Annotated in this window: 166 protein-coding genes, 1 tRNA gene and 8 pseudogenes (1 of these 175 only partly in view); 83 read left to right on the forward strand and 92 right to left on the reverse strand. The window is 67.9% G+C overall.

Annotated features, from left to right (window positions below):
• On the forward strand, positions 1 to 252 hold the 3' portion of the coding sequence (locus RYH79_RS14625) for a DUF7541 family protein (protein ID WP_370900379.1). The gene continues 114 nt to the left of window position 1, outside the view; 252 of the gene's 366 nt are visible here — the last part of the coding sequence; the start codon falls outside the window, past its left edge; its stop codon occupies positions 250 to 252.
• Positions 253 to 315: 63 nt separating this feature from the next.
• The gene (locus RYH79_RS14630) at positions 316 to 723 is read left to right on the forward strand and encodes a DUF6684 family protein (RefSeq protein WP_370900381.1); all 408 of its coding nucleotides are present in this window, start codon (positions 316 to 318) and stop codon (positions 721 to 723) included.
• A 22-nt stretch (positions 724 to 745) separates the two neighbouring features.
• Here the strand turns inward: RYH79_RS14630 and RYH79_RS14635 are convergent, their stop codons facing one another.
• From RYH79_RS14635 to RYH79_RS14650, 4 genes are all read right to left on the reverse strand, one after another.
• On the reverse strand, positions 746 to 1063 hold the full coding sequence (locus tag RYH79_RS14635; protein ID WP_370900914.1) for a winged helix-turn-helix transcriptional regulator: 318 nt from the start codon (positions 1061 to 1063) through the stop codon (positions 746 to 748).
• A 145-nt stretch (positions 1064 to 1208) separates the two neighbouring features.
• Entirely contained in the window at positions 1209 to 1943 is a 735-nt protein-coding gene (locus tag RYH79_RS14640; RefSeq protein ID WP_370900383.1) for a DUF8528 domain-containing protein, read from the reverse strand.
• Positions 1944 to 1985: 42 nt separating this feature from the next.
• Positions 1986 to 2435 carry a DUF8050 family protein gene (locus tag RYH79_RS14645; protein WP_370900385.1) on the reverse strand — a complete coding sequence of 150 codons (450 nt, stop codon included), beginning with the start codon at positions 2433 to 2435 and terminating at the stop codon, positions 1986 to 1988.
• 5 nt (positions 2436 to 2440) lie between these two features.
• Complete coding sequence (locus tag RYH79_RS14650; protein ID WP_370900387.1) at positions 2441 to 3550, reverse strand: OBG GTPase family GTP-binding protein; 1110 nt, start codon at positions 3548 to 3550, stop codon at positions 2441 to 2443.
• 116 nt (positions 3551 to 3666) lie between these two features.
• Here RYH79_RS14650 and RYH79_RS14655 point away from each other — a divergent pair, with 116 nt between their 5' ends.
• Entirely contained in the window at positions 3667 to 3870 is a 204-nt protein-coding gene (locus tag RYH79_RS14655) for a VNG_1110C family protein (protein WP_370900389.1), read from the forward strand.
• Positions 3871 to 4056: 186 nt separating this feature from the next.
• Positions 4057 to 4296: an HTH domain-containing protein gene (locus RYH79_RS14660; protein ID WP_370900391.1), complete on the forward strand. Its 240-nt coding sequence runs from the start codon at positions 4057 to 4059 to the stop codon at positions 4294 to 4296.
• Position 4297: 1 nt separating this feature from the next.
• Here the strand turns inward: RYH79_RS14660 and RYH79_RS14665 are convergent, their stop codons facing one another.
• A complete protein-coding gene (locus RYH79_RS14665; protein ID WP_370900393.1) occupies positions 4298 to 4528 on the reverse strand; it encodes a hypothetical protein in 231 nt (76 codons plus the stop codon).
• A gap of 81 nt (positions 4529 to 4609) precedes the next feature.
• Positions 4610 to 5044: a DUF2391 domain-containing protein gene (locus RYH79_RS14670; RefSeq protein WP_370900395.1), complete on the reverse strand. Its 435-nt coding sequence runs from the start codon at positions 5042 to 5044 to the stop codon at positions 4610 to 4612.
• Positions 5045 to 5215: 171 nt separating this feature from the next.
• On the opposite strand from RYH79_RS14670, the gene RYH79_RS14675 reads away from it, so the two are divergent.
• Positions 5216 to 6421, forward strand: a complete 1206-nt coding sequence (locus RYH79_RS14675; RefSeq protein ID WP_370900397.1) for an aspartate kinase — start codon at positions 5216 to 5218, stop codon at positions 6419 to 6421.
• 12 nt (positions 6422 to 6433) lie between these two features.
• On the opposite strand, the gene RYH79_RS14680 is transcribed toward RYH79_RS14675, so the two are convergent.
• Positions 6434 to 7102, reverse strand: a complete 669-nt coding sequence (locus tag RYH79_RS14680) for a metallophosphoesterase family protein (RefSeq protein WP_370900399.1) — start codon at positions 7100 to 7102, stop codon at positions 6434 to 6436.
• Between the two features lie 26 nt (positions 7103 to 7128).
• A complete protein-coding gene (locus RYH79_RS14685) occupies positions 7129 to 8817 on the reverse strand; it encodes a histidine kinase N-terminal 7TM domain-containing protein (RefSeq protein WP_370900401.1) in 1689 nt (562 codons plus the stop codon).
• 124 nt (positions 8818 to 8941) lie between these two features.
• Between RYH79_RS14685 and RYH79_RS14690 the strand changes: the two genes are divergently transcribed.
• Together RYH79_RS14690 and RYH79_RS14695 are read left to right on the forward strand one after the other, a co-directional pair.
• Entirely contained in the window at positions 8942 to 10423 is a 1482-nt protein-coding gene (locus RYH79_RS14690) for a helix-turn-helix transcriptional regulator (protein WP_370900403.1), read from the forward strand.
• Positions 10424 to 10455: 32 nt separating this feature from the next.
• Positions 10456 to 11817 carry a bifunctional metallophosphatase/5'-nucleotidase gene (locus RYH79_RS14695; RefSeq protein WP_370900404.1) on the forward strand — a complete coding sequence of 454 codons (1362 nt, stop codon included), beginning with the start codon at positions 10456 to 10458 and terminating at the stop codon, positions 11815 to 11817.
• Between the two features lie 9 nt (positions 11818 to 11826).
• Here the strand turns inward: RYH79_RS14695 and RYH79_RS14700 are convergent, their stop codons facing one another.
• Complete coding sequence (locus tag RYH79_RS14700; RefSeq protein WP_370900406.1) at positions 11827 to 12261, reverse strand: winged helix-turn-helix domain-containing protein; 435 nt, start codon at positions 12259 to 12261, stop codon at positions 11827 to 11829.
• 70 nt (positions 12262 to 12331) lie between these two features.
• Here RYH79_RS14700 and RYH79_RS14705 point away from each other — a divergent pair, with 70 nt between their 5' ends.
• A complete protein-coding gene (locus RYH79_RS14705) occupies positions 12332 to 13021 on the forward strand; it encodes a DUF8170 family protein (RefSeq protein WP_370900408.1) in 690 nt (229 codons plus the stop codon).
• A 106-nt stretch (positions 13022 to 13127) separates the two neighbouring features.
• Here RYH79_RS14705 and RYH79_RS14710 read toward each other — a convergent pair whose 3' ends face one another.
• The 9 genes from RYH79_RS14710 to RYH79_RS14750 all read right to left on the reverse strand — a co-directional run bounded on the left by RYH79_RS14710 (position 13128) and on the right by RYH79_RS14750 (position 21767).
• Positions 13128 to 14531 (reverse strand): V-type ATP synthase subunit B, encoded by a 1404-nt coding sequence (locus tag RYH79_RS14710; RefSeq protein ID WP_370900410.1) that lies wholly within the window; start codon positions 14529 to 14531, stop codon positions 13128 to 13130.
• A 2-nt stretch (positions 14532 to 14533) separates the two neighbouring features.
• A complete protein-coding gene (locus tag RYH79_RS14715) occupies positions 14534 to 16306 on the reverse strand; it encodes an ATP synthase subunit A (protein ID WP_370900412.1) in 1773 nt (590 codons plus the stop codon).
• 25 nt (positions 16307 to 16331) lie between these two features.
• Positions 16332 to 16682, reverse strand: coding sequence for a V-type ATP synthase subunit F (locus RYH79_RS14720; protein WP_370900414.1), 351 nt, complete (start codon positions 16680 to 16682; stop codon positions 16332 to 16334).
• Positions 16679 to 17728: an ATP synthase A1 subunit C gene (ahaC, locus tag RYH79_RS14725; RefSeq protein WP_370900416.1), complete on the reverse strand. Its 1050-nt coding sequence runs from the start codon at positions 17726 to 17728 to the stop codon at positions 16679 to 16681. Before ahaC ends, RYH79_RS14720 begins: the two co-directional genes overlap by 4 nt.
• The gene (locus RYH79_RS14730; protein WP_370900418.1) at positions 17721 to 18302 is read right to left on the reverse strand and encodes a V-type ATP synthase subunit E; all 582 of its coding nucleotides are present in this window, start codon (positions 18300 to 18302) and stop codon (positions 17721 to 17723) included. Before RYH79_RS14730 ends, ahaC begins: the two co-directional genes overlap by 8 nt.
• A gap of 23 nt (positions 18303 to 18325) precedes the next feature.
• Complete coding sequence (locus RYH79_RS14735; RefSeq protein WP_370900916.1) at positions 18326 to 18583, reverse strand: F0F1 ATP synthase subunit C; 258 nt, start codon at positions 18581 to 18583, stop codon at positions 18326 to 18328.
• Between the two features lie 213 nt (positions 18584 to 18796).
• Positions 18797 to 21052, reverse strand: coding sequence for a V-type ATP synthase subunit I (locus RYH79_RS14740; RefSeq protein ID WP_370900420.1), 2256 nt, complete (start codon positions 21050 to 21052; stop codon positions 18797 to 18799).
• The gene (ahaH, locus tag RYH79_RS14745; protein ID WP_370900422.1) at positions 21039 to 21371 is read right to left on the reverse strand and encodes an ATP synthase archaeal subunit H; all 333 of its coding nucleotides are present in this window, start codon (positions 21369 to 21371) and stop codon (positions 21039 to 21041) included. Before ahaH ends, RYH79_RS14740 begins: the two co-directional genes overlap by 14 nt.
• Positions 21372 to 21527: 156 nt before the next feature.
• Entirely contained in the window at positions 21528 to 21767 is a 240-nt protein-coding gene (locus RYH79_RS14750; RefSeq protein WP_370900918.1) for a ribbon-helix-helix domain-containing protein, read from the reverse strand.
• A gap of 287 nt (positions 21768 to 22054) precedes the next feature.
• Between RYH79_RS14750 and RYH79_RS14755 the strand changes: the two genes are divergently transcribed.
• The 5 genes from RYH79_RS14755 to RYH79_RS14775 all read left to right on the forward strand — a co-directional run bounded on the left by RYH79_RS14755 (position 22055) and on the right by RYH79_RS14775 (position 29167).
• Positions 22055 to 26404, forward strand: a complete 4350-nt coding sequence (locus RYH79_RS14755; RefSeq protein WP_370900424.1) for a tetratricopeptide repeat protein — start codon at positions 22055 to 22057, stop codon at positions 26402 to 26404.
• 152 nt (positions 26405 to 26556) lie between these two features.
• Positions 26557 to 27456: a hypothetical protein gene (locus RYH79_RS14760; RefSeq protein ID WP_370900426.1), complete on the forward strand. Its 900-nt coding sequence runs from the start codon at positions 26557 to 26559 to the stop codon at positions 27454 to 27456.
• 336 nt (positions 27457 to 27792) lie between these two features.
• On the forward strand, positions 27793 to 28200 hold the full coding sequence (locus tag RYH79_RS14765; RefSeq protein WP_370900428.1) for a hypothetical protein: 408 nt from the start codon (positions 27793 to 27795) through the stop codon (positions 28198 to 28200).
• A gap of 271 nt (positions 28201 to 28471) precedes the next feature.
• Complete coding sequence (locus RYH79_RS14770) at positions 28472 to 28723, forward strand: AbrB/MazE/SpoVT family DNA-binding domain-containing protein (RefSeq protein ID WP_370900430.1); 252 nt, start codon at positions 28472 to 28474, stop codon at positions 28721 to 28723.
• Positions 28724 to 29167, forward strand: a complete 444-nt coding sequence (locus RYH79_RS14775; RefSeq protein WP_370900432.1) for a PIN domain-containing protein — start codon at positions 28724 to 28726, stop codon at positions 29165 to 29167.
• A gap of 22 nt (positions 29168 to 29189) precedes the next feature.
• Here the strand turns inward: RYH79_RS14775 and RYH79_RS14780 are convergent, their stop codons facing one another.
• The 5 genes from RYH79_RS14780 to RYH79_RS14800 form a co-directional block, all read right to left on the reverse strand.
• Complete coding sequence (locus RYH79_RS14780) at positions 29190 to 30593, reverse strand: arylsulfotransferase family protein (protein WP_370900434.1); 1404 nt, start codon at positions 30591 to 30593, stop codon at positions 29190 to 29192.
• Between the two features lie 77 nt (positions 30594 to 30670).
• Positions 30671 to 31420, reverse strand: coding sequence for an ABC transporter ATP-binding protein (locus RYH79_RS14785; RefSeq protein WP_370900920.1), 750 nt, complete (start codon positions 31418 to 31420; stop codon positions 30671 to 30673).
• 44 nt (positions 31421 to 31464) lie between these two features.
• Positions 31465 to 32388, reverse strand: coding sequence for an ABC transporter ATP-binding protein (locus RYH79_RS14790; protein ID WP_370900436.1), 924 nt, complete (start codon positions 32386 to 32388; stop codon positions 31465 to 31467).
• Entirely contained in the window at positions 32381 to 33697 is a 1317-nt protein-coding gene (locus tag RYH79_RS14795; protein ID WP_370900438.1) for a branched-chain amino acid ABC transporter permease, read from the reverse strand. The genes RYH79_RS14790 and RYH79_RS14795 overlap by 8 nt, the downstream gene beginning before the upstream one ends.
• Complete coding sequence (locus RYH79_RS14800) at positions 33694 to 34812, reverse strand: branched-chain amino acid ABC transporter permease (protein WP_370900440.1); 1119 nt, start codon at positions 34810 to 34812, stop codon at positions 33694 to 33696. Before RYH79_RS14800 ends, RYH79_RS14795 begins: the two co-directional genes overlap by 4 nt.
• 178 nt (positions 34813 to 34990) lie before the next feature.
• On the opposite strand from RYH79_RS14800, the gene udk reads away from it, so the two are divergent.
• Positions 34991 to 35692, forward strand: a complete 702-nt coding sequence (gene udk / locus RYH79_RS14805) for a uridine kinase (RefSeq protein WP_370900442.1) — start codon at positions 34991 to 34993, stop codon at positions 35690 to 35692.
• A gap of 60 nt (positions 35693 to 35752) precedes the next feature.
• On the opposite strand, the gene RYH79_RS14810 is transcribed toward udk, so the two are convergent.
• Entirely contained in the window at positions 35753 to 36313 is a 561-nt protein-coding gene (locus tag RYH79_RS14810) for a DUF2062 domain-containing protein (protein ID WP_370900444.1), read from the reverse strand.
• 343 nt (positions 36314 to 36656) lie between these two features.
• On the opposite strand from RYH79_RS14810, the gene gcvPA reads away from it, so the two are divergent.
• The 5 genes from gcvPA to RYH79_RS14835 all read left to right on the forward strand — a co-directional run bounded on the left by gcvPA (position 36657) and on the right by RYH79_RS14835 (position 42425).
• Positions 36657 to 37940 carry an aminomethyl-transferring glycine dehydrogenase subunit GcvPA gene (gene gcvPA, locus RYH79_RS14815; protein ID WP_370900921.1) on the forward strand — a complete coding sequence of 428 codons (1284 nt, stop codon included), beginning with the start codon at positions 36657 to 36659 and terminating at the stop codon, positions 37938 to 37940.
• Positions 37937 to 39433 carry an aminomethyl-transferring glycine dehydrogenase subunit GcvPB gene (gene gcvPB / locus RYH79_RS14820; RefSeq protein WP_370900446.1) on the forward strand — a complete coding sequence of 499 codons (1497 nt, stop codon included), beginning with the start codon at positions 37937 to 37939 and terminating at the stop codon, positions 39431 to 39433. Before gcvPA ends, gcvPB begins: the two co-directional genes overlap by 4 nt.
• A gap of 61 nt (positions 39434 to 39494) precedes the next feature.
• On the forward strand, positions 39495 to 40463 hold the full coding sequence (locus tag RYH79_RS14825; protein ID WP_370900448.1) for an ROK family protein: 969 nt from the start codon (positions 39495 to 39497) through the stop codon (positions 40461 to 40463).
• 46 nt (positions 40464 to 40509) lie between these two features.
• On the forward strand, positions 40510 to 42021 hold the full coding sequence (locus RYH79_RS14830; RefSeq protein ID WP_370900450.1) for an LVIVD repeat-containing protein: 1512 nt from the start codon (positions 40510 to 40512) through the stop codon (positions 42019 to 42021).
• A 74-nt stretch (positions 42022 to 42095) separates the two neighbouring features.
• Positions 42096 to 42425 (forward strand): NifU family protein, encoded by a 330-nt coding sequence (locus RYH79_RS14835; RefSeq protein ID WP_370900452.1) that lies wholly within the window; start codon positions 42096 to 42098, stop codon positions 42423 to 42425.
• Between the two features lie 5 nt (positions 42426 to 42430).
• Here RYH79_RS14835 and RYH79_RS14840 read toward each other — a convergent pair whose 3' ends face one another.
• Together RYH79_RS14840 and RYH79_RS14845 are read right to left on the reverse strand one after the other, a co-directional pair.
• Complete coding sequence (locus RYH79_RS14840; RefSeq protein ID WP_370900454.1) at positions 42431 to 42760, reverse strand: hypothetical protein; 330 nt, start codon at positions 42758 to 42760, stop codon at positions 42431 to 42433.
• 21 nt (positions 42761 to 42781) lie between these two features.
• Positions 42782 to 43633 (reverse strand): hypothetical protein, encoded by an 852-nt coding sequence (locus RYH79_RS14845; protein WP_370900456.1) that lies wholly within the window; start codon positions 43631 to 43633, stop codon positions 42782 to 42784.
• A 217-nt stretch (positions 43634 to 43850) separates the two neighbouring features.
• On the opposite strand from RYH79_RS14845, the gene RYH79_RS14850 reads away from it, so the two are divergent.
• Together RYH79_RS14850 and RYH79_RS14855 are read left to right on the forward strand one after the other, a co-directional pair.
• Positions 43851 to 44627 (forward strand): helix-turn-helix transcriptional regulator, encoded by a 777-nt coding sequence (locus RYH79_RS14850; protein ID WP_370900458.1) that lies wholly within the window; start codon positions 43851 to 43853, stop codon positions 44625 to 44627.
• A gap of 212 nt (positions 44628 to 44839) precedes the next feature.
• Positions 44840 to 46930: a thermonuclease family protein gene (locus tag RYH79_RS14855; protein WP_370900460.1), complete on the forward strand. Its 2091-nt coding sequence runs from the start codon at positions 44840 to 44842 to the stop codon at positions 46928 to 46930.
• Here the strand turns inward: RYH79_RS14855 and RYH79_RS14860 are convergent, their stop codons facing one another.
• From RYH79_RS14860 to RYH79_RS14875, 4 genes are all read right to left on the reverse strand, one after another.
• Complete coding sequence (locus RYH79_RS14860) at positions 46931 to 47686, reverse strand: 4-phosphopantoate--beta-alanine ligase (RefSeq protein ID WP_370900461.1); 756 nt, start codon at positions 47684 to 47686, stop codon at positions 46931 to 46933.
• A 90-nt stretch (positions 47687 to 47776) separates the two neighbouring features.
• Complete coding sequence (locus RYH79_RS14865; RefSeq protein ID WP_370900463.1) at positions 47777 to 48625, reverse strand: pantoate kinase; 849 nt, start codon at positions 48623 to 48625, stop codon at positions 47777 to 47779.
• Between the two features lie 45 nt (positions 48626 to 48670).
• Positions 48671 to 49297 carry a DUF7504 family protein gene (locus RYH79_RS14870; protein WP_370900465.1) on the reverse strand — a complete coding sequence of 209 codons (627 nt, stop codon included), beginning with the start codon at positions 49295 to 49297 and terminating at the stop codon, positions 48671 to 48673.
• A gap of 364 nt (positions 49298 to 49661) precedes the next feature.
• The gene (locus RYH79_RS14875) at positions 49662 to 50108 is read right to left on the reverse strand and encodes a chemotaxis protein CheW (RefSeq protein ID WP_370900467.1); all 447 of its coding nucleotides are present in this window, start codon (positions 50106 to 50108) and stop codon (positions 49662 to 49664) included.
• Positions 50109 to 50251: 143 nt separating this feature from the next.
• On the opposite strand from RYH79_RS14875, the gene RYH79_RS14880 reads away from it, so the two are divergent.
• The 5 genes from RYH79_RS14880 (at position 50252) to RYH79_RS14900 (ending at position 56542) form a co-directional block, all read left to right on the forward strand.
• Positions 50252 to 51316, forward strand: a complete 1065-nt coding sequence (locus RYH79_RS14880) for a protein-glutamate methylesterase/protein-glutamine glutaminase (protein ID WP_370900469.1) — start codon at positions 50252 to 50254, stop codon at positions 51314 to 51316.
• Positions 51309 to 53492, forward strand: a complete 2184-nt coding sequence (locus RYH79_RS14885; RefSeq protein WP_370900471.1) for an ATP-binding protein — start codon at positions 51309 to 51311, stop codon at positions 53490 to 53492. Before RYH79_RS14880 ends, RYH79_RS14885 begins: the two co-directional genes overlap by 8 nt.
• A 124-nt stretch (positions 53493 to 53616) precedes the next feature.
• Complete coding sequence (locus RYH79_RS14890) at positions 53617 to 54441, forward strand: CheR family methyltransferase (protein WP_370900473.1); 825 nt, start codon at positions 53617 to 53619, stop codon at positions 54439 to 54441.
• The gene (locus RYH79_RS14895; protein ID WP_370900475.1) at positions 54441 to 55664 is read left to right on the forward strand and encodes a HEAT repeat domain-containing protein; all 1224 of its coding nucleotides are present in this window, start codon (positions 54441 to 54443) and stop codon (positions 55662 to 55664) included. Before RYH79_RS14890 ends, RYH79_RS14895 begins: the two co-directional genes overlap by 1 nt.
• Positions 55664 to 56542 (forward strand): CheF family chemotaxis protein, encoded by an 879-nt coding sequence (locus tag RYH79_RS14900; RefSeq protein WP_370900477.1) that lies wholly within the window; start codon positions 55664 to 55666, stop codon positions 56540 to 56542. Before RYH79_RS14895 ends, RYH79_RS14900 begins: the two co-directional genes overlap by 1 nt.
• A gap of 22 nt (positions 56543 to 56564) precedes the next feature.
• Here RYH79_RS14900 and RYH79_RS14905 read toward each other — a convergent pair whose 3' ends face one another.
• On the reverse strand, positions 56565 to 56840 hold the full coding sequence (locus tag RYH79_RS14905; protein ID WP_370900479.1) for a hypothetical protein: 276 nt from the start codon (positions 56838 to 56840) through the stop codon (positions 56565 to 56567).
• Between the two features lie 207 nt (positions 56841 to 57047).
• Between RYH79_RS14905 and RYH79_RS14910 the strand changes: the two genes are divergently transcribed.
• A complete protein-coding gene (locus tag RYH79_RS14910) occupies positions 57048 to 57404 on the forward strand; it encodes a winged helix-turn-helix domain-containing protein (protein WP_370900481.1) in 357 nt (118 codons plus the stop codon).
• Between the two features lie 5 nt (positions 57405 to 57409).
• Here the strand turns inward: RYH79_RS14910 and RYH79_RS14915 are convergent, their stop codons facing one another.
• Complete coding sequence (locus RYH79_RS14915; protein WP_370900483.1) at positions 57410 to 58033, reverse strand: hypothetical protein; 624 nt, start codon at positions 58031 to 58033, stop codon at positions 57410 to 57412.
• A gap of 106 nt (positions 58034 to 58139) precedes the next feature.
• Here RYH79_RS14915 and RYH79_RS14920 point away from each other — a divergent pair, with 106 nt between their 5' ends.
• The 5 genes from RYH79_RS14920 to RYH79_RS14940 all read left to right on the forward strand — a co-directional run bounded on the left by RYH79_RS14920 (position 58140) and on the right by RYH79_RS14940 (position 63922).
• The gene (locus RYH79_RS14920) at positions 58140 to 59303 is read left to right on the forward strand and encodes an acyl-CoA dehydrogenase family protein (protein WP_370900485.1); all 1164 of its coding nucleotides are present in this window, start codon (positions 58140 to 58142) and stop codon (positions 59301 to 59303) included.
• 109 nt (positions 59304 to 59412) lie between these two features.
• Positions 59413 to 61128, forward strand: coding sequence for an ATP-binding protein (locus tag RYH79_RS14925; protein WP_370900487.1), 1716 nt, complete (start codon positions 59413 to 59415; stop codon positions 61126 to 61128).
• Between the two features lie 83 nt (positions 61129 to 61211).
• On the forward strand, positions 61212 to 62636 hold the full coding sequence (locus RYH79_RS14930; RefSeq protein ID WP_370900489.1) for an FAD-dependent oxidoreductase: 1425 nt from the start codon (positions 61212 to 61214) through the stop codon (positions 62634 to 62636).
• Positions 62637 to 62720: 84 nt separating this feature from the next.
• A complete protein-coding gene (locus RYH79_RS14935) occupies positions 62721 to 62996 on the forward strand; it encodes a UPF0058 family protein (RefSeq protein ID WP_370900491.1) in 276 nt (91 codons plus the stop codon).
• 83 nt (positions 62997 to 63079) lie between these two features.
• Entirely contained in the window at positions 63080 to 63922 is an 843-nt protein-coding gene (locus RYH79_RS14940) for a DUF6338 family protein (RefSeq protein WP_370900493.1), read from the forward strand.
• On the opposite strand, the gene RYH79_RS14945 is transcribed toward RYH79_RS14940, so the two are convergent.
• Positions 63848 to 64285, reverse strand: coding sequence for a Panacea domain-containing protein (locus RYH79_RS14945; RefSeq protein WP_370900495.1), 438 nt, complete (start codon positions 64283 to 64285; stop codon positions 63848 to 63850). The two genes, RYH79_RS14940 and RYH79_RS14945, sit on opposite strands and share 75 nt — an antisense overlap.
• 117 nt (positions 64286 to 64402) lie before the next feature.
• Here RYH79_RS14945 and RYH79_RS14950 point away from each other — a divergent pair, with 117 nt between their 5' ends.
• Positions 64403 to 66142: a MutS-related protein gene (locus RYH79_RS14950; RefSeq protein ID WP_370900497.1), complete on the forward strand. Its 1740-nt coding sequence runs from the start codon at positions 64403 to 64405 to the stop codon at positions 66140 to 66142.
• 6 nt (positions 66143 to 66148) lie between these two features.
• Here the strand turns inward: RYH79_RS14950 and RYH79_RS14955 are convergent, their stop codons facing one another.
• From RYH79_RS14955 to RYH79_RS14965, 3 genes are all read right to left on the reverse strand, one after another.
• Entirely contained in the window at positions 66149 to 66865 is a 717-nt protein-coding gene (locus tag RYH79_RS14955; RefSeq protein WP_370900499.1) for a type 1 glutamine amidotransferase, read from the reverse strand.
• Between the two features lie 52 nt (positions 66866 to 66917).
• Positions 66918 to 67760: a hypothetical protein gene (locus tag RYH79_RS14960; RefSeq protein WP_370900501.1), complete on the reverse strand. Its 843-nt coding sequence runs from the start codon at positions 67758 to 67760 to the stop codon at positions 66918 to 66920.
• Positions 67761 to 67843: 83 nt separating this feature from the next.
• On the reverse strand, positions 67844 to 68620 hold the full coding sequence (locus RYH79_RS14965; protein WP_370900503.1) for an alpha/beta fold hydrolase: 777 nt from the start codon (positions 68618 to 68620) through the stop codon (positions 67844 to 67846).
• Positions 68621 to 68699: 79 nt separating this feature from the next.
• Here RYH79_RS14965 and RYH79_RS14970 point away from each other — a divergent pair, with 79 nt between their 5' ends.
• Positions 68700 to 69083: a hypothetical protein gene (locus RYH79_RS14970; protein ID WP_370900505.1), complete on the forward strand. Its 384-nt coding sequence runs from the start codon at positions 68700 to 68702 to the stop codon at positions 69081 to 69083.
• 91 nt (positions 69084 to 69174) lie between these two features.
• Positions 69175 to 69801, forward strand: coding sequence for an HAD family hydrolase (locus tag RYH79_RS14975; protein ID WP_370900507.1), 627 nt, complete (start codon positions 69175 to 69177; stop codon positions 69799 to 69801).
• Between the two features lie 39 nt (positions 69802 to 69840).
• Here the strand turns inward: RYH79_RS14975 and RYH79_RS14980 are convergent, their stop codons facing one another.
• The 4 genes from RYH79_RS14980 to RYH79_RS14995 all read right to left on the reverse strand — a co-directional run bounded on the left by RYH79_RS14980 (position 69841) and on the right by RYH79_RS14995 (position 74201).
• The gene (locus RYH79_RS14980; protein ID WP_370900509.1) at positions 69841 to 71544 is read right to left on the reverse strand and encodes an acyl-CoA mutase large subunit family protein; all 1704 of its coding nucleotides are present in this window, start codon (positions 71542 to 71544) and stop codon (positions 69841 to 69843) included.
• 72 nt (positions 71545 to 71616) lie between these two features.
• Positions 71617 to 72300 (reverse strand): hypothetical protein, encoded by a 684-nt coding sequence (locus tag RYH79_RS14985; RefSeq protein WP_370900511.1) that lies wholly within the window; start codon positions 72298 to 72300, stop codon positions 71617 to 71619.
• A 31-nt stretch (positions 72301 to 72331) separates the two neighbouring features.
• On the reverse strand, positions 72332 to 72772 hold the full coding sequence (locus tag RYH79_RS14990) for a hypothetical protein (RefSeq protein WP_370900513.1): 441 nt from the start codon (positions 72770 to 72772) through the stop codon (positions 72332 to 72334).
• A gap of 592 nt (positions 72773 to 73364) precedes the next feature.
• Positions 73365 to 74201, reverse strand: a complete 837-nt coding sequence (locus RYH79_RS14995) for a hypothetical protein (protein WP_370900515.1) — start codon at positions 74199 to 74201, stop codon at positions 73365 to 73367.
• Between the two features lie 328 nt (positions 74202 to 74529).
• Between RYH79_RS14995 and RYH79_RS15000 the strand changes: the two genes are divergently transcribed.
• From RYH79_RS15000 to RYH79_RS15020, 5 genes are all read left to right on the forward strand, one after another.
• Positions 74530 to 75510, forward strand: coding sequence for an ABC transporter ATP-binding protein (locus RYH79_RS15000; protein WP_370900517.1), 981 nt, complete (start codon positions 74530 to 74532; stop codon positions 75508 to 75510).
• Positions 75507 to 76289, forward strand: a complete 783-nt coding sequence (locus RYH79_RS15005) for an ABC transporter permease (protein ID WP_370900519.1) — start codon at positions 75507 to 75509, stop codon at positions 76287 to 76289. The genes RYH79_RS15000 and RYH79_RS15005 overlap by 4 nt, the downstream gene beginning before the upstream one ends.
• 63 nt (positions 76290 to 76352) lie before the next feature.
• Positions 76353 to 77294, forward strand: a complete 942-nt coding sequence (locus RYH79_RS15010; RefSeq protein ID WP_370900521.1) for an ATP-grasp domain-containing protein — start codon at positions 76353 to 76355, stop codon at positions 77292 to 77294.
• Positions 77284 to 78303 (forward strand): zinc metalloprotease, encoded by a 1020-nt coding sequence (locus RYH79_RS15015; RefSeq protein ID WP_370900523.1) that lies wholly within the window; start codon positions 77284 to 77286, stop codon positions 78301 to 78303. The genes RYH79_RS15010 and RYH79_RS15015 overlap by 11 nt, the downstream gene beginning before the upstream one ends.
• Before the next feature lie 306 nt (positions 78304 to 78609).
• The gene (locus tag RYH79_RS15020) at positions 78610 to 82701 is read left to right on the forward strand and encodes a DNA-directed DNA polymerase II large subunit (protein WP_370900525.1); all 4092 of its coding nucleotides are present in this window, start codon (positions 78610 to 78612) and stop codon (positions 82699 to 82701) included.
• Between the two features lie 175 nt (positions 82702 to 82876).
• Here the strand turns inward: RYH79_RS15020 and RYH79_RS15025 are convergent, their stop codons facing one another.
• Positions 82877 to 83386 carry a hypothetical protein gene (locus tag RYH79_RS15025; protein WP_370900527.1) on the reverse strand — a complete coding sequence of 170 codons (510 nt, stop codon included), beginning with the start codon at positions 83384 to 83386 and terminating at the stop codon, positions 82877 to 82879.
• A gap of 91 nt (positions 83387 to 83477) precedes the next feature.
• Here RYH79_RS15025 and RYH79_RS15030 point away from each other — a divergent pair, with 91 nt between their 5' ends.
• Entirely contained in the window at positions 83478 to 84209 is a 732-nt protein-coding gene (locus RYH79_RS15030; RefSeq protein ID WP_370900529.1) for a VOC family protein, read from the forward strand.
• Positions 84210 to 84364: 155 nt separating this feature from the next.
• Here RYH79_RS15030 and RYH79_RS15035 read toward each other — a convergent pair whose 3' ends face one another.
• The gene (locus RYH79_RS15035) at positions 84365 to 84757 is read right to left on the reverse strand and encodes a hypothetical protein (protein WP_370900531.1); all 393 of its coding nucleotides are present in this window, start codon (positions 84755 to 84757) and stop codon (positions 84365 to 84367) included.
• A gap of 196 nt (positions 84758 to 84953) precedes the next feature.
• Between RYH79_RS15035 and RYH79_RS15040 the strand changes: the two genes are divergently transcribed.
• The gene (locus tag RYH79_RS15040) at positions 84954 to 86093 is read left to right on the forward strand and encodes a DUF373 family protein (protein WP_370900533.1); all 1140 of its coding nucleotides are present in this window, start codon (positions 84954 to 84956) and stop codon (positions 86091 to 86093) included.
• Here the strand turns inward: RYH79_RS15040 and RYH79_RS15045 are convergent, their stop codons facing one another.
• The 4 genes and pseudogenes from RYH79_RS15045 to RYH79_RS15060 all read right to left on the reverse strand — a co-directional run.
• Positions 86094 to 87206, reverse strand: coding sequence for a DUF373 family protein (locus RYH79_RS15045; protein ID WP_370900535.1), 1113 nt, complete (start codon positions 87204 to 87206; stop codon positions 86094 to 86096). It lies immediately after the preceding gene.
• Positions 87207 to 87266: 60 nt separating this feature from the next.
• Positions 87267 to 87878, reverse strand: a pseudogene (locus RYH79_RS15050) (replication factor C small subunit); the annotation flags it as partial.
• 3 nt (positions 87879 to 87881) lie between these two features.
• A pseudogene (locus tag RYH79_RS15055) lies at positions 87882 to 89132 on the reverse strand (replication factor C small subunit); the annotation flags it as partial.
• Positions 89133 to 89183: 51 nt separating this feature from the next.
• Positions 89184 to 89558, reverse strand: a pseudogene (locus RYH79_RS15060) (AAA family ATPase); the annotation flags it as partial.
• An 89-nt stretch (positions 89559 to 89647) separates the two neighbouring features.
• Here RYH79_RS15060 and samp2 point away from each other — a divergent pair.
• The 3 genes from samp2 to RYH79_RS15075 all read left to right on the forward strand — a co-directional run bounded on the left by samp2 (position 89648) and on the right by RYH79_RS15075 (position 91479).
• On the forward strand, positions 89648 to 89848 hold the full coding sequence (gene samp2, locus RYH79_RS15065) for a ubiquitin-like small modifier protein SAMP2 (protein WP_370900537.1): 201 nt from the start codon (positions 89648 to 89650) through the stop codon (positions 89846 to 89848).
• The gene (locus RYH79_RS15070; protein WP_370900539.1) at positions 89849 to 90343 is read left to right on the forward strand and encodes a GNAT family N-acetyltransferase; all 495 of its coding nucleotides are present in this window, start codon (positions 89849 to 89851) and stop codon (positions 90341 to 90343) included.
• A gap of 254 nt (positions 90344 to 90597) precedes the next feature.
• Complete coding sequence (locus tag RYH79_RS15075; RefSeq protein WP_370900541.1) at positions 90598 to 91479, forward strand: DUF726 domain-containing protein; 882 nt, start codon at positions 90598 to 90600, stop codon at positions 91477 to 91479.
• Between the two features lie 39 nt (positions 91480 to 91518).
• Here RYH79_RS15075 and RYH79_RS15080 read toward each other — a convergent pair whose 3' ends face one another.
• Entirely contained in the window at positions 91519 to 92961 is a 1443-nt protein-coding gene (locus RYH79_RS15080) for a phosphohexomutase domain-containing protein (RefSeq protein WP_370900543.1), read from the reverse strand.
• A gap of 212 nt (positions 92962 to 93173) precedes the next feature.
• Here RYH79_RS15080 and RYH79_RS15085 point away from each other — a divergent pair, with 212 nt between their 5' ends.
• Positions 93174 to 93770: an NADPH-dependent FMN reductase gene (locus RYH79_RS15085; RefSeq protein WP_370900545.1), complete on the forward strand. Its 597-nt coding sequence runs from the start codon at positions 93174 to 93176 to the stop codon at positions 93768 to 93770.
• Between the two features lie 6 nt (positions 93771 to 93776).
• Here the strand turns inward: RYH79_RS15085 and RYH79_RS15090 are convergent, their stop codons facing one another.
• A complete protein-coding gene (locus tag RYH79_RS15090) occupies positions 93777 to 94391 on the reverse strand; it encodes an HAD family hydrolase (protein WP_370900547.1) in 615 nt (204 codons plus the stop codon).
• A 10-nt stretch (positions 94392 to 94401) separates the two neighbouring features.
• The gene (locus tag RYH79_RS15095; protein WP_370900549.1) at positions 94402 to 95145 is read right to left on the reverse strand and encodes a DNA polymerase sliding clamp; all 744 of its coding nucleotides are present in this window, start codon (positions 95143 to 95145) and stop codon (positions 94402 to 94404) included.
• A 176-nt stretch (positions 95146 to 95321) separates the two neighbouring features.
• On the opposite strand from RYH79_RS15095, the gene RYH79_RS15100 reads away from it, so the two are divergent.
• The gene (locus tag RYH79_RS15100) at positions 95322 to 95654 is read left to right on the forward strand and encodes a DUF433 domain-containing protein (RefSeq protein WP_370900551.1); all 333 of its coding nucleotides are present in this window, start codon (positions 95322 to 95324) and stop codon (positions 95652 to 95654) included.
• Between the two features lie 7 nt (positions 95655 to 95661).
• Here the strand turns inward: RYH79_RS15100 and RYH79_RS15105 are convergent, their stop codons facing one another.
• A complete protein-coding gene (locus tag RYH79_RS15105; protein WP_370900553.1) occupies positions 95662 to 96267 on the reverse strand; it encodes an LURP-one-related family protein in 606 nt (201 codons plus the stop codon).
• A gap of 117 nt (positions 96268 to 96384) precedes the next feature.
• On the opposite strand from RYH79_RS15105, the gene RYH79_RS15110 reads away from it, so the two are divergent.
• The 7 genes and pseudogenes from RYH79_RS15110 (at position 96385) to RYH79_RS15140 (ending at position 104838) form a co-directional block, all read left to right on the forward strand.
• On the forward strand, positions 96385 to 97335 hold the full coding sequence (locus RYH79_RS15110; RefSeq protein ID WP_370900555.1) for an SAM-dependent methyltransferase: 951 nt from the start codon (positions 96385 to 96387) through the stop codon (positions 97333 to 97335).
• A gap of 57 nt (positions 97336 to 97392) precedes the next feature.
• Positions 97393 to 98127, forward strand: a pseudogene (locus RYH79_RS15115) (tetratricopeptide repeat protein); the annotation flags it as partial.
• Positions 98128 to 98142: 15 nt separating this feature from the next.
• Positions 98143 to 98448: a DUF424 domain-containing protein gene (locus tag RYH79_RS15120; protein ID WP_370900557.1), complete on the forward strand. Its 306-nt coding sequence runs from the start codon at positions 98143 to 98145 to the stop codon at positions 98446 to 98448.
• Between the two features lie 317 nt (positions 98449 to 98765).
• Positions 98766 to 101753: pseudogene (locus tag RYH79_RS15125) on the forward strand (LAGLIDADG family homing endonuclease); the annotation flags it as partial.
• Positions 101754 to 101771: 18 nt separating this feature from the next.
• Positions 101772 to 102590 (forward strand): annotated as a pseudogene (locus RYH79_RS15130) (LAGLIDADG family homing endonuclease); the annotation flags it as partial.
• A gap of 234 nt (positions 102591 to 102824) precedes the next feature.
• Positions 102825 to 104324, forward strand: a pseudogene (locus RYH79_RS15135) (TSCPD domain-containing protein); the annotation flags it as partial.
• Positions 104325 to 104496: 172 nt separating this feature from the next.
• Positions 104497 to 104838, forward strand: coding sequence for a ferredoxin (locus RYH79_RS15140; protein ID WP_370900559.1), 342 nt, complete (start codon positions 104497 to 104499; stop codon positions 104836 to 104838).
• A 55-nt stretch (positions 104839 to 104893) separates the two neighbouring features.
• Here RYH79_RS15140 and RYH79_RS15145 read toward each other — a convergent pair whose 3' ends face one another.
• The 3 genes from RYH79_RS15145 to RYH79_RS15155 all read right to left on the reverse strand — a co-directional run bounded on the left by RYH79_RS15145 (position 104894) and on the right by RYH79_RS15155 (position 105867).
• Positions 104894 to 105142 carry a type II toxin-antitoxin system RelE family toxin gene (locus tag RYH79_RS15145; RefSeq protein WP_370900561.1) on the reverse strand — a complete coding sequence of 83 codons (249 nt, stop codon included), beginning with the start codon at positions 105140 to 105142 and terminating at the stop codon, positions 104894 to 104896.
• Positions 105143 to 105148: 6 nt separating this feature from the next.
• Positions 105149 to 105469, reverse strand: coding sequence for a winged-helix domain-containing protein (locus RYH79_RS15150; protein WP_370900563.1), 321 nt, complete (start codon positions 105467 to 105469; stop codon positions 105149 to 105151).
• 313 nt (positions 105470 to 105782) lie between these two features.
• Positions 105783 to 105867 (reverse strand) — tRNA-Leu (locus tag RYH79_RS15155).
• Between the two features lie 78 nt (positions 105868 to 105945).
• Here RYH79_RS15155 and rpiA point away from each other — a divergent pair.
• Entirely contained in the window at positions 105946 to 106668 is a 723-nt protein-coding gene (gene rpiA / locus RYH79_RS15160) for a ribose-5-phosphate isomerase RpiA (protein WP_370900565.1), read from the forward strand.
• Between the two features lie 29 nt (positions 106669 to 106697).
• Here rpiA and RYH79_RS15165 read toward each other — a convergent pair whose 3' ends face one another.
• Positions 106698 to 106865, reverse strand: coding sequence for a DUF1931 family protein (locus tag RYH79_RS15165; RefSeq protein ID WP_370900567.1), 168 nt, complete (start codon positions 106863 to 106865; stop codon positions 106698 to 106700).
• Positions 106866 to 107017: 152 nt separating this feature from the next.
• Here RYH79_RS15165 and larB point away from each other — a divergent pair, with 152 nt between their 5' ends.
• The 4 genes from larB to RYH79_RS15180 all read left to right on the forward strand — a co-directional run bounded on the left by larB (position 107018) and on the right by RYH79_RS15180 (position 108662).
• Positions 107018 to 107776 carry a nickel pincer cofactor biosynthesis protein LarB gene (gene larB, locus RYH79_RS15170; protein ID WP_370900569.1) on the forward strand — a complete coding sequence of 253 codons (759 nt, stop codon included), beginning with the start codon at positions 107018 to 107020 and terminating at the stop codon, positions 107774 to 107776.
• Between the two features lie 108 nt (positions 107777 to 107884).
• Positions 107885 to 108034: a DUF7563 family protein gene (locus RYH79_RS18080; protein ID WP_489753356.1), complete on the forward strand. Its 150-nt coding sequence runs from the start codon at positions 107885 to 107887 to the stop codon at positions 108032 to 108034.
• 74 nt (positions 108035 to 108108) lie between these two features.
• Positions 108109 to 108387, forward strand: a complete 279-nt coding sequence (locus RYH79_RS15175; RefSeq protein WP_370900572.1) for a GIY-YIG nuclease family protein — start codon at positions 108109 to 108111, stop codon at positions 108385 to 108387.
• Between the two features lie 38 nt (positions 108388 to 108425).
• Positions 108426 to 108662, forward strand: coding sequence for a DUF7533 family protein (locus RYH79_RS15180; RefSeq protein ID WP_370900574.1), 237 nt, complete (start codon positions 108426 to 108428; stop codon positions 108660 to 108662).
• Position 108663: 1 nt separating this feature from the next.
• Here RYH79_RS15180 and RYH79_RS15185 read toward each other — a convergent pair whose 3' ends face one another.
• From RYH79_RS15185 to RYH79_RS15205, 5 genes are all read right to left on the reverse strand, one after another.
• Positions 108664 to 109116, reverse strand: a complete 453-nt coding sequence (locus RYH79_RS15185; RefSeq protein WP_370900576.1) for a PaaI family thioesterase — start codon at positions 109114 to 109116, stop codon at positions 108664 to 108666.
• A gap of 53 nt (positions 109117 to 109169) precedes the next feature.
• Positions 109170 to 109871, reverse strand: a complete 702-nt coding sequence (locus RYH79_RS15190; protein WP_370900578.1) for a DUF502 domain-containing protein — start codon at positions 109869 to 109871, stop codon at positions 109170 to 109172.
• Positions 109872 to 109962: 91 nt separating this feature from the next.
• Complete coding sequence (locus RYH79_RS15195) at positions 109963 to 110802, reverse strand: proline dehydrogenase family protein (RefSeq protein ID WP_370900580.1); 840 nt, start codon at positions 110800 to 110802, stop codon at positions 109963 to 109965.
• 90 nt (positions 110803 to 110892) lie between these two features.
• The gene (locus RYH79_RS15200) at positions 110893 to 111399 is read right to left on the reverse strand and encodes a cupin domain-containing protein (protein ID WP_370900582.1); all 507 of its coding nucleotides are present in this window, start codon (positions 111397 to 111399) and stop codon (positions 110893 to 110895) included.
• 54 nt (positions 111400 to 111453) lie between these two features.
• Positions 111454 to 112716: a M20/M25/M40 family metallo-hydrolase gene (locus RYH79_RS15205; protein ID WP_370900584.1), complete on the reverse strand. Its 1263-nt coding sequence runs from the start codon at positions 112714 to 112716 to the stop codon at positions 111454 to 111456.
• Between the two features lie 119 nt (positions 112717 to 112835).
• Here RYH79_RS15205 and RYH79_RS15210 point away from each other — a divergent pair, with 119 nt between their 5' ends.
• Together RYH79_RS15210 and RYH79_RS15215 are read left to right on the forward strand one after the other, a co-directional pair.
• Positions 112836 to 113852 (forward strand): DUF8098 family protein, encoded by a 1017-nt coding sequence (locus RYH79_RS15210; RefSeq protein ID WP_370900586.1) that lies wholly within the window; start codon positions 112836 to 112838, stop codon positions 113850 to 113852.
• A 13-nt stretch (positions 113853 to 113865) separates the two neighbouring features.
• Positions 113866 to 114531, forward strand: a complete 666-nt coding sequence (locus tag RYH79_RS15215; RefSeq protein WP_370900588.1) for a hypothetical protein — start codon at positions 113866 to 113868, stop codon at positions 114529 to 114531.
• 1 nt (position 114532) lies between these two features.
• On the opposite strand, the gene RYH79_RS15220 is transcribed toward RYH79_RS15215, so the two are convergent.
• From RYH79_RS15220 to RYH79_RS15230, 3 genes are all read right to left on the reverse strand, one after another.
• The gene (locus RYH79_RS15220) at positions 114533 to 115573 is read right to left on the reverse strand and encodes a phosphoribosylaminoimidazolesuccinocarboxamide synthase (RefSeq protein ID WP_370900590.1); all 1041 of its coding nucleotides are present in this window, start codon (positions 115571 to 115573) and stop codon (positions 114533 to 114535) included.
• A 96-nt stretch (positions 115574 to 115669) separates the two neighbouring features.
• Positions 115670 to 116587: a DUF7260 family protein gene (locus tag RYH79_RS15225; protein WP_370900592.1), complete on the reverse strand. Its 918-nt coding sequence runs from the start codon at positions 116585 to 116587 to the stop codon at positions 115670 to 115672.
• 133 nt (positions 116588 to 116720) lie between these two features.
• Positions 116721 to 117923, reverse strand: coding sequence for a geranylgeranylglyceryl/heptaprenylglyceryl phosphate synthase (locus RYH79_RS15230; RefSeq protein ID WP_370900595.1), 1203 nt, complete (start codon positions 117921 to 117923; stop codon positions 116721 to 116723).
• 126 nt (positions 117924 to 118049) lie between these two features.
• Between RYH79_RS15230 and RYH79_RS15235 the strand changes: the two genes are divergently transcribed.
• Complete coding sequence (locus RYH79_RS15235) at positions 118050 to 119273, forward strand: hypothetical protein (protein WP_370900597.1); 1224 nt, start codon at positions 118050 to 118052, stop codon at positions 119271 to 119273.
• Here the strand turns inward: RYH79_RS15235 and hemA are convergent.
• From hemA to RYH79_RS15260, 5 genes are all read right to left on the reverse strand, one after another.
• The gene (gene hemA, locus RYH79_RS15240) at positions 119261 to 120577 is read right to left on the reverse strand and encodes a glutamyl-tRNA reductase (RefSeq protein ID WP_370900599.1); all 1317 of its coding nucleotides are present in this window, start codon (positions 120575 to 120577) and stop codon (positions 119261 to 119263) included. The two genes, RYH79_RS15235 and hemA, sit on opposite strands and share 13 nt — an antisense overlap.
• On the reverse strand, positions 120574 to 121212 hold the full coding sequence (locus tag RYH79_RS15245; protein WP_370900601.1) for a precorrin-2 dehydrogenase/sirohydrochlorin ferrochelatase family protein: 639 nt from the start codon (positions 121210 to 121212) through the stop codon (positions 120574 to 120576). The genes hemA and RYH79_RS15245 overlap by 4 nt, the downstream gene beginning before the upstream one ends.
• A 2-nt stretch (positions 121213 to 121214) precedes the next feature.
• Positions 121215 to 122312, reverse strand: coding sequence for a siroheme decarboxylase subunit beta (ahbB, locus tag RYH79_RS15250; RefSeq protein ID WP_370900603.1), 1098 nt, complete (start codon positions 122310 to 122312; stop codon positions 121215 to 121217).
• 39 nt (positions 122313 to 122351) lie between these two features.
• Positions 122352 to 122810, reverse strand: coding sequence for a DUF5778 family protein (locus RYH79_RS15255; RefSeq protein WP_370900605.1), 459 nt, complete (start codon positions 122808 to 122810; stop codon positions 122352 to 122354).
• Positions 122811 to 122903: 93 nt separating this feature from the next.
• Positions 122904 to 123830 carry a DMT family transporter gene (locus RYH79_RS15260; protein WP_370900607.1) on the reverse strand — a complete coding sequence of 309 codons (927 nt, stop codon included), beginning with the start codon at positions 123828 to 123830 and terminating at the stop codon, positions 122904 to 122906.
• Between the two features lie 183 nt (positions 123831 to 124013).
• Between RYH79_RS15260 and RYH79_RS15265 the strand changes: the two genes are divergently transcribed.
• Positions 124014 to 124499, forward strand: a complete 486-nt coding sequence (locus RYH79_RS15265; RefSeq protein WP_370900609.1) for an Lrp/AsnC family transcriptional regulator — start codon at positions 124014 to 124016, stop codon at positions 124497 to 124499.
• Between the two features lie 5 nt (positions 124500 to 124504).
• Here the strand turns inward: RYH79_RS15265 and RYH79_RS15270 are convergent, their stop codons facing one another.
• Positions 124505 to 124699, reverse strand: coding sequence for a hypothetical protein (locus tag RYH79_RS15270; protein ID WP_370900611.1), 195 nt, complete (start codon positions 124697 to 124699; stop codon positions 124505 to 124507).
• 172 nt (positions 124700 to 124871) lie between these two features.
• On the opposite strand from RYH79_RS15270, the gene RYH79_RS15275 reads away from it, so the two are divergent.
• A complete protein-coding gene (locus RYH79_RS15275) occupies positions 124872 to 126731 on the forward strand; it encodes a helicase C-terminal domain-containing protein (RefSeq protein ID WP_370900613.1) in 1860 nt (619 codons plus the stop codon).
• On the opposite strand, the gene RYH79_RS15280 is transcribed toward RYH79_RS15275, so the two are convergent.
• From RYH79_RS15280 to tatC (RYH79_RS15295), 4 genes are all read right to left on the reverse strand, one after another.
• Positions 126732 to 126941, reverse strand: coding sequence for a hypothetical protein (locus RYH79_RS15280; protein WP_370900615.1), 210 nt, complete (start codon positions 126939 to 126941; stop codon positions 126732 to 126734).
• Complete coding sequence (locus RYH79_RS15285; protein WP_370900617.1) at positions 126941 to 127714, reverse strand: hypothetical protein; 774 nt, start codon at positions 127712 to 127714, stop codon at positions 126941 to 126943. Before RYH79_RS15285 ends, RYH79_RS15280 begins: the two co-directional genes overlap by 1 nt.
• Before the next feature lie 138 nt (positions 127715 to 127852).
• A complete protein-coding gene (locus RYH79_RS15290; RefSeq protein ID WP_370900619.1) occupies positions 127853 to 129007 on the reverse strand; it encodes a 60S ribosomal export protein NMD3 in 1155 nt (384 codons plus the stop codon).
• Between the two features lie 108 nt (positions 129008 to 129115).
• Entirely contained in the window at positions 129116 to 130546 is a 1431-nt protein-coding gene (gene tatC / locus RYH79_RS15295; protein ID WP_370900621.1) for a twin-arginine translocase subunit TatC, read from the reverse strand.
• A gap of 116 nt (positions 130547 to 130662) precedes the next feature.
• Here tatC (RYH79_RS15295) and tatC (RYH79_RS15300) point away from each other — a divergent pair, with 116 nt between their 5' ends.
• A complete protein-coding gene (gene tatC, locus RYH79_RS15300) occupies positions 130663 to 133428 on the forward strand; it encodes a twin-arginine translocase subunit TatC (RefSeq protein ID WP_370900623.1) in 2766 nt (921 codons plus the stop codon).
• A 9-nt stretch (positions 133429 to 133437) separates the two neighbouring features.
• Here the strand turns inward: tatC (RYH79_RS15300) and RYH79_RS15305 are convergent, their stop codons facing one another.
• Positions 133438 to 133797: a DUF8150 family protein gene (locus RYH79_RS15305; RefSeq protein ID WP_370900625.1), complete on the reverse strand. Its 360-nt coding sequence runs from the start codon at positions 133795 to 133797 to the stop codon at positions 133438 to 133440.
• Between the two features lie 81 nt (positions 133798 to 133878).
• On the opposite strand from RYH79_RS15305, the gene RYH79_RS15310 reads away from it, so the two are divergent.
• Both RYH79_RS15310 and RYH79_RS15315 read left to right on the forward strand, forming a co-directional pair.
• Positions 133879 to 134100 (forward strand): ribbon-helix-helix domain-containing protein, encoded by a 222-nt coding sequence (locus RYH79_RS15310; RefSeq protein ID WP_370900627.1) that lies wholly within the window; start codon positions 133879 to 133881, stop codon positions 134098 to 134100.
• Complete coding sequence (locus RYH79_RS15315) at positions 134090 to 134800, forward strand: queuosine precursor transporter (protein WP_370900629.1); 711 nt, start codon at positions 134090 to 134092, stop codon at positions 134798 to 134800. The genes RYH79_RS15310 and RYH79_RS15315 overlap by 11 nt, the downstream gene beginning before the upstream one ends.
• A gap of 19 nt (positions 134801 to 134819) precedes the next feature.
• On the opposite strand, the gene RYH79_RS15320 is transcribed toward RYH79_RS15315, so the two are convergent.
• The 3 genes from RYH79_RS15320 to RYH79_RS15330 all read right to left on the reverse strand — a co-directional run bounded on the left by RYH79_RS15320 (position 134820) and on the right by RYH79_RS15330 (position 137192).
• A complete protein-coding gene (locus RYH79_RS15320) occupies positions 134820 to 136055 on the reverse strand; it encodes an MFS transporter (RefSeq protein WP_370900630.1) in 1236 nt (411 codons plus the stop codon).
• Positions 136056 to 136232: 177 nt separating this feature from the next.
• On the reverse strand, positions 136233 to 136412 hold the full coding sequence (locus tag RYH79_RS15325) for a multidrug transporter (RefSeq protein ID WP_370900632.1): 180 nt from the start codon (positions 136410 to 136412) through the stop codon (positions 136233 to 136235).
• 225 nt (positions 136413 to 136637) lie between these two features.
• Positions 136638 to 137192 (reverse strand): DUF367 family protein, encoded by a 555-nt coding sequence (locus RYH79_RS15330; RefSeq protein ID WP_370900634.1) that lies wholly within the window; start codon positions 137190 to 137192, stop codon positions 136638 to 136640.
• 97 nt (positions 137193 to 137289) lie between these two features.
• Between RYH79_RS15330 and RYH79_RS15335 the strand changes: the two genes are divergently transcribed.
• Positions 137290 to 137478 (forward strand): hypothetical protein, encoded by a 189-nt coding sequence (locus RYH79_RS15335; protein ID WP_370900636.1) that lies wholly within the window; start codon positions 137290 to 137292, stop codon positions 137476 to 137478.
• A gap of 5 nt (positions 137479 to 137483) precedes the next feature.
• Here RYH79_RS15335 and serS read toward each other — a convergent pair whose 3' ends face one another.
• Entirely contained in the window at positions 137484 to 138863 is a 1380-nt protein-coding gene (gene serS / locus RYH79_RS15340) for a serine--tRNA ligase (protein WP_370900638.1), read from the reverse strand.
• Positions 138864 to 139131: 268 nt separating this feature from the next.
• On the opposite strand from serS, the gene RYH79_RS15345 reads away from it, so the two are divergent.
• The 3 genes from RYH79_RS15345 to RYH79_RS15355 all read left to right on the forward strand — a co-directional run bounded on the left by RYH79_RS15345 (position 139132) and on the right by RYH79_RS15355 (position 141872).
• Entirely contained in the window at positions 139132 to 139884 is a 753-nt protein-coding gene (locus tag RYH79_RS15345; RefSeq protein WP_370900640.1) for a GNAT family N-acetyltransferase, read from the forward strand.
• Positions 139885 to 139962: 78 nt separating this feature from the next.
• Complete coding sequence (locus RYH79_RS15350) at positions 139963 to 140763, forward strand: P-loop NTPase (RefSeq protein WP_370900642.1); 801 nt, start codon at positions 139963 to 139965, stop codon at positions 140761 to 140763.
• A 47-nt stretch (positions 140764 to 140810) separates the two neighbouring features.
• A complete protein-coding gene (locus RYH79_RS15355; protein WP_370900644.1) occupies positions 140811 to 141872 on the forward strand; it encodes a DNA primase in 1062 nt (353 codons plus the stop codon).
• Between the two features lie 15 nt (positions 141873 to 141887).
• Here RYH79_RS15355 and RYH79_RS15360 read toward each other — a convergent pair whose 3' ends face one another.
• On the reverse strand, positions 141888 to 143159 hold the full coding sequence (locus RYH79_RS15360; protein WP_370900646.1) for a prepilin peptidase: 1272 nt from the start codon (positions 143157 to 143159) through the stop codon (positions 141888 to 141890).
• A 146-nt stretch (positions 143160 to 143305) separates the two neighbouring features.
• Here RYH79_RS15360 and RYH79_RS15365 point away from each other — a divergent pair, with 146 nt between their 5' ends.
• Positions 143306 to 144736, forward strand: coding sequence for a sulfatase (locus RYH79_RS15365; protein WP_370900648.1), 1431 nt, complete (start codon positions 143306 to 143308; stop codon positions 144734 to 144736).
• 1 nt (position 144737) lies between these two features.
• Here RYH79_RS15365 and RYH79_RS15370 read toward each other — a convergent pair whose 3' ends face one another.
• The 4 genes from RYH79_RS15370 to RYH79_RS15385 all read right to left on the reverse strand — a co-directional run bounded on the left by RYH79_RS15370 (position 144738) and on the right by RYH79_RS15385 (position 147792).
• Positions 144738 to 145256, reverse strand: coding sequence for a hypothetical protein (locus tag RYH79_RS15370; RefSeq protein ID WP_370900650.1), 519 nt, complete (start codon positions 145254 to 145256; stop codon positions 144738 to 144740).
• A 46-nt stretch (positions 145257 to 145302) separates the two neighbouring features.
• A complete protein-coding gene (locus RYH79_RS15375) occupies positions 145303 to 145992 on the reverse strand; it encodes a hypothetical protein (RefSeq protein WP_370900652.1) in 690 nt (229 codons plus the stop codon).
• Positions 145993 to 146128: 136 nt separating this feature from the next.
• Entirely contained in the window at positions 146129 to 146518 is a 390-nt protein-coding gene (gene fer, locus RYH79_RS15380; RefSeq protein ID WP_370900654.1) for a ferredoxin Fer, read from the reverse strand.
• Between the two features lie 89 nt (positions 146519 to 146607).
• On the reverse strand, positions 146608 to 147792 hold the full coding sequence (locus RYH79_RS15385) for an inorganic phosphate transporter (protein ID WP_370900656.1): 1185 nt from the start codon (positions 147790 to 147792) through the stop codon (positions 146608 to 146610).
• A gap of 107 nt (positions 147793 to 147899) precedes the next feature.
• Here RYH79_RS15385 and htpX point away from each other — a divergent pair, with 107 nt between their 5' ends.
• On the forward strand, positions 147900 to 148775 hold the full coding sequence (htpX, locus tag RYH79_RS15390; protein WP_370900658.1) for a zinc metalloprotease HtpX: 876 nt from the start codon (positions 147900 to 147902) through the stop codon (positions 148773 to 148775).
• Positions 148776 to 149158: 383 nt separating this feature from the next.
• Positions 149159 to 149506: a creatininase family protein gene (locus RYH79_RS15395; RefSeq protein ID WP_370900660.1), complete on the forward strand. Its 348-nt coding sequence runs from the start codon at positions 149159 to 149161 to the stop codon at positions 149504 to 149506.
• 7 nt (positions 149507 to 149513) lie between these two features.
• On the opposite strand, the pseudogene RYH79_RS15400 reads toward RYH79_RS15395, so the two are convergent.
• A pseudogene (locus RYH79_RS15400) lies at positions 149514 to 150755 on the reverse strand (RNA-guided endonuclease InsQ/TnpB family protein).
• A gap of 126 nt (positions 150756 to 150881) precedes the next feature.
• Here RYH79_RS15400 and RYH79_RS15405 point away from each other — a divergent pair.
• The 4 genes from RYH79_RS15405 to RYH79_RS15420 all read left to right on the forward strand — a co-directional run bounded on the left by RYH79_RS15405 (position 150882) and on the right by RYH79_RS15420 (position 156185).
• Entirely contained in the window at positions 150882 to 151382 is a 501-nt protein-coding gene (locus RYH79_RS15405) for a creatininase family protein (protein ID WP_370900662.1), read from the forward strand.
• A 78-nt stretch (positions 151383 to 151460) separates the two neighbouring features.
• The gene (glpA, locus tag RYH79_RS15410; protein WP_370900664.1) at positions 151461 to 153278 is read left to right on the forward strand and encodes an anaerobic glycerol-3-phosphate dehydrogenase subunit GlpA; all 1818 of its coding nucleotides are present in this window, start codon (positions 151461 to 151463) and stop codon (positions 153276 to 153278) included.
• Positions 153265 to 154614, forward strand: coding sequence for a glycerol-3-phosphate dehydrogenase subunit GlpB (glpB, locus tag RYH79_RS15415; protein WP_370900667.1), 1350 nt, complete (start codon positions 153265 to 153267; stop codon positions 154612 to 154614). The genes glpA and glpB overlap by 14 nt, the downstream gene beginning before the upstream one ends.
• A complete protein-coding gene (locus RYH79_RS15420; protein WP_370900669.1) occupies positions 154611 to 156185 on the forward strand; it encodes an anaerobic glycerol-3-phosphate dehydrogenase subunit C in 1575 nt (524 codons plus the stop codon). The genes glpB and RYH79_RS15420 overlap by 4 nt, the downstream gene beginning before the upstream one ends.
• Positions 156186 to 156247: 62 nt before the next feature.
• On the opposite strand, the gene RYH79_RS15425 is transcribed toward RYH79_RS15420, so the two are convergent.
• Both RYH79_RS15425 and RYH79_RS15430 read right to left on the reverse strand, forming a co-directional pair.
• Entirely contained in the window at positions 156248 to 156904 is a 657-nt protein-coding gene (locus tag RYH79_RS15425; RefSeq protein WP_370900671.1) for a hypothetical protein, read from the reverse strand.
• Between the two features lie 4 nt (positions 156905 to 156908).
• The gene (locus RYH79_RS15430) at positions 156909 to 157418 is read right to left on the reverse strand and encodes a hypothetical protein (RefSeq protein WP_370900673.1); all 510 of its coding nucleotides are present in this window, start codon (positions 157416 to 157418) and stop codon (positions 156909 to 156911) included.
• Positions 157419 to 157597: 179 nt separating this feature from the next.
• Here RYH79_RS15430 and RYH79_RS15435 point away from each other — a divergent pair, with 179 nt between their 5' ends.
• The gene (locus RYH79_RS15435) at positions 157598 to 159580 is read left to right on the forward strand and encodes a hypothetical protein (protein ID WP_370900675.1); all 1983 of its coding nucleotides are present in this window, start codon (positions 157598 to 157600) and stop codon (positions 159578 to 159580) included.
• A 4-nt stretch (positions 159581 to 159584) separates the two neighbouring features.
• On the opposite strand, the gene RYH79_RS15440 is transcribed toward RYH79_RS15435, so the two are convergent.
• Together RYH79_RS15440 and RYH79_RS15445 are read right to left on the reverse strand one after the other, a co-directional pair.
• On the reverse strand, positions 159585 to 159788 hold the full coding sequence (locus RYH79_RS15440) for a hypothetical protein (RefSeq protein WP_370900677.1): 204 nt from the start codon (positions 159786 to 159788) through the stop codon (positions 159585 to 159587).
• A gap of 86 nt (positions 159789 to 159874) precedes the next feature.
• Entirely contained in the window at positions 159875 to 160525 is a 651-nt protein-coding gene (locus RYH79_RS15445; protein WP_370900679.1) for a potassium channel family protein, read from the reverse strand.
• Between the two features lie 90 nt (positions 160526 to 160615).
• Here RYH79_RS15445 and pspAB point away from each other — a divergent pair, with 90 nt between their 5' ends.
• The 4 genes from pspAB (at position 160616) to RYH79_RS15465 (ending at position 164882) form a co-directional block, all read left to right on the forward strand.
• The gene (gene pspAB, locus RYH79_RS15450) at positions 160616 to 161218 is read left to right on the forward strand and encodes a PspA-associated protein PspAB (RefSeq protein WP_370900681.1); all 603 of its coding nucleotides are present in this window, start codon (positions 160616 to 160618) and stop codon (positions 161216 to 161218) included.
• A gap of 67 nt (positions 161219 to 161285) precedes the next feature.
• Positions 161286 to 162764 (forward strand): alpha/beta hydrolase, encoded by a 1479-nt coding sequence (locus tag RYH79_RS15455; RefSeq protein WP_370900683.1) that lies wholly within the window; start codon positions 161286 to 161288, stop codon positions 162762 to 162764.
• Positions 162765 to 162813: 49 nt separating this feature from the next.
• Positions 162814 to 164379 carry a sulfatase gene (locus tag RYH79_RS15460; RefSeq protein ID WP_370900685.1) on the forward strand — a complete coding sequence of 522 codons (1566 nt, stop codon included), beginning with the start codon at positions 162814 to 162816 and terminating at the stop codon, positions 164377 to 164379.
• 77 nt (positions 164380 to 164456) lie between these two features.
• The gene (locus RYH79_RS15465; RefSeq protein WP_370900687.1) at positions 164457 to 164882 is read left to right on the forward strand and encodes a hypothetical protein; all 426 of its coding nucleotides are present in this window, start codon (positions 164457 to 164459) and stop codon (positions 164880 to 164882) included.
• Here the strand turns inward: RYH79_RS15465 and RYH79_RS15470 are convergent, their stop codons facing one another.
• From RYH79_RS15470 to RYH79_RS15490, 5 genes are all read right to left on the reverse strand, one after another.
• Positions 164883 to 165491 carry a VOC family protein gene (locus RYH79_RS15470; protein ID WP_370900689.1) on the reverse strand — a complete coding sequence of 203 codons (609 nt, stop codon included), beginning with the start codon at positions 165489 to 165491 and terminating at the stop codon, positions 164883 to 164885. It abuts the gene before it with no gap.
• A 120-nt stretch (positions 165492 to 165611) separates the two neighbouring features.
• Positions 165612 to 167231, reverse strand: coding sequence for a hypothetical protein (locus tag RYH79_RS15475; protein ID WP_370900692.1), 1620 nt, complete (start codon positions 167229 to 167231; stop codon positions 165612 to 165614).
• Entirely contained in the window at positions 167224 to 167976 is a 753-nt protein-coding gene (locus tag RYH79_RS15480) for an ABC transporter ATP-binding protein (RefSeq protein WP_370900694.1), read from the reverse strand. Before RYH79_RS15480 ends, RYH79_RS15475 begins: the two co-directional genes overlap by 8 nt.
• 284 nt (positions 167977 to 168260) lie before the next feature.
• Positions 168261 to 168479 (reverse strand): DUF8028 family protein, encoded by a 219-nt coding sequence (locus tag RYH79_RS15485; protein ID WP_370900697.1) that lies wholly within the window; start codon positions 168477 to 168479, stop codon positions 168261 to 168263.
• Positions 168480 to 168819: 340 nt separating this feature from the next.
• Complete coding sequence (locus tag RYH79_RS15490; protein ID WP_370900699.1) at positions 168820 to 169071, reverse strand: hypothetical protein; 252 nt, start codon at positions 169069 to 169071, stop codon at positions 168820 to 168822.
• Positions 169072 to 169181 lie beyond the last annotated feature (110 nt).

Genomic DNA, 169181 nt, shown 5'->3' on the forward strand with positions numbered 1-169181 from the left:
GCTGTCGCCGGACTACTCCTCTTCTGTGGCAGCGTCGCGGGGATGTTCGCGGAGTCCGGCTACGCCGACACTCCGTGGCCGGCCGTCGCAGTGCTGGGCGTCGTCTGTGTCGCCGTCGGCGCCTGGTTCACGTTCGGCGGCGTCGGCCTCCCCGTCCGGGGGCAGGCCGTCGGCGCGGCCGGGATCCTCCTGCTCGTCGGCGCGCTCGTCGGCAAGGCAGTCGCCTTCTCCACCCGCGAGCCGGCGGTCTGAGCCGGGCGACCCCGCCGACGACGAATGGACAAGGTATTAACCCACCACCGACAACCGCCGCGCATGGCTGCCACGTTCGACAGGGACACGCTGTTGGACCTCCTGGTCAACGTGATCCCGCTCGTGATCATCGGCTTCTTCGTCCTGGCGTTCGCCGTGTTCGACCCGTTCGGCGGCGATCAACTGGGGCGTGCGATCCAGGTGCTCCTGTTGGTCGCCCCGTTCGTCGCGCTGGCGGTCCTCACGTACATCTCCGGCAAGGCGATCGCCGGCGACGAGGAGCGCGCCGAGGTGTACCACCAGGGCCAGGCGACGCTCGACGACGCCGAGCCCCGACACGCCGACGAGGAGCCGGCGCTGGAAGACGACACGACCGGCGGTGACGCGGCGTCTGCAGACGGGTCCGTCGCAGACGACCCCGCAGACGACGTGTCCGAGGAAGAACAGTCGACGGACGAACGGTCCGCCTGATCCCGGCTCCGACGCCTCGGGTTCAGTCGTCTGCCGACGGCGCCTCGGCGGTCTCCGGCAGCCACTCGTCGGCCCACGCCTCCAGCTCCTGGAACACCGGACAGAGGTGACGCCCCGCCTCGGTCAGGCTGTAGTAGGTGGCGATGGGCCGGTCTTCCACCCGACGGTCGACGAGTCCGCCGTCCTCCAAGTCGTCCAACACCCGCGACAGCGTCCGCGAGTTGGCGCCCGTCGACCGTTTCAGTTCGTTGAACCGTTTCTCACCGCCCAACAGGTCGTTGAGGACGATCAGCCGCCACTCGGACCCGATCTCCTCGACGGCCTCGACGACCGAACACAGCTCCGCCCGGTCTGCTGTCTCCCTGTGTGTGTCGCTCGCCGTCGCTTCGCGTTGTGTATTCCCCGACACACCTACGTTCGGGGCCTGCGAGCAAAGTAGCTTCCGAACGCCAGTAGGTTTCACCGTGCAACCGCTCGCCGGCGGCTCAGCCTCGGACGAGCCGGCCGTCCTCGGTCCCGAGCACGCCGCGTTCGACGGCGTACACCAGGCTCTCTTCGACGGCCTCCGGCTCCAGGTCGTAGGCGCCAGCCGCCAGGTCGACGAACTCCGAGCGGTCGACCGGGAACGACCGGTTGTTGAGCAGCCGCATCACCTTCCGGAACTGCGGGGGCTCCTCGCTCCCCTCCGTCCGGTCACTCGTGTCGGTCCTGCCCGTGTTGTCGTCTCCACCCGTCTCGTCGGTGTCGTCGTCGGACGCCCCGGGTCCGCCGGTCTCGTCGTCTGCGCCCGTCGCGCCGTCGCGCTCTCCCCTCTCGCCGCCGACTGCGTCGGCGCTCCCGTTCGCCGCCCGCGGGTCGACTCCGTCCCGGCGGCTGTCCCCCGTGTCACGGTCACCCTCGTCGTCCGTGGGGTCGTCCGGCGTCGGCTCGGACGTCGACCCCGCGGGTTCGAGTCCGCTCTGCTCCGTCGACTCGTCGGCGTCGGACCCGGCGACGCCCGTCGTGCCCGACTCGCCCGTGTCTGTCACGCCCGTCGTGCCGGACTCGGCGGTCCGCAGTCGTTCCAGCAACGGCTCGACGGCGGTCGACAGCGTCGCGCGGCAGTCGTCACACAGTACGAGCCGCCGGCGGTCCGTCGGCGACCGATCCGGCGGCGCCGGGCCGATCTCGTAGGCGCCGGCGGCCGCCGCCCCACAGAAGTCACAGTCGAGTTCTCGCACACCCCCGGGGAGGAGTGCCCGGGGTAAGACCGTTTCTGTCGCTCACACGAGTCGCCGCCGCGCCGGGTCGGCCCGGGCGTACCGCCAGCCGGCCGCGAGCCACACCGCTGCCGTCCCGGTCGGGTACCCTGTCCGAGTCGGCTGGACGCCGAACTCCAGCGCGACGAGGAGGTTGAGGAAGCCCGCCAGCGCCAAGAGCCCGGTCGTCACCCGTGGGTCTTCCAGACCGACCTGGTTCGTGGCCGCGCTCACGACGGCACCGAGCCAGCAGGCGGTCGCCCCGGCCCACCGCAGCAGGATCGGCGGGCCGGAGACGAGAGGGTACGACACGAGCGGCTGGACGGTGACGGCCGGCTCGAAGCTCACTCCGCCCCAGACGAACCGGAGGAACACTTCGCCGCCGACGAACGTCTGGACCGACCACGGGACGGCACCGACGGCGACCAACACCGCGGCGACGAGCGTCGGGCTGGGGGGCGTCCGGTCCGACACGGCTGTCACTTCCGGGCGACGATCCGGAGCACGTCCTCGTCGGCGAGCTCGTGGCCCCGGCCGACCTGTTGCTCGTCGTGTTTCGCGCTGTCGCCGCTGACCCGGGCGAACTTGAACCGCTCGTCGAACTCCCCGCCGATCTTCTGGCAGGCGTCACCGACGGTCGCCCCTTCGAACAGGACCAGTGGTTCCTCGTAGTCCACGCCGCGACCGGGCTTGTCCATGTAGATCCGGATCAGCCCCAGCTCCTCCCAGAGTCGTTGTTTGAGCCCGTCCATCCCGCGTTCCTCCACGGCGGAGATGAACACCACGTCCTCGGGGTTCAGCCCCCGGTCGCGCAGTTTCTCGCGCACCGTCGGGAGGTAGTCGCGGTCGATCAGGTCCGCCTTGTTCACCGTCACCATCGACGGGAGGTACTCCCGGTTGTCCAACACGGCGTCGACGAGTTCGTCGATGGTGAGGTCCTTCGGGATGGTCACGACGGCGTTGACGTAGCCGTACTCCCGGAGCACGTCCTTCACCGTCTGCTCGTCCAACGACACGCCGTCACCCATCGTCACCTGGATGCCGTCCTTGTGGGTCTTCCGGATGTTGACGTTGGCCGGCTCCGTGTCCAGCCGGATGTTCGTGTCGTACAGCTCCTCGGAGAGTCGGTCGTACTGTTGAATCTCGAACACCGAGAGGACGAACACGACCAGGTCCGCCGTCCGGACGACGGACAACACCTCCTTGCCGCCGCCGCGGCCCCCGGCAGCCCCCTCGATCAGCCCCGGTACGTCCAGGATCTGGATGTTCGCACCGCGGTACTGGAGCATCCCCGGGTTCACGTCGAGCGTGGTGAACTCGTAAGAGCCCACCTCGCTGTCGGCGTTGGTCAGGGCGTTGATCAGCGTCGACTTCCCGACGGACGGGAAGCCGACGAGCGCGACCGTCGCGTCGCCGTGTTTCTCGACGGCGTAGCCGCCGCCGCCACCGGCCGAGGACTGGTTCTCGAGTTCCTCCTTCTTCTCGGCGAGCTTCGCCTTCAGCCGACCGATGTGCGCCTCCGTCGACTTGTTGTACGGCGTCTCGGCGATCTCCTCCCGGAGGTCCTCGATCTCTTCTTCCAGTCCCATCTGTCGGTCGTCACTCCGTCGGCCGCCGGTGAAAACGCTTCCCTTCGGCACAGTCGTGTACACGCCTTTTCTTCGGTACGTTCTTACGTCGTGCCAAGAATCGGTGTGTGTGTAGTATGCCGGACCCCGCGCGCCTCCGCGACAGCACGCAGATCGTCCTCCCGTGTGCGGCGCTGGACGACGTGCGGGAGCAGCTCGAAGCGGAGTTCACCGTCACCATCTACTCCGACGACGGGGACGTCTGTCGCATCATCGCCAGTCCGGTGGAGATCAAGGCGGTCGCGGAGTTTCTCACCCGACACGGCGTCTCCGTGCGGTGAACTGCTGTCTCACTCGACGAAACGTTATCTGTACTTCCGTTCACGGGTGTGAACGCACCGGCTCGGGAAAACGAGTCGAACACTCGACGAGACTGCCACAGCAACACGATGTCGGAGACAGATCACAACGAAGGCGAGAACGCACCGACCGAGACCGGCTGGGCAACAGTGACGTGAAAACCCGGCGTGAGCAAACTGATCGACAGGCTGCTCGACCTCCTCGCAACGCGCGAGTTCGACGAGAGCGAACTCGCGGAGATGGCGGGCGTCAGCCGCAACACCGTCGGCAACCACATCGACACGCTGGAGGCGGCGGGATTCGTCGAGTCGGTCCCACACGCGCCGCGGTATCGGGTCGACACCGAGTCGGCGGCGTTCCGACGAGCCGTGGAGCTGGATGTCGCCGTTCGGGACGCCCTGGAGTGAGCTACTGCCGAGCGCTGTAGTACCAGACGTAGCCAGCGTAGAGTACCCACAGCCCGACGAATCCGGAGACGGCGAACAACCACGGACCGGTCGCTCCTCTCGCCAACCCACCGACCCCAGCGAGCGCGACGAGCGTCACACCGGCGTGTGCCGACAGCCACAGTGTCGCCACCACGAGCCCCGCAGTGACGACAGTGCGGGCGATCTCGACGACGCCGGTCTGAACACGCATCAGTCTGCCTGTTACTGACTTCTGACTACTTGTGATCGTTGGGTGAGACGTGTCCGAAAGTGTGTCACAACGAGTCGACAGTCAGAACAACGAGTCGGCTGTCGCGGCGCCGATCACGGAGAAGACGGAGCCGACGGAGACGGCTTTCAGCGTCACCCACGCCAACTCCCGGTGGTCCGTGCCGAACTGCGCGCCGAGGAACGTGTTCGGGGCGTCGAACGCCAGCGCCAGCACGAACACGGACAGGTACGAGACGGCCATCAGCGAGACGAATCGGACGGGAACGCCCGCCACCTCCGCCTCGCGGTCGGGGTCGCGGTCGGCGTCCGCTCGGTACAGGGCGGCGTACCCGATGGCGAAGACGAGTAGCGTCGTCACGCCCAACTGGTACCAGGCCATGCTGGCCGCCAGGTCCCACACCTCCTGGGTGACGACGAACGGCCCGGCCAGGAGGAACCCCCCGACGGCCTGTTGAAACGTGTCGGCCAGCGCGAACCGGGAGTGACGCCCTACCATAGCCGCCGGGAGTCGGGCCACGGACAAAAATCCCGACGAGTCGGCGGCAGGAATCCGCAGAGTGGACAGCGTTAAACGAGAACCAGTGTTACCTGGCGGCATGGACACGGACAGGCGGGGCGGCACCGAGACCGGGCGACGACCACCCACGGGCACCGGGGAGGAACACGCGTGCGTCTCGTAGCCAAGTTCGGCGGCACGTCGTTGGGAACCGGCCAACGCGTCGAGCGCGCCGCCGACTCGATCGCGGACGTGGTCGCGGACGGCCACGAGATCGCCGTCGTCGCCAGCGCGATGGGGTCGACGACGGACGAACTCCTGGAGGACATCACCTTCGACGCCGACAACGCCGACCGCGCGGAGATCGTCTCGATGGGTGAACGCACCTCCGTCCGGATGCTGAAGGCGGCGCTGGCGGCCCGCGACGTGGACGCCACGTTCGTCGAGCCCGGGAGTGACCTCTGGCCCGTCATCACGGACAGTCACGGCGAGGTGGACCCTTCCGTCACCCAGGAACGGGCCGAGGCGCTGGCGGAGGCGTTGGACGGCACCGTCCCGGTCGTCACCGGGTTCCTGGCGGAGACGCCCGACGGCGACGTGACGACGCTCGGCCGCGGCGGCTCCGACACCACCGCGGTGATGCTGGGCAACTACATGGACGCAGACGAGGTCGTGATCGTCACCGACGTGGAGGGGGTCATGACCGGCGACCCCGGCGTCGTGGAGGGTGCCCGCAACGTCGCCCGCATCACCGTCGACGAACTGCGGAACCTCTCGTTCCGCGGGGCGGAGGTGATCGCCCCCTCGGCGCTGTCGTACAAACACGAGGACCTGAACGTCCGGGTCCTCCACTACCAACACGGCGACCTCACCGCCGGCGGCACGAAGGTGGAGGGCACCTTCGAGAACATCGTCGACATGGAGGAGGACCCGTTGGCGTGTATCACCGTCGCCGGCCGGGCGATCCGGAACCGGCCGGGTATCCTCTCCGACCTCTCGGAGGCGTTGTTCGAACACGAGATCAACATCGACGCCGTCGCCTCCGGCATGGACTCCGTCACCTTCTACGTCGGCAGCGACGTGGCCGAGGTGGCGGAGACGACGCTCCACGACGAGGTGGTGGAAGACGAGTCGCTGTCCTCGGTCACCAACGAGTCGGAGTTCGCCGTCATTCGGATCATGGGCGGGGAACTTCCAAATCGTCCGGGGGTCATCTCCGGAATCGTCGCTCCCCTCGCCGACGCCGGCGTGACGATCCACGACATCGTCACGTCGGCCACCTCCGTCGCCGTGTTCGTGGCGTGGTCGGAACGCGAGGAGGTGCTGTCCATCGTCCAGGAACAGGTGTCGATCTCACACGAGAACGTCTCGCGGTAGCCCGTCGTTCGTTCACTTCCCGTGGTACAGCCGTTCGCCGATCTTCTCCGGCAGTCCGGCGTCCGCCACCGCCTCCGCGACTCCGTCCACGTCGTACGTCACTCGGTGTTCCGCCACCGACCGGTCGTCCAGGTCGACGACGGCGTACGCCGCCCGCGGGTCACCGTCCCGTGGCTGGCCGACGCTCCCGGGATTGACGACGACTCCCTCGTCGAACGTCTCGTGGTGTTGGAGGTGGGTGTGGCCCAACACGAGCACCTCGGGGTCGCCCGCGGCCGCCAGCAGCGACGGGTCGAACTCCTCCGGGTAGGTGTAGTGGTCCTGGCGCTCCGGGTGGTCGTGGACGACGGCCACCTGCCCGTCGGCGAGCCGTCGGCGTCGCGGGAGGTCCCCCAGCCACGACAGCGCGCCCTCGTCCAACTGCTCGCGGGCGTGGTCGACGCCGGCCGACGCCATCGCGTTGAACCGGAACCCCGTGTCCTCGGCGACCGCCCGGTCGTGGTTACCGACGACGGTCGGCACCCCACGGTCGCGGAGCGTCTCGACGCAGTCGGCCGGCCACGGGTTGTACCCCACCACGTCGCCGGCACACACCAGCCGGTCGACCGGCGGGAGATCCGCCAGCACCGCCTCCAGCGCCACTCTGTTGCCGTGAACGTCCGAGAGCAGTCCGATTCGCACGCTTCGCCGTTTGTGGCTACTGTGTGTTAACTTCCGGTGTCAGGGCGCTCACGAGCCGGCGCCGCCGCCTCCCTGCCGGCGACGACTCCGGGGACGCGGACGGTCGCGGTCGTCCCGTCCGACGTGTCGACGGCGAGGCCGCCGCCGACGGCGTCTACCCCCCACCGGACGAGCCAGAGTCCGAGCCCGCTGCCGTGTTCCAGCGCCGTCTCCGCGTCCGCCCGCAGCGGAGCGAGTTCGTACTCCGGCACGCCCGGTCCCTCGTCGTGGATCTCGATCACGGCCTCGTCGTCGTCGGCACGGGCCGACACCGTCACCGGCGGCGCGCCGTGTTCGACCGCGTTGTCGACGAGGTTCGCCACGGCCAGCGTCACCGGCGCCGGCGCCACCGCCAGCCGTAGCTCCGCCGGGACTCGAACGTCGACATCGTCGTGATCGTCGACCGCCTCGGACACGAGCGCCGCCACCGCCACCTCTCGACGGTCGTCGCCGGCGTCCAACGCCTCCTCACCCCGGCGAGCGGCGTCGCCGAGCGCGAGCAGCTCGTCTGCCTGGCGTTCGATCTCCGCCGCCAGTTCGGGCGTCTCTCCGTCTCCGGTGTCGGCGATCTGCCCGGCGTACAGCTGGACGACGCTCAGACCGTTCCGGAGGTTGTGCCGGAGCACACGATTCAACACGTCCAGCCGTTGGCGTCGCCGGCGCTCGGCCGTGATGTCCTGGAGGACGACCGTGTAGCCGACGAGCGTGTCCGTCCTGTCCCGGAGTCCGGAGGCGGTCACCCGGTACGTCCGTCGTCGACCGCCGACCCGCAGTTCCACCGACTCCGGAGGGTCGCTCGGGTCGAACGACAGCCCGACTGTCGCCGCCGGCTCGCCGAGCGTCGCCGCCCGCGTCGTGTCCAGCGTGTCGGCGGCGGCCTCGTTCAGTCGGATCACTCGCGACTCGCGGTCCAAGACGACCACCGGCGTCGCCAGCTCGTCGACGGCCGCCCGTTCGCTGGCACGTCGCGTCGCAGGGTCGAACTCGAACAGGTCGGACGCGAGGTAGGCGTAGCCGTCCAACAGGACGTGTGGCAGCGCCAACACCGGCATCAGGTTCGGACCGCCGACGGGCAGCCCGAGACCCCACAGCGTCGCGCCGACGGCCGGCGGGAGCGTGCTCACTCCGACTGCCGCCGCCTCACGACGGTACAACGGCCCGTAGCTGACGACGGTGTCGAACAACAGGACCGTACCCCCAGCCGTCAACGCGGCGTTCGCCACGAAGCTGAGGAAGATCGCGGGACCGCGGGTGTACGTCGCGCCGGCGACGCCAGCGGTCTCTGCCACCTCGAACCCGGTCCAGACGAGACCGCCGGCGGGCGCGAACGGGAGCGTCACCGTCACCCCGAGGAGAACGACTACCACCACGCCGAACGGCCGGGTCCGGAGCACCGCCGGCCGGCCGGTGTACGTCAGCGCGAACGCGGCGAACGCCGGTCCGAGCCAGGTGAAGACGACCCAGAACCCGACCTCGACGGCGGCCCGCAGCCCCGGGTCGGTGACGAGGAAACCGACACCGTACAACGCCGTGTACGCGGCCTGGAGCCCCAACACGATCAAGAACCAGTCGGCGCCCGGCGCCCCACGGTGACGCCACAGCGCCGCGATCAGATAACAGGTGCCGACCGCGGCCGCCAACGACGCGACCACGGGCCACGAGAGCGCCGACAACACGCCGTCTCGTCCGTGGCCCGTCGTGAGGTAGCTTACGGTCGACTGTCGCGTGGAGTGTCGAGCGGGCCTCACACGGCTGCCCCTTGGGGGCCACTTATCAACCCCCCGAGGCTACGACGGACGAATGCGAGAGACGAGCCTCGCGGCCGTGATCGTGGTTCTGGTCGCCGCCGTCGCGGGCGTCGCGGTCGTCGGCGCGACCGCACCCGGCGACGGCGGGCTGCCGGCGCTCGCCGACACGCCGGAGACGGACGACACCGTCACCCGAATCGGCCTCTCGGCGAACGGCTCCGCCGTCTGGACGGTGCGGTACCGCACTCGGCTCCGGACGGACGCCGACCTCGCCGCCTACCGCGAGTTCCAGGCGACGTTCCGGAACGACACTGCCGCCTACGAGTCGTCGTTCCGCGACCGGATCGCGCCGGTCGTCGCCGACGCCGCCGAGGGGACCGGTCGCGAGATGCGGCTCGCAGACGTGACGGCGACCACGTCGATCCAACGGGTGCCCCGGCGCTGGGGTGTCGTCGCCTACCGGTTCCGCTGGGCGAACTTCTCGGCGACCGCGCCCGACGGCAGCCTCCGCGCCGGCGACGTGTTCGGCGGCGGCTACTACCTCGGGGCCAACGACACGCTCGTCGTCACTGCGCCGTCGGACTACCGTCTCACTCGGGTGGAGCCGTCGCCGGACGGACGCGAGGACGGCCGGGCGCGCTGGACCGGTCGACGCAGCTTCGCAGACGGTCGCCCCTCCGTCGTCGCGGCACCCCCGACACCGACGGCCTCGCCGACCGCCACGCCCTCGCCGACCCCCTCACCCACACCGCCACCGACGGCCTCGCCGGCGACGACGACCACGCCCGCGACCGACCAGGGCGGCGACGACCTCGTGATTCCGGCGGCGATTGCGGGCGTGATCGCCGTTCTGTTCACTGCGCTCGTCGTAGCCGGGCGCGCTCCCTCCTGGCTCCCGGGCGGCAGGGGGAGCGACCCGACCGACCCGGGTGACCCGGACGCGCCCGACGGCGGGGCGAGCACGGCTCCGACGGACACCGCCTCGACCACCACGGCTGCCGTCGACGCGACCGACGCGGACGGAGCGACCGCCGACGGCGACACGGCGCGCGACGAGACGACCGACCGGGCCACGCCCGACACGGGGACGACGGCCGACGGATCGGAGACGGGAACGACCGACGAGACGACGGCCGACGAGACGACGACCGATGTGACGACGACCGACGACACGGAGACAGAGTCGTCGGACTCGACGGACGCAACAGACACGGACGCGACCGGCGACGCGTCGGACCCCACGGACGCGACGACGGCTGCGGGCGTGGCCGGCGACGCGGACGGCGAGCCCCCGGAGCCGTACGCGAGCGTGCTCGCCGACCTCCGGCCGCCGCTGACGGACGAAGAACGGGTGACGCAGGCGCTGGCCCGCGAACACGGCCGGATGCGCCAGTCGGCGCTGGCGGACACGTTGGAGTGGTCGGCGTCGAAGACATCCCGAGTGCTCTCGCGGATGGCCGACGACGACCGAGTGGAGAAGCTCCGGGTCGGCCGCGAGAACGTCGTGGAGTTAGTCGTCGACGAGGACCCGTAGCTTCTCCTCACCGGCGACCGTCCCCTCACAGCGTGTCCCTCCGTCTGTACTGTTTCGACGACCTCGAAGGCGTGTACGATCGCCCGACGCGTGTCGCCCGGCTCGTCGGACTGTGTCGCGGGCTGCCCGAGGAGGCCGTCGTCGTCGGCGGCGGCGACGACACCGCACTCGGCAGCCTCGCGGCACTCGCTGCCACGGACGCCGTCGGCGACGACCCGCCGTCCGGCTTCGACCACGGTCGCGCGCTGGCCCGCCCGGCGTTCGAGGCGATCGCCCACGACGCCGAGGTGCCCGGCAACCACGATCTCGACCCCGGGCTGGACTGGACCCGGGCGTGGGCAGCCTCCGTCCCGCCGACGTACTGCTGTGGTAACGCGGCCGACGGCTTCCAGGACACGGTCGTCGTGGAACGCGGCGACGCCCGCGTCGGTGTCGTCGGCGTCACCCACCCGGCGACCGAGGAACTGCTCCCGCTGGGGCTGGCGACGACCGTCTCCGACCCGGTGCCGGCCGTCCGAGAGGGGCTCGCCGCGCTCCGCGACCGCGGCGTCGACCACACGGTCGTCCTCTCGCACTGTGGCGAACACGACGAGCGGGTCGCCCGCGAGACGGACGCCGACGCCGTCGTCGGCGGTCACGTCCACGAGCGTCTGACGGGGACGTTCGACGGCACCGTCCTCCTCCGGGGCGGAGGTCCCGACGCGGTGCTCTCCGCGCGTCTCGCGGACGGCGACCCGGCGATCCGCACGCACCCAGTCGCCGACGCACCGGTCCACGAGCCCACCCGGGAGCGCTACCGCGATCTCCGGGCCACGCTCGGCGGTGACGAGCCGTTGGCGACCGTCGACCGCGTCCCCCGAGAGCGACGGCACCGCACCGGCGGGGAGTCGCGTGTCGGCAACTTCCTCGCGGACGCGCTCCGGGCGGCCGTCGACGCCGACGCCGCGTTGTTCCCCGCCGGCTCGCTGCGTCCGGGGCCGGCGCTGTCCGGCACCGTCACACTCGCGGACGCCGTCTCGTTGGCCCCGTTCGACGACACCGTCCACGAACTCCGTCTGTCCGGCGCGCAACTCCGTACGGTGCTCGCGGACTGCGGCTGCGACCACCCCGGCGAGCGTGGGTGGGTCCACGCCCACGTCGCCGGGCTCCGGGTGCGCTGGGACGCCGACGGCGACCTCCAGTCCGTCTGTCGCTCGGACGGGGGTCCGCTCGTCGACGACGAGCCGTACACCGTGGCGACGACCGGGTGGTTCGTGCTGACGGACGGCTACGACCCCGCGAACGAGACACACCTCGTCCGCGACCGGGTGTCGGTGCTCGCGGCGATCGCCGAGCACGCGCGAGAGGGTGGGTTGGGGGTCGGGACGGAGGGGCGGATTGCGAGAGAGAACTAGACTCCGGGTCTACTGCGACACGTCGACCTGCGGACGAGCGTCGAACGCTTCGATTCGCTCGATCCGCTCCGTGCGCTCCAGCGCCTCGTCTGCGACTGCCAGCACCTCGACTTCGTCGTAGAAGCCGAGTTCGTCGAGTCGCGCGACGCCGCGGCCGGTGACCGCCCAGTACGTGTTCGGAAGGTCGTTGGCGGGGTCGTCTGTGGACAGTCGCTCGGTGAGCTCTGCCGACTCCAACTTCCGGAGGTGGTAGTCGATTGTCCCCGACTCGATGTCCGGGTTCCGGTAGGACAGTTCCTCGACGGAGAGCACGCCGCTGTCGTGAGCGAGGATCTGTTGGACGAAGCGGAGACGCTTCTTGTCCAGCAACGTGTCTAACTGATCGAACCGAGTTCCATCGATCTCTGCCTGTTCGCCCGCTTCTAGTCTCGCTGCTCTGTCCACTGTCGAATCGTCTAGTCCTCTCTCACTCATCTCGTCTAGTCTCTAGTCGGGCTAGCCTACATCTGTTTTGGTGAGTCCTGAACGAGGATTCGCAAAGAGAGCTAGCGGGCACGAGGAGCCACCGAACAAAGAGCTAACAACAGTATGTGGCTCTAGCGCTATTCACACAGTGTCCGAGTTCGTCAAGAGAATAATCGAAGAGTGGACAAATCTCCGAGAGGGCAGCCTCACACCGAGAGAATACAGTGCGCTGTACGATGTCGTCCACAAGGACTGTGAACAGTTCGCTGACGTAGAACAACTGTACTTCGTCCTCGGAAGCTACGACGATGCCTCTGGCCAACGGAACCGGCTGGAGGCTGTTCGAGACTGTATCTCGGAGTACCCTCCGATGGAAGCGTCTCTGATGGAAGAGATCGATTCAGAGGATAGAGTAGTGGACCAGTGGTATCTGAAGTTCTGTGCTTTCTACGACCGGACAGACTACGCTGTCTTCGTGTTCGAGGACGACGATGGCGGTCACGAACTCGAATTTGGTGAGGTTTCTCTCGACGAGAAAGTCAGAGTTCTCAAACGAGACTACTACTCGGACGGGGAAGTCGCCACACAGGCAGAACACGACCACTACGACGGAATGCTCGCCAAGAAGTTCGAAACTGTCGACAATCGTGGCCGACTGTACCGTCGGACTCACGCCGAGACCGTGGACTGTGACAATCTTGACCGGGCGACCCGACGAGTGGCCGAAGACTGTCGGTAGTGGTGCTGTATCCTAACTGATCTGGTCTGATACACGACACAGGTCCGGCTGTTCGGCCCGGTAGCTTGTCGAAACAAAGACCGAAATAGAAAACGAGAAACCGCCCTCAGTCCGCAGCGACTTCCTCGACGTCGTCTTGGTAGTACTCCTCGATCAGGTCCTCGCCGACGCGGTTGAGTTCCGACCTCGGGAGCAACGACAGGAGGTCCCAGCCGATGTCCAGCGTGTCGTCGATGTCGCGGTCCGTGTCGTACCCCTGCTCGACGAACTCCGTCTCGAACTGGTCGGCGAAGTCGAGGAGGCGGTTCTGGCGGTCGTCCAGCGCTTCGCGGCCGACGATGTTCTCCAGGTCGCGGAGCTCGACGCCTTCGGCGTACGCCGCGAACAGCTGGTCTTTCACGTCGGCGTGGTCGCCGCGGGTGTACCCCTCGCCGATCCCGTCGTCCATCAGCCGCGACAGCGACGGCAGGACGTTGATCGGCGGCTCGACACCCTGACTGTTGAGGTCCCGGTCCATCATGATCTGGCCTTCCGTGATGTAGCCGGTCAGGTCCGGAATCGGGTGGGTGTCGTCGTCACCGGGCATCGTGAGGATCGGGATCTGCGTGACGGAGCCCTCGCGTCCGTCGATCCGGCCGGCACGCTCGTACAGGGACGCCAGGTCCGTGTACATGTACCCCGGGTAGCCACGGCGGCCCGGCACCTCCTCGCGGGCGGCGCCGATCTCCCGGAGCGCCTCACAGTAGTTCGTCATGTCCGTCAGGATCGTCAGGACGTGGTACCCCTTGTCGAACGCGAGGTACTCGGCGGTAGTGAGCGCCAGCCGCGGCGTCACCGTCCGCTCTACGGCCGGGTCGTCCGCGAGGTTCATGAACACGACGGACCGCTCCAGCGCGCCGGTGCGCTCGAAGTCGGCCATGAACTCGTTGGCCTCCTCCTGGGTGATCCCCATCGCGCCGAAGATCACGGCGAACTCGGAGTCCTCGCCGGCCGCCTCGGCCTCCGGCACGGACGCCTGCCGCGCGATCTGGAGCGCCAGTTCGTTGTGCGGCAGCCCGGACGCCGAGAAGATCGGCAGCTTCTGGCCCCGCACCAGGGTGTTCATGCCGTCGATGGCGGACACGCCGGTCTGGATGAACTCCTCCGGGTACTCCCGGGAGACGGGGTTGATCGCCGCCCCGACGATGTCGCGCTTCTCGTCTGCGACGACGTCCGGCCCGCCGTCGATCGGCTGGCCGGAGCCGTCCAGCACGCGTCCCAGCAGATCCTCGGTGAGATCCATCTTCAGCGTCTTCCCGAGGAACCGCACGGACGCGTTCCGGTCGATACCGGACGTGCCCTCGAACACCTGGATGGCGACGAGCCCCTCTTCCGACTCCAGGATCTGCCCCCGCTTGGTCTCCCCTTGGGGCGTCTGGATCTCCACCATCTCGTCGTACCCGACCGGCTCGTCCACCTCGGCGAACACCAGCGGGCCGCTGACCTCCGTGATTGTCTCGTACTCTTTCATTGTTAGTAGAGCGAACGCAGCTGTTCGGTGATGTCTTCGGCGAGTTCGTCGACGAACTCGTCGTACTCGTCTTCCGGCGTGGTTCCGATCCGGTTGATCCGCGGGGCCGCCTCGATCCCGATGATCTCGTCGATCGGAACACCGGCGTCCAGTGCGTCGAACGCCTCGTCGTTGAACTCCTTGATGACCTCGAGGATGCGGTACGTCTTCTCCGGCGGGCAGTACCGGTCCACGTCGTGGAGCGCGTTCTGCTGGAGGTACCCCTCACGCAGGAACCGCGCCACCTCCAGAGTGAGCTGTTGGTCCTCCGGCAGGGCGTCCTTCCCGACGAGCTGGACGATCTCTTGGAGTTCGTCTTCCTCGTCCAGGGTGTCGACGGCCCACTGGCGCTTCTCCGGCCAGTCGTCCGCGACGTTCTCCCGGAACCACTCGTCGAGCTGTTCGCGGTACAGCGAGTAGGAGTCGTTCCAGTTGATCGCCGGGAAGTGCCGGCGCTCCGCCAGGTCGGAGTCCAACGCCCAGAACGTCTTCACGATCCGCAGCGTGTTCTGGGTCACCGGCTCGGAGAAGTCACCCCCCGGCGGGGAGACGGCGCCGATCACGGAGATCGACCCCTCCGTGCCGTTGACGTTCTGGAAGTAGCCGGCCCGCTCGTAGAACTGACTCAGGCGGGCGGCGAGGTACGCCGGGTACCCCTCCTCGCCGGGCATCTCCTCCAGCCGGGAGGAGATCTCCCGCATCGCCTCCGCCCACCGCGAGGTGGAGTCGGCCATCAGGGCCACGTCGTACCCCATGTCGCGGTAGTGCTCGGCGATGGTGATCCCCGTGTACACGCACGACTCTCGTGCGGCGACGGGCATGTTCGACGTGTTGGCGATGAGACAGGTCCGGGCCATCAACGGGTTGCCGGACTGTGGGTCCGGCAGCTCCGGGAAGTCCTCGATGACCTCCGTCATCTCGTTGCCGCGCTCCCCGCAGCCGATGTAGACGACGATGTCCGCGTCCGCGAACTTCGCCAACGACTGCTGGGTGACGGTCTTCCCGGAGCCGAACGGCCCCGGAATCGCCGCCGTCCCGCCCTTCGCCAACGGGAACAACCCGTCGAGGATCCGTTGGCCGGACACCAACGGCGTCTTCGGCGTCTCCTTCTCGACGGTCGGCCGTTGCTCGCGCACCGGCCACTCCTGGTGCATCGAGATCTCCGTGCCGTCTTCCAACTCGACGACCGTCTCCTCGACGGTGAAGGTGCCCTCCTTCGTCTCGCTGACGACACCGCCCTCGATGTCCGGCGGCACCATCACCTTGTGGTCGATGGTGACCGTCTCCGGGACGACTCCGAGCACGTCACCGGACTCGACTTTGTCTCCCGCCTCGACCTCGGGGGTGAACTCCCACTCCGCCTCCATGTCGATCCCCGGGGCGTCGACGCCGCGGTCGAGGAACGCACTGTCCATCTTCTCTTCGAGCACGTCGAGTGGCCGTTGGACACCGTCGTAGATGGTGTCGAGCATCCCCGGGCCGAGGTCGACCGTCAGCGGCTCGCCCGTGTTCTCGACGGGCTCGCCGGGGGCGACCCCCGAGGTCTCCTCGTACACCTGGATCGTGGTCACGTCACCCTCGATCTCGATCACTTCGCCCATCAGGCCCTCGTCGCCGACGTACACCACGTCGTTCATCCGGGCGTCGAGGTCGGTCGCGGTGACGACCGGCCCACTCACGCTCCGGATCACGCCGGCGTCTGCGGGCGTCGTCTCCGGATCAGTTGCTTGACTCATGTGTTGTTGTAGGTTCCGCGGTGGTTCAGGGTGTCCCCCGTTCCTGGTCTTCCTCGTCTTCCGCCATCAGGTCGATCCCGATGGCGCGTTTGATCTGTTCGCGCAGCCCGCTGCCGCCGGCACCGGCACCGAGCGTGACGAGCACCGGGTCGACGCTCCCCTGGACGGACTCCCGGACCCCCCGAGAGAGGTGCTCCAGGTCGCTGTCGCGCATCACGACGATGCCGACGTCGTCGTCGGCGAGCGTCCGTTCGACGGCGTCGTCCAGCTGCTCGTCCTTCTCGTCTTCCGGCACGTCCTCGAACTTCCGTACACCGGCCAGCCGGAACCCAGTAGTGAACTCCGGACTGCCGATCACTGCGATCTCCTGGCTCATAGGATCACCAGTTCGCGCTCGATCTCGTCTGCGTCGAGCCCCGCCTCCTTGCCGCGGGCAATCGCCCGGATGTTGTCCACCTCGCGCTCCTTCGAGAGCACGAACGCGATCACGGGCGTCACCGACAACGGGAAGACGGTGCCCAGCGCGTCCGCGTACTCCACCTGTGCGGCCTCCAGCCCGCGCTCGAAGCCGGCCAGGCTGTCTGCCGACTCCAGTTCGTCCAGCGCCGCAGACAGGTCGTCGCCGTACGTGCTGTCGCGGATGTACGCGATCAGCTCGTTCACGTCGCCGGCGAGGCGCTGTACGTCGCGGATCGAGAACAGGCCGCCGCCGTCGATGAAGTACTCCGCCGGGTCCAGCTCCGTCCCGGAGCGCGCCAGCCGCAGGGCGTTGATCGCGTTCCGGAAGTCGATCTCCGCCCGCAGGTACCGGCGGTACTCCGCGAGCTCCGGCGACGACCCCACGTTCGTGGTCAGCAGTTCGTAGTACGCCCGGTCGACGGCGTTCTCCAGGGGCACGAGCAGCCCCGTCTCCTCGTAGTCCTCGACGGCGTCGGCCAGCGCGTCGCCGAACAACGTGTCGGACAGTCCCTCGACGATCTCCTCGACGGTACCGGCGTCGGCCAGCCGCTCCAACCGAGTCGAGTCTAGCTCTCCCGCCTGGATCAGGTCGACGCGCACGTCCTCGGCGCCCGCCTCCGCGTACACCCCACGCAGGAGCGTCTTGACGTTCCAGGCGTCGAACTTCCGGAGGTACCGGACGAGCAGGTCGTACAGGCCCCCCTCTGCCCAGCCCAACAGGTCGTCGAACTGTCGAGCCAGGTTGCGGTTGAGCGCGTACTCGATCAGGTCGACCCCGCCGAAACGAGACCCGAGCTCGTTGACCTCCCGCTCGTAGGTGGTCTCTTCCATCTCGCGGGCGATCTCGGCCGGCGACATTCGCAGCAGTCTACGGTACGACTCCTCGTCGTACAGCCCGGCCCGCCGCGACCGGACACGGGCGTTGACGTACTCCGCGTTGGCGCTCCCGGAGCGACTACTCATCGTCGAACAGTCGTGCGCTCAGTTCCTTGAGGCTGTCCTCCCACACGTCCGTCAGCACGGAGTCGAACGTGTTGTCGACCCGGACGCGGGACACCTCGCTCTCGACGACGACACCGCCGAGACAGTCGTGCTCGCCCCCGTACTGGTAGCCCTCGTAGTCGGACAACAGTTCACGGATGAGCGACTCGTCGTCTGCGCGGCCGGAGACGACGACGTCGTCCGTGTCGAACTCCGCGGCCGCGTCCTCCAACAGCAGACGGGTCAGCTCCGCCCGCCTGTCGCCCGACAGCTCCGCGATCGCGGCTTCCGTCTCCTCGCGTACGTCTTCGAGCACGTCGCGGCGCGCCTCCAGCCGGGCCTGCTTGGCCTCCAGCTTCGCAGAGGACAGCGCCTGTTCCCGCTCCTGTTCGATCTGCCGCTCGACGGCCGCCTCGCGGTCCTCCAGGAGCTCCTCGGCCTCGGCTTCCGCCTCGGCGACGATCTCCTCGGCACGCTCCTCGGCGTCCTCGCGGATCTCCTCGGCGCGCGTGCGGGCGTCGTCCCGGATGTCTTCGACAACTGTATCGAGACTCATGTGTTGAGAAAGGGGTCCCCGGCTTACGCCAGGATGACTGTTACGAATGCGAAGAGGATCAGCGTCTCCGGCAGCGCCGTGAAGACGAGTCCAGGAACGAACAGGTCGTCGTCCTCGGCGATCGCGCCGATTGCCGCCGCACCGATCCCTCGCTGGGCGTAGCCCACACCGATAGCTGCGAGACCGACAGCGATAGCAGCTGCACCGCTGTTGTTGAGCGCCGGGCTGCTACTACCTTCCTGCAGTACAACGTTCGCCAGTTCTGGGGCAGTTTCGAGCATGAGGTTCACCGTGTGTTCGCTCGTCTACGGACAGGTCGTCTTTGCCCTCGTGGCGGTAATAAGCGTTCCCAAATAGAACGGCCAAACGAGGCGATTCCGGACTGCTCGGCGTTCGAGCCCCGTACGCCAGCCCGACTCACGGGCGGGGGACGAGACCGAGCGTGACGACGAGAGTGAGAGGGAAGACGAGAACGGCACCGAGGGTGACGCCGACTACTCCTCGCTCGTGAACGTCCGCTCCGTGCCGAACGGGTCGTAGGTGATCCCGTCGCCGTCGTAGAACTTCGAGAAGAACTCGAAGTACTCCAGCCGGATCGCCTGGATCCCGGAGGAGGTGACACCCAGCGCCAGCACCAACAGGTGCCCGGCGATCAGGACGAGCACGCCAGCGACGAGCAACACCGGCCCGCCGTGGGCCATCCCACCGAACAGGATGCCGGTCACCTCGTGTCCGTGGTACGTCGCCCCGACCTCCGGCATCTTCGTGAGCGCGAAGTGCCAGGCCGTCTCTCCGCCCTCTCCCGTCTCGTACACGCCGAAGAACAGGAGGTTGACGGCGAACGCCATCCCGGCTTTCGCCACCAACACCGCCCCGATCCGGAGGTACGAGAGGGTGTGTGAGAGCACGGTGAAGATCTCGACGATCTCCGCCGTCGGCCCGACGATGATCAACAACACGCCGAGCCCCATCATCACCGCCCCGATCTGCCCGACGATCACCGGGAACCCGGTGAACCCGAGCTCGAAGGCGGCCGCCTTCCCGCTGGAGAACACTTCGAACAGGATCGGCGGGGTCCGGCCGAACCAGGTGCTGAACAGGAACAGCCACAGCCCGTTCAGCGCCAACAGCCAGGAGCCGGACTCCTCTAACGCCTCGACGAACCCGTGGAACTCCAGGTTCTCCAGGAAGTCGAAGATCCACGCGACGTTGAGGTGGAGCACTCCGAACACCACGGAGACGACGAGCCACGTCCGGGCCCAGTAGGAGCCGGCCGGCTCCAGCCCCTTCTCTATCGGGGCGTGTTTCAGCCCGACGATCCCCTCCCAGAACTCGGAGGCGATCAGGTGCAGTCCGAAGATCTCCCCGTAGAGGATCCCGAAGATCGCCGTCGAGACGCCGGCGATCATCGCCACCGCGCCGGCGGCCTGGAACGAGTCCGAGTCGAACCCACTGTACAGGTACGCGCCGATGGCCGTGTAGATCAGCCCGTACGCGAAGTCACCGATCATGAAGCCGAACATCACCGGGAACGTCAGGAACAACACGATCGTCGGGTCGAACTCCCGGTAGTTCGGCTCGCCGACGAGCCCGGTCAGCAGTTCGAACGGCTTCGCGATCCCGGGGTTGTCCTGGATCGTCGGCGGGTCGTCGTCCCGCATCACGACGGGCGCGCCGCCGTCCGCGACCGCCCGTTGTGGTTCCTCCTCTTCCGCTTCGGCCCGGTCGCCGTCCGTCTCGTCCGTGCCGGCGTCCTGGACGGACTGGGGCACGTCCTCGCGCACCTGGACGGCGCCGTCACTCCCGAAGCTGGCGCGTTCCAACTCCTCCACCTCGGCGCTGTTGCCGACGGCGTCGGAGATGGCGCCCGCGAACTCCGTGTACTCTTCCGTCGGGATCCAGCCTTCGGCGACGAAGGCGTTCTCGGTGGTGGCGAACGACAACGGCGCCTCCGCCTTCCCGACTCGGATCGAGAGCTCCTCTTCTGCCGCCAGCAGGAATCCGGCCCACTCCTCGCGGAGCGTCTCGATCTCGCGGTCGACCGTCTCGATCTCCGTCCGGAGCTCCTCGCGGTCCGCCTCCAGGCTCTGGTGGTACGCCTCGGGCGCCGTCTTCTCCGTCTCGTCCAGTTCGGGCACCTCGACGGCCGCGAACTCCGCGCCGACGAGGGTGTCCGCCAGCGCGTCCTCGTCGGCCGACGGCGTCGGCCGGGCGAACACGGCGAGGTACTCCTCGCCCGCGAAGATGTCGAACTCGTCGAGATCCGTCGCGTGGGTGACGGCCTCCCGAACGGCCGACTCCTGACCCTCGCCGACGGTGACTTGGAGGCTGTCGTAGCCGCTCAACAGGTCGATGTCGACTCCGACGTCGACGAACGGCTCGACGGTGTCGATCCGTTCGTTCACCCGGCGGAGGTCGTCGCGCAGGTCCTCACGCCGGTCGTCGAGTTCGTTCGCCTCGACCCGAACCTCCTCCAGCTCCGCCTCCAGGGCCTCGTCCGTGACGATCCGCGACGGGCCGGCGTCCGACGGCTCGACGCCCAACTGTGAGATCAGCGACCGGACGGTGACGAGCTTGTCCGCCGCCGCCTCCGCCGTCGCCGTCGACTCACCGGGGTCGAACCCCTCCCACCCGCCGTCGTACTCCGTCATGTGGACCAACGACTGGTCGTGGATCGCCTCGACCACGTCTCCCATCACGCGACGGGAGCCCGTGACCGAGATCTTGCTCATCTGCTCAGGTCTGAGCATGCACCGCCTCCTCGAACTTCTCGACCGCGTGCTCGACCGCCTCGTCAGTGCGGTCGCGGGCGCGGTCGACGAGGTCCCTCCGTTCGCTCTGTCCCTCCTCGAGGATCCGCTCGCGTTCGGCGTCGATCTCCTCGCGCGCCTCGGCGAGCCGTTCTTCCTCGAGTTCGTCGGCTTCGGCCTCGGCGTCTTCGAGGATCTCGTCGGCCTCCGCCCGGGCGGCCTGGATCTGCTCGTCCCGGTCGGACTCCGCCTCGGCGACGATCTCCTCGGCGTCTGCCTCGGCCTCCTTCACTCGTTCGAGAACTTCGGGTCTCGGCATTGGTAGTCGTCGTTCGATGCTTGGTCTACGTGCGTATAAGGTGTTTGCGAAACGTTGCAAGGCCGACTCGGTCGTGTGACGGGGGGTGTGGGGGGCTGGCGCTCCGAGCTGGGGATGGGTTTCGGGTCGTCGTGGGCGGCGTGTCTCCCGGCAGTGTTACTGCTCGTCGATTCCGACCCGACTCTGGGCCTCTTCTGTCGACATCGTCCACCCCGCCGCGAGATCCTCGTATCCCTCCGAGACGCCCTCCTGCGCGCCGGACGTCAACACTGGGTCCGTCGTGTCGCGCAGCACCTCGCGGACGAACTCCGACCGATTGGTGTACTCCAACTCCTCGGCGAGTTCGTCGACTGTCTCCAGGAGTTTCCTCGGCACTTTCACGTTGAGCTTCACCATCTCCCCGTCGTTGTCGTCCACATCCACATGCCTTGGTGCCCGTGTGGTACAAATAGAGTTGTCGGCGGGGACCTCGGTGGCGGTGAGTCGTCCGCGTGGCGCGCGGAGAAGAGTCCGTCGGTCCGCTGTACCGATGTGCGGGGACTCTTGTGGTCCGCCTCTCTCCTGACGAACATGAGTAGTGACGAGATCGGCCCCTGACTCGGCCGCAGATTTTTTGATCATGTGACACGATACACCGTCAACCTCCGCAAAACTGAAAATACACGGAGACGAGACGGCTAGCGATGGGCCTCTCTCCCCGAACACTGAAGTTCGCTGTCGACATCGGGCGGAAGGCGTACGACCGCCTCACCGACACGGACCTCGACGCGCAGATCGAAACCGCGGCGATGGCGGCCGGGGAACGCGCCGCGGAGGACGACGAGGACCTCGACCCGACGGGTGTCCGCGATCTGATCGCCGTCACGCTCCAAGACAGCACGGAGTTGGCCGAGGGTGTCGACGAACTGATCGAGCGCGGGGAGCCGGTCGCCGCAGAGACAGAGTTGCTCGCGGAGGAACTGGCTCGGCTGGGCAACGAGTACGACCCCCTGGCGGCGGTCGCGGTCGGAAGTATCGACTGGCCCGCGGTGGCGGAGACGTTTCTGGAGACGTTCGAGCGGGAGGTGGCCGCGACGGACGGCGACCAACGCTGGCTGTTGTTCCAGGCGTACAATCAGCGCGTGCTCGACGCGGTGACGCCCGACGAGTTCGCCGAGGCGCGCCAGCGGCTCACCGACGAGGGCTTCGACGTGGTGAGTGACACCGACTTCGAGACCGAGATCGAGAGTCCCCGACTGGCGTGGCGTGAGCCGTTCGACTGGCACCACCTCACCAACGACTACGCGGTCGACAGATACCACGGCGACAGCGACCGGACGTTCACCGAGGAGGTTCTGGCGACACTCGACGGCGGCGGCCACCAACTGCTGTTCGGGCCGCCGGGGTCGGGGAAGACGGTCGCCTGCCGACAGGCGGCGGCTGCGTGGCACCACGACGACGAGACGGGGCCGGTGATCCACTGGCGTGGCGGGCTGAGCGGTAAACGGATCGACCCCAAGACACTGGAGCAAGCCGTCGAGACGCTCCGGAAACTCGGCGACACGCTCGTCGTCGTCGAGGACGCTGCCCGAAACCCGACGCTTCCGATCTTCGAGTTCCTGAACGAGGATCTGGCAGACGAGCCGGACGTGAGCGTCCTGCTCGACGCCCGCGAGTACGAACTCGACAGGCTCGGGCAACGGATCGGGCGCGCCTCTGACAACGACAGCGTGGGGCAGTCGGTGTCCAACAGACTCGGCACACTGACGGAACGCGACAGGGTCCCGTATCTCTCGGTCAGGGAGATTGACGAGATCTTCGACCGATTCGCCGCGACGACCGACTCCAACAGAGAGGTGCTCCCGTCGGCAGAGGCGGTGTTCCGACACCTCACCACCATCGAGAGTCGTGAACGAGAGACGGCCACTCCGGACGACGACCACGGCGAGACGACCGCGGCGGCCACCGAAACGAGCGACGCGACCGGCGAGGAGAGTAGTGCCGAACCGAACGAAGCCGACGCAGACGCGGTTCGTGAGACGCCGCGGATCACACCCGAACAGATCCGCCAGACCGTCGGTGGCAATTCGTCGGTGTCCGTCGCCAGCCCGATGTTGATGCTCTCTTACTACCTCCCGGTGGCGGCCGACGACGAAGATGCCGACACAGCAGACGGGGAGGTCGACACGGATATCTCGAAGTCACCGTTGGAACAACGCGTGCGGTCCGTGTTCGACGAACTGAACGGCTCCGACAAGACGGATGACGAGTCCACGCCGGCGGTCCTCCGCCGCAGAGCGGTGTTGACGATAGCGACGCTCGCGGCGGCGGACCTTCCGATTCACGAGTCGTATCTCTACGCACTCGCCGACGGAGATTCTGACTACGACGTGATCGAGAGTGTGATCGACGACTACCGCGGGCGTGTCCACTTCGGACGAGCTGGAGAGGTGACCGGCGAGGGGAAACACGTCTTCCGGTCGCCACACGAACTCTGGGGGCTCACCTACCTCTACGTTCACGAGATGGAGTCGAAAAGATCCACTGTTCACTTCGAGAAGTCGATGAACACCGTGTTCTCGGTGATCGGCGACGAGTCCGTGCGGCGGGAACTGGGAGACGCGAAGATGGCGTTCAGAGATCAGACATACTTGTTCGGGTTCTTGAAGGACGATCCGACACAGGTCGCAGACACCGTCGTCAGTCAACTGTTCCAGATCGGAAAAGACAGGCCTACGCTCGTCAACCTGTTCGGGAGAACTCGGCGGTCGCGTCTCGAACTCCCGGAATATTGTTCCGACGAGACGTTCGTCAAGCAGTCGCTCTGGCGCAGCGAGATGTACCGCACCGTCAGACCGACCGACGAGTGGAACTCAGATGCAGACGACACCGACCGGACACGGGAATCGGACGACGGACGCCACCAGTCGGTGGTGGAGCTACGCAAGGCTCGTGAGACCGCGAGTGAGCGAGATGTCGAGACCGACTGGATTGAAGAACGGTTCTACCGTCGATTGGGTCGTTATGCCCGTGGACAGGGTGACCTACGGGCGGCAGAGTGGTTGTTCGGCGCGAGTCTCGCTCGGGCACGCCGACGGGAGAACGACCACGGGGTGGCCAGCAGTCTCCAAGCGCTCGGAGGGGTTGCGCGGATGCGCGGTGCACTCGACGATGCAGAGGAGTATCTCGAGGAGTGCAGTGAGAAGTTGGAAGAAACGGCCGACGCGTCCGATTTGGCCGCTGTAGTTCACAGCCTCGGGAACATCGCTCTCCAGCGGGGAGAGTTCGAGACGGCCGAAGAGTGCCACGAGCGGAGCCTCTCGATCAAACAAGAGATTGGCGACCGCTCCGGGGAGGCGAAGAGTCTCGGAAGCCTCGGGAACATCGCTCGAAACCGGGGAGAGTTCGAGACGGCCGAAGAGTACCACGAACAGAGCCTCTCGATTTTCGAAGAGATCGGCGACCGCTCCGGGGAGGCGAGCAGTCTCCACAGCCTCGGTTTGATAGCTCTCCAGCGGGGAGAGTTAGAGACGGCCGAAGAGTACCACGAGCGGAGCCTCTCGATCAAACAAGAGATCGGCGACCGCTCCGGGGAGGCGAAAAGTCTCGGAAGCCTCGGGACCATCGCTCGAAACCGGGGAGAGTTCGAGACGGCCGAAGAGTACCACGAGCGGAGCCTCTCGATCAAACAAGAGATCGGCGACCGCTCCGGGGAGGCGAAAAGTCTCGGAAGCCTCGGGACCATCGCTCGAAACCGGGGAGAGTTCGAGACGGCCGAAGAGTACCACGAGCGGAGCCTCTCGATCGAGCAAGAGATCGGCGACCGCTCCGGGGAGGCCGACAGTCTCGGAAGCCTCGGGAACATCGCTCTCCAGCGGGGAGAGTTTGAGACGGCCGAAGAGTACCACGAGCGGAGCCTCTCGATCAAACAAGAGATCGGCGACCGCTCCGGGGAGGCGAAAAGTCTCCACAGCCTCGGGACCATCGCTCGAAACCGGGGAGAGTTCGAGACGGCGACGGAACGCTATCAGTCGGCACTGGCAATCTTCGAGGAACTCGGACAGGTGCGTGAGGCGATCCAGACGATCCAGAATCTCGTCAGGACAGCCGAGGGACTCGACGACGAGGAGGCCGCGATAGAGTGGGTCGAACGCGGCATCGAGCAACTCGACGATCTCGATCTCGCCGGGCTGGGCCAGGAACGACGTTGGTTCGTGAAACGGTTCGTACGACTCGACGGCGACCGAGACGACCTGGAAGGCCTCTACACGACTGCGTTGCAGCGACTGTTGGAAGACGACTTCGCCGCCGCCAGCGACCTCCTCGAAGGCGTCTGGGACTGCCGCGAGTCGTTCGCGCCCGAAACGGACGCCTCCAGGATCTGTCTCCGTGCCGGCGTCGGGTACGCTGCACCAGCGACACAGAGAGATACCGACGGCGCTGCGAAAGTGGTCGAAACCGTCTGCGAGGCGGTCGAACCGCACCGCGACAGGCTCTCGGAGCCCGCCACGGCACTCCACGACCTCCTCGTCGACGGCGCGACAGAGCACGACCCGGACGCGCTCCGAGAGCCAGCCGACCGCGAGGACCCAGGACTCGACGACCTGGAGCGGTTCGCGTACGCAGAACTGCTGGAACGGCTCGTCGGTGATCCGAAGCCGTTGGACATCTACCCAGAGGTAATCCGGGCAATGGTCACCGACGACGCCGAGTTCGCGGAAGTCGTCCGGTCGTGTCTCGCGGCGTGGGACCGACACACCGACACGGAGGGTGACCAGTACCGCGCCGCGCTCGCGGCGGGCGTCGTGCTCGAATTCCACCGCGAATTCGCCGACGAACTTCCAGCGGACCGCGAGAGCGTGTTCGGCGTGGTCCGCGAGAACCGCGAGCACCTCTCCGAGCCGATCGAAGCGCTGTTCGAGTACCTCGACACCGGCGCGACCGAGCACGGCCCCGAGGCGCTTCGGGAGGCGGCCGACCGCGAGGACCCGACGCTCGTCGATCTGGAACGGATTGCGGTCGCTGCCCTACTGACCACGCTCCAGTCACAGTAGTCGGGACCGCGTCGCGCTCTCCGTCGGCATCGGTGCCCGATGTCTGGCAGTTTCACCGGCTATCGTAGACTGCACAGTGACAGTTCAGTGTTCGACCCGAACCGTGCGTACTAATCTAGTGACACTACTTAGACTAGATAGTCGACGAGACGATGTCTGACGACACGTATCCAGTCTCTCTCGAGAACCCCCGTTCCGACGACAGCGTTCGAGCCCGGAGTGTGGTCGGCGTCGACGAGTCCGGAAACGTGGGAGACGGTGTCTTCGTGACGGTTGCAGTTCGGGCTGCTCGTTCCAACGGTGTCGAGCTGGTTCGGCGGCTCGTCGAGAACGGGCTTCGACCGTTTCGGCACAAGTCTTCCTCGCTCGTTCGGTACAGCGACGTCGACAAGGCGGATCGACGGCGGCGAGTGCGTGCGTTACTCGCGGATCTGTCTCACTCGACAGCGACGTGGGCTGCTGTACTCTCCGCCTCGCCGCTTGACGAGACGGCAGCAGCAGCGATGTACGCAGTCGCAGCAAAGAAAGCAATCACGAACGGACTGGGACAGACTCGTCTAATGACAGACACCGTCGTACTTCGTGACGGCCAACTGGTGCGTGGTGAGCACGCACAGGCGCTTCCACGGCAGCTTCGTGGACACTGTGACGTGAGTTTCGAGCGAAACATCTGCCCGGTGTATCTCGCGCCGTTGGAGCAGGCCGAACGAACGTACCCTCAGGTAACTGCCGCAGACTACATCGCTGGCTCCCTCCGAGAAATAGCCGAGCAACACGGAACTATCGAGGCGGCAGTCGAGCAGTTCGACTACGAACAACCGGTGAGATTCGACAGCTCTTGGGACGAGCCTGCCCGCACTCCGAGTTCAGTGTATCGACTCGAACCAATCGCTCCCATCCGCGAGAAACGTCTCAAGTCCCGAGCTATCGCGTGGCTTGCAGGAGGGGCGATCACACCCACCCGTGACCCGCTGGATCGTAACCGATACCGAGGGTTGACTGATACGATCGACGACCCAGTCGTGTCGAACTACGTTACGGAACTCGACTGAGGCTGTCGATCGGATGTAGAACTCGGACGTCATCGAATTGTGAGCTACTACCTCACAATCCTCGTCGGATACGGTGGCGCGTTACGCTAACCACCACATCCGCGCCCTTAGTAAGCCGTAGAAGAGCGCGATTTATATCCTTTTTGCCGCGAGATACTGCCGACCCTCTCGTCTTGCCGCAGCACAATCTATCTATTTGGCAAATATAGAACAAGTGGCCGAGTGAACAATCGGTACCGTCGTCGGCAGGACGGCTCTGCCTACACCGCGCATCGACGAGATGGCTCCAGATTCGCCAGCAGCGTTTTGACGTTTACCGACAGCAAATGACACTGAATGACAGAAGCCGGAATCCCGGTCGAGGAACTGCAACGACGGGAGCGTGCGGAGCTCTCGATCACGCCCGGGACGAACAAAGACGAGGCGCTGCGGTTTCTCGCCGCCAACCGCGACAGCGCGTTCCGTCCGCGGGAGGTCGCGGCCGAGACGGACGTGCCGGCGAACAGCGTCGGGAAGGTGCTCGAACGGCTGGAATCGGACGGCCTCGTCACGAACATCGGCGAGCACTACTCCGTCGATCGGCAGCGCACGGACGAGCTGACGACGGTGTTCGAGGATCTCCGGAATCTCGACCGGGTGCACGAGGCGGTCGAGTCACCGGCGCCCAGCGCAGACACCGAGCAGATTGCCACCGACGAAGCCGTCGACGAACTGGTCGAACAGGTCGCCGAGGAGACGGAGTAGGTGATCGCGCGTGCCGTCGCAGTACGAACGGGGCGGTGTGGTCCAGTGAATCACTCGCCCAACTGCTTCCTCACCCCGCGACCCCACGCACGAACCCGACGATCCGCCCCCGCGCCAGGACCAACTCCGTCAGCCCCCACAGCACGGCGACGAGTGCCGCGCCCGCGAGCGACGCGAACACCCACGAGTCCGACGGACTAGAACGAACCCTCCTCCTAGACCAGTGTGCTAGCACACTAGAGTTTTACCCGCCGAGGCTCTACCGACAGCTGTGAGCAGCGACAGCACTGACGCCGAGAGCAAGGTTTCCGGGAACCAGGCGAATATCCCGGCCCACATTCGACGCGAACTCGCCATCGACGACGGGGACCGGCTCCGCTGGCAACTCGAAGACGACGGGACGGTAACGGTTCGTGTCGTTCGACGACAGGATAGAACGTTCGCTGATTTCGACGGCTACGACGGCGAGGAGACGACAGACGTTACGACCGATCACGACGCCTGGGGCGTCGACAGCGAGTGAATGCCCCGTGCAGTAGTCGACACGACGGTCTTGTTTGCGGCTGCGTACCGCCGCGACGAGTCTCACGACCGCGCACTCTCAGTTATGCGCGGGTTCGACGACGGGACACTTCCGGAGGTAATTGTCTTGGACTACGTGCTCGCAGAGACGATCAACGGAATCACGACCCATGCGGGCCACGACGCGGCCATCGACTTTCTCGACCGCGTCGAGTCGAGCACACGATTCCACCTCGACTCACCCACTGCGAACTGTCGTGCGAAGGGCAAGGCTCTGTTTCGTCAGCACGAACCGCTCTCGTTCGTCGACGCCTGTATCGTAGCGTACATGGAGACGACGGGACTCGACTACCTGTACGCACTCGACGACGATTTCGATGCGGTCGAGGGTGTCCGTCGACTCGCTACGCCGGCGAATCCATACGATCCGAACGAGCACGAGTGACTGTGTTTTCGTACCTGAGGCGTCACCCCGCGACCCCACGCACGAACCCGACGATCCGCCCCCGCGCCAGGACCAACTCTGCGAGCCCCCACAGCACCACAACGAGCACAGCGCCCACGAGCGACGCGAACGCCCACGAGTCCATCCAGACGGGCTGGATCCACGGGGTGACGTGCGACCACGTCACGGCGAACTCCGTCGTGAGCCCGGCGACGGGTGTGCCGGCGAAGGTGTTCTGGACGGTCGCGGCGAAGGTGTTGGTGTCGCCGGTGCCCTCGATCAGCCCGGCGGAGCCGGTGAGGCTGTAGTTACCCGACACGCCCTGGTCGGTCATCGTCGGGCCGTTGGACTCGTCGCCGGTCCCGAGGCGTTCGGCCTCGTAGGCGCCCCAGGTGGCGTAGTACTCCCAGACGATCTTCCCCTGCGGTGTCACCTCGATCACGCGATGGTTCAGCGAGTCCGTGATGAGGGTGTTGCCGTTGGGTAGTCGGTCGGCGTCGCGCGGCCACGACAGCTGGCCGTCGCCGACGCTCCAGATCTGCTCCCACTCGCCGTCGCGCTTCGTGTACTCCACGACCCGGTCGTTCTCGGAGTCGGCCACGAGGATTGTCGGGTTGCCCGCCTCGCTCACGAGCCAGTCCGGATTGTGTTGTTCGAACATCGTCTCGTGATCGCCGTCCTCGCCGAGCCGCTCGACGATCTCTTTGCTCTCGCGGTCGACGACAATCGCCTGGTCGAAGTTCCGCGGCGACAGGAGGAACCGCCCGTCGCCGATCCGGTCGACGTCGTTGACGTGGGTCCAGTCCTCCGAGAAGCCACCGTCCGTCGAGTTGGGGTAGTGGTTCCGGAACGTCCACTCCCAGACGAACTCCTCGGCCTCCCGGTCGTAGATCACGATCCGGTCGTTGCTCACCTCCGTCTCGTTGTTCCAGTTTCGCATGTTGGCGATCACGAGGTTCCCGTTCGGGAGCATGTCCACGTCGTGGGTGTCGGTCATGTCGAACCGTTCCTTCCAGACGGCGTTTCGGGTCGTCCGGTTCAGCTCCATCACGAGCGTCCCGTCCGGGTTCGTGGAGACGACGAGTAAGTTCCCGTTCGCCAACGGGTCGACGTCGTAGAACCAGGTCGCGTCGTACGGCCCGCCGTCGAACACCCAGTTCGTCTGCCCGTTCGGCCCGGCCGAGACGACCCGCGCGGGCTTCTTCTCTGCGCCCTGTCCCTGGAAGTGGAACCCCTGGATCGAGACGATGGTGTCGTTGTCGGCCGGCTCGCTGACGGTGCCCGGCTCCAGCCCGACCTGCCCGGGCGTGCCACTCGACTGCGGCGCGACGGCCGCGACGCCCGCCGGCGCCACCAAGGCGACGACGAGTCCGAACACGGCCAGTCGGGCGAGCCGGCGGCGCCCGCCGAGACGGTCGTCTGTCATTGTCTCTCGGGAGTCGCGGTGTCGTTGAAACGTTTGTGTTCCCGGCCGCCTGTGGGGCGGCCGTGTGAGTCTGCGAACTACCCGCCCAGGAAGTCCTGTCGGACGGTCTCGTCGGCCAGCAACGTCTCCCCGGCGTCCTCGTAACGGTTCTCACCGCCGACGAGGACGTACCCTCGATCACACCGGCGCAGCGCCTCCTTGGCGTTCTGCTCGACCATCAGAATCGCCGTCCCGGTGTCGTTGATCTCGCTCACCTTCTCGAACATCTCGTCGACGAGGTCGGGCGCGAGCCCGGCGGACGGTTCGTCCAACAGGAGCATCTCCGGCGAGAGCATGAGCGCGCGCCCCATCGCCAGCATCTGTTGTTGACCGCCGCTCATCGTCCCGGCCTTCTGGTCCTGGCGTTCCTCCAGGATGGGGAATCGCTGGAACACCTCCCGCAACGCGTCTTCGGGGGTCTCGTCCAGGATGTACGCCCCCATCTCGAGGTTCTCCCGGACGGTCAACGACGCGAACACGTTGTCGTTCTGCGGGACGTAGCCCAGCCCCTCGTAGATGATCTCCTCGGGGTCCATCGCGGTGATCTCCGTCCCGGCGAACGTCACCGTCCCGCCCATGTGGCTCGTGAGTCCGAACACGGACTTCATCACCGTCGACTTGCCGGCCCCGTTCGGGCCGACGATGGTGACGTACTCGCCGTCCCGAACGTCCAAGTCCACGTCAGAGAGGATCTGGAGATCGCCGTAGCCGGCGTCCAGCCCGCGGACCCGTAAGAGTGCGTCCGACCACGTCTCGATCTCCGTCTCGGCGCCGCCCGTGGCACCGATGTCGTCGCCGGTCGGCTCGTCTGCGGCCGGCGCGTCCGTCTCGCTCACACGTCACCTCCGAGGTACGCCTCGATCACGTCCTCGTTCGACTTCACTGCCGCCGGCGGCCCCTCCATGAGCACCGACCCCTGGTGCATCACGATGACGTGTTCACAGTTCTCCATGATCAGGTCCATGTCGTGTTCGACGATGAGGAAGGTGTACCCCTCCTCGCGCAGTTCGTGAACGTGCTCCAGCAGACGTTCCTCCAGCGACGGGTTGACCCCCGCGAACGGCTCGTCGAGTAAGAGCACGTCCGGCTCCGTCAGGAGTGCTCGGGCCAACTCCAACAGCTTCCGTTGGCCCCCCGAGAGGTTGCCGGCGTACTCGTGTGCGAGGTGGTCGATCTCGAAGAACTCCAGGGTGTCCCAGCAACGCTCCAACACCTCGGACTCCTGTTCGACCACGCCGCTGCGGACGAACGGCAGCACGCTCCGCCACAGCGACTCGCCGCGTTGCTCACCCGGGGCGAGCATCAGGTTCTCCAGGACGGTCATCTCTCCGAACTCGCGGGCGATCTGGAACGTCCGGACGAGCCCTCGCTGCGCGACGGTGTGGGAGGGGAGCCCGGTGATGTCCTCCCCGCGGAAGGTGACTGTGCCGGCAGTCGGTTCGTGGACGCCCGTGATACAGTTGAACGTCGTCGACTTGCCGGCACCGTTCGGGCCGATCAGCCCCGTGACCGTCCCGGACTCCACCTGGAAGGTGGCGTCGTCGACGGCGGTGATCCCGCCGAACTCCTTGCGGAGCCCCTCGACGCGCAGCGGCACCTCCTGGGAGTCGGACGGCCCGCCGGTCTCTAGATCCGCTTCGGCGGTCGTCGTCCGCTCCGTCTCGACGCTGGCCTCGTCCGCCGTCGTCGTCTCGTCGGCGCTCGCGGCCGTCGTCGGCTCGCTGGCGGCCGTCTCTGCGGCGGGGTCGTCACTCATCCGACTCACCCCCGTCCGTGTAGGCACCGTCGTTAGACCGGGTTCTCAGCGGGACGCTCGCGGCCGCCTCCTTCCGGTGGCCCAACAGCCCCTGTGGCCGGCGGTGCATCAGGAAGACCAACACGACCCCCATGACGATCAACTGGAGCTGGCGGACGCTGTCGAGCATGTAGAACGCCAACGGCGCGAGGTCGGCGCTCCCGGCGATGGGCGCCAGCGCCTGCCCGAAGCTGGAGGGAGCCTCCACCGCGACGAAGTTGGTGACGACACTCTGGAGGAACCGCGGTCCCTGGAACAACAACGCGGCGAACAACGCCCCGCCCATCACGCTGCCGGTGTTGGACCCCGCGCCACCGATGATGAGCGCGATCCAGATGAAGAACGTCAGCCGCGGGCGGTAGGTGTTGGGGGTGATCGCCCCGCTGGTCATGTACCAGAGGATGCCACCCAGGCCCATCAGGGCGCAGCCGACGACGAACGCCTTCGTCTTGAACCCGTTCGTGTCCTTCCCGAGCGCGTTCGCGGCGTCCTCGTCCTCGCGGATCGCCTTGAGGACCCGCCCGAACGGGGAGTTGCCGAGCCGGTTCAGGAGGACGTAGTAGCCGGCGACGGCACCCAGCAGGATGACCCCGTACAACAGTCCGTCCGCGACCGGTTCGGGGTTGTTGTCGATCACGGTGCCGACCAGGCTCACCACCCCCTCGTAGACGCCACCGAGGAACAACGCCTCGAACAGCTGCCGGACGGGGCTGCCGAAGTCGAGCAACAGCCCGGAGCCGCCGCCGAAGCCGACGACGAGCCCGCCCACCTCGACCCGTTCGAAGGTGCTCGACAGGAAGGTGAACCGGACCATCTCGCTCGTCGCAACGGTGACGATCGCGAGGTAGTCCGCCCGGAGCCGCAGGGCGGGAATCGCGATCAGCAAGCCGAGGAAGCCGGCCGCGGCCATGCCGGCGAGCACGCCGACCCACAGCGGTAAGCCGAGGCCGCCGACGCTGCCGGCGGCCGTCTCCGTCGTCGGCGCCTTCGACACGACCGCCATCACGTAGATTCCGACGGCCATGAAGCCGACGACACCGATGTTGAACAACCCCGTGTACCCCCAGTGGAGGTTGAGCGCGAGCGACAGCAACGCGAACAAGGCGACGTAGAAGGTGAGGCTGGCGATGGAGTTCAGCTGCCCGCGGACGCCGTAGTCCAGCAACACCCCGACCAGGAAGTACGCGAGGTAGATCCCGCCGAGCAGCACGCCGATCTTCACCGCGTCTCGCTCCCAGGCGGCAGCGAGGGAGGAACGTGACTCGCTCACGACGTGGCCCTCCCCGAGAACAGCCCGGTCGGTTTCACGATCAGGATGAGGATCATCGCAAGGAACGCGGCCGCCCGCGAGAAGCTGGACGGGATCCAGATCACGGACATGGAGGCGGTGAGCCCGATGACGAGCCCGCCGACGATCGCACCGTAGATAGAGCCGATCCCGCCGAGGATCACCGCCGCGAAGATGAGCAGGAGGAGAATCCAGCCGTCGAACCAGCCGAGAGTCCCCTTCCAGAGCACGAACACGTAGCCGGCGATCCCGGTGAGACCGCCGCCGATCACCCAGGTGAACTGGACGACCCGTTCCGTCGGGATCCCGGTGACCCGAGCGAGGTCCTCGTTGTCGGCCATCGCCCGCATCGCCTTCCCCAGACGGGTGCGCTGGAGCAGGAGGTGGACGCCGAGCATCAGGCCGCCGGCGACGACCACGAGCGTGGCGTCGTGAGCGCTGATCGAGACGGTCCCGTCCACGGCCGGGACGGAGACGCTCGGAACGGCGCCGGCGGCGGTCGTCCCCCGCTTCGCCGGCCCGAACACGAACTGGATCCCGTACCGCAGCGCGAACGCCACGCCGATGCTCGTGATGAGCAGCGTGATCCCCGAGCGGTCGCGCACCGGCTCGAACACGAGTCGGTCGATGATCAACGCCAACGCGACCGTCCCGACGCCGGCGACGAGCATCCCACCGATCACCGCGAACGGCGTCGTCGTGACGGAGATCCCCAGCGCGCCGCCGAACACGGAGCCACCGGCACCGACGAGCAGCAACGACCCGACGTTCGCGCTCGAGCCGAAGCCGCCGGCGACGAGGTACGTCGTGGCCCACCCAGAGAAGGCCCCGGCGGTGATGTAGTCGCCGTGCGCGAAGTTGGCGAAGTTGAGGATACTGTACGTCATCGACAGCCCGATCCCGGCCAGCCCGATCACGAGCCCTCGTGCGAGACCGTCCTTGATCAGGACGGCCACCGACGAGATCTGGATCGACCCCGAAGCGAGCTTCCCGACGAGGTCGAACACCAGGAGTACGACTAACAGCCCGAACACGAGCGCCAGCGGATTCCCCGCCGCCAGCTCCCGGCCCCGACTGTAGGATTCTGTCACGCCCATGTGTATCTCACCCGTACGTAAGATACTCACACGGTATAAGTACCGCGACACCCGCGACCCTCGCCAACTCCGGTGTCGTTCGGCGGTCGCCCTCCCGGCTCCACGACGTGCGGGTGTCTGTCACCGACCCGAGAAAGCGGTGTGCTCAAGCCCCTCGGTGTCTCAGGCCACACCGGACATGAGTTCTTACCCGTCGTTCGTCGTGGGAATCGCCGGCGGGACCGGCGCGGGGAAGACGACGGTGTCGCGGCTGATCGCCGAGAGCGTCGGCGAGTCGGTCACCCGCATCCCGATGGACAACTACTACGAGGACCTCTCGCACATGGACTTAGAGGAGCGCTCGAAGGTGAACTACGACCACCCGGACGCCTTCGAGTGGGACCTGATGCGAGACCAGTTGCAGCAACTGTTGTCCGGCCAGTCCGTGGAGATGCCACAGTACGACTTCGAGATCCACAACCGGAAGGCGGAACCAGAGACGGTAGAGCCGACGGAGGTGATCATTCTGGAGGGGATCCTCTCGCTGTACGACGACGAGATCAACGAGATGCTGGACCTGCGGCTGTACGTCGAGACGGACGCAGACGTGCGGATCCTCCGTCGGATCGAACGCGACGTGATCGACCGCGGCCGCGACCTGGAGGGCGTCATCGAGCAGTACCTCTCGACGGTGAAGCCGATGCACGAACAGTTCATCGAGCCGACGAAGAAGGCCGCCGACCTGGTGATCCCGGAGGGCGCGAACAGCGTCGCGATCAACCTCTTGGAGGAGAAGCTCCAAGCCGAGGTGAACGGGGACGCGACCCGCACCTGGGAACGCGGCGCGTTCGAGCGCGAGATCGACGGCGTCGACGACACCACGTCGTTCAGCGACGACTGATCCCCGCGGCGACGCGCACCCCACACCCGCCGACCCACGACACGGCTCCCACGACGCGGTTCACTCCTCGTGTGCGCCGGCGTCCCCACCCGCGCGACCGGCCCCGGGGGCGTCCCCGTCCGTCACGGCGACGGTCGTCGTGTCCCGGCGCCGTCTGTAGCCGACGACGGCGAGTCTGACGACGGCGTAGCCGACGACCGCCAGCCCGACGGCCACCGAGGCGTTACCGAGCAGGTGCCGGACGAGCACCGCCCGTCCGACGGACGGGGACAGACTCGCCAGCGCGTCCGGCGACGGCGACACGCCGGGCGCTGGCCCGAGCAGCGTCGTCCCGAGCCAGTAGCTGACGCCGTACAGCGCGAACTTCACCGGGGGGCTGTAGACGACGAGCACCGCCGCGAGCGCGAGCTTGCTGGCCCGGTCGACGAACACCGCGACCGCGCCGAACAGGACGAGCGCGGCGCCGGCCGTCGGCAACACGGCGACGACTGTCCCGAGCGCGAACGTCGCCGCGATCTGGTGTGGCGTGTGGTCGGCTGCGACCGCCTGTGCCAGGCCGGCGCTCGCCCGTCCACGGACGGCGGCGAGACGAGCACGGACGGCGGCCCAGCGCGACAGCATCGTACGGGGGTACGGACGGCGCGGACATAAGCGAGGTGGGTGGGTCTCGGCGCGACGATCGGACCACCACGTCGTCTCGACCCGCAGTAAACCGCCCGAGTGGGCACGAACGCGCACACATAAGCGAACTAACCAGAAACTCGAATTCGAGTGAATCTCGCACACGCGCCCGCCGCCTCACCCGGTAACGAACCACTCATACTTCTGGACGCACTTGGACGGATATGCACACAGGACGACGCGCAGCGTTACTGGAGACAGTTACGTTCGGAGGTGCCGGACGGTGAGCGGACGCCGATCGGGGACACCGTTCGCCCCCCACACGCCGGCCGACACGCGGGCGATGTTGGACGAGATCGGCGTCGACTCGGAGACGGCCCTGTTCGACATCCCCGACGAGGTCGCCTTCGACGGTGACCTCGGGATCGAACAACGCTCCGAGCGCGAGATCGTCACCGAACTCCAGGAGACGTTCGCCGACAACGACGACCTCGTCGAGTTCCTCGGACGGGGCCACTACAGCCACTACGTCCCGTCGCTCGTCGACAACCTCTCGCTCCGGTCGGAGTTCCTGACGAGCTACACGCAGTACCAGCCGGAGATCACTCAGGGGTTCCTGCAGGCGTTGTTCGAGTACCAGTCGATCCTGACGGAGCTGACGGGGCTGTCCGTCGCCAACGCCTCGATGTACGACGCCGCGACGGCGCTCGGCGAGGCGGCGCTCCTGGCCGAGCGGGTGCGCGCGGCCAGCGGGACGACCGTGCTCGTGCCCGAGCAGCTGCGCGACGGGAAGCGCGGGACGCTCGACAACTACGTCGACGGCTCGGACCTCACCGTCGAGACGTACCCGTACGCGGACGGGACGGTCGACACGGACGCCCTCGCGGACGCAGTCGACGACGACACGCTCCTGGTGTACGCGGAGACGCCGACGGCGACGGGAGCAATCGAGCCGGCGCTGGAGACCGTCGGCGACCTCGCGGACGACGCCGACGCTCTGTTCACCTACGGCAGCGACATCGTCGCGCTGGGGCTGTTGGAGGAGCCGGCCGCGGTCGGCGCCGACGTGGTCGTCGGCGAGGGGGCCTCGCTCGGGCTCCCGGCCGCAGACGGGATGGGGACCGGACTGTTCGCCTGCCGCGAGGACTTCCTCCGGCAGGTGCCCGGGCGGCTCGTCGGCGCGGGCGAAGACGAGTCCGGGCGGCGGGCGTTCACGCTGACGCTCCAGACCCGCGAGCAACACATCCGGAAGGAACGGGCCACCTCGAACATCTGTACGAACCAGGCGTGGGTGGCGCTCCGGACGGCGATGCACGCCGCGACGCTGGGCGCCGACGGGCTGGCCGGGCTCGCCGAAGAGTCCGTCCGGCGCGCGAGTGACTTCGCGGCCCGGATCGACGACGTGGACGGCGTGACCGCGCCGGTCCACGACCGCCACCACTTCCGGGAGTTCCAGGTGAGTGTCGCGGACGCGCCGAGTGACGCCGAGACGACGGCCGCCGGGCTGCGGGAGCACGGCTACGCCGTCCACGTCGTCGGCGACCACCGGCTCCAGGTGTGTGTGACGGAGACGAACGAACACGCGACGGACGGGCTGGTCGCGGCCCTCCGGGAGGTGACGGCATGAGGTACGATCAGGCACGCTACGGCGACGACGAACGGTACCAACCCCTGCTGTCGGAGAAGGACTCGACGACGGTCGACCCGGGCGAGGAGTCGGCGCTCCCGGACGACCTGACGCGAGACTCGTTGGAGCTCCCGTCGCTGTCGGAGCCGGAGCTCGCGCGCCACTACACCCGACTGTCCCAGATGAACTGGGGGGTGGAGTCCGGCTCGTACCCGCTGGGGTCGTGTACGATGAAGTACAACCCCAAGTTCACCGAGGAGGTGGCCGCAGACGAGAACGCGGCCGTCCACCCGGACCGACCGGACGAGACGGTCCAGGGCAACCTGAAGCTGCGGTACGACCTCCAACGGTACCTCGCGGACATCGGCGGGATGGACGAGGTGACGCTCCAGCCGCCAGCGGGCGCGGCCGGTGAGTTCACCGGGATCACCGTGGCGAAGGCGTACCACGACTCCCACGACAACGACCGCAGCGAAGTGATCGTTCCGGCGTCGGCCCACGGGACGAACTTCGCCACCGCCGCGATGGCGGGCTACGAGGTCGTCGAACTCCCCTCGGGCGACGACGGGCGCGTCGACTTCGAGGCGTTGGAGGCGGCCGTCTCCGAGGAGACGGCGGCGCTGATGCTCACCAACCCGAACACGGTGGGGCTGTTCGAGCGGGAGATCGCCGACATCGCGGACCTGGTCCACGACGCCGGCGGTCTGCTGTACTACGACGGCGCGAACCTCAACGCCCTGCTCGGCCGCGGTCGCCCGGGCGACATGGGGTTCGACATCATGCACTACAACGTCCACAAGACGTTCGCCACGCCGCACGGCGGCGGCGGTCCGGGGGCGGGCCCGGTCGGTGTCGTGTCGGATCTCGCCGAGTTCCTCCCACGGCCGCACATCAGGGCGGTCGACGGCGACGGCGAGGTCGTGACCGTCGACGAGGACGGCGTCCCGGCGGAGGCGGACGACGGCGAACCCGTCGACGTCCAGTACGAGCGGTACGACCCGCCGGAGTCCATCGGCAAGGTCCACGGCTTCGACGGCAACTGGCTCGTGTTGGCGAAGGCGTACGCCTACATCGCGCGGCTGGGCGACGAGGGGCTGCGCGACGCCAGCGCGAAGGCGGTGTTGAACGCCAACTACCTCGCCGAGCAGTTGGACCTGGAGGTGCCGTACGGTCCGTTCCACCACGAGTTCGCGGCGACGGCCGGCGACACCGACGCCGCAGACGTGGCGAAGCGGATGCTGGACTTCGGCGTCCACCCGCCGACGACGAAGTGGCCCGAGTTCATCCCGGAGGCGATGCTGACGGAGCCGACGGAAGTGGAAGGCCCCTCCGACCTTGACGACCTGGCGGCCGCGTTCAACGCCGCCGTCGGCAGCGACGAGGCGGAGCTGGAGGCGGCGCCTTCGCGGACGGCGGCCAGCCGGATCGACCAAGTGTCCGCGGCCCGGGAGCCGCAGCTGTCCTGGCACGCGCTCGACACGGACGAGGAGTGACCTGCGGCCGCGGCGGCGCGAATCCACTCGATTAAGTGTCCCCACGCTGGAGAGTTCGGTGATGGCCTCGTACGTGGGGGTCGATCTCGGCGGGACGAACGTCCGGGCGGTCGTGGGCGACGGGACGGGGGCGGTCCACGGCGTCGCTCGGGCGTCCACCCCGGACGGCCCGACCGGGATCGCCGTGACGGAGGCAGTTCTGGACGTGGTTCGACAGGCGTGTGACGACGCCGGCGTGGTGCCGGAGTCCGTTCGCGCGGCCGGCGTCGGCTCGATCGGCCCGTTGGACCTGGCGGCCGGCGCGGTGGCGAACCCGGCGAACTTCCCGGCGTCCGTCGAACAGATCCCGCTGACCGGTCCGTTGTCGGAGCTGTTGGCGACGGACAGGGTGACGCTCCACAACGACACCAACGCGGGTGTGATCGGCGAACGGTTCTACAGCGACCGCAACCCGGACGACATGGCGTACCTGACGATCTCGACCGGGATCGGCGTCGGCGTCTGTGTCGACGGCAACGTGCTCAGAGGGTGGGACGGCAACGCCGGCGAGATCGGCCACATCGTGGTCGACCCGGAGGGGGCCCTGACGTGTGGCTGTGGCCGCGACGGCCACTGGGAGGCGTACTGCTCCGGCAAGAACGTCCCGACGTACGCACGCCACATTCACGAGACGGAGGGCGTCCCGACGGACCTCCCGTTGTCCGACTCCGGGCTCGACGCCGCGGACGTGTTCGCGGCCGTCGGCACCGACCCGTTGGCCGACCGGACGGTGGAACGCGTGACCGCCTGGAACGTCATCGGCGTGGCGAATCTGGTCCACGCGTACGCACCGCTGGTCGTGTTCGTCGGCGGCGCGGTGGCGCTGGAGAACCCGGAGACGGTGTTGGAGCCGCTCCGCGAACGGCTGCCCGACCGCGTGATGACGAACGTCCCGGACGTACGGGCGACGACGCTGGGCGACGACGTGGTGGTGCGGGGAGCGTTGGCGGCCGCGCTCACCGGCGGCACCGGCGACCCGCAGGACGCCTGACCGCCGCGTGCGACGGGCTCTTGCCGTTGGCACGCCAGGCCCGAACGTGCGACGACGTGACGCGATCCGTGCGGGACTGGCGGCCGTCGGCGTCGGAGTCGTCGGCCGCCGGGCCGGCGCTCGGACGGAGACCCCGACACCGCAGGGTAGACTCCCCGTCGAGGGAGCCAAGGAGGCGGTCGTCTCTCCCGACGGCCGGACGGCGTTCCTGGCGACGACGGACGGCTACGCGACGGTCGACCTGCGGGAGCCGTCTGCGCCGGCGCTGCTGGCCCGCCGGCGCGACCCGTTGGCGGAGACGGACACCGGACCGATGACGGACATCTACGACGTGAAGCTGGCCGACGACGGGGAGACCCTCGCCGTCGTCGGCCCGGCGAACTACGTCGCCGGGGAGTCGACGAACGGGGTTCTGTTCGTCGACGTGTCGGAGCCGGCGGCGCCGACGCCGCTGGCGTTCCACCGTACGTCGTTCCCGATCCACAACTGCGTGTTCGCCGACGGACACGTCTACCTCACGGGCAACGGTGCACGGACGGTCGACGGCGTCACCCGGAACGAACTCGTCGTGGTCGCGGCGGGCGCGGAGCCACGCGAGGTCGGCCGGTGGTCGCTCGTCGACCACGACGAACGGTGGGCGGCGGTGAACTCCGGGTTCCGCGTGCTCCACGACGTGTGGGTCCGCGACGGGCTGGCCGTGCTGGCCCACTGGGACGCCGGGACGTACCTCTTGGACGTGTCCGATCCCGCGACCCCGACACACCTCGGGACCGTCCCGGCGGTGACGCCGGCGGAGCTGACGGACGACGGCAACGCCCAGTACACCTCGACCCCGGGTAACCACCACTACGTCACGACGGACCCCGAGAACGAACTCCTGGGGATCGGTGGGGAGTCGTGGGCGGTCGAACGCGACGGGGAGCTTCGGGGCGGGCCCAGCGGGATCGACCTGTACGACGTGTCCGACCCGACGGCGCCGACCCGGCTGTCACGAATCGCGCCACCGACCTCGGCCGACCCCACCTTCCGTGGGACGTGGACGACCGCACACAACTTCACGATCCGAGCGGGGACGCTGTACTCCTCGTGGTACCACGGCGGCGTGAAGCGGCACGACCTGTCGGACCCGACTGCGCCACGGGAGCTGTCCTGGTGGGTGGACCCGACGGCCGCGCGGTTCTGGGCCGCGACGCCGGCCGTCTCGGGTGAGTTCTTCCTCGCGTCGTCGATGGGGACGGAGACCGGCGCGGCCGGGCTGTGGACGTTCCCGGAGACGGACGGCACCGGCGGTCGGCCGGCGGCGCTGACGGCGACGGACACCGGCGAGCAGACCCAGACGACGACCGCGTCGGCTGCACGGGCGGCGACAGCGTCGCCCACCCCGACGGCGTCACGGACGCCGTCGGACCGGGAGCCACGGACCGCGACGGCGACGCGCTCGGAGACGACCGAGTCCGGGGAGACGGCGGCGTCGGCCCCGGGGTTCGGCGCCGTCGCGGCGGCCTGTGGGCTCGGGGTCGTCGCCTGGCGGCGACTCCGGTCGGCTGTGGAACCGTGACACAGTTCCGTTCGGTCGGGGCGGGGGTCGGCGCAACCGCAAGGCTTCAACCCGCCGAGACCGAACGTCGAGCAATGACCGAGGAGGACACACTCGCGGAGCGCGTCGAGGACTGGATGGTCGGACAGATGCCGATCATCCAGATGCACGGCGGGACGAGCGTCGTCCGCGAGGCGGACCCGGACGCGGGGCGAGTCGTGGTAGAACTCGGCGGCACCTGTTCCGGCTGCGGAATCTCCGACGTGACGGCCCAGAACATCAAGCGGGACCTAATCTTGGACTTCGACGACGTCGACGACGTGGTCGTGAAGGTGCCGTCGACGGGCGAGGTGGGCGAGTCGACCGTCGAAGGCGGGCGCGGCGGCGACCTCCAGTTCTCCACCGAGAACGCGGACCACCTCTGAGCCCGTTACGACCCTCCGGAGTCCTCACGCAACGCCCGAACTGACGCGGCGACGCCGACGATCACGACGACCCCGAACGTCAGCCTGCCGACGAGGCTGTTCGTCGTGAGGACCTGATACAGTCCGACACAGCCGACGCCGGCAGCGACCGCCACGACGACAACGGGTCTCTCACCGAGCTGGAGCCCGAGGACAGTGTCGAGCACGACGAGTCCCGCGACGACGAACACAGCCCCGTCGACCAGCGTCACAGTGCCCGACGACGCGACACTGGACACGGACGACACCACCGCGAGTGTCACGACGGCGGTCAGGAGCGTCTGTTGCCTATCCATCATAGGTGTGGAGGTGGTAGGTCAGTAAGTCGGGATGACGACGAGCTTCTGCGGGATCGGGACCCACCACTTTGCGACGTACACTTCGTAGAGGAAGTTGTTACAGTTGAGGGTTCCTCCGACCACGTCTTCGACGAACTGCTCAGCGAGGCACCCTGCACCCGCGCCGACGACGAACGGAATGAGGTAGTCGTCCAGCACCCCGACTCCGGTGATGTCGTTGCCGACGAGGAACGCCAAAGCGCCGATGAGAGCACCTGCGCTCTCGAAGTTGTCACAGACGTAGTCGTCGTCGTACGTGCCCTGGTAGTTGTACGCGAACCCGATGTACGGGAGCGCGTGACTCTGTGTGCCGATCTGATCCGTGGTGGCCGTTCCTTCGGGCGTCTGTTCTCGGTAGGTCTGTTGGTCAACTAGACCGACACTGTACACACCGTTCTCGAAGTCGCTCAGCGTCTCTTGGCTAGCGAGGTGGATGGTCTCATCGACCTCCGTTGCGAGACGGACAGTGTCGTGTTCCACTGCTGCGTTCAGAGTGGTTTCTGGCGTGTCGTCGTCGCCACCGACCAGTGGGATCGAGAGGCCAACACCAGAGTTGTCGTACTTCCTCCGGACGACAGACGCCTCGTCCGTCTCCGGCTCGACCTCGTGCTCGTCCTCGAGGAGTTCTTCCATCGCTTCGAACGTCTCTGTGTCTGTGACCGTCTCAACGAGCGCCTCCTTGCCGGTTTCGTCGGCGCTGACGGTCACACTACTGGCCCCGAGGCCGGTTGCCAGACTGGTCGCGGCGAGGCCTGCTCGCCTGATGAAGCTCCGTCTGTCTCCACTCAGACTCTGCAACGCTTCGGTCTTGGATGGGATTTTCTCACCCACATCCGATAATACTCTGCTGAAAATAAGAAAAACACTCTCAGTTTCTCTAGCTTGAATACAGCGAAATATTCAAATAGAACGCAAGCAGCTATCTCAGAGATAAAATTAGTAGTTCAATATTTCACTACTCCGTATAGCTACGAAGTGGTATGGAGTGTCTTTTCACCGTTTGATCGTCCCCCGGAACGGTTAATACACTCCCGTCGAACGGTATCGCGTGCCACGAGGCTGTCCAGAGGGGGCCGACGAGGCGGTGGAGGTGGTCCGTCGTCGCTACGACTGTCTACGCGCGATCGTGACGGAGCCGCGCGAGAAACGGGTGTTGGTCGAGGCGCTGGGGACGCCGCGGTCGACACTGGACGACGTCGTTCGAGAGCTGGAGTCGGCGGGGCTCGTCGTCTACGAGGACGGGGTGTGGCGGCCGACGACGACCGGGCGAGTCGCGGCCGATGCCCACGCGGACTACCGGGAGACGGTGTCGGACCTGTGTGCGGCGGCACCGGTCGTGGACGCGCTACCCCACGACACGCCGTTGGACCGGACGTTCCTAGACGGGGCGACCGTCCACGAAGCAGACCAGGCGCTGCCGGACGCGGTCGTCACGTCGATTCTGGAGTCGGTCGCGGACGCAGAACGGACGCGTGGGTTCGCCCCGACGGCGTTCGTCGGGTTCGCGGACCGCTTCCGGGACAGAGCAGTCGAGCGCGACGGGAGCCTGGAGCTCGTGCTCGCGCCGGACCTGTTCGACCTCCTGACGGGACGCGGCCTGGAGGAGGAAGACCGGAACCTGGAGACGACAGTTCTGTCGGGGGAGATTCCGGTCGAGTTCGGGCTGTGGGTGGCAGACCACGACGAGGCGGGCGTGGTCGTCTACGCGGAACAGGGGATCAGAGGGGTCGTCGTCAACGATACGCCCGCCGCGGTGGAGTGGGCGGAGGAACTGTACCACCGGGTCCGCGCCGAGGCGCGGTCGGTGGAGTTCACCCCGGTCTGACTCCAGCGAGCGCCTGCTCACCGGTCGGCCCTCTCTCGTCCGTGTCGAGACTCTCCCTTTCGGTCGAACCTCGCAGCTTTCGCTTCGAGCCCCCTGTCCCGAGTGGTGCGCGCCGCAGTGTGCACCCGGGAGGAGAACGTCGGTGTGACACTCGTTCACTAAAATACTCGAATTAGAAGACGATTTACGTTAGGAGAGAATTGGTTGCTGCTGTGAGACGAAGAAACTTCGTCGTAGGGGGCGCAGCGGCACTAGGACTGGGCAGTCTCTCGGGGCAGCCGGTGACGGCGGCGACGGGGATCTCCGACGTGGAGTTCTTCTCGCCGACGAGTCTGCTCGACGCGAACTACGGGGCGCTCACGGACGACAGTCTGGTCGCCGCCTGGGCGGAGACGAGCGCTGACAATCGGGACTCCGACGGCGACGGGGACGCCTACTACTACGACAGTGGGACGCAGATCCCGCTCGTCGCGACGGACGAGACGGTGACGGCGTTCGGGTCGATCCTCGTCGCGGACAGTGACGCTGACTTCGCCACGTACGGCAACGACGAGCTCGTGTTGAACGTGTTCGACAGCGACATGGGTGGCTCCGGGACGGTGCTGTGGGACGAGGGCCACGACCAGTACTGGCGGCTGTCGAAGTGCTCGACGTTCGAGTCGAAGGCGGAGTCGGCGGGGTACACGATCCAGAAGACGAACGACCTGACGCGGGACCTCCCGGACGCCGACGCAGTCGTCATCACGACTCCGAGCGACTTCGCGGAGTACGAGCTCCAGGAACTGTTCGACTTCGTCGAGAGCGGCGGCGCGGTGTACCTGTTCGGCCAGTCTGACTACAACAACTACGACCAGACGGAGAACCTCAACGATGTGGCCGGCTACCTCCAGCTGGGGTTCCGGTTCAACGACGACGAGGTGTACGACTACGACAGCAACGACGGGAACTACTACGAGGTGGTCTCCGGCGCGTTCAACACGTCCACGTTCGACTACTTCGGCGGTGGGGACGGTAGTGACGGCGGGGACGGCGGCGACGGCGGCGGCCTGGACGCCATCGGCACGCTCCAGAAGGGGACGACGTACACCGTGAACGTCACCAGCGTGGCCGACGGGGACACGGTGACGGTCGAGGGTGCGAACGGGAACACGGAGGACGTGCGGGTCCTGGGCGTCGACACGCCGGAGACGCCGTCCAACAGCAGCGCCGAGAACGTCCGGGAGTGGGAGGGAATCGAAGACGAGAGCTACCTCCAGAACCAGGGGTCGGCGGCGAAAGACTGGGCGAAGGCCGAACTCGGCGGCGTGACGGTCGACATGTTCTTCGACAGCAACGAGCCGCTCCGTGACCCGTTCGACCGCGTGCTGGGCTACCTCCGGTACGACCGGAGCGGCGACGGGACTCGGAACACGCTGTACAACCGCCGGCTGCTCCAGGAGGGGTACGCCCGGGTGTACGACTCCTCGCTGGCGAAACACGACGCGTTCGTCGACGTGGAGCTGTCGGCCCGCGACGCCGGGCGCCAGGTGTGGAGCCAGTCGGACCCGGCCGACAGCACGGAGTTCCGCGACCGGACGGTGTCGGAGGTGTTCGTCCCGGTGCCGTCGAGCGTCCGGACGACCGGCGGCGCGGTCGCGGACGGCCGTGTGCCGCTGCGGGCGGAGTCGACGGCGAGCCAGAGTCTCTCGGGCGGGGTGAGCTACGCCGAGCCGCCGTTGGTCGCGGTCGACGAGTCGGTGAACACGGCGGTGGTCGGTGGGCCACTGCTCGACGAGTACTACGACAGCGACTCGAGCAGCTACGACCACTTCACCTTCGTGTCGAACCTGATCGACTACCTCGGCTCGAACACGGGGCCGGTGTACATCGACGGCGGCCACGGTCAGTTCGGTCACATCTACTCGCAGTCGGCCGAGGGGGCCGTCAACTACCTCCGACACCTCGGGGGTGAGGGTGGCATCCAACTGCGTGGGCTGAACACGATCACGTCGACGCGGCTGTCCGGCGGGCGGGCGCTGATCGTCACGATGCCGACGGTCGCGTACACGCAGTCGGAGCTGGACGCCCTGTCGACGTTCGTCTCCAACGGCGGCAGCCTGATCCTGATCGGCGGTGCGAAGATCGACACGTCGAACTCCGACCCGCGGGCGCTGCTGGACGACGTTGCCGCCGGCGTCGGGACGGATCTCCGGCTCAACGACGACAGCGTGACGGACGACACGAACAACGCCGCCAACGACCCGGAGTACGTCACGACGACGAACTTCGACACGTCGTTCCCGTTGTTCGACAAGTTCGCGTAGTCAGTCGAGTTCGCCCTCGCGGATCGCCCGCTCGGCGTCTGCCCGGGCGGCGTCGGCGTCGAACGACTCGACGATCTCGACCAGGGTCGCGCGGTCGGCGTCCGCCAGGTCGCGGACGTGGTCGGTGATCCGCGGCACCGCCCGGATCACGTTGTCGACGACCGGCACCGTCGCGGCCTGTGCCGACCGCGACAACGGGTTGAGGTCGATCACGATCTCCGTCTTCCCGAGTTCGCCGAGCGCCGCGGCGCGGTCGCCGTCCTCCAGGGGGACGAGCACCACGTCCGCGGCGGCGATGCCGTCGGCGTCCACCTTCCCGCGCTCGTGGTCGAGCCCCGGGACGCGTGCGTCGGCGGCGAGTCCCTTCACCTCGCTCGCGCCGTGGTCGCGGAGGTAGTCGGCGATCCGTCGCACGCGTTCGTCCGTCCGACCGAACAGGTTCACTTCGACGTCGGCGTCGGCGGCGTCGGCCAGCGCGACGATCTCCGCCGGGACGAGCGCGGCGACGTTGCCGTTGACCGACAGGACGGGGTGCTCGGCCAGACGGAGGTGAGCCGCAGCCGCGCGGGCGGCGTCGTCGGCGCTGTCGATCGTCTCCTCGCCGAGGAGGTAGTCGAACGCCTCGCCGCGTCCCTCGGCGATCAGCCCCTGCTTGGAGGTGATCCCGGCGTCGACGCCCGCCTCGATCCGGTGTCGCGTCCGGAGTGACTGTGCCCGTGGGTGGTCGTCTGGGATCTCCGCGTGCTCGTCGCTCACGGCGTCGGGTTGTGCCGTGGGGGTGTTAGCGCCGTCGAAGACGGCGACCCGAACGCCACCGAAGACGGGGATCCACGCGTCGACTCCCGTTCACTCCCGCAGCCTGGCTCCGGCAGGGTCGATCTCGGTGACGACGGGGTCGTAGCCGGCGTCGGACAGCCCGGTCTCGCGGGCGACGACCGTCCGGCCGAGCATCCCCATCGCGGCGTCGCCGCCGGCCGCCTCGACAGCCTCGACGGCTTCCCGGACCGCCGGGACGAGGAGGTCGGCCTCGTCGGCGAACCCGCGAGCGAGCTCGAACAGTCGCTCCAGGGTCGGCTCCGTGCGGAGCCGGCGCAGGGCGCGCTCGCCGGCCGTGGCTACGGGCGCAGTGTCGTCGGCCAACACCTCGGCGGTCGACAGCTCACCGAAGCTGACGTACTCGATCCGGCCGCGGGCGGGGAGCGTGTCCACGCGGCCGTGGTCCGGGCCGCCGGCGGCCAGGCGGAGCGGCACCCCGCCGGCGGCGGCGCCGACCACGTCGCCCAACCCCGTCCCGGCGTCCACCTCGGCGGCGTGGGCGACGGCGACGAGCGCGGCCGTCGTCCGTGCGGGGCCGTGGTGATCGGCGAGAGCCAGCGCAGTCCCGAGGGCGGCGCCGCCGGAGACGCCGAACCCGGCGCCGACCGGCACCGCAGCCTCGACAGCCACCCGCGTCGGTGGGGCGTCCAGCCGCTGTAAGACGTTCTCGACGGCCGGAACGGACGCCCGCTCCCCGTTCAGCGTGACGTGGTGGCCGGCGTCGGACTCGCGGCCGGTCACGCGGGTCTCGATCCCGTCGGCGAGCGCGACTCCGGCGCCGGTCGCGCCGGTCGTCGCCGGCTCGTCGCCCCGCTCGGGGGCGAAGAAGGCAGTGACGTGGGCGGGGACGAACGCCCGAGACGGTTCGTGGTCGGTCACGCCCGCCCACAGCGGGCGCCGAGACAAGGCTCCGTCGGTCCGGCGTCAGAACTCCGTCCACTCGGAAGCCGGACCGCGGCCGTCGCGGACCCGGAGTTCGCGGCGACCGTTCTCCTCTCTGGTGTCGATCACGGTGTCGAACGGCTCGTACATCGTGTGGAGCGTCTGTTCGTCGTGCATCGTCGAGCCGACGGTGGCGACGGTGAACCACCCCTCGCTCTCGGCCTGCTTCGTCAGGACCCGGGTGAACTTGTACACGTCCTCCGGGTCGAGGTACACCAACAGCTCCGACAGCGAGTGGAGTCCGACACCGACCTGATCGTCGTACTCTCGGAACCGCTCGAACTGGTCGGTGAACTTCATGCCGATCTCCGTGACGTTCTTCGGCGAGGAGACGTACCGCGTCAGGTCGTCGTCTTCCACGCCGCCGCCCTGTTGCTTGGTGACACAGTCGACGACACCCACGTCGCTGGGCGCACAGCCGGCCGCGTCGACGAACTCCGCCCGCACCTCCTCCGCCGGGTCGCCCGTCGTGATGACGATCCCGCGGTCCGCGGCCTCCCCCAGGAGCTGGAACAACAGCTGGTACTTGCCGGTCATCGGCGGCCCCGCGACGAGGACGCTCTGGCCCGACTGGATCTCCGTGACGGAGACTGGGGTGTCGCCGAGCATACGTGATATTAGATCACGGACACTCAAAACCCTTGTCCACATTCCGGACACTCCTTCGGCCGTATTTTGGAATTTTTGGGCCTCGAACCGGTGATCCTCCGAAGTCGGCGGTGCGGCGGCACGGCCACCCACGGTCGATCGTCTCCGACCGACCACCCTGCCGGCGCACGCTCACGCCGCCTCCGGCGAGACGGACGATGTCCGGGGGTCGCCGACCGCAGGACGACCCGCTACACACTGATTGTACATGGTCGGTGTCCAGTACTACACCGATCATAAGCATTCGCCTTCCGGAATCAAAACTGATACTCGAGCGCCAACGGCTGGGCGGGAACGGTGACCGACTCTAACGGCCGAGAACGGCTCACTCCGTAACCGGCTCGACCCAGACGACGAACCTGTCTTCGTCTTTCACGATGCCACGGACGGCGTCTTCCGTCGCGGTCGTCGCGTCGTCCACCTGATCCGACGCTACGTCCCGGACCTGGTACACCTCGTCGACGGTCCAGCCCACCGTGCCGCCGTCCTCGATGGCCTCCGGGTCGAACACGACGATACGTTCGCTCTCCGTGTCGCCCTCGACACCCAAGAGCGTCTTCGGGTCGATGATCGTGGTCGTCTGCCCCCGGAGGTCCATCACCCCCTCGACGTGCCGCGGTGAGTTGGGAATCGTGGTCAGGTCGCCGGCGTCGACGATCTCGTCGATGTACCCGATGTCGAGACAGTACGTCTCCTCGCCGAGCCCGAACTCCAGAACCTGTGTCGACTCGCCGGCCGCAGTGTCGCCGTCCGCGCGCTGTCGACTCGCCATATCTGTCTCCCGGACTGCGTCCGATTTAATCCTGTCCCCCGAGTTATCGGGGGTGAAAATCAGACCAGAGAGTTGAATACACGCTTTCCGGTACAGTTCCGTATGAGACTGGAGACTCCACCGCGACCCGGGGGTGAGTGTCCGTGACGCCCGGCGACACGCCGGCGGTGGTCGTCGTGGACGACTCCCGGTTCATGCGGGGACTCATCTCCGACACGCTGGAGTCCGGCGGCGTCGACGTGGTCGGCGAGGCCGAGGACGGCGAGGAGGCAGTCGCCGTCGTCGAGGAGCTCCGGCCGGACGTGGTGACGATGGACGTGAACATGCCTCGGGTGGACGGAATCGAGGCGACACGCCGGATCATGGAACAGGTGCCGACACCGATCCTGATGCTGTCGGCGTACACGGAAGACGGAGCCGACGAGACGTTCGACGCGTTGGACGCCGGGGCAGTCGACTTCATCGCCAAGCCCGGCGGGGAGGTGTCTGCGGCGGTGACGGACCTGGAAGAACAGCTCGTGGAGCTGGTCCACTCCGTCGCCGACGCGGACGTGTCCGACCGCGGTCCCGGCGAGGAGTCGGCGCCAGAGCCGGCCGCGGAGCCACACCCGGAGACGGTCGACGTGGAGCCGAACACGACCGTCCTGATCGGGTCCTCCACCGGCGGCCCGGACGCGGTCGAACGAGTCGTCGGGGCGCTCCCGGGCGACGCGGACGTTCGAGTGTTGATCGTCCAACACATGCCGGAGGCGTTCACCGGACGCTTCGCCGACCGGTTAGACGAGTCGACCGCGTTGTCCGTCAGCGAGGCCGAGGACGGCAGCCGGATCGGCCGCGGAGAGGCGCTCGTCGCCTGCGGGGGACGCCACCTGGAGGTGTCCAGCTACCGGGACGGCAGACTCCGGGTGAAGACGGTCGACGAGGACCGTGGCCAGGGTGTCCGGCCGTCGGTGAACGTCACCTTCGAGTCGGCCGCAGAGACGGTCGACGACCCGTTGATCGGCGTGGTGTTGACCGGTATGGGCGACGACGGCTCCGAGGGTGTGAAGACGCTCAAGCGTGTCGGTGCCCGCGTGATCGCACAGGACGAGGACACGTCGGTGGTGTACGGGATGCCCAAGCGGGCGGCCGCAACCGGCTGTGTGGACGAGATACTGCCGCTCGGCGAGATCGCCGGCGGCGTCGTCGGAGGGATCGCAGATGTCTGACGCACACAAGACGTTCGTCCGAGAGAGCGAAGAGGGAATCACCGATCTGAACAACGCGTTGCTGGACCTGGAGTCGGACCCGGACGACCCGGAGGCGATGGACCTCATCTTCCGGACGGCCCACACGCTGAAGGGGAACGCCGCGGCGATGGGATTCGAGCAGTTCTCCGGGCTGGCACACGCGATGGAGGACCTGTTGGACGAGGTCCGCGACGGCCACATCGAGGTGACGACGGAGCTGATGGACATGCTGTTCGAGGCCGTCGACATCTTAGACGCCATGCTGGCCCAGATCGACGAGAACGGCGACACCTCCACCGACCCCTCGGGCCTGGAAGAACGGCTGCGGGCCGTCGCCGACGGGGATGTGGACCTGGAGACGGACGACGCCGGCGACCCAGACGAGGGGAGCGACGCCGAGCCGTCGACGGCCGAGTCGGCGGAGTCGGCGGACGCGGAGTCGACGGGCGCGAAGTCGACGGACGCGGAGTCGGCCGCCGCCGGCGACCACGGGCTCTCCCCGGCCGACGACGAGGGGGTGTACCTCGCCAGCGTCGACGTCGGTGACACGGACATGCCGGGTGTCGACGCGATGTTCGTCCTGGAGGCCACAGAGGAGGCGTTCCCGGGGATCGAGACCCGCTCGGACCGCGACGCGGTGGAGGACGGTGACTTCGAGGAGACGTTCGACGTGTACGTCCGCGACGAGAGCGCCGAGACGGTGACCGCCGGGCTGTCGGCCGTGAGCCAGGTGTCGGGCGCGGACGTGACCGTCGTGGAGCCGTCGCCGGCAGACGGGGCGGACGACACGGACGACGGCGAGGCGCCGGCGGAGTCGGAGCCGGCGGCCGACGACACGGCGGCGTCGACGGACGAGGAGACGGAGACGGAGTCGACGACAGAGTCGGACGAGGAGACGGAGACGGACACCGGGAGCTCCACGACGACGAGCTCCTCCGACAGCATCTCCTCGATCCGGGTGGACGTCGAGCAGTTGGACGACCTCTACGGGCTGGTCGAGCAGCTGGTGACGAGCCGGATCAAGCTCCGGCGGGAGATGGAGGAGGCGGGGATCGACTCCGAGAACCTGGACGAACTGGACAAGATCTCCTCGAACCTCCAGAACACCGTGATGGACATGCGGCTGATCCCGTTGTCGTCCGTCGTGGACACGTTCCCGCGGCTGGTTCGAGACCTCGCCCGGGACCAGGACAAACAGGTGGACTTCGAGATCGACGGCCGGGACATCGAACTGGACCGGACGATCCTGACGGAGATCCGGGACCCGTTGGTCCACGTCCTGCGTAACGCCGTCGACCACGGAATCGAGCCGCCGGACGAGCGGGAGGCGGCCGGCAAGGACCCGACCGGACAGATCGAACTGCGTGCCACCCGCGAACGGGACCACGTCAACATCGTCGTCGAGGACGACGGCGCGGGGATCGACGCCGACGGTCTCCGGAAGAAGGCGGTCGAGGAAGGGGTCAAGACCCCCGACGAGGTGGAGGCGATGGACGACGACGAGGCGCGGGAGCTGATCTTCCACCCCGGCCTCTCCACGAACGAGGAGGTGACGGACGTGAGCGGCCGTGGTGTCGGGATGGACGTGGTCCGGACGACGGTGAAACAGCTCGACGGGACGGTGTCGCTCGACTCCACGCCGGGCGAGGGGAGCCGGTTCGAGATCAGACTGCCGGTGACGGTTGCAATCGTCCGCGTGATGTTCGTCAAGGTGGACGGGACGGAGTACGGCATCCCGATCAAGAACATCGCCGAGGTGTCCCGGGCCGGCAACATCGAGACGGTCAACAGAGAGGAGGTCGTCCGTCACGACGGCGACATCTACCCGGTGATCCACCTCCGAGAGGTGTTACAGGACAACGCGGGTGGCAACACACAGCCGACACCGGCGGCGGCAGACGGCGGTGTCGCGGACGACACTGGCGACGGGCTGTTGGACGACACAGACGGTGACGACGGGATGCTCGTCCGCATCCGCGAGGAGAATCGCCCGGTCGCGCTCCACTGCGACGAGGTGCTCCACCAGGAGGAGGTCGTCGTCAAGCCGTTGGAGGGAATCCTGAGCGGCATCCCGGGGCTCTCCGGCACGGCAGTGTTGGGTGACGGGGACGTGGTGACCATCCTCGACGTGGAGACGCTGGGGGAGACGTACTGATGACACGCGACGGGGACGGGGACGGAGTGTCTGCCCGGGGGCGGCGACACGTACAAGCCACCACACTCGCAACGATAGAGACGATGCGTCAGTCGACGGGGGCCAGGAGACGGGGGGAGACCGAATGAGCGGTTCGCGTTCGGACGACGAGGCGTTCGACCGTGTCGTCCGACACATCGAAGACGAGGTGCCGTTCGAGCCAGGGTACTACAACGAGGCGTACCTCGAACGACGGATCTCCGCTCGGATGCAGCGGCGCGACGCCGACGACCACACGGAGTACCTCCGGATCCTCCGGCGCGACGAGTCGGAGCGCGACGAACTGTTGGACGCGCTGACGATCAACGTCACCGGCTTCTTCAGAGACCCCGACATGTGGGAGAACCTGTTGCCGGTGTTGCGGGATCTGACGAGCGAGCGCCGGCGGGTGGAGGCCTGGAGCGCCCCGTGTGCAGACGGGCGAGAGCCGTACTCGCTGGCGATGGTCGCCGCCGACGACCCGTCGGTCACCGCCCGGCGACTCGACATCCTGGCGACGGACATCAGCGAGGAGGCAATCGACGCCGCCCGCGCCGGCGTGTACGAGACCACCCGGACGACGGACATCGCGGACGAACTCGGACCGTTGGACAGCTACGAGCCGTACGTGGAACGGGACGGGGACAGGTTCCGGGTGCGCGACCGCGTCGAGAAGCAGGTGACGTTCGACACCCACGACCTGATCCGCGACGAGCCGGAGTCGCCGAAGGACCTCCTGTTCTGTCGGAACCTCCTGATCTACATCGACGCGGAGTACAAGACGCCGTTGTTCGAGACGCTGCGCGCGTCGCTCCGCCACGGAGGGTACCTCGTGCTCGGCAAGACGGAGAGCGTCCCGCCGGAGTGTCGTGACGCGTTCGAGCCGGTCGCCAAGCGGAGTCGGATCTACAGACACGTCGGAGGGGACTGATGTCACTGTACCAGCTCGCACGGGAAAACGAGATCGAGGAACTGTCCGATCGAGCCCGGTCCAGCGAGAGCGACGCGGTCAGACGGCGTGCCGCGGAGATGCTGGGCGACGTGGGCGACGTGGACGACACTCAGGTGACGGACACCCTCGCCGAGCTGGCGCTGGAAGACGAGGACGCCGAGGTGCGGGCGATGGCGGTCGACGCCCTGAGCGACCTCGGCCAGGAGGCGTTGGAACAGCTGATCGTCAAGGACGCCGGCATCGACCCCGGGGCGACGGACTGGACGGCGGTGCGGGCGTTCGGCGAGGCGTTGGACGCCGACCGCGCGGAGTGTCGGATGGCGGCCGCCAGCGCCCTCGGCCGGATCGGCGACGGGGACGGCGTCCGGCCGCTGATCGAACGGCTGGACGACGACGACCAACGGGTCCGCGAACGGGTGTGTTACGCGCTCGGACAGGTCGGCCACCCGCAGGCCGTCGAGCCGTTGATCGAGCGGTTGGACGACGACCACGAACGGGCGCGGTCGGCGGCCGCGGACGCCCTCGGCACCATCGCCACGGGGAAGGCACTGGCGGCGCTGCGGGAGATGCTGGACGACGAGAACGCCGCGATCCGACGAGTGGCGGCGAGTGCGCTGGGCAACGCGGGCAGCGCGGCGCCGGTGCCGGACCTGGTGGGTGCGTTGGACGATCCACACGACGCGGTGGGTCAGGCGGCCGTGTTCTCCGTGATCCAGTTGCTGTCGACGGCCCCGACGGACCAGAGCCACGAGGTCCGCGAGGCGATCGTCGAGGAGCTGGAGGGGGTAGACGACGGGACGGTCGTCGATCCGTTGTTGGAGGTGATGGCGGAGGCGTCGGAGCCCGGCCAACGCCGCAACGCGGTGTGGTTCCTCGGTCGGGTGACCGACCAGGAGGACCCGCCGAAACGAGTGGTCGACTCGTTGATCGACACCTTCGCCGACGACGACCGGATGACCGCACAGTTCGCGTCGACGAGCGTGACGGAACTCGGCGGGCTGTACGTGGAGTCGTCGCTGATCGACCTCTTGGAGGACGACGACGAGCCGGCGAGCGCTCGTGCCCGGGCGGCGTACGCTCTCGGCGAGGTCGGCGGCGAGCGCGGTCGGGAGGTGTTAGACCGGATGACGGACGAAGACGTGGAACCGGAAGTTCGAAAACGTGCGTTCTCGGCACTCTCGAAGCTCGGAGGGATTCGATAATGGCAGCACAAGACGACCAGGAGGAGTACATGCTCGCGGACACCAAAGGGCGGTTCGCTCAGGCGGTCAAAGGCGGCCGCCCGCTCAACGACGTGTCGTGGACCCCCGGCCGGATCGTCCTGTCGAACCGTCGCCTGGTGCTCGTCGGCAACGACGGCAAGCGGACGATTCCGCTGTCGGACGTGAGCAAGATCGGCGGGCGCCACGACGTGACCCAGGAGGTCCAACGGGTCTCGAACTACGTCAGTCTCCGCCTCGGAGAGGACGTGTTGTTGGTGGCCGCAAAGAACCACGAGGAGTTCCAGACGAACGTCTACCAGGCGTTCCTGGACCGACGGGTGATCTACGCCCGACACCCGGCCGTCGCCGGCGGGGTCGTCCAGGACACGGAGTGGGAGAAGGCCCGGCTGAAGGTGGAGGCCGACGGCGTCTCCGTCGCCTTGGAGTCGGGTGAGTTCGTCCGGCTGGAACTGGACGACATCGGCACCCTCGACACCGCCGAACGCACCGTGTTCGACGAGAAACGGAAGGTGATCGAGGCGGAACACACGAACGACGAGGGCGGCAGCGTCCAGACGTACCTCTCGGGCGAGGGGTGGCGGATGGCCGTCCTGAAGTCGTACCTCGGTCAGAACCAGGAACGCACCAGCGGTGCCGTCGAGCTGTCGGAGTCGGAACGCGAGGTGCTGATGGCGCTGTACTCCGGAGTGTCGTCGTTCGACGTGCCGCAGTTCCTCGACATGGAGGTGGAACGCGTCGAGGAGATCTTCGAACGACTGATCGAGGTGAACGTGTTGGAGGAGGTGCGCAAGCGCCGCGAGGTGAACCTCGAGCCGCGGGGCCGCAACATCGCCAGCGAGGCGATGAACGAGCAGTGAGACTGCCGATCGGATCCCTCTGTTACAGGTACCGCTTGAGCATCCGGAACTTCCCCTGACACTCGTCTCGCAGGAACCTCGTTACGTCCTTCCCGCGACCGCTCGGAATGCAGACACCACCGTTCCCGCGGTTGAGGAAGTCGAGTGCGTTACATGCGTCATCGAGCGCGTTTGTTGCGCCCGTGCTACTGACGTTCTTCGGGTAGTGGTTCTCGATCTTCTGTTCGGAGAGACGGCCACCCCCGACACCCCTGAAACGGACGATAATTGAGACGATGTGGCACTTCGAACTGGTCATCACTACCATACCACGCGCCGGTTGGTGATAACTGTTTTCACTAAAACTAGTATCTAAACATTATCTCTCTATCTTCTCTCCGGTATGTCGGTACGTATCGACATGTGTGTCTGTGCTGATAGACACACTTTTAATCCCAGCCGTACTTCGGTCAGAAGCAGAGCATCGTCTGACCACACCGAGGCGAGTACCACGGACAAGACAACAATGCCAGAGACGACACAGAACCGGTGGGAGGAGGAGGACATGAAACGACAGCGGCTGTCGGAGCCGAGCGGGTGGCTCCACCTGACGAGCAACGATCACGCGCAGCTGTTGGTCGACGCGCTGATCGACGGCTACCCGGACAGCTTCAACAAGACGGAGCTGGCGGACTTCGCGGGTGTCAGCCGGGACACCGTGTACGACCACATCGAGCTTCTCGAAGAGCTAGATGTCGCAGAGGACGTGAACCGTGGCAAACAGACGCGGTACAGATTCGATCCGGACAGCGACGTGAGCGACGCGATCCTCGCGGTTGATGCGGCAGTGCAGTCGGCTCAAGAGATGGACGAGAACTGCTGAGGTGGTCAATCGATCGACTCTCGAATCCGTTCTACTTCAACGGCGATACGCTCCAACGGTTCGGGTCTACCCGTGGTGTCTGGCGCTGGTCCGATCTCCGACAGTTCGTACTCTAGGTCGACGGGAACCCTATCTCCGAATGCGTCTCGCATCTCGCCGTCGACTCGAAGATAAGCGTACTGATCGCTGGCGTCTTCCTTCTCGTCAGTGAGATGTTTGAACGGCTCTTCGAGAATCGGCTCGGACTGTCCAACACCGAGGTTACGGAGTGACACCTCCGTCTCCTCCGTCGCCCCGTCTTCTGCCACCACACAGAGCGTCAACTCGGCGCTCCGGGCTGGGCCGTTCCCGACGTTCAACAGCTCCGGAACGAGGCCGTATCGATCCGTGACGACGACCAACACTGGTGCCGTCTCCCGCCGCCTCGTCTCCCGCGACTCTTGAAGTAGTCCGTACGTGAGATAGGCGTACACCGCGGTCACAACGACGAGTAGGAGCGAGGTCAAGACGGAGACGTCCCTCGCGCCCACATCGCTGGTGAACAACAGGACGGCGATCACGAAGCTCACGAGTGTGACGAACACGAGGAGTGGCACGCCGACGGCCGCCGGGTCGTCGGTGAACGACATAGTGTCGTGTTAATTCTCTCGATATTTAAAATCCGACCCGCCGCTCCGCACGGGTAGTGGCAACCTTTGCGACAGTTCTATGAGCCGCCCACACCCACGCGAGAGTATGCTCGACTACGTGGACCTCGGGGCGGACCTCACCGAAGAGGAGACGCTGATCCGCGACACCGCCCGGGAGTTCGTCGCCGAGGAGGTCCAGCCGGAGATCGCCGACCACTACGAGGCGGGGACGTTCCCGACGGAGCTGATTCCGGAGATGGGGGAACTCGGCTTCTACGCCCCGAACCTGGAGGGGTACGGCTCCCCCAACGTCTCCGAGCGGGCCTACGGCGTCCTGATGCAGGAGCTGGAGGCGTGTGACTCCGGGCTGCGGTCGATGGCGTCCGTCCAGGGGGCGCTCGTGATGTACCCGATCCACGCCTTCGGGAGCGAGGCCCAGAAAGAGGAGTGGCTGCCGGCGCTCGGACAGGGTGAGGCGGTCGGCTGCTTCGGGCTGACGGAGCCGGAACACGGCTCGAACCCGGCGGGGATGGAGACGACGGCGGAACGCGACGCGGACGGCTTCGTGTTGAACGGCGCGAAGACGTGGATCACGAACTCCCCGATCGCGGACGTGGCGGTCGTGTGGGCGCGCTTGTCCTCGGCCGAGGGGTCGCCGGTGCGTGGCTTCCTCGTCGAGACGGATCGCGACGGCGTCACCACCAACGAGATCCACGACAAGCTGTCGATGCGGGCGTCGATCACCGGAGAGATCGACTTAGACGACGTGCGCGTCCCCGAAGAGAACGTCCTCCCGGGTGTCGAGGGGATGAAGGGGCCGCTGGCGTGTCTCACACAGGCCCGCTTCGGGATCGCCTGGGGGGCCGTCGGTGCCGCCCGCGACTGCTTCGAGACGGCTCGGGAGTACACGACGGACCGCGAGCAGTTCGGCGGCCCGGTCGCTCGGTTCCAGATCCAACAGGAGAAGCTGGCGGAGATGGCGACCCAGATCACGCTCGCCCAACTGCTGGCCCACCGGCTGGCGGACCTGAAGGAGCGCGGCGACCTCCGGCCACAACAGGTGTCGATGGCCAAGCGCAACAACGTCCGGATGGCCCGCGAGCAGTCGAAGGTGGCCAGAGAGATGCTGGGCGGCAACGGGATCACGACGGACTACTCCCCGATGCGGCACATGGCGAACCTGGAGACGGTGTACACGTACGAGGGCACCCACGACATCCACTCGCTGATCCTGGGGGAGGATCTGACGGGTATCGCGGCGTTCGAGTAGCGCCGTCCCGTCTCGTCGCGCGTCTCAGTATCCTTCTCGCCGCCGTGGGTTTGAAAACTCGTGCGTCCGAGCGTCTAGACGTGAGAGGGCCGTCTCGTGGGGTGAGCGGATGATCGTCGTCGACGTCGCGTACGTCGTGACGGCTGCCGCGGGGGTCGGGCTGACCGCCGTCGCCGTCCGGTTCGACCGGGACGTGCTCGGCGGGCGCTCGTTCGCGTGGTTCCTCGGGCTGCTCGGCGTCTGGAGTGCCGTCTGTGGCGTCGGGGGTCTCACGGGCGTGTTCCCGTCGCCACGAGCGACCCCAGCGGTTCCCGGTGTGGTGTTCATGCCCGCCGTCGGCGTGGGAACGACGACGGTCCCGTTGCTCCTGTTCGCGCTCCAGTACACCGGCCGGATCACGCGACCGGGCCGCCGACTCGTCGGGCTCCTGGCAGTGATGCTCGCCGCCTTCGTCGTCTGGGCCGCCGCCGTCTGGGGGCGGTCTGGCGACGGAGTCGGCACTGTAGTCCTCGTCGGGGCGAGTGTCGGGTGGAGCGTCTTGAGTCTCGCGTTCGTGGCAGTCGCAGTGTACGCGCTCGTCGACGCCGTCGGCGGAACGGTGCTCGGCTGGACGGAGGCGATCGCGGTGATCGTCCCCGCGGCCACGATCAACACCGCCTGGCGTGTGACGACTTTCGTCTACCAGATTGGCAGCGAGTCCGCGACCGCGCTCACCGTCGCGGTGCCGCCGGCCGCGACGCTGCTCGTGACGGTCCCGTTGCTGGCGCGTCGGGACCCGTTCGAGACGCTCCCGGCGGTCGGTCGCCGGGGACGACAGGCGGCGATCCGTGAGACGGACGACATCGTTGTCGTCGTGGACGACGACGACACCGTCGTCGAGGTGAACGCGGCCGCCGAGGCGACACTCGGCGACGGAATTCCCGGCGAGACGGCCGTGGCGGACCTACTCGACGCGACGGCGGCCGAACTGTCGACCACGGAGACGGTGCGGCTGGACGGCCGAGCGTACGACCCGCAGGTGTCGTGGCTGTCGGACCACCACGACCGGCGGCTCGGCGCGGTGGTCAGCTTACGAGACGTGACGGCACGCGAGTCACGCGAACAACGGCTCTCCGTGTTGAACCGTGTACTCCGGCACAACGTCCGCAACCAGATGGACGTGATCCGCGCGCACGCCGAGGCGCTGGACGACGACCACGGCGTGGCGATCCGCGAGACGGTGGACACGGTGTCGAAGCTCGGCAGTGACGCCCGGACGGTCGCCCGGCTCGCCGACTCGGAGACGGTGTCCGTCCGGATCGACGAGGTCGTCGACGGCGTCGTCGCCGACCACTGCGAGGGGGTGACGGCGACGGCGACCCACGACGCCACGGTCGCCGAGTCCGTCGGCGGCGACGAACTGGACGACGGCGACGAACTGGACGCCCGCGTCGTGGCAGACGGGAGCGACGGCACCGTCGGCGACGGGGTGACGGTGACGACGGCCGTACCCTCGGCGACAGTCACCACGGACGAGCGAGCGCTCCGGGTGGCACTCGACAGCGCCGTCGCCAACGCGGTGGAACACGCCGACTCGCAGGTGACGGTGGGCTGCCGGGAACGAGAGACTGCCGACGGCTACGTCGTCGCCGTCGCCGACGACGGCCCGGGGCTCCCGGCCTCGGAGCGGGCGGCCTTGGAGGTGGACCGCGAGACGCAACTGGAGCACGCGACCGGGCTCGGGCTGTGGAAGCTCCGGTGGGCGGTCGAGGCGCTGGGCGGCACCGTCTCCGTGTCGACGGACGACGGGACGACGGTCTCCGTGACCGTCCCGGACCGTGGGTGACCGCCTCGGGTCCCGTCTCGGGGGTGACGGACGCGACCGCTACCCCCAGAGAGATTATGTCGTCGCTGGCCGACGGCACGGACGTGACAGATCCGTTCGTCGTCGTCGGCGGTGACGCCGCCGGCCTGAGTGCCGCGAGCAAGTGCCGACGCGAGCACCCCGACCGCGAGGTGATCGTCTTCGAGCGCGGCCGGTGGGTGTCGTACGCCCACTGCGGGCTCCCGTACTACGTGAAAGGCGAGGTGGACGACCTGCTGTCGCTCACCACACTCTCGCCCGAGGAGGTCGACGACCGGGGGATCGACCTCCGGCGGGAGTACGAGGTGACCGCCGTCGACACGGCCCGCCGGACCGTGACCGTCGAGGGGCCGGACGGAGTCGTCGAGCAGTCGTACGGCGACCTGTTGCTCGCCACCGGGGCACGGGCGGTCGCGCCCGTCGACGGCGTCGACTTGGAGGGCGCGTTCACTCTCCACCACATGGACTCGGCGGCGGCGCTGCGGGCGTTCCTGTCGGAGCCGGGGACGGTCGACCCGGCGACGGTCGGCGACGACTACACGGACGAGTCGGCCGTCCGGCCGTACGCCGAGCGGGCGCCGCCGGAGACGGCCGCGATCGTCGGCGGCGGCTACGTCGGCGTCGAGACCGCAGAGGCGTTGGCCGCCTGGGATCTGGAGGTCCACCTGTTCCAACGAGGTGACGCGCTGCTCCCGCCGTTCGGCGAGGCGGTGAGCGAGGTCGTCGCCGACGAACTCCGCGAGCGCGGGGTCCACCTCCACCTCGGCTGTGAGGTGAAGGCACTCGACGGCGACGGGACGGATCGGTTGTCCGCGATCCGTCACACGGACGGGGAGACGACGGCGGAGGCGGCCGTCGTCGGCGTCGGCGTCCGGCCGAACGCGGAGCTGGCCACGGAGGCGGGCGTGGAGACGGGCGCGAACGGGGCGGTCGCGGTCGACGAGTACGGCCGGACGAGCGCGCCGGACGTGTACGCCGCCGGCGACTGCGCCGTCGCGGAACACGTCGTCACCGGCCGGCGAACGTGGGTCCCGCTGGGGCTGACGGCGAACCGTGCCGGCCGGGCCGTCGGCGCGACCGTCGCCGGCGACCCGACGCCGACGGGCGGTGTCGCCGGCACGGCAGTGGTGAAGGCGTTCGACCAGGAGTGTGGCCGGACCGGGATCTTGGACCACGACCGGGCCCGCGAGGCGGGCTTCGACCCCGTCTCCGAGACGGTGACGGCCGGCTCGCGGTCGGGCTACTACCCCGGGAACGCCGACACGACGGTGACACTGTGTGCCGACCGCGACACCGGGCGACTGCTCGGCGGGAGCGTCGTCGGCACGGACCGGGCGGCCGTCCGGATCGACACCGTGGCGACGGCCCTGACCGGCGGGCTCACGGTCGACGAACTGGAGCGGACGGACCTGGCGTACGCACCCCCGTTCTCCCCCGTCTGGGACCCCGTCCTCGTCGCGGCGAAGGTGGTGTCGGGGAGCGTGGCGTGACCGACGAGACGGCCGGATCTGACGAGTGGTAACTCTTGTGGAATCTACGGGTTTGAAGACCGAGACCGCCGTACGAATGGTGGGATGAAGAAGAACGAACTGCTCCACGTCCACAGTCTGCTGCTGGCGCTGGCTCGCCAGTTCACGGAGCGTGGAGTGGTGTCTGACGAGGCGCTCGACAGCTACCGGGAGACCGGCGTGACACCGATGTCGCTACGTGCCGCCCGAGACGACCACGTCGACGCGGTCCTGGAGCTGGCGACCGCCCTCGGCGGGAGCTTAGACGCGGCCGACCCGACCGCCGGCGACGACGTCGACGAAGCCGACGACGGCCAGCCCGTCGTCGCCGAGTCGGAGTGAGGTTCCTTCCCCCGGTGGGTGTGAATCGGTAGCGACTGGTGAATCGGAAACTACTCTTACCGGGATTGTCTACCGCCGTGTGAATGGTGCTCGGCGGGGTCCAGGCGTTCAATCTGGTCTCGATACTGTTGTTGATTCTGCCCGGCTGGCTCGGAGTGAAGCTGTACCTCGACGGTGTCGAGCGGAGTGACCGGCTCGGCCGGATTGACACTGTCGTGGTGAGTATTGTGGTGTCGCTGTGTGGCTTACTAATATTAGCAGTGTTTTACACACTCTGGCTCCTCGTCTTCAGCTACCCGTCGTCTCCGTGGTACCCTACAGTTCGACAACTGTCACCACTGGTTCAGGCGCCCGTACTTGTGATTATAAACTATGCAAATCTCGTAGTAGTGGCATCGATTCTTGGGCTATACTGTGCGTACAGTGGTCGCCTGATCGGTCAACTCCCCGACGCGCCGAACAAGGTCTGGCGGACGAGACTCGAAGCCGTCGAGAAAAGCCCAGGAGGCGACAAAATCCGAGTCGTCACAACAGACGGCGACCGGATCACAGGTGAACTCGGAAACTGGAGTGTCGACTCCCGAGATCTCGTCGTCGAGGACCCGAAGTGGACTGAAGTCGGTGTCTCTGGTGACGACCGAATACTCAAGAACCGTCGCGGTAGCGTTTACATCCGTGACAGTAGAATCGCCCGTGTCTACGTGGAGGGACTGGAAGATGCAGAGAGAAGGGATTCTGACGGTGAGACCGCAGAGAGAAACGAAACGACGAACGATCTGATCGACGCTGCCAAACAGGACGCCGACGGAGGTGACGAAGGGCCAGACGATGTAGAATCGAGTGACAGCAACTCAAACGAGAGACAACTCGCTGTTGCGCGCCATCCGCGGGTACTCCGTGTACACGTACTCCAGCAGGTCCCATAGGTCTACGTCCTCGAAGTCGTCGCCGAGTTCCTCCAACTCGCCCTCCGGTACTGGGAAGTCCATTTCGTCGGAGTTCTCGACGGCTCGTCTCCCCATGTCTGTCAGCGTGTACACCTGTACCTTGTTCCCGAACTCGGTCTCCTCCTCGTCGTAGTCGATCAGATCGCCGTCGACCAACCGGTCGATGTCGTCGTACAGGTCCGGCGAGAACGGACCGTAGTCGTCCGCACGGAAGTCGTACGGACTGGCTCCTTCCCGCTCCCGCTGTGCGAGGAAGACGAGCTTCTGGAAGCGGGTGATTCCCTCCAGTCGACCGTCCTCTGCGATGTCGAGCATCGCCAGTGGGAGCAGTTGTTCGTTCATCTGTCTTCGTCTGCGTATTCGCAATCCGAACACAAGGCGCTTTCGCCCCGTCTTCGTACCTGAACCCTCGCCCCCGGACCGCAACGAACTAAGTTCCGACCGCCCGACCACACCAGCATGTCACTGGAGGGGTACTGGGGTGTCGGGCCGAAGACGGCCGCGACGCTCCGCGAGTCGCTGGGCGAGGAGCGAGCCGTACGAGCCATCGAGTCGGCGGACGTGCGTGCCCTGACAGACGCCGGGGTCACCGCCGGACGCGCGACCCGGATTCTCCGGCGAGCGACCGGCGAGGGGGCGATGGAGGTGCTCGCCACCAGCGACGCCCGGAGCGTCTACGACGACCTGCTCGACCTCGCGGCCGACTACGCCGTCACCCGACACGCCGGCGACCGGATCAGAGTGTTGACACCGCTGCCGGACCGCGCGGCCCGGGAGTCACGGCTGGACGACGTGCTCGCGGCCCGGGAGGCGTGGGAGGCGCTCGACGACGACGCCCGGGAGGCGACCTTGGACGCCTTCGAGCGGTACGACGAGGCGGACGGCACGGACCGGGCGGCCGTCGAGACGGTGCTGGAGCTGCGGGCCGCCGGGTTAGACGGCAGCCACTTCGAGGCGCTGGCGGACGTCGACGAGACGGCGCTGCGGGAGGCGGCCGACGCCCTGCGCTACCTCGACGGGGAGACCGTCCGGGAGGGAGCAGACGAGCGACTGGACCGACTGCGCGAACGGCAGTCGGCGGCGGCCGACCTGCGCGACTCCGCGCTGGACGTGGTCGAGACCGTCCGGAGCCGGGGCACGCGCGACGCGGACGCCTTCCAGTCTGCGGCCGTGGAGTACGTCGCCGAGGAGACCGGCCTCGGGAGCGCGGAGGTGCGGGCGGTGGCGCCTGACGACGCCCGGGACGCGGCGGACTTCGTCGGGGAGACCCTGCGGGCGCTCGCCGACGACCTGGAGACGCGGGCGGCCGACCGGGCGGAGACGGTGCGAACGGAGCTGTCGGCGGCGGTCGACGCCGCGGGGACGGACGTAGAGACGGCCGTCGCCGCCGTCGACGATATCGCCTTCCGACTGTCGCTGGCACGGTTCGCGGCCGCCCGCGACCTCGTCCGCCCGCGGCTCGGCGGCGACGGCGTGGCCGTCCGCGAGGCCCGCAACCTGACGCTGTCCGGCGAGGTGCAGCCCATCACGTACGGCGTCGGCGATCACGACCGCCGACGAGTCCCCGAGGGCGACCGGGTGAGCGTGCTCACGGGCGCCAACTCCGGCGGGAAGACGACGTTACTGGAGACGCTGTGTCAGGTGACACTCCTGGCGGCGATGGGGCTGCCCGTTCCGGCCGAGGAGGCCGAAGTGGGAGCGTTCGACAGCGTCGTGTTCCACCGCCGGCACGCCTCGTTCAACGCCGGCGTGTTGGAGTCGACGCTCCGGTCGATCGTCCCGCCGTTGTCGGGCGACGGGCAGACGCTGATGTTGGTCGACGAGTTCGAGGCGATCACGGAGCCGGGACGGGCGGCGGACCTGCTCAACGGGCTCGTGGAGCTGACGGTCGACCGCGGTGCCGTCGGGGTGTACGTCACCCACCTCGCGGACGACCTCTCGCCGCTGCCGGAGACCGCCCGGATCGACGGTATCTTCGCCGAGGGGCTGACGGACGACCTGGAGCTTCGGGTGGACTACCAGCCACGGTTCGACAGCCTGGGGAAGTCGACGCCGGAGTTCATCGTCTCGCGGCTCGTCGCCAACGCGGGCGACCGTGCCGACAGACAGGGGTTCGAGCGGCTGGCGGCCGCCGTCGGCGAGGACGCCGTCCAACGGACGCTGGAGCAGGGTGACTGGCAGCCGGCCGACGGGGAGTGACGCGACTCACGCCGTCGACAGCCCGCGAACGTACCGCTCGAAGTTGTCGAACAGTCGCTTAGCTTCGCAGGCGGCGGCGGACTGTTCCTCGTCGATCCCGGCCAACACCGTCTCCACTCTGTCTTCGCCCAGCCGCTCCCGCTTCCCGTCGGTGACGTGTTCGGCCGTCTCGCGGTCGTACTCCGGGTGGAACTGGACGCCCCAACAGTGACCCTGCCGGAAGGCGTGGAGCCCGTGGTCGTTCTCGGCGAGTTCGACGGCCGCCGGCGGGAGGTCTACCACCGTGTCGCCGTGGGTGGTGAACACGGTGAACTCCCGGTCGATCCCGGCGAACAGTTCGTCGCCGTGGTGACGCACCTCCCGGTAGCCGATCTCGAACTCGTCCATCCCCGTGACGCGGCCGCCCAGCGCCTCGGCCAACACCTGGTGGCCGTAACACACCCCCAACACCGGCAGCCCGGCGTCTGCGGCCTCACGGACCCAGTCGATCAACGGCGGGATCCACGCTTCGTCCCAGTAGACAGACGCCCGCGATCCGGTGACGACCGCAGCGTCGAACTCGCCGGCACCGGGGGTCGTCGCCGACTCTGGGTCGACGGCCGGCGGCAGTTCCCCGTCGTTCGCGTCGAACTCCACGAGTTCGGCGTCGAGCTCCCGTCTGAAGTTCCGTGTCGTGTGTTCGTCCTCGTGGGCCGCGTTCAACAGTGCGAACCGGAGTGTCACGCCTCCGTCTCCGGCTCCCGCCCCGAAGTGTCTTGCGCGCGCCCCGATCGCGTCAGCCTCGACCGTCCGCGTCCGTCGTCTCGTCGGCCGTCCCGCCGCCGTCGTCGTCTCCGCCGTCCCCCCCGGCTCCGTCCGTCGTGTCGGCTGCCTCGCCGTCGTCGGTGTCGTCGGTGGGTGTCCGACTCTCGTCGTCGGTGTCGTCGGTGTCGCCTCCCCCGTCGGTGTCGTCGTCGGTGTCGTCGTCGTCGGAGCCGCTCCCGCTCGTGAGCAGTCGGCGTGCAACCGCGTCCAGCCGGTCGTAGGCGGTGTCGACGAACAGCCCGCTGACGAACGCCACCCCGGCGACGACCCGTCGCGGACCGTCGCTGGCGATACCGCCGCTCGCGCTGGCGTCGGTCGCCCCTTCGAGCACGGTCTCCGGGAGCACCAGCCCGACGAAGAGGTACGTCCCGACGGCCACCGGGAGCGCGGCGATCAGTCGCACGCTCCACTGGAACAACCGCCAGTCTGCCGTGTCGGTCTTGTACATCCTGGTGAACACGTAGCCGAGACCCCCCAACAGGGCGTACACGTAGACGAACGGCGGCACGATGGGCACCACCGACGCGACGCTCAGCGTCTCCAGAAACGTCGGGAGCGCCCCGGGACGCGCCGGCACCCTGCTCGTCGCCAGGACGAGCAACGACGTGAGCGCGGTGAGCGTCACCACACCCAGCCCGCGGGCGGCCCTGTCTGGGGGTCGGGAGAACCGTCCCTCACCGCTCGCGCCCCCACCGTCGGCCCCGCCAGCCCCCACGTCGCCGTCGTTCCCACGGCTCTCGTCCGTCTCGGCCGTGTCGTCCGCCGAGCCCGTCGCCGCCTCGGTCGCAGCCACTCCTTCGTCGGCCCCGTTCACACCGCGACTGATTGCTCTAACTGAATGTAGTTGACGGCGCTCTCGCGGCCGAACGGGGAGAGATCCGGGACGAACGGGACGTACTACTCCCCGAGGAAGGCGTGGAGCCGGTCGTTCACCGGACGTGCGGCCTCGACGCCGACGAGGTGGCCGGCGTCCGGGACGGCGTGGAACTCCCCGCGGGGGAGGTCGTCGGCGAGCCGTTCGCCCGCCGCCGCCGGGACGACGGCGTCGTCCGCGCCGTGGACGACCAGTGTCTCGTCGGTCACCTCGTACAGCCAGTCGGTCGCGTCCGTCACCGCGTCGGCCTGCGCCTCCCAGACGGCCGGCGGGGCGTCTTCTGCCGTCCGCCAGTCCACGATCCGGTCGACCGTCTCCGACCGTGCGGTTCGGAACTCCTCCGTCAGCCCGGCGGTCAGCGACTCTCGGACCGCGTCGGGGTCGTTCGGGTCCGCGGCGAGCGCCCCCGGATCGTACGCCGACGGCGACGCGGCCGTGCCCAACAGGACGAGTCGGTCGACCCGCCCGAGTCGCCGGGCGGCGTGGATCGCGACGTGGCCGCCCAGCCCGGCCCCGACGACGTGTGCAGAGTCGGCGCCGACCGCCGACAACACCGCCTCTACGTCGGCGACGAGATCGTCGATCTCGTACGGCCCCGGCGGCGCGTCCGACCGGCCAGCCCCCCGTGTCGTCGGGACGACCGTCCGGAACGGACCCGCCAGCGCACCCGCCTGCCAGGCCCACTGCCACGGGCCGAGGCCGAAGTCACCCAGGAACACCACGGTCTCGGTCCCGTCGACGGTGCCGCGGCCGTCCGTCTCGTAGTAGATCCGTACGCCGCTCTCGGTCGTGTGTGGCACACGCCCGGTTCGTCGGGGACGAACGTGAGCGTGACGGACGACCGCAACGCGCTTGTTCTGCCGACCCCTCACCACGTCCGTGAGCGAGGACCTCCTCCGACTGGACGACCCGCCGGCCGACGCCAGCCCGACCGAGATCGCGGACGCCATCGAGGCCCGTGCCGACCGCGACCCCGCCCGGATCGCGGTCGACGTGGACAAGACGCTGACGACGGGCGAGGGAGCGCCGTGGTGGGAGGACGCGCTCGCGGCCGACCTGAACGAGCGGGTGGCCGAGATTGTCGACGAACTGTACTCTCGGGGCCACACGATCCTGATCTGGACCGCCCGGCCCTGGCGCGTCGCCGACGAGACCGCCGGCTGGCTCACCGGCAACGGGGTTCGCTACCACGGGCTCCGGATGGAGAAGGGGTCGAGTGACGTGTACCTTGACGACAAAGCCGTGAACGTCGAGAGGGTCTGACGGCCCCGGCGGTCGAGAGGGCGACACGGCCGGGCGGCCCACCACAGCCCCGGTAGCTTGAACTCGGCCTCTCCCGTCTCACGCATCCAGGATGCACCTCGTCGTCGACTACGGCGGCGTCGTGGCCCACCACGACGACCCCCACGAACAACTCGAGCGGATCCTCGGCGTCGATCCCGAGACAGAGCTGCGACGCGTCGCGCTCGCGTACTTCGCGTTCCGCGACGGGTTCCTCCGGACCACCGAGGAGTATCTCGATCTCCTCTCGACGGTCACGGGGGCGTCACGCGGGGCGTGCCGCGAGTACCTCGACGAGCGTTGGCTCGACCCCGAGCTGCCGGCAGCACACGCCGCCGCGCTCCGGACGTTGGCAGCCGACCACACGCTCGTCTGTTTCAGCAACGGGGTCCGGCCGTGGATCGAGACGGTACTGGCCGACCACGACGTGTTGGAGTGTTTCGGCGAACTCGTCGTCTCCTCGGAGATCCGACGGGCGAAACCCCACCCACGGGGGTACGTCGACTGTCTGCCCGAGGGCGACGAGCGTGTGGCCATGGTCAGCGACGAGTACGACGAGGATCTGCTGATGGCCGAGCAGTTCGGGATGACCTCCGTGTGGGTCGAGAACGACGACGAGCCGCGGTACGGGGAGCCGGACCACCGCGCCGCGTCGTTCGCCGAGTTCCCCGCGGTGGTCCGCGAGGTCGACGGGGAGTGAGACGGCACCGCCGCACCGGTGTCGCTCGCCGCGATCGAGCTACGACGCCAGCCCCACCGTCTCCCGGTAGGAGCCGTACTCGCGTTCGAACACATCCATGATCTCGCCCATCGTGGCGTACGCCTTCACCGCGTCCACGATGTACGGCATCACGTTCTCCTCGGTGTCGAGTGCGTCGTCCAACGCCGCCAGCCGTTCGCGCACCTCGTCGTCGTCGCGTTCTTCCTTGACGGACTCGAGCCGTTCCAGTTGGCGCTCCTGAACCTCCTCGTCGACCGACAACAGGTCGGGTTCGGTGTCCTCTTCGATCTCGTACTCGTTGACACCGACGACCGTCTCCTCGCCGGCGTCGACCCGTTCCTGGTACTCGTAGCTGGACTCCTGGATCTCGCGGTGGAAGTAACCCTCCTGGATCCCCTTCAGGACCCCGTCGCGGACCGAGCCGTCGCCCATCTCGCGGATCTCCTCGATGTACGCCATCGCCTTCTCCTCGACCTCGTCGGTGAGGCTCTCGACCATGAACGAGCCGGCGAGCGGGTCGACGGAGTCGGCGGCACCGGACTCCTCGGCGATGATCTGTTGGGTCCGCAGCGCCACTCGGACGGCCTTCTCGGAGGGGAGCGCGAGCGCCTCGTCGAAGGAGTTGGTGTGGAGGCTCTGTGTCCCGCCGAGCACGCCCGCCAGCGCCTGGATCGTCACGCGGACGATGTTGTTGAGCGGCTGTTGGGCGGTCAGCGACTGGCCCGCCGTCTGGGTGTGGAACTTCAGCCGCTTGGACTCCGGCTTCTCGGCGTCGTACCACTCGCCCATCACGTTCTGGTAGATCCGGCGGGCCGCGCGGAACTTCGCCACCTCCTCGAAGATCGAGTTGTGGGAGTTGAAGAAGAAGGACAGCTGCGGGGCGAACTCGTCCGTGTCGAGGCCGCGCTCGCGGGCGGCCTCCACGTAGGCGAACCCGTCGGCCAGCGTGAACGCCAGCTCCTGGATCGCCGTCGAGCCGGCCTCGCGGATGTGGTACCCCGAGATCGAGATCGGGTAGAGCCCGGGCGTCTCCTCGACGGCGAACTCGACCGTGTCCGTCACCGTCTCCAACGACGGCTCCGGCGGGATCACCCACTCCTTCTGTGCGATGAACTCCTTCAGCATGTCGTTCTGCATGGTGCCGCGGAGCTGGTCCCGGTCGACACCCTGCTGGTCCGCCAGCGCGATGTACATGGCGTAGATCACCGGGGCGCTGGGGTTGATCGTGAACGAGGTGGACACCTCACTCAGGTCGATCCCGTCGAAGAGGATCTCCATGTCGCGGAGGGTGTCGACCGCGACCCCCTCTTTGCCCACCTCGCCGTCCGACAGTGGGTCGTCGGAGTCTTTCCCCATCAGCGTCGGCATGTCGAACGCCGTCGACAGCCCGGTCTGACCGTTGTCCGTGAGGTAGTGGAACCGCTCGTTCGTCTCCTCGGCGGTGCCGAAGCCGGCGAACTGCCGCATCGTCCACGTCCGGCCGCGGTACATCGTCGGGTACGGCCCGCGCGTGTACGGCTCTTCGCCCGGGAACCCGATGTCCTCCTCGAAGTCGATGTCGGCCACGTCCTCCGGCCCGTACAGCCGGTCGACCTCCAGATTCGACACGGTGGCGAACCGATCTCTTCGCTCGCCGTGTCGGTCCAGTACCGGGTCGCGCGTCTCCGCTTCCCACTCCTCGCGGGACTCGCGGATCGACGCGAGGTCGTCCTCGTCGTACATGCTCGAACACTGCACAGCCGAGACGTTAACGGTTCGGGTCACAAATTAACTCGATTCCGGGTTTACAGCCCGTCAGCGGCCGGAGACGGCGCGGGACAGCACCGCGAGCGCGACGACCGGCACCGCCGGCCCGAACAACGCCGCCAGGAGCAGTGCTGGGCTCGTTCCGGGGGTGTCACCGTCGGCGACCGCTGCCGCCGGCGGGGTCGTCACTCCCCCCGACGGGCGTTCCGTCCCCGGCGACGTTGCCCCCGCGGTCTCTGTCGTCGCTGCGCTCCCTGCACCGTCCGTCGACCCGGGCGCTCGAATCGTCAGCGTCGTCTCGTCGCCCACGCCTCGGGGGACGGACAGCGCGACGGTGTAGTTCCCGGGCCTCAGGCGTGTGTCCGTCTCGGTCGCCGCGACCCGCCCGCCGACCGCCCGGAGTTCGAGCCGTCCGGCGGCGTCTGGCGGGGTCGTCTCTAAGAGGAGCGTCACCCGGCCGTCGCCGTCGTCGCGGACGACGACGGACACGTCGACATCGGGGCCGGACAGCCGGACGGTCGTGCGGTCGACACGGTGGAGATTGATCGGCACTTCGACGGTCTCGCCGGCGGTGCCCGCCACCGGCGCTCGGTCGAAGGAGACGAACTGGTGGGCGGCGACGGGGGCGGCCAGCAGCCCGACGCCGAGCGCGACCGTGAGGAACGCGGCGGTCGCACCGACGGTCACGTGGGTCGCGTCGCCGTCTCCCTCGCGGGGCTGTGACCGTCGCACACCGGTCGTGTGGCGTCGTCGCACTTAGTTGTCAGCCCGTGGTGGTCGCGTCCGACTCCGACGGGAGCGTCCCACGCCGGTCGCGGACGTACCACTCCAGCGTGCCGACGACGGCGTACACCACGACCGCCGGAACGTCTTGGAAGAGAACGAACAACAACGACACCGACAGGCCGCCGCCGACGGCGAGCAACGCCACGGAGACACCGACGAACACGGGTGCCGGCGACACCAGCCCGAATCTGAGGTACAACGCCACTGGCACCCCGAAGACCACGACCGGTCCCAGGCCGTACGAGACGAGGAAGAAGACGACTGCAATCAGCGTCCCCGCTAGGTCGTCGGTCGGGACCAGGGGGCCGCCGCCGACGGCGAGCAACACGGGAGTGAGGAGCACCGACGCGAGCAGTCCAGCCGGCACGCCGTACCGGAGCGCCGTTCGAGTCGTCGTCTGTGGGGAGGGCAGTCGCACGGGTCGGTCGTCGGCGGCAGAAGCTATATTCTCTCTGGCCCGGCACCGAGGGCGACTCTCGTCTGTGCGACCCGGGCGACCGGCGTACGGCGGTCGGAACCGCTCGGGTGCGGGGCCTCGGCCGACGACACGGCTCACGACACGCGACCTGTCGGAAGCGTGCCACGCCAGTCACGGACGTACCACTCCAGCGCGCCGACGACGGCGTACATCACACACATCGGCGGTACCTGTATAAGAACATACATGAACGGGAGCCGTGTGTTTCCACCGATGACACCCCAGAATACCAACGTCCCTACGAGTACGGTGGCCGGCAACCGCAGCCCAAGTCTGAAGTACAACGTCGCTGGTACCCCAATCACAGCACAAGGCAGTAAAAAATAAAAAATAAAAGAAACTATATATGAAATAAATAGTATTGCAAAATTAGAATTAGATAGAATGTAACTAAACTTATTAAAAAACAATACAATATTTGTAATAATAGTTCCTACAAGCCCAACAGTCAATCCGTGTTTGATCGCCTGTCTCGTACTCGCTGGTGGCAAATACGCACTCATTTAAATATTGGGCGGGGTGGAGACAGTGTTTAGGCGTCGAAAAACGCCCAGGACCCGTCGTGTGAACTGAACTCGCTTGAGTTGTTGCCGACGTACACGCTCTCATGGTTCACTCCGTGGCCCTCTTCCCAGAAGTCTACGGCCGCGCTCTTTGCCGTATCGATTCCCCAGTGAACGTCTAGCCCGAGAAACTCACTGAGTTTCCCGTGGTAACAGGGATCTCTGTGTGCCTGACCGATTGTCTCGACCCCATCAAACGGCACGTCGTACAGCCGTATGTGGTACTGGTAGCTGTTCAACTCACATGTTGGAGCGTGGAGCGCCTTCATGACGTGGGCATCAGTCTTCTTTGTCCCACCGTTCGGGGGGTTGACGTGGTGGTCAATCTTCAGCTGTGGAACGACTGAGGTGTAGTTAGCCCAGATGGACCCGTTCTGACCCCAAAACATCTGATTTTCTATAAGCGATACATCCTTCGTCTCCCAGGCGACGTTGAACGGAGACCCACGATTCTGTTTGTTCTCGGCGTCGTCTCCGTTGTCGTACTGGTACAACGGGACGTTCCCGTCGATTGTCGGCACGTCCAATCCACCTAGGTCGGACGCCTGGCTCCAGATCTTCGCCTCCGCAGTCGCGTGTTCGGCCTGTGTGCCGATCACCTCGCTCGTTTGGAAGCTGTAGCTCTGTCTGTCGTCGTCTCGAACCGCCTCGGAGACGAACTCCTCTGAGACCGTCCGCGGCTCGTACCGGAACTCTGGGTCTCCGTAGCGCTCTTCAAGCGCCTCGCTCCGGAACACTCTGTGAACGGTGTACGTGTCTTCGCTCGCCTCGGCGAGTCGAACGTCCAGCGTTCCACTCGCGTACACCGGGAGTCGCCGGTCGTTGCCGGCGCCCGCGGTTCCGACTGGACCGTCGTCTGCCGTCGGACTGTCCGTCGCTGCCGTCCCGATTCCGGTTGCCGCCGTCACACCTACTGCACCGCCGATGGCTTGGAGGACCGAGCGTCTTCTTGGCATAGCTGCGGCAGCCCGGTCACCTCGAAACAATTTAAACCTACTGAACAATATCTAGCAGAGTAGTTGATGTTGTTGTGCGAGGGGTCAACTACACCACTCTCGGTACGGCTTTTACAGTGGTCTTTCCCCTCGCCCCCGGTTCGACACGCTTTACGCGGCCCACCCCCGAGCGTTCGGTATGACAGCGGAGCCAGCCGTCGTCTGTGAGGGGGTCGAACGGGCGTACGGCGACACCGTCGCGTTAGACGGCGTCTCGCTGGCGGTCGACGCCGGCGAGGTGTTCGGGCTCGTCGGGCCGAACGGTGCCGGCAAGACCACGCTCGTCCGGGCGCTCACGGGGACGACGAGCGTCGACGGGACGGTCCGGGTGTTCGGCGAGTCGCCGACGGGCGTGGACCGCGCCCGGATCGGGCTGCTCCCCCAGGAGTTCGCGCCACCGAGCCGCCTCACCGTCCGGGAACTGCTCGCCTACTACGCCGGGCTGTACGACGATGCGCGGCCGGTCGACGCCGTGATCGAGGACGTGGGACTGACGGACGCCGCCGACACCTGGTACGAGGAGCTGTCGGGCGGGCAGCGCCGTCGCGCCTGCGTCGGTGCCGCGCTCGTCAACGATCCGGAGCTGTTGTTCTTAGACGAGCCGACGACCGGGATCGACCCGGCCGGCCGCCGCGCGGTGTGGCGGCTCGTGGAGTCGCTGGCGGCCGACGGCACGGCCGTCCTGCTGACGAGCCACTCGATGTCGGAGATCGAACGGCTGAGCGACCGGGTCGGACTGCTGCGCGGCGGGGAGTTGGTCGCCGTCGGCTCGCCGGCGGGGCTCGTCGCCGACCACGCCGGCCCAGCGCGGCTCGTCGTCGAGCCGGGCGAAGACACTCCCGCGAGCGCCGTCGCCGACGCGCTCCGGGACGCCGGCTTCACCGTGGCCGTCGGCGACGGTGAGGCGGCAGTCGAGGGGGTGGCGACGGCGGAGATCGGCAGCGCGGTGACGGCGTTGGACGACGCCGGGGTCGCCTACGGCGCGCTGACGTGGACGGAGCCGGGACTGGAAGACGCTTACCTCCGGCTCACGGGCGAGACGTTCGAGGGCCACCACCAGCCCGGGGCGAGCGTCGTCACGGGGGACGGCGACCGCGAGGAACCGGAGGTGGAGGCGTGAGCCGTCTGGGTCGGATCCGGGCGGAGGCGACGGCCGCGACGCGGTCGTTCCTCCGACGGAAGACGGCGGTGTTCTTCACCTTCTTCTTCCCGGTGATCCTGGTGGTCGTGTTCGGCGCGCTCGTCCGGACTCGCCCCGGCGGTGGGGGGCTGTTCACCGCCCCGCCGGCGTACTACGTCCCGGGCTACCTCGCTACGGTCGTCCTGTTCACGCCGTTGTCCCGGATCGGGTCGGAGATCGCCCGTCACCGCGACGACCACCGGTTCGAGAAGCTGGCGACCACGCCCCTGTCCCGCGCGGAGTGGCTGGCCGCCCACACGCTCGTCAACCTCGGCGTGATCGGCGTCGCGGCCGGGCTCATCCTGGGGCTCGTCCTGTCGTTGACGGGCGCACAGATCCCGGTGTCCCCGGCGCTCGTGTTGCTCGTCCCGTTCGTCGTGCTCGCGGTCGTGTTGTTCTGTGGGTTCGGGGCCGTGCTCGGCCGGGTCGCCGACTCGCAGGACGGCGTGATCGCCGCCTCCAACACCGTGGCGCTCCCGCTGCTGTTCCTGTCGGACACGTTCGTGACGCCGTCGCTGCTGCCCTCGTGGTTCGGCACCGTTGAGTTCCTCTCTCCGCTCACCTACTTCGCCCGCGGCGTCCGGACGGTGACGTTCGTGCCGACCGGCACCGGCCTCCCGGCGCCGCCGCTGGGGACGACCGGAAACCTCGCGGTCCTGACGGCGCTGGCGGTCGTCGCCTTCGCCGCCGGTGCCGTCGCCGTCCCGCGGACGGAGTGACTGGTTTCGCTCGCTGTCTGCTGTCTCAAGGTTTTATATCGCGGTAGCAACGACGGGTCGGGGATGACAGTACTCCTCGTCGGCAACTACTTCGGCCACGAGTTCGACGCGCTGGCGACGGCCGTCCGGGAACGCGGGACGGAGGCGGTGACGGTCGACACGGACGAGTGGCCCAGCGAGCGGCCGCTGACGCTCGACCCGGGCGCGGGCAGCCTCACCGTCGACGGGACGACGCTGTCCGTCGACGACGTGACGGGGGTGTTCGTCCGACACAACGGGCTGTTCGTCCCGGCGATCAGGGACTACACGGACGGCGTCGTCAGCGAGGACGACAACCCGTACGCGGCACTCACCCAGCTCCGGGAGTACCGCGGGCTGTTCCGGAGCCTCCTGCGGACTGTCGACGCCGCCGGCGGGACGGTGTTCCCGGGACTCGACGGGCTCCGGTGGCAGGAGACCAGCGTCGCCGCCTGCTGTCGACTGGGTGAGGCCGGGCTCCCGGTGCCGCCGTCGCTCGCCACCTCCGACACGGCCGCCGCCCGAGCGTTCCTGGAGCGACACGAGCGGGTCGTCTGCAAGCCGGTCGCGGAGTTCGGCGGCGTGAAGGCGCTGACGGCGGCGGACGCCGACGTCTTGGAGGGCCTGACCACGCCCGTGTTCCTCCAGGCGCTCGTCCCGGGCGACGACGTACGGTGTTACGTCCTCGACGGGGAGTTCCTGGGCGCCTTCGAGTACGTCTCCGACGTGGAGGGGTTCTCGTTCAAGACCGGCGACGAACACCCGGACGCGGTGCCGGCCGACCTCTCTGCCGCCGCCGTCGCGGACGTTCGGGAGGCGGTCGCCGTCTCGCCGATGCGGTACGCCGCCGTCGACCTCCGAGTGGACGGCGGCGACCACACTGTGTTGGAGGTGAACGCGGGCGGCCGGTTCGCGCTGGCGGACCGAAGCGGCGTGACGGACGTGACCGACGCGCTCGCGGACGCACTCGTCTCCGATGCGGGCTGAGACGGAACGCGAGGAGACGGCGTACGGGTTCAGTTGGTGCCTGACGGACGGCCAACACTACGTCCGCGCCCCGGACGGCGACGTACGGGCGGTCAACGGACAGACGGTGGAACTCCTCCGGCTGTTCGCGACCGAGGAGTTGACACGCGAGGCGCTGTGTCGCCAGCGCGACGGCGGGGAGGCGGTGTTAGACGAGTCGTCGGCCGTCGACCCGGAGACGGTGATCGACCTGTTCGACCGGTACCGCGAGGACGGCTTCCTCCGGGAGGGGGAACCGGTGGTCAGGCTCCACCCGCCCGCAGAGGTACGGCTGTGGCCGCGTCTGCTGGCGACGCTGCTGGCCGTGGCGGCGCTCGTCGCCGTCGCCGTCGCGCGGGCGCCGGCCTTCCGGGCGCTCGCGGCCGACCCGCCGAGCCTCTGGCTCGTGGCGGCGTTGTTCCCCGCGACGCTCCCGTTCGTCGCCGTCCACGAGCTCGGCCACTACGCGACCGCCAGCCGCCACTTCGACTCGTCCATCCGGATCGACACGGTCAACGGGGTCGTCCCGGCGGTCGTCACCGACACCACCGGCGCGTGGCTGTTGCCGCGCAACAGGCGGGTGTGGATCAACGTCGCCGGCCCGCTGGCGGAGTCGCTGACGGCCCTCCCGGTCGCGGCGGCAGTCGCCGTCGGCGCCGGCGGGACGGCCGCACTCCTGGTGCTCGCGGCCGTGCTCTCGGACGTCGTCTTCGCGCTCAACCCGTTCTTCCACGGGGACGGCTACTGGATCGCCTCGGACCTGCTGGGCGTCGAGAACGTCCGGTCCCGCGGGCTCGACGCCGTCCGGCGCCGCGAGCTCACCTGGCCGGCCGTCTACGTCGTCGTCTCGTACGCCGTCGGGGCCGCCTTCGTGCTCCAGGTGGTCGTCGTGACGGTCCTCGTAGAAGGTGTTCGTGGCGTGGTCTACGCCGCGCCGGTCGTCCTGTTGGCCGCCCTCGCGTGGGCGGACGTCGACCTCCGGACGGCCTGACTGTGGTCGCGGTCGGCGACTACAGCGCTTCGACGACGAGCGTGCTTCTCACCAGGGTACTGTCGCGGTCTTCTGCGGAGCGGTCCTCCAGTTCGTCGACGACGTGCTTGTCTTCGGACATCTGCAGTTTAGTCGATGATGCGCGGTTTGAAGTAATTTCTGCATTTGTGTTGCTCTATCAAGGCAGTAACTATCGTGGGGTGGAGACAGCACCGTGACTTTTTGTCGGCCCGGCGCCCAGGAGGTTGACGTGACACGACGAGGTGGAGTCCGGACCACAGACGCGTCGGTCCGGGGTGGTGTGGCGTGAGACCGGCCGACGAGCGGTACTTCGAACGGCTCGAAGAGCAGCTAGACGAGGCGTTCGACCGCGCACGGACCGCACGAGAGCGTGGGCTCGACCCGGAGCCGGAGATCGAGATCCCGGTCGCTCGCGACATGGCCGACCGCGTGGAGAACATTCTGGGGATCGACGGGGTCGCCGAGCGGGTCCGGGAGCTGGAAGGGGAGATGGCCCGCGAGGAGGCTGCGCTCGAACTCGTGACGGACTTCGTCGAGGGCACCGTCGGCGACTTCGACACCCCGGCCGGCAAGATCGAGGGAGCGGTCCGGACGGCGGTCGCGCTGCTGACCGAGGGCGTCGTGGCGGCGCCCATCGAGGGGATCGACCGGGTCGAACTGTTGGACAACGACGACGGCACTCAGTTCGTCAACGTCTACTACGCCGGGCCGATCCGGTCTGCGGGCGGCACCGCACAGGCGTTGTCGGTCCTGGTGGCCGACTACGCCCGGTCGTTGCTCGACATCGCGGAGTTCCACCCCCGCGACGCCGAGGTGGAGCGGTACGCCGAGGAGACCGACCTGTACGACTCCGAGACCGGGCTCCAGTACACGCCCAAGTCGGAAGAGACGAAGTTCATCGCCGAGCGGATGCCGATCATGCTGGACGGGGAGGCTACCTCCGACAAGGAGGTGTCCGGCTTCCGCGACCTCGAACGGGTCGACACCAACTCCGCTCGCGGGGGGATGTGTCTCGTGCTCGCGGAGGGAATCGCGCTGAAGGCCCCGAAGATCCAACGGTACACCCGCCAACTCGACGAGGTGGACTGGCCGTGGCTCCAGGACCTCATCGACGGCAACTACACGGACGACGCGGACGACGAGGACGAGGCGACAGGCGACGAGACGGCGTCGGACGCGGACGACCCGGACGACACGGAGGCGGCCACGGAGGGGCCGCCGCGGCCGGAGCCCAGCGAGAAGTTCCTCCGGGACCTGATCGCCGGTCGCCCGGTGTTCGGTCACCCCTCCGAGCCGGGCGGCTTCCGGCTCCGCTACGGTCGGGCGCGCAACCACGGGTTCGCCACTGCCGGCGTCCACCCGGCGACGATGCACCTCGTCGACGACTTCCTCGCCACCGGCACCCAGATCAAGACGGAACGGCCGGGGAAGGCCGCGGGCGTCGTCCCGGTGGACTCCATCGAGGGTCCGACCGTCCGGCTGGCCAACGGCGACGTGCGCCGGATCGACGACCCCGAAGAGGCGCTCGAGGTCCGCAACGGCGTCGAGGAGATTCTGGATCTCGGCGAGTACCTCGTCAACTACGGGGAGTTCGTCGAGAACAATCACCCGCTCGCGCCCGCCTCCTACACGGTGGAGTGGTGGATCCAGGAGTTCGAGGCCGCCGGCGCGGACGTGCAGGCGCTCCGGGACGACCCGACGGTGGAACTGGACGATCCGGATCCCGAGGAGGCGCTGTCGTGGGCAGAGTCGTACGACGCCCCGCTACACCCGAGTTACACCTACCTCTGGCACGACGTGTCCGTCGCCGACTTCGAGGCGTTGGCCGCGGCCGTCGCCGACGGCGAGGTGACCGGCGACGTGCTCGTGATCGAACACACGGACCGGGTCGCACACACACTGGAGTCGTTGTTGGTCGAACACTCCCGAACGGCCGACGCCGTCCGGATTCCGGCGTTCCGGCCGTTCCTGCGACAGCTCGGCGTCACCGACGGCCTCTCCCGGACCTGGGAGACGCTCCCGGAGGCGGCCCGGACGTACGACGACGGCGACAACGCGATTCGCGCCGTCGGCGCCGTCGCGCCGTTCCGGGTCCGCGAGCGGGCGCCCACCCGGATCGGCAACCGGATGGGCCGCCCGGAGAAGTCGGAGTCCCGGGAGCTGTCGCCGGCCGTCCACACCCTGTTCCCCATCGGTGAGGCCGGCGGGAGCCAGCGCTCCGTCGGCGAGGCGGCCCGCACCCGGACGGACGCCGGTCGCGGCGTGATCGAAGCCCGGGTCGGTGACCGCACGTGTCCGGACTGTGAGAGTCACACCTACGAGCTCCAGTGTCCCGACTGCGGCAGCCACACGGAGCCGTACTACGAGTGCCGGGACTGCGGAACGGTGTGTGAGCCGGACGAGTCCGGCCGCGTCCTCTGTGACCACTGTGACCGCGAGGTGGAGAGCCCCCGGGAGTTCACGGTCGACCTCAACGCCGAGCTCGCCGACGCCTTGGACGCGATCGACGAACGCGAGGGGGCGTTCGAGATGCTCAAAGGCGTCAAAGGGCTGTCGTCGGCGGACAAGACTCCGGAGCCGTTGGAGAAGGGCGTGCTCCGTGCGAAACACGGCGTCTCGGCGTTCAAGGACGGCACCGTCCGGTACGACATGACGGACCTGCCGGTCACCGCGGTCCGGCCGTCGGAGCTGGACGTGACTGCCGGCCACTTCCGGCAGTTGGGCTACGAGACGGACATCGACGGGGAGCCGCTGCGTCACGACGACCAACTGGTCGAGCTGAAGGTGCAGGACGTCGTGTTGTCCGACGGCGCGGCCGAACACATGATGAAGACGGCCGACTTCGTGGACGACCTGCTCGAACGCTTCTACGGACTGGCACCGTTCTACGAGGTGAACGAGCGGGACGACCTCGTCGGCGAACTCGTCTTCGGGATGGCCCCACACACGAGTGCGGCCGTGGTCGGCCGGGTCGTCGGCTTCACCTCCGCGGCCGTCGGCTACGCGCACCCGTACTTCCACGCCGCGAAGCGTCGGAACTGCTTCCACCCGGGCACGAAACTGTGGTACGAGGACGGGTCTGGCTCGGTCCACCACGAGCGAATCGAGACGTTCGTCGAGCGGTATCTGGACGAGGAGACCGCAGACAGCGACGACTTCGGAGCGCTCGTCTCCGAACTCGACGACGTGGACGTGACGGTTCCCTCGGTGACGGCCGACGGCGAGGAGGTCCGCCGCCCAGTCGAGGCGGTGAGCAAACACCCCGCGCCGGACCACCTGATCGAGGTGCGCGCGGAGGGTGACCGGTCGCTGACTGTGACGCCGGACCACTCGCTGCTCGTCGCCCGCGACGGCGAGATACAGCGCGTCGACGCCCGGGACCTCGCCGTCGGCGACGACCTCCCGGTGCCGGCGACTCGCGGCGGCGCGCTCGCGGCCGACACGAGCGCCGACGTGACTTCCGACGCCGAACGGGACGACCCCGACCCCCGACGAGCCACCCCCGACGGGGGCGTCCCGACGGCGACGGTGACGGACACGGAGATCGTCGCGGGCGACACGACACACACCTACAACCTCACGGTCGCTGGAACGCACACGCTCGTCGCCGAGGACACACACGTCGCCCAGTGTGACGGCGACGAAGACTGCGTAATGTTACTGCTAGACGGCCTTCTCAACTTCTCTGAAACGTTCTTGCCAAACCAACGCGGCGGAAAAATGGACGCGCCCTTAGTGATGTCTTCCCGGATCGACCCGACGGAGATCGACGACGAGGCGCACAACATGGACATCGTCGACCAGTACCCTCCGGAGTTCTACGAGGCGACCCGCGAGCAGGCGGACCCGGAGACGGTCGACGTCCAGATCGCCGAGGAGACGCTGGACACCGCCAACCAGTACCACGGGTTCGACCACACCCACGACACGACGGACATCCACATGGGGCCGTCGCTGTCGGCGTACAAGACGCTCGGATCGATGATGGACAAGATGGACGCTCAACTCGACCTCTCGCGGACGCTCCGGGCCGTCGACGAGACGGACGTGGCCGAACGGGTGATCGAGTACCACTTCCTCCCGGACCTGATCGGCAACCTCCGGGCCTTCTCCAGCCAGGAGACCCGGTGTCTCGACTGCGGCGAGAAGTACCGCCGAGTGCCGCTCACCGGTGACTGCCGCGAGTGCGGCGGCGACGTGAACCTCACCGTCCACCGTGGCTCCGTCAACAAGTACATGGACACCGCCCGCCAGATCGCCGAGGAGTTCGACTGCCGCGAGTACACGAAACAACGCCTGGAGATCCTCGACCGCTCGCTGGAGTCCATCTTCGAGAACGACAACAACAAACCCACGAGTATCGAGGACTTCATGTGAAACCGACATTTTTCCCCCTCGGGTGAGCGCGCGCAGCGCGCTCACCGCTCGGGGCAAAAATGTCGATCAAAAAGGCGCTCGCTCGGGCCTTCGGCCCTCGCTCGCGTCCTGGCTCTAGTGCTCCACCGCGACCGCACCGCCACCGCTCGGCCCCACACCGCGACCGCACCGCCGATCAGTACTTCACCACGGCGTGGAGAATCCCCGCGGTCTGACCGACGTTCCCCAGCGTCAGTCCGACGAGCAGCGCGACGGGCATGACACTCCCGGCAAGGTAGACGACGGCTCCGGCCAGCGACAGCCCGCCGGCCGCGAGGTACAGCCGCCTCGCGCCCACCGTCTCGACGGCCCGCCCGGTGTACGCCAGCGCGACTCCGGGGACGACGAGCCAGCCGACGACCGTGATCGTCTGCATCGCGGCCGTCGGTCCGGGGACGAGGAACGACGCCGTCCCGACGAGCGTCACCACGAACCCGACGACGATCACCCACAGCCACGCCCGTAACACCCCCTCCTGCATGTCGCCGTACGACAGCAGCGCGAACGCGGCCAGTAGGACGGTCATCACGACGTGTGCGATCAGCACGGTCCGTGTGGCGACCAGCCCCAGGTGCGCGGCCGTGACGAATGTCCACGCCAGCGGCACCAGCAGCCCCGGTCCGGTCTCGCGGAGGCGTCTGAACACGCACGCCACGACCGGCGGCGCGGGGATGAACTTTGCCTTGCCCTGCCGCCCGAGCGAACGATTCAGGCCCCCCGGCGGGCTACGGCCTCCCGTGACCGACGACACCACGACGGCCGAGCGGGATCCGGCGCTGGCCAGGCTCGCCCTGGAGACGACCGACCTCTCGCGGGCGACGCTGTGGTACGCCGACCGGCTCGGGCTCGTCCCGACCCACCGCACGGCGACGGAGACCGTCTTCGACGTCGGCGGCAGCCGGCTCGTCTTGCGGCGGCCCGACGCCGTCCCCCGCGGCGGACTCCACGTCCACTACGCGCTGGAGACGCCCGCTCGGGAGTGGCCCGCCTGGCGCGCCCGCTTCCCCGACGCCGAGACGGTCTCGTTCGGCGACGCCCACTCCGTCTACCCGTTCGACCCGGACGGCCACTGTCCGGAGGTGGCCGGCTTCGGCGACGACGGCTGTGGGCTGACCGGCGTGTTCGAGCTCGTCTTGGAGGTGGCCTCCCGGGCGGACGCCGAGGCGGCCTACCGCGAGCTCGGGTTCGAGCCGGTCGACCGCAGCGAACGACGCCGGCGCGTCCGACTCCGCGGCCCCGCCGACGCCGCCCGTCAGGTGGATCTGGAACTGTGGGAGCCACAACTGGGGCTGGCGGGTGCTCGTGGCGGCGTCCACGTCGACTTCGGGCTCCGGGTGGCCGACCCGGTCGCGGCCGCAGACCGCGCGTTCGGCGACCACCCAGCGGTCCACCCGCACGAACGCGAGGACGGCTCCGTGGAACTGTACGACCCGGACGGTCACCATCTGGTGTTGTTGCCGCGGACGTGACGGCGGTCGTGCGGCACACCACGGGGGGAGCCAGTACGTCCCGAGACCCGGCTGCGCTCGCTTCGACCCCCTGCTTCGAACGGTCGGATCCACCCTGCTACGCGGTGTCGGTCCGAAACGGGGCAGGTGTCACAAAAAGCTGTCCTGGGCCTACGCTAGATAGAGTCTACGTGCTGGGCTTTCACCCACTCTTGTCCACGAATCCGACCAAATGCAGTGTAGTCGTCCGGCTGGATTGGAAGTTCTCCGTCGACACCAACTATCAGAAAAGACTTATTTTCCGAGAATGATGTTCCTATTATATCCTCTTTATACGATTCGAATGCTATCCTCTCCTCGTCTTTCGTAATCCTAGCCTGGAGTCGTTTCTCTACAATATTAAATTCTTTATTATTAGAAATTGTAACCAAGACGTGTATGTTCATCTTGTCTTCGACGGTCGTCTTTACCGACTCAACTGAGATCGGCGGCCTCGCCAGGGCCGCGCAGCCACTGGTGACAACAGTGCTCGTACACGCGGCTGAACGTAAGAACTCTCGTCGTCTCATACAACTAAGTAGTGGTGGCGTCTGTGTATGCTTTGTGAATTTGGCTATCAAGATCAATTCGTTACTATGCTCTGTACATGTCGAGAATACGTAATGTTCGATAGATACTGTTTGAGGCGCTTACTGGTTCCACCGCAGATTCCAACCCAGCGTCTCGAAGTGAGGATTTTTGACCGGGGGCGATAGACGGGAGCGTGTGACGACCCTGGTCCTGTGTGTGGACCGGACGGACGACATCGGCCGCAAGTCCGGAGTGCGCACTCCGGTCGTCGGCTGGGAGGCGGTCCGGTCGCTCGTCACCGACGTGGGGCTGTCGGATCCAGAAGACGCCGTCGTCAACTCTATTCTGGAGTCGCTCCGGGTGGCCCGCGACCTCCAAGACGAGGGCGAGGAGACGGTCGTCGCGGTCGTCTCCGGCAGCGGCGACTCCGGGGTCGGACGCGATCGAGCGCTGGCGACCGGGATCGACTCCGTGCTGGAGCGGTACGACGCCGACGGGGCGATCGTCGTCGTCGACTCCGCCGCCGACGAACGGGCGGTGCCGATCGTGGAGTCGCGGCTCACCGTCGACTCCGTCGACCGAGTGGTCGTGCGACAGGCCCGCGACATCGAGTCGACGTACTACCTCCTCAAGCAGTTCATGGCCGACGAGGAGCTCCGAGAGACGGTGCTCGTCCCGGTCGGGATCGGGCTCATCCTGCTGCCGATCCTGTTGGTCCAGTTCTCCCCGGCCGTCGCGCTGGCTGGACTCACCTCGTTGTTGGGCGGGGCGTTGCTGTACTACGGGCTCGGGATCGACGAGGCGGCCGAGAGCGCCCCGGAACGAGCCCGTGAGGCGCTGTACTCCGGCCAGGTGTCCGTCGTGACGTACGTCGTCGCCGGCGGGCTCGCGGTCGTCGGCGCGTCGCTCGGTGCCCTGGAGGTGACCGGGGGAGCGGCGGCCCCGTTCATCGGCGCCGTCAGGTTCGTGTACGCGGCCGTCCCGTGGCTGACCGCCGCCGCCCTGACGGCCTCGCTGGGCAGACTGTTGGACGAGATCATCCGCGAGGAGGCGGTCAGGACCCCGTATCTCAACCTCCCGTTCGGGCTGGGGGCGCTCGGGCTCGTCGTACGCGGGTTCGCCGGCTGGTTCTTGGAGCGGCGCGCCGGCCGAGGCCACCTCGTCGTGTTCGACCTGACGCTGTCCGCGACCCAACGACTCGCCGTGTTCATCCTCTCGGGGATCGTGCTCGCGGTCGTCGGCTTCCGAGTGGCCTCGCGCGCCTCCGAGGAGACGCTGGACGAGGTGATCGAGGCGGAGCCGGACGAACGCCCCGACGGCGGCGAACGGGAGTAGCTACTGCGGCTCCGGCTCCACGCTGTAGCGTGACTCCGCGACGGCGAACGTGAGCGTGGACAACACCCCCAAGAGCGTGCCCGCGGCGAGCGTGACCGCGAGCCGCGTGCTCGAGATCGGTTCGACACCCGCCGCCGGCGGGAGGAAGTAGCCCGCCACCCCGTGGAGGACGATGGCGATCGCCAGGACGTAGAACGGGGCGTTGACGTACTGCCACCGGAAGCTCTCGGCGAGGTACTCGTCGGTCACCTGCCCCAACGAGGTGGTGACGCCCGCGACGGCGAACCACCGGACGGAAGCACGGACGAACAGGGCCGCCCCCCGGACGGCCGACAGCCCCGGATCGGCCTGCCGGACGGTCTCCAGCTGCCGGAACCCTTCGACGAGGCCGACGACGATCAGTGCCACCGCGACGGCGTAGGTGACGATCGTGAGCCGGCCGGCGTACAGTCCGCGGCGGAGCCGGGCGGCGGCGTTGTCGACTGTCTCCTCCAGCCCGAGGCCGTGGAACAACGAGTACAGCCCCAGGAGTCCGGACAACAGCCCGAGCACGGCGGCGCCGGGGATGTTCAGAAACGACGCCGCGATGGTCGCGGGGTAGATCAACAACAGGATGCCCAACGGGACGAGGATCGTCCCGCGGGTCTCCGGGTCGTTCAACACCTGCTTCATCGTGTAGTAGATCGACTCCAGATCCTGGGCCTGCCGGACGACGACGCGCCGGGTGCCGTCGATGGGCACCCGCGACCGGATGACGGGGAAGACGGACTCGTCTTGTGCACCGTCCGTGACGAGCACACTCTTGACCGTCTCGCCGGTCGTCAGCGACGCCAACACGGTGTCGACCTCCTCGCCGACGGCGCGGTTGGCGGCCACGTCGGAGCCGTCGACGCCGGTGACGACCGCCACCGCCACCTCCTCGTCGGCCTCCCGACGGAGCTCGTCGTACGTCCGGATCGCCTGGAACAGGACGTTCACGTCGGAGTCCTCCGGGTCGCTCGTCGCCAGCGCGACCGCCGCTCGCTCGACCGCGTCGCGCCCGACGACGGGCGTCTCGATCCCGGTCTTGCGACCGAGGTCGTCGTCGAGATCGACCGGGAGGACCAACAACATCGGAGACGAGTAGCGCTCCCGTACACGAAAACTTTCGGGGCCAGGCGAGCGAGCCGTCCGTTACTCCTCCAGGGCGAGGGAGGCCAGGAGCGCCTCCAGCTGCACCTGTTCGTTGGCGCCTTCGGTGATCCGGTAGTCCGCCTCGCCGATCCGTTCCAACAGCCGGACGGCCTCGCGGTCGTCCAGGTCGAACTCCCAGACGGAGCGGTGGAGCTGGTCGATCACGTCCCCGCCGGCGATCCCCGTCTCCGTCAGCAGGGTGTCCAGCGTCGCCCGGGCCCGCGAGAAGTCGCCGGCCAGCGCGTCCGACACCATCGACTCGATCTCCTCGGGTCTGGCTGTGGCGGTGATCTCGTAGACGGCCTGCTCGTCGACGGCGTCACCGGTCGTCGCGGCCGCCTGGAGGGAGTTGATCGCCCGTCGCATGTCGCCGTCGGCGGCGTACACGAGCGCGTCTTCCCCGTCGTCCGTCACCTCGATCCCCTCCTCGCCGGCGATCTTCCGGACCTGCTCGCGGACGGCGGCGTCCGACAACGGAGCGAACCGGAACACCGCACACCGCGACTGGATCGGGTCGATGATCTTCGAGGAGTAGTTACACGACAGCACGAACCGGGTGTTGTCGGAGAACTGCTCCATCGTCCGCCGAAGTGCTGCCTGTGCGTCGTCTGTGTTGTGCGTAAGGACGCCATTCCCGAGGAGGAAATTGGGGGTTCCCTCCATCGTGATGTTGTATGCTTTGCCACGGTGACTGTACTCGATCTGCTCTACCTCCACAGTCGACACCGCTGCTCGTCCACCGTCGGCGACAGCACTCGCACTGAATTCTTCTCGGTCGTAGCGCCTGTCGTGTGGCACACCATCGTCACCGACGACAACGAACTCGTACTCGTCACCGTATAGCTTCATGAACTCGGATATCTTCTCGGGCTGACCCCATAGTTCGGCGACTCCTTCGACCTCGATGATCGTGTCGCCCACGCGGAAGTCCGGATAGTACGCAGAGTCTGACAGCTCGAACCGCGGCTCGTACTCGTACTCGACACCCGCTTCGTTCAGCGCAACGGCAACCTCTCGTTCCCAACTGGAGCGAACAACATGATCGAGTTCTTCGACGTACTCTGCGGATCCGGTGAACATTTCGTGCCCCCTCAACGCCTCCGACACCTTCTCTGCAACCTCGGGATCTTTCATCGGGTTGTCGTCTCCAGATATGTCGACGACTGGGTACTCCGTGTTCTCGACTCCACGCCCGATCACCCTCGCCTTCTTCTCGTCATCCAACCCCTGCCACCACTCTGCGACCGACTCTCCGATATTGGACTTGATCTCTTCGGAGTCGGCCTCGACGACCCACTCCTCCCAAGAGGTTCCGGATCGCATCTCACTGAATTGGTCACGGAACTCTTCTACGCTCTCCTCGTCCATCTCCCAGATGTGGGTCCCGTGGAAATCTCCACCGTAATTAGGGTTGTTCTCACCCTCAAGTCTACCGTCAGAGAGAGTCTGAACGATCTTTGCGCGCCGTTCGTCCGACCACTCTGATCCGTGCATCGGGTTGCCTTCTCCCTGCATCTGTCGACTGTGTCCCTCGTTTTTGCAGTCTACAGAGCAGAAACGACCCGAACTCCATTCTCCGCAGACCTCACACGGCGAGACACCGACTTCGCCACCAAAGTCAGCAATCTCGTCACCCGGACTCAACTCGTGCAGTTCCTTCTCGACCAGTTCTCGATTCTCTCCAACAGTGAAGAAGGGGTGCTTCGGACTGGCGACTACCGTTCGACCGTCCGACAGTTCGAGCCGGAAGAAGTCTGCAACCCCCGAGTCGACTAGCTTCCCCTTGTCTGACTGAATTTCGTTGGTGTCGAAGTCGACGGATGGGATCGGTTCTCCGTCCTCTGCAACCTCCTCCACTGGCTTCACCTCCGGAGCGGAGGGGTAACCAGTGACGACCTCCGTGCCCGGCGGGAGGCACAGTGAGTCCGACTCGTCGAGGAAAATAATAGTGTGGTCGTGATCGGGGCTGAACGACTCGCGGGCGAAGCTCTTGATACGGTCACGCACCACGTCGATCCCGCGTTGGTCGGAGGCGTTCAGCTCCAGGAAGTTCTGTCGCCAGTTGTCGCCGTACAGCTCTCGGGCGATCGCTTGGGCGGCGGTGGTCTTGCCGACGCCGGCCGGTCCAGAGAAGAGGAGATGTGGGAGGTCGTTGCGCTCGATGTAGCTCTCCAGGCGGCCGATCACGTTCTCCTGGCCGCTCACGTCTGCGAGCGTCTGTGGACGGTACTTCTCGATCCAGACCTCCCGTCCCGGCGCCGCAGTTCCGTCGTCTCCGTCGGTCTCACTCATGTTCACGGCTACACGCGGCGACGGCATAAACGCCCCGAGACGGGGCGTGGTCCGCTAGGCTGAAGCCACACGCCCCCGTCCGTCCGGGCGTGAACGTCACCTGCGAGGTCGTCGGCGAGGAGACGACGACCGTCTCCGTCGCCGCCGACGCCACCTACGCGGACCTGTGTCGTGCGGTCGGCTACTCCCCCCACGAGGTGACGGTCCTGGTCGACGAGACCCCGGTCGCGGAGGACGCCCCGGTGGAGACGGACCGCGTGACCGTCCTCAGACTCGTGAAGGGTGGGTAGGTGGCGGCCGACCACCGCGTTCGGTCGGCGCGCCCGGCGGAGACGGCCGCCGTCCGCCGACTCCTGTCTGCGGCGTTGTTGGAGCCGCCGCCGGACCTCTCCGCCGCCGTCGCCGACGGCCACGTCCACGTCGTCGCCGACGGCGGCGGCCGGGGCCGGACGGCCCCCGTCGGCTGTCTCGTCCGCCGCCCGCCGACCACGACGCCGGACGCCGACGCCGTCGTCGCGGCGCTGCGGGCGCTCGACGGCCCGCCGTTCGACCCGGCCGACTGGCGCGAGACGACGGCCGCGAGTCACGTCGACGCAGTCGCGGTCGCTCGGGGCCGACGCGGCCGTGGGGTGGGGAGGGCTCTCGTCGCGGCCGCCCGGAGCGCCGTCGACGCACCGGTGACGACCGCCTTCCGACCGGCCGTGCGACCGTTCTACGAGGCGCTCGACTTCCGCGTCACCTCCGTGCCCGACGCTGACCGCCTCGTCGCCTGGGACCCACTATGACTGCCAACCTCGTCGTCCGGGGCGCGTCGTGACTGCCAGCCTCGTCGTCCGGGGCGCGTCGTGACTGCCAGCCTCGTCGTCCGGGGCGCGTCGTGACTGCCAGCCTCGTCGTCCGGGGCGCGTCGTGACTGCCAGCCTCGTCGTCCGGGGCGCGTCGTGACTGCCAGCCTCGTCGCCCGTCGGTCGACGGCCACCGACCCCGGAGTGGTCTGTCGACCGTCAGCTACTCGACCGAGCGGCCGCTCCCGAGAGTCGTGACCGAAGACGGCAGCCGCGAGACGGACGGTGAGACCGAGAGTGCGCTCGTCACCCGCCGTCGTGTGCTCGGTGCCGGCGCCGGCCTGCTCGGGCTCGGCGGCGTCGGCGCCGGCTACGTCTACACGGCGCTCCAGAGCAGCGACGGCGACTACACTGCGCCGGCGTCGTTCCCGACCCTCTCCACCCGGGGTGCGTTCGACGAAGCCGGCGACGCACAGTTCGACGGGCCACACCCGACCCCGCGTCCGAACGGAGTGCCGGACGGTGACGAGTTCGTCCTGTTCGTCCACGGCTTCCAGACGGACCACGAGAGCGCCAGAGACCAGGCACACACCGCGGCGGTCGGGCTGTCGGAGACGACGCGACCGCTCCCGGTCGTCGCGTACAGTTGGGACTCCAACCGGGAGTGGGGAGTGGCGAAGTCGAGCGCCGAGGCCAACGGCCGGGCACTCGCGGCGTGGCTCGCCGAGTACGCCGGCCCGCCCGTCCACGTCGTCGCCCACTCGCTGGGAGCGCGTGTCACCGGCGAGACGCTTCGTGCGCTCGCGCCCGACGACACGACGACCGTCGCGTCCGTGTCGCTGCTCGGCGGCGCGATTCCACACGACAGCGTCGAGCACGACGGCCGCTACGGCGACGCCATCGCGGCCGCGTCGCCGCCGGTCCGGAACTACCACAGCAGACGCGACCGCGTCCTCGGCTGGGTGTACCGACTGTCCGACGGAACCCGAGCGGTCGGCCACGGCGGCGCCGCCGACCCGACGGCCACGCCGGACGGCTACACCGACGTCGACGTGACGGCGACGGTGCCGGACCACCGTTCGTACTACGAGCCCGGCGAGGGCTGTCTCCCGGCCGTCGCGGAGCGACTCCCCTGAACGACGGGCCCGTGCCGCTCCGCCGGTGCCGGTCGCCCGTCACTCCCCGACGACCTCGGCGACGACAGACGCGACGAGTTCGCGGCCGTCGGCGACGATCGCGTCCGTCGCCGCCTCGTCGCCGGCCTCGGCGTACACCCGCACCTTCGGCTCCGTGCCGCTGGGGCGGACCAACAGCCAACTGCCGTCCTCGAACAGGAGTTTGAAGCCGTCGACCGTCACCACGTCGTCGACGGCGCGGTCGGCGACACGGTCCGGAATCCGGTCGCCGAGCCGGTCGACCACGGCGGTCTTGGCGTCGTCCGGGCAGTCGACGCTGACCTTGTCGGCGACGATCCGACCGTGTTCCGCCTCGATCCGGTCGATCCGGTTGTCGTACGGCTCGACGGCGTGGATCGCGGCCGCCAACAACGCGAGCGTGACGCCGTCCTTCTCGCGGACGTGGCCACGGACGGAGAAGCCGCCGGACTCCTCGCCGCCGATCAGGGCGTCCGACTCCGCCATCGCCTCCGCGACCCACTTGAACCCGACCCGGGTCTCGACAGTCTCCGTGTCGTGTGCGGCGGCGATCCGGTCGATCAGGAACGTCGTCGAGACGGTCCGCACCGCCGGCCCGGTCTCGGCGGAGAGCAGCGCGTCGTACGTCGCGGCGTACAAGAGGTTCTCGTCGACGACCCCTCGGTCGGGCGTGACGATCGCCAGTCGGTCGGCGTCGCCGTCGTTGGCAATCCCCAGCGTCGCCGGGCCGGAGCGGACGCGCTCGACCAGTTCGTCGAGGTACTCCGCCGACGGCTCGGGGGAAGCGCCGCCGAACTCCGGGTCCGCCTCCGTCCGGAGCCGGTGAACGTCCGCGCCGGCGTCTGCCAGGAGCGCGTCCGTGACGCCGCGGCCGCTGCCGTGGATCGCGTCGTACGCGACCTCGAGCCCGTTCAGATCGGGGATGCCGTCCGCGACCGCCGGGGTGTCGTCGAGGTAGCGGGCGACGAGCCGGCGAGCGTTGTCGGCGTGGGGGGTCTGGAGGTCGACCCGTCGGACACTCCCCCGGTCGTCGCCGGTCGCGTCCGGGTCGGCGGCGCGGAGTCTGGCGACGATCTCGTCGGTGACGGCCGGCAGCGCCGGCGCGCCGTCCCCGGGGACGAACTTCACGCCGTTGTACTCCGGCGGGTTGTGAGAGGCCGTCACCACGAGCGCGCCGACGGCGTCGCGGTCGACGATGCCGTAGGCGACCAACGGCGTCGGGCGGTCACGCTCCGGGAGGAGCACGTCGAAGCCGTTGCCGGCGAGCACGTCCGCCAACGACTCCGCGAACCCCTCCGAGGTCGGTCTGGCGTCGTAGCCGACGAGCACCGGACCGTCCGTCTCCCCCGCGTCCGCGAGGTAGTCGGCGACCGCCTGCCCGACCGCCCGGACCCGTTCGTCCGTGAACTCCGCCAGCGTGTCCCGCCAGCCGTCCGTCCCGAAGGCGATGGCGTCGGTGTCCATACGTCGACCGTCGCCCCGACCGGTCAAAAAGCCGCCCGGAAGCGAACCGTTCGAGCGACTGTCGGCGTAGGCGGGGTGTTAGTGTGTCCGTCGGGTGCGTCCCCCGACGGGGTCTTACCGTACCCGTCGGGCGTACTCTCCGACGGGGTCTCACTGTCTCCGTCGGGCGTACTCTCCGACGGGGTCTTGACCACTGGACGGCTACTGTGGGTATGGCAGACTCACCGCGTGTCGTCGCCGTCTGCGGCTCCCGCCGCGAGGGGAGCTACACTCGGGCGGCGCTCCAGTACGCGCTCGCCGGTGCGGCCGACGCCGGCGCCGAGGCGGAACTACTCAACCTGGGCGACCCAGGGCTGGACCTCCCGCTGTACCACCCGGGCCACGATCCCGAAGAGACGGGCGACGTGGCGGCCGCGCTGGAACGGGTTCGGACCGCGGACGGTGTCGTCGTAGGGTCGCCGGTGTACCACGGCTCGTACTCCTCTACGTTCCGGAGCTTCCACGACTGGTGTTCGTTCGACGAGTACGACGACACCGCAGTCGGGTTGTTGGCGACGGCGGGCGGCGGCACCTTCTCCAGCACGCTCGACCACATGCGGGTGACTGTCCGCGGCGTTCACGGCTGGGTGATCCCACACCAGGTCGGGGTTCGCAACGCCTCCTCGCAGTTCGTCGACCGGACGGAGACGACCGACGGCGACGGCGTGGACGCGGCGTACGTGTTCGACGACGAGAGCCTCCGCGACCGGACGGAACGACTCGGCCGCGAGGTGACGACGGCCGCGACACGACTGTTCGGCGAGGAGTAGCGTCGGCTACAGCTCTTCGACGGCTTCGGGGACCGCCTGCGGGCCGGCGACGTGGACGCCGTGCCAGCCCGCGGTGCGGGCACCGTCCACGTCCGCCTCGCGGTCGTCACCGACCATCCAGTGCTCGTCGGCCGCGACCACCGCCTCCGCGGCCTCGAACGGCGCGACTCGTGGCTTGTGGGCGCCGGCCGCCTGGCTCACGACGACCGCGTCCAACGGCTCCCGGAGGTCGTGGTGGGCCAGCTTCTCCGTCTGCCAGTCCGTCACGCCGTTGGTCAACACGCCGACGGGGTGGTCGTCGCCCAGCCGTTCCAGACACTCGCGAACGGCCGTCGGCACCCGCGTGCCGGCACACTCCGCGGTGAGGAGTTCGTCGGCGAACGTCGCCGGGTCCACGTCGACGCCCGCCGCGTCGGCACCGGCGCGGGCGGCGTCCGCGTACGGCTCCGGCTCCAACGCCTGGAACTGGTCGAGAAACGTCTCCTGGTAGGCAGCAACGAAGTCGGTCCGAGTCTCCCCCTCCAGTCCGACCGCACCACAGGCGCGTTCGAGAATCTTGCCGTAGTCGTCCACGGCGAGGAGTGTCCCGTCGAGGTCGAACCAGACGGCGGTGTCCGACATGTGGGGGCGGTCAGTCGCCCTGAATCCGCGGCGCGAGCATGAAGGTGACGTGTCCCAGCCCTTCGGCGAAGTCGTAGTGCATCTTCACGGGGAAGTCGTCGCCGAGCTCCACCCGAACCTCGGCGTCGTTGGGAATCGCCTTGTTCATGTCCTTCAGGTAGTCCAGCGAGAACAGCGAGTCGGCGGCGCCGGGGGTGATGTCCACCAGGTCTTCGCGCTCCAGGACGAAGTCGACGTCGTCCGTGTCACCCTCCGCCTCGATGACGAACGACTCCTCGGCCTCGTCGACACGGAGCTGGATGTAGTCGGACACCATGTCGGCGGCAGTGATCCCACGGTCGATCTGGGCACCCTCCGGGACGATCTCCGCCGGCAGGTCCAGGTCCGGAATGTCCGGCTCCTCCCGGATGGAGTCCGGATCGATCAGTGCCAGCGTGTACGACAGCCCGTCGATGCGGACCTCCAGCTTGCGAGTCTCCTCGTCTAGCTCCATGTGGATCAGGTCGCCGCTGTCGGCCATCGAGGCGATGTCCTCCAGTCGGCCGAGGTTCACGCCGATGACACCGCCGTCGGCCTCGTAGGCCTCGAACGCCGCCGCCTCCAGCGTGAGGTCGACCATCCCGACGTTGGCGGGGTCGACCGCACGGATCACGAGCTCGTCCTCGTTCAACCGGATCTTGCACTCGTCGACCAACACGCTCACCGAGTCGAGCGCGTCCCGGAGGGTCGACGCGCTCACGATCGCCGTGAACATATGCAGTGACCTACGGACGGTCCGAGTGAAAATACCGTCGATCCACAACTAGCCGGTAGCGACTCGGTACTGCCGATTCCCCGCCGCGGCCGTGTGTTCTGGCCGACAGTGTAGACAAAACCATCTGTCCGAGTGCATCCACAAAAGGGTTAAACGCCGGCTACGTACTGTGGCTCATGAGTGACTCCCTCGGACCGTCGTTCGACTACCCGGAGGAGACGTACTTGTTGTCGGGGGAGACGGTCCGGATCGTCTGTACCGACGGCGTGTTGGACGGTAAGCCACGGGTCGACGGCCACCGTGTGGCCGTCCACTACGTCTACGCCAAACACGAGCGCGGCCGTACTGTCGAGGAACTGCGCGAAGGGGTCTACTCCGAGCTGTCCGAACAGGAGATTCGCGCCGCGGTGAAGTACGCGAACGAACACCCGGACGTGTTGGAGGACGTGGCCCGCATCGAGGAGGCGGAGTGGCGACAGCTCGGGCGTCAGTCCGCCGACGAAGGGTGACCGCGGCTCACTCCTGATTCTCGAGCGCGTCGAGCACGCAGGCGGCTGCGAGCACGGCCTCCCGTGGCACGTCGCCGTCGGCGTCGACACTGACAGTGTACGTGTCCCGCAGCGAGAACTGTCCCTCGATGGCGCCGACCTTGCTGCCGTCCGCGTCGAAGATGTCGTACTTGTTCGGAATCAGGTTCGCGAGCGAGACGGTGTGACGCAGCGCCGCGAGCGGCTTGCTCCTCGTCTCGATCGTCGCCAACTCCGACCCCGAGTCGGGGTCGCGGATCGTCCAGACCTCGTCGAACAACGAGAAGTCCTCGTCTAACACGACCACCTCCTCGCCGGTCTCGGCGTCCGTCACGGCGTAGTTCCCGGCGACGTCCATGATCCCGCCCGCCTTCACCGAGAACACCTCCCGGTCGTCGTCGTCGACGAACGGGAACTCCTCTTTCATCTTGAACATCTTCTGTTTCCCGCGCAAGGCGACCTCGTCGGCGCTGTTCCGGACGACGTACTTGTTCCGCACCAGCGACTGTTCGACCTCGTAGTAGTCGTCGTCGAGAGAGACCCGGGAGAACCCGTAGCCGCCCGGCGCCGACCCGTGACCTGAGCTTCGAGACACAGTGCCACAACCCGGCGCAGGTGAAAAAAGATCTTCGACGAATCTCCGTTTCGCCAACGGTCACCTCCGCCGGACCGCCAACCATACCACCCCCGACCGGTTAGCTCGACTGCACACATGTCGAACCGCGACGAGTACTACAACCGCGCCAAACAGGAGGGCTACCGCGCCCGCTCGGCGTACAAGCTCCAACAGATCGACGACGCCGAGAACGTCCTCGGCTACGGCGACACGGTCGTCGACCTGGGGGCAGCGCCGGGCGGGTGGCTCCAGGTGGCCGCCGAGCGGGTCGGCGACGCCGGACTCGTCGTCGGTGTCGACCGGCAGGCGATCGAGCCGTTGGCGGACCACGACAACGTGGAGACGGTCCGGGGTGACATGACGGCCGAGCGCACCCGCGACCGGCTCCGTGACACCTTGGGCGTCCCGGGAGTGGGGCCGAACGACCGCCGCGAGCAGTCGAGCCTGGGGTCGGCCAGCGAGCTCCGGGCCAGCGACGAGATCGACACGACGGACGACGACGGCGAGCCGACCGACCGCCAGTCGGACGACGGGGACGACCGCCAGGCCGACGGCCGCGAACGGCCGGACGGGCCGGCGGCCCGACCGGCCGACGTGGTCGTGTCGGACATGGCGCCGAACGTCTCCGGCGAGTACGAACTCGACCACGCGCGGTCGATTCACCTGGCGCGACAGGCGTTGGAGACGGCGCTGACGGTGTTGTCGCCGGGCGGAGACTTCGTCGTGAAGGTGTTCGACGGCCGCGAGCTCGCCGGGTTCCGCGAGGAGGCAGCGGAGTCGTTCGAGTACGTCCGGTCGCTCGACCCGGAGGCCTCCCGGCCGGAGTCGTCCGAGCGGTACCTGATCGGGAAGGGCCGCGTGGACGCCCCCGTGACGGAGGGGGAGCGCCGCGAAGTGGAGATCACGGCCGTGGGCGACGAGGGCGACGGGATCGCCACCGTCGACGGCTACACGGTGTTCGTCCCCGGCGGCGAGCCCGGCCAGACGGTGTCGGTGACGATCGTCGACGTGAAGCCACGATTCGGCTTCGCCGAGCTGATCGACTGAGTCGGCCGGCACCGACCGTACAGAAGCCTTACACACGCAGACCGACAACGAACGCGTATGACAGACGAGGAGCCGACGGACCACGACTTCTCGGCGGGTCAGGGGCTCGACGAGGACTACGACGCGTTCACGCTGGACCCGGAGGAGCTACAGGCGGACCCGACCGCCGTCGACCCGGTCGACACCCGGGCCGTCACCGACGCGCTGGACCGCCGAAACGTCGCCGCAGACCAGGTCGACGTACAGGAGCTCGTCGACGTGGGGCTGTCGTACATGCGGATCAACCGGTTCGAGGCCGCGACGGAGACGTTCGAACGGGCCGCCCAGTTCGCCGACGACGACTCGCTGGACGAACAGGAGGCCTGGACGAACAAGGGGGTCGCCCACGCGGAGCTGGAGGAGTACGACGAGGCGATCGGCGCCTACCGCGAGGCGCTGCGGATCGACGACGAGTCGGAACACGCCGCGACGGCTCACACGAACCTGGCGTACGCGCTGTGGGAGTTCGGCGAGACGGAACAGGCATTGGAACACGCCGAGCGGGCCGTCGAGGTGGACCCGCGCTTCGGAGAGGCGTGGTACAACCGAGGGTTCTTCCTGGCCGAGCGCGGGCTCGCGGAGGAGGCTGTCAACGCACTCGACAACGCGATTCGGCTGGGGTTCCGGAACGCGGACGTGTTAGACGAGAAGGCACGCGCCCTAGAGGAGATGGGCGAGCAGGAGGAGGCCGAGACGGTGGCAGAGCGGGCCGAGGAACTGCGCGAGGAGGCGGAACGCGAGATGGTCGAAGAGTACGGGGAGCAGTAGATGACCGTCGTCGTGACGGTCCGGGAGACCCCAGAGGGGACACTCGTCGCGGCCGCAGACAACGACTGTCTGGGCGAGACGTACGAGGACGGCGCGGTGTCGCTCACCGTCGAGGAGTCCTTCTACGCCGGCGACGGGGCAGAAGAGCTCGAACCGGAGGCGGCCGTCGAACGGGTGCGCGACGGCGACACCGCCAACCTCGTCGGCGAGGCGTGTGTGGAGGCCGCCCTGGCGGCAGGGGTGGTCGACGAGAGCGGTGTGCTGGAGGTGGACGGCACGCTCCACGCACAGGTCGTCTGGCTGTGACCGACCGCCGGCGCCCACTCGTGTAGACGAAGTGACAGCAGGCACCACTTTCACCTCGGTTTGCGGACGTTTATACACCCGAGGCCACTGTGTCAGTGGTGTGACGGCGGCTCGCTCGCCGTGACGCGACAGAGTGACAGCCCCAGCGACGGCACCAGGAGTACAAATCAGTTTGAACTAACGCAAACGTGTCGGAACCCCACCGCTTATACTGGTGGGACCGATACCGGTACCTCGCCCGATTTCACCATGCACTGCGACCAGCCGACGACCGAGACAGTCCCCGACACCCGGGGAGACGACGTGGAGGAGACAGTATGAGCCAGCCGGACGTGACCGCGGAGGAGTTAGAGCTGCCGATCAAGCGAACGGACGGAGACACACTCGAACAACGCCTGACGAGCAACGCGTACGACAACATCCTGCCGGCGCGGTACCTCCGGAAGGACGCCGACGGCAACGTCACCGAGAACCAGGAGGACCTGTTCGAACGGGTCGCCCACAACATCGCGCTCGCCGAGGCCGTCTACGAGGCCGAGCGCCGCGACACGACGGTGACGGTGACGCCGGACCAGCTGAAGCCGGACCACCCGCGACGCGACGAACTCGCCGCGGAGGTGTTCGGGGCGGGCACCACCACGGACGACGACGCCGAGACGACACTGACGGAGACGAACGTCAACAAGTTCGCCTACGAGACGGTCGTGCCGGAGCTGCCGGGCGAGATCGCCCAACACGTCCAGGAGACGGCCGCGGAGTTCCGCGACAAGATGGAGCGGCTCGCCTTCATGCCGAACTCGCCGACGCTGATGAACGCCGGCGACGAGCTCCAACAGCTGTCCGCCTGCTTCGTCGACTCTCCCGCAGACGACATCGACGACATCCACCAGACGGCCAAGGAGGCCGCCCAGGTGTTCCAGAGCGGCGGCGGGATGGGGTACGCCTTCTGGAAGCTGCGACCGTACGGTGACGCGGTCGGTTCGACGGGCGGGATCGCCTCCGGTCCGATCACGTTCATGCGGACGTTCGACCAGATGTGCGAGACTATCGCCCAGGGTGGCGCCCGACGTGGTGCCCAGATGGGCGTGATGCGCGTCTCGCACCCGGACGTGATCCAGTTCATCCACGCGAAGAACAAGGACGTGTCGCTGGCACGGTCGCTCCGCCTGAACGACCCGGACGACTTCACCCACACGTCCTTCGCCGACGCCTTGGAGGAGGCCCGCGAACTGATCGACGACGACGGGAAGGTGCCGGAGCACCTCCGGAACGCCGTCGAGGGCCACCTCTCGAACTTCAACATCTCCGTGGGGATCACGGACGACTTCATGGACGCCGTGAAGAACGACGAGGAGTACACGTTCACCAACCCCCGGACGGAGGAGCCACACGTCGCCACCCACGAGACGAAGGAACTGTACGAGATGTTCGGGCTGGGCGACCACGTCGAGGTCGGCGAGACCCTGTCCGTGCCGGCCACGGAGATCTGGGACCACATCGTCGAGGGTGCCCACGAGAACGGGGAGCCGGGGATCGTCTACCTCGAACGGATCAACGAGATGCACTCGTTCGACGTAGAAGAAAATCCAGAGCATCAGATTCTTGCAACAAATCCCTGCGTCACCGGTGACACCCTCATCAGCACCGAGAACGGCCTCGTTACCGCGGAGGAGCTGTACGAACAGGGTGTTGCGACCGACGTGGTCGTCGACGGTCGTCTGAGCGAAGAGACAGTCAAAGAGGCCAGCAGCGTCTACGAGACCGGCGAGAAAGACGTGTTCGAACTCACGACCGAGGAGGGCTACGAACTCCGTCTCACGGCCGACCACCGCGTCATGACCGACGACGGCTGGGTCGAGGCCGGTGAACTCGACGCCGGCGACACCGTTCACATCCAGAACCGGAAGGGTGCGTTCGGTCAGCACGGCTCCGCAGAAGAGGGGCGTGTTCTCGGTTGGCTCGTCGGCGACGGCCACCTGAAGAACGGCGAGGAGCGTGCCGTCCTCAACTTCTACGACGAGGACGCAGAAGTGTCCGAGTCGTTCGCGGACGACGTGAACGAGGTCGTCCGTGAGCCGACTGGCACTGCGAACTACGAGGTCGGAGTCAACGATATCACTCGTAGCGACGACTACCGCGGGGCGCAGGCCGTCGAGCAGCGAATTCGTTCGACACGGCTGTACGAGTACGCCGCCGAGGCAGGTCTGACCGAGGAGAAGCTACAGGTCCCCGACGCCGTCATGCGCGGGAGCGAGGAGATGGCCCGCGGGTTCCTGCGTGCGTTGTTCACCGCAGATGGCGGTGTGCAGGGTAACGTCGAGAAGGGCGTCTCAGTTCGGCTGACGAGTACCAGTGTTGATCTGCTCGGCAGTGTCCAACAGCTCCTCCTCAACTTCGGGATCAAGAGCAAAATCTACGAGGAGCGACACGAGGCCGGCCTGCAGGAGATGCCCGACGGAAAGGGCGGCACTGCAGAGTACGAGCGACAGGCAGATCACGATCTCATGATCTCGAAGGACGATCTCCTCCAGTTCCGTGAGGAGATCGGCTTCCTGCTCGACTACAAGAACGACGCGCTGGACGAGCGCCTCTCCAACTACGACCGCGGCCCCTACAGCACTCGGTTCGAGGCGACGGTCGAGTCCGTCGAACACGACGGCCACGAGACGGTGTACGACCTGACCGAACCGGAGACGAACTCCTTCGTCGCCAACGGGCTCGTGGTTCACAACTGCGGCGAGCAGCCGCTCGAAGAGTACGAGGCCTGCAACCTCGGGCACATCAACCTCTCGACGCTCGCGGACCAGGACGCGCCGGACTGGCGCGTCTGGAGCGAGGAACACGAGTTCGACACGCTGGAGGAGGGTGTCGAGCGGTTCCTCCGGGACGCCGTCGACTTCGAGGAGTTCGACGACCGCATCCAGACGGGCACGCGGTTCCTGGAGAACGTCGTCACGATGTCGGACTTCCCGGTCGACGAGATCGAGGAGACGGTCGCGGCGATGCGGAAGATCGGCATCGGGATCATGGGGCTCGCACAGCTGTACATCCAGTTGGGCGTGAAGTACGGCGACGAGGTGGCGAACGAGATCGCCGAGCAGCTGATGACCCACATCAACCACGAGTCGAAGACGGTGAGCCACGAACTCGCACAGGAGCGTGGCACCTTCGACGAGTGGGACGAGTCGAAGTACGCCGACCCGACGGCGTACCGCGAGTGGTTCGAGCACCACACCGGCGAGGACGCCGACGAGTGGGCCGACGGCTACCCGATCCGCAACCACAACACGACGACCATCGCGCCGACGGGATGTGTCGAAGAGAACTCACTCGTCTCGACTGACGACGGTCTGCGACCGATCAAAGATCTCGACGAGACGACTGCAGAGTTCGAACAGTGGGACGAGATCGACGTTGGCGTCACGACCGACGGCGGGACCAGAGCGGCGACCGCCGTCTACGACAACGGGTTCGCCGATGTCCGACAGATCGAGACAGAGGGTGGATTCAGCGTTGCTGCGACACCCGACCACCGCTTCCGAACGCTCACCGAGGACGGCGAGTACGCTTGGAAGGAGGCAGACGACTTCGAGTCCGGTGACCGTATCCTCCTCCAACGGAATACCTTCGACGGTGGGTCTCGGCTCTCACTCGACACGAGCGAGCGAGAGAACTACTACCGGAACACCGACGACGATCTCGAACTTCCGGCCGAGATGACGCCCGAACTCGCGGAGTTCCTCGGCTACTTCATGGGTGACGGCTACGTCCACGACGAAGTCGGTGTGAAACTCGTCGTCGAGTCGGAGGCGACAGATCTTGACGAGCATCTCCGGAGCCTCGGTGAACGACTGTTCGGTGTCACTCCAACAGTGGAAGACCGAGATACGCGCCACATGCTGACGTTCGGCGGTCGTCACCTTCCCCGGTACTTCGAGGACAACGGGTGGAAGAAAGACGACGGTAACCACGGTGAGGGAGCCGCGAGCGCGTTCATCCCCGAGGGAGTGCTGCGAGGCGACGAGGCAGTTGCGAAATCGTTCCTCCGTGGGCTGTTCGAGGCCGATGGAACGGCCTCCCGGAAGATCGAGCTCTCGACCGTCTCGCCGACGCTCGCCGACCAGGTGCAGACACTCCTGTTGTCGCTGGGCTGTGTGTTCGTCCGAGACACGCTAGAGATGGAAGCCGCGGACGACCACTACGGAGACCGTCCGCGCCACAGCATCCGTGGTGCGAACAAGCGTGAGGATCAGCGATTCCTCGACGAGGTCGGGTTCCTCACGAAGTCGACGGAATTCGACCTGACAGCGCAGTCGTACAAGAACGACACGTACCCACCGTCGGTGGTTGAGGATCTGCGGGCAGTCGACGGGTACGATTCCGTGAGCAAGCCAGTCAAGAAACGTGTCAACCAGTCGCCGATCAACGGCTCTGTCTCGCGTAAGCTCGTAAGAGATGTCGAGGCGGAGACCGGCGAGACAGTCCGAATCGACGGGCGCGAACTGACCGACTTCTACGCGGCAACCGTGGAGTCCGTCACTGAAGGAACGGCGTACACCAAGGACATCAGTGTCCCGTCGAACAATACGTACGTCGCTGATGGCTTCGTGACTCACAACACCACCTCGATGGTGGGCAACACCACCGGCGGGTGTGAGCCGATCTACAACGTCGCCTACTACAAGAACGTCTCCGACGACGTGCAGGGCGACGAGATGCTCGTCGAGTTCGACGACTACTTCCTCCGGACGCTGGAGGAGAACGACCTCGACGTGGAGGCGGTCAAACGCGAGGCCCAAGACCAGATGGCGACCAACGAGTTCGACGGCGTCGACGGACTGGAGACGGTTCCGGACGCAATCGGCGAACTGTTCGTCGTCACCGGCGACTTGGACGCGAAGGACCACGCCGGCGTCCAGGTGGCGTGTCAGTCCGGCGTCGACTCGGCCATCTCGAAGACGGTGAACGCGCCGAACGACTCCACCGTCGAGGACGCCCGCGAGGTGTTCGAGTACATCTACGACCACGGTGGCAAGGGCGTCACCTACTACCGCGACGGCACCCGCTCGAAGCAGGTGCTCACCACTCGCGCGGACAACACGGAGTTCGCCGACGAGACGGAGGCGGCCGAGACCATCGTCGATCAGATCGGCGAGGTGTTCGGCGGCGTCGAGGCGTTCCTCGACAACGAGGACGTGCAGGCGGCCGTCGACGCGGAGATCGACGAACTGCTGGCCGCGAGCGAGCGACCGCAGGTGAACTACACGGAAAAGCGGCCGCGGCCGGACTCGCTCACCGGGGTCACCCAGCTGATCGAGACCGGCTACGGGAAGATGTACGTCACCATCAACGAGGACCCACAGACCGGCGAACCGTTCGAGCTGTTCGCCAACATCGGTCACTCCGGCGGGTTCACCAACTCCTTCACGGAGTCGCTGGCGAAGGTGATCTCGACGGCGCTGCGATCCGGTGTCGCCCCGGCGGAGATCATCGACGAACTCCAGGGGACCCGGTCGCCGAAGGTGGCCTGGGACAAGGGTGAACAGATCCAGTCGATCCCGGATGCCATCGGCACGGCGATGCGTCGCTACCTCGACGGCGAGATCGACCGCGCACACCCGGAACAACAGAACCTGGGTGAGATCGAGGACGCCACGCCGCCGGAGACGCCTCGGGGCGGCACCACGACGGAGCCCCCGGCCGACCCGACGCCGGAGTCCGACGGTGGCGTCGCCGCGGCGGAGGCGACGAGCGACGCGGTCGAAGAGCTCATCGCCAACGGCGAGTCGCCGGAGTGTCCGGAGTGTGGCAGCATGACGCTGTACTACTCCGAGGGCTGCAAAACGTGCGAGAGTTGTGGGTGGAGCGAATGCTGACACTCCAGTAGCGTCTCTCGACTGATCCGAGCGTCTCTCTGCGCTTCTCTTCTGCGGCTCTACCTCGGCTCGCTCGACCCGAACACTCCGCCTCTCTCCTCTGGCGTCCGCGGTTCGCGAGCGACCGAGATCGACCGACAGAGGAAAGCCCACCGGGCCGTTAGGCGGGCGTATGAGCGATCTCGACGCCGAGGTGCAGACGGCAGACGACTACGGCGGTGACGGCCCGCCGGTTGCAGAGAAGCCGTACAAGATCATCTTCGAGGCGAACGCCTGTTTCGGCGCCGGGAAGTGTGCCGAGGTGTCCGACACCTGGAGTATGGACATCACCACGGGGATGGCGAAGCCGGAGACGTACTACATCGACGAGGACGACCTGGACCACAACGTTCGCGCCGCCGAGGTGTGTCCCGCGAAGAAGGACGACGGCTGTATCCACGTCGTCGACCGCCGCACCGGCGAGGAGATCGCCCCCGACCCACACGGCGACGGGACGTTGAGCGTGGACTGGTGAGCCACCGCCACTGGTGTGTCAGCCCTCACGGACAGCGAGCCGGGACGTGGTGTCGTCAGTCGTAGACGGCGTCACGCGTGTCGAGTGCCAACACTCGGAGCTCGTCTTCTGCCCGGAGCCAGTCGACAATTGCCCTGCGTTTGCCGATTCGTAGTGAGTACTCCTCACGACCGCGCAGGGGTTTCAGGTGGCGCTCGGGATTCGTTCCAGCGTCGTCCAGCTTCGATCGGACCCGTGACTCGATGTCGTTCGGGAGGTCGTCGAGCCGCTGTTCGACGTCCGGGTGTAGCAACACAGTCGCCATCGTCCCTCACAGTTCTCGCCACTCGTCGGCGTCTGCTCGCTCGTCGACGACGGCCTCGGTCTCGATACCGAGTTCGGGTGCGACCTCCGCCCACCAACCGACGGCACGAGCACCCAACGTCTTCCGGGAGACGAGTCCGGCGTCGGCCATCGTCTGGAGTCGCCGACGGACTCCTTCCGTCGTCAACTGGACGTCGAACCGTTGGAGCCCCGTTGCGACCTCTTCGGCAGTCAACACCGGGTCGTCCTCGTAGTCGAAAATCTTGAGAATCTCTTGATCCGACACGGTCTCGTTGAAGCGGCCGGCGTCGTCACGTCCCTGACTCATACGAGGGACCACGATCCGAGTCCTGATAACCGTTTGGCTCGTGCAAACCGGACTGTGGAAACGTTGCCTCCGACGGTCTCCCAAGGGGTAAAGGAGGTCTTGGTCTCGGGATTCGAACCTCGGTCGCTCACTTCGTTCGCGGGTCACTCCGTTCCCCGCTCGCTCTGCTTGATCCCCTATCTGCGGTGGCACTGGAGCTAGAACGCGAACGAGGGCCGAAGGCCCGAGTGAGCGCCTTTTTAATCGAGCTTTTTTCCTTGGGTGCGCGCCTGCGGCGCGCACCCAAGGAGTGAAAAAGGTCAGTGTGTGGTAGTGCGAGGGGAGGGATTCGAACCCACGGACCCCTACGGGAGCGGATCTTAAGTCCGCCGCTTTTGGCCAGGCTCAGCCACCCTCGCGTGTCCGTCACTGGGGCGCTCACGGGCTTGTTCGTTACGGTCCACAGGCTTTAGCCGCCGGCCGCCACACCCGAGTGTATGAAGTCGACGGACGGTGCCCGCGCGGCCAAGACCGCCGCGGGCGAGCGTGCTGCACAGGCCGTCTCCGACGGCGACACCGTCGGCCTCGGCACCGGCTCCACCGCCGCGGCCGCGATCCGAGCGCTGGGCGACCGGGTCGCAGACGGCCTCTCCGTCACTGCCGTGGCGACCTCCCACCAGTCCCGGGCGCTCGCCCGCGAGGTCGGCGTCCCGCTGACGGCGCTGTCGGACACGGCCCGGCTCGACGTGGCTATCGACGGCGCAGACGAGGTGGCTCTCCCCGACGGCGGCGAGCCGCTGGTAACGGCCCCGCCGCTGGTCAAAGGGGGCGGCGCCGCCCACGCCCGCGAGAAGGTGGTCGCCGCCGCGGCAGACCGGTACCTCGTCGTCGTCGACGACACCAAACTGTCGCCGACGCTGTCACACCCCGTCCCCGTCGAACTGCTGCCGGCCGCGGAGGCGACGGCGACCCGCCGACTCCGCGAGTCGGGCGCCGACCCGACGCTCCGGGCCGCAGAGCGGAAGGACGGCCCGGTCGTCACCGACAACGGGAACGTAGTCGTCGACTGCGCGTTCGGCGAGGTGACGGCCCCCGCCGAACGCGCCGCCGAGATCGCCGCGATCCCGGGTGTCGTCGAACACGGACTGTTCCCCGGAGTCGCCGACAGCGTCGTCGTCGGCCGACCGGACGGCGACGCGACTGTCCGACCGGTGAAATAACGAGAGAAGAACGGCCGGTCCGTCGAGATCTACAGGTCGCGCGGCTGGACCGTCTTCCGGTCGTTCGCCTCCGCACGCCGCGCTGCGTCGTCGAGGAGCTCCGCGACTTCCTCGTCGAGTGCGTCGTAGAAGTCCGACGCGACGTTCTTTTCGTCCAGGTACTCCTTGACGGCTGCCTTGATAATGTGATCCGCCATGCACACGTCGCTACCGGACGGTTACTTATAAACGTTCTCAAATTCCGGCGGGAAGACCGTCTCTCGCGGTCGTTTAGTTTCTGTGCGACGGGCGTACACACTCGTCGTGCCGGGACCGACGACTACGTGTCGCCCGAGGCCCTGGGGGGAGTATGCGCGAGACACTCGCGGCCGTCGCAGCGGGGGAGCTCACTCCGGCGGAGGCGGAGGCACGGATCAGGGGGTACACGACGATCTCCGACGGGGACCGGAGCGCGCGGTTCGACGCCGCCCGCCAGGGCCGTCGTGGAGTTCCGGAGGGGATCCTCGCCGAGGGGAAGACGGCCGCGGAGGTGGCCGCCGTGACGGAGCGGGCCGTCGAGACGACCGGTCGTGCGGTCGTCACCAGAGTCGACGACACCACCGCCGACCGGGTTCGCGAGGCCGTCACGGCGACTCACCCGGACGCGACCGTGGAGCGAGACGAGCGTGCCCGGACGGTGGTGGTCCACGCCGCCGACTTCGAGCCGCCGTCCGTCGACGGGACGGTCGCCGTCGTCGCCGCGGGGCTGGCGGACGCCCACGCGGCCGGCGAGGCGGCGGTGATCGCCCGCGAGGCCGGCCCGACGGTGGAGCGGTACGACGACGTGGGTGTCGCCAACTTGGACCGTGCGCTGGACGTGGTCCCGGCGCTGCGCGAGGCGGACGCGGTCGTCGTCGCCGCCGGCCGCGAGGGGGCGCTCCCGACGGTGATCGCCGGCCGACTCGACACCCCCGTGATCGGGCTCCCGGTGTCGGCCGGCTACGGTGCCGGCGGCGACGGCCACGCCGCACTCCTGGGGCTGCTCCAGTCGTGTACGGTGTTGTCCGTCGTCAACGTGGACGCCGGCTTCGTCGCCGGGGCACAGGCGGCGCTGATCGCACGGCCGTGACCCGTCTGGGAGCCGCCGAGGCGGTGGATCTCTACCGACCCCTGGCGAGGGTATTTGTGTGGTCGTCACGTACCGCACGTTACCGGTACTCGTGGACGCCGGCTGACCATGCCACGCTGTGACCACTGTGGATCCCACGTGTCCGACCGCTTCGCACGCGTCTTCAGCGACGAACGAGGACGACTGAACGCCTGTCCGTCGTGTTCCGCCAACGCGGGCATCGCCGAAGCGGCACGGGCGCGCTCTCGCCAGGATTGAACCGAACACCAGCCACGGTCCGCTCCCGGGACGGATCGACAGCCGCTTACCCCCACCCGGCTCTCCACACGTCCGTGAGCGACCACTACGTCTACGTCCTGTCGTGTGCCGACGGGACGCTCTACACCGGCTACACCACGGAGCCAGCCCGCCGCGTCGCCGAACACGACGCCGGCGAGGGAGCGAAGTACACCCGGGGCCGCACTCCCGTCGAACTCGTCCACGTCGAACGGCACGACTCCCGGTCTGCGGCGCTGTCCCGCGAGCACGAGGTGAAGTCGCTGTCTCGGGCGGACAAGGAGACGCTCGTTGCGAGCGACCACGGACTCGACCCGGCGGCGTTCCGCGAGTGAGCGAGAGTGTTTTCACCGCCCCAGTCCCAATCAAACGTGTGCGACTCGGAATCCTCGAGATGGTCGGCACGGTCGGAACGCTGATCTTCGCGCTGCCGGTAGCCGGCTACGGGGTAGAGCGTGCCATCGGCGGCGACCTCCTGTTCGGAGCCGGCTTCGTCGGCCTGGCGGCGCTGATGGTGTTGCTCCCGCGGAAGCTGACGACGCCGAGCGACGTGCCGGCCGAGGCCGCAGAACGTGCCGTCGGGGGCGTCGTCGGCGACGACGAGGACTGAGCTACCGGAACAACCGGTAGGAGGTCCGGCCGACGGCGATCTCTTTCGTCTCGCCGTCCGGCGCGACGCTCGTGACGAGCGTGTCGGTGAACCCCATCGAGTCGCCGGCGCGCAACACCTCCGCCTCCACCCGGAGATCGTTCGTCGCCGGCCGGAGGTAGGTGACGTTCAGGTCGGTCGTCGCCAACGACCCGGTCGTGGGGTCGTCGAACGTCGACCGCAGCGCGAACCCGGAGGCGGTGTCGATCAGCGAGGCCGCGACGCCGCCGTGGATCGACCCGACCTGCGACCCGGGGTTGACCAGCTTCTCGTCGTACGGGACGGACATGACGATCCGGCCGCGCTCCAGGTCCTCGACCTCGAGGTTCAGCCACGACAGGAAGCCGTGTGCCTCGACGAACGCCGCCATCAGGTCCGCGTGCTCCTCGTCCAACGGGACGTGGTCGTCTGCCATGCGGTCCCCGAGCGGTGCCGTCGACTTGACAGGTTCGGTGACGGCCGGGACGGTCACGCCCAGTCGTCGCCGTCGCGGTCGCCCCCGTCACTCGCTTGATCGCCCGCCTCGCTCACGTCCACGTCCACCTCCGTCGGCGCCGGGCTCGACCCGTCGCCGGCGTTCTCTACGTCGATGGGGACGCCGGTGTCTTGCTCGCCGAAGCCGGCAGAGAGGATACGTGTCAGCGCCTCCTCGACGCGCTCGTCGGTCTCCGTGATGTCGTCCGGGTCGACCTCGATGACGAACCCGGTGGTGATGTTGGGTGCGGTCGGCAGGAACACGGTCTCGCGGCCGTCGGTGGTCGTCTGTCCCGTCTTGAACGCGGTCATCCGCATTCCCGGCCACGGCTCGATCTTCACCGGGGTCTGGAGCTCGTCCGTCCCGGTGAGCGCGGTCTCGATGGCCAGCTTCGAGGCGTTGTACACCACTCGCAGCCCCGGGACTCGGTTGATCGTATCGTCGATCACCCCTTCCAACACCCGGCCGGCGGTCGTCCGCATCAGGTAGCCCGCGGAGAAGACGAGCAGGACGAACACGACGAGTGCGACGAGCACCTGCGCGACCTCCGTCGGCAGCCAGGAGGGTGTGCCGGTGATCTTCGGCACGCCCAACGAGGAGAGCTGTGTGTACACCCACCCGATGACGAAGACGATCACCAACAGGGGGGTGATCACGACCAGACCGCTGGCGAAGTCTCGCTTCCAAGTAGTCATCGGGGGTCCTGCGTCCGAGTTACGTTCGGAGACTATTCAGGGCTTTCACATCGTCCGAGGAGGAACAGACACACGAGCCCGGTAGAAACTATCAGACGCCCAACACGGCCCGGGCGGCGAACGTGAGATTCTCCTTGCGCTCGCGCACTCGACGGTAGAAGTACGACAGCCACTTCGCGCCGTACGGGGCGTACTGCCACACCTCGTGGCCCTCGGCTGCGAGCCGGCGTTGTGCGTCCTCTCGGACACCCATCAGCATCTGCACCTCGAACTCCCCGCCGTGACGCTCTTGGAGCTCCTGGGCGTACGCGATCATCTCCGGGTCGTGGCTGCCGACGCCGATCCCTTCGTCTCGGTTCTTGAACAGGTACGTCAGGTTCTCGCGGTACGCCTCGTCTACCTCCGCCTTCTCCGTGTAGGAGATCTCCTCGCCCTCGTCGTAGGCGCCCTTCACGAGCCGGATCTTCCCCGGCACGTCGACGAGTCGCTCCAGGTCCGCCCGGGTTCGCCGGAGGTTCGCCTGGACACAGAGTCCGACTCCGCCGTCGAACTCGTGGGCCAACTCCTCGAAGGCGTCTAGCGTCGTGTCCGTCGTCGTGGCGTCCTCCATGTCACACCAGACGAACACGTCGTGCTCGTCACCGGCAGCCACGACCCGACGGTAGTTCTCCCGGAACACGTCCGGCCCCACGTCGAGCCCCAACTGCGAGGGTTTCACGGACACACAGCCGTCGAGCTCCGTCTCGCCGAGGTCCGCGACGAGCTGCTCGTAGGCCGCCGTGTCGGCGTCCGCCGGGGGCCGCTCGTGGTAGTGTTCACCCAAGAGGTTGAGGATCACCGCCACCCCGTCCTCGTTGGCGCGCCGCGTGTGCTCGAACGCCGTCGCCGGTTCCTCCCCGGCGACGAACTGGCTGGCGACTGGTGGAATCACGACACAGGGTACCAGACGGTCGGGCTTCAGTGTTCCCTCTCGCGCCGCCAAGAGAGTACTGAACGCCGAGTGAACGTCGCTACCGGTCGCTCACGGTCCGATACCGATCATGCCGTTCTCCAGCGTGTCCACGTCGTCCCCCTCCTCGCCACACTCCGGACAGACGAACCCGAACGTGCCGTCCTCCGTCGGGACGACGCGGACGGACTCCGTGTCACACGCCGGACAGATCCGTGGCACACGCACGTCCTCGCTGTCGCGCGGGGCACCCAGCGCGATCACCTCCGCCTCCTCCTCGCCGTGGTTGCCGCCGGTCTGGAACTCACCCGGGCCGAACCGGACGACCTCGCCGTCCGCGACCGTCACCTGGTCGTCTTCGGCCTGTGCCGTGTGGAAGGTCACTTCACCCTCGATCACGACGAACACCTCCTCCTGATCCTGGTGGGCGTGGAGGTCACCCGAGAGGCGGTCGTCCGGCTGCAGCCGGTAGTGGTTCACCGCCACGTCTGTCGTCCCCAGCGCTCCCGCCAGCACGCGTTGGTCGACGTCCGTCGCCGTCGCTGCCTGCTCGACCTCGTCGATGGAGATGTGCTCCATACGCCGAACGTAATCTGCCGGATACAAGTAATTTCATGCTAGTTGCAGTCTCGGTTAGGCAATGGCTGTCACGGAATCACGCGACAGCAGCCGTCGGAGTGTCGCCGTGTACACGTCCGTCGCGGTCTCGACGTCCGCCCACCGGACTCGCTCGTCGGGGAAGTGCGCCGACTCGATGCTCCCCGGGCCGAACAGGACCGTCGGAATCCCGGCGGCGACGTAGTGTCTGGAGTCGGCGCCGTACGTCGCCCCGACCGGCGTCGTCCGTGCGCCGGCCTCCTCCGCCGCTGCCCGCAACGCTCGGACGACCGTCGCGTCGGGGGCCGTCTCCGCCGGCTCGAACTGGACCGAGAACCGCTCGAACGTCGGCGGGTGTTCGCGCAGCCAGTCGTCCGTCTCCGCCGCCGTCGCCAGCCGCTTGCGGAACTGCGCTTCCACCTCGCCGACGGACTCGCCGGGCGCGACGCCGATCCGGAACTCCGCCGTCAGCGACGCCGGGACACTGGAGGCCCACGATCCCGCCTCGACCGTGCCGGCGACCACCGGCCACGGCGTGTCGAACCGCTCGTACAGCGGGTGTGTCACCGTCTCGGCCCGTTCGGCCTCCAGTTCCCGGAACGCCGTCCGGATCGTCTCGAACCGCGGCAGCACGGACTCCCCGCGCCACCGTGTCGCGGCGTGTGCCGACCGGCCCTGGAGCCGGAGCCGCGCCATCAACGACCCCGCGGTCGCCGTCACCGGCCGTAGCTCCGTCGGCTCCGCCACGATCGCCGCGTCCCGTTCGAACGGGTACGGGTTCGACAGCGCCGCCGTCGCCGCCCCGCTGCCGCCCGCCTCCTCGTCGACGACGGACTCGACGACCACCCGGCCGTCCAACGACGCGTCCGCCTCGCGGAGCCGGTCGACCGCGAACAGACACGCCGACAGCCCCGACTTCATGTCCGCCGCGCCGCGTGCAGTGAGCCACTCGTCGTCCTCGTCCCAGGTCGGCTCGAACGGCTCCGTTGACCACGACTCCCGTTCGACCGGCACCACGTCGCTGTGGCCGTTCGTCACGACCGTCGGCCCCGCCTCGGGGTCGCCGAACGACGCGACACCGGCGACGTTCGGCCGGCCGTCCGCGTCGATCTCGCCCGGATCGTCCGGGAACGAGTCGTGATCCGCCAGCAGCTCCGGGTCGGCGTGCCAGGTGTACGTCTCCAGCCCGCGGTCTGCCAGTCGCTCGCGGAACCACTCCTGTACTTCCCCTTCTCGGCCCGTCACGGAGTCGAACCGGAGGAACGACTCGACGAACTCGCGGCGTGTGGTGGCTGTCACGGCTCGGGGTACGCATGAGCGGCACTAAGTTGTAGGTGCTCTCCACGAGTCGACGCGGTCCAGACAACTACTCGACAAAAAGAGTATCTGTGAGAGATTCCAACACTCTTCGTGAGACAGTGTCTCTTCCGCAAGACCGAGATCAGTTCGCGGACGAACGCGAACTGCGAGCAGACGTTCACGCCGCCGTCGAGCGTGCGCTCAATCGGACGTTGGAGGGACGCGATCGTAAGGGCACGAACGTAGAGTTGGAAAAACTCGCGTTTCTGGTGATCGACGAGTTCGACCTGGAACTGACGTACAGTTGGTACATCGCAGGAGCGTGTACTGCGACCGGACGAAGTTCGACGGATCGACAGGGACCAGACGGTCCCAGCGGCCCGTCACTGACCGACGACAGAACCCGAGTCGACTTTGGCGACGTGACCGCCGAGATCGACGACGACCGCACGCAGAAGTTCACCAACTACCTCGCGTCAGAGACGTTGTTCGACGACTACGAACTGCGAGACGTGTGGTACACGGGACGCCACGAGTTCCTCTCTGACTTCTACGAGGCGTGTGCCCCCGAGCGGTACACCGACGCCTACCTCGCGGCTACGGAGATCAGGCGTCACCTGAAGGCGTTGGCCGACGACGACCAGACGAACAATCGTAGCCTCTTGGAGTACACGTCCGGCGAGCAACCGCTGTTGGACGACGAGACAGAAGAAGCGTTCAGACTCTCGGTTTCGGATCTCCACCTCGCGCTCGCCCGCGACGACGACCTCTCGGAGACGACTGCCGTCGTCACCGAGGGGACGGACCTGATCGAGCGAACGCTCGACCGACTCACTCGCGTGGAGCCGACGGCGGGAGAAGAGCGGGATCTAATCGAAGAGCTATCGGAGTTCTTCTTCTTCTACGTCTGGCGGCTCCCGGCGCTCGTGATCTCGATCCAGACCGCAACGGGACCGAACGCCGGCGAGCTACGAGTGCGAGAGGCCCGGGAACTCGACGGGTTCCCCGAGACCGTCCGGCGTCGGCGTGACGACTTGGCCGAGCATCTTCACGACGCTCGTCTGCTTCCTACACTCGAAGAAGACAAGGGTTCAGACATCGGCCTGAGTTACGAAATGTCCTTGACAGAGGACTGACTACGCCCGGTGGATGTCGGCTGCCAACCTCGACACGTCCGTCCTCGTCGACTATCTGCTGCTCAACCTGGCCGTCCGACTCGGAATCGACGGTCTCCGAGCGGACGTTTCGGAACCCAGCGCGACGGACTCGCTGTTCAGTGACGGGACACGACACCTCGTGATCGGCGGGAAAGTCGACGAAGAGTTCTCGGCGTTGTGTGACCGCCACCGAGCGATCTATCAGGACGTACTCGACTGGGCTTACGACAATCCCGACGGCGATCTCGACAACTACGATCTCTCCGAGCGTGACGTACGAGCGACTGCCAACGACACAGCGCTGTTCAGCGGCAAAATAAACTACAACTGGAGTGGGACACCGACGCCCGAGCAACTGTCCCGCTTTCGACAACTGAAACAGGAGATCAGGACGGTGGAGGTGGAGATCCATCGCCGGCTCGACAGCGAGTACGACCAGTTCGACGACCCGAGTCTCACGAGTGAACTCTCCGACCTCGGCCTCGACCACGACACCGATGTCGTCGTCGACGCGGTCGAAATCGCGGACGACCACGGGATCGACCTGCTCGTCTCCGTGGACGACGGGCTCACCAATAACGAGTCGGAGCTGAACAACCGAATTCGGGCGGCGGGTCACACCGTCTCGCTCCGAGTCGCCCGCCCCAGCGACGCTTGACCTACAACTCTTCCACGGCCGCCACCGCTTCGGCCAGCGACGGCGCCTCGAACCACTCGCTACCCTCGGGGTCGCCGGCGGCGTAGGCGTTCGCGCCGGCGGTGTACAGGTTCGCGGCCGTCTCGACGACCTTCCCGGGCAGCGCCGGCGGCTCCCGCTCACACAACGGCCGCCAGTCGGCGACTTCCGCCTCGTCGGCGCGTTCCTTCGCCTCCGAGACGGCCCCCACCCACGCCGGGTGCTCTCGCTTGTAGTACTGCCGGATCACCTCCTTCGACACCTGACGGCCCTCGTAGCCGAACCGGTTCTCGTCGAACGTGCCGGCCACGTCGGCGACGCCGACCTCGCCGTCGACCCAGTAACACTCGATCTTCCCGTCTTGGTGGGTGAGGCCGGCGGCGGCGGCCCGCTCCGTCACCACGTCGTTCACCGTCCGGGCGAGCTCGGCCAGCCGGTCGACGCTCGCCCGGCCGGCGATCTCGTCTGCGGTCTCGCGGTCGAGGTAACGGTCGCGTTCCTCGAACTTCGTGGAGAACTCCACGACCGGCTCCGGCAGTTCGACCGGCTCGTCGGGCCAGGTCTCTCGGTCCAGCCCGACCGCCCGCGGGTCGCGCCGGCGGCGGAGACTGGAGCCCACCGGGACGGCGTTGCGGAACACGATCTCCAACGGGACGAGGTAGTTGTCGCCCGCGGTGGCGTGGAACGCCTCGTAGTCGTAGCCGTCGGCGCCGCGGTGCGGCAGCTCCGGCACACGGACGAGGCTGATCGCCATCTCCCGTGGCGGCTCCGTCGCGTCCGCCAGCGAGTGGATCGGCCCGTCTGCGTCCCCCACCCCGCGGTAGTGGGTGGGGACGCCGGCCGACTCCAGTAGCTCGAACGTCGTCGCACCCGTCAGACACAGCGCCGCGCCCTTCTGCGGGATCGCGTCCGGCATCTGTCCCCAGTCGAACACGGAGTAGGCGTCGGTGAACCGGAAGCGCCCACGACCGACCGCCGTCTCCGTCGCCGCCTCCGCCACCCGGAACTCCTTGACGCTCGTCACGCCGCCAACTGTGTCCGGGTGGTACCTGTACCTTTCCACTCTCGTGTGTACTACGGGGTCCAGAAACCCGGCAGACGACCACGAACGTGCCCACCGCTACCGCTCGGCGGCCGCTCGGATCGCCCGGTCACGGGCAGTCTCCAGGTCCGCGAGGACGCTCGCGGCCGCCGCCAACACCGGGTGTGTGGCGTCGAGGTCGCCGTAGACGTAGTCGTACCAGTGTGGGTTGTCCGTCTCCGTGTGGATCTCTGCCTGTCGCTGCGCGACGAGGTCGCTCACCCCCTCCTCGTGCCACTCCAGTCGCTCGACGGTCGCCACACAGCCGTCGAAGTCGTCTGTGGCGATGTCCGTCCCGGCCGTGGCGGCGTCCGCGGCCGGCGCGAGCACGTCTTCGGCCTCGCGGAGCCGGCGTTCCTCCGTGTCCAGGCGGTCGAGCACCGTCTCCCGGCGGTCGCGCGCCTCGACGGCGCCGTCCAACAGCGTCCGGTAGAGCGCTGGCGTGAGCGCCGATCCGGAGGCGACGGTGCCGGCGACCCCCTCGGAGAACTCCGCGGCCATACTCTCCGTCAGGGTCTCGTCGTACTCCGCGGCGTGGTGTGGGGTGGACATCACCGTCTCCTCGTACGCGTCTCTGACGGCTCGCAACCCCCCGCCTCTGTCCGCGACACTACCGGTGACGAGGGTACCCCCGCCGGGCGGCTCCACGTGGTCGCCGGGCGTGATCCGGTTCGTCTCCAGCCGTCCGACCCGCTGGCGGAACTGTTCGAAGGCGTCGCGTTCTGCGGCCGCACGACGGCGCTCGTCGGCGACGGCGTCGTGGGCGTCTCCGAGGTGCAGCAACGTCACACCGGCCAGGAGGAGGGCGACGACACTCACGAGGACGACGACACCCGCAGCCAGGAGCTCCGGGTGGCCGCAGCCGGTGGCGCGACAGACGGAGACGACACTGTCCTCCAGCCCTCTGGTGGACATCCGCCCGACCGCGCTCGACGCGGCCCCGTTCGGTTGTGGCATACATCGTACCGTGTGAACTGGTGACACATTATTGTTTCTCCCGAGTCACACGTTCGTTCACTCTTCGGGCTCGGCGTTCTCCACGGGCTCCACTCGCCGGTCACTCGACGGTCGCCAACGACGCCGCCGCCGGTCACTCGACGGTCGCCAACGACGCCGCCAGCGCCCGTTCGTAGTCGTCGGACGGCTCCCGGACCGCCCGGCCCAGCCGTCTGGCGAACGTCTCTGCGCCGTCGGCGAACTGATCGGCGAACGCCGGCACGGTCCACGGCGCCGGCGGGCCGTCGTCGGTCAGCCAGAGCCGACAGACGAGCGTGGCCGTCAGGAGCTCTCGGGCCCGCTCCGTCGGCGCGTCGACGCTCGGCACCGTCGAGAGGTACGCCGCCGCCGTCGTGTCGTCGGCCCGGCCGGCGACCCACGACGCCACAGTCTCCGGGTCCGGGTCGCCGACCGCCTCGCGGTACGCCGCCGCCAGCGTCGCTTCCTCGTCGGCCACGTCGTGGAACACGTCGCCGACGACGACCGTGTCGGCGCCGGCCGACAGCACCGCCTCCGCGGCCGCCCGCGACCGTACACCGCCGCCGTACCACACCCGCGCCCACTGGGTCGCCTCGTCTAACCGCTCCAACGTCTCCGTCGCCGCCTCGCCGCCGTACGTCCCGGAGTACTCCAGGTAGACGATCTCGCTGTCGAGTCTGTGCTCGGCCGCCAGCGCCCGGCGTCTGGCCTCCGCCGGCTCCAACACGTCGTCGGCGGTGACGCCAGCCTCGCGGGCGGCGGCGCTGTCCGGGTTCTGGACGATGTACGCCTCCGAAACTGCCGTCCGGACGAGCCACGAGGTGAGCACGTCCACGAGACGGTCGCCGACACGACTCTGCAACGACCGGTCGGCCAGCGTGCTCGGGAGGGCGTGGGCCACCGCCGCTGGCACCTGGTCGTCGTGGAGCGACTCGACCCCGGCGCCGAGTCTGCCGACCAACGACTCGCTGTCCCCGTTCAACACCTCCGGCAGCGTCAGGAACGTCGCCGCCTCTCGGGTGGCGGGCGTGACGTGAGCGGCCGCGCTCGGCTCGTGGAAGGCCGGCACCGGCGCGGTCGACAGCGCCGCGAACGTCGCCTCCGTGTGTGCGGCCGTCACGCCGCTGGAACCGCCGACGGAGACGGCGTCCGTCGCCGCGAGGTACGCCGGAAACAACGTCGGCAGCCGCTTGTCCGGCTCCGGGTCCACCTTCGTGACGTGCGTCCAGTTCGGCACCGGGTTCGTCGCGTCACCGAACAGTTCCTGGGCGACCACACGGACCGCGTCGACGGCGGCGTACGACGAACGGAGCGACACAACTCCCCGGGAGACGGCGCGGGCACTTACCTCTCGCGGACGCCACCGACCGGCGGGACAAGACAAGACTGAAGGCCAGTGTCGGGGAACCGTAGCCGAGACGGGTCACCAGACCCGCAGGACACGATGGCAGGCGACCGACGCAGTCGACAGACGCCGCCCCGCCGAGCGGCCGCGACCGCTGCGGCCGCCGATCCGCTCCCGACCGCCGTCCGGGCGGTCCTCGGCTACTACGCCGACACGGGCGATCTCGCGGTGGGCTCACTCGAACTGAAACGCCACGTCGACCGGTTCCTCGACCGGGTCGTCGGCGACGCGTTCGCCGCCGTCGAACGCGCCGTCGCCGACGAGTTCGATGTGCCCGCCGACGAGGTCGGCTTCGACTACGACACCAAGCTCACGCTCCCGGCCGAGTTGACGCTCAGCCACCTGTTCGGCCGGATTCGGTCGGCGACGACACCGCGGCTGAACCCTCTCACCGGCGCGGTCGACGACGGTCCGTTGGGACAACTCCGTCGGATCCGAGGCGAGACCCCGACGGTCGCGGCGCTCGCGGACGCACGCGACCGACTGGAACGGGTGCGGGACGTGACGGAGTTGGTCGTCGTCGCGCTGATCGACGGCGACGTGCGCGACGCCATCAACGACGCGGAGTACGAGGACTTCGTCGTCGCGTTCCCCGTCGACGACGACGACCGTGCGCGAATCGCCGAGATCGCCCAGTCCGTCCTGGAGTCACGGGTCGCCGAACTGTTCGAGCCGTTTCCCGACGCCGTCGCCGACAGCTACGAGACGGCCGTCGCGGAGTCGGAGGCTCACCAGGATCGAGACCCGTACTTCCGGGAGCTGATGGCCGACGCCGAGGCCGGCGACCCCGAGGCGCTCGCGGCCGTCGAGTCGGAGTACAAGTTCGCCAACTTCGACGACCCTCCAGAGCTGTTCTCCGACCGCGAGCTGTCGTTCCCGTACCTCCGCACACAGTACGGCCGCGTCGGCGTCATCTACCACGGGATGGTGGAGATGTACCGTGCGGCCGGCGTCGAGATCGAGCCGGCGTTCGAACGCTCCATCGTCCTCGCCATCGTCGGCGCGCAGATCTGGCTGGACGACGTGGACGACTACGAGGCCGACGCCGCCGAGGGGCAACTGACTCCCGTCACGGCGGAGTACCTCCTGGCCGACGACGACGCGGAGGCGGTCGCGCGTGTGGTCGACGTGACAGAACAGTACCTCGGCGCGGCCAAGGCGTACGCGGCACAGACGAACTCCGGGCTCGCGGGAATCGGCGCCGACTACATCAGACGCTCCGGGTCGACGGCGCCGCTACCCGGGGCCGATCAGTCCCGGTGAGGCGGCTCCCCGTCGCCGACGACACCCTCCGGCGGGCGGACGCCCTCCGGCGGCCCGCCGGCGGCGACGTCGAACTCCGGATCGAACAACTGCATCGCGGTGTAGATAGTGTTCCAGTCGTCCTCGGCGGCGGCCTCCCGGAGGCTCTTGGTCGGTGCGGCCAGCAGCTGTCCGACCAACGCGTCCGCCAGCGCCTGCACCGTCTCTCGCTGCTCGTCCGTCAGCTCGCCCTGTGACTCCAGTTTGGTCAGCGCCTCCTCCAGCTCCCGGCGTTTCGTCCGCTCTGCGGCCTCGTACATCGCCGAGACGGCGGCGTCCGCCCGGTCGCGTTTGAACTGCTCCAACAACCGGTCGAACTCCTCGTCGATCAGCGCCTCTACCGCCCGCATCTCCGCGGCGCGCTGTTCGCGGGCGGCGTCCGTCACCGCCTCCAGGTCGTCGATGTCGCGCAGCGGGACGGTCGTCTCTGCCTCCGGCGCCACGTCCCGCGGCTGGGCCAAGTCGATACACAGCGCCACGTCCCGGCGGGCGAAGTCCGACGCCCCGAGGACGTGGCCTTCGGCGTCCGTGGCCGTGACGACCACGCTCGCTCGTTCGAGCGCCCGGTCGGCGGCCGACAACGGCACCGCCTCCGCCGTGGTGTCCAGCTCTGCGGCGACGTGTTCGGCCGCCGACAGCGTCCGATTGGCGACGAGCACCCGGTCCACCGCCGCGTCGGCCAGCGACCGAGCGACGAGCGTCCCCATCTCCCCGGCACCGACGACGAGGACGGTCTCGTCGGTGACGCCCGCCTCCCGACGGGCCAACTCGACCGCGGCCGACCCCAGCGACACGGTGCCCTCGTTGATCGCCGTCTCCGTGCGGGCCCGTTCGCCGACGTGGATCGCCTTCGTGAGAATCTCCTCCAACAGCCCGTCGAGCCCGCCGACCTCGTCGGCGACGCCGACGGCGTCACGCACCTGGCCGATGATCTGGTCTTCGCCGAGCACGAGCGACTCCAGCCCGCTCGTCACCCGCATCAGGTGTCGGATCGTCTCCTCGTGGTCCAACCGGCGGACGGCCCCGGCTGGCACGTCCGCGGCGAATCCGTCGAGTGCTCGGTCCAGAGCGGCGGCGTTCTCACCGGCGACGTACGCCTCGGCCCGGTTGCACGTCGACAGCGCGAACGCCTCGTCGACGCCGGACTGTGCGAGCAGCCCGTCGACCACCTGGCGCTCCCCGTCGCCGCCCGCGGCCTCGATCTGGTCGACCGACGCGCGGCCGTGGGCGACACTGACGCCGGCGACGACTCCCGTCTCCATCATTCTGTGACCTCCCGGAGGATCCGATCTGCCTCTCGCCTGCCCTTGTCGGGTTCTTCAGGTAAATGCTTCCAAACGGCGGAGGATTCCAGAATCTCGAGAATCGCCTCTCTCCGCGTCTCTGGGTCGGGTTCGTCGGCTTTCAGCCGCTCTCGAACGTCGCCGAGCAGCTCTGCCATCGCGCCCGCCCCGTCGATCTCCGACTCCAGCCGCTGGCGGAGGTACCGCGACAACGCCGGCGCGGTGCCGCCGGTCGCCAACGCCGCCACGACGGGGTCGTCTCTGACGGTCGCGGGCACGACGACTCCACCCGCCTCGCGGCTCCCCGACCGGTCCGCGCGGTTGACGAGCGCGCCGTGGTCGCGGGCGGCGGCCGCGACGGCGTCGTTCACGGCCGTCCGGTCGGTGGCGACGACGACCAACGCCGGGTCGACCCGACGGACCCACCCGTCGGCGTCCTCCGGCGTCGGCGCCGCACGGACGAGACTCGCCCCCCCGAAGTCGGCGTCCGCGAACGCCGGGCTGACGACCACCGTCTCCGCCTCGCGGGCGAACGTCCGAGCCTTGCGCGCGCCGACCGCGCCGCCGCCGACGATCAACACTCGCCGGCCGGCGAAGTCGTGGAGCAACGGGATCACGATCAGTCGGAGTTCGTCGCCGTCTCTCCGGCCGTCTCCGTGTGGGCGTCCGCACGCTCGTCCAGCCTGATCCCGGTCTTCTTCAGGATCTGGGTGGAGAACAACGTGTCCCAGTCGTCGTCTTCGACGTCCCAGTGGTCGGCCATCACGTCACGGACCTGTTGGACCCGGCGCTGGCTCTCTGCCTCGCTGCGGCCGTGCGTCATGGCGAAGAAGTTGTACGGCCACACCCCCTCGTGGCGCGGTCGGTGGTAGCAGTGGGTGACGAACTCCAACTCCGCCACGGCCGGCCCGACCGTCGAGAGCATGTCGTCCGGGACGTCCCAGACGGTCATGCCGTTCTCCGTGTACCCCAGCGCGTAGTGGTTCGGGATCACGCCCACACGGCGCACCTTCCCCTCGCGCTCGAAGCGCTTGATCGTCTCCACGACCCACGCCGTCGGCTGCCCGATCGCGTCGGCCACGTCGGCGTACGGGGTCTCCGTCACCGGGAGGCCGCCCTGGATCTCCACGACCAGGTCGCGCTCCCGGGGGGTCAGCGACTGTGCGCCCGTCGGCGTCACGTCCGGTCCGGCGTCCGAACAGTCTACGTCGCCGTCCGGGACGGGTCCGTCGAGGAGGAACTTCGCGCCGACGTGGAACTCCTCCCGTTTCGGCATGTTGTACGTCTCCTGGCCGGTCTCCGACTCGATGTCTGCGAGCACCTCCGGCACCCGAGCCTCGTCTGCCACCGACAGCACGAACCAGACGTTCAGGTGCGGGTGCTCTCGCTCGTAGTTGTGTGCCACCTCGCGGTGGTCGTTGATCGTCTCCGTCACCGTCTCGAACTCCGGCTCCGGGGCGTGGGTGGCGACCAACGTCGCCGTGCCGCCGATCTCCTCGGCGTCGACCAGCGCGCCGAACCGAGAGAGCACTCCGTCGTCGTCCAGTTCACGGACGGCAGCCAGCAGTTCGTCGCCGGTCGTCTCCACGCCGCGCTCTCGGAGCGCGGCAGCAGCCGGCTCCCACGGCTCTGTCACGACCGGGAACCCACCCTGGAAGGCGTTGACGACCGCCCTGTCGAGCGTCGAGAGTTCCACGTCCGACTCCGCGGTGTCCATACCCTACCACCGTCCGTGACGGACATAAGCGTCGCGTTCTCACGCCCCGCCAGACTCCGTCCCCGCGTCGCCGTCGTCCAGTCGCGCCTCCACCGCCGGGTCCGGCACCCGGGTCACGTCCGGTCCCAGCTCCTCGATCCCGTCGACGATCTCGTCTTGATCGGCCGTCGCCTCGTAGTAGAACACCAGATCGAACGTCCCGTCCCGGAGGAGGTGTTGGCTCTCCCAGACGAACTCGTCGTCGTCGACGGTGAGCCCCTGGTACTGGTTCGAGGAGAAGTCCGTGGTGTCGTTGCCGGCGTAGATGTACGTCTCTCCGGCGTCTGCGTGCTCGGCGATCACCTCGTTCAGGTTGACGACGAGGTCCTGCATCTCCAGGTCCTCGTCACCGCCCAGTTCCGTGTGGACGATACAGCCGATCAGCTCGATCTCGCCGGGCTCCAACAACGCCTTCGTCCGACGGTAGAGGTCGTGATCGACCGCAGACTGTTCCGTCATACTCACGCGTTGGCCGGCGCCGGGTTAGGGGTAGCGGTTCTCTCGTGGCGTCGGAACGGACGCGTCACTGCGTCGAGCTACGGACGGTGACGGTCAGTGGTCGGCGGCGTTGGAGACGACCGCCAGCCGACGGTCGACGACCCGCAGCAGTCGATCACGCTCGATCACGGCGAACCCACCGACGACGGCCAGGAAGCCGGCTGCGGTCGGTACCGTCACCGGTTGACCCAGGAAGACGGCCGCGACGCCGGCGGCCACCACCGGTTCGAAGTACGACACCAGTGTCGTCTCGGTCGCGCCGGCCGTCGCCAACAGCCGGAAGTACAGCAGGTAGCCGAGTGCGCCGGCCACCAACGCCACGTACGCGAACGCGATCACCGCCTCCGCCGGAATCGTGGACGGCGCCGGCACCGTCTCGCCGCGGAGTCGAGAGCCCGTCAGCAGCGCCGCGGCGCCGCCGACCATCGCCCACGCCTGTACCGCCGTGGTCGGGAGCTGTGGGTCGAACGACCGCGTCCCGACGGCGCCGACCGCGAAGGAGACGGCGCCGACGAACACCAAGCCGACGCCCAGTGTCGTCCCGCCGAGCCGGCTCGGGTCCGGCTGTGCGACCAGCGCCACGCCGGCCAGCCCCAGCAGGAAGCCGACGGCGTCCGCCACGTCCGTCGACTCCGACAGCAACAGCCCCGCCAACACGGCCGTCACGACCGGCGAGGTGGAGACGACGACGCTCGCGACGCTTCCGGGGACGTACTGTGTCCCGACGAAGAGGAACGCCTGGTAGCCCGCGATGGTGAACACGGCCGCCGCCGCTGCGGCCCCCACGTCGTCTCTCGTCCGCGGGAGGAACTGCGAGCCCGTGTAGACGGCGTACGGCACCACGACCGCCGCCGCGACGGCGTACCGGAGGCCGGCGAGCAACAACGGCGGTGCGTGTGCCACGGCCACTTCGATCCCGACGAAACTCCCTCCCCACGCGAGCGACAAGACAGCGAACGGGACGAGCAGTTTCGCTTCCACACCTGTCTGTGAGTCTCCGGACATATTCGAATCTAATTCGAATAATAGCCACAAGTGTAAGACACACTTCTAACCTGCAAGCCTCTGCGCGGACCGACGGGAACCCGGAACACGTCCGACTCGGGTCGGGTGTCACCGCCCGAGTTGGAACGAACTACAAGGAGTGAGCCTGTACCCCGAGTCGTGGACGAACGAGACGTTCAGATCCTGAAGGCGATTGCAGACCTGGAGACCGGCAGCATCGAGCGCGTGAGCGAGGCGACGGACATTCCGGTGTCGACGATCCACTACCGGCTGAACAACCTCCGGGACGCGGGGGTGATCCGCAACGACCTGTACGACCTGGACCTGGACGAACTGGGGCTGGGCGTGACGGTCGTGTTGGAGGTGTTGACGAGCTACGACCACGGCCACGAGGCGATGGGCGAGGAGATCGCGGAGATCGAGGGGGTGACACAGGTGTTCTTCACGATGGGGGAGACGGACTTCGTCGTGATCGCTCGACTCCCGGACAGCGACGACGTGGAGCGACTGATCTCCGACTTCGAGGCGCTGGACCACGTCGACCGAACCAACTCCACGTTCGCCGTCGCCCGCGAACTGGACACGACACGGCCGCTCCAGCAGTACGACGAGGGGTCGCTCGTCGAGGCGCTGACCGAGGAGTGACCCGTTCAGCTCTCGCCCGGCGAGGACGGCGGGAGGCCGTACCGTCGAACGTACGTCACGAACCCGACGAGTCCGACCACGAGACAGACCGCGCCGACGGCTTCGACCGCGCCGCTCCCGTACGTGGTCGGGTTGTAGTTCGTCAGGTAGATACCGGCGAACTGCAGAACCGCCGACAGTGTCCCCCAGACCCGCTCCACACGCCGACGCCCGATCCGAGTGGAAGCCACGTGTCACCGTGGACAGCCGGCTCACTTCGATCCTTCGACCGGTCTCGGAACGCTCGACTCGCCGGCGCTCCCGTGGGTGGGGTCACTCTCGTGGAGCCTCACGAGCGACACCCTTTCGTCGCCGCCACCCCGTGGCTCGCAGGTGGAGCCGTCACGCATCCCCTCGGAGTTCCCCGCCCCCTCTCACCGCGGCAACCAAGAGCACGCGCTGCGGGAGATCCGCGACGCCTTCGCGGCCGGCAACGAAGTGGTGCTCGTGCGCGCGCCGACCGGCAGCGGGAAGTCGTTGCTCGCCCGCGCCGTCGCCGGTGCGGCCCGCACGACCGCCGACGCCGAGCCGGCACAGGCCACGGGGGCGTACTACACCACGCCACAGGTGTCTCAGTTGGAGGACGTGGCCGACGACGACCTCCTGTCCGACCTCCAGGTGATCCGCGGGAAGTCCAACTACACCTGTATCCTACCGGGCGAGGAGACGACGCCCGTCGACCGAGCGCCGTGTGCCCGCGAACGGGGGTACGACTGCTCCGTCCGACACCGGTGTCCGTACTACTCGGCGCGGGCGATCGCGTCGGAGCGACCCATCGCGGCGACGACGTTGGCGTACTTCATGCGGACCGCCGGCTCCGAACTGTTCCGGCAACGGGACGTCGTCGTGATCGACGAGGCCCACGGGCTCGCGGAGTGGGCGGAGATGTACGCCACGATCGACCTGTCGTCGCGGACGGTGCCCGTCTGGGACGAGGTGAACGTGCCGAACGTCCGGGACGCCGACGACAGCCTGGAGCGGACCGTCCGGTTCGCCGAGTCGCTCGCGGGCGCCTGTGACCGCGCACTGGAGGATCTGCGGGGTCGCCAGGAGCTGTCGCCGGCGGAGGCGACCCGCCGCGACCGGCTGGCCGAGCGGAAGTCCGAACTCGCGTGGCTCGTCCGGGACGCCCGCGACCCGGAGTCGCCGACGACGTGGGTGGTCGACCAACCGGACGGTGCCGGCGGCGATATCTCCGTCGTCCCGTTGGACCCGGCGCGGTACCTCCGACACACCGTCTGGGACCGCGGCAACCGGTTCGCGCTCCTGTCGGCGACGATCCTCGACAAGGAGTCGTTCTGTCGCGGCGTCGGCCTCGACCCGTCGACGGTCGCGTTAGTCGAGGTGGGCCACACGTTCCCGGTCGAGAGCCGACCGTTGTTCGACACGACCTGCGGGAAGATGACGTACGACCACCGGACGGAGACGGCCCCGAAGGTCGCCCGGCTGTGTGTCAGACTGATGGCCCACCACCCGGGCGAGAAGGGGCTGATCCACGCCCACTCGTACGACATCGCCCGCCGACTGGCCGACCGGTTCGCCGACTTCGGTGTCGGCCCGCGGGTCCGCACCCACGGCCGCCAGGACCGAGACGAACAGCTCCGGCGGTGGCTGGCGACGGACGATCCGGAGGTGTTCGTCTCCGTGAAGATGGAGGAGGCGCTCGACCTGGCAGGCGACCGCTGTCGCTGGCAGGTGCTGTGTAAGGCGCCGTACGCCAACACGAACGACTCTCGGGTCGCCCGTCGGCTGGCAGACGACCAGTGGGGCTGGTACTACCGCACCGCACTCCAGACCGTGATCCAGGCGTGTGGCCGGGTCGTCCGGTCGCCCGACGACTACGGCGCGACGTACCTCGCCGACAGTTCGCTGCTGGAACTGTTCGACCGTGCCGCGAGCGACGTGCCGCCGTGGTTCCAGGACCAGATCGACCGGATCTCGACGCCGTCGCCCCCGGAGTTCGACCCCGAGGCCGCGATGGCCGACCACCCCGCGCCGCCGACGCCCGGGCGCGAGCCTCGCGGCGGGGTGGGCGACGACGGCCGGCAGACCGACGACACGACCGACGGGCGTGGAGGTCGCGGAGACGGGAGCGGTGACGGTGGTCGGGCCGGTGGCGACGGCGGGAGTGACGACACTGACGGCTCCGGTAGCGACGTGGACGACCACCCGCTGTCGGACGTGTGGGGGTAGCTACTCGTCGTCTGCGTCGGCGACTACGAACTGTGAGAACTCGGGGGTCTCGAGGTCACTCACATCCTGGGTCCCCTGTGTCGGCTCCGTCTCTGTGGGCTCGGTCAGTTCCGACAGCAGTTCGTCCCGTTGCTCGTCGGACAGTCGCGGGACTGTCGGCCGTCCGAACGATCCATCCGTGCGTTCGTCCCGAAATCTGTCCAGACTCATTACTCACCCCAGTCTACGGGGTCATCGTTTAGAATCTTTTCCCTCACGCTCTCCTGCTCGTCTGCGATCCGTTGCTGTCTGTCCATCAGCTGCTCGATGGTTCCGCTATCAACCTCTCTCGCACCGTCGGACGAGACAACCATTGCGTCAAGCTCTCCGCCAACGCCACTGGCTTTCGACGCTTGGTGATGGGCAGCGGCAATCGTAGCAAACGTATCTGAAATCGAATTGTCCTTTGCGTAGTCCCCCTTTATAAACTCGGACTCTGCAGGCTGTGATCCACTTCCAATCGTTGCGTAGCCGAGGTCGTTCTGCGGATTGTGATCCCCACTACTAATCTGATACACACCCGCTCCGTCGGGACCTACGCCACCGATGAGAAAATTAAGATTGCGGTTTATCTCACGACGAACTTGTTCTGACTCTGCAAGAATATCCTCGAAGAAACTGTCTTTAAACTGATGCTGTCGGCTGAGATCTTCGAGCGAGAGCCCGTACGGTTTGGGGGCGTGCGTCTCGATCTTCTTCTGTACGAGCCGTCTGTACTCCTTCGCTGCTATTTGTGCAGCAGTCTGCACCCACGGTTCTCTTTCCTTATCATTCAAAAAGTATATCAGAGAATCGTCCACTTCGTTCAAGTACTGCTCTCCCAGCTCGACACTCCCGGCTATCACGCCGACAAGATGTGTCTCATCGAGAAAATCTCCAACCTCGTTCAGCTTCGTCTCCGGATGCTCGTGTTCGATTGCCGACTGCTGTCGCGTCGTGATCATACGGTCAGACGAGACAACACCTTCGGGTCGTCCGTCCCGTGTGCGGAGATTGCTGCGATACCGACTGTCACACCAGTCTGCTAGCTCCCTCCAGAAATATAAAATCTGTTCGAGCTATCGAGTACGTCCGCCGATAACTCATCCATTATCGACGATCAGTTCTGGCACCAGAAACACCTCGCCGTCGAACTTCACGGCCGGCACTGTCTCCCCCTCGGTCGCGCCGTCCGCGTCGAAGAAGTCGGGGTTGGGGACGCTGACGGCTTCGAACGTCTCCGGATCGAGCACCTGGACGGCGTTCTCGTCCTCGACGGCCACGAGTGTCACGGGGTCGCCGTCGTCGACGTGGCCCAGCTGCTCGGCGTCGCTCAGGTCCGCGTCCGTCTGGAACTGTCGGCCGCTCCGGAGCCGGACGCCGGTGATCGCTCCGCCGACGGTCTCCACCACCACGGGCCCCGACCCCTCGACGGCCGTCAGCCCGGCGGGCTCGGGGTCGATCACGTCGCCCGGGCGGAACCGTGGCAGTCGGACGGAGTAGGTGACGCGGTACACCTCGTTGCCGTCGCTGTCTTCGGTGACGAGTGTCGCCGACTCCGAGACGCTCCCGCCCAGTTCGCGGACGATCCGGTCCGCGACGCGGCCGCCGAGCTTCGTCGTGGACAGCTTCACGTTCGGGCCGTCGTCCGTCCGGTCGACCTCCGTCAGGAACGCCTCCCGGTCGCCGGCGTCCTCTCGCTCGGCGACCACCTCGCGGACGATCTCGACGGCGCGGTCGCGTTCGTCGCTCGACGGCCGACGGTCCACCGCCCGCACCTGGACGGTCGCGGCGTACGAACCGCCCGCGATCCGGCCACACCGCTCGCACGTCTGCCGGGCGATCTTCACCGGGACCGTCGTCTCCGCCTCGACGGCCGACTCGCGGACGATCCCCGTGAACTGACAGTGCATCCGGATCGTCGTCTCGTCGACCTGCTCCGGCTCGACACCCCAGGTCACCTCTCGGGCGTCTAAGTGGACCCCAAGCGACTGTGTCACCTCCTCTACGGCCACGTCCGTGTAGTCACGGGCGCCAACGTCCACCCAACGGTTGCCCCGGTGGACGGCGCCACACCGGGCACACACCCGGACCTGGACCCGGTCGGGGGCGTCGACGAGGTCGAACGTCTCGAAGTAACAGTCGTCACACAGCAACCGGTCCCGGTCGCGCGGCGCCCCGGGCAACGGCTCCTCCCGCGGCGGGACGGCGTCGCCACACTCCGGGCAGAACTCCCGGCGTTCCCGCGTCTCGCTCATAGCCGTCGTTGTTCGTCTGAAGGTATAAGAGGACTGAGTCAGGGAACCTGCACCACTACGTCCAATTGTAGTCTAGAAACACACCGTGTACGATAAAGTCCGACGGCCTCAGTTCCCGGTCCACCGCAACAACGCCAGCGTCCCCTCGAAGAGGACGACCATCGTCGCGGCGACGATGATCGGCGACATCCCGGTGGGGTCCGGGGAGAGGACGAACGAGATTCCGAGGAACGACCCCCAGAACAGGAGCCGGCGCTGCTCCAGCCACACCCGGCTGACGACACCCATCATTGTCGCCAACTGGATGAACAGGGGGATCTGGAACACGACGGCCATGTACCCCATCAGCAGGAGGATGAGGTTGAACGTCTCCCGGAGGCCGAACGCCAACTGCGCGCTCGCCTCCGTGTAGCCGATGAAGTACTGGAAGATCGCCGGCAGCACGACGAAGTGAGCGAACGCGATCCCGACCAACGCGAGCACGAGACTCGTCGGCACTGCCGCGAGGTAGTAGCGCCGCTCGTTGGGGTACAGCCCCGGCCGCATGAACCGGTACGTCTGGTAGACGAACACCGGCAGTGCGGCGACGACCCCCGCCAGTCCAGCCACCTTCAGCTTCGTCAAGAGGAGCTCCAACGGGCCGTACACGTACGGTCGGTAGTTGTCGAACCCGACGTGTGAGTCCCAGAGGAAGGTGATGATCGACTCCGCGTTCGGCACCGCCTCGGTGACGTTGCCGGCGACGAGCACGCCGAGCGTCACCGCGCCGCCGACGGCGAACACCGCGCCCAGCCGGCGCATCATCTCCTCGATGTGCTCCGTGAGCGGCATCTCCTCGTCGGACTCCGGTCCCTCGCCGAACAGTCCGTCGTCGTCTGTGTCGTCGACGACACCGGCCCCGCCGGCGGTCCCCGTGCCGCCGCCGCCGGCGGTTCCCGTCCCGGCGCCGACCGGCTCGGCCCCCGGCGTGGCGTCGCCGCTCACCTTCCGCGGCCCCCTGTCGACGAGGGCGTCCTCTGCCAGCGGAGCCTCCGGCGTCGCGTCTGGGTCCCGGTCCTCACCGGGTTCGCCGTGACGCTCGACGTCGTCGTCCGTCGGCGACGACTCCGACGGTTCGTCGCGCTGGTCGTCCACACCGTCCGGGAGCCGGTCGTCGGCGACCCCGTCGACATCACGGTCCGGGGTGGCCGGTGGGTCGTCGTCGCGTCTGGGGCGGTCGTACCCACCCCGGTCGCCGACGGTCTGAGCGTCGTCGACGGGAGTGTCTGCCGAGGCGCCGGAGGCGTCACCGTCGGTACCGTCGTCGTCACTCGGGCCGTCGGAATCTCCGGTGGTGTCCGGCTCGGAGCGCTCCTCGCCGTCGACCCGTTGGAAGTCCGCCCGGCCGCTCCCGTTCGTGCGTTCGTCGTCCGACACCCGTGAGAAGCCGCCGTCGTGGGACTCGGTGGTGTCCGCGTCCGGAGCCGACCCGCCGTCGTCGGATTCGGGGCCGGCTGTGTCCGCCGGCCGCTCGTCGTCCCCGTCCGAGCCGTCGGTCATACTGTGGCCTACACCCCCGGTGCATTATAGGCCTTTTCCGATCTACTCGCGGCGAAACGACCGTCGTGACCTCTCGGAGCAGAAGGTTGATAACGACCACTCGGCTCCCTTCCCGTATGTCCAGTGCCCTCGACGAGGACACTCAGGAGACTCTCGCCCAGGGCAGAGAGACCCTCGGCGCGATGCTCCGGTCCGCACAGAAGGACCTCCAGAAGGTGTTCATCGTCTTCGTCGTCGGGTTCATGGGAACGTTCTACGCCCTCCGTCTGTACGTCTGGGAGTTCCTGAAGAACGTCACCAGGGCTCGTCTCGATGCCCAGACTGCCGGCGAGGTGGAGATCATCGCCCAGACCCCGTTCGACGTGATCCTGTTGCAGGCGAAGATCGGCCTCGTGATCGGAATCGTCGTCGCCATCCCACCGTTGCTCTACTTCTCGCGTGACGCGCTCCGGGTGCGCGGGATGTGGCCCGACGCCCCGGTCGCCCGGTGGAAGCTCGCGGGCATCGGACTGCTCGCGGCCGGGTTGTTCGTCGCTGGCGTCCTGTACGGCTACTCCGTCTTCTTCCCGTTCATGTTCGCGTTCCTGGCGAACAACGCGCTGTCGGCCGGCATCCAGCCGACCTACTCCATCGTGAAGTGGGCGCAGTTCATCGCGTTGCTCACCTTCTCGTTCGGCTTCGCCGCCCAGATGCCGTTGCTCGTCACGGCGCTGTCGTACGCCGAGATCGTCCCCTACGAGACGTTCCGGAACAAGTGGCGTCACGCGGTCGCACTCATCTTCGTGTTCGGGGCGTTCTTCTCCCCACCGGACCCGTTCACCCAGATCATGTGGGCGATCCCGTTGATCCTGCTGTACGGCGCCTCGTTGTTCCTCGCTCGGGTCGTCGTCACCGCTCGCCGGGGAGGCGAGACGGTCGACGTGGCCGCGACGATCCGCGCCGGGTGGAACCGAGTCGCCGCCGTCGCAGTCGTCGGCGGCGGCGCGACGTACCTCTTCTTCACCCGCGGGCCGGCCGCCAGCGTGAACGCGCTGCTGGCGGACACGAGCGTCACGAGCGCTCAGATTCCCGTTCTGTCTGGCCCGGCGCTCCTGGCGGCGACGGCCGCCGTCGCCGTCGCCGCCGGCGTGATCGCGCTCGCGGCGGTCGTCTACACCGAACTGGAGGCGGCCGTCACGGAGAGCGGCGAGTTCGGTAACCCCGCCGAAATCGCCCTCTCGGAGCTCGACGCCGAGGGTGTCCGGGCGGCACCGGACGAGGCGTTCGCCGCGCTGTCCGAAGAGGAGGTGCTCGCGCTCGCCGAGGAAGCCATCGCGGCCGACGCGAAGCCGAAGGCCCGCGCGCTGCTCGACCGTCACGACGAGGTGACTGGCGGTGACGACGCGACCGAGACGAGCGAGACGACCGACGCCACCGGCGGGACGGGCGTCCCCTCGGACCTGTTTGCCGCCGAGGTGGGGCTCCTCGGCGCCGTCCAACGGGGCGCAGGGTTCGTCGACTGGCGGAGCCGGGTCGGCGCCCTCTGGAACGTCCTGCTGGGCCTCGCCGTCGCCGTCTTCGGCGTCGGCTACGCGCTCGTCGAACGACCGACACTGTCGGGCGAGGTTCTGGCAGTCGTCGGGCTCTCTCGCCCGGATCTCCCGGCGACGCTGGGGCTGTCGCCGACGGCGACGCTCCTGGCGGCCGGCGGCGCTGGGCTCGCCGTCGCCGCCCTGTTCGGCGGCGTGATCGCCGTCTCGGCGGCGTACCTCGCCGGCACGGACCCGACGGCGGTGGACGTGCCGGCGCTGTCGACGACGGAACTCCGGCGAGCGCCGCCGGCGACGTTCGCGGCGCTGTCGGAACGCCGGGTGAACTACCTCGCCGACCGGCTCTCCGAGACGGACCCGGAGCGGGCCCGGGTGTTGCTCGACCGCTACGACGACCTGCAGTCGTCGTCGGCCGACACGACCCCCGACGCTCCCGACGCCGGCGCGATCCCCGGCGTCTCCGACGACGCCGGCAGTCGAGTGTCGCGTGCCAGTGGGGCGTTCCTAGACGACTTCACCGGCGGTGACGACGGTGAAGACGACATCGGCGGCTACTACGACGACGTCGCGTTCGTACTGGACTCGATGCGGGGCGGACTGTTCCGGATCGTCGCCGTGTTCGGACTCGTCCTCGCGGGCGTGTTCGCGTGGCTGTACTCCGGCGGGATCGGCGACCTCCGGGAGGACTTCGTCGCCCGACTGCCGGAGTCCGTCGTCGGCCCGGGGGCGGAGAACTTCGGCGTGATCGTGCTCCACCCCGTGGAGGCGCTGATCTTCGAGGTGAAGTTCTCCACGCTGATCGCCGTCGCCGCGGCGCTGCCGGTGGCCGCCTACTACGCCTGGCCCGCGCTGCGCGACCGTGGGTTCGTCCGCGGCCGCAAACAGGTGATCTTCGGGTGGGTCGCGGCGTTGCTCGTCGGGCTCGCCGGCGGCTTCGCCCTGGGCTACACGACCATCGCCCCGTCGATCATCTCCTGGCTCGTCGCCGACACGCTCTCGGCCAACATGGTCGTCAGCTACCGGATCAGCGACTTCTTCTGGCTGATCTTCTTCACGACCGCCGGCATCGGCATCCTGGTGGACATTCCGGTGTTGATGCTGTTGCTCAACTCCGTCGGCGTCTCCTACCAGGCGATGCGCCGGCGCTGGCGCGAGGTGACGATCGGACTGCTCGTCCTCGCGGCGTTGTTCACGCCCGCGGACATCATCACGATGATGCTCGTCACCGTCCCGCTGATGTTCGCCTACGGGGTCGGCATCCTCGCCCTGTTCTTCGTCACCGCCGGCGGGCGCCGCAACCTCGCGGAGCCCACTGTCGGCGGCGACGACCTCAAGCTCGGGCTGGACGACTGACGGCGTTCGTCAGCCCGTCTCGGTTCCGTTCGGGTCGTCGTGTGTGTCGCCGTCTGTTGTGTCACCGTCGCCCGCGCCGTCGTCCGTGGTACCCTCGTCGTCACCCTCCTCACGGGCGATGGGCGGTCGCCGAACGTCGTTATCCTCCTCGGCCGGATCGCGGAGGTGTGCCAGATCCGGCCGCTCGAACTGTCTGGCCCTGGCGTGTTCGAGGTGTGACTCGATCAGCGCGTTCACCTGGCGGCCCCACTCCTCGTCGGGGTGCGTGCGAACGTACTCCGCCCACGCCTCTATCTGCCGGCGACGCTCGGCGTCGTCGCGGCCGAAGTCACCCTCCAGCGGTGGGTCGTCGTCTTCGTCGTCCTCCACACCCGACAGCCGACGCGCCGTTAACGAGAACCTTGCGCCGAACCCACAGAAGTATTACCGAGAGGCACGGCAGACGCTACCGTGCCGAAGATAAGCGTCGAAATTCCGGGGGAACTGCTGGCGGATCTCGACGAGCACGTCGGCGAGGACGGGAAGTTCGTCAACCGGAGCGACGCCGTCCGGGCGTCGGTCCGGAAGACGTTGGACGTGTTAGACGAGATCGACGCCAGACACGGGCGACTGGAGCAACGGACGACCACCACACACGCGACCGACGACGCGGAGGACGACGGTGGCGAGTGAGCCGGCGGGGCCGCGCCGGATCTCCGTCCCGATCGCGGCGGTGGCGCTCACGGCCGTGTTCGTCGCGGCACTCGTCACCGCCCAGGTCATCTCTGCGAAGCTGTTGGCGGTGACGCTGCCCGTCCTGGGTGCCGTCTCGGCGCCCGGCGGGACGTTGGCGTACGCGGTGACGTTCTTCGCGTCCGACTGTCTCTCGGAGCTGTACGGCCGCGAGTACACTCGGCGTGTCGTCAACGTCGCCTTCGGGACGAACTTCGTCTTGCTCGCGCTCGTGTGGGCGACGATCCAGATCCCGGCCGCGGACGGCTCCGTCGACCCGACGGCGTTCGCCACGGTCCTGGGGCTGTCGACGAACGTCGTCGCCGGCTCGCTCGTCGCCTACCTCGTCAGCCAGAACTGGGACGTGACCGTGTTCCACCGCATCCGAGAGCTGACGGGCGGCTCGGCGCTCTGGCTCCGCAACGTCGGCTCGACGGCGACGAGCCAACTGCTGGACACCGTGATCTTCACCGTCGTCGCCTTCCGGGTCGCGCCCGCGGTCGGCGTCGGGCCGTCGCTCCCGTTGTCGGTGATCGGTTCACTGATCGTCGGCCAGTACGTCCTCAAGCTGCTGATCGCGGTCGTGGACACGCCGCTCGTGTACGCCGCCGTCGGCGCCGTGCGGCGTCGGGACGGTAGCGTCGCGGCGAGCGCGGACTGACCCCCGTCACACTCGACAGTTACTCCGCGGCCGTGGCGCCGCGCTGCTCGCCAGACACCGGGACGACGAGCGGCCGGTCGGCGGCGACGATCAGCCCGACCGCGAGCACGGCGTACGCGCCGAGCCCGACGAACGCGGTCGTCTCCGAGAACAGGTCCGCGACACGGCCGGCGACCAACAGGACGGGCACGCGAGCGACGGCGTACAGGAACGAGACAGCGCTCATCTCCGTCGCGCGGCCGACGGCGTCCGCGTGGTCGTGGAGGTAGCTATTCCGGATCGGCGCCGCGACGGACGGGACCGTCCGGAAGGCGAGCACGGCCGGCACGACGAAGACGGGGTGGATCGCCGGGAGCAGCATCCCGACGGCGCCGAACAGGTACACCCCGACGACGGCGCGTGCGGTCCCGAGTCGGTCCTCCAGCCACCCGGCCCGGTCGACGACGATCGCACTCCCGGCCGCGAGAACGCCGTAGAGGAGCGCCAGGAACACGACCTCCGGCACGTCCAGCGCCGCCGCGGTCAGCCCTCCCCCCGGGATCGCCCCCGCCACGAGCGGTTGAACGAACTGGCTCCCGGTGTACATCACGCCGGCGTACACCGTTGCGATCAGGACGAGTGACCGCGTCGCGTCCTGCCGGAGGAACGACGCCGTCGCGGACGCTGCTTCCGTCGGCGAGAGGGCCGACCCGTCCTCGTCACGGTAGTCGGCGTCTCGGGGGAACGTCCAGACGAGCGCGGCGGCGAGCCACGCCCCGACGGCCGCGAGCAGGAACGCGACCCACGGCAGCGTGAGGTACACCACGGCACCGACGATCCCGGTGAGGCCGTACGTCCACTGACTGAGACTCTGTGCCCGTGCCCGCACGTCGGTGAACGCCCGATCCGTGTCCTCCAACACCTCGTACACCCACGCGGAGTCACTCCCGCTCTTGAGTGCGACCCCGGCGCCGTTCAGCGTCTGGACGACCACGACCGTCGCCAGGGAGTCGACGAAGAACCACAGCGACGCGCCGAGCGCCGTGGCGACCTTCGCAATCAGGAGCGTCTGTCGGCGACCGAGTCGGTCCCCCAGGTAGCCGCTCGGTACCTCCAGCAACACGGTCGTGAGCGCCATCGAACTCGCCGCGACGGAGATTGCGGTGAACGAGATCCCTCTGTCGAGGAGGAACAGTACGAGAAAGGGGTTCAGTAGTCCAAGTGTGGAGAGACACCGGTAGAGGTAGTACCGCCACACCGCTCGGTCAGTCTGCACAGACTCCAGAGCGAAAGCGACGAGGCGTATGCTTTTCGATGCCGTGGTGTGGGGCAACACCCAACTCGGACACCGGCAGTCGACACTGTCTGTTCGGCCTTCACACGGCGCTCGTGTACGCCGCGCTCGTGGCGCCGAACCGCGGCGACGGCGGTGCCGCGGCGAGTCTAGACTGGCTCAGCCGTAGCGTCGGTAGACGAGCAGTCCGACGACGACCGCGACGCCGAGGGCGACCGCGACCGGTTCGTCGAAGCCGCCGTAGTCCCAGCCGAAGAAGACGCTCCCGACGACTGCGACGGCGGCGACGACGACGCCGACGATCGTCCCGGCGGTCGAGTCGCTACCGGGCCCGGGCATCTGTCTCCTCTGTCGTGGGCGTGGTCGTCTGTCTCATCTGTACTCGGACGGTCGACTGTTCGCCTGGTAAATCCCGGCCACCCGATTCACCGTGTGCAGCCCCGACCGGGGGGTCGGCTGCGTCCACGAGCAGGCGGTGTTCCTCGCCGACCCGGACCGCGTGACCCGGGGTCGACGCCACACCCGGGACGTACGCGTCTCCTCGCGTCCCGCCCGGACCCCGAACTACTCCCCGCGGTCGAGGTACTCCTGTTGGACGGCGACCACCTCGCCGGAGTCGGCGCAGTCGGCGTACCGCGACAACGGCTCCTCGTTCAACTCGGCGAACGTCTCCCCCCAGGTGAACGTCGACAACAGTTCTTCGGCGTGGTCGCGGTCGCCGAGAATCCACAGCCCGGCCGCCAGCGCCTCCACCGTGGTGAGCCGCATCGGCCGCCCGAAGTTGACGGGGTTGGCGGCCACGAGGTACGGTAGCGCGCGGTGATCGCCCGGCAGCGAGAAGCGTGCCTCGCCCGCAGACTCCCAGGAACAGTCCAAGGCGACGAGTCGGTCGTCGCCCGCACGGTCGTCGGCCGTGTCGCCGTCGGTCGTGTCGCCGGACGCCTCCGTCTCGGGGGCGTCGGCCGGCGACAGCGCGCGCTCGGCGTGGGGGTTGAGCACGACCCCGTACGGCGTCGCCCGGTCCGTCCGGTGGAGTTCGAGACGGTCGTGACGGGCGAGCTTCCGGGCCGTACACTTCTCGGGGTCGTCGTCGCCCTCGTACCGAGCGTGTAGCTCCACAGTCACAGCACAGACGGCTTCGGTGAAAAGCCGTGCGTCCACCGACGGCGGGTGGCGAGACACAAGCTACTTTTGTCGACACAATCTCCCGTTCTCGATGGCAGACACGACTCGAATCGCCGGCATCGCGCTCGCAGTCGCGTTCGGCTTCGTCGGGCTCGACGTCGTCTTCGGCGGCGAGCCGGCGACCGTCGACGCGCTCGTCCGTGGGGTCAAACTCTTCGTCGTCGCCGCCCTCGTCGGTACGGTCGCAGACCGCCGCGAACGACTGTCGACGCGGTTCTGACCAGACTACTCCTTCTCGCCGGCCCCGACCGCGGCCTCGCCCACCTTCTCGGAGCCCTCGATCCGTTCCATCCCGCCGAGGTACGGCCGCAGTTCCTCGGGGACGGTGATCGTCCCGTCGTCGTTCTGGTAGTACTCCATGATGGCGACGAGCACGCGCGGCACCGCGACCCCCGAGCCGTTCAGCGTGTGGAGGTACTCCGCCGACTCGTGACGCTCCGGCCGGAAGCGGAGCCCGGCACGCCGGGCCTGGTAGTCCCGGAAGTTCGACACGGACGACACCTCCAGCCACCGGCCGCCGGTCTCCGGACCCTCCTCGGTGTCGTCGGCGGGCGCCCACACCTCCAGGTCGAGCTGGCGGGCGGCCTTGTCGCCGAGGTCCCCGGTACAGATGTCGAGCACGCGGTACGGTAGTCCCAGCCGGCGCAGGACTTCCTCCGCTTCGTCCAACAGCTCCCACAGTCGCTCGTCGCTGTTCTCCGGCCGAGTGAAGTTGACCAACTCCACCTTGTTGAACTGGTGGACGCGGACGATCCCGCGGGTCTCCGTGCCGTGTTCGCCCGCCTCGCGCCGGAAGTTGGGGGTGTACGCCTGGTGTTTCACCGGGAGGTCGTCGTCCAACAGGATCTCGTCGGCGTACATGTTCGTCACCGGCACCTCGGCGGTCGGGCACAGCCACAGGTCGTCGTCGTCGTACGACTCGTGTTCGCCGCCGCCGACCCGGTAGGCGTCCTCGTTGAACTTCGGCAGTTGCCCGGTGCCCTGCATCGCGGCGCTGTTGACCGCGATCGGCGGGAACAGGTCCGTGTACCCCTGCTCGCGGTGCACGTCGAGCATGAACTGGATCAGGGCGTGTTCCAGGCGTGCGCCGGCACCCTTCGTGAAGTAGAAGCCACCGCCGGCCACCTTCGCTCCCCGTTGGAAGTCCAACACGTCCAACTCCTCGCCGAGGTCGTAGTGGGGGACCACGCCGTCGGGCACGTCCCTGTGGTCGTCGAACCCTTCGCGACGCCGCTCCACGTTGTCCCCCTCGTCGTCGCCGTCCGGCACTTCCTCGTCGGGGATCTGTGGCAGCCGGAGCAGCCCCGCCTCCAACTGTTCTTCCAGTTCGTCTGCGCGGTCTTCCACCTCTGCGAGCCGTTGTTTCAGCTCCTGTGACCGCTCGATGGCCTCTTCGGCTGCCTCCTCTCTCCCCTCGGCTTTCAGCTGGCCGATCTCGCTGGACACCTCGTTTCGCTCGTGGCGCAGGTCGTCACCCTCCGCCTTCAGCTCCCGCCACTCCTCGTCGATCTCCAACAGCCCGTCTAACTCCGTGTCGTCGCCGCGTCGATCCAACGCCGCGCGAACCGTCTCCGGCTCCTCGCGGAGGAACTGCCTCGAAATCATTTAAGTCACTCTGTGTCGCCCCCCGGCAAAACCGTGTCGCCTCCGTTCGGACCGTTGTCACGGACGAGAGCGACCGCCGGCACACGACAGCCGGCGCCGCGACCGGTTCCACCCGAAACGGAGGGGTTCGGGAGCGTGTCACACGGTCGACACGGGGACGCGCCGCCGCCGAGCCGCTCGGCGACCCCGGCGTTCGTTCTCGTCGGACGAACACAGCGGTCAGCAGACGGCACGCACCGTTATGTACCGGGCGGTCGTACCGAGGGGTATGCAGATTCGAACGGCAGCCGAGGACGACATCGACGCGATCAGGGCGCTCGCTCGGGAGTCGACGGCGGCCTCGTACGGTCACGCTCTGTCGGAGTCGGTGATTCACGAGGCGGTGGGGTCGTGGTACGCGCCGGCGGACATGGCCGAGGAGATGAGCGACGACGACGCCGTCTACATCGTCGCCGACGACGACGGCGAGATCGTGGGCTACGTCCAGAGCTACTACGTCGAACGACGCGACCCGGTGGGCGAGATCGACTGGCTCCACGTCGCCCCCGACGCGCGTGGCCGTGGCGTCGGGCGCGACCTGCTCACCCGGTGTGAGCGGGAACTGCGGGGCCGCGGCGTCGAGCGCCTGGAGGGGCGTGTCCTGACTGCCAACGAGACGGGCGCGGAGTTCTACGAGGACGAGGGGTTCACCGTCGCCGGCGAGCGCGACGTCGACATCGGCGGGGAGTCGTTCACGGAACGGTTCTACTCGAAGTTCGTCGACGACACGGGCGAACAGCTCCTGACGGAGGCGCGGACGGACGCGGACGGCCGCCGGATCTACGTCGCCTTAGACGAGGCAGAGCGGGGTGGGAAGGCACCCTTCTACGTCACGTACGACGACCGCGAGCGGACGGACCGCCGTGGGTTCCTCTGTGGCGCCTGTGACAGCGTCGTCGACACGATGGACGCGATGGGGCGCGTGGCGTGTTCCTGTGGCAACCGGCGGAAGGCGACTCGATGGGACGCGGCGTACCTGTAGTAACCGACCGCCGGCTCCGGTATCACCACCGATAGCGCCGCCGAGTGAACTAAGTACGACGGCGAGCCTTCTGGAAGTGTGAACGGACGTGTCCTCGCGGTCGCGGGCGCCAAGGGGGGCGTGGGCAAGACCACGACCAGCCTCAATCTCGCGGCAGCGCTGGGCGCAGACGGTCGCGCGGTCGTCGTCGTGGAGGCGGACCTGGCGATGGCGAACGCGGTCGACTTCTTGGACGTGGAGGTGGGGAGCCGGGCCTCGCTCCACGAGGTGCTCGCCGGCCGTGTCGGCGTGGAAGCGGCGGTGTACCCCGCGCCCGGCGGGTTCGACCTCGTCCCCAGCGGTACGAGCCTGGAGGGGTTCACCGACGCGGACGTGTCGTTGTTCCCGGACGTGGTGGACTCGCTGCGGGGACGGTACGACGCGGTCGTGATCGACACCGGCGCGGGGGTGAGCCGCGAGACGGTCGTCCCGACCGGCGCGGCCGACGCGACGATTCTCGTGTCCACCCCCCGGGTCGCGTCCGTCCGGGACGCCGACAAGACGATGTCCGTCGCTCACCGCGCCGGGGCGCCGGTCGGCGGTGTCGTGCTGACGAAGTCCGGCACCGGCCGCTCCCCACCGGCCGAGCGAATCGCCCAGTTTCTCGACACGGATCTGTTGGGACACGTCCCCCAAGACGCCGCAGTGCCGGAGTCACAGGACGCCGGTGTTCCGGTCGTCGCCCACAGCCCGGACAGCGAGGCGGCCGTCGCCTACCGCGACATCGCGGGTGAACTCAGACAGCGCCCGGACCTGATCGGAATGTCTGCGACCGACGACACCGGCGGCTTCCAGTTCGGCAACGTCGACACGGCCGCGGACGGCGGCGAGGGGTTCTGACCGCGACCGCAGGCCTTACCCGGTGACTCGCCGTACCCCGGACAGGTATGGACCCGTTGGACGCGCGGTACCCGTTCCTGTCGAGCGCTCGCCGTGCCGTTCGGGAGGCGGGTGTCGACCTGGCGACGCTCGTCGGGTCGTCGGACCCGGTCGTCGACCGGGCGGGCGAGCGGGTCGAACGGGCGTTGTTGGAGGGCACGACGGACAGCGAGACGCCTCGCGAGTGGAGTGCCCGCGAGGAACTGCTCTCGTACCCGGTCGCGCGCATCCTCGTGTCCCTGCTCGACGCCGACGCCGCCGTCGAGAAGTACGCCGTCGCGGAGGCGACGACCGCGTACGATCGATTCCGGACCGACGTCCGGAGCGACGACGGCCGCGCCGACCGCGTCGACCTCGGGACGCTCCTCCGGGAGTTCGACCTCGCGGGACGGTGTCGGTCGGAGCCCCCGAGCCGCGGCGCCCCGGAGCCCCAGTGGTTCCGGCTGGGCGTGGGGGCGTACCTGGATCTAGCGGACCCCTCCTGGAGTGACGACTGGCGGCTCGTCAACCGCGAACTCGCCGACGGCGAGGTTCGCGTCGAGCGGGAGGAACTGCACCGACTGCTCCGAGCGGCGATCCGCGCCCGGGTCGCCGAGGGCCTCCCGTTCGACGGCGTCGACGACGACATCGCGGCCGAACTGGAGCGTGAAGTCGCGGACCTCCGGGAGCTGTTGGCCGACCGCACGGCCACCGCCGACGTGGACTCGGTCGTGCCGGAGCTGTTCCCGCCGTGTCTCGCCGACCTGTTGGAGCGTGTCCGTGGCGGTGAGTCCGTCTCTCCGCCGGCCCGGTTCGCGCTCCTGTCGTTCCTCGTCGCCGTCGGTATGGAGACGGAGGGGGTCGTCGGAATCACCGACGACAGTCTCGACCCGACGACCGTCGCCGAGACGGTCGACACGCTACGCGACCGCGGCGGGAGCCAGTATCCTCCGCCGTCGTGTGCCACGCTGGCGTCGTACGGCGTCTGTGAGAACCGCGAGGACCACCGCGCCGTCGCCGCCCACCCGTTGGACTACTACGAGCGACAGCTCCGAGACGCGGACGACCCGATGGACTGGCGGGAACGGTAGCGACTCTGTCGCCGGTCAGAACAGTCCGCTCGCCCGGAGTGCGAGCGTCAGGAGGTCACCGACGACCAGCGCCGCGACCACCCCGAGGAACAACGGGACGACGAACGGCAGTCCCGGCGACACCCACACCGTCTCGCGGTCGCCGTCCGCGACCGCCTCCAACCCCCGGCGGAGCCGTTCCGGGGTCGTGCCGTACGCGGAGCCGTCGATCTCCGACAGGAACGCCGCCGCTCCCCACGGATCGTCTACTGACGTGTCGCCGGGCGTCTCACCGGCGTCCGCGGCACGGTCGGCGTCCTCGTCGTCGCCAGCCCCGGCCGCCGCAGCCTCGCTACCGGACGCGGCTGCCGCGGGCTCCGTCGCGCCCTCGTCGACGTGACGCACCTCGGCGGGGACGAACCCCGTCCCGGTCCACTCGTCCGGGGGCGCGTCGGCGGTCTCCCCGTCGTGTTCCGACTCGTCTCGCGGTCGGCCGCCGTCGGCGGACCCGTCGGGCGGTCTCGGCCCCCCCTCGCGCAGCGCCGGCCACTCCGGCTCCCGGTGGACGGCGCCGTCCGTCGGGTCGTACGTCTCGCCGACCGTCGCGGGGTCGCGCAGTCCCGGGTTCGCCCGGAGTTCGGCGAGCGTACACCCCCGCCACCGGAGGTACATCCGGAGGGCGTCCAAGTCCAGTCCGCCTCGGGGGAGGCGTCCGTCCGTCACGAGCAACGAGCCGTGACGGACGGGCAGCGTCTCCGTGGCCGTCGGTCGCCCGACGAACATCGCCGTCGACAGCCGACCGGTCAGGAGGTTCCGGAGCGTCAGCCAGACGACGTAGCCGAACGCGACGAAGACGGCGTTCGTCAACACCGCCACGGCCGTCACCCCCAGTAACGACGGGTACAGCGGCAGCGACAGCCGCGGGAGCGCGGTCACCAACTCCGGCGGCAGTCGGGCGATCAGCTCCGCCGGCAGTCGGTAGGTCGGCGCCACCGGGAGTACGACCGCCAGCGTGGCGATCGCCTTCGCGTCGGCGCCGCCGAACGCCCGGAACCAGTACGCCAGGAACGCGAACGGGAGGAGGAAGCCGAGCGCGAACCCGATCCGGACGAGGAACAGCCGGTCGTCGTTCAGCGGGAGTCGGGCGAACACGTCGAGCCCGAGCGCGACGAGGCCGACCAGGACCAGGGGAGGCCACAGGAGATTCGGCAGCCGCCGCGTCCGGAGATCACGGTAGGCCGCCCAGGCGAACGCCGGGACGACGACGAGCCGTAGCAGGTCGGCGACCGACGCCACGCCCAGTGTCATACAGACCGTGGCCGCTGCTCGGTACAAAGACGTTCGGGTGGTGTCCGTCGCCCGTCTGACGGGGTGTCGCGGCTCGACTGACGGCTGTCGTCGCCCGCTGCGAGCATTCATCACGACTAATACGACTGGGGCCCGACATTGGGTAGATGGCCCAGGACACGGGGGTCTCGAACGTCCTCTTCGTCACAGTGGACTCGCTACGGGCCGACGCGGTCGGAGCGTACGCCGACGACAGCCACACGCCGGTGTTGGACGAACTCGCGGCGCGCGGGACGGTGTTCGAGCGCGCGTTCGCCACCGGCAACTGGACGCCGTTCTCCTTTCCGTCACTCTTGGCCTCGCGGCCGGTGTTCGCCGACGGCGGCCGGATCGGCGTGGAGTCGTCGCCGACGTTGGCCGAGACTGTCGCCGACGCCGGCGTCGCGGCCGGCGGGTTCAACGCCGCAAACGGCTTCCTGACGAACCACTGGGGGTACGACGCCGGCTTCGACTCCTTCGAGCCGTTCGTCGCCGGCGCGGGGTCGTCGCTGTACGCCCGGTACCTCGCCCGACACCCCACCGTAGAGGCGTGGCTCCAGCTGGCTGCGTCGCCGCTACGCCGACTCGGCGCCCGGCTCCGCGGCGGAGCCGACGACCGTCCGTTCCTCGACGCCTCCCGGATGTTCGACGTGGAACGTGGCGCGACGGGGTTCGTCGACGACACGGACGACCCCTTCTTCCTGTGGGTCCACTACATGGACGCCCACACGCCGTACGTCCCGGCGCCGCGGTACATCCGCGAGGTCTCGGGCGGCACGCTGGGCACCCACCGAATGCTCCACGCTCACACCCGGACGGGGCTCGGCTGGGAGGTGACCGACCGGACGCTCTCCGACCTCCGGACGCTGTACCGTGCGGCCGTCCGTCAGGTGGACGCCAGTCTCGGCCGACTACTCGACCACCTGGAGGCCGCGGGCGTCGCCGACGAGACGGCGGTCGTCGTCGCGGGCGACCACGGCGAGGAGTTCCAAGAGCACGGCCACCTGGCTCACTACCCGAAGCTGTACGACGAGCTGATCCGGGTCCCGTTGCTCGTCGCGCTGCCGGACGGGGAGTCGCGGCGCGTCGACCGTCAGGTCGGACTCGACGACGTGCCGCCGACCGTGGCGAACCTGTTGGGGGTGTCGCCGCCGTCGGCGTGGACCGGCGACTCGTTGCTGCCGGCCGTCCGCGGCGACGGTCCCCCAGCAGACGAGCCGGTCGTCTCCGTCACCGTCCGCGGGGAGACGGTGACGAGCCAGCCCATCCCGCGGTCGTTGTCCGACGGGGAGTTACTCGTGTCCGCCCGCGGCCGCGACTGGACGTACCTCCGCAACGTCGACACGGACGCGGCGGAACTGTACTTCCGTCCGGACGACCCCACACAGCAGGAGAATCTGGCGGACTCGGACCGCCCGGACGCCGCGGCCGCCCGCGAGCGGCTGGCACCGACCGTCCGCGACCACGAGCGGCTACTGCGCGACGGTGACGAGACGGACACGACGACGGTGGAAGACGACGACTTGGGAGCGCGGCTGGACGCGCTGGGCTACCGATAGCTCAGCCGTCGGCGATGATCTCCGAGACGTGCGTGAGCCGGTAGTCGTCCTTCTCGTGACGCTCGATTTCGAGCCGTTCCAGGCTCTCTTCTTCGGCGTCCGTGGCGCTGTAGTCGTCGAACGCCGTGACGATCTGCTCCGTTCGCTCGTCGTCGTCGAGACGAGCACCGACCCGCTCGCCGTCCTCGGTCAGTGAGACATCGCTGCGGCGGTTCCCCATGAACGTCAACGCCGTCTCCTCGGTGAGCAGCCCACGCCGCTTGAGTTCGTCGAACGCCTCCATCAGATCTCTGCTGAACGGTCCGTGATCGTAGATCACGTAGTCGTCGAACGCACCGACACGCTCTGTCGGATGGAGTTCGTCGTCGTCGGGGCGGTAGAACTCTCCGAAGAACCCGAGTTTCATCAGCTTCGTCCGACCGCGGACCGGCCCCGACGACGCCGCGACGAGACGGAGGAGCTGCGACTCCGTTTCGTCAAGGCTGTCCAAGTGACGGTCGTCTGTGCCGGCTTCAGTCATAGGTGGGAATGTGTGCTGGCGAAATAAATATCCGGTGGTGTCTACACTACAGTCTCCTGACGATGTTCTCTGTAGTTTCAAGCGCTCCGAAATTTTTGGGACCGAGCGGTGTTGGGATCGTTCGCACTCTCATCCATCCGTCTACCCAGCCTGGGTGTTCCTTCACCAGCTCCTGGTACCCGCGCACCAGCCTCTCGGCACGCCAAGCGGGCGTATCGCAGATTAACGGGAAGTACATCACCAACACTGAGGGAATCGAGGGCTGTCGTGCATGCCAGCCCTTGTCCACGAACCCATCAACGTAGCCAGATATACCCTGACTGCTCACTGTCCGCTTGATTTCGAGCTTGGCCACAGTGACACTCTGTTTCTCTACGATGATATCCGGCTCCGAGTCTGACCCTCTGCTCTCCGTCTCGCATGACACTTGATTGATATTGTCCGTGAGATGCTGTGAGACAAACGGTACAGTCAGTTCGTCCCCCTCAAACAGCACCCGCTTGAGGTACTGCTCGTCCGTCTCGTACTCGCTGTCTCTTCTTCGCTCACGCAGTCCTCTGTCGAGCAGTCCGTCCATCAAATCCTGCCCCCTCCGCAGGATACTCTGTTTCTCTTCAGTTTGGAGTTGGCTCTCTATCCAAATTTGATTGTAGCTCAGACAACTGAGAGCGAACAACTCTTCCCTATCTTCCTCCGGTAGCCTCCGGAACAGGTTCCACCAACTGTCTCCCGCCACTGTAAGAGGAACAAGATCTTATCTATGTATATATTTTGATGTTCTATCTGCATCTAACTAGGCCGGAGGAACACCGACGCGTCGCTACCGACTCCGATCAGTGTAAAAACGGGAACCGGACGACAGCCGCGCCGGATCAGATGACGCGGTTCTGGAGGTAGTCCAGGTGCTTGGCGTTGTAGACGATCCGCACGTCGTCGGCAGCCGGGGACCCGATACAGGTCAGCCGGACGTTCTTCTCCTGGACCTCCTCGTCGGAGAGGATCTGCTGCATGTCCATGTCGATGTCACCCTCCTTGACGATGGCGGCGCAGTTGGCGCACGCGCCGGCACGACACGAGAACGGCCAGTCGTACCCCTGGGCCTCGGCGGCCTCCAGGATGTACTCGCCCTGGTTCACGTCCAGAGAGCCGTAGTCTTCGCCGTCGAGACCGGCCTCGTCGGCCTTCTCGAACAGGTCGTCGTCGTCCATCGACCAGCCGTGGTCGTCCAGCACTTCGTAGTTGAGGTACTCGACAGTGGGCATCAAGTGTCGGTAGTGCCCGAGCACAATTAGGTGTTGCTATCCGACTCTGTGAGAATCCTCTCCACGGCGTCCGTGTCGCCGGAACACGGTCAGATCGGGACGAACTGGAACAACGCCCAGGAGGCCGCGAACGACAACGACGGCGTGAGGATCCAGAAGAAGATGACGCGGCCGGTCGTCCCGGGGTCGAACAGGTCCTCGGCGAGCAGGTCGTCGTCCTCCTCACCGAGCCCCGGCACCTCACCGGCGTCGTCCGTCTCGCCGCCACCCCCGCCGGCGGGCGCCGTCTCGGCGGCCAACGCGTCGACAGACACCTCCGGGGCGTCGCCGCGGACGGCGTCACCGATCGTCGTCGTCCGAGTCGCACGTCCCCAGCCCAGGCCGACGATACTCATCGTCGCCGAGACGGCCAGCGACGCCGGCACGTCGATCCACGAGAGGAAGGCGATGAGGCTCGCGGAGACGACCTCCACGATCAGCGCCGCCAGGATCGGCAGGTCGGTGAGGTCGTTGCCGACGGTGTCCAGCGTCCGGCGGGCGATAGTGAACGCGCCCAGGCCGATAGCGCCACACGCCACCAGGATGCCGAGGTCCGTCGAGAGATTCGCCTCCGGCGACCCGACCAACGGTCCGACGGCGTTGGCGGCGTTCGACGCGCCGGCGGAGAAGGCCATGTAACAGGCGACGACGACGACCGCGACCGTGCCGACGAACTCCTCGCGGCTCGTCCCGTCGGCCAGCCCGACGGACAGCCCGTCGCGTTCGAGGACGGGGCCGGAGGAACGGTCGATCCGAAAGTTGGCGTCGAGATACGGGTAGAGGTAACGGCCGACGACGGCACAGATCCAGAAGGCGAGCACGGGGGAGACGAGCCACCAGCCGACGATCCGGGCCATCTCCGGCTCCTGGAGCGTGCCGGTAGCGACCCCCAACCCCGCGATGGCGCCGACGGCAGTCATCGACGTGGACGCGGGCACGCCGAACGTGTTGGAGACGAGCAACGCCAACCCGACGAACAGGAGGATGATCACGCTGACGAGTAGGGTGAACTCCGAGGAGGGGACGATAGCGCCCCCGAGGGTGTCGATGACGCCGCGGCCGGCCGTCGCCGCCCCCAGGAGCGCGAACACGGACATCAGGAGGGCGGCCGCGAGCTTCGACACCAGCCCGCTGCCGACCGCCGGTCCGAACGCGACGCCCGTGGAGGACCCGCCGATGTTGAACCCGACGAACACTGCGACCGCGAGCCCGACGACGAGCAGGAGGCTGACCACAGTGGGCGTACCCCCGCGACGACGTATAAATCGACGGGTGTCGCCGCAACCCACTGGCGGCGAGACCGAGCGACACCGTTTAGCTGTTCCACAGCCTATCGTTACGTATGGACTGGCAGACAGACTGGGGCCTCCGCGGACGGATGGTCGTGGTCGTCGTACTACTCGCCGCGCTGTACGCCGGGTTCCTCGGCGCGATGTCGCTGTACGGCGTCGGCATGTTCGGCATGATCCTCGTGATGGGGCTGCTGATGGGTGGGCAGCTCCTGTTCAGCGACCGGCTCGCTCTCTACTCGATGGGCGCACACGAGGTGTCCGAACAGGAGTACCCGGAGCTCCACCGGAAGGTGACTCGACTGAGCCAACAGGCGGACCTCCCGAAGCCGACGCTGGCGGTCGCCGACAGCCGCACCCCGAACGCGTTCGCGGCCGGCCGGTCGACGAAGAACGCCACCGTCTGCGTGACGACCGGGCTGCTCCGGACGCTGGACGACGACGAACTGGAGGGTGTGCTCGCCCACGAGCTCGCCCACGTGAAGAACCGAGACGTGGCGATCATGACGATCGCCTCGTTCCTCTCGACGCTGGCGTTCATGGTCGTCCGGTGGGGGTGGCTGTTCGCCGGCGGCGACGAACAGGAGGGTGGCGGCGGCGTGATCGTCGCCGTGGTCGCCTCCTTCGTCGTCTGGGTGCTGTCGTTCGTCCTGATCCGGGCGCTCTCGCGGTACAGAGAGTTCGCCGCGGACCGGGGTGGGGCGGCAATCACCGGCAAGCCGGGTGCGCTCGCGTCCGCGCTGATGACGATCGACGGCAGGATGGACAAGGTGCCCGACGACGACCTCCGGGGACAGGCGGAGATGAACGCGTTCTTCGTCATCCCGATCAAGAGCGGCACGATCGGCAAGCTGTTCTCCACGCACCCGGACACGGAGACCCGCATCGAGCGGCTCCGTGACCTGGAGAAGGAGATGGAGACGCGCTGATCGCCTCACACCTGCGAACGAGCCGGTCTTCGCCTCGTCGAGTCCGAGCCGCTCGGCGGTGACCCACTCGACGGCCGACAGTTTCTGTCGCCGCGCCCACGCGCCGGCGGCCGCACCGAGACACGTCGTCAGAGTCGTCACCAGGGGGCTGGCGACCAGACTGAATCCGAGACCCACCTCGACAGGGCCGATGTCGTCTCTGCGCCGAGCACTGTCGCAGTGTTCTCCGCGAAGACGAGTCACCGAACCCTCGATGCCGCGCCGGCCCTCGTCTACACCCCGACCGTCTCCGCGTCGACCGACCCGCCGGGCGAGGCAACGGCGGCGCCGGTCAGTCCGGCCCGTTCCCGACGAGTTACCTCCCGTCGGTGTCGAGAACGTGTGTGAACGACACCGAACCCGACGAGACCGAGCAGACGAGCAGCGACGAGACCGGCGACGCCACGGGGTTCCGCGACCGCGTCGGCACGACCGGCGAGCGACCGGAGACGGACGACGACCTCTACGGGATGACCTGGGAGGCGGCGGGCGACGCGTTCCTGACGGCGGACGCGGCCGTTCTCCCGACCGGCAGCGTCGAACAACACGCCACCCACCTCCCGATGTCGGTGGACAGCCTCCGGGCGGACCACCTCTCGGCGGAGCTGGTCGACGCTGCGAGCGAGGTGGGTCTCCGGCTCGTCCGGCTCCCGGTGTTCTCGTACGGCTACTCGGAGCATCATGTAAGCTAACCCACATTTAAGCGAGTGGGCTTTCAGCGTGGACTCCCGTTCTGGCCGAGCCATCGACAGGCGAGTAGTCGCCGTTCACGTTCAACGTCCCGCTGTTCAAGCGCACGCCTACGGGTGCGCCTCCGTCGCTCTCAGTTTGAGTGCCACGGAGATACCGCAAACCGATGTTCTTTGCTGCGTTGTAGTCCGCGTCGTTCTGGTACTCACAGTTCAAACACTCGAACTGCGCTCCCTCCCGGTTGTCAGGGTGAGTGAACCCACACTCGGAACACCGTCGTGACGTGTTCTTCGGGTTCACTTGTTCGACACGCAGCCCGTACGCTTCGGCTTTGTACTCGACGTACTCGTACAGTCGGTCGAACGCCCACTTGTGGCCCCACGACGCCCCTGTCCGCTCTCGGATGTCGGTCAGGTCCTCGAAGGCAATCACCGTACAGCCGTTCTCACGAGCCTCTGCGACCAGTTCGTTGCTGATACCGTGGAGCGTCTGTGTGAACCGACCCTCCTCTCTGCGTCCGACTGACTGGATATTCCCGTGCGCCCATCGCGTTCCGCACTCTTGGAGGTCACCCCGGCGCTTCTCGTACTCTCTGCGCCAGTGGTCGAACTCGTCTCCACTCCAGAACGTGCCTGTTGAACTGACGGCAAGGGTGTCCACGCCGAGGTCAACCCCGAGAACCGTTCCGTTCCCGGGTGTTGCCTCTGCCGACGTGTCGATCTCCACGTCTGCTGTGCAACAGACGTGAAGTTGCCACTCGCCGTGTTGTCGGTGGAGTTCCGCGCTGGTGATGGCGTAATCGTCGTCAAACAGGTACTTCTGGTGTGGCGTGTCCGTCGCGTTCTCGGGCAACACGTAGTCGGCCTCGATTCGCCCGTCGACTGTGGCGAGGCTCACGTACTCGTCGTGGAAGGTGGCCGTTCTGGACTCGTAGACGAGGTCCGGACTACTGAACTGTGGTTTCGAGGCCTTCTTTCCCTGTTTCCAGCGTTCGACAACGCCTTTGCACGCTTCGGCAGCCTAGTTGCGGGCCGATTGGACGTGGTTCGAGTGGAGGTCAGTAGCCTCCCGAACCTCACGGTAGGTTTCGTCGTTGAGGGTGGCCTCACTGGTCGTGACGTATTCGCCGCGGAAAGCGTGGTCGGTGACGTACTGTGCTGCCCAGAGGAATTGGTCGACGGTGCCTTCCAGAAGTGCAGCATCTCGACTGTCCACGTCGAGCGTGACTGGGACAGTCCGTCGCACTTCCATATACAGTTTAGATAGTCACTCATTTGTATATGTTTGGGGTCGGTCTGTCGGTGTATGGTGGTTGGGTTCTCCCGTGTGTCGGGCTCCTCCCACCTCTGAAGGGGTGGGTTTCCGCCTCGTTCAGCTATGAACTTCCCCGGGACGGTGACGCTGTCACAGGACACGTACCGCGACGCGATCGTCGATGTCGGCGCGTCGCTGGCCGAACACGGCGCCGAGCGACTGATCCTCCTCAACTGTCACGGCGGCAACCGGGAGCCGTTGTCGCTGGCCGTCGACCGACTCGGCCGCGACCACGACCTGACGACCCACCTCGTCCACTGGACGGACTTCGCCCGCGACCGGCTGGAGGCGGCGTTCGGCGACGACTGGGGCCACGCCGGTGAACACGAGACGAGCGTGGTCGAGCTGTTCCGGCCGGATCTCGTCCGCGAGACGGAGAAACGCCCCCAACAGACCCGGGAGTTCCCCGAGACGACGACCTACCGGTACTTCGACGACGTGACCGAACAGGGTGGGCTGGGCGACCCGACCGCGAGCGACCCGGCGTTGCTGTCGGAGATCGTCCCCGAGACCACCCGCGAGATCCTCTCGAAGCTACGGGCAGACGTCGAAGACGGGTGGTGACGGCGGCTGCGAGCCGCTGAAATCCCCTGTGACGGGCGAAAGGATGAATAACACTCTGTCCACTGGTACGATGCAGTCATGAGTACAGAGCCGGCGGGCAACGGGGACGATCGCGGGGCAGACCACGTCACCGAGACGGAGGTGGTCGTCGTCGGCGGCGGGTCGACCGGAACCGGGATCGTCCGCGACCTGGCCTTACGAGGCGTCGAGACCACGCTGGTCGAACAGGGGAACCTCACACACGGCACGACCGGCCGGATGCACGGGCTGCTCCACAGCGGCGGTCGGTACGCCGTCGCCGACCAAGCCAGCGCCCGGGAGTGTATGGAGGAGAACCGCGTCCTCCGGGAGATCGCCACCCACTGTGTCGAGGAGACCGGCGGGATGTTCGTCAAACGGCCGGAGGACGACGAGTCGTACTTCCAGGAGAAGCTGGAGGGCTGTCGCACCTGCGACATCCCCGCGGAGGTGATCTCCGGCGAGGAGGCGCGTCGCCGGGAGCCGTACCTCGCGCGCGACGTAGAGAAGGCGATCGTCGTGCCGGACGCAGCGGTCGATCCGTTCCGACTGTGTGTGTCGAACGCGGCCGACGCGGAGGAACACGGCGCCCGCGTCGCCACCCACGCGACGGTGACGGACCTCCTCGTTGAGGACGGCGCCGTCGGTGGTGTGGTGATCGAACACGGCGACGGCGCGGGCAAACGCCGGGACACGCCCGGCAACGCCGGTGTCGGTCCGGGTGCGACGGAGGTGATCCACGCGGACCACGTCGTCAACGCTGCGGGGGCGTGGTCGGGCCAGATTGCCGACATGGCCGGTCTGGACGTGGCCGTCCGGCCGTCGAAGGGCGTGATGACGGTGATGAACGTCCGGCAGGTGGACACGGTGATCAACCGTTGCCGGCCGAAGGGTGACGCGGACATCGTCGTCCCCCACGAGACGGCCTGTATTCTCGGAACCACAGACGAGGAGGTGGACGATCCGGCGGAGTACCCGGAAGAACAGTGGGAGGTGGACCTGATGATCGAGACGCTGTCGGAACTCGTCCCGGCGCTCCAGGACGCCCGGACGCTCCGGTCGTTCTGGGGGGTGCGGCCCCTCTACGAGCCGCCGGAGACGGGGACGGACGACCCGACGGACATCACTCGGGACTACTTCCTGTTGGACCACGACGACCGGGACGGCGTCGGCGGGCTGACGACCGTCGTCGGCGGGAAGCTCACCACCTACCGGATGATGGCGGAGTCGGTGACAGACCACGTCTGTGACCTGTTGGGCGTGGACGCGGACTGTGTGACGGCCGACCGGCCGTTGCCCGGCTCCGAGGGAGCGGCCGGTCGCGACCGGGTCCGGGAGTACCAGGAGGCGTTCGGGCTGCGGTCGCCGGTCGCCCGACGGTCGACAGACCGGCTGGGCTCCCGGACGGAGGAGGTGCTGTCGTCGGTCGACCCGAACCCGGTCGTCTGCGAGTGTGAGGGTGTCACCCGGGCGGAGGTGCAGGACGCGATCGACGGCGCCGGCGCGGACCCGAACGCGATCAGGCTGCGCACCCGGGCCTCGATGGGCAACTGTCAGGGCTGTTTCTGCGCTCACCGGATCGCAGACGAACTGTACGAGCCGTTCGACGCGGCGACGACCCGCGGGGCGCTGTCGGAACTGTACCGAGAGCGCTGGAAGGGGCAGCGTCACGCGCTGTGGGGCCAACAGCTGTCGCAGGCGGCGTTGTCGCACATGCTGCACGCGACGACGATGAACCGCGACCACGGCCCGGACGGGGGCGGCGAGCCGGACACCGGCATCGACTTCGACGCCTTCGACGACGGCACCGGTGATCCGGCGACCTCGTCCGGCGAGACGAGTGTGGCGACGGACGGGGGTCGAAGTGGCGATCAGTAGCGAGGTGCTCGTCGTCGGCGGCGGGCTGGCGGGAGTGACGGCGGCGCTGTCGGCGGCTCGCGCGGGCGCAGACGTGCGGCTGGTGTCCCACAAAGCGAGCACGCTCCGGCAGGCCTCGGGGCTGATCGACGCCCTGGGGTACGTCCCGTCGGCGTCGGCGGCCGACGCGGACGACGACGAGGGGCCGTTGCAGTCGCCGTACGACGGGATCGACCGCCTACGGGCGGACCACCCGTTGTCGGTCGTCGGGAGCGACGCGCTCCGAGCGGGGCTGTCGACGTTCGACGACGCGACCGGCGACAGCTACCGCGGCGAGCACACGGATCGGAACGCGCTCGTCCCGACGGTCGGCGGGACGGTGAAGCCGACGGCCCGTTACCCGGCCTCCGTCGCGGCCGGGCTGGCGAGCGACGCGCGGCCGACGCTGATCGTCGGGCTGCGGTCGCTGACGGGGTACGACGCCCGGGTGGTCGCCGACGGACTCCGGGCCTCGGGCGTCCCGTTCCCGGTCGCGGGCGCGGAGGTGTCGTTCGCGGCCGACTTCGCCGTCGACGCGTCGCTGACGCGGCTGGCGACCGCGTTGGACCGCGACGAGCCGTTGGAGGACGGCGACGGCGCCGCGACGCCGGCCCGGGAGGCGCTGGCGGCCGCCGTCGCACCCCACCTGGACGACGCCGGCGGTCCCGGGGCGTCGGCCGCCCGGGTCGGACTCCCGGCGTTCCTCGGCGACGACCACCCGGAGGCGGTCCGGACGGAGTTGGCCGAGCGACTGGGTGTCGACGTGTTCGAGGTGCCCGGCACGCCGCCGAGCCTCCCGGGGATGCGCCTGGAAGACCGGCTGTACGAGGCGTTAGACGAGGCGGGCGTGCGGTTCGAGACCGGCAACCCGGTCGTCGGGACGGTGACGGACACCGGCGGCGACGACGGCCGGGTCGACCACGTCCTGGTGGAGCGGAAGAACCAACGCGTGCCGTACGCGGCGGAGTCGTACGTTCTGGCGACCGGCGGGCTCGTGGGTAAGGGGGTCGACAGCGACCGCGAGGCGGTGCGGGAGCCGGCGTTCGGCTGTCACGTCCCCCACCCGGACGACCGGTACGACTGGTTCGTCGACGAGCCGTTGGGCGACCAGCCGTACGCCCGGTTCGGCGTGGCGACGGACGACCGCCTCCGGCCGCTCGCGGCAGACGAGACGGTACAGTACCCCAACGTCCACGTCGCCGGCGCGACGCTCGGCGGCGCGGACGTGGCCAGAGAGAAGGCGGCCAGCGGCGTCTCGCTGGCGACCGGCTACGCGGCCGGCGAGTTCGCCGCCGACGCCACGGAGCAGTCAACATGACCGACGACACATCCGACACGAACGAGACGAGCGAGACGAACGGGGCAGACCGGACGACGGACCCCCAGCCGCGCGTCCCCGACCAGGGGCGGGACGAACAGCCGGCGGTGTTCGTCCCGGACGACGGGACGTACGACGACACGACCGGGGGCGACACGGGTGACGCGAGCGACGCGGCCCGACCCGCGACGGACGGCGGCACGGAGTCGGACTCGTGGCCGTTGGGCGACCACGGCCCGTTGTCGCCGGACGACGACCCGTTGCCGGACGGGAGTGAGGTCGCCGCCGACGGCGCTGCCGACCCGTTGGACCCCGGGGAGTACGACCCCGTCGACGTGTTCCCCGGCGGCGACCTCGACCTCCGAGAGGGTGCCGACTCCTGTTACAAGTGTACGTCGTGTGATACGTCCTGTCCGGTCGCGGAGGTGGACGACGACTTCCCGGGGCCGAAGTTCCAGGGGCCAGAGCAGTGGCGGCTCAAGCGCAAGGAGGACGCCGACATCGACGACTCGATCACGGGCTGTTCGAACTGTATGCGGTGTGACGACGCCTGTCCGTCCGGCGTTCCGTTGTCGCAGATGCACAACGAGGCCCGCGGGGAGTACGTCACAGAACAGATGGACAAGCTCTCCAGGGAGTACGTCCGCAACCGGATCCTCTCGAACTACCGTCTGTTCGCGGAGGCTGCGAGCAAGGTGCCGCGGCTGGCCAACGCCGTGACGAGCCTGCCGGGCGTGGGCTGGCTCGGTGAGAAGGTGTTGGGGGTCGCGGGCGAGCGCGACTTCCCGGAGTTCGCGACCCAGACGTTCCGGGAGTGGTGGCAGGAGCGTGGCGGCGCGAAGGTGTCGAACTCGGACAAACGGATCGCGTACTTCCACGGCTGTTACTCCAACTACAACACCCCGGAGGTGGGGAAGGCCGTCGTCCGAGTGTTCGAGTCGTTCGGCTACGAGGTGATGGTGCCCCCGCAGAAGTGCTCCGGCACGCCGATGTTCGCCAACGGGATGCTGTCGGACGCCCGCCGCCACGCCGAGACGAACGTCCGGGAGCTGACGGACGCCATCGCCGACGGCGCGGACGTGATCGCCTCCTGTACCTCCTGTTCGCTGTCGCTGCGTCAGGAGTACCCGGAGCTGTTCGACATCGAGGGGATCGACGACTTAGCGGCTCACACCTACGAGACGCTGGAGTACCTCCGCATCCACGAGGATCTCGACGGTGCCGTCGCCGACTCGGAGACCGACACGGGCGAACTCGCCTACCACGCCCCGTGTCACGCCCGGAACCAGGGGCTGGCCCGCCAGGCCGTCGAGACGTTCCGCGAGTTAGACGGCGTCTCCGTCACGGACGTGGGTGACTCCTGTTCGGGCATCTCCGGCACCTACGGCTGGAAGGCCGAGAAGTACGAGTACTCGATGGAGATCGGCGCCGAGATGTTCGAGGAGATGGAGGAGGCGCCCGCCGAGACCGGGATGACGGAGTGTCCCACCTGCGCGTCACAGATGGAACACGGGACGGGCTACGAGATCCGTCACCCCGTGGAGGTGTTGGAGGAGGCGCTGGTGGGGTGAGCCAGGAGACTCCCGCCCCCACCGACCGTTCACTCGCCGTCGGTGGGTGACCCGAACCCGGCTCAGTCTTCTTCCGCTTGTTCCATGAGTTCTGCTTGCCTGAGAAATTTTTTCAATTTGTCACGAGCTAAGAGGAAAACTACGCCAGCCAACACCGCCACGAACAGGCCAATCAGCCCCGCAAACGTAGTCAGTTCGGACAGCCGTGGCCCGACCCAGCTGGGAAGTGGTCCGTCGTAGACGACCGGGACGGCGATGCCTAGTACACCGAACAGGACGACAACCACGATCAACACGGCGAGTCGTACGGTGGTCCAGTACGCCTTGCAACAGACCTCGTAACACTGTTCTGCCCACCTCACAGTAGGGAGCAGGTCCCTGACAGCTCGTTGCACCTCCGCGACATCCTTTTCAACGCCTTGTCCGAGCGACTCGCTGTCGAGATAGCTGCGGTCGAGGCCACCACGGATGACCTTCGCAACGGCACCGCCGTTGTCGACATCGATCTCCCCGTCGTCGTTCGCCTCGTAGCTGGCCACTTCGATCGTCTTCTCGGCGAGGCGCTCGACCCGTTCGGAGAACTTGTCGTCGAGGTCGTCCTCAACTTTGAGCCTGAACTCCTCTCTCGGATTAGGTGCCTTCGACACGAAAGTGACGCAGATAGCGACGAGAGACAGCGAAACGCCCAGTATCCGAAGGGAGTCAATCGACGGCTCCATTCGGTCAGGTTCGGATCAGTGGCTCGTCGAAGAGATCGGGCCCCAACGTGTGTGCGTCGAGAACGAAGTGAGACATCTCCTCGACGGCGCTGTGACGTATATCGGCGAGTTCCCCTTGGACGCGCTCTGAAACTGAGTCGTACAGTTCGGCGGCTTCGGCCTCTCCTTTCGGGGTCAGTTTGTAGCTGATGTTGTCGTACGGGCGGTCGTCATCCCCCTTACGCGGGGATACGAGCCCTTGACTGACGAGACTATCGACCGTCTCCTCCAGTTCTGGATCTGAGGGACCACGGTCGGAAGAATCGAACTCGAAAGGTGCCGAATGCTGTGTCACGAGCTCGTACTTCCTGTCGAACACGAACGCCGCCAGCGACAGCGTGAACGGACCGGGCATCCGGTCTGGGCCGTTCTCCTCCGGAGGGTCGTACAACAACAGTAACGTAAACTCCTCGTAATCATTCCTACCAGTCAGCGATTCGATGACATCGCTGTCACCGAGGATACCACCGATCATACTCTTGTTCCTGTCCTCGTATGGCTCCTCCTCTGGTAAATTGTTTTCGGAAACAGCTGCACAGTTCTGTGTAGGGCGTTAGCGGTTGTATCTTCCCGATAATAGCCGATTGACAGGTGACTGAGGAAATACCGAGAGTACAGACAAAACGTCAATAGGCTGGAGAGAGTAGATAGCGCGTGGAGGTCAGACTGGAGGCTGGCAGGCTGATCGCAACCGACGAGCGCGGTCACAGCGTGGCCGTCGGTGTCGACGGTTGGCAGCCGGGACCGGTCCCAGCCACATCGTCGTTGGACGGGGACGAACGGCTCGACCGGACTGGGGGCGTCCGACGTCTCACTCTCCCGAACGCGTACACCGTCATCTACAGGGACGGCGAGAGCAGACAGGTCGGTGGACACGACACCCCACTCGTCCGAACGCGGGCACCGGTCCGGATCCGAGTCGACAGCACCGTCGGAGTCGAGATTCTCGTCGTCGACACCGACGGTGACGTGTCGATCTCGACGGCTGGAGAACGGACTGTTGTCGGACTCCGCGGCCGAGGATCGGTCGGCGTGTCGTTCCAGTCGGCAGCCGTACACGACCGCCCGGTGGTCCAGGTTCCCCGCTCCGCCGAGGGCTTCGCGCGGGCGCTGTCGACGGTCCACGGGACGACGACGACAGTGTCTCCCGATCGGACATTCCCGAACGCTCGCTCTCCGCCGGCCAGACTCCAGTGGGCAGACTGCGAGGAGGTGCCCGAGTCGTTGCGTCGTGCCGGGACGGGTGTCGAGATCCGCGTTCCGAGGTCACTCGCCCGACTCGCCACAGTGGCACCGCTGGCGCAGTACCTCGGCGCGACAGTCCGGACAGACGACGGGGCCCCCCGAGTCGTCGCCGATGGCGAGAAGTTCTTCTTGGAACCGATCGGTCCTGGGCGTGTGCTCCAGACAGTGTTCTGGCTTGACTGTCTCGCTCGGTGTGCCGGACCGCACGAACCCGAGCCCCTCGACAGTCTCTCGATCCTGTCCGACCTCGGTCTCGACGCCCAACGGCTGTTCGACCGGTCCATGTCCGCACGAGTCCGAACGTACCTCGATCGGCTGTCCGACGGCCGAGTACCGTTGGACGAGTTCCCGGAGTGGCACTACGGCGTGTCTGTCGAACCGACGCTCGACCGACTCTCGGCGCTAATCGACACGCTAGAACGGCTCCCGATCGTCACTGCGGTGTCGGGGCCACACGAACCACACGATCCCCCAGGTGTCGTCGACTGGACGGAGCACACCGCGCTGGACACCGAGAGGATCGATCCCGAGACTGGTCCCGAACGGACACACGCGTGGCTCGCGGACGGCGTCCCGATCGGTGGTGTGAAGCTCCTTCCGGCGGCGTTCGAGCGCCGACCGACCCCCGCGACAGAGTTGGCCGTCGTCGTCGTCGACAACCACGAGAACGATGTCGAGGCCACAGAGGTCTGTGCACTGTACCGTGGTCTCTCGGATACGACGACGGTGTCGACGGAACTCCACCAGAACCTCGACCCAGACGAACTCGCGGCCGTGATCCGAGAGGAGACGGACCATCTCCACTTTGTCGGTCACTGCGACGACACCGGCCTCAGGTGTGTGGACGACGAACGGCTCCCAGTCGAGACCGTCCCGACGACAGAGATGTCGTCGTTCGTCCTGAACGCGTGTGATTCCGTCGAGGAGGCCAAGACGCTAGTGGAACGGGGTGCCGTCGCTGGCGTGGCAACGACGAGACGGGTCGTCACCGGTCCCGCTCGGACTGCCGGGCGAGAGTGTGCCCGGTTGCTCGCCAACGGGTGGCCGGTCGCAAAGGCCATCGATCGAGCGGAGGCGGCGGTCGCCGACGGCGAGACCGGCTACCTCACCGTCGGCGACGGGACGTACGCGATCACCTCGACCGACGCGTTAGTTCCGCCTACCGTCGAGATCTCCAGCGATACCGACGGCTACCTGTTCACCATTCACTACGATCAGCCGGTCGGGGTCGGGTTGACACAGTACCTCGGAATCGGCGAGCGGCCGTGGCTCGTTGGAGACGGTCGGACGGTACGAGTCGAGAGACCGCAACTCGAAGAGCTACTGCACGAACTCGACAGTCCAGTCGTGTTCGAAGGGAAGTTTCGGTGGCCGGAGGCAGTGGACCTGTGACCTCTCAGGGGTTACTGGGCCCCTTGTTCGCGTACCCGAGTTCGTCAGTGGAGGCCCCCGGGAACTCCGTCTGTGTGACCACTTCGGTTGTTCCCGGGTCCGCGATGGCGGTCTGCGTTGCGAGCAGCGTCACTGCGACGAGTACGAGGAGGAGCCGAGGGTGTCGAGCGAGTGTTCCAGCCGCCGTGTGTGCAGTGTCTCTGAGCACAGCAGTGGCGTGCTCTGCTTATGTCTTATTGTTTTTGGTTTTGGAAAGTGTTTTTGAACTGTTCGGAGAAGTCACCAAACTGGGTCTCAGCCCAGCAGCGCCTCCCGCACCGCCTCGACCTGTTCGCCCTCGACGACGACGGCGAGCCGGTCGCCGGCTTCCACTTCCGTCCCGGGCAGCGGGATCGTGAGCGGCTCGCGTTCGCGGCCGTGGGCGTAGATCCGCGCGCCCTCGACTTCGACGTCGTTGACGCGGCGGCCGGCGACGGGGGCCTCCTCGGTGACGGTGACGGTCGTGAGCTGGAGATCCGCAGTCAGCTCGGCGATGGCGTTGAAGTTGCCGCCCAGGAGTGCGGTCTTGGCGCCGGCGGCACCCAGCCGCTCGGGGTAGATCACCTCGTCGACGGCGGCCTCGTACTCCTCGTAGATCTCGTCGGGCACGTCCTCCGAGAGCCGCATCACCGTCCGGCAGCCGTAGTCGTCGGTGGCCGAACAGACGTCGTAGTTCGTCGTCGGGTCGCCGGTGAGACCGGCGACGGCGTCGACCGACGCCAGTCCGGCCTCCTCCAAGACGGTGACGTTGGTGGCGTCGCCGCGCACGACGGTGAAGCCGCGGGTGTCGGCGCGGTCGGCCTTCTCGGCGACCCGCTCGACGACCGTCACCTCGTGGCCCTCCTCGTCTAACACTCGTGCGGTGCGAGACCCGACCCGTCCGAAGCCGGCGATGATGACGCGCATACCGGCAGTGACGACGTGACCAGACAAAAAGCCGTGTGGTCGTGTGGGGCTCCCGCGCGACTTTTCACGTTCGCACACGACCGTCGTGGTATGGGACTGTTCGACAGCGTGAAAGCCGCCCTGGGGATCCGGGCGGAGGCGGACGCGACCCGGGACGCCGACCCGGAGGACCTGTTCGGGATGAGCACCGCCTACGTCACGATGTACGCCGACCTCGACTTCGACTCCGTCGGCGCGGCGGCGCTGTGTTTCTCGTCGGTCGACTCGACGGACTTCGCCGACACCGTCGACGAGATCGCAGACCTGCTCCACGCGGGCGAAGAGGAGACCGGCACGGAGTTCCGGTTCCACGAGGACGACAACGGCTACAGTTGGGTCGTCCTGGAGGACGGCGACGAGGAGGACCTGGTCACCTCCATCCACTTCGCGGCCGACACGCTCGTCGAACGGGGGTACGGCTCCCGGCTGTTGGCTGCGGTGTTCGGCTTCGCCCGCGACGGCGACCGGGCCTACTGGATCTACTCCTTCCGACGAGGGGCGTACTACCCGTTCGCGCCGCGGAACGGTGACCACGACAAACAGTTGGAGTTCAAACTGGAGTCCGTCCTCGACGGCGAACTGACGGTGGAGCCGGACAAGGAGTACTGGTACCCGTTGTGGCCGGACCGTCGAGGCGGACACCCGTGGGAGTAGACGACGGCGTTACACCCGGTGAAACCCGGACTGCTGTTTCTTTCGGCCGCCGTTCCAGCCCCGGTGCATGGGTTCACGACCGCACCCCGACAGGCGTCGCCTCCTCCGTGCCGTGGCAGCCGCCGGCGGCGCCACGCTCGCCGGCTGCAGCGGGACGACGGACGAGACGACCACGACCTCGACGGCCACCGACACGCCGTCGACCACGACTCCATCCGACACGTCGCCGACCCTCACCGACACGCCGTCGACCGCGACTCCCTCCGACACGTCGCCGACCCCGGTCGATCCGAACGCGCTGACGGACCGGGCGACGGCGTTCGTCCAACTGCTCGCAGACGGGGCGTTCGCCGCCGCACACGACCGAGTCGCCGAGAGTGTCGCCGGGGCGTTGAGCGAGCAGCGTCTCCGGAACGGCTGGCAGCAGGTGACGGAGTCGGTCGGTTCCTACCGACAGCTCACCACCGCGGAGTACCGTGGCGAGACACAGGGGGTCGCGCTCGTCGTGGCCGTCGGGCAGTTCGCCGACGGCCGACAGCGGTTCGTCGTCGGCTTCCGCGACGGCGGGATCGTGGCGTTCCGAGTTCGGCCCGCAGAGCGAGCGGAGTGGACGGCACCGGCGTACGCCGACGAGTCGTCGTTCACCGAACGAACGCTCACGCTCGACGCCCCGGGGGAGTGTTCGCTCGGGGGGACGCTCACGCTCCCGACGGCAGACGCCGCGGGCGAGACGGTCCCGGGGGTCGTGCTCGTCCACGGGAACGGTGCGCTCGACCGCGACGCGACGGTCGGCCCGAACAAGCCGTTCAAAGATCTCGCCTGGGGACTGGCGAGCCGTGGTGTCGCCGTCTTCCGGTACGACAAACGGACACACGCCTGCGAGGTGGCGCTCGCGGACGCCACGATCGACGACGTGACCACCGACGACGCGGTCACGGCGGTCGACCGACTCCGTTCGACCGATCGTGTCGACGAGGTGTTCGTCGCCGGCCACAGCTTCGGCGGGCTGCTGGCCCCGCGGATCGCGACGCGCGCCGACTCGGTCGCGGGGGTGGTGTTGCTCGCGGCCGGCCCGACGCGCCCCATCGCCGACGCGATCGTCGCACAACAACGGCACCTGGCACGGCTCGACGGAACCGTCACGGACGCAGAACGGCAGCAGTTAGACCGGACACGGGCCGTCGCCGAACGGATTCGGAGTCTCGACATCGAGGACGACGAGGTGGTCGCCCGACTCGGCGGCGACGAGTACTACCGGAGTCTCCGCGAGTACGACCACGCCGAGACGGCGGCTGCGCTCGACGTGCCGGTGTTGGTGGCACAGGGCGGACAGGACTGGCAGGTGACACGCGAGGCGGACTTCCGACGGTGGCGGTCGGCGCTGGACGGCGAGCCGAACGTGGAGTTCACGACCTACCCGGAACTCAACCACCTCTTCCAGCCGTCGACGGGGAAGGCGACCAGACAGGAGTACTTCGTCCCGGACACGCACGTCGCCGAGCGGCTGATCGTGGACGTCGCCGGGTTCGTCACGGACAGAGGGTGAGCGCTGAGAGACCAGAAGACGTATCTTCGCGGACACTGACCCGTGGCACATGAGTGAGCCGTCGCCGGAGAACGTCCTCTTCGTCGTGCTCGACACGGTCCGGAAAGACCGGCTCGGTCCGTACGGGTACGAGCCGGACACGACGCCGGGGTTAGACGAGTTCGTCGCCGGAGACGACGTGACCGTGTTCGAGCAGGCCGTCGCGCCGGCGCCGTGGACCCTCCCGGTCCACGCCTCGTTGTTCACCGGGATGTACCCGAGCGGCCACGGCGCAGACCAGGAGAACCCGTACCTGGAGGGCGCAACCACGCTCGCGGAGTCGTTGTCCCGAGAGGGGTACGCGACGGCGTGTTACTCCTCGAACGCCTGGATCACGCCGTACACCCACCTCACGGACGGGTTCGACGACCAGGACAACTTCTTCCAGGTGATGCCCGGCGACCTGTTGTCCGGGCCGTTGGCGCGAATCTGGAAGACGATGAACGACAACGAGACGCTGCGGGCGGTCGCCGACAAGCTCGTCTCGCTGGGCAACGTCGCCCACGAGTACCTGGCCTCGGGCGAGGGGGCCGACTCGAAGACGCCGGCCGTGATCGACCGCACGAAGTCGTTCGTCCGGGACGCCGAGACCGCCGGCGACAACTGGTTCACCTTCGTCAACCTGATGGACGCCCACCTCCCGTACCACCCGCCGACGGAGTACGCCGAGGAGTTCGCCCCCGGGGCCGACTCCACGGAGGTGTGTCAGAACTCCAAGGAGTTCAACGCCGGCGCGTACGACATCGACGAGTCGGAGTGGGCGGCGATCGAGGGGTTGTACGACGCGGAGATCGCCCACATCGACGACCAGCTCACCCGGTTGTTCGGCTGGCTCCGGGAGACGGGACGGTGGGACGACACCGCGGTCGTCGTCTGTGCCGACCACGGGGAGCTCCACGGGGAACACGGGTTCTACGGTCACGAGTTCAACCTGTACGACCAGCTCGTCAACGTCCCGTTGCTGGTGAAACACCCGGAGCTCGACGGCGGTCGCCGGACGGACACCGTGGAGCTGATCGACCTCTACCACACCGTCCTGGACACGTTGGACGTGCAGGCGGGCGTCCCGGCCGCACCGGACGAAGAGAGCGTCCCGTTGGACCCGACACGGTCGCTGCTGTCGTCGGACTACCGTTCGTTCGCGGACGCGACGGAGCCGGACCCGGGCCAGACGGCGGGCCCCGACGGAACGTACGGCTTCGTGGAGTACTCTCGCCCCATCGTGGAGCTGAAGCAGTTGGAGGAGAAGGCGAGCGCCGGCGGCGTGGCGCTGTCCGAGGAGTCGCGGTTCTACTCCCGGATGCGGGCCGCCCGCGCCACGGACGCCAAGTACGTCCGGATCACTCGCGTGGAAGACGAGGCGTACCGGCTGGACGACGACCCCGGTGAGACGGAGAACCTGGTCGGCACGGGCGACGAGCGGCTCGCGGAGACGGAGCGTCGGCTGTCGGCGTTCGAGGAGGCCGTCGGCGGTGCCTGGACGGAGCCGGGCGACGTGGACGTGACGGACGATTCCTTGGACGAGATGGACGACGAGGCCGAAGAACGGCTCCGCGATCTCGGCTACGTGGAGTGAGCCCCGGACGTTCTTACGGGCGGACGCCGTAACGCGGCCGTGACACCCGCTCGCCCGGGCGACACGGAGGTGTGTCAGTGACCGACCGTGAACGCGACAACCGGAGCCGCCAGGAGTCGGCGGCACTGGACGCGACACGAGACGTGCCCGAGGAGCCGCCGGACCACGAGGGCGAGCGGGCGGACGCGACCCGGCGGGTGTCGGCGGTGGATCACCGTGCGGCGCTCGTGACGGCGTTCGAACACGACGGCTACGACTGCGAGCTCGGCCGGCTGGAAGACGTGTTCTACGGCTTCGTCAGGGTGCCGGGCGACCACGACCGGCTCCACCTCATGTGGGAACTGGACGTGCCCGGTGAGTTCGGCTACGGCCCGGACGAGGACGGCTGGGTCGGCTTCGACACCCGGTCGGCAGACCGGGAGCTGTCTCCCCGCGAGGCGGCGATGGCGCTGGCGGGGCTGGCGACACAGGTCGCACAGCGGAGTCGATCGGTCCCGGAGTAGCTACTCGACCCGGCGGCCGGCGGCGACCGACGGGAGGTCGCGTCGTTCGGCTTCGATCTCCAGTTCCGACAGTGCCGCCTCGACGTACTCCCCTTCGGCGTACTCCGCGCCGTCGGCGAGACGCTTCTGTTGGGCCAACGCCAGCACCTCTCCACGACGGTCGTCCGGGATGGCGTACTTGTCGACGACGAGTTCGATCGTCAGTCCGTTGTGGTCTTCGGTGTACAGGGCGTGGAAGGCGCCACGGTCGTACTCGCTGAACCCGTGATCGGCGTCGGTCAGTCGCTCTCTGATCTCCGGGAGCCGTTCGTGGTCGATCCGGAAGGCGAGGTGGTGGACGGCGCCGGTCCCGGGCCGTTGCTCGTCGGCAGACTCGCGGCCCTCCTCTACGAAGAAGGTGACGAGCCGGCCGTCGCCGGTGTCGAAGAACAGGTGGGTCACGTCCGGGCGGTCGAGGTTCGGCTGTCGCAAGACGAGCGACATACCCAGCACGTCTCGGTAGAAGGCGACCGTCTCGTCGGGGTTCGACCCGATCAGAGTGACGTGGTCCGTGCCGGTCGTCTGGAGGAGGCTGTCTGGTGTGTCGGCGGAGACTTCGGGTTCGCTCACACGTCTGATACGGGCGGGAACCACTTAGCTCCACGCGAGACACGCGCCGCACCAAGTAGTACCACTCCGCCAAGTAACGCCCGAGCCGTCCAGTACGCTGTCGAAGCTGGTTGCACTCTACTACCCAAGTGTCAGAGAACCGAACCGAGCGGCGGCGTAGCGGTAGCCGACCGCGCCGCCCAGCGCCGCCAGTGCGACGGTGGCGCCGACCCCCAGCCACAGTGCGGCGGGGCCGAACCGGGCGGCGAGGGCGACCCCGGCGACCGACGGCAGCGACAGGGCGACGACCGCGACGGAGTGAACGGCGAGTGCGGTCTTCGACGGGGTGAGCGGCCCTTCGGCGTCGGCGGGCCCCAACCCCCGGAGCCGCGGGACGCCGACGCCGATGGCGACGGAGAGGGGGGCGGTGCCGACGGTGAGCCCGACGCCGGCGACCACGCCGGCGAGCGTGACCCCGGGGCCGAACCCCGCCAACGGCCCCGCGACGAGGACGGTTCCGGCGACCGCGGGGACGGCGACGCTGGCGGCTGCGAGCACGTACCCGCGGACGACCCCGCCGCCCGCGAGCGGGCTGGCGAGCAGGAGCGGGAGTCCGGCGCCCTCGCTGGACAACGGGTTGAGCGTCGTCCCGACGCCGGCCGCCCACGCGCCGTACAGTCCGAGCACCACCGGGAACGCCGGCGGGTAGTCGCCGCTGACCAGAACCGTCCCGGCGAACAACAACGGGATGCCCAGGAACACGAGCGTCTTCGGTCGGCGGACGGTCTGGAGCCACACCCGCCTGGCGACCGCCCGCGAGCGCTCGTCGGCGAACGGGGTTAGGATGGTGTCGGCGACGGCCGCGCCTCTGCTCCCGCCGGCCCCCGGCGCCGGCGGGTCGCGGAACCACGTCCGCCGAGCGAGCCGTTCGGCCCAGAGGTACAACGGCGGGGCGACGGCGACGCTCCCGAGCAGGGCGGCGGCGGCGAACGCCGGGCGACCGGACGCGGGTGTCCCCAGGAGGAACAGGTCACCGTACCACCCGAGCGGCGTCTCGGCCAACAGGGTCACCACCGTGTCGAGTCTGAGCGCCAGCAGCGTCGCCCCCATCAGCGCCGCGCCGGCGGCCAGCAGCCGCACCCCCGGAGAGAACACGTCGCCGCCGGTCGTCTCCACCCACGTCAGCGCCAGGACGTGGCCGACGAGCTCGGCCGTCACGAACACACACAGCGCGGCGACCCCGCCGGTCGGGAGGCTGGCGACCCCCCCGCCCCGGACGGCGACGGAGACGACGGTCGCGGCCGCCAACAGCCCGACGAACGCGAACCGCCGGGCGTGTTCGGCCGCGAGCGTCCCCAAGAACGTCGCCCGGACGCCCGCCGCCGGCACGACCAACGACGCCCCGTCCACGTCCGCCAGCCGCGTGGTCGCGCCGACGGCCGACAGGACGACCGCCCCGAGCCAGGCGACCGCGGCACCGCCCTGGGCGTAGGTGCCGAACGCGACGGCGTCCGAGAGGGTGTCGAACCCGCCCGGCCCCGGCGGACCGCCGGAGCCGTCGAGGAGGAGGCTCGCCCACGACCCGACGACGAACACGACGAGGAGCCCCGTCCGGCGTGGTCGCGCCAGCGCCCGTCGGAGCGCCCGCCTGACGTTCGTTCGAGCGACCAACACCGCGGTCGCGGCCCCGAGCGGCAGCCGTCGCCGTCGGGGGCGTGTCTCCGGGGTGAACCCCGCGTCGTCGCGCCGTCCGTCAGTCATTCGTCGACAGCGCCGCCGGCCCGGCGCCGGCGTGGTCGTCGGTCAGCCGCATGAACGCGTCCTCCAGGTCCTCGCGGCGGTCTCGTAGCTCCGTCGGCGGCCCCTCGGCCCGCAGCCGACCGTCGACGAACACGCCGACGCGGTCGGACACCGCCTCCGCCACCGGGAGGACGTGTGTAGACAACAGGACGGTGGTCCCGCGCCCGGCGACGGTCCGGATCGTCTCGCGCACCCGACGGGCCGCACGCGGGTCCAGCCCGCTCGTCGGCTCGTCGAGGATGAGCAACGCGGGGTCGTGGACGGTCGCCTGGAGCAGCCCGAGCCGCTTCGCCATCCCGGTGGAGTACGCCTCGATGCGGCGGTCGACGGCGTCGCCCAGCCCCGCCGCCGACAGTGCGGCCTCGGCGTCGACCGACAGCCCGCGGATACCGGCCGCGTACTCCAACTGCTCGCGACCGGTGAGTTCCTCGAACAACGGCGGCTCCTCCGGGAGGAACCCCACCTCGCGGGTGACGGCCCGCCGGTCGGTGACGGGGACGCCACACACTTCGGCCGTGCCGGCCGTCGGCGCCACGAGCGTCGCCAACAACCGCATCGTCGTCGTCTTACCGGCGCCGTTGGGGCCCAGGAGGCCGTACACCTCTCCGGCCGGAATCGAGAGGTCGAGTGACGCCACCGCGACCGTCTCGCCGTACTCCTTCCGGAGCCCCTCGGTCTCCACCACCGGCCCCCCTCCGCCAGACATACCCCTCGGTATCGGACCCGGAGACGTAAATCCGCCGCCCCGTCGCCACCCCACCGGCGCGACGACTGATCGACGGCGTGAGCGGCGTTGTGACCGACGGACGGCGAGAACGGGCGGAGTGTCGTGGGCCGACGCGGGGCGTGGGCCGGAGAGGGGCGGAGGGACCGCTGCGCGAGACTGTGGCGGTGTGGTACGCGGGGTGTGGGTCGGAGGGCCGTGGTGGAGTGGTGCGTGGGGTGTGGGTCGGAGGGCCGGCGCCCGGGGACACTGGGCCGGAGCGACGGTCAGTCGGCGTGGCCGCGACCGGCGACGAGGCCGACGACGTTCACAGCCAGCAGCGCGAGGAACGCCGGCAGTTCCCCGGCGCCGAGCCCGCCGACCAGCAGCCACAGGTGTGCGGCCGGCGAGAGGGTGCCGGTCCAGAACGCGGCGGCTCTGACCGGATCCAGCAGCGTGTCGGCGTCGACCGGCGGGAGGGACTGGCGAACGGTGCTGGCTGACACGGGTGAGTGGTTCGTCGACACGGGTGGTCGCTCCACTCGACCCCTGGAGCGGTAGCCACCTATAGCCGCCAGTCCGTTCGGCGTGGTTCGCGTCCGTTCGCGGCCACACTCCACCGTTCGCGTCCGTTCGCGCCCGGCTCACGCCGGAGTCGTGACTCTTCGAGACAGTTTTAGAACCGCCGAGAAAGTTTACACGCCCGTCTCTACACGTCTCGTCGGCAGGCAGTGCTCCGTCGGCAGACCGTGGTCACTGGTCGTCGCCAGAGGAACGAGAGAACCGTCGCGGCTCGCACGGCGCGGCCGACACGCCGGCCCGGGTGTGAGCGTCACTCGGCCGTCGTCACAGGTCGAGGTCGGTGCGGTCGATCAGCCCCTCCTCCAGAGCGTGTCGGAAGCGCTCGTCCAACGGCTGGTCGGCCCAGTCTTCGGGTCGCTCCTCCTCGGGCACGTCGTACACCACGTTCGTCAGCGACTCGTGGAGGAACCGGCCGTTGTGGCCACACTCGTCGCAGGTCCGGACCACGTACTTGACGCTGTAGGCTCGCTCGACCGTGCTCGTACACTCCGGGCAGACGTACGTCTCGGTGCTCACACCGGAAACCACGGGACGGACACACTCGGATGTTTGGGTTTCGACCGCCGATACGGTCCCGCTGGGCGGAACCGACGCCGACAAACCCCGCCGGGCCTTACCGGAGTTCG

Origin of the sequence: Halobaculum sp. MBLA0143, from assembly GCF_041361465.1 — an archaeon.
In the GTDB taxonomy this organism is placed as follows: Archaea; Halobacteriota; Halobacteria; order Halobacteriales; family Haloferacaceae; genus JAHENP01.

What these genes read in the sequence shown, in the direction of transcription:
- RYH79_RS14875 (WP_370900467.1), bottom strand. Translation starts at nt 50,108, where the DNA reads ATGGCGAGTCGACAGCGCGCGGACGGCGACACTGCGGCCGGCGAGTCG.
- RYH79_RS14950 (WP_370900497.1), top strand. Translation starts at nt 64,403, where the DNA reads ATGTCACTGGAGGGGTACTGGGGTGTCGGGCCGAAGACGGCCGCGACG.
- RYH79_RS14910 (WP_370900481.1), top strand. Translation starts at nt 57,048, where the DNA reads ATGCCAGAGACGACACAGAACCGGTGGGAGGAGGAGGACATGAAACGA.
- RYH79_RS15120 (WP_370900557.1), top strand. Translation starts at nt 98,143, where the DNA reads ATGACCGTCGTCGTGACGGTCCGGGAGACCCCAGAGGGGACACTCGTC.
- RYH79_RS14665 (WP_370900393.1), bottom strand. Translation starts at nt 4,528, where the DNA reads ATGCGTGTTCAGACCGGCGTCGTCGAGATCGCCCGCACTGTCGTCACT.
- RYH79_RS15110 (WP_370900555.1), top strand. Translation starts at nt 96,385, where the DNA reads ATGTCGAACCGCGACGAGTACTACAACCGCGCCAAACAGGAGGGCTAC.
- glpA (WP_370900664.1), top strand. Translation starts at nt 151,461, where the DNA reads ATGAGTACAGAGCCGGCGGGCAACGGGGACGATCGCGGGGCAGACCAC.
- RYH79_RS15080 (WP_370900543.1), bottom strand. Translation starts at nt 92,961, where the DNA reads ATGGACACCGACGCCATCGCCTTCGGGACGGACGGCTGGCGGGACACG.
- RYH79_RS14885 (WP_370900471.1), top strand. Translation starts at nt 51,309, where the DNA reads ATGTCTGACGCACACAAGACGTTCGTCCGAGAGAGCGAAGAGGGAATC.
- RYH79_RS15445 (WP_370900679.1), bottom strand. Translation starts at nt 160,525, where the DNA reads ATGCGCGTCATCATCGCCGGCTTCGGACGGGTCGGGTCTCGCACCGCA.
- RYH79_RS14790 (WP_370900436.1), bottom strand. Translation starts at nt 32,388, where the DNA reads ATGAGTGACGACCCCGCCGCAGAGACGGCCGCCAGCGAGCCGACGACG.
- ahaH (WP_370900422.1), bottom strand. Translation starts at nt 21,371, where the DNA reads ATGCCGAGACCCGAAGTTCTCGAACGAGTGAAGGAGGCCGAGGCAGAC.
- RYH79_RS14870 (WP_370900465.1), bottom strand. Translation starts at nt 49,297, where the DNA reads ATGCTCGGCGACACCCCAGTCTCCGTCACGGAGATCCAGTCGGGCCAG.
- RYH79_RS14810 (WP_370900444.1), bottom strand. Translation starts at nt 36,313, where the DNA reads ATGCTGTCGCGCTGGGCCGCCGTCCGTGCTCGTCTCGCCGCCGTCCGT.
- RYH79_RS14905 (WP_370900479.1), bottom strand. Translation starts at nt 56,840, where the DNA reads ATGACCAGTTCGAAGTGCCACATCGTCTCAATTATCGTCCGTTTCAGG.
- RYH79_RS14835 (WP_370900452.1), top strand. Translation starts at nt 42,096, where the DNA reads ATGACCGAGGAGGACACACTCGCGGAGCGCGTCGAGGACTGGATGGTC.
- larB (WP_370900569.1), top strand. Translation starts at nt 107,018, where the DNA reads ATGCGCGAGACACTCGCGGCCGTCGCAGCGGGGGAGCTCACTCCGGCG.
- RYH79_RS15325 (WP_370900632.1), bottom strand. Translation starts at nt 136,412, where the DNA reads ATGCCCGGGCCCGGTAGCGACTCGACCGCCGGGACGATCGTCGGCGTC.
- RYH79_RS14840 (WP_370900454.1), bottom strand. Translation starts at nt 42,760, where the DNA reads ATGGATAGGCAACAGACGCTCCTGACCGCCGTCGTGACACTCGCGGTG.
- RYH79_RS15405 (WP_370900662.1), top strand. Translation starts at nt 150,882, where the DNA reads ATGAACTTCCCCGGGACGGTGACGCTGTCACAGGACACGTACCGCGAC.
- ahbB (WP_370900603.1), bottom strand. Translation starts at nt 122,312, where the DNA reads ATGGACACCGCGGAGTCGGACGTGGAACTCTCGACGCTCGACAGGGCG.
- serS (WP_370900638.1), bottom strand. Translation starts at nt 138,863, where the DNA reads ATGATTTCGAGGCAGTTCCTCCGCGAGGAGCCGGAGACGGTTCGCGCG.
- RYH79_RS14670 (WP_370900395.1), bottom strand. Translation starts at nt 5,044, where the DNA reads ATGGTAGGGCGTCACTCCCGGTTCGCGCTGGCCGACACGTTTCAACAG.
- ahaC (WP_370900416.1), bottom strand. Translation starts at nt 17,728, where the DNA reads ATGAGTAGTCGCTCCGGGAGCGCCAACGCGGAGTACGTCAACGCCCGT.
- RYH79_RS15255 (WP_370900605.1), bottom strand. Translation starts at nt 122,810, where the DNA reads ATGACGGAACAGTCTGCGGTCGATCACGACCTCTACCGTCGGACGAAG.
- RYH79_RS14890 (WP_370900473.1), top strand. Translation starts at nt 53,617, where the DNA reads ATGAGCGGTTCGCGTTCGGACGACGAGGCGTTCGACCGTGTCGTCCGA.
- RYH79_RS14800 (WP_370900440.1), bottom strand. Translation starts at nt 34,812, where the DNA reads ATGGGCGTGACAGAATCCTACAGTCGGGGCCGGGAGCTGGCGGCGGGG.
- RYH79_RS15355 (WP_370900644.1), top strand. Translation starts at nt 140,811, where the DNA reads ATGGACCCGTTGGACGCGCGGTACCCGTTCCTGTCGAGCGCTCGCCGT.
- RYH79_RS14630 (WP_370900381.1), top strand. Translation starts at nt 316, where the DNA reads ATGGCTGCCACGTTCGACAGGGACACGCTGTTGGACCTCCTGGTCAAC.
- RYH79_RS14755 (WP_370900424.1), top strand. Translation starts at nt 22,055, where the DNA reads ATGGGCCTCTCTCCCCGAACACTGAAGTTCGCTGTCGACATCGGGCGG.
- RYH79_RS14780 (WP_370900434.1), bottom strand. Translation starts at nt 30,593, where the DNA reads ATGACAGACGACCGTCTCGGCGGGCGCCGCCGGCTCGCCCGACTGGCC.
- RYH79_RS15190 (WP_370900578.1), bottom strand. Translation starts at nt 109,871, where the DNA reads ATGACTACTTGGAAGCGAGACTTCGCCAGCGGTCTGGTCGTGATCACC.
- RYH79_RS14975 (WP_370900507.1), top strand. Translation starts at nt 69,175, where the DNA reads ATGCACCTCGTCGTCGACTACGGCGGCGTCGTGGCCCACCACGACGAC.
- RYH79_RS15455 (WP_370900683.1), top strand. Translation starts at nt 161,286, where the DNA reads ATGGGTTCACGACCGCACCCCGACAGGCGTCGCCTCCTCCGTGCCGTG.
- tatC (WP_370900621.1), bottom strand. Translation starts at nt 130,546, where the DNA reads ATGACCGACGGCTCGGACGGGGACGACGAGCGGCCGGCGGACACAGCC.
- RYH79_RS15360 (WP_370900646.1), bottom strand. Translation starts at nt 143,159, where the DNA reads ATGACACTGGGCGTGGCGTCGGTCGCCGACCTGCTACGGCTCGTCGTC.
- RYH79_RS15280 (WP_370900615.1), bottom strand. Translation starts at nt 126,941, where the DNA reads ATGAGTCTGGACAGATTTCGGGACGAACGCACGGATGGATCGTTCGGA.
- RYH79_RS15420 (WP_370900669.1), top strand. Translation starts at nt 154,611, where the DNA reads ATGACCGACGACACATCCGACACGAACGAGACGAGCGAGACGAACGGG.
- RYH79_RS18080 (WP_489753356.1), top strand. Translation starts at nt 107,885, where the DNA reads ATGCCACGCTGTGACCACTGTGGATCCCACGTGTCCGACCGCTTCGCA.
- RYH79_RS14945 (WP_370900495.1), bottom strand. Translation starts at nt 64,285, where the DNA reads ATGAACGAACAACTGCTCCCACTGGCGATGCTCGACATCGCAGAGGAC.
- fer (WP_370900654.1), bottom strand. Translation starts at nt 146,518, where the DNA reads ATGCCCACTGTCGAGTACCTCAACTACGAAGTGCTGGACGACCACGGC.
- RYH79_RS15365 (WP_370900648.1), top strand. Translation starts at nt 143,306, where the DNA reads ATGGCCCAGGACACGGGGGTCTCGAACGTCCTCTTCGTCACAGTGGAC.
- RYH79_RS15000 (WP_370900517.1), top strand. Translation starts at nt 74,530, where the DNA reads ATGACAGCGGAGCCAGCCGTCGTCTGTGAGGGGGTCGAACGGGCGTAC.
- RYH79_RS14925 (WP_370900487.1), top strand. Translation starts at nt 59,413, where the DNA reads ATGATCGTCGTCGACGTCGCGTACGTCGTGACGGCTGCCGCGGGGGTC.
- RYH79_RS14730 (WP_370900418.1), bottom strand. Translation starts at nt 18,302, where the DNA reads ATGAGTCTCGATACAGTTGTCGAAGACATCCGGGACGACGCCCGCACG.
- RYH79_RS14940 (WP_370900493.1), top strand. Translation starts at nt 63,080, where the DNA reads ATGGTGCTCGGCGGGGTCCAGGCGTTCAATCTGGTCTCGATACTGTTG.
- RYH79_RS14915 (WP_370900483.1), bottom strand. Translation starts at nt 58,033, where the DNA reads ATGTCGTTCACCGACGACCCGGCGGCCGTCGGCGTGCCACTCCTCGTG.
- RYH79_RS14825 (WP_370900448.1), top strand. Translation starts at nt 39,495, where the DNA reads ATGGCCTCGTACGTGGGGGTCGATCTCGGCGGGACGAACGTCCGGGCG.
- RYH79_RS15225 (WP_370900592.1), bottom strand. Translation starts at nt 116,587, where the DNA reads ATGCCACAACCGAACGGGGCCGCGTCGAGCGCGGTCGGGCGGATGTCC.
- RYH79_RS14980 (WP_370900509.1), bottom strand. Translation starts at nt 71,544, where the DNA reads ATGTACGACGAGGACGACCTCGCGTCGATCCGCGAGTCCCGCGAGGAG.
- RYH79_RS15085 (WP_370900545.1), top strand. Translation starts at nt 93,174, where the DNA reads ATGGCAGACTCACCGCGTGTCGTCGCCGTCTGCGGCTCCCGCCGCGAG.
- RYH79_RS15345 (WP_370900640.1), top strand. Translation starts at nt 139,132, where the DNA reads ATGCAGATTCGAACGGCAGCCGAGGACGACATCGACGCGATCAGGGCG.
- RYH79_RS14720 (WP_370900414.1), bottom strand. Translation starts at nt 16,682, where the DNA reads ATGAGCCAGGAGATCGCAGTGATCGGCAGTCCGGAGTTCACTACTGGG.
- gcvPB (WP_370900446.1), top strand. Translation starts at nt 37,937, where the DNA reads ATGAGGTACGATCAGGCACGCTACGGCGACGACGAACGGTACCAACCC.
- RYH79_RS14690 (WP_370900403.1), top strand. Translation starts at nt 8,942, where the DNA reads ATGCGAGAGACGAGCCTCGCGGCCGTGATCGTGGTTCTGGTCGCCGCC.
- RYH79_RS14935 (WP_370900491.1), top strand. Translation starts at nt 62,721, where the DNA reads ATGAAGAAGAACGAACTGCTCCACGTCCACAGTCTGCTGCTGGCGCTG.
- tatC (WP_370900623.1), top strand. Translation starts at nt 130,663, where the DNA reads ATGTCCAGTGCCCTCGACGAGGACACTCAGGAGACTCTCGCCCAGGGC.
- RYH79_RS15335 (WP_370900636.1), top strand. Translation starts at nt 137,290, where the DNA reads ATGGCAGACACGACTCGAATCGCCGGCATCGCGCTCGCAGTCGCGTTC.
- RYH79_RS15290 (WP_370900619.1), bottom strand. Translation starts at nt 129,007, where the DNA reads ATGAGCGAGACGCGGGAACGCCGGGAGTTCTGCCCGGAGTGTGGCGAC.
- RYH79_RS14740 (WP_370900420.1), bottom strand. Translation starts at nt 21,052, where the DNA reads ATGCTCAGACCTGAGCAGATGAGCAAGATCTCGGTCACGGGCTCCCGT.
- RYH79_RS15430 (WP_370900673.1), bottom strand. Translation starts at nt 157,418, where the DNA reads ATGATCGGTGGTATCCTCGGTGACAGCGATGTCATCGAATCGCTGACT.
- RYH79_RS15100 (WP_370900551.1), top strand. Translation starts at nt 95,322, where the DNA reads ATGAGTGACTCCCTCGGACCGTCGTTCGACTACCCGGAGGAGACGTAC.
- RYH79_RS15145 (WP_370900561.1), bottom strand. Translation starts at nt 105,142, where the DNA reads ATGGCGACTGTGTTGCTACACCCGGACGTCGAACAGCGGCTCGACGAC.
- RYH79_RS15035 (WP_370900531.1), bottom strand. Translation starts at nt 84,757, where the DNA reads ATGAGACGACGAGAGTTCTTACGTTCAGCCGCGTGTACGAGCACTGTT.
- RYH79_RS15140 (WP_370900559.1), top strand. Translation starts at nt 104,497, where the DNA reads ATGAGCGATCTCGACGCCGAGGTGCAGACGGCAGACGACTACGGCGGT.
- htpX (WP_370900658.1), top strand. Translation starts at nt 147,900, where the DNA reads ATGGACTGGCAGACAGACTGGGGCCTCCGCGGACGGATGGTCGTGGTC.
- RYH79_RS15215 (WP_370900588.1), top strand. Translation starts at nt 113,866, where the DNA reads ATGTCGGCTGCCAACCTCGACACGTCCGTCCTCGTCGACTATCTGCTG.
- RYH79_RS14750 (WP_370900918.1), bottom strand. Translation starts at nt 21,767, where the DNA reads ATGGTGAAGCTCAACGTGAAAGTGCCGAGGAAACTCCTGGAGACAGTC.
- RYH79_RS15480 (WP_370900694.1), bottom strand. Translation starts at nt 167,976, where the DNA reads ATGTCTGGCGGAGGGGGGCCGGTGGTGGAGACCGAGGGGCTCCGGAAG.
- hemA (WP_370900599.1), bottom strand. Translation starts at nt 120,577, where the DNA reads ATGATGGAGACGGGAGTCGTCGCCGGCGTCAGTGTCGCCCACGGCCGC.
- RYH79_RS15165 (WP_370900567.1), bottom strand. Translation starts at nt 106,865, where the DNA reads ATGGCGGATCACATTATCAAGGCAGCCGTCAAGGAGTACCTGGACGAA.
- RYH79_RS15235 (WP_370900597.1), top strand. Translation starts at nt 118,050, where the DNA reads ATGGCAGGCGACCGACGCAGTCGACAGACGCCGCCCCGCCGAGCGGCC.
- RYH79_RS15090 (WP_370900547.1), bottom strand. Translation starts at nt 94,391, where the DNA reads ATGTCGGACACCGCCGTCTGGTTCGACCTCGACGGGACACTCCTCGCC.
- gcvPA (WP_370900921.1), top strand. Translation starts at nt 36,657, where the DNA reads ATGTTGGACGAGATCGGCGTCGACTCGGAGACGGCCCTGTTCGACATC.
- RYH79_RS14655 (WP_370900389.1), top strand. Translation starts at nt 3,667, where the DNA reads ATGCCGGACCCCGCGCGCCTCCGCGACAGCACGCAGATCGTCCTCCCG.
- RYH79_RS15150 (WP_370900563.1), bottom strand. Translation starts at nt 105,469, where the DNA reads ATGAGTCAGGGACGTGACGACGCCGGCCGCTTCAACGAGACCGTGTCG.
- RYH79_RS15425 (WP_370900671.1), bottom strand. Translation starts at nt 156,904, where the DNA reads ATGGAGCCGTCGATTGACTCCCTTCGGATACTGGGCGTTTCGCTGTCT.
- RYH79_RS14895 (WP_370900475.1), top strand. Translation starts at nt 54,441, where the DNA reads ATGTCACTGTACCAGCTCGCACGGGAAAACGAGATCGAGGAACTGTCC.
- RYH79_RS14710 (WP_370900410.1), bottom strand. Translation starts at nt 14,531, where the DNA reads ATGAAAGAGTACGAGACAATCACGGAGGTCAGCGGCCCGCTGGTGTTC.
- RYH79_RS15370 (WP_370900650.1), bottom strand. Translation starts at nt 145,256, where the DNA reads ATGACTGAAGCCGGCACAGACGACCGTCACTTGGACAGCCTTGACGAA.
- RYH79_RS15185 (WP_370900576.1), bottom strand. Translation starts at nt 109,116, where the DNA reads ATGGCAGACGACCACGTCCCGTTGGACGAGGAGCACGCGGACCTGATG.
- RYH79_RS14735 (WP_370900916.1), bottom strand. Translation starts at nt 18,583, where the DNA reads ATGCTCGAAACTGCCCCAGAACTGGCGAACGTTGTACTGCAGGAAGGT.
- RYH79_RS15010 (WP_370900521.1), top strand. Translation starts at nt 76,353, where the DNA reads ATGACAGTACTCCTCGTCGGCAACTACTTCGGCCACGAGTTCGACGCG.
- RYH79_RS14775 (WP_370900432.1), top strand. Translation starts at nt 28,724, where the DNA reads ATGCCCCGTGCAGTAGTCGACACGACGGTCTTGTTTGCGGCTGCGTAC.
- RYH79_RS14760 (WP_370900426.1), top strand. Translation starts at nt 26,557, where the DNA reads ATGTCTGACGACACGTATCCAGTCTCTCTCGAGAACCCCCGTTCCGAC.
- rpiA (WP_370900565.1), top strand. Translation starts at nt 105,946, where the DNA reads ATGAAGTCGACGGACGGTGCCCGCGCGGCCAAGACCGCCGCGGGCGAG.
- RYH79_RS14715 (WP_370900412.1), bottom strand. Translation starts at nt 16,306, where the DNA reads ATGAGTCAAGCAACTGATCCGGAGACGACGCCCGCAGACGCCGGCGTG.
- RYH79_RS14920 (WP_370900485.1), top strand. Translation starts at nt 58,140, where the DNA reads ATGCTCGACTACGTGGACCTCGGGGCGGACCTCACCGAAGAGGAGACG.
- RYH79_RS15095 (WP_370900549.1), bottom strand. Translation starts at nt 95,145, where the DNA reads ATGTTCACGGCGATCGTGAGCGCGTCGACCCTCCGGGACGCGCTCGAC.
- RYH79_RS14900 (WP_370900477.1), top strand. Translation starts at nt 55,664, where the DNA reads ATGGCAGCACAAGACGACCAGGAGGAGTACATGCTCGCGGACACCAAA.
- RYH79_RS15015 (WP_370900523.1), top strand. Translation starts at nt 77,284, where the DNA reads ATGCGGGCTGAGACGGAACGCGAGGAGACGGCGTACGGGTTCAGTTGG.
- RYH79_RS15045 (WP_370900535.1), bottom strand. Translation starts at nt 87,206, where the DNA reads ATGTTGTTGGTCCTCCCGGTCGATCTCGACGACGACCTCGGTCGCAAG.
- RYH79_RS15475 (WP_370900692.1), bottom strand. Translation starts at nt 167,231, where the DNA reads ATGACTGACGGACGGCGCGACGACGCGGGGTTCACCCCGGAGACACGC.
- RYH79_RS15285 (WP_370900617.1), bottom strand. Translation starts at nt 127,714, where the DNA reads ATGATCACGACGCGACAGCAGTCGGCAATCGAACACGAGCATCCGGAG.
- RYH79_RS15460 (WP_370900685.1), top strand. Translation starts at nt 162,814, where the DNA reads ATGAGTGAGCCGTCGCCGGAGAACGTCCTCTTCGTCGTGCTCGACACG.
- RYH79_RS14650 (WP_370900387.1), bottom strand. Translation starts at nt 3,550, where the DNA reads ATGGGACTGGAAGAAGAGATCGAGGACCTCCGGGAGGAGATCGCCGAG.
- RYH79_RS14765 (WP_370900428.1), top strand. Translation starts at nt 27,793, where the DNA reads ATGACAGAAGCCGGAATCCCGGTCGAGGAACTGCAACGACGGGAGCGT.
- RYH79_RS15200 (WP_370900582.1), bottom strand. Translation starts at nt 111,399, where the DNA reads ATGGAGCACATCTCCATCGACGAGGTCGAGCAGGCAGCGACGGCGACG.
- pspAB (WP_370900681.1), top strand. Translation starts at nt 160,616, where the DNA reads ATGGGACTGTTCGACAGCGTGAAAGCCGCCCTGGGGATCCGGGCGGAG.
- udk (WP_370900442.1), top strand. Translation starts at nt 34,991, where the DNA reads ATGAGTTCTTACCCGTCGTTCGTCGTGGGAATCGCCGGCGGGACCGGC.